The organism is Rhizobiales bacterium NRL2, assembly GCA_001664005.1.
GTDB lineage: Bacteria > Pseudomonadota > Alphaproteobacteria > Minwuiales > Minwuiaceae > Minwuia.
In genome coordinates, this window is the sequence record CP016093.1 from 2,739,401 (window position 1) to 2,970,086 (window position 230,686).

Genomic DNA, 230,686 nt, shown 5'->3' on the forward strand with positions numbered 1-230,686 from the left:
GTTCCAGAAGCGGACGGGCGTGGAACTGCCCGAGGAGACTGGCGTCTTCGCCATCCGCGGAGACGAACTCCAGCGCCTCGACGGCAGCCCCGAATGGGAAAACAAGACCTGGGGCGAGCGGTCCGAACTGTCGCCCGATATCCGTTTCGTCATCCATGACCCGGCGGCGTCCGGCGCCGGCGTCAGGTTGTGGCGTGTCGCCTGGGCGCGAAGCGAGGTCAATGGACCGGCCGCCGTGATGCCCCTCGAAGGATCCCGCTGGGTGGTGGCCCGCCTCTCCGAGTTCGAGACACCGGTTTCCGTGCATCGTTTCCCCGACCATCCGGGTTATCTGCTGGTCGAGCCGGTGCAGCGGGTCCAACCCGGCCTCTACCAGCTCGAGGTCGGCCCCACGGGTGAAGTCCGCCGCGCGCGCGTCGGTGTGAACTGGCCGGGAGTCGAGCGCCGGCGCTACTCCTCGCGCAACTGCGTGGACCGCTACAGCGACCTCTCGCCGGCTTACCGCCCGTGCCGCAGCCAGGGCGAGGTGTTCAATGAGATGGCGCGCCGGGGACTGGCCATCGAACTGACGGACACGCAGGTTCGGGATGGCACGCTGACCCTCCGGGGCAGGATCGTGAACCAGGCCCGTCGGCTCCGTACGATACCGCCTCTGGAGGCGGAACTTGTCGACGCCGAGGGCAATGTCCTGCAGCGCTGGCTATTCGAGCCTTCGGCCCGCCGCATCGAAGCCGGGGACGACGTCTCCTTCACGACATCGACAGCCAACCCGCCCCGCGGCACGAAGAAGGCCAACATACGCTTCCTCGACGCAGGGTGAAGCGGCCGGCGGGGCTGTTGGCCACAGGATTGTCATCGCGAGGACAGCGATGGGTCATCGGATCCACCCGATGTCCGGAACGGGCGCACTTCAACCATGGGAACCCGGCCGTGACAGATGGCGCGACAGAGGATTCGGACGGCGCTGAAGGCGCCGTTCCGGATCCCGAAGATCTTGAAACTCATGTCCGCGTGCTGCGGCGCTACGCCCGGGCATTGATGGGCAACCCCACCGGCGCCGATGACCTGGTTCAGGAGACCCTCAAACGGGCACTGATCCACATCGGCAAGGGCCGTCAGGTCCGCAATCTGAGATCATATCTGCTGACCATTCTGCACAACGTTCGCATGGATCAGATCCGCAAGGAGAAGAACCACGGTCAGCAGGTGCCGCTGGACGAGGCGATGACCGTTGCCGAGCCCGCTACTCAGCCGCACCGGCTGGAATACAATCGGCTGCTGGCCGCCTTGTCCGAGCTTTCCGAAGATCAGCGCGCGGTGCTGCTGCTCGCGGGCCTGGAAGGCCGCAAGTACCGTGAAGTCGCCGAGATACTGGGTCAGCCCATCGGCACGGTGATGTCGCGGCTGAACCGGGGACGCGCCGCGCTCAGGCGCCGCCTGGATGAAGAAGCCCCGTCGCAAGCGGCCGAGACCGGGTACGGCGAGCGGGACAAGCCTGTCCGGCGGCGCCACGCCCGCTGAACCCTCGTCCGGACCGCCTACTCCGCCGCTTCGGACAGCGCGCCGGGCTCTGCCCCGTCACCTTCGTCATCCTGGCCCCGGCCGGCGCTGCCGACCAGGCTGGCGATCGGCACGTCCATCACGATACGGGTGCCATCGCTGCCATCGATCGAAAGTACGCCGCCGATCTGTTTGGCGAATGCGTGCATCAGGTGAACGCCGAGTCCCTCCCGCGCGGCCTCGACATCGAAGCCGATGCCGTCGTCGATCAGGATCAGCCGGCCCGTGCCGTCGTCCCGGATCGCGAAGGACAGCCCGATATGGCCCGCCCGCCCGCCGGGAAAGGCATGTTTCAACGCGTTGGTGATCGCCTCGGTCACAAGCAGCGCGATCGGCACCGCCCGGTCCGAAAGGATTGGCAGGTCGGGAATATCACACTCGAACGCGATCCGGGTGCGGTCGTCGCCGCTGCTGGCCAGCACCGCCTGCCCCAGTTCAGAGACGAAGGAATTGAGATCGACGAGTTGAAGATCATCGCTCTCGTAGAGATAGCGGTGGACCAGGGTCAGGGCGCGTACACGCAGCTTCACCTCGTCCAATGCGCGCCGCGCCGACGTCTCGGTGACCGATTTGCCGTGGATGTTCAGCAGGCTGGTGACAATCTGAAGATTGTTCTTCACCCGGTGATGGATCTCCCGCAACAGGAGGTCCTTCTGGGCCAAGGAATCGCGCAGCTCCGCCTCCCGCGACTGGATGCGGAGGGCCATGACCTCCAAAGTGTCCCCCAGTTGCCGGAGCTCCGCCGGCGCTTGTGTGAAATCCCGGCTGACCGAATAGTCGCCCCGGCCATATGCCTGGCTCATCGCCCGCAGATCCGAGGTCCAGTGGATGACCAGCCGCTGGATGGCAAGCCAAGCAGCTGCGACCGCCGTCAGCCAGATCACCGCCAGGCTTACGAGGCGGGTGATCATGTCTTTCTCCACCCAGCCGAGAGCGCTCGCCTTGGGCACGCCGAACAGCAGGCTCACGTCTCCGTGCGGCAGGGCGACGCTGCTGTAGAAGCGAGGCACTCCGTCACTGCCGACCGCCTCGAAATCCGCGCTGCCACGGGCCACGATCCGCTTGCGCAGGTCCGCGTCCACCGTCTCGGAAAATGGCGAGGAACCGGCCCCTTCCGCCTCCGCATTCCATCGCGCCAGGGCGGCGTCCGTATCGTCCATCGACAGGTCGGATCCGGCGAGCACCCGCCCCCGGCTGTCGAGCAGGAAGGCGACGCCCTCTGCCGGCAATTGCGCCTGCCGGAGAAAGGAACTCAGCCAGTGAAGGCGCAGCGATGCCGCCAGGACGCCGCGAAAGCGTCCTTCGTCATCATAGACGGCGTGGGCGACGACGATCACCGGATCGTTCGAATCCGGCACGAAGGTGTAATCGCTGATCGTGAAACCGCGGTAACGCCGGACGTCGGCGAACCATGACCGCCCGGAGGCGTCGCTCATGCTCATTTCCCGGCCGCAGATGCGTCCGCCCGTTGGCGAGAAGAAACCGAGACCGGCAAACTCGGGCGTGTTCTCGAGCGCCCGCGAGAAGACCTCTTCACAGACATAATCCGGGGCATCGAGCGGCGTTTCCCGAATGACGCGCTGCAAGGCCGAACGGGTGTCCTCGAACGACTTTCTCTCATAGGTCGCCGCCAGCAGGGCGAACTGCTTGACCGACAGCCGCGCCCGCCGGGTATGTTCGTCATAGGCGTCCCAGGCAAGATAGACGCTGAGCGTCACCGGCGGCAGCAACACGAGAGCGAGCACGACGGCCAGGCGCTGACGCAATGCGCCGCGCAGCCACCAGGACGCCAGCCGCGAACCGATCACTGATCCCCGCCTCGCGATGGCGGACTAGGCCGCCTGCCTGCCGGCGGGCGCGGCCATCAGCGCGTGATAGATGGTCACCCTGAGCGTCTCCGGCTCGAAGGGCTTGGTGACGAGAAAGGCCGGCTCCCGCCCCTGCCCGCTCAGCAGGCGCTCGGGATAGGCGGTCACGAAGATCACCGGCACATCCAGGGCGTCCAGAATGTCTTCCACGGCGTCGATGCCTGAACTGCCGTCGCCCAGTTCGATGTCGGCCATGACGATGCCGGGATTGGTCCGCCGGGCGATGGCCACGGCCTCGTCCCGGGTGGCGGCGGTGCCCACGACCCTGTGGCCCATTTCCTCGACGATGCCGACGATATCGACCGCGATGATCGGTTCGTCCTCGATCACCAGCGCCGTCGTCGCCGTCTGGTTCTGCAGATCGTCGTAGGCGAGTTGCAGCAGCCGGCCCACATCCTCCTCCGGGCGGTCGAGGATGCGCGCAGTCTCCTCGGTCGAAAAGCCGTCGATCGCCGTCAGCAGCAGAGCCTGGCGCTTGTGTTCGGCGAGGGCCTGAAGATAGGTGTCGGCTCCCCGGCCAGCCGGTTCCCCGCCTGAACCCGGTTCCGCGTGGATCGGGCCCGTCCGCTCCCACGCATTGTGGAAGCGTCTGTAGAGTTCAACGCGGCTTGCGGGCGGCGGCGTGCCGGCTTCGGCGTCGCAGAGCATGGCCTCCAGGCAGAGAACGACATAACGGTCGCCGCGCGTCTGCGAGCCGGTAAGGGCGCGCGCGTAGCGGCGCAGATAGGGCAGGTTGCGCGCAACCAGCCGGTTCTCATTGTTCATTTTTCTGTTGTACTCCCTTGCAACGCAACGCGGCGTTCGGGCCGGCGTCAGGCATCGGCGTCGCTGCCGCCTGATCCGCCCCCACGCCTCTTCTTCTCGATCTGAGCCAGAAGCTCCGCCATCTGCGGCGGCAGGGGATCCTCCAGGACGTCGTTGTAGAGCGCCTCGAGTTCCGTCCGCATCCACAGCTCGAGATCGTCCTGGGCTTCCCGGTTCCTGTCCGGCTGTTGCGACACGTCCACTCCTCCGAAGGCCATCCGATGCGATACAGCGTGGCGTCCACCGGCAGGGCGCCGCGATCGGGCCCATCCGCGCAAGCGCCGCCGGCTGGGCGATATCTGCGCCGCCCGACCATTTCCGGAAAGTTTCAATCGATTCATCGAATGCCCTTCGTCATCCCCGCAACGGGGACACCACTTCTGTACGTACGACGAAGGGGACCTCGAATTATTCCATGAGAATGGGGCTACATGCGCAGAACGGTGTCAGGCCGCCTCGGCAGCGTCGCGGGCGAGCGAGCAGAGACTCGCGTCGACGACGCCCGGCATGCCGGCGACCCGGTCCCGCAAGGTCGCCGCCGCGCCCGCCTTGCCGCCCGAGAACATGAACCGGACCCGCGCACGTTCCGTCATCGCATCCGCGATGACCGCCCGGTGCAGATCGAATCCCATCCGCCGCAGCTGGTCGAGGGCGCGCGGAAATGTGTCCATCGGCCGGTCGGTGGTGAAACGAAGCGCGTGCATGGTCTACTCCTCAGGGAATGTACGCAGACCATAGGCCCGAAGCCCCGAAATGAGTTTTCGAACTTGCGGGAATATCATGTGAATGAAGAATTTCCGATCGTGGTAGAAGGAAATTTCAGAAGAATAATTTGATCCGGAGCAACGTCATGAGATCAGCGAAGCCCCGCGCGCTGGACGATATCGACCGCCGCATTCTCCGCGAGCTCGCCCTGAATGGCCGGCTGACCAGCGCGCAGCTCGGCGAAAGGGTGGGGCTGTCGGCCAGCCCCTGCTGGCAGCGGGTCCGTCGCATGGAGGACGAAGGCGTCATCGAGGGCTACGCCGCGGTTCTCGACGCGCGGAAGCTGGGATTGCACCAGACCATCATCATCGAGGTCACGCTGGAGCGGCACGACGACGACATCATCGAGCGTTTCGGCCAGGCTCTGGCCGAGTGCCCGGAGGTCATCGAGGCTTATCTGACCACGGGCGAGTACGACTATTTCATCCGCGTCGCCGTCGACAGTACAGAGGGCTACGAGAAATTCCTGAGAGAAAGGCTCTACCGCATCCCCGGCATCCGCCACACCCGCTCCTGCTTCGCGCTGCGCTGCCTGAAGCGGCTGGTGTCGCCCCTGCCGGACCCCGCGGGCTGAACCGGACCTAGCCCGGCCGCCGTTCGAACTGCGGCATGCCGTCGGGAATGTGATGGAAGGGCTGGCGGTCGATAGTGAAGATCGCCGCCTGCGGCTTGAAGATCGACGGATCGTCCAGGGTGCCGATCTTGATGATGAAGGAGTCGGGGCGGTTCGGCGTCCGGGTGCCGATGGCGGTGCCGCAGGTCGGGCAGAACAGCCGCGTGACGGGCCGCTCCAGGTCGCTGCGGGCGAATGCCTTCGGCTCGCCCTTCGTGAAGCGGAAGCCGTCGGCGGGCACGATCATGATCGCGTTGGGATTGCCGCCGGTGATGTACTGGCACTCACGGCAATGGCACTGGATCGCCGCCGTCGGCTCGCCGGTGGATTCGTAGCGCACCTCACCACAATAGCATCCGCCCTCGATCTTCATGGTCCACGCTCCTCCGCTCCGGCCATGGCCTGGGGGGACGGAGACCCAGGGTCCCATCCCCTCTTCAGGCAGCCATGGTAACCGATCCCGCGCCAAGCGCGAGTCCGGCGCCGGCGATGCCGCTGATCAGGCGGCCCGGATGCGTTCCAGGAAGGTGGAAACCTGACCGTTCAGGGAATCGAACTGGCCGTTCAGGTTGGCCGCCGCGTCGGAGACGACCCGGACAGAAGCCCCGGTCTCGTCGATCCGGGCATGAATCGACCGGATGGTCTGCACTGTCTCCTGCACCGCCGACGCGGCCTCCTGCGCGCTCCGCGAGATCTCGTGGGTGGCCGCCCCCTGTTCCTCGACCGCCGCGGCGATGGAGGAGGTGACCGAATCCACTTCGCGGGTGGTCTCGGCGATGCGGGCGATGGCGGCCACAGCCTCGTTGGTCGCGCCCTGGATGGCGGCGATCTGCTCGCCGATGTCCTCGGTCGCGCGCGCGGTCTGGTTGGCCAGGGTCTTGACCTCCGAGGCGACGACGGCAAAGCCCTTCCCCGCCTCGCCGGCGCGGGCGGCCTCGATGGTGGCATTCAGCGCCAGCAGATTGGTCTGGCCGGCGATGTCCTGGATCAGGCCGACGACGGCGCCGATGCGATCGGCCGCCTCGGCCAGCGACTTGACCCGCTGGCTGGTGTTCTGCGCGGTTTCGGTCGCGCCCTTGGTCATCTGCACCGAATCCGCCAGGCGGCGATTGATCTCGGAGATCGAGCAGCTCAGCTCCTCCGCCGCGGCCGCGACGGCTTCGACCGCCGCGCTTGTGCGCTCCGACGACTCGGTCACTGCGCCGGTTTCATCGAGCGCCTGGCTGGCGACGTCGACAAGCTGCATGGACGTGCCCCGCATCTCGGTCACGGCGCCGGTGACGTTGTCGACCACCACCCTGACCGAGGAATCGAACTCGCCGGACAGGCTGAGGCGCGCCTGGCGGCGCTCCTCGGACGCGGCGCGCAGCTGGCTCTCCTGATCGACATGCAACCGCTTCACTTCGAGGGCGTTTTCCTTGAAGACCAGCACCGTATCTGCCATCCGGCCCAGTTCGTCGGCGCGGCCCGTGCGCGGCACCTCGACGTCCAGATCGCCGTCGGCCAGCCGCCGCATCGTCACCGACAGTGCCTCCAGAGCGCGGACAATCCCGGTCGTGATGAAGGCCGCCAGAGGCAGGATGATCAGCATTGCCACGAGCGCGGTCACGATGGATTCCGTCAGGGAGCCGTCGATCGCGCTGCCGGCCTCGGACAGCCGTTGATTCAGCAAGGCCTGGCCCCTGGCCTCGATCGTGGCGAGGGAAGCGCCCAGGCGGTCGCCGGCCTGATCGACGACATCGTCGATGCGCGCGAATTCGGCCTCGCTGGCGCCGCTTTCGATCGCCTGCCGCAGATCGGTCCGGATCGCCGTCGTCACGTCCCCGAAGTCCGCCGCCAATGTGCCCGCCGCGTCCTCGGCGCCCAACTCGCGCCCGAGGGATTCGATCGCCGGCAGGTTCTCGCCGAGATAGGCGACCGCCGCGTCGATGACCTCGGCCCGTTCGGGCTGGACCTGGCCCTCGGTCTTGTCGATGATCGAGTCCATCGCCGCCAGCAGCATGGCGACGTTCTCCAGCCGCGCCTGGCTGACCATGGCGATGGAACGGCTGAGTTCGGCGGCCTGGCGTGTCTTCGTCTGCACCGAAGATGAGGCGAAATATTGGTTCACGCCAAGCACCGCAATGGCCATCACCGCCGCCATCGACAACAGCAGCATCCTGTTCCTGATGGTCCATCTGATCTTCATGAAACTCGCCTCCGGATCAATATTCCGGATCGTCAATAACCGCCAAATCTTGCCTGATTGTTAAGTGACCGACGGAAAGATTGCGGCGTGACGAGTGGGACCGGAGCGGATCAGAGTTCGGCGAAGACCCGTGCGCCGACGCGGCCGATTTCCTGGTCCTGTTCGGGCGTGCCGCCGCTCTCGCCCAGGGCGCCCAGGACGTCGCCGGCGGCGGATTTCAGCAGGATACCGCCCCAGACGGGCGTGTACATGGGATCGCCGAACCAGGCGATGTCGCGGCGTTCCTCGCCCAGTCCCATGTCGAACAGCCGCTCCTTCAGCACCTTGGTGTCGCGCCGCCATTTCACGGCCGTATAGGCCTTGTTGTGACTCATCCGCGCGTTCAGCGCCGAGCCGCCGTCCATGCGCGAGAGATGGATCAGGTCGCCCCCGGCGTCGACCACCGCTGCCGCCATCACCAGACCGCGCTCCGCCGCCGCCGCCAGCATGGCGTCCACCACCTTGCGCGCCTCGGTCAGTCCCAGCCGTTCCGTCATTTACTTGCCTCCCTCGTCGCCTGCTCTCGTCGGCGCGTTTCCATCCTACCCCTTCGCTGGCCGCCGGAAATGCCCATGTGGTGCGGTAACGACGCAACAAGAGGAGACAATCCCATGCGTATCGCCGCCCTCACCGCCCTGATCCTGGGCCTCGCCGCCTGCGCGTCCGCCGAGCGCGACTGGAACCATCCGACGGCCACCGCAGCGCAATTCGAGAACGACCAGGCCCATTGCCGCAACGAGGGCCTGCTGACCATCGGCGAGCGGTCGGAACTGCCCATGGATGCCGATGCTTTCGGCTTCGCCCGCGAGCGCGCCTACGAGGACTGCATGGCGTCGCTCGGCTACCGCTTCGGGACCTGAACGCGCGATCAACGCTGGTGCTGGCCGTCGTCCACCCGCACATAGGTGCCGGTCACGAAATCGGACGACGGCGAGCAGAAATAGAGCAGCGAACTGTCGAGCTGTGACGGATCGCCCAGCCGCCCGCGCGGGAAGCCCTTGGTGATGTCGCCCATGCGCGAGAGCATGCCGTCCATCATCTCCGAGGCGAAGGCGCCCGGCGCGATGGCGTTGACGTTGATGTTGAAGCGCGCCCATTCCACGGCCAGCGCCTCGGTCATGCGGATCACCGCCGCCTTGCTGACCGAATAGAGCGCCGCGCCCTGGCCGCGGTAGTTGAACGCTCCGGCCGAGGAAATGTTCACGATGCGGCCGGGCGATTTCACCTCGATCAGCCGCCGCGCGACCTCGCAGGACAGGATCCACGGCGCCCGGACATTGGTGTCCAGCACCCCGTCGATCAGGTCCGTCGACATCTTCGTCGCCCACTGGGCGTCGGGAATGCCAGCATTGTTCACTAGGATCGTGGGCACGCCGAGTTCGGCCTCAACCTGCGGCACGATGGCCTTGAGCTGCTCGGCGTCGGTGACGTCCAGAGCGAAGGGCGCGGCCGTCCCGCCGGCCTTGCGGATTTCGGCCGCCAGTTCCTCCAGCCGTTCGACCCGGCGCGCGGTCAGCGCCACCTTCGCGCCGGCGGCCGCCAGCACCTTCGCGAACCGCAGGCCGAGGCCAGAGGATGCGCCGGTCACGATCGCGGTCTGGCCGGTCAGGTCAATCGAGAAATTGGGCAACGGAGCGGTCATGTCGTTCGATCTCCTCAGAAGCGGCCATAGACGGGCACCAGCCCGCCGCGGGTCACGCGGTTGTCGGGGCCGGCCAGGAAGACGATGGTCCGCGCCACCTCCTCCAGCTTCGGCCACTGGCCGTGATCGGCCTTCGGCATTGCCGAGCGGTTGGCCGGCGTGTCCAGGATCGACGGCGCCACGGCGTTGATCAGGATGTCTTCCTTCGCCGTCTCCTCGGCCAGCGCCTCAGTCAGCGCCGCCACCGCCGCCTTCGCCGCCGTGTAGGCGGCCATGCTCGCGCCCTGCCTCGGTTCCAGGCCGGGCCGCGCCGTCACGTTGACGATGCGCCCGCCCCCGTCCTGGCCGCGGAAGGTCGCGATCGCCGCCTGGCAGCAGTGAAAGCAGGTCTGGGCGTTCATGCGCCACTGCTTCTCGAAATCCGCCGCGCTGGTCTCCGCCACTGGCGCGAACAGGAAACCGCCCGCCAGATGGATGGATGCGCCGATCGCCGGCAATCCCTCATAGAAGGCCGCGACCTGGCCGGCGTCGGTCAGGTCCACGCCCTCGATGATACGCACACGTTCATGACCGCGATGGGCGAAGCTCTCCAGTTCGGCGGCGATCAGGTTCGGAATGTGACAGATCGCGCCCTGCGCCAGCAGCAGGCCGACGACGGCCTGCCCCAGATCGCCGGTGCCGCCGGTCACGACGACGTCGATGTTTTCGAAGCTCACTCGGCCCCTCCCCCAAGATGCTGGCGTCATACTAACCGCCACCGCGCGGCGGACAACCGGGTCTCAGACCAGACGCCCGTCCTTGTCGCGAACCTCGGGCCCGCGCACCCGGGCGCGGCCGTCGCCGAAGCCGCTGTCGCGGCCCTGCAGCGCCGCCTTCAGCCCCTTTTCGCGCGCGGCCTTGCGGAAGGCCTGCGTGCCCGGCGCCAGATGAGCGCGGGCGTCATTCTCGGCGGCGATCCGCTGCAGCGTCCGCCCGCCCATCAGCTCGATGCCCAGATTGACGATGCGCTTGTTGGCCGTCAGCAGGTCCGGATCGATCTTCGCCATCCGGTCGGCCAGACCCTCGACCTCCGCCTCCAGCATGTCACCGGGCACGGCCTTCAGCACCAGCCCGATCAGCGCCGCTTCCTCGCCGGTGACCGTATCGCCGGTCAGCAGCAGCCGCTTCGCCCACTGCGGCCCGCAGTTGTAGAGCCACATCTGGTTGGGCAGCGAGCCCAGGTCGCGCGCCGGCGGAAAGCCGATGGTGGCGTCCTCGGCGGCGATGATGATGTCGCAGAGCAGCGCCAGATCCGAACCGCCGGCCAGGCAGTGTCCGTGCACCTGGGCGATGACCGGCTTGTGCATGTCGAAGATCGACATGCGCAGGCGCTGGGCCTGCTCCAGGCGCCAGATGTCGTCGTCGATGGTCGGGTCGGCGTATATGCCGCCATCGCGGTACTGGCCTTCCGGATCCAGGCCCTGCACCCGGCTGTTCTGACCCGGCGTCAGATCGTAGCCGGAAGAAAAGGACGGACCGTTGCCCCGCAGCACGACGCAATGCACGCGCTTGTCGTTGTCCGCTTCCCAGAGTGCGCGGTTGAGTTCCTCCAGCAGCGGGATCGACAGCGCGTTCCGCTTCTCCGGCCGGTTCAGCGTGATGCGCGCGCGGCCGTCGGCCACCTGGTAGATGATGTGCTGCAGTTCGGTCATCCTGATCTCCCCTTTCAAGATGCGCGCATTCTGTCCGTCCGGGCGACCCCGCGCAAAGCCTGTGCGCGCATGGCCACCGTGACAGCAGCCGGCGTCAGCCGAAGATCACGCCGGGGAGGAAGGTCGAAAGGCCGGGCAGGGCGACAAGCAGCGTCAGCACCCCGAGTTCCGTCGCGACGAAGGGCCAGACGCCGCGATAGATCTCGGCGACCGGCACCCTGGTGACGCCGCTGACCACGAAGACGTTCATGCCCATGGGCGGGGTCACCAGTCCGATCTCCGCAGTCTTGACGAACACCACGCCCATCCAGATCGGATCGAAGCCGAGTTCGGTCAGCAACGGAAAGGTAAGCGGCAGCGTCAGCAGCAATATGGCGAGCTGGTCCAGGAAGAACCCGAGTACGAGCAGCAAAAGCAGGACCATCACCAGCACCAGCCAGCGGTTGACCCCCGCGCTGCGGATCGCCTCGATCAGGTCAGAAGTCACCCCGGTCATGGTCAGAAAGACGCCGAACACTGCGGCGAAGGCGACGATGGTCATGACCATGGCGCTCACCCGCGCGCCGCGCATCGTCGCCGCGGCAAGTTCGCGAAAGCCGCACCGTCCGGCGGCCACGGCGACAAGCAGCGCCATGAGCGCGCCCACCGCGCCCACTTCCGTCGGCGTGATGATGCCCGAATAGAGCGCGAAGACCATCGCCCCCAGCAGCAGCAGGACCGGCCAGACGGCGCGCGCCGCCGAAAGCCGCGCTGCAGCGGACGCCGGTTCCGGTGCGGTCGGCGCGATGTCCGGCTTCCGGCGCACCATGACATGGATCGTCAGCACATAGCCCAGGCCCGTCACCACGCCCGGCAGCAGGCCGGCGACAAGCAGGCGGCCCACCGATGTCTCGGTGAACAGGCCGTAGAGCACCAGCCCCAGGCTGGGCGGGATCATGATGGCGAGCGTGCCGACGACGGCCAGCGTGGCCGTGGCGAAGCCCCGCTGGTAGCCGTAGCGCCGCATCTCGGGATAGGCCGCGCCGGCGAGCGTGCTGGCCGCCGCCGTGCTGGAGCCGGAGATCGCCGCCAGGATCACGCCGCCGGCGACCGCCGCGTAGCTGACGCCGCCGCGCAGATGACCCATCCAGGTATAGGCGAGGTTGAAGATGTCGCGCGTGAACCGGCCCGCCGTCAGATACTCGGCCATGAGAATGAACATGGGCAGCGTCGAGAGCGTGTAGCTGGCGACGTGTTCATAGGGGGCGGACTTGAGCACGCCCATCAGCGGGGCGGACCCCACGGCCAGCCAGATCCCGACGGTGCCCGCGGCCAGCAGCGCGAAGGCGACCGGCAACCCGAACAGCAGCAGCGCGAACAGCAGGCCGATGCCGGCCAGAGCCTCGGCGATCATTCGGCCTCTTTCCCGTCTTCCGGCGGCTGCGCCACGTCGAGCGCCAGCCTGAACACGAGCGCCAGCACGCCGATCGGCATCCAGATGTAGCTGAGATACAGCGGGAAGGCGATCGGGCCGAAGGTGAGATCCTGAGCCAGCAGGCGCTCGACGCCTTCCTCCGTCGCCGCCCAGGCCAGCGGCAGGAACGCCGCCAGAGCGGCCAGCGCCAGCAGACGGTCATAGAATCGCCCCAGTTTCCGCCGCAGCCAGCCTGCGGCAGCGTCGAGACGCACGTGATGGTCGCCCGCGTGGTTGACCGAGAGCATCAGGAAGACCGCCATCACCATGAAGTAGAGGCCGGTCATCTCATAGGCGCCCTGCACCGGCCGGTCGAAGAGATAGCGGCCGGCGGCGTCCGCCGAGATCGACAGCATCATCATCACGAGCGACAGTCCGGCAAGGGCGGCCATGACGGCCTCCACCCTCGCCAGCCCGGCGCGCAGACGTCTCAGCACCGGACCGCCTGGCCGTGCGGCGCCGGGACGGCGGTCATTCGGCGAGCAGCGCCTTGAACCGCTCAAGGATTTCGCCGGCCGCCGGATTGCGGGCGCCGACGTCTTCCAGCCACTTGGTCTCGACCGCCTTCAGCCGCCCGTTCAGCTCGGCGACCATCGGATCGGGCATGGCGACCACGTTCATGCCGGCGTCGCCCAGCGCCTTGTAGGCCTTGTCGACCACGCCATCCATGACCGCCGCGCCCCTTGCACCGACGGCGGTGCCCACTTCCTGCACCGCGGCGCGCTGGCTTTCGCTCAGTTCCTCCCAGACGTCGCTGTTGACGAACAGGACGAAGGCCACCGTGCCCATGGCGGCGTTGGTCGTGATCAGGCTGGTCACCTCATTGAGCTTCAGCGAGTTGACGGAAGCCGAGGTCGATATCGCGCCATCGACCGTGCCGCGATCGAGACCGACATAGAGGTCGGAACTGGGGATCTGCACGGCGACACCGCCCACGGATTCGACCGCCAGAGCGCCGGTCGCGCCCGGCACGCGAAGTTTCTTGCCGGCGAGCTGATCGACCGAATCCAGCGTTTCGGTGTCGCGCAGGACGAACTGGTAGGGCGGCGTCAGCGCGACGAATATCGGCTTCACGCCCTGGGGCTGGTGCTCCAGCTCGGCGATCCGCTCCTGCGTCACGGTCTGGAAGGCATGGTAACCGCGGGCGACGTTGTTCACGAGGCCCGGCAGTTCGACGACGCTGGTCAGCGGCATCTTCTCGGTCACATAGGTGACGCCCACGAAAGCGACGTCCGCCACGCGGTTGCGCACCGCGTCCAGCAGGCCGGAAGCCTTGGCGAGCTGCTCCGCGGGAAAGATCTTCATGGTGAGTTCGCCGCCGGTCTTCTCGGCAACGCCCGCGGCAAAGGGATCGATGACCAGCTTGACCGCGAAATGCGACGTCGGGAACTGGTGGGCGAAGCGCAGCTCCTTGGCTGCGGCCACGCTGACGGACAGGGCCAGTACGGCCCCGATCGCCGGCATCAGGAATCTGGTCAGCATATGATCTCTCCCCATCGGTCAAGGACGGACAGGCAACATGCCCGAGGGGAATGACGATTTCGCGAAACTCATGACAGCCTCCCGAACCGCAGCCTTCCCGTTCGCCGTCCCTCAGGTACTCTGCCCGCACCTTTGAGGGGAGGCAACATGAACGCCAGCAAGCGACGCCCGGTCATCATCGGCACGGGACAGAGCGAATACACGAAATGGGGCGGGATCCAGGACCGCAGTCAGTTCCGCATCACCGCCGAGGCGATCCTTGCCGCGCTGGCCGACGCCGGCCTGACCACGGACGACGTGGACGGCTTCGCCTCCTTCTCCAATGACGGCAACGAAGCGCCGGTCATGCAGGCGGCGCTTGGCGTGCCCGATCTGCGCTGGTCGTCGATGGTCTGGGGCGGCGGCGGCGGCGGCTCCTGCGCCGCGGTGGCCCAGGCGGTCGCGGCGGTGGAATCCGGCCAGGCGGACGTCGTGGCGGTCTATCGCGGGCTCTGTCAGGGTCAGGGCCGGCGTTTCGGACAGGCGGGCGCGCATCGCACCCATGGCAGCTTCACCGCCCCCTTCGGCCTGTTTGCGCCGTCGCAGATGCTGGCGCTGATGGTGCAGCGTTTCATGTTCGAGACCCCGGCGACCTCCGAGCACCTCTGCGAGATCGCCCTGTCCAACCGCGCAAACGCCAACCGCAACCCGAATGCCGTCATGCGCGACCGCACGCTGAGCCGGGAGGAATACTTCGCCTCGCGCTGGATCGCCGAACCGCTCCGGCTGTTCGACTGCTGTCTGGAAACGGACGGCGCGGCGGCGGTGGTAGTCACAACGGCGGAGCGGGCGCGCGATCTCGACCGCCAATCCGTCGACATTCTGGCGGCCGCCCATGGCAGCGGCCCGGGCTGGAACACCGGACCGCTCGGCGCCCACAACATGCCGGACGCCGACTACGCTTCCACCAACAACCGCCGCATCGCACGGGAGCTGTTCGCGAAGGCGGGCCTCGCGCCCGGAGATATCGACACCGCCCAGATCTACGATCACTTCTCCGGCCTCGTGTTGATGGCGCTGGAGGATTTCGGCTTCTGCGGCCGCGGCGAGAGCGGCGACTTCGTCGCCTCCGGCGCGATCCGCCGCGACGGCGCGCTGCCCCTCAACACCTCCGGCGGCCAGCTTTCGGAGGCCTATGTACACGGCGTCAACCTGATCATCGAGGGCGTGCGGCAATTGCGCGGCGAATCCTGCAACCAGGTTGCGGATGCACGAACCTGTCTCGTCACCGGCGGGCTCGGCGTCTCGCCGACCAGCGCCATCATCCTGGGGAGAAGCTGAGATGGCCCTGTTTCCCGACACCATGCCCCGCCCCGAACCCAACATGGACGACGCGGCGTTCTGGGAGAACTGCGCGGCGCAGCGTCTTGCCTTCCAGGCCTGCGCGGCCTGCGGCGTGTTCCGCCACCCGCCGACGCCGCTCTGCCCGGCCTGCCACGCGCCGGAGACGAGATGGGTCGACGCACCCGAAACGGCGGAGATCTACAGCTTCACGGTCGTCCACTATCCCAGCCATCCGGCGGTGCGCGAGCATCTGCCCTACATCGTCGCCGTGCTGCGTTTCGACGGCATCGAAGGCGTGAAGTTCGTCAGCAACGTCACCGGCGTCAGCTCCGACCAGGTCCGGATCGGAATGAAGGTCCGGCTCTGGTGGGACGATATCGGCGAAGGCATGCATCTGCCCCGTTTCCGCCCCGCGTAATAGGCGATTGCATCTCGTCTCGCCCGAATTAATCTAGGCGCATTAGATTGTCGGGGGAGAGACGCCATGCACGAGAACAGCACCGCCGCGGACAAGAACGTCCTTTCAGGCGCAGAGGGCCTGCGCGAACTGAACGACCATGTCCTGATCCTGCCGGCCCAGGGCAACGCGCTCGCGGTCCGAACCGATATCGGGCTGGTGCTGGTCGATTCCGGCCCCGGGCGGGGCGCGACGGCGCGCATGATCAAGGCGCTGCGCGACTGGTGCGACGACCCTGTCCACGCCATCTGTTACAGCCACGGCCATGTCGGCTACAACGATGGCGTGGCGGACTGGATGGCCCACGCGGCAGAGCGCGGCGAGCCGAAGCCCCGCCTGATCGCGCAGGAGAACGCGGTTCGCCGCTACAACCGCTACCGCGAGACCGCCGGCCTGCAGGGCACACTCAACAGCATGCAGTTCCCGCAGCTCAAGCTGGCGCCGGCGGGCGAAAAACTGGTCAATCCGACGGTGACCTTCCGCGAGCGCATGGTCCTCGCCTGCTCGCCCCCGATCGAGCTGATCTCGGCGCCCTCCGAGACCGATGACGTGATGTCGCTGTGGCTGCCGGAGGACGGCATCCTCTACGCGGGCGCGGCCTTCCCCGGCACGACGATCGCCAATGTTGGCACGCCGCTCCGCAGCCTGCGGCTCACCATCCGCTGGGCGGAGACGCTGGAGATGCTGGCAGGCCTCAACGCCACGACCCTGATCCAGGAGTTCGGCCGCATCGTCGAAGGCGCGGAGAATGTCCGCCACCGCCTGCTGACCACCGCGAAGGCGCTGCGCTGGATGCGCCGCGAGGTGGTGGTGCGAATGAACCGCGGCATGACCGATGTCGAGATCATGCACGACATCGATTACCCGGACGAGCTGTTCGATCACGGCTTCATGCGGGAACGCTACGGCGCGCGCGACTACATCGTGCGCGACATCTACCGCGAGGAAAATGGCTGGTGGACGGACCGCAACGCCACCAACCTGCACCCGGCCCACCCCGATGAGGCCGCCGCGGCGGTGCTTTCCGCGATCACCGACCGCAAGGCGGTGCTGGACCGCGCCCGCGCCCTCGCCGACGAAGGCAAGTCGCAGCAGGCGCTCCATGTCGTGGATCTGCTGGCACTGGCGCCCGGCGACGAACCGGAACTGGTCGAGGCGCGCAATCTCAAGGCGGACATCTGCCGCAAGCGCGCGGAAGAGATCGCACCCTACGTCTCCAAGGCGCTCTACAGCTCCACGGCGACCCTGCTGGAAGGCGGCCGGCGACGCTGGTCGGAACCCGCGCCGGACTGAAGTTCCTTGCCCTTTCGGAACGATGCCGGCATGACCAGCGCATGGAACGGCGACTGGCGCTCTATACATTCGCGGTTTTCGCGCGGCCGGCGGAGGATCCGGCCAATGACGGATTCCACCGGCGCAATGACGCGGTCTTCGCGGCGGCGGAGCGTGCGCCGGGCTTCATTGCGCGTTCCGGCTATACCGATGATCCCGGGCCGGAAAGCTGGGGCGTCGAGACCTACCCACGCTTCTATGTCGAGCGGGGCGACGGCTGGTCCCCGGCGACGCTCTCCCTCTGGACCGGCCTGGAACCGGCCTTCGCATTCAGCTATGGCCGGCGGCACCGTGAGGCGCTGAAGCACCGCCGCTCCTGGTTCGTCCGAGGCGAATGGCCCAGCCATGCGCTCTGGTGGGTCGAGGCCGACCGGCGCCCCGAGTGGGCGGAAGCAGCCCGGAAACTGGAGCGGCTGCACGACTTCGGACCGGGCCCCGACGTCTTCGATTTCGGCACGCCCTTCGATCCCGAAGGCGTCCCGGCAAGGATTGATGTCGACAAGGCGCGGCCGCTGCACGCGGCGGACTGACACGCGCGCCGGGTCTTGCGCATATCCGATGCGCACCTACGTGCCCATGCGTGGACATCCGCAATCAACAAGAAACGTCAAGGGATCCGCGCCATGTATTACCTGCTGATCGCCGTCGCCGCGACCGTCGTGCTGCCGACCACCGGCGAGAAACTGGAAACCGTCTCCAGCGACGGGCTCCCCCATGCCGTGCTGACCGACTATGACGAACGCCGCATCGCCTACAAGGCGCGGGAATGGAGCGACGCTCTGGGCGAGGAGACCCGCCTGCACATCGGCGTGTTCGACAATCTGGAATCCTGCAAGTCCTACCGCGCCGATCTGCGCCTCGCATTGCGCGATGCGAAACTGGCGGATCGGATCCGCTCCAACTGTTTCGAGAGCCGTCCCGAGGTCGAGAGCCGCACCGCCGGCGGCGACAGGGAGACGAACGGCGAAGGCGCAGACTGACCGCCTCGCCTCAGGTTCCCCCGTCCTTCAGAAAGGCTTCGCGCTTGCGCCGGAGCCATTCCGGGGCCGGCGGCGGCTTCGGCGCGTGATCGCGGGTTCGGCTGGTCCAGTGCACCGCGGGATCCCGCCGGGGCAGCACGAAGCGGACAGGGTCGCGACCGAAGACCTGAATGTCGATCGTCTCGCCGATCTCCGCCACGCCCCAGGCGCCGGTCGGCTTGCCGGCGGTGGTGAAACTCTCGGTCAGCGAATGGACGGTGACATAGGGAATGCCGTCGATCACGTGCAGCGCATTCCAGTGCGTGTGGCCGGCCAGGCAGAGCACGACCTTGCCGCTCCGCTCGATCACCTGGCGCACCGCCGCGCCCTCGCCCGCCTGTTCGTAGAAGGCGAAGTGCCGGTGCCGCTCGAAATAGAGATTCCCCTCCATGGAACCATTGTCGAGCGGCACATGGGAGCAGATCACGGTCGGCAGTTCCGTCGCCGCCAGATCGGCCTCGAGCCAGGCCAGATCGCCCTCCCCCAGCCGGAAGCCGTCGCCGGGGCGCACATGTGTATCGGCGTTCCAGATGACGATGTGAAAGCCGTTCCGGTCGAAACTGCGGCTGGCGAAACTGGCCTGGAAGGCGTTCTCCGATTCGGCGCGGCTGATCTCGTGATTGTCGTGGTTGCCGAGCAGGTGCGCCGCCTGCAGGCCCGCCGTGCCGAACGCGCCGGCGACCTCGGCGGTCAGCTTCAGATCCTCGTCATGGTCGACGTCGTTGATCCGGTCGCCCAGTTCGATCACCGCGTCGGCGTTGAGCGCCTTCAGCTCCGGCAGCACATCGCGCATCAGCGGCAGCGCGGCACTGCCGATCTTGGTTCCCAGGTCGGGCCCGTGGTGGATGTCGGCGATCAGGCCGAGCCGCAGCGATGATCCTTGCATCGGACGTCCACCCTCCCCTCTGTTCCGGATGGGCGATGCTAGCGGCCCCTGCGGCCCCTGACCATTGGCCGATGCGCATTTTCACGTCCGCGGCTGATCCAACGCCGGCATCCGCACGTACAACACAATTACCCAAATAAAAAATCAGGTTACTTCGCAATTTTTATTTCTGAATATTTGCGCATAAAGAACTCATTCAGAGTTTTTTCATAATTCCCGGTCGATCATTGTGTCGTTCGCCGCCCTCCGGTCCCGGAGCCGGCTTGTCGCATCGCTGGGGAACCACACCATGCTTCGTTTTGTCGACGACCTTTCGATCACCACCAAGGTCGCCCTCCTCTCGCTCCTGCCGTTGCTGACGGCGCTCGTCTTCGCCGGCCTGGAACTGCGCACCCTCCGCCTGGCAGCGGCGGACGCCCATGTCCTGGCCGCCGCTGTGGACGCAACGCCGCCGGTCCTGGTCCTGGTGCACGAACTCCAGTCGGAGCGCGGACGCTCCGTCGGCTATGCGGTTTCGGAGGGCAAGGCCTTCGGCGCGGGTCTGGCGGCCTCCCGGGCGCGCGCCGACAGCGCGGCAACGGCCCTGCGCCGCCACATGGAGGAAGACCCGCGTATTCTGGCGGTCGACGGCTTCGCGACGCCCTTTCGCAAGGGTCTGGCCGCGCTGGAGGAACTGCCGCGGATCCGCGCGGGCATCGACGGCAGAAGACTGGATGAAGCCGCGATCGGCGCCGCCTATTCGGGCATGATCACGCACCTCATGACCGCCGTGGAAAGCGTCCACAAGCTGGCCAACAACGGCCGGGCGGCTGAAGGCCTGTTCGCCTTCGGGGCGCTCATTGAAGGCAAGGAAGCCGCGGGCCAGGAGCGTGCCGGCGGCGCCGCCGTCATCGCGAACGGCACGCTCGACAAGGATGCGTTCCGCAAGCTGGTCCGGCTGGAAGGCAAGCAGATCGCCGACTGGGAAGAGTTCGTCCGCTACGCCGATCCAGCAAATGGCGATCGGCTGCGCGCGGTGCTGAATGGCGAGCGGGCATCGGAGTTTCAGGCCCTGCGGGAGCGTCTGCACGTAACACCGATGAACGGGACGATCACGGGCCTCGACGCCGAAACCTGGTTCGAGTCGGCCAGCCGCCGCATCGATGCCCTGGAGGATGTCGCCGCCGCCGCGGCCGCGGATCTGATGACGGCGGCTCACCGCGACGAGGACCGGGCCGAGCAGGCGTTCCGCCTCATTGCCGGCCTCGCCGCGGGGCTTCTGTTGCTGGTGATCGCCAGTTCCCTTCTGGTTGTCCGCTCGCTGCGCGGCGCGACCCGGCGTCTGGAAGGCACCATGTCCCGGCTCGCCGGCGGCGACACCTCGGTGGAGGTGCCCGACAGCCAGCGCCGCGACGAGATCGGCCGCATGGCCCGCGCCGTCCAGGTGTTCAGAGAGAATGCCATCGAGCGCATGCGGCTCGAGGCGGCGCAGGAGGAAGCCGAACGGCGCGCCGAAGCCGAACGCAGGCAGGCCATGCTCGAACTCGCCGACCAGTTCGAGCAGGCGGTGGGCGCCATCGTCCAGACCGTCTCAAGCGCGGCGACGGAGCTGCAGGCCGCGGCCGAGACGATGACCGGGACGGTCGACGAGACCAACAGCCGTTCGGCCGCCGTGGCCAGCGCCTCGGAACAGGCTTCGGTGAATGTCCAGACCGTGGCCTCCGCGGCCGAGCAGATGTCGTCGTCGATCCGCGAAATCGGGCGGCAGGTCAGCGAGTCCTCGGACCGGGCGGACAGCGCGGAGAAGGAGGCCGATGAGACGGTGATAACCGTCCAGCAGCTTTCGGAGACGGCCGAACGGATTGGCGAAGTCGTGGCCCTGATCCGCGAGATCGCAGAGCAGACCAACCTGCTGGCGCTGAACGCGACCATCGAAGCGGCGCGCGCGGGCGATGCCGGCAAGGGCTTCGCCGTCGTTGCCTCGGAGGTCAAGTCGCTGGCCAACCAGACGGCGAAGGCGACGACCGACATCGCCGGTCAGATCCAGGCCATCCAGGCTGCGACCGGATCCTCGGTCTCGGCCATCCGGAAGGTGACCGGCGCGGTGAAGGAACTGAACGGCATTGCGTCCACCATCGCCTCGGCCGTCGAGGAGCAGACCGCCGTGACCCGCGACATTGCCCGGAACGTGCAGCAGGCCGCGGCCGGGACTCAGGATGTTTCGGCCAACATCACCAACGTCACCGAAGCGGCGAGCCAGTCCAGCGCGGCGGCGGCTCAGGTGCTGTCCTCGGCGGGCGAACTGGCGCGGCAGGCGGCGAACCTCAACGACGAGATGAACGGCTTCCTCGCCCGCGTCCGCGCCGCCTGACCGGACGGCCGCGAACAACCATCCCGAAGGGGCTGCCGGCCGGCGGCCCCTTCCCTTTTGACATGCAGCCCCGCCATGCGCCGGATGCGGGGGCGATTTACGCTTTATTCACACGCCAGGCCCGATTTCTGTGCCCTCGCCGCAGCCGCCTGACAGCCCGATTCCGGAAGCCGTCACCCTGACATGGTTTCACGAATCCGGCGGCGATCACGGTCTCTGAGGACCTGAGTGCAATCGACGGCCGGGTCGGCCCGGGAACGGGTGTCCGTCCGTACAGAAAACGAGTTCGCGTATGAAACGATTCATTGATCACCTTTCCATAACCACCAAGGTCGCCCTTCTCGCCCTGCCGCCCGTGCTGGCGGCTCTCGGGATGGTCGCCTCGGAACTGCTGCAGCAGCAGGATCGCGCCGACAACGCGCAGGCGATGAAGCGCATCGTGGAGGTCGCCCCGCTGGTCTCGGACCTGGTCCACGAACTGCAGACGGAACGCGGCTTCTCGGCAGCCTATCTCGGTTCCGGCGGTCAGGCCTTCGCCCAGACTCTCGATCCTGCGCGCCAGGAGACCGACGAGGCCCTGGCGTCGTTGCGGGCCGCAATCGAAACCGATGACGCGGTACTCGGCAACGCGGCCTTCGCCGCGCCCTTCGAGCAGGCCATGGCTGCACTGACCGGAATCGAGGAGAAGCGCCTCGGGGTCGGACGGATGACGGTGTCGAGCGACGACATGACGGACTACTACTCCAAGGCGACCGACCACCTGCTGACCGCGGTGGAGAGCCTTACGGAAATGCCTCGGGAAGCGGACCTGACCCGCCAACTCACGGCCTATGTCGCGCTGATGCACGGCAAGGAGGCTGCGGGCGTGGAACGCGGCAAGGGCGTCGTCGCCTTCACCGCTGGCGGCTTCTGGGGCCCGCTGTTCAACGATTTCGTGGCCGCCGGCGCCCGTCAGCGGGTGCACTGGAACACTTTCGCCCTGCTTTCCGACGCCGACAGCGTGAAATCGCTGCATTCGGTCGTGGATGGCCCGCTCGGCGCCGAAATCGGACGCATGCGCGAGGTCGGGCGCGGCTACGTCGCCGGCGAGGACATCACGTCGGTCACCGGCAAGGCCTGGTTCGATGCCGCCTCGGCGCGGATCGACGCGCTCAAGGCCGTCGAGGACGAGAAGGCCGGCTATCTGCTGGCCCAGGTCGACCAGGCCGCCGATGCGGCCAACAACGCCTTCACCACACTGGCGGTCGCCGCGGCGGCGCTGCTGGCGCTGGGTATCGGCATCATGTTCCTGGTGTCGGGCTCGATCCGCGCCGGCGTGCGTGCGCTGACGGCAACCATGAGCGTGCTGGCCGATGGCCGGACCGACGTCGAAGTCGACGGCCAGAATCGCCGCGACGAGATCGGACGCATGGCCCGCGCGGTTCAGGTGTTCAAGGAAAACGCCATCGAACGCATGCGCCTGGAAGCCGAACAGGAGAAGGCCGAACAGCGCGCCGAGGCGAAGCGCAAGCAGGCCATGCTCGAACTCGCCGACCAGTTCGAACAGGCCGTGGGCGCCATCGTCCAGACCGTCTCCAGCGCGGCGACGGAACTCCAGGCCGCGGCCGAAACCATGACCGGTACGGTCGACGAGACCAACAGCCGCTCCACCGCTGTGGCCAGCGCCTCCGAACAGGCGTCGATGAACGTCCAGACCGTGGCGTCGGCCGCCGAGGAGATGTCGTCATCGATCCGGGAGATCGGCCGCCAGGTCTCCCAGTCGTCCAGCCGCGCCAATGCGGCCCAGCAGGACGCCGACGAGACGGTCCTGACCGTCCAGCAGCTCTCCGAGACCGCGGAGCGGATCGGCCAGGTGGTGGCCCTGATCCAGGAGATCGCCGAGCAGACCAACCTGCTGGCGCTCAACGCCACGATCGAGGCCGCCCGCGCGGGCGATGCCGGCAAGGGCTTCGCCGTGGTGGCGGCGGAGGTCAAGTCGCTGGCCAACCAGACGGCGAAGGCCACGACCGACATCGCCGGTCAGATCCAGGCCATTCAGGCCGCGACCGGAACGTCGGTCTCGGCGATCCAGAAGGTCACCAGCGCGGTCAAGGAGCTGAACGGCATCGCCTCGACCATCGCCTCGGCGGTGGAGGAGCAGACGGCGGTAACCCAGGACATCGCCCGCAACGTCCAGCAGGCAGCAGCCGGCACCCAGGACGTCTCGGTCAACATCTCCGGGGTCACCGAGGCCGCAACCCAGTCCAGCTCGGCGGCGGCGCAGGTGCTGTCCTCGGCGGGCGAGCTGGCCCGTCAGTCGGCCAACCTCAATGAGGAGATGCACGGCTTCCTCGCACGCGTCCGCGCCGCCTGAACAGCAAAGGCAGCGCCTGAACAAATCGTCAGGGCCGCCGGATGGAGATCCGGCGGCCCTTGTCGTTTGCGGTCATGGACAAACCGGTTTCTTGGGCCGCCCCGGGGCGGGGCCTCCCGACCCTTTACCCAAAATTTACAGCCCCCGGCAAGGATACCTAATCAACCGGCGGGCGTTCGCACCGATCGCCCCCCGGAAGAACGTCCGGCCGGCCTTCAGTGGTCGAAGCCGGGCAACGGAGGAGGCGTCGCGCGTCCGGGCATCCCGGCCGGAGGCCGGCGGATAACAAGAAGCGGCGGCCTGCCGGCCGGCGCCATTGCGAGGGGACTGGACGAACATGAAACGCCTGATCGATCACCTGCCCATCGTCGCGAAGCTGGCGCTGCTGGCGCTGCTGCCGCTCATCGGCGCGCTGGCGCTGGTCACGATGGAACTGCTTCAGCAGCGCCACACCGCGGACCAGGCGAACAGGATCGCGAACATCGTCGAGGTCGCGCCACTGATCTCCGAGGTCGTGCACGAACTGCAGAAGGAACGCGGCTACTCTGCCGGGTTCATCAGTTCCTACGGTGAGAAATTCGCCGGTGAAGTCACCACGGTACGGGCCAGCGCCGACAAGCGGCTGAAGGCGCTCGAGACCGGACTGCCGGAAGACGATCCGGCCCTGCAGAACGAGACCTTCGCGCGGAACTATGCCCTCGCCCGGGAAGCGCTTGCCGGGCTGAAGAACACCCGCCGCGCCGTCGACGAGCAGATGCTCGGCACCGGCGAGATGGCGGCCTACTACACCGGCACCATAGACAAGCTGGTCTCTGCGCTCCAGAGCGTCACCCAGATTCCCGAGGAAGGCCATCTGACGCGCAACCTCACGGCATTTTCCGCGTTGCTGCGTGGCAAGGAGGCCGCCGGCCAGGAGCGCGCCATGGGCGCTGCCGGCTTCAGCGGCGGCGCCTTCTCCCAGCAGGGCTACACCAGCTTCGTCAGCCTGCAGGGCCAGCAGGAGGTCGAATGGGAGACCTTCCGCATGACGGCCGAGCCGGCGATGACCGAGGCGCTGGACGCCATGCTGGCCGGCGACACCAGCATGACGCTCGAGCAGATGCGCGAACTGGCGCGGGGCTGGCCCTTCGGCGCCTCGCTCGCCGATGTGAGCGACGCCGACTGGTTCCAGGCTTCCACCAGGCGAATCGACGACCTGAAGACGATCGAGGATCGGCTCGCCGCCAACCTCATGGAACAGGTCGACAGTGCCGAGAGCGCTGCCTCGAGCTACTTCTGGGTGCTCGCCGCGGTCGCGGCCGGCCTGCTGGCGCTCTGTGTGGGTTCCGCAGCGCTGGTCGCCGTCTCCCTGATCACCGGCATCCGCAGCCTGACCGACACCATGACCCGTCTCGCCGACGGCGACACGTCGGTTCACGTCTCCGGCCAGAAACGCCGCGACGAGATCGGCCGCATGGCCCGCGCGGTTCAGGTGTTCAAGGAGAACGCCCTGGAAAAGGCGCGGCTGGAGGCGGCCCAGGAAGAGACCGAGAAGCGCGCCGAGGCCGAACGCAAGCAGGCCATGCAGGAACTGGCCAACCAGTTCGAGGCCGCCGTCGGTCAGATCGTCCAGACGGTCTCCGCCGCGGCGACGGAACTGCAGGTCGCTGCCGAGACCATGACCGGCACCATCGAGGAGACCAACACCCGCTCCACCGCTGTGGCCAGCGCCTCGGAACAGGCGACGATGAATGTCCAGACCGTGGCCTCGGCCGCCGAGGAGATGTCGTCGTCCATCCGGGAGATCGGCCGCCAGGCCGCCGAATCGTCGACCCGGGCCAAGACGGCGGAAACCGAAGCCGACGAGACGGTGCTCACTGTCCAGCAGCTCTCCCAGACGGCCGAGAAGATCGGCGACGTCATCTCGCTGATCCAGGAGATCGCCGAGCAGACCAACCTGCTGGCGCTCAACGCCACGATCGAGGCCGCCCGCGCCGGCGACGCCGGCAAGGGCTTCGCCGTGGTGGCCTCCGAGGTGAAATCGCTGGCCAACCAGACGGCGAAGGCGACGACCGACATCGCCGAGCAGATCCAGGCCATCCAGGCCGCCACCGGCACCTCGGTCTCGGCAATCCAGAAGGTCACCGGCGCGGTCAAGGAGCTGAACGGGATTGCCTCGACCATCGCTTCGGCGGTGGAGGAGCAGACCGCCGTGACCCAGGACATCGCCAAGAATGTCCAGCAGGCCGCCACCGGCACGCAGGACGTCTCGTCGAACATCTCCGGGGTCAGCGAAGCGGCCACCCAGTCCAGCTCGGCCGCGGCGCAGGTACTGTCCTCGGCGGGCGAACTGGCCCGTCAGGCCGCCAATCTCAACACCGAGATGAACAGCTTCCTGGAGCGCGTCCGCGCCGCCTGAACGGAGGCTTTCATCGACGGAAGATCAAAGGGGCCGCCGGCGCACACCGGCGGCCCCTTCTTTCAGGGCCTCAGTCCAGCGCGATCGCCAGCCCGTCGCGGCTGCGCTCCAGACCGGCCGGCAGATCCATGGCCAGCACCTCGTCGGCCATGTGCGTCGCCAGCACGCGCTTCGCGCCGATGCGGCCGAGATTGCCGGAGAGCGTTTCCAGATCGAGGTGCAGCGGCGCGCGCTTTGACGGCATGTAGGCCTCGGCGATGAGCAGGTCCGCGCCCCGCCCCAGCTCCACCAGCGCCTCGGTCCACTCCGTGTCGCCGGTATATGCGACAGTCCGGCCGCCAGCGGTGAGGCGATATCCGAAGTTCGGCCCGCCGGGATTGCCGTGGCTCACGCCGATGGCGCGCGCTGCCACGTCATTGACCGCCGCCGTCCCGCCGGCGGCCAGTTCCACGATCTCGGTCTCGAACTTCCGCTGCGCGCCGGCGGAACCCGGATAGGCCAGCTCCATCACCTGCTCCAGCCGCGCCTCGATCCCCGTCGGCCCGACGATGGTCAGCGGCGTGCGCCGCCGCGAGCCGAACTGCGCGTCCAGGATGAACAGCGGCAGGCCGAAGAAATGGTCGAGATGGAAGTGCGTGATGAAGACCGTGTGGATGGCGTTTGGCTCCAGGCCGAGACGTTTCAATCCGACGAGGACCGTTGCGCCGCAGTCGATCAGGAAGGCCCCCTCACCCGCCGCGACGTGGTAGCAGGTCTGCAGCCGCCCGCCGCTGCCGAAGGCGTCCCCGGAGCCGACGGCGGTGACGGTGACGGGCGGCTTCATGTCATGCGTCCGGGCGGGTGATGAAGTCGCTCACCGTCGCGCAGAAATCGTCCAGGCGGTCGTGCTGCACCCAGTGGCCGGCGCCGTCGAATGTGACGATCTCCGCCGTGTTGAAATGCTTCGCGCGGCCATCCTCTTCGGGGTTCGAGGCCCAGCTTTCCGAGCCGTAGACCAGCAGCGTCGGGCACGCGATCCGCGACCAGAGCTCCTGCACGCCCCGGCCCGGCATGTCGTAGGGCGGCCAGACGCGGACATAATTGTCGAACTTCCACGAATAGGTGCCGTCCTCGTTCTGGATCACGCCCTGCTCGGTCAGGTGCCGTGCCTGCGCGGGCGAGAGGTGCTTGTTCTCCTCCTGCATGCGGCTGAAGGCCTCCTCGATGGAGGCGTAGCGCCGGGGCATGCGGCCGGCCAGCTTGCGCGTGCCCTCGATCCATTCGCGCATGCGCTCCGCGAACGATACCTCACCGCGTTCCTTCAGGATCTTCGGCGACGGCCCCAGCCCCTCGATCGCCACCAGGCGGCGGACGTTCTCCGGATAGACGCCGGCATAGCGCAGCGCGATGTTGCCGCCCAGCGAATGCGCCACGATGGTCACCGGCGCCAGATTCTGCTGATGAATCAGCTGCGCCAGATCGTAGACGTAATTCTCCATGCCGTAGCTGCCGTCCGCCGACCACTGGCTGTCGCCATGGCCGCGCAGGTCGGGCGCGATGACATGCCAGTCGTCGCGGAAGCGTTCGGCCACCCAGTCCCAGTTGCGGCAGTGGTCGCGGCCGCCATGGACGAGCAGCAGCGGCGGCGCCTCCGGATTGCCCCAGTCGACATAGTGGAGCCGGAGACGCTGGGAGAAATAGGTCCGTGAAATCGGGCCGGATGCGATGGCGGGCATGAAACGATCCTGCGGCGGTGATTCCGATGCTGGGCGGGACTTTAGCGCCAATTCCGCCGCCGTGCATGGTCCCCTGTTCGACAATTCCGCGCCGAGGGGTCAGGATTCGGCGCGACGGCCATCAGGGAGGACGAGGGCATGGCGAAAATCGGCTATCTGCTGCCGACGCGGGAACGGGTCATGGAAGGGCGGCACGAGACGGCTCCGCTGCTGGCGCTGGCGGAGCGCGCCGAGGGTCTCGGTTTCGATTCGCTCTGGGCCGGTGACAGCCTGCTGGCGCGGCCCCGCCACGAGCCGCTCACCCTGCTCGCCGCCGTCGCCGCCCGGACGACAAAGGCCGAGCTGGGCACCGCCGTGCTGCTGCCAGCGCTGCGCAACCCGGTGATCCTGGCGCACATGGCGGCGACCGTGGACCGCATCAGCGAGGGGCGGCTGATCCTGGGCGTCGGCATCGCCACCGACGTGCCCAATGTCCGCGCCGAGTTCGCTGCCGCCGGCGTGCCCTTCGAGAAACGCGTCGGCCGCATGATGGAAGGGCTCCGGCTGTGCCGCGCGCTCTGGTCGGGCGAGGACACGGAATGGGAAGGCCGCTGGCAGGTCGCCGGCGGCGCGCTCGGGCCGACGCCTCACCGCAGGGGCGGCCCGCCGATCTGGGGCGCGGCCTCCGCGCCGGCCGGGCTGAAGCGCACGGCCCGCAGTTTCGACGGCTGGTTCCCCATCGGCCCGACGCCCGATGTGCTGGGCGAGCGCTGGGCGGACGTTCGCGGACTGGCCCGGGAAGCCGGGCGGAACCCGGACGATCTCACCTTCGCCGTCTACCTGACACTGGCCATCGACGACGACCCGGCCGCCGCCGACCGTCGGATCGACGCCTATCTGGAGAACTACTACGGCCAGCCGGGTCCGGTGATGCGCCGGCTGCAGGCGTGCTTCGGCGGCGACGCGGCCGGCGCGGCGGACTGGCTGCGTTCTTACGCCGACGCCGGGGCGAGCCACATCGTGCTGCGGCTGGTCGGCGACCACGAACGCCAGATGGATCAGGTCGCCGCCATCCGCCAACGGCTCGGCTGGTAGGTCCCCCCCCGTCAGGCGTCGAGCTGGGCGCGGAGCTTGTACTTCTGGATCTTGCCCGACGGCGTCATCGGCAGGCCGTCGGTGAAGATCACGCGCCGCGGGATCTTGTAGCTGGCGATCCTGCCCTTGCAGTGCTCGATCACCGAGGTCTCGGTCAGGTTGGCGCCGCGTCCGGGCACGATGAAGGCGACCGGCACCTCCGCCAGCCGCGGATCGGGCTGACCGACGACCGCCGCCTGCTCGACGCCGGAAAGCTCCATCAGATAGGCCTCGACCTCGGCCGGGGAAACGTTCTCCCCGCCGACCTTCAGCATGTCCTTGTAGCGGCCCATGAAGCGCATGTAGCCGTCGCCGCGCATCAGGGCCATGTCGCCGGTGCAGAACCGCCCGTCGGCGTCATAGGACTCCGCGGTCGCCTCGGGCTTGTTGTAGTAGCCCATCATGACCGAGTAGCCGCGCACCCGGATCTCGCCGGGGGCGTCGATCTCGCTCGGCTCGCCCGTCTCCGGATCGACGATGTCGACCTGAATGTCCGGCATCGGCACGCCGGAGGCGTCGGTGCGCATCGCCATCGGGTCCATCAGCCGCGAAGACGTGATGTAGGCCCAGGTTTCGCTCATGCCGTAGCCGCTGACCACGTGGCAGAGCTCCTTCTCGGTCCGCCGCGCGACGGGGATCGAGTTCTCGACCCCGCTCGGGAACGTGGCGAGCCGCAGGCTGGAGGTGTCGGCGCCCGTCCGCTTCTTCGCCGCCAGCAGGTCCGCGTAATGGGTGTCGAAGCCGTGCAGCACCGTGGCCCGCTCGCTCTCCACCAGGCCGATGGCCTCGTCGGGATCGAAGGCCGTGGTCATCACCATGGCAGCGCCGGTCATGATCGCGACAAGCGCCGCCTCGCTCAGCCCGTAGAGGTGAAACAGCGGCAGATAGCAGAGGTGGACGTCGCGCTCCGAGTAGCTCCAGAGCAGCGCGCGCTCCTGAATCATGCGCAGGCAGATATGGTTGTGCAGCACGCCCTTCGGATTGCCGGTCGTTCCGGAGGTGTAGGCGATGACCCAGGGCGCATCCGGGTCGACGGCCGCCGCCCGGGCGGAAAGCTGTTCGTCGCTCACCGCCTCCCCGGCCGCGATCAGATCGTCCCAGCCGAGGCCGTGCTCCAGCGGCGCGCCCAGCATCACCGTCTGGCGCAGCTTCGGGTATTCGGGATGGCTGATCCGGTCGCCGTCGCGGCTGTAGCCGGCGAGGCAGGCCGCCATCATCTCGCGATAGTCGACCGGCCCCGAACGCTCGACCGCGATCATCATCACACTGTCGGACTGCCCCACCGCATAGCCCAGATCGACGGTGCGGTAGCGGGTGTTGAGCGGCACCAGCACCGCGCCGACCTTCGTCACCGCGTAGGTCAGGAACATGAACTCCGGGCAGTTGGTCATCCAGACGGCGACCTTCTCGCCGGCCTGCACGCCCAGCCCCATCAACCCCTTCGCAACCCGGTCGACCTCCCGGTCGAACGCCTCGTAGGTGAAGCGCCGGCCTTCGTGAACCAGCGCGAGACGCTCACCCCAGAGCGCCGCGGCGCGTTTCGGCAGATCGCCGATGCGCCGCTTCGCGAACCATTCGTCCATGTCGTCAATTCCTCCCCAGAAATCGTCCGCCCCATCCTAGCGAAGGCGGCGCGGCGCACAAGAAATGCGCCCCCGGACGGGGAGGATCCGGGGGCGCAGCTTCGCCGTGGTGACTGGGAGGAGGTCAGCCGGCGATTTCCAGGGTGGCCTCGACCGGGACAGGACGGGTCACGTTGAAGTAGTTGGGCGACGTCGCGAGCACGTTCTCGTGGATCTCCCTGAACTGCTCCGGGGTGCCCTCGCCCTTGATCCGGACCGTGTAGCGCAGGACCTCGTAGCCGGCCGGCACCTGGGGATCGAGCCCGAGGAAGCCGCGCAGGTCGAGTTCGCCGGTCGTCTCGATCTCGACGCTGTCGAGACGGATGCCCCGCATCGACGCGCCGGCGACATAGCCGACCATGATGCAGGCGTTGAGCGCGGTCATCAGGTATTCCTGCGGGTTCGGCGCGCTGTCGCCGCCCAGCAGTTCCGTCGGCTCGTCGACGCGGAGCGTGAAGTTCCTCGGCACGTGCTTGCCGGCCAGCTCGTAGCCCTCGATACGGGTCTCGCTCGCCGTGGCGCCGCACCAGCCCGTGGTCACGCGGAAACCCAACTTGCCCTCCGCGGGGTCGGCGGCGACGGCCTCGGCGACCCCGGCCAGGGCCGCGATGTCGATGCCGTTGATCAGGTCCATGCTCTGTGTGGTGTCAGCCATTGTCTTTTCCTTCATGTCAATGGGTTGTGGTGGTTTGCTTGACTTGTGGTTCAGCAGAAGGACGGGGCCATTTCCTCGACCTGCTCGCGCGCCGCCGGGCTCAGATGACCGACCGTGGCGAGAAAGTTCGGGTGGCTCATGCCGGAACCGAGATAGGTCCAGCGGTTGGCCTGATGCTGCTGCTCGGCGATCTCCTCGCGCTCGGGCCATTCCAGCTTGCGGCCGCTGGCCCGTTCGAAGGCGTCGAGGTCGAAGACCGTCTGCTGGCGCAGTCCTTCGTCCAGGAAGGCGCCGATGGCGGCGTAGCCCTGCACACCCGCCTCGATACCCGCCTCGTCGAGGCCGGCGGCGATGGTCTCGACCATCAGCGTATCGAGCTTCGCGTGCTGGGCCTCTTCCATCCAGTGATGGCGCAGCAGGCTGCGGAACAGCGGATCGAGATCCAGGTCGTCGCGCACGCTCTCGACGTAGTGGCGCTGGGTCATCCACTCGATGTGCAGGATGGTCAGCGCCACCGCGAGCGGCGGGTGGCCGAAAACGAACTCGGCGACCGCCGAGGGCGGGCCAATGAGGTCGCAGCGCGTCCCGAAGCCGGCCTCGAAGGCCGCGGCGAAGCGCTTGAACAGGTGGATGTGCTTCGCCTCCTCGGTGGCGAACTGCAGCATCGCGCGGGTCTGGTGGTCGTCGACGTCGAGCTGCGGACGGGCGTGGTCCATCACGAAGGGCAGGATGAACTCCTCGACCAGGCCGAAGATGCCGAGATAGGCATTGCCCCGGACCTGGTTGAGGATGCGCCGCTCGTCGTCGTTCAGCATGGTCAGCGGTTCGACCCGCGCCAGCGCCTCCGGCATGAAACGGCGCGAGAAGTCGAGGCGCTTGCCGTCGTTGATGATGTCCTCGACCTGCCAGTTCACGCGCGCCGAGGCGGCCAGCGTGTCGGCGTAGGTGTAGTTGTGGTAGTACATGATCGTTTCTCCTTCCCGGTGGCTACGGGGCGTCGCGCCTCCGTCGCTGGAAAGGAGATTGCGGGCGGCCCGTTGGCTTTCGCGTGGCAGCGCCCGTGGGTTTGTCGCGGTCAGTCGTGGAAATACGGACGGGGCAGCGTGTGAACCGCCGTGGTCAGAGCGTCAGCCCCGCTTCGGAAAGGCCGCCCAGCAGCCTGTCGCGGTGCTCGTCCGTGCGGAAGGGATAGGTCGTCGTGAAATATTCGGGGCCCGGCATGCCGCCCCGGCCGACGATCTGCTGGAAGGCTTCAGCCGCCTCCGCCGTGCGCCCCTGAAGGCCGAGCGCCGCCGCCAGCCGCTCCCAGGCGCGGGTGTTGCCCCAGTAGCGGCTGATCGCCCGCCGGGCATAGGTGACGGACTGGTCGAGGTCGCCGACCAGCAAATGCGAAAGCGACATGTCAGCCAGCAGCAGCGTGGCCGAGCTGGGTCCCGGATTGAGCTTCAACGAATAGGCCAGATGAGGCAGTGCCTCGGCCGGGCGACCATCGAAATTGCGCACGCAGCCCAGGAACTGGTGCGCCAGCGGCGCCGTGGGATTGAGCGCGAGCGCCCGCTCCTCGGCCGCGCCCGCCCCGTCGTAGTCGCGCAGCCGCCACATCGTCGATATGCCGAGCAGGGCGTGGCCCAGCCAGTTCTTGTCGTCCAGCTCCACCGCCTGCCGGGCCGCGTCCATGACCCGCGTCGCGGCGCTGACCGGGTCGTCGGTCCAGTTGATCAGGGAGCGGTTGTAGAGCGCATAGGCCCGGAGCGCGTGCGTGTAGCTGCTCTGCGGCTCGATCTCCAGACTGCGGTCCAGCGTCTCGAGCGCGCGCTGCAGGTCGCGCGGTCCGCCGCGGTCGATGCTTGCCAGCGCCCGGAGATTCAGGTCCCAGACATCGAGCGAATCCGGCTGGCGGCGCTCCGTGCGCTTGCGTTCCGCCCGGGCGACCTCAGGCTCGATCTCGACCACGATCTGCGTGGCGATATCGTCCTGCAGTTCGAAGATGTCGCTGATCTCCCGGTCATAGCGCTGGCCCCAGATCGAAAGGCCCGACTCGGCGTCGATGAGCTGTGCCACGACCCGGACGCGCGCGCCGGCGCGGCGAACGCTGCCCTGGACCACATAACGCGCGCCGAGTTGCCGCCCGACATCCTCGACCGGCAGGTTCCGCCCGCGATAGGCGAAGGTCGACGTGCGGGCGATGACGGGGAACCACCGCCACTGCGACAGGGCGGTGATGATCTCCTCGGTGATGCCATCGGCGAAATACGCCTTGTCGGGATCGCCGGACATGTCGTCGAAGGGCAGCACGGCCACGGCGGGCCGGCGCAGGATCGACGCCGCCTCTTCGGCCGCCGCGGGTTCGGCGACGCCGACAACCTCCGCGGGCGCAACAGGCAACGCCGCTTCCGGCGCATCGGAGGCGGCGGGCGATGCAGCGGTGGTCCGGCGGGCGCTCCGTTCGTTCCAGGCGTTCCGCAGGACGGCGGCGTCGATGCCCTCCTGCTCCAGTTCCCGCAGGATCTGGCGGTACTGCGCCTCCGCGCGCCCCGTCTCGCCCATCCGCCAGAGCGCCGTGATCAACGCTCCCTGCGCCTCCTGGTCATAGGGGTCGAAATCGACCAGCGCCCGCGCGTGCGGCAGCCCGCGCGCCGGGTCGTCGGCGAAATGCCGCAGCAGTTCGCGGTCGAGTTTCGCGCGGATGCCCGCGGCGCTTTCCCGCGCCGAAACCAGCCAGAACTGGAACTCGTGGGAATCCGGCAGGTCGAGCCCCGCGAACAGCTCGCCTTCGAAGGCTTCCACCGCCGCCAGCAACGTCTCCGTCTTCACGTCGTCCAGTCCGGCATCGACCAGGTCGCGCAGCCGGATGACATCGACATCCGCGTCGGAAAGGTCGAGCGCGACCGTATCGCGGTCAGCCAGGATCCGCCGGCGATCGGGTTCGTCGAGCGCGATACGAAGCTTGCTGAGACTCCAGCGCAACGCGCCCCTGGGGTCGTCGGGAACGGACCAGAAGAGCGAAACCAGCCGGTCGCGGCTGTAACGCCGGTCGGTCAGCGCCAGATAGCCGAGCAGAGCCCGGGTCTTGCGCGATCGCGGCAGCGGCAATACCTCCCCGCCGCGCCTGAGTTCCAGGCGCCCGAGACACTGCAGTTCCAATCTCCCGCTCATGGCAGCGAACGATACCCTCGCGTCGCCCGCTTCAGAAGCGCCAAGAACGCCGGTCGCCTGGATGCTAGCCGTCTTCATCGTCGGGATTCACAAGCAGCGGCTCGCGGCGTTGGACCGCCCGCATCACGTGCTCGATGTCGGCGGAGGCGCCGAGATGGCGGTCGAGCACGCTGCGCAGCACGCTCATGGCGCCATCGAACGCTTCCGGCGGAAGCCGGCGTTCGGCGACCCGGCGGCGGTCCTCGGCACTGTCAAACGCCGCGGGGCCATCGAGAACCCAGGTGAGGAAGCGTCGGTGACGATCCGCCAGCTCCTCCATATCAGTGTTCTCGAAGCGTGAGCTGAAATACGGAACCCCGCGAAGTCCCGCGTGATACTCGGCGACGATGCGTTTGACGGTCGCAGCGCCGCCGACGCGCTTGTACATGCTTGGCATTCGGTACTGATCTTTCCTTTCAGTGACTTGCCCTCACGGAGGACGCTCTACCGGATGCCGGTTGTGAACAGCGTGTGAAGCAGCGTGGAAACGGCGCGGCCGGACGGAAGCGGCGAACAGCCGCTCTCCGCCCGCCCCGAATCCTTCACGCTCGTGCCGGGTCGTCTGACTCTGGCCGGGGCGCGGCGCCTACCAGTCCCGCCGGAAGACCAGGCCCGCGTCCAGATGCATCCGGTCCAGCCCCAGATCCCGCAGCTGGCGCGCCGGCAGCGACAGCAGTTCATGGCGCTCGCTGCGCCGGGCGGCGGCCCGTTTCAGGCGCTCGCGCAACCGCTCGAGGGCGCTGCAGGCCGCACCGGCCATTTCGGACAGCAGGAAGGCGCCGCGGGCGCTCGCGCCCAGCCGTTCGGTCATCAGTTCGTAAGTCATCTTCAGCTCCTTTCTCCCGCCGGCGGCCTCGATCGGCCCGCTGGACGGAGCGGAAGATGACTTCGCTACATGGTTAAGCGCGTGTTGACGTTCATGGAAACCGCCACGAACCACGTGGAAAAGTGCGGTTTTCAGCGTGGGAAGCGTGACCGCCGCCACAGTGCTGCGCCGCAGCTAGAAGATCCAGCGATCCCAGGAACCGAAGCTGTCCCGGATATGGCCGCGGCGAATGCTGAATGCCGTGAGCGCGAGCGCACTGCCGATGCATGACGCCCAGCCGGCCATGCCGGCGCCGATCATGAACGGCGTCGCCAGCAGGCAGGCCGCCAGCACCAGGTTGAGGAACCGCACGGCGCGCAGGGGCGCGGCCAGCGCGGTGACCGTCACGGTGATGGCGACGGAGCCGACCAGGTGACTGACATTGGCCATGGTCCCCTCGAAGCCCAGCACCAGCGGCGTGAACATCAGCCAGGCGCCGGCCAGCAGGCAGAGCGCCAGATTCCACGGCAGCGAAACGCCGCCGATCACCATCTCGCGGAAGATGCGCCACGGACCCCGCTCGAAATCATCGGAGACCTCCTCCCATTCGCCCTCGTCGGTGTCGCCGGTGAAGAAGATACGCAGCACGGGCCGGCCCGCCCGGTGACGGCGGACGAGGAACTGGCCGGTCGCGACCAGCTCGTCCACCGAATAGGGGATCTGGATCAGCATGGCGGCAGCAGCGATCAGGCAGAGCGTGCAGTAGGTGCCGATCATGATCGGCTGGATCACGATGAAGAAGATCGAGATCGCGCCCAGCGGCACGATCATGATGCCGAAGATGGTCACCAGCCACGGCATTGTGCGCCAGCGCCGGGCCGAGCCGATCAGCCCGACGATGATCTCCAGCGCATAGGTGAGCGCGCCCAGGCCGGCGTCCGGCACGGGCCAGGCTTCGGAGACGCTTGACGTGATGATCTCCTCGGCCCCGTTCTTCCCCGCCTCGTTGCCCGGAAAGAACGGCTCCCAGACGCCCGGAATGGCCTCGAGCTGGTAGGCCGCAAGATAGCGGGAGATCAGCAGTCCGACCACGGCCAGCACGATGATCGGCACGCGCTGGTACCAGCTCGACGGGGAGAACGGCCAGCCCTTCGGAATGGTCGGTCCGGTCTGCGAAGCGACGGCGGTGACGCCGGGCGGCGGGCGCACGGCGACCGCGAAGCAGATCACCAGCATGCCGACCAGGGTGCCGTTCAGATAGGCCACGCCGGAGGGCGCCCAGAAGACCAGTGGCGCGGCCATCACCCAGATGCCGACAGCGGCCGTGACCCAGCGCGCCCAGGCGTGGCGCCAGGACAGCGAAATGAATGCGAAGACCAGAAGGGCGACACCCGAGGCGACATCGCTCCATACCATCCATGGGTCCTGGTAATCCAGCAGCGGCGGCGACGTCATGAGCCAGAAGGCCAGCCCCATGTTCGTCCAGTGGCCCCAGAGATTGTTGCGGTGCTCGCGGCGGAACTGCGCCTCGTGGCGGGCGCGGACGTCCTCGGCGTTGTCGACCTTCTGCTCGGCAGCCTGCATCCAGTAAGGCTGGACGATGCCGTTGCGGTCGTACCAGGCGGCCGGGTCGGCCTTCAGGCTCTCGACCAGCCGGGGCAGTTCTTCGCGCAGACGCCGGCGGGGCTCCCAGCCCAGCAGATCCCGCGCCTTGCGCGTGTTGAGCATGAAATGGTCGCTGGCCATGTCGACCATGAAGGGCCGGATGAACGGCGGTTCGCCATGGTCGAAGTCGTCGGGAATCACCGGCTCGCCCTTGACCTCGGCCCAGGCGCCGGCCTTCGCCACCGGTGCGGGTACGGTCACTGTCGTCCAGTCACCCTCGCCATGGATCAGGCGGCCGATTTCGTCCTGCAGCTCGGCATAGCTCATCACCGCCTCTTCACCGGCGAGGATCGGACACCATTCGGGCAGATCCTTGCGGCGTTCCACGGTTCGGCGGAACAGTTCGACGACGTCGTCCTGATGGATTACCGCCTGCCCCGCGCGCTGATCGCCGGCGTAGAGATGGCTTTTCGGGTCACGCTCGTAGATGCGCGCAATCTGCTGCGACAATGTCGGGATGGCGCTTTGGCCGTCGTACATCCCGGCCAGACGCAGCATCGCGACGGGTATGTCGCCGTGTTCCTCGGCAATCACCGTCTCGGTTTCGGCCTTGGATTTCGGATAGGCCCATTTCGGCCCGATCGGCGAGTCCTCGTCGATCATGGCGCCCAGTTCGCAGGGCTCGTGCACCAGCATGGTGCTGGAATAGACGAACTGCTCGACCTCGAAGTCCTGCAGGCGCCGCAGCACCCGGCGCGTCCCATCGACATTGACCGCGTCGTAGAGCGGATGATCCTCGCCGGTGAAGTCGAAATAGGCTGCCAGATGAACGACGGACGCGATGCGCCCGCCGTGGCGGGCGCGGAACTTCTCGAATGCCTCCGCGACCGAGGCGTCATCAGTCAGGTCGAACTCGATCAGTTCGCAGGCGGCTTCGAGCCCCGGCATGTCCATGCCGACGATGCGGAAGCGGTCGGACAGCGCTTCGGCGAGCGCCGTTCCGATACCGCCCGCAGCGCCGGTGATGAGGACGATGGGCTTGCCGTCGTTCTTCTTCTTTTTCCTGGCCATAGGCTCTTTCTTGTTTCCCCTGCTGCCCGGGCGGCTGGAGACATGTCCTCCCTAGATGCGGTCGTCCCCGCCGATCTGGATGCGCGGAACCGACGCAGCCGCCGGTGCGGCCCGGTGAATGGCGGTATCTTGCGCAAGGTCGGCCGCGTGCCGATTTCATTGAAGGAACGTCTACAGGTGGGGGAACCAGCAATGTCCAGCGGCACGCGTCAGGAATCCGACTCCTTCGGCATCACCGAAGTGCCCGCCGAACGCTACTGGGGCGCGCAGACACAGCGCAGCCTGGGCAATTTCCGCATCGGCACCGACCGCTTTCCGCCCTCGTTCATCCGCGCCATGGGACTGGTGAAATGGGCCGCCGCCATGGCCAACATGGATTTCAATCTTCTCGACCGGAAGATCGGCGAAGCCATTGTCTCTGCCGCGAAAGAGGTCGCCGAGAACCGGCTGGACGATCACTTTCCGCTGGTCGTCTGGCAGACCGGTTCCGGCACCCAGACGAACATGAACGCCAACGAGGTGATCGCCAACCGGGCGATCGAGATCCTGGGTGGCGAGATGGGCGCCAAGGATCCCGTCCACCCCAACGATCACGTCAACCGCTCCCAGTCCTCCAACGACACCTTCCCGACGGCGATGCACGTCGCCGTGGTGGAACAGCTTCGCATTGCCCTCGTCCCGTCGCTGCGGCACCTGCAGGAGGCGCTCGCGGCGAAGGCCGGGAGCTTCGAGGACATCGTCAAGATCGGCCGCACGCATCTGCAGGATGCGACGCCGCTCACCCTCGGCCAGGAGTTCTCGGGCTATGCCCGGCAAGTGGAGCTGGGGATGGACCGCATCCGCGCCGCCATGCCCCGCCTCCACCCGCTGGCCCAGGGCGGCACCGCCGTCGGCACCGGCCTGAACAGCCCCGCAGGGTTCTCGGAGACGTTCGTGGAGCGGATCGCGGAAATCACTCATCTGCCCTTCGAGTCTGCCACCAACAAGTTCGAGGCGCTGGCGGCGCATGACGCCATGGTGGAGATATCCGGCGTGCTCAACACCATCGCCGCCAGCCTGTTCAAGATCGCCCAGGACATCCGCTTCCTGGGTTCCGGCCCGCGCTCCGGTCTGGGCGAACTGAAGCTGCCGCAGAACGAACCCGGTTCCTCGATCATGCCCGGCAAGGTGAACCCGACCCAGGCAGAGGCGCTGACAATGGTCTGCGTCCAGGTCATGGGCAACCACACCGCAGTCACCGTGGCCGGCAGCCAGGGCAATTTCGAACTCAACGTCTTCAAGCCGGTCATCGCCTACAACGTGCTGCACTCCATCCGCCTTCTGGCGGACGCGGCGCAGAGCTTCACGGACAACTGCATCGCCGGCATCGAGCCCGACCGGGAGCGCATCGCCGAGCTGATGGAACGATCGCTGATGCTGGTGACGGCGCTCGCTCCGCATATCGGCTACGACGCGGCGGCGAAGATCGCCAAGTCGGCACATGACAGGGGCGTCACGCTACGGGAGGCGGCGCTGGAGAGCGGCGCGGTCAGCGCCGAGGACTACGACCGCTGGATCGATCCGAAGGCGATGACGGAGCCCGATCCGGGGGAGTGAGACGAACGGCGCTTGCCGCAGCGTCAGGTGCGGCTTAGCGTCTTCCCATGCGCATTGCCAAGGTCGACACGCTCCGGCTGGGTGAATTCCCCAACCTCTTCTGGGTCCGGCTGACGGCCGATGACGGAACGGAAGGCGTGGGTGAGGCCTTCTTCGGCTCGCGCGCCGCCGTCGCCTATGTCCACGAATCCGCCGCGGACATTCTGATCGGTCGGGATCCCCGGCAGATCAACGCGCTGAACCGCGATCTCGCACCCTATGTCGGCTATTCCGGCTCGGGGGCGGAAATGCGCGGGCGCTCCGCCATCGACATGGCGCTGCACGACCTCGTCGGCCGGGCGACGGGGCAGCCGGTCCATGACCTGCTGGGCGGCCTCGCGCGCCCCTCGATCCGCGTCTACAACACCTGCGCCGGTTACCGTTATGTCCGCGAGGCGCCGCGCCAGGTGACGGCCAACTGGGGCATGAGCGCGCAGGCCGAGGGGCCCTACGAGGATCTCGACGCCTTCCTGACCGAAGCCGGCGACCTCGCCGAGAGCCTGCTGGAGATGGGCGTGACGGGCATGAAGATCTGGCCCTTCGACTTCGCCGCCGAACGCAGCCGCGGCTTCGACATCTCCCCGGCGGAACTGGAAGACGCGCTGGAGCCGTTCCGCAAGATCCGCCGGGCAGTCGGCCATCGAATGGATATCATGGCCGAGCTTCACGGCCACTGGTCGCCGCCGGCGGCTGCGCGCATCGCCGAGGCGCTGACGGACGCCCGCCCCTTCTGGATCGAGGACGCGATCCGGCCTGACAACTGGGAAGGTTTCCAGCGCCTCAGGCAAGCGACCAATGCCCAGATCACCGCTTCCGAGACCGTCGGCGGCCTGCGCGACTGGACGCGGCTGATCAACTCCGGCTTCGTCGATGTCGTCATGCCCGACCTGGGCTGGTGCGGCGGCCTCAGCGAGGCGCGCAAGATCGCCGCCGTGGCCGAGGCCCGCGGCCTGCCTGTCGCGCCGCACGATTGCACGGGGCCGCTGCAGTTCGCCGCCTCGGTCCATTTCGTCCTGGCGATGCCGAACGCGCTGATCCAGGAGTTCGTCCGCGCCTTCTATTTCGGCTGGTACAACGAGATCGCCGAAAACCTGCCCGAGGTGGCGGACGGCCGCGTCACGGCCCCCGACGGTCCAGGCTTCGGCACGCGGCTCAGGGCGGACGTGTTCGACCGGCCCGATGCGGAAACCGCCAGCAGTTCGGGATGACGCCTCAGAGCACGAAGACCACCGCGCCCATCAGCACGTCGACGTTCTCGCCATCGCTGGCCAGCGGCAGCAGCAGGCGGCGGTAGACCTTGCGCAGACGCGCGGGCTTGAGGACCACGTCGTTGACCGTCAGGCAGGGCCGGTGTTCCTGAATCACGAACTCGTAGTCCTTGCGCACCTCGTTCCAGTCGGGTCCGGCATACGCGCGGGAGACAAGCTGCCCGGTCATGTCATAGCCCATGCCCGCCACGACTTCGGTGCCTACCAGACGATAGCGGTAGCCGCCCGGCGCCAGCACGTCGATCAGGAACATCACAGGCAACACCGGCACGAGATCGGCCGGGTCGACCTGATCGCGGGACGGCAGCCGCCCGTCCGCCTGCAGGCCGTGCCAATACCGCCGCAGCCGCAGCAGGCGCGGATCCTTCAGATCCCGGTCACTGGGATCGCGGTAGACCTCGAGGCTCATCAACCTGTCCGCAGGCGTTGTGGAACCGGCGCAGGATACACGCCAGACGTTGAAACATTCCTAACCTTCCGGCAGAGACACGGGAATCGCACGCGGCCATGATTGCAATTCTATATCGATCCTATATATATCGGTCTGCATCAAATGACTATCGGGCGTTGAGCGTAAATGGATATCCGCACCCTCTGCCTCGGCATCCTCACATTCGGGGACGCCACCGGCTATGAAATCAAGAAGACCTTCGAGGATGATCTGAGCCACTTCTACGAGGCCAGTTTCGGCTCGATCTATCCGGCCCTGACAAGGATGACCGAGGAAGGTCTGGTGACCTGCACCGAACAGGCGCAGGACGGCCGCCCCGACAAGAAGATCTACACCATCACGTCCGCCGGCCGCATGGTCTTCCTGGACGCGCTTTCCGAACCACCGCGCAAGGACCGGATCCGCTCCGAGTTCCTGGCGATGCTGATGTTCTCCGACCTGATGTCGACCGCCCGGGTCTCCCGGCTGATCGACAACCGGCTGGGCGAACTGCAGTCGAAGATCGACGGTCTCGCCGAATGTCACGGCAACGCAATATCGAACGTCGACAAGTTCATGCGGGGCTTCGGCGCAGCAATCTACCGGGCGGAACGCGACTATCTGAACGACAACCGCCACCTGCTCGAAGCCGAAGCGCTGCTTGCCCGCTCCGCGGGCGACTGAAGGCGCGACACCCTGCCAGGGGAGTAACCGAATTGAACCGCTCCTTCATCATCGCCGTCGTGATCGCCGTGCTGGCGGTCGGGTGGCTCGCCACCGGCGTTTTCCGGGACGAGATCGCCCAGGCCATCGAGCAGCCATCAGGTGACGGCGCCGCGGAAACGCAGGCTGCCGGCGAGGGCGACGCCGGCGACGACCGGGCCGAACGCGCCACCGCGGCACTGACTGCCCCGGCGGAAGACCGCGAGATCATGCGCGTGCAGACCGAGGTCTTCGAGGCCCGTCCCCACGCCATGGAGATCATCGTGCGCGGCCGCACGGAGTCGGTTCGCACCGTCGACCTCCGCGCAGAGGCCGAGGGCAAGGTGGTCAAGCTCTACAAGGCCAAGGGCGAGACCGTGAAGGCTGGCGACCCCATCGCCCGCCTCAGCACCGAGGATCGCGAGGCGCGCCGCCTCGAAGCGCTGGCCCTGACCGAGCAGCGCGAGATCGAGTACAACGCCGCCGTCAAGCTGGCCGCCAAGGGCTACAAGTCCGAGACTTCGGTCGCCACGGCCAAGGCGCTGCTGGATGCGGCCCGCGCCGCGCAGAAGCGCGTCGCCGTCGAGATCGAACAACTCACCATCCGCGCGCCATTCGACGGCGTCATCGCCGTCCGGCCGATTCAGCTCGGCGCCTTCCTGCGGATCGGGGATCCGGTGGCCACCATCGTCGACCGCAATCCGATCCTGATCGTGGGCAACATTTCCGAACGCGAGGTCGGCCTGGTCGAGGTCGGGGCGCCTGCCACGGCGCGGCTGGTCGACGGCGCCACGGTCCAGGGCACGGTCCGCTTCATCTCGCCGACCGCGGACGCCAGCACCCGTACCTTCCGTATCGAGGTCGAGGCCGACAACGCGGAGCGGCGCATCCGCGACGGGGTCACCGCCGAGATCCAGCTCGCCGCCGGCGAGGCCCCGGCGCACCGTCTGACTCCCGCGATCCTGACACTCAACGACCAGGGCGATGTCGGCGTGCGGACGGTGGATCGGGAGCGCCGGGTGCGCTTCCAGCCGGTGGAGATCATCGCTGACGACGCCGATGGAGTCTGGGTCGCCGGCCTGCCGCAGACGGCCGAAATCATCACCGTGGGGCAGGAATACGTGCGCGAGGGCCAGACGGTCGAAGTGGCCCGGGCCGCCGGCAGCCAGGACCAGCGCCCATGATGAGTAGCCTGATCGACGCGGCCATCAGCCGCGCGCGGACCGTCATCGCCACCCTGCTGTTGATCCTGACAGCCGGCGCCGCCGCCTACATCGCGATTCCGAAGGAGTCCGATCCCGACATCAACATCCCCATCCTCTACGTCTCCATGACCCATGAGGGCATCAGCCCCGAGGACGCGTCGCGTCTGCTGGTGCGCCCGATGGAGCAGGAACTTCAGGGTATCGAGGGACTGAAGGAGATGCGCTCCATCGCCGCCGATGGCTTCGGTTCGGTGGTGCTGGAGTTCGATGCCGGTTTCAATGCCGACCAGGCGATGGACGACGTCCGCGAGAAAGTCGACCTGGCCAAGAGCGAACTGCCCGACGACACCGACGAGCCACAGGTCCACGAGGTCAATTTCAGCCTGTTCCCGGTCATCGTGGTCACGCTGTCCGGCGACATCCCCGAGCGCGCGCTGTTCAAGGTCGCGCGCGACCTGCAGGACCGCATCGAGGGCCTGCCCAACGTCCTCGGCGTCGACATGGCCGGCGACCGGGAGGAGCTGCTCGAAGTGATCATCGATCCGGCCAAGCTGGAAAGCTACCAGATCGACCAGCAGCAGCTCGTCCAGACCATGAATCTGAACAACCGTCTGGTGGCCGCCGGCGCGCTGGACACCGGCAATGGCCGTTTCGCGATCAAGGTGCCGGCGCTGTTCAAGACCGCGAAGGACGTGCTGACGCTGCCGATCAAGACCGACGGCGACGCCGTGGTCACGCTGGCGGACGTCACCACCATTCGCCGCACCTTCAAGGACGTGGAGAACTTCGCCCGCCTGGACGGCAAGCCGGCAGTGGCGCTGGAGGTCAAGAAGCGCCTAGGCGCCAACATCATCGACACCATCGACCAGGTGAAGGCCATGGTCGGCGCGACCGCCACGCAATGGCCGGCAGGCGTCGAGGTCTCCTTCAGCCAGGACCGCTCCCAGCAGATCCGCACCATGCTGACGGACCTGCAGAACAACGTTATCAGCGCCATCCTGCTGGTGATGATCGTGGTCGTCGCCGCGCTGGGCCTGCGCTCCGCCCTGCTGGTCGGCGTCGCCATCCCGGGCTCGTTCCTGATCGGCATCCTCTACCTGTTCCTGTTCGGCTTCACCATCAACATCGTGGTGCTGTTCTCGCTCATCCTGGCCGTCGGCATGCTGGTCGACGGCGCCATCGTGGTCACCGAATTCGCCGACCGGAAGATGGCCGAGGGCGAGCACCGCCGGACCGCCTACGCCCTGGCGGCGAAGCGCATGGCCTGGCCGATCATCGCCTCCACGGCGACCACGCTGGCCGCCTTCATGCCGCTGCTGTTCTGGCCCGGCGTGGTCGGCGAGTTCATGCAGTTCCTGCCGTTGACGCTCATCACCACGCTCTCGGGTTCGCTGCTCATGGCGCTGATCTTCGTGCCGACGCTGGGTTCGATCTTCGGCAAGAGCCCGACCGGCGAGAACAGCGCGGTCGCCATGGCGGAATCCGGATCGATCCGGGAAATTCCCGGTTTTACAGGCATGTACGCCAGGTTCCTCTCCGGCGTGATGAAGCGGCCGGCGCTCTGGCCCTCGGTCATCGTCGCGCTGGCCGTGGCGACCCTGATCGGCGTCAACGTGGCCTACGGGACCTTCGGCAAGGGGGTCGAGTTCTTCCCCGACGTCGAGCCTGAGCAGGCGCTGGTCTACGTTCATGCTAGGGGCAATCTGTCGGTCCGCGAGCAGGATGCGCTGGTGCGCCAGGTGGAGGACCGGATCCTGACGCTGGATGACTTCTCGTCGGTCTACACGCGCGCCGGCAAGCGCAACGAGGACGGCTCCGACATATCCGAGGACGTCATCGGCATCATCAACCTGGAACTCAAGGACTGGGAAGACCGCCGCTCCGTCGACGAGATCTTCCCGCATATCCGCCGCCTGACATCCGACATCGCCGGCATCGTGGTCGAGCCGCGCGAGCCCGAGGCCGGTCCGCCCACCGGCAAGGACGTCCAGGTCCAGATCACCTCCATCTACCGGGAGAGCCTGGACCCGGTGGCCGCGCGGATCCGCAACTATCTGGAGAACGAGGTCGCCGACCTGCAGGACATCGAGGACTCGCGCCCCCTCCCCGGCATTCAGTGGGAACTGGAGGTCGACCGCGCCATGGCCGGCCGCTTCGGCGTCGACGTCGCCACCATCGGCGCCTATGTCCAGTTCGTCACCAACGGCGTGCTCGCGGACGACTACCTGCCCGACGACGCCGAGGAAGATGTCGACATCCGCATCCGCTTCCCCGTCGAGTACCGCAATCTCGACATGCTGGACAATCTCAACATCAACACGCCCCAAGGTTCGGTGCCGCTGTCGAACTTCGTCAAGCGCGAGGCCCGACCGAAGGTCGGCAAGATCGAGCGCATCGACGGCAAGTTCCGGCTGATGGTGAAGGCGAACGTGGCCGAGGGCGTGCTGGTCGACGACAAGGTGCAGGAGATCAAGGCCTGGCTGGACACCCAGAACATCCCGGAAAGCGTGGAGATCACCTTCCGCGGCGCCGACGAGGAACAGGCCAGGTCGATGCAGTTCCTGATGCAGGCCTTCGTCATCGCCCTGTTCATCATGGCGATCATCCTGGTCACGCAGTTCAACAGCTTCTATCGCGCCTTCCTGATCCTGACCGCGGTGATCATGTCCACCATCGGCGTGATGATCGGCCTTCTGGTGATGGATCAGCCCTTCGGCATCGTCATGACGGGCGTCGGCGTGATCTCGCTGGCGGGCATCGTCGTCAACAACAACATCGTCCTGATCGACACCTACGCCCATCTGGAGAAGCAGGGCATGGACCGCTACGAGGCGATCGTGCGCACCGGCGCCCAGCGTCTCCGACCGGTGCTGCTGACCACCATCACGACGATCTGCGGCCTGATGCCGATGGTCTTCCAGGCCAATATCGACTTCTTCACCCGCACCATCGCGATCGGCGCGCCGTCGACCCAGTGGTGGGTGCAGCTCGCCAGCGCCGTCGCCTTCGGTCTCGGCTTCGCGACCATTCTCACGCTGGTGGTGACGCCCTGCCTGCTGGCGCTCGGCGTCCGCGTCGGCCAGGCGGTGCACGGTCGCCGGAAGGGCGACGGCTCCGGCCGTGGCGACCACACGCCCGAACTGGACCTGGCGCCGGCGGAGTAGGATCGTCCAACGCCCAGAACCCAGCCCCGCGGAGTAGGACTGTCCCACGCCCCAGAACCCAGCCCTTTACCACCGCCGCTCCAAGTCCTGCCATTCAGGTCGGCCAGTACACTCTGCTCAGAAGGTCACCCCGCCCTGTGCGGGGGTCCGGTGAACGGTTCCGGCAACGCCGGGACAGGTTCCGCTTGTCTTCAGACCGGATGCCCGCACAAGGCGGGCATGACCCGGTTCGGAGAATCAAGCCCCCGACATGGTCCTGCGCACCGGCGTTCCTGAAGTCCCTACCCCTCGAAGGGGTGGCGGACCACGATGGTGTCGTCACGTTCGGGGCTGGTGGAGAGCAGCGAGACCGGCGCGCCGGTCAGTTCCTCGATGGCGCGGACATACTTGACCGCCGCCGCCGGAAGCTGGCTCCAGGAACGCGCGCCGTAGGACGAGGCCGACCAGCCCTCGAAGGTCTCGTAAACCGGCTGAACCCGCATCTGCTCGGACTTGTTGGCGGGAAAATAGTCGATCCGCTGGCCGTCGATCTCGTAGGCGACGCAGACCTTCAACTCCTCGAAGCCGTCGAGCACGTCCAGCTTGGTCAGCGCGACGCCGTCGATGCCGCCGGTCAGGATCGCCTGGCGCACCATGACCGCATCGAACCAGCCGCAGCGCCGGGCGCGGCCGGTGTTGGTGCCGAACTCGTGGCCACGCTCGCCCATGCGGCGGCCGACCTCGTTGTCCTGTTCGGTCGGGAACGGCCCCGCGCCGACGCGGGTGGTGTAGGCCTTGGTGATGCCCAGCACGTAATCGATGGTGCGCGGTCCGGTGCCCGATCCAGTCGCCGCCTGTCCGGCCACGGTGTTGGACGAGGTGACGAAGGGATAGGTGCCGTGGTCGATGTCCAGCATCGCGCCCTGGGCGCCTTCGAATAGGATGCGCCGGCCCTGACGGCGCGTCTGGTCGAGTGTCCGCCAGACATGGTCCGCGTAGGGGAATATCTCCTCCGAGACCGCATCCAGTTCGGCCAGGACATCGGCCGGATCGATCTCGGGCTGCTTCAGCCCGCGCCGGAGCGCATTGTGGTGCACCAGCAACCGCTCGATCTTTTCTTCCAGCGTGTCGCGGTCGTTCAGGTCGGCCAGCCGGATGGCGCGACGCGCCACCTTGTCCTCGTAGGCCGGGCCGATGCCGCGCCGGGTGGTGCCGATCTGTCCCCGGCCCGCGGCCTCCTCGCGGAGTGCGTCGAGGTCCCGGTGCAGGCCGAGGATCAGGCAGACATTGGCGGCGATCCTGAGGTTCTGCGGCGTGACCGAAACGCCCTGGGCGTTGAGGCGGGCGACCTCCTCCAGAAACGCCTTGGGATCGAGCACGACGCCATTGCCGATGATGGAGAGCTTGCCGGGCCGCACGATGCCCGAGGGCAGCAGCGCCAGCTTGTAGGTGACGCCATCGATGACCAGCGTATGGCCCGCATTGTGGCCGCCCTGATAGCGCACGACGACGTCCGCCTTCTCGGACAGCCAGTCGACGATCTTGCCCTTGCCCTCGTCGCCCCACTGGGCGCCCACGACGACCACGTTGGTCATGGATTTTCCCCGCTTGTTGTCCGGTCAGTCCAGGGAGACGGGTCCGCCGTCCCCGAGCACATGGCTGCAGCCGAGGCGACGCGCCTCGGCCTCGGTATCGTCAGCGGCGTCCAGGCCGTGCAGCACCGTCCAGCCCTCCGCCTTCAGGTCCCGCGCCGCGCCGCGCGGCGTGCCGGCCGGCAGGTAGAGCCGCCGCGGCGGCTGGCGCCTGGGCAGCGCGCGCAGCACGGAATCGAGATAGACCGTGGCGCCGACCGCCGTTTCGCCCGCCTCGCCGCGATAACGTCCGCCACGGGCGATCTCGCCCCGGACCCCGCGGGCGAAGACGGCGAAGGCGATGCCGCTCTGATATTCGAAGCCGCGATACTCGCCGGGGTCGATCGTGACCGCGAGTTCCGGATCGGCGGCCGTGACTTCGCCGACAAGCGCCGAAAGCCGGTCCACCAGCATCCCCGCCTCGCCGTCGATGGCGAGGCGCTTCAGCCGCGCAATCGCTTCGCGGGCCTCGCCCACGGCCTCCAGAAGACCGAAGACCGTCTCGTCACCGTTCACCAGCGCACGGAGTTCGCCTGCATCCTTGGCGTCCAGCGCGCGGCGCGCGGCGGCGACGGCGGCATCGTCGAGCCCCCTGCCCTTCAGCACCATCGGCGCCAGCGCCGGCAAGGTGAGATCGACCGTGATCCCCCGCACCCCCGCGGCTCTGATCGCCTCCACCACCAGCAACACGATCTCCGCCTCCGCGGCGACGGCGTCGGTCCCGAAGATCTCGATGCCCGCCTGGGTGAACTGCCGCTCAGGCCGCAGCTGGTCGCCGCGCACGCGCAGCACCTGACCGGAATAACAGAGCCTGAGCGGCCGCGGCGCCGAGGCGAGACGGGTCGTCGCCAGGCGCGCGATCTGCGGCGTCATGTCGGCGCGCAGGCCCATCATCTTCTGCGAGATCGGGTCCATCAGCCTGAAGACCTGCGCCGACAGCTGCTGGCCGGGACCGGTCAGCAGGCTGCTCTCGAATTCCAGCAACGGCGGCTTCACGCGCCGGTAGCCCTGACGCCCGAAGGCAGTCATCAGGCAATGGACCGCCGCCGCCTCCATCTCCGCTTCCTCGGGGAGGGCGTCGCGCAGTCCGGCCGGCAGCAGAGCCGTGTGCATCGCTTTCTTCATGGCGCGCTTCTGGTATCCAAGTCCCCCCGCCCATGCAACGACAATCGGGGAACGCGTCGCCGCAGGCCCGCCAGCCACGGGCCAGGCGCATGGCGATTCGCCGGATTTGACCGTTCCGTCATGCAAATGACACACTATGTCGGCGCAAACCTGTTGGAATTGTTGAGTTTTGCCACATGCCCCTTGCCACGCCGCCCGGCGGCTCCGAGAGTCACGACATGACCTTCATGGGTTCCGCATCGGTCAAGGGACGCACGGTCGCCCTGCTTGGCCCGACGAACACCGGCAAGACTCATCTTGCGGTGGAAACCATGCTCTCCCACGCCAGCGGCATCATCGGCTTTCCGCTCCGCCTGCTCGCGCGGGAGGTCTACGACCGGGTCGTGGAGCGGGTCGGCCGCTCCAATGTCGCCCTGGTGACGGGCGAGGAGAAGATCGTCCCGCCCAACCCGCACTACTTCCTCTGCACGGTGGAGGCTATGCCCCTCGGGCGCAGCTTCGACTTCGTGGCGGTGGACGAGATCCAGCTTGCCGCCGACCCGGAACGCGGCCACGTCTTCACCGACCGGCTGATCCACGCCCGGGGCATCGAGACCACGATGTTCCTGGGATCGGAGACCGCAAGGCCGCTGATTGCGCGCATGCTGCCCGACGCCATGATGACGTCCAGGCCGAGGCTTTCGACGCTGCGCTATGACGGCCGCACCAAGCTGTCCCGCCTGCCCCGGCGCAGCGCCGTCGTCGCCTTCTCCGCCAACGACGTCTACGCCATCGCCGAGCTGATGCGCCGTCAGCGCGGCGGGGCGGCGGTGGTGCTCGGCGCGCTCAGCCCGCGCACCCGCAACGCCCAGGTGGCGATGTACCAGGCCGGCGAGGTCGATTTCCTGGTCGCGACCGACGCCATCGGCATGGGCCTGAACATGGACATCGACCATGTCGCCTTCGCCGGCACGCACAAGTTCGACGGCCATCGCCGGCGCGTGCTCGGCCCGGCCGAGTACGGCCAGATCGCCGGCCGCGCCGGCCGCTTCATGCGCGACGGCACCTTCGGCGTCACCGCCGATGTGGACGAACTGGACGAGGAGCTGGTCGCGGCGATCGAGAACCACCATTTCGAGCCGCAGAATCAGTTCCGCTGGCGTTCGGCGCGGCTGGACTACGACAGCCCGAAGGCGTTGCTGCGGGCGCTGGAGGCGCCGCCGCCCTATCCCTGGCTGGTCCCGCCCCGGCAGCCGGACGACCTGCGCAGCCTGAAGGCGCTGCTCAAGGACGAGACGATCCGCCAGCGCGCCGAAGCCACGCGCGAGAACCTGATCACGCTCTGGGACATCTGCCAGATTCCGGATTTCCGGAAGACCATGCACGACAGCCATGTCCGGCTGATCGGCCAGATCTACACCCAGGTCACCTCGGCGGGCGCCATCCACCGGGACTGGATGGCGCGCCAGCTCGACCATCTGAACCGGGTCGAGGGCGATATCGACACGCTGCAGTCCCGCCTCGCCCATGTCCGTACCTGGACCTACATCTCCCACCGCGGCGTCTGGCTGGACGACCCGGTCGAATGGCAGGCCCGGGCGCGGGCCATCGAGGATCGTCTGTCGGACGCACTGCACGACAAGCTGACCCAGCGTTTCGTCGACCGCCGCACCGGCACGCTGGTCAAGCGCCTCCGGGACGCCGAGAACGTGGAGGCCGCGGTCGACAACGAAGGCGGTGTTTCTGTCGAAGGCCAGTATGTCGGCCATCTGGACGGACTCCTGTTCGTCGCCGACCGGTCCGCGATGGACAACAAGGCCATGAAGGCCGCGGTGAACCACGTGCTGGCCGGCGCGCTAAACGCCCGCGCACGGCGCATCGCCGATTGCCCCGACGAGGATCTGGAACTGCTGGACGACGGCGTGCTGGCCTGGCGCTCGGAGCGCATCGCGCGGCTGCATCGCGGCGGGCACGTGCTGAAGCCCGAGGTTCGCCTGATTGCCGGCAACCAGCTTGCCCCGCAGCGAACCGAGGCCCTGATCGGCCGCCTGCAGCAGTGGATCGCCGGCCGCGTGGCGCAGCTGATGCGGCCAATCATGGGACTGGAGGAAGCCGAGTTCTCTCCCGCCGCCCGCGGCGTCGCCTTCCAGCTCGTCGAACGGCTCGGCGTCTTGCCCCGGACCGCCGTGGAGCCGCAGCTCCGGCAGCTCGAGCCCAAGGACTACGGCCGGTTCAAGTATCGCGGGGTGCAGCTCGGCCGCTTCGCCATCTTCTGTCCCGCGCTGCTGAAGCCGGAGGCGACGCGCTGGCGCACCATCCTGCACAACCTGGGCGAACGGACCTTCGATCCCGCCGAAGACCAGGGCCGCGTCTCCTTCGAGGCGCCCGGCGGCATGCAGCGCGACGCCCTGCTGCTGGCCGGCTACGAGCGCTTCGGCCGCATCGCCGTGCGCGTCGACATGGTGGAGCGTATCGCCAGCCATGCGCACAGGGCCACGCGTGAAGGCGAGGCGGAAGCCGATCACGCACTGATGTCGATGCTGGGCGGCGGGGCTGAACGCCTGCAGCCCGTTCTCGCCGGCCTCGGCTACATGACCCAGAGGCCGCAGGAAGACGGCCCGCTGCTCTACAGGCCGCGCAAGCGCGGCGAGAAGCCGTCCGGACGCAAGAGCGCAAACGCCGGCCGCCGTGGCCGCAAGCCGGTCCCGCCGGACCCCGATTCACCTTTCGCAGCCCTGTTGGAGTTGAGGAAGACATGACAGAAAGCGCCATCCGCATCGATCTCTGGCTCTGGTACGCCCGCCTCTTCAAAAGCCGCTCGCTCGCGGCGAAGGCCGTCAAGGGAACCCGGTTCAGGATCAACAAGCGGGTGGTGACCAAACCAAGCCAGACAATCCGGCCCGGCGATGTCCTGACCTTCCCGAGAGGCGACGACGTCTGCGTCATCGAGGTCGTGCAGATCGGCGCACGGCGCGGTCCCACTTCGGAAGCCCGCGGCCTCTACCGCGACCTGGCGGCGCACGACGCGGGATAGCGGAAGCTTTCTTCGCGACTTGCAATCCGGCCCCCGAGAGCCGAGAAATTCCCCTGCCCGAGCGAGAATCGAGGGGACGTCATGCGCATCGCCACCTGGAACGTGAACTCCATCAAGGCCCGCCTGCCCCGCGTGGTGGAATGGCTGGGCGCCGCGGCGCCGGAGGTGGTCTGCCTGCAGGAGACCAAATGCGAGGACCAGAACTTCCCGGCGATGGAGATCGAGGACCTCGGCTACAATATCGCGATCCACGGACAGAAGTCCTACAACGGCGTCGCCATCCTGTCGAAACGGCCGATCGAGGACGTACAGACCGGCCTCCCCGGCGATGACGGCGACGAACAGGCGCGCTACATCGAAGCCACGGTCGAGGGCGTGCGCATCTGCGGGCTCTACCTGCCCAACGGCAATCCCGTACCGGGACCGAAGTTCGACTACAAGCTGGGCTGGATGGACCGGCTGATCGAGCGCGCACAGGAACTGCTGTCGCTGGAGGAAACCTTCATCATGGCCGGCGACTACAATGTCTGTCCGACCAACGACGACGTCTTCGATCCCGCCGGTTTCGCCGACGATGCGCTCTGCCAGCCGGAAAGCCGCAACCGCTTCCGCCAGCTCCTGAATCTCGGTCTGACGGATGGCGTGCACGTGTTCAATCCGCAGCCGCATTTCTACACCTACTGGGACTACCAGCGCGGCGCCTGGCAGAAGGATCACGGGCTGCGCATCGATCACCTGCTGCTCTCGCCGCAGGCGACGGACCGGCTGATGGCCAGCGGCGTCGACAAGGGCCCGCGCGGGGAGCCCAAGGCGTCCGATCACACGCCGGCGTGGATCGAGCTCTCGGAACCGAACGCATGAAGGTTCTGGAGGGCGGATGTCTCTGCGGCGCGGTGCGCTACCGCCTGTTCGCCGCGCCCAGCGCTGTCTTCTACTGCCATTGCCGCATGTGCCAGAAGCACGCCGGCGGACCTTTTCTCGCCTTCCTGACCGTGGCCGCCGATGCGGTGCAGTGGTCCGGCGAGCCGGCGGTATGGCGGTCATCCGACATCGCGGTCCGCGCTCATTGCGGCACCTGCGGAACGCCGCTCTACTGGCAGGGCGACGACCTGAAAGACGAATACGACATTGCGCTGGCGACGCTGGACGAACCCGACGTCTTCCCGCCGCGCGAACACCTCTGGACCGAAAGCGCCCGCGCCTGGCCCGTGATCGAAGACGGTCTGCCGCGCCACGCGCGCGAACGCGACGGATCCGGTTGAGCAGGCGCGGCCATGGACCCCACCGCCTTCATTCTGCCGCTGGCCGGCATCGCGCTGATCGTTGTCCTCGTCTGGCTGTTGCGCGGGGGGCGATCGGTCGACCTGGACGAGGGCAATGTGAGCCGCGCGCTGGCGGATGAGGGACTCTCCGCCGTCCGCACGGCGATTTCCACCGACCGCAAGAGCGGGCTCGCCTGGCTCGCCGGCGAGGACCGTCTCGCCGTCATCCGCTCGATGGGCGATGACGTCGGCGTCAGCGTGCTTGCCCCGGACGATGTCAGCCGGCTCACCATCCGCGGCGCCCCGCCTCTGCTGACGGTTCATTTTCGCACGCTGGGGCAGTCCCGGCTGGCAATGCACTTCGCCGGTGACGCCGAACTCGACCGCTGGCGTCCGGTCCTTGCGCTCTATGGCGATCTCGGGGAAAAGACTGTCTCATGACGCTACCGGATCCAGTCGCCCTCGCCATTCCGGCCTTCATCGTGCTGATCGTGCTGGAACTCGCGATCGGCCGTCTCGGGCTGGCGCGCGGCCGCTACGACCTGCGCGACACCACGGCCAGCCTGGTGATGGGGCTCGGCAATCTGGCGCTCGGCATCCCCTTCGCGATCCTGATCTACGGCCTGACCGTCTGGGCGCACCAGTTCGCGCTGTTCGACATCGGTTTCCAGTGGTGGGCGTTCGCGCTGATCCTGTTCGCCGAGGATTTCGTCTACTACTGGTTTCATCGGCTCAGCCACGAACACCGTTTTTGGTGGGCGGCCCACGTGAACCATCACTCCAGCCGCCACTACAACCTGTCGACGGCGCTGCGCCAGACGTGGACCGGAAACGCCGCCGGCACGTTCGTGCTCTGGCTGCCGCTGGCGCTGATCGGTTTTCCGCCGGCGCTGATCGTCTTCCAGAAGGGCGTCAGCCTCGTCTACCAGTTCTGGATCCATACCGAGAGCGTGGGCCGCCTGCCCCGCCCCATCGAGTGGATCTTCAACACGCCGTCCCATCACCGGGTCCATCACGCCGTCAATCCGCGCTATCTGGACCGCAACTACGCCGGCATCCTGATCATCTGGGATCGCCTGTTTGGCACCTTCGTGCCCGAGGACGACGCCGAACCCTGCCGATACGGCATCGTCAAGCAAATCGGCACCTTCAATCCGCTGCGCATCGCCTTCCACGAATGGGCCGACATGATCGGCGACCTGCGCCGGGCCAGGAGCCTGCGGGAAGCGGCGGGCTATCTATTCGGCCCGCCCGGCTGGTCTCCCGACGGCAGTCGCCGCACCTCCGCCCAGATCCGCGCCGGCGCCGCGAAGGCGTAGGCCCTAACCTTCTCCGCCCCGGGCGAGAGCGGGTATGCGGATCGTGAAGCGGGCGCCGCGGATGCCGACCAGCAGGCCGTGCTTGCCGACCTCGCGGATGTTCTCCACCTCGATGGCGCCGCCATGAGCCTCGATGATCTGACGGCAGATGTTCAGCCCCAGACCCGAATGGCTGCCGAAATCCTCGCCGCTGGGCCGTTCGGAGTAGAAGCGGTCGAAGATCTTGGCGCGCGCTTCCTCCGGCACGCCGGGGCCCTGGTCTTCCACGGACATGACCACGTCCGCCCGGTCCCGCTGCACCGTCACCAGTACGCGCCCGCCCTCCGGACTGAACGAGACCGCATTGTCGACGAGATTGCGCAGCACCTGGCCCAGCCGGTGTTCGGCGCCCAGCACCATCAGGCTGCGGTCCCGTTCGACCTCGATGTCGATGCGGATGTCGGGCCGGGGCGACTGCAGCACCTCCTGCAGGTCGACGACCATGCGCCCGATGTCGACGGGCTCGCGTTCGATGCGACCCATCTCCGCGTCGATGCGGCTGGCGTCGGAGATTTCGCTGATCAGCCGGTTCATCCGCGCCAGATCCTGCAGGATGATCCGGCTGAGCTGCTCGCGGTGCTCGGGCTTCTCCGCACGCTCGAGGGTCTCGACCGCGCTGCGCAGGCTGGTCAGCGGATTCTTCAGCTCGTGCGCCACATCGGCAGCGAAGGTCTCGATGGCGCCGACACGGGCGTTCAGCGCCGAGGTCATCTCCCTCAGTGAGACCGAGAGATCGCCGATCTCGTCGTGCCGCTTCCTGAGGTCTGGAATATCGGCGGACTGACCCCCCTGGTTGCGGACCTTGTCGGCGGCCTGGGAGAGACGCTGGACGGGGCGGATGATGGAGCGCGACAGGAAGACCGACAGCAGGAACGTGATCAGCGCGGCGACCGCGAAGACCGCCAGCGTGCCGACCTGCTCGCGGCGCACGGCGGCGTCGATCTCGGCGCTGTCGACGGTCAGCACCACGGCGCCCAGCACGCGCTTCAGCGCCTGCACCGGCACCGCCGTCCCGATGAGCAGCCGGCCGTCCGGCAGCGTCCACACCTGGCGCGCATCGCCGCCCTGCAAGGCTGTGCCGATGCCACGCCAGGTCCAGTCCGACGACAGGCTGACCTCGTCATAGGCCGGATACTCACCCCGCCGGGGCAGCCAGCTCATCGCCCGGTCCCAGAGGTCGCGCGCCAGCGACAGCGGCCAGATCGGCCGGTCCGGATCGAACAGGCGGCGGGCCTCGACGTCCCGGTCGCTGGCCGGCAGGCGGCGGCTGTCGACCATCAGCCGGCCGTTCGAATCGAACAGCCGCGCGCGGGCGTTGGTCGTGACCACGGCGCGGCGGAGGATATAGGGCGCGAGCGTCGCGTCGATGCGCAGATCCTCGATTGGCCCGGCCAGCGCCGCCTCGCCCAGCGCGCCCGCGATCAGGTGGGCTTCCTTCTCCAGCGCCTGCTGGCGCGCCTCAAGCAGGCCGGCGCGGTACTGGTCCAGGTAGAACCACGCGCCGACCAGCACCAGAAAGGCCGGCAGGTTGATGGTCAGGATTCGGCGTGCAAGGGGCGACATCGACGCCCGGTTCAGTTTTCGCGGAACCGGTAGCCCACGCCATAGAGCGTATCGATCGCGGTGAAGCCCTCGTCGACGGCCTTGAACTTCTTGCGCAGCCGCTTGATGTGGCTGTCGATGGTTCGGTCGTCGACGTAGACGTTCTCCTCGTAGGCGGCGTCCATCAACTGGTCGCGGGTCTTCACGTGGCCCGGCCGGACGGCGAGCGATTCGAGGATCAGGAACTCGGTCACGGTCAGCTTGATCTCGCGCCCGCGCCATTCGCAGTGATGGCGGTTCGGATCCAGCATCAGGTCGCCGCGGATGATGATCTTCCGCTCCCCCTCGCCGCCGGCGCCGGCCGCTTCGCGGCGACGCAGCACTGCGCGGATGCGTTCCACCAGCAGGCGCATGGAGAACGGCTTGGTGATGTAGTCGTCGGCGCCCATCTTCAGGCCGAGCACCTCGTCGACCTCATCGTCCTTCGAGGTGAGGAAGATCACCGGCACGTCGGAGTTTCGCCTCAGCTTGGTCAGCGCCTCCATGCCGTCCATGCGCGGCATCTTGATGTCGAGGACGACCAGGTCGGCGGGCTGGGTCTGCAGCCCCCTCAGGGCCTCGATCCCGTCGCCGAAGCTGCGTACGCGAAACCCTTCGCCCTCCAGGGCGATGGTCACCGATGTCCTGATGTTCTGATCGTCATCGACCAGTGCAATTGTCTCGCTCACCCCTCGTCACTCCTTGAACGACGTGTTGTTCCTGCAGGTATCCAGACACCTGACTGGAACACAAGCGGGCCCGTCATTTGTCCAAGATGAGGCCGAATTGGGGCGGTTACAACGTCCGGCGCGCCGCCGAGCGATTCAGGCGCGGCGCAACGGCCGGTGAGACATGCGCCGGAAGCGCCAGCCATTGACCGCCGTCGCGGCCACCACGCCGATATAGATTCCGCCCATCAGGCCGGCCGTCCCGAGTTCCAGATGGAATGCCATGATCCAGGCGGCGGGGATCGCTAGCACCCAGAAGGACAGGATCTGCGCCATCATCGGGAACCAGACATCGCCCAGGGCGCGCAGCGCATTGATCAGTACCGCCTGGGAGCCGTCGAAGATCATCATGCTTCCCGCCACCGCCAGCGCCGGCAGGGCGAAGGCGACGACGCCGGCGTCGGCGGTGTAGACCGCGACCAGCGTCTCGGGGATGGCGAGGAAGCTGCCGCCCAGCACGGCCATCGCGGCGACGACGAGACCCAATCCGGCCGCGAGAGCGCTGCGCACGCCCTGCGGATCGGCGCGGCCCACGGCGTTGCCCACCCTGACGCCCGTCGCCGCGCCCAGCCCGATGGCCGACATGAACACCAGCGCCACCAGGTTATGGGCGATCTGGTAGCCGGCAATGCCATCGCCGCCGAGAAAGCCGGCAAGCTGGATCATCGTGGTGAAGGCCGCGACCTCCACGAACATCGCCAGCCCCATGGGATAGCCCAGCCGCCGCATCCGTCGGCCGACCCGCGCCTCCGGCAGGCTCGCGCGCCGGATGCCGAAGCGGTCACGGTCGGGCAGCCACCAGATATAGGCCAGAATGGCGAAGGCGGTCAGCCAGCGGGCGATCGTCGTGGCCAGGGCCGCGCCCTCGGCGCCCATGCCGGAGAAGCCCAGATTGCCGTAGATCATCACCCAGTTGAGGCCGAAATTGACCACATTGGCCGCCATCATGATGATCATGCCCGGCAGCGGCCGGCTCAATCCCTCGAGGAAGAACGAACTGGCGACGAAGACCATCACCGCCGGCAGGCCGTAGCCCAGCATGCGCATCACCTCGCCGCCGCCGCCGGCAAGTCGGGGGTCGTGTCCGACAGCGCCGAGGAGGAATTCCCCGAACTGGCAGATCAGAAGAAACGCCAGGCCGAGAACCGCGGCGTGAACGAGACCCGTGCGCCAGATCCCGCCGGTCCGCCCCGGTTCGCCGGCGCCGTCGGCCTGGGCGGTCAGGATCGAGACGCCGAGCAGAAAACCCAGGCCCAGCAGCGTCAGCGCGATGGTCGGCGAGAGTCCCATGCCGAACCAGGCCAGCTCGTCGCCGCCCGCCCGGCCGGTCATCGCCGTATCGACTGCCATCATGATGAGAACGCCCGAGCGGGCGACGATGACCGGTCCCGCGAGCTTCAGCGTCTGGCCGACATGGCGTCCGAAACCGCCGCCGCCCGCCGGGACGGAGGCGGCCCCGGCGTCCGTGCTCATGCCGCTTCGTCGTTCTTGACCTGCCGCGTGATCGACAGGAAGACATCCTCCAGATCGGCCTCGTGGGTGGTGACGTCCACGATCTGATAGCCCGCCGCCTGTACCGCCGCGAGCATGGCGCCGATGGAATCCTTCGAGGGCCGGTAGCTCAGGGAGATGTAGCCCACGTCATCGACTTCGGCGCCCATGCGCCTGAGTTCGGCCGGCAGTTCGCCCACCTCCCCCTCGACCCGGACCGCGATGGTCTTGCGGTCCAGACGCCGGACGAGCTTTTCCTTGGGCTCGCTGACCACCACCTCGCCATTGTCGATGATGGCGATGGTGTCGCAGAGCTCCTCGGCCTCCTCGAGGTAATGCGTCGTCAGCACGATCGTGGTGCCATCCTGGTTGAGCCGGCGGATATAACCCCAGAGCTGCTGGCGCAGTTCCACGTCCACCCCGGCGGTGGGCTCGTCCAGCACCAGCACCGGCGGACGGTGGATCATCGCCTTGGCCACAAGCAGCCGCCGGCGCATGCCGCCCGAGAGCGTGCGCGAATAGACGTCGGCCTTGTCGGCCAGCCCCATGGCGTCGAGGACCTCCATGGTCTGGCGCTCCTTCTTCGGCACGCCGTAGAGCCCGGCCTGGAATTCCACCACCTCACGCGGGGTGAAGAACGCGTCCAGATTGAGTTCCTGCGGCACGACGCCGATGGCCGAGCGCGCCTTGCGGGTCGCGCGGTCGATGTCATGCCCCCAGATCGAGGCGGCGCCGCCGGACTTGATGACCAGTCCGGCCAGGATGTTGATGAAGGTGGACTTGCCCGCGCCATTCGGTCCCAGCAGGGCGAAGAACGAACCGCGCGGCACGGAAAGATCGACACCCTTGAGGGCTTCCTTGCCGGGCTCGCCCTTCGAGCCGCGATAGGTCTTGCGCAGCCCCTCGGCCAGGATGGCGTGATCGATGCTCATGGCGCTCCGGTCCGTTCGTTTCCCCAGGGTTCCGCGCACGGTTCTCCGCCGTCGCGCGGTCGGCATGGTTGCATATATGCAGAAGTCGGGGCGCGGACCATGCCCGATTTCCCCCGCCGCGATCAATCTGTTGAACCGCGGGGACGAGGTTGTATCATCGCGCCGCCTTGGACGAGACAAGTGTTGGGGGGATGATCGTGGCTACGGCGGAAACCGTGAAGATCGACAAGCGCCGGGTCGCCTGCGACGGCGGCGGCGGCGCCCTGGGCCATCCGACCGTCTACCTGGAAATGGGCCGCAACGACCGGATCGATTGCCCCTATTGCGGCAGGCATTTCGTCTATCAGGGCCCCGAGCGCAAGGAGCCCGGTTCCTGAAGGCCCGCCCGGGCCAGATCGACCCTGTCGCGTCCGCGCTCAACGGCTAGAATGCCGGCCCGAATGGATTCCCGAAGGACGGCGCGCTGATGGCGGAGAACGGCAAGCATCTGGTCTATCTGATCGACGGCTCGGGCTACATCTTCCGCGCCTATCACGCCCTGCCGCCGCTGACTCGCCCCGACGGCACCAATGTCGGCGCGGTCTCGGGCTTCTGCAACATGCTCTACAAGCTGCTGGACGAGACGCTGCAGTCCGGCAAGGCGACCCACTTCGCCGTCATCTTCGACCATTCCTCCAAGAGTTTCCGCAATGAGATCTACGGCGACTACAAGGCCAACCGGCCGCCGCCGCCCGAGGACCTGGTGCCGCAGTTTCCGCTGTTCCGCGACGCCGTGCGCGCCTTCGGCCTGCCCTGCATCGAGATGGAAGGCTACGAAGCCGACGACCTGATCGCGACCTATGCCGAACAGGCGAAGGCCGACGGCCATGACGTGGTCATCGTTTCCTCCGACAAGGACCTGATGCAGCTCGTCGACGGCGGCGTCACCATGCTCGACCCGATGAAGAACCGCCCCATCGGCCGCGCCGAGGTGCGCGAGAAGTTCTTCGTGGAGCCGGAACGGGTGATCGACGTCCAGGCGCTGGCCGGGGATTCAACCGACAACGTACCGGGCGTGCCGGGAATCGGCATCAAGACCGCTGCACAACTCATTGAAGAATATGGCGATCTCGAGAATCTTCTCGCTCATGCCGAAGAGATCAAGCAGCCCAAGCGGCGTCAGAACCTGATCGAGCATGCCGACCTTGCGCGGGTCAGCATGGAACTGGTCCGCCTGAAGCGCGATGTCGAGGTCGAACACGACATTGACGGATTCATCATCGGGCCGCCCGATCCGGCGCCGCTGATCGGCTTCCTCGAGGAACAGAGCTTCCGCACCCTGACCAGCCGGGTCCGCGCGCGCTTCGGCGGCGAGGAGGGCCAGGCCCTGAACGAAGTCGCCGAAACGCCGCCGCCGGAAGACGCCGAATACGAACTGATCCAGGACATGGCGGCGCTGGAGAGGTGGATCGCGGAGATCCGCGAATGCGGTTTCGTCGCGGTGGACACGGAAACGAACTCGCTCGACGCGGTCGCCGCCGACCTCGTCGGCATCTCGCTTTCCACCGCGCCGGGCCATGCCTGCTACATCCCGCTGCGCCACCGCGGCGCGGCGCCGGACGGCGAACTCGATCTGGGCGGCGGGAACACGGATGCGCCGAAGCAGATTCCGCTCGCGGACGCCATCGCGGCGCTGCGGCCCGTATTCGCCGATCCGGGCATCCTCAAGATCGGGCAGAACATCAAGTACGACTGCACGGTGCTGCAGCGCGCCGGCGCGCCCGTGCACCCGATCGACGACACCATGCTGCTCAGTTTCGTGCTCGACGCCGGCGCCCATGGCCACGGCATGGACGAGCTTTCGCGGCTGCATCTGGACTACGCGCCGATCCCCTACAAGGAGGTCGCGGGCACGGGCAAGGCGCAGATCACCTTCGATCACGTGCCGCTGGACAAGGCGCTCGACTACGCCGCCGAAGACGCCGACATCACCCTCCGGCTCTGGCGGGTGCTGAAGCCGCGCCTGGCGCAGGAGCACATGGCGACCGTCTACGAGACCATCGAACGCCCGCTCGTGCCGGTGATCGCGGCGATGGAGCAGGCCGGCATCAGGGTCGACGCGGATATCCTGCGCGAGCTGTCCAACGACTTCGAACTGCGCGCCGCCGAGATCGAAAGCGATATCCATGCGCTGGCCGGCGAGAACTTCAACATCGGCAGCCCCAAGCAGCTCGGCGAGATCCTGTTCGACAAGATGAGCCTCGGCGGCGGCAGGAAGGGCAAGACCGGCGCCTATGCCACCGGCGCGGATATCCTGGAAGACCTCGCGGCCCAGGGCCACGAACTGCCGCGGCGGGTGCTCGACTGGCGCCAGCTCACCAAGCTGAAGTCGACCTATACCGACGCCCTGCAGAAGGAAATCAATCCGGCCACCGGCCGGGTTCATACCGCCTATCACATGGCCGGGGCGTCGACCGGCCGCCTCGCCTCATCCGATCCGAACCTGCAGAACATCCCGATCCGCACCGAGGAGGGCCGCAAGATCCGCCGCGCCTTCGTCGCCGAAAAGGGCTGCAAGCTGATCTCGGCCGACTACAGCCAGATCGAACTCAGGATCCTCGCCCACATCGCCGATATCGAGGCGCTGAAGGGCGCCTTCGCCGAGGGCGCGGACATTCACGCACTCACCGCCTCGGAGGTCTTCGGCGTGCCGCTGGCGGAGATGGACGGCGCCACGCGGCGCAAGGCCAAGGCGATCAACTTCGGCATCATCTACGGCATCTCCCCCTTCGGACTGGCGCGGCAGCTGCAGATCCCGCAGGGCGAAGCGAAGAGTTTCATCGACGCCTATTTCGAGCGCTATCCCGGTGTGAAGGACTACATGGACCAGGCGCGGGAACAGGCGAAGGAACATGGCTTCGTGGAGACGCTCTATGGCCGCCGCATCCACCTTGCCACGATACGCGACAAGAATCCGGCGCGGCGGAGCTTCGCCGAGCGCGCCGCCATCAACGCGCCGATCCAGGGTTCGGCCGCCGACATCATCAAGCGCGCCATGATCCGCATTCCCGCCGCCCTCGACGGCGCCGGGCTGGCGGCGAAGATGCTGCTGCAGGTCCACGACGAACTGATCTTCGAAGCGCCCGAAGATCAGGTCGAAGCCACCATCGAGGCCGTGAAGACCACCATGGAGCGCGCGGCGCATCTCTCCGTCCCGCTCACGGTGGAGGCGGGCGTCGGGGATTCATGGGCCGACGCGCACTAGGCGCATCGGCCCTTAGCGGAAATCAGGCGCCGGCACGGGTGCGGATGAACAGGCCCGCGCGGTCGATGGCCTCGCGGCCCTCCGACAGCATCGGCGCGAACAGGTGCCAGACGTGGATCATGCCGCCGGCTTCCTCCAGCGAGGACTGGACGCCGTCGGCCAGCGCCTTGCGGTGCAGTCTCCGCGCGTCATCGACCAGGGTTTCCCGCGTGCCGACCTGGATCAGCAGCGGCGGCAGCCCCTTGAGATCCGCGTGGATCGGCGAGGCCAGCGGCTGACTCGCGTCGGCGCCGTTCAAATACATGCCGGCCATGCGGTCGAGGCCGGGTTTCTGAACCATCGGGTCGATGTCGTGATTGGCGGCCATGCTCTCGCCGACGCCCTCCATGTCGACCCAGGGCGACATGGGCACGGCGCAGGCCGGCAGTTCCGCGCCCGCGTCCCGCAGCGCCAGCAGCAACGCCATGGTCAGGCCGCCGCCTGCCGAATCCCCCGCGATGGCGATGTCGCCCGCCTTCAGGCCCTGGCCCAGCATCCACTTGTAGGCCGCCACGGCATCGTCGACCGCCGCCGGGAACGGGTTCTCCGGCGCCAGGCGGTAGTCGATCAGCAGGATCCGCGCGTCCGCCGCCTTCGACAGGTTGTAGGCCAGCGTGCGATGGGTGTTGATGGAGCCGATGACATAACCGCCGCCGTGCAGGAACAGAACCGCCCTGTCCTGACTGGCGCCCGGCGCGGAAACCCACTCGCCCGGCACGCCGCCGGCGTCGACGGCCTCGATCTTGGCGTCGCCGGGCGTCGGCAGGAAGGTGGCGAGCTTCTCGAACCGCTCCCGCATCTCGGCCGGCGGCGGGTTCTCCGGCTGCGGGCGGCTGGTCAGCAGTTCGATGATGGAGTTCAGTTCCTGCACGGTCATTGGTCGAGTTCCTCCCCAGGTTCGGACCGCGCGATCTTGACCCAGCCGCGGTCCGCGCTCAATCCCGCAGCGGCGCTCACCTGACCCTCGCGCAGCGTTGATCCGGCCGCAGCGGGCGCGACATTGCCGGCGACGGGCTTCGTCGCCATTGTGAAGGCCATCCGAAGAACGGCGCAGCGCCGGCCCCTTCCCCATCGCCGGAGCGACAGCACTTCATGACCGACAGCCACAGTGGCGAGAGCGCGAAACGGCCGGGAGTCCTGCGCCGCTTCGGGCCGTTGGCGCTGCTCGTCCTCGCCATCGCGGCGTTCTTCGCCTTCGGCCTGGACGATTGGCTCAGTTTCCGCGCCATCAGGGACAACCGCGACGCCCTGCAGGCCTTCGTCGCCGAGCGGGAAGTCCTCGCCGTGATCACCTTCATTGCGCTCTACGCCACCGCGACTGCGCTGTCGGTGCCCGGCGCGACGGTGCTGACGGTCACCGGCGGATTCCTGTTCGGCAACATCTTCGGCACGGTCTGGGCCGTGATCGGCGCCACCATCGGCGCGACGCTGGTCTTTCTCGCCGCCCGCAGCGCCCTGGGCGACGCCCTGCGCCGCCGCGCCGGCGGCCGCGTGAAGCGGCTGGAGGACGGCTTCCGCGAGAACGCCTTCAGTTACCTGCTGTTCCTGCGCCTGGTGCCGGTGTTCCCGTTCTTCGTCGTCAACCTGGCGCCGGCCTTCCTCGGCGTGCCCCTCAGGACCTATGTCGCGGCGACCTTCATCGGCATCATTCCCGGCGGCTTCGTCTATGCCCAGGTCGGCCACGGCCTGGACAGCATCTTCCGCGCCGGCGGCGAACCGGATCTCGGCGACATCTTCACCACCGACGTGATCCTGGCCTTTGCCGGTCTCGGCCTGCTGGCCCTGTTGCCTGTGGCGGTGCGCCGGTTCCGGGCCCGGAGCCGCGCGGAGCCCTGACCGGATCATATTTTACGAAAAATGATTGTGAAAATACCTGATCAACACGCCGCTTGACAGCACGGCGCAGCCTTCATAGCGTCCCCTTCGCGCCGATTTGAGCCAGCTTGCGGGCGCGGGAGCGGAAGCCCGCTTCGAAGAAATACCGCTAAAGAGGTGGTCTGCTCCGGACCGAGCGCCGCCCCGGGTTCAGCCGATCGGGCGGCTTTTTCGTCTCCACCGCCCGAACCGACGCGATCCGGGACGCGCCGTCGCCGTAACGGCCCCTCGCTGGTCCCTTGTGCTCGTGGAAAGGAGCCCCAGAGATGAGCCTCGATTCGAAGAACCCGGAAACCATCGTCCTGCATGCGGGACACCGCGCCGACCCGACGACCGGTGCGGTCGCCGTGCCGATCTACCAGACCACCTCGTACCAGTTCCAGCACACCGAGCATGCCGCGAACCTGTTCGCGCTGAAGGAGCTGGGCAACATCTACAGCCGCATCATGAACCCGACCTGCGACGCGCTGGAGCAGCGCGTGGCGGCGCTGGAAGGCGGCGCGGCCGCCCTGGCGCTGGCTTCGGGTCAGGCGGCGAGCGCCTTCGCGGTGCAGAACCTCGCCCGCGCCGGCGACAACATCGTCTCCTCGACCGACCTCTACGGCGGCACCTGGAACCTGTTCGCCAACACTCTGAAGGACCAAGGCATCGAGGTCCGCTTCGTGGACCCCGAGGATCCGCAGGCCTTCGCCAACGCGACCGACGACCGGACCCGCGCCTATTACGCGGAGACCCTGCCCAATCCGAAGCTGAAGGTCTTCCCCATCGCCGAGGTCGCCGAGATCGGCCGCGGCTTCGGCATCCCGCTGATCATGGACAACACCGCGGCGCCCATCCTCTGCAAGCCGTTCGAACATGGCGCGGCGGTCATCGTCTATTCGGCCACCAAGTACATCGGCGGCCACGGCACCTCCATCGGCGGCCTGCTGGTCGATGGCGGCAATTTCGACTGGGAAGCCCACAAGGAGCGTCAGCCGGCGCTGAACACCCCCGATCCGAGCTATCATGGCGCCGTCTGGGCGGAGGCCGTGAAGCCGCTCGGTCCCATCGCCTACATCCTGAAGGCGCGGGTGACGCTGCTGCGCGACCTGGGCGCGGCGATGAGCCCGTTCAACGCCTTCCAGTTCCTGCAAGGCCTCGAGACCCTGCCGCTGCGCATGCGCGCCCACAGCGAGAACGCGGCCAAGGTCGCGGACTTTCTGAAGGGCCACGCCAAGGTGGAGAAGGTGATCTTCCCCGGCCTCCAGGACGGTGAAGCCAAACGCCGCGCCGACGCCCATCTCAAGGGCGGCTACAGCGGCCTGCTCGGCTTCGAGATCAAGGGCGGCAAGGACGCCGGCGCGAAGTTCATCGACGGGCTGGAGCTGTTCTACCACGTCGCCAATATCGGCGACGCACGCAGCCTGGCCATCCACCCGGCGACCACTACCCACAGCCAGCTCACGCCCGAGGAGCAGACGGCCTCCGGCGTCACCGATTCCTATGTCCGCCTGTCGATCGGCATCGAGCACATCGACGACATCCTGGCCGACCTGGAACAGGCGCTGGCGAAGGCCTGAGCGGGCCGCGAACGCGCTTGACAGTTCGCCGGGTCGCCCCCTATAGACGGGCGGCCCGGCGGACGCCGCCGGGCCGCGTGGGGCCGTAGCTCAGATGGGAGAGCGTCGCGTTCGCAATGCGAAGGTCAGGGGTTCGATTCCCCTCGGCTCCACCAATTCCTTCCCGCAATCCGACAACGCTCGCGCCGGGCGCATGACCTGAGGGCCCGGCAACCTGCCGACGGTCGACGCCCATCGGCGCCGGCCGCATGACGCCACATGGGCGTCGTCAGTTCCCGGAGAACAGCAGGTCCGGCAGCCACAGCGCAATGGCCGGAAACAGCACGATCAGGAACAGTCCGAACAGCTCGACCACCGTATAGGGCCCGACCGACCAGTAGATGTCCTTCATGGTCAGGTGCCGCATGGATGGATCCGCCTGCGTCACCGATCTGAGATAGAACAGGTTGAAGCCGAATGGCGGCGTCATGTAGCTGATTTCCATCATCACGACGAAGAGGATGCCGAACCACACCGGATCGAATCCGTGCGCGTTCACCAGCGGCAGGAAGACCGGCAGCGTGATCAGCATGATCCCCACCGGGTCCAGCACCATGCCGAGGAAGAACAGCACGACCATCATGAACAGCAGGGCGCCCCAACGGCCGCCCGGGATCTGCTCGGTCAGATGCGTGATGAAACTCTCCGCGCCCATCGCGGTATAGGCCGTGGAATAGGCGTGCGCCGCGAAGACGATCCAGGTGATCAGCGTGGTGAGACGGAAGGTCCGGATGGCGGCTTCCCTCACCAGCCGGGTATTCAGCTTGCGGTTGACCGCGCTGGCGACCAGAGCGCCGAGCACGCCGACCGCCGCCGCTTCCGTGACCGTCGCGAGACCCGAAAAGATTGCCCCGAGCACCATCACGATGATCATGATGGGCAGCAGCACGGACCTGAGGGCGTGGAGTTTCTCGGGCCAGGTCCCGCGGTCCTCGACCGGCAGCGAGGGACCCAGCTTCGGCTGGAACCAGCAGCGGATGCCGATATAGGCGGATACGAGCACGAACAGCAGCAACCCGGGGCCGACGCCGGCCGCGAACAGCTTGCCGATCGAGACTTCCGTGATCAGGGCGTAGAGCACCATCAGGATCGACGGCGGAATCAGGATGCCCCAGCCGCCGCCCGCATTGATCGCGCCCAGCGCCAGCCGCGCGTCATAGCCGCGCGACAGCATCTGCGGCAGGGCGATGGTCCCCATGGTCACCACGGCGGCGCCTGAGATGCCGGACATCGCCGCGAAGATGGTGCAGATCAGAACGGTGCCGACGGCCAGGCCGCCGCGCAGACCGCCCCACCAGAGATGCATCATGCGGTAGAGGTCGTGAGCAACGCCCGATCGTTCCAGCACCATGGCCATGAAGACGTAGAGCGGGATCGCGATGAGCGATGACGTCTCCATCAGGTCCCAAATCTTCGACGCCACCAGATAGAGGCCGTCGGAGGACGGGTTCGCCTGAAACTCGGCGAAGATGAAAATGACGCTGAGGCCGCCCAGCACGAAGGTCAGCGGCACGCCCAGCAGGATGAACAGGAACAGAAGGCCGAAGAAGAGGACGGTCTTCCACTCGATGGCCATGGCCGCATAGGCCACAACGAATTCAGACATCGACCTTGCCCTCCGCGCCATCGGCGATCGGGCCGAAGGCGGTCTCGTCCACGTCGATGCCCATCAGGATGAACACGTCAGCGGCGAATTTCACGATGCCCTGCAGCAACAGCAATGTGGCGGCGACGACGATCATCCATTTCGATGGCCAGAGCGGCGCTTTCCAGATGGCGAGTTCATCCACCTCCCATTGGCACCAGGGCGGGACGCCGTCAGCCATGCAGACGGACTGCGCGGCCATGCCGTAGGCGTTGGGCAGCAGGACGATCAGAAAAGCGAAGAACAGGAACGAGGTCGCGATATCGACGGCCGCCTTCCGCTTCTTCGAGAAGCTGCCGTAGAACAGGTCGACATTGACGTGTTCGCGGCGGGCCAGCAGGTAGCCGCCGCCGATGATGGCGTACACGCCGAAAATCAGCCGCGAGGCCTGCTGCGACCAGGAAATCGGCGCGCCGACCACCTTGCGCATGATGACGTCCGCCAGCAGCAGGACGAACAGGATCAGGACCGCCCAGTTGACCACCCTGGCAATCCAGAGATTGGTCGTCGTGATCGTCCGGGCGATCGCCGTGATGGCGCCCATGTGACTATCCACTCAATTCAGGATCGGAACTTCCGCACGACCGGTCGCCCGGAATCGGCCCGGAACTCCGGCCGGGGAAGGACGCAGGCGCCGGGGCCGGGGGTTCCCTGCCCCGGCTCCCGGCAGATGTCGCGGTCAGGCGTAGCCCAGCACCTTGAGGAACTCGACCAGCATCTCGGTGCCCTTCGCGGCGTTGCCGCCCTTGGCCCGCTCCTCTTCCAGGATGGCGCGCGACGCCTCGGCGAACTTGTCCAGCACACCCTGGGGGAACTGCTTCACCTTGACGCCGTGCTCGGCGATGCCGGCGGCCAGAGCCGTCATTTCCTTGTACTGATACTCGGCGCAGCGCTTCCAGAAGCGCGTCTCCAGATGCATCATCAGCGTGAAGCGCAGATCCTCGGGCAGCGCGTCGATCGCCGCCTTGTTCATGATCAGCGTATCCATGGCGATGCCCATGGTTGGCTTCATGTGGAACTTGGCGACTTCCCACAACGACATGGACTGGGCGCCCTGCGCCGCGCCCCAGTGGGCGCCGTCGACCACGCCGGAAGCCAGCGACTGGTAGAGCTCGGGTCCGGCGACGTACTGCGGTGCAGCGCCAGCGGCCTCCAGGTACTTCAGATAGGAACCCGAAGAGCGGAGCTTCATGGCGGAGAAGTCGCTGGCCTCGGAGATCTCCTTCGAGACCACCAGTTCGGTCGGATAGACCTTCTCGGCGCGGCTGACGACACCGTGATAGGCCAGTTCCTCGTTGAACATGGCCTCTGCGCCCATGTTCTTCAGATAGTACTGGAACTCCCAGGGCTCGCGGAACGTGCCCGGCACGCCAAGGCAGAGACCGGCCATAGGCGCCTCGCCCAGAACGTAGCCCGGCGAGAGGGTGCCCATCTCGACCACGCCCTTCTTGACGATCTGGAAGATCTCGGCGCCCTTGGCGAATTCGCCCGCGCCATGAAGTTCGAGGGTAAAGCGGCCGTTGGTGATCTCCGCCAGTTCGTCGGCGATGACCTGCAGACTGTCGCCATAGGAGGCCGACGCCTTCGGCCAGTGCGACTGCACCTTCCAGACGACTTTTTCCTGCGCGCGGGCCGAACCCGACCCGATGATGGCAGGCGCCGCGGCCAGCGCCGCGCCTCCCAGAAGCGCCTTGCGGCGGGACAGTCCGGTCTTCTTCTCGGTCATGAGATACCTCCCTCGATATTCCGCGAGAGCCGGCCCGTCCGGCAGCCGCGATGCACAATCATTTCTGATTCTTCATTCTTCCCAACATGATGACCACGTCCGAAGGGCGGGGCAATCGGTAAAACGCATGAAGGCAGGTACCGATCTCGGCGCGGCGCCGCACTCGTGTACCGCGCCCTTCCAGACTAGTCTCGACGCTACCGCGCGATTCATTGTCGTTCGCGGTCGGGACGAGGGGGATACAGGTGGACATCTTCATTCAGCTTCTGCCGCTGGCGCTGGCGATCATCATGCTCTCGCTGGGGCTGGGACTCACGGTGGCCGATTTCGCCCGCGTGCTCACCGCGCCACGCGCTTTCGTCATCGGCCTGATCTCCCAGGTCGTGGCCATCCCGCTCGTCGCCTGGGTGCTGGCGAGTCTTGCCGGCCTGCCGCCGGCGCTGGCCGTGGGCGTCATGATCCTGGCCCTCTGCCCGGGCGGCGTGACCTCGAACGTGCTGACCCGGTTCGCGCGCGGCGACCTGGCGCTCTCGATCTCGCTGACCGGCCTTGTGAGCCTGCTCTCGGTGCTGACCGTGCCGGTTCTCGCGGCCTTCTTCGCCGATCATTTCATGGGCCTCGATGCGCCAGCGATCGACGTCACCGCGCTTGGCCTCGCCATGTTCGCAATGACCGCGGTACCGGTGACGATCGGCATGACCGTGCGGCGCTTCGCGCCCGGCTTCAGCGGCCGCGTCGAAGGCCCGCTCTCGGTGCTGGCGCTGGTGCTGTTCGTCCTCATTGTCATCGGCGCCATCGTGCTGAACTGGGGCCTGCTGGTGGAAAACCTGCCGAAGCTCGGCCCGTCGCTGGTCGCGCTCAACGTCATCCTGCTGGCGATCGGCCTGGGCCTCGCACGCCTCGCCGGCCTGTCGCAGCGCCAGGGCACCGCCATCGCCATCGAGACCGGGATCCAGAATTCCACGCTGGGCATCACCGTGGGCTCGCTGATCGTGGAGCAGGCCTCGGGGCTGCCGCCCTTCAGCCTGCCGTCAGGCGTCTACGGTCTGACCATGTACGCCGTGGCGCTGCCCTTCATCTTCTGGCGCCGCGCCGGTCAGCGGAAGGCAGCGCCGCTCAGCCCCTGAGCCCCACCCCGGCGAGACAGCCGAGACTTTCCACCCGGTCCTCGACGCCGGCCAGCCGGAGCAGGTGCCAGGCCAGCACCTGATTACTGGCGAGTGCCGGCTTGCCCAGCGCTGCTTCCGCCTCGGCCAGGACGTCGACGGCGCGGAGATTGGTGCAGGAGGCGAAGACCGCCTCCACCGCGTCCGCGCCGCCGATCGCGGTCATCGCCTCGACGATCGACGGCTTCGCGATGCGCGCGACCAGCCGTTCCTCCTTCTGGCCGAAGCTGCCGAAGGCGGCGACGCCGACGCCATGATCCTCCAGCGCGACGCGGAGCGAGTCCGAGACATCCTCGACATAGGGACTGACCAGCCCGAGACGCCTGACGCCCAGCGCATCGCAGGCGGCCTTCAGCGCCGTCAGCGGATTGGTGACCGGCGTGCCGGGATGCGAGGCGGCGATCATGCGCGCGACCTCGGCCTCGCCCAGCACGGTCGCGCCGGAGGTGCAGCCATAGGCGACGGCGTCGAGTTCCGCCGCCTGCGGCAGCAGCGCCGCGGCGTCGGGCAGGGTCTCGCGCATGGTGCGGATGGTCTCGGCGGTGAGATCGGGCGAGCTCGGCACCCGGCTGTGGAACAGCGCCACGTCGCCCGGCAGCAGGCGGCGGAAGTCGCGCTCGATGGTCTCGTCGATGGAGAGCAGGATCAGTCCCAGCGCGGCGCGTCGCGGCGGCGCGGCCTCGACATCGTAGTCCAGCCGCATCAGCCGCCCTCCCCGATCACCGGCAGTTCCGCCGGTGCGGGCCGGGTCAGCCAGGCCGGTCCGTTCTCGCCGATGACGATGTTCTCCTCCAGCACCATCACCCGGCCCGGACGGAAGGTCATGCCGGGCTCCAGGGTCAGCACCATGCCCGGCCGGATCACGGTCTCGTCGCCCGGCCGGTGGGACGGCCACTCGGTAAGCTGCATGCCGAGCCCGTGACCCAAGCGCCCGACATCGTTGCCGAGCGCCCCGCCCCGCTCCAACACCGCCTGCATGGCCTGGAAGAGTCCGGCGCAGGTAACGCCCGGCCGCGCCGCCGCGAAGCCGGCGTCGACGGCGGCCCGGACGGTGGCGTAGGCGCGGCGCGCATCGTCGTCGGCCTGCCCGAAGGCGTAGTTGCGGTCGAAATCGCAGTAGTAGCCGTCGAAGGTCGCACCGGTGTCCAGCATCAGCACGTCGCCCGGCTCTGTTCGCCGCTCGCTCGGCGGGGAGATGATGTCGCCGACCCCGCCCGGGGCCGCGCCGCCCACCAGATAAGGCACGTCGTCGGCGCCGCGCTGCAGGCATTCGATCCGGAACGCGCGGAAGATCTCCGCCTCGCTCATGCCCGTGGTCACGAAACCGGGCAACGCCTCGAAGACGTCGGAGACGAGAGCGCAGATATGGGCGATCTTCCCGATCTCGGCCGGCGACTTGACCATGCGCAGTTCGCGCACGACCGCCCCTGCGTCCACGAAGGCGCAATCCTCCAGTCCGGCCACGAGACGGGTGTGATCGGCGAGCGGCATTCGGAGATGCGTCTCCGGACCCATCGGTACGCCGATCCGCGCCCTCGGCCCGGCCAGTTCCCGCACCGCCTCGGCCAGCAGGGTCACGCCCTCGTCCTCGGGCCGGGGCGAGGGCCAGCTGCGGACGTCGTCCAGCCAGGTCCGGGCCAGGCATTCCGCGCCGATAGAGGGGACCACGGCGACGGGCTTGCCCGCGGCCGGCACCAGCAGGAACCAGGGCCGTGTCGGACTCTGCCAGAACTGGGTGAGAAAGCCGGAAAAATAGCGGAACTCGGGCTCGGTCGTGAACAGCAGGATGTCGATGCCCGCTGCCGCCATCAGCGCCTGAGCGCGGGCGGTCCGCGCCGCCAGCTCGTCGGGCGCAAAGCCGCGCTCGGGTTCCTGCCGGCGCTCAGCCATCGATCAGGTCGTCCAGGCGCGCGCCGGGGCCATCGCCTTCGACAATCCGCCGGTAGATCGCCGGATCGGTCGCGCCTTCGCAGCCGAAGACCAGCACGCGGGAGCTTTCGTCGAGCCCGATCGCAGCCTTGAGGTCCGGGTCCGCCGCCGCGCCGATAAGTCCGATCAGACCGGGGACCGCCGACTCGCCCGCGGTGATCGGCCCGCCGCCCGCCGCGCCGGCGGCCAGCAGGCGCATGGCGGGCGCCACCATCTCCTCGCCGATGGTGATGTAGTCGGCCGCGCCGCGCGAGAGCACCTCCCAGGCCAGCAGGGAAACCTCGCCGCAGGAGAGGCCGGCCATCACCGTTTCCTCCTCCAGCACGACGGACGTCGGCCTGCCCGCCCGGGCCGTCGCCATGAGGCAGGCCGCCCGGGTCGGCTCCACGATGACGAAGCGCGGCCGCGCGGGACCGAGACGCTGCCACATGGCCGCACAGACCGCCGCCGCCAGTCCGCCGACCCCGGCCTGGACGAAGACGTGGGTTGGCGGCTGGGGCAACTGCGCCATCGCCTCCCCCGCCATCACGCCATAGCCGGCCATCACCAGCCGTGGCACCTCCATGTAGCCGTCCCATGAGGTATCGGAGACAACCTGCCAGCCATTGGCCTCGGCCTCCTCGGCGCAGAGGCGGACGGACTCGTCATAGTCGCCCTCGATGCGGACGACCTCCGCGCCGAAGGCCTCCATGGCCTGCTGGCGGCCCTTGCTGACGCCGGCATGGATGTAGATGCGGCAGCGGCAGCCGGCCATTTCGGCACCCCAGGCGACCGAGCGGCCGTGATTGCCGTCGGTCGCCGTGACCACGGTCAGGCCTTGCAGGTCATCGCGATGCCCGCCCTCCCTGATCGCGGCCGGGTCCGGCCGCCGCCCGGTCTGCGCTGCGACATGATCGGCGGCCAGTCGAAGGACAGCATAGGCCCCGCCCAGCGCCTTGAAGCTGCCGAGTCCCAGCCGTTCGCCCTCGTCCTTGTAGTGAACCGCGGCGAGGCCAAGCCGGTCGGCGAGGCGGTCGAGTTCGACCAGCGGCGTCGGTCGGTAGCCCGGCCAGTCCGCGATCTCTTCGGCCGCTTCATCGAACATCGCCGCCGAGACCACGCGGTCGAGTTCCCCCGGCCACGGGCCGCATTCGGCCTGTCTCTGGAGGTGATCGGCGACGATTGCCTTCCCGGCCATGCTTTCCCCTCTCCGCCTGCGGAAGAGGCGAGCATGACCGCCGGGCCCGGCCGGCGCAACCGGACCCGGGTAGCCGCCTGCTACCGGATCAGGCCTTGCCCGCGCGAATCTCGGCGGCGCGGTGAATGCCGCGGCGGATACGGGCGTAGGTGCCGCACCGGCAGATGTTGGTCATTGCCGCATCGATATCGGCATCGCTCGGCGACGGGTTTTCCGCCAACAGCGCCGCCGCAGCCATGATCTGCCCGGACTGGCAGTAGCCGCACTGAGGCACGTCGATCTCCGCCCAGGCCTGCTGCACCGGATGAGCGTTGTCCGGCGACAGCCCCTCGATCGTGGTGATCCTAGCCTCGCCCACCGCCTCGACCGGCAACACGCACGTCCGGGTGGCGACGCCATCGAGATGTACGGTGCAGGCGCCGCAGAGCCCAGCGCCGCAGCCGAAACGGGTGCCGACCAGACCCATGGTGTCGCGCAGCACCCAGAGCAGCGGCGTGTCGGGTTCGACATCGACCCGGAGCCTGCGGCCATTGACGTTGAGCGTGAACATGGCGGCGTCTCTCCGTTGCAGGCGTCTCAGACGCTGAAGCCGTGGCGGGTCAGCGGAAGCTCGCGGATGCGCCGCCCGGTCGCGGCAAAGATCGCGTTGACCAGCGCGCCGGCCGCGGGCGGCGTACCCGGCTCTCCCAGGCCCGTCGGATGGGCGTCGCCGTCGATGAAATGGACCTCGACCGGCGGCGCCTCGCTCAGATGCATGACGCGGTAGTCGTGGAAGTTGCTCTGCTCGACGCGCCCGCCCTCGACGGTGATCTCGCTGAACAGCGCCCCCTCCAGACCCCAGAGCACGGCGCCGTGGACCTGCGATTCGGCGATGGCCGGGTTTATCACGCGGCCGCAGTCGACTGCGCAGACGATGCGGTGGATCGTCAGTTCCCCCGCGCCGCCGACCGAAATCTCGGCGACCTCCGCAACCCAGGTGCCGAAGGAGCGGTGCACGGCAATACCCTGGAAACGGCCCTCCGGCGCCTCGCCCCAGCCCGCCTTTTCCGCCGCCAGTTCCAGCACGCCGAGATAGCGCGGCTCCCCCGCCAGCAGCCGGCGGCGGTATTCGACCGGATCGATCCCGGCCGCGTGGGCGCACTCGTCGACCACGGCCTCCTTGCAGAAGCCCGATAGCGAGTGCTGCACCGAGCGGTGGGAGCCCGTCGGCAGCGCGAAGCCCATGATCTCGGTATCGACGTCGAGATCGTCGACGGCATAGGGAAACGGGTTGGTTTCGACGAAGGAGCGGCTGAGTCCCGCGCCCATGTTGACGTCGCCGATGATCGATTCCACCGGGATCCAGGCCAGATGCGGAAGGTTGTCGTCGAGCGCACGCTGGAAATGCGAAGGCTCGGCGACCTTTACGCGCCAGTTCGTCGGCATGCCGTCCTGGCCGAGCGCAATCTGGAAGCGGACTCGCGACATCGGGCGGTAGAAGTCGTGGCGCATGTCTTCCTCGCGCGTCCAGAGCAGCTTCACGGGCTTGCCGATGGCCCTGGCGACGGTCACCGCCTGGCGCACGAAATCGCTCTCGAGTCGCCGCCCGAAACCGCCGCCGAGATGCGTGGTGTTGATCTCGATCCGGTCCTTCGGCAATCCCGTGACCTCCCGGATCGCTGCCGAGGCCGATTGCTGGTTCTGGGTGGGCGCCCAGACCCGGCAGAAGTCCACCGTCACGTGGGCGGTGCAGTTCATCGGTTCCAGCGGCTGATGCGCCAGCAGCGGCGTCTGGTATTCGACATCCAGGCGATGCGCCGCCCCGTCGAAATTCCGCGTCGCCATGTCTGCCAGCGACGCCTTCATCGCCCCGGTGAAGCGCGCGCTGCTCTCGTCCGCATTGGGCCCGTCGTCCCAAGCGACCGAGAGCGCCTCGAGTCCCTTCTTCGCGCGCCAGAAACTGTCGGCAACGACGGCGACGCCGTTGTGGATCGGCACCACGGCCCGCACCCCGGGCGAGGCCAGGGCAGCGGCTTCGTCCATTCCCGCGATGGTTCCGCCGACGACCGGGGACTGGGCCACGGTCGCGTAGAGCATGTCCGGCAGCCGGACATCGATGCCATAGATCGGCGCGCCGCTAATCTTGCCCGGCGTATCGAGCCGCCGGACCGGCTGACCCACCAGCCGGAAGGAGGCGGCGTCCTTGAGCGGCGGATCGGAAGGCGGCGAGAGCCGGGCCGCGGCGGCCGCGAGTTCGCCATAGCCCGCCGACCGGCCGTCCGGATGGCGGACCCTTGACCCTTCGGTGGCGCAGTCCGCGGCCGCCACGCCCCAGCTCTCCGCGGCGGCCTCCACCAGCATCATGCGCGCGGCCGCGCCCAGCTTCCTGAGCTTCTCCCAATGGCTGGTCACCGAATTGCTGCCGCCGGTCACCTGGACCATGTAATCCGGATTGTCGAAGGCGGCGTGATAGGGCGCGAACACCGTGCGTATGGCGGTCCAGTCGGCGTCCATTTCCTCGGCGACGATCATGGTGAGCGCGGTCTGCACGCCCTGCCCCATCTCCGAGGCCGGCACGAAGAAGGTGATCGCGCCGTCGCCGTCAATGTGAAGCCAGGCGTTGCGGAAGGCATCCTTCCCGTCGGTCTCGGAGAAGGCGGCGATGGTGTCGAGTTCCGGACTGCAGCCGATCAGCAGGCCGGCCGCCGACAGCGCGCCAAGGCTCAGGAACTGCCGTCTGCCGAGTGTCGGAAATCTTGCCATGGAGCGCCGCCGCTGTTGTGAGCCGCTCGACTATGGCCCTCTGGCCCGCGCGTGGCCAAGACCCGGCATGTAAACTTTCGTAACGGCCGGAGAACGACCGCTCAGCCCTTCAGCCGCGCCAGGATCGCGCCCATGCGTTCGCCGACATCGGCGATCTCGTAGACCGCTTCGGCCTCATAGCGGAGGCCATCGTCGAGACCCGCATTCTCCGACTTGCGGTAGAGATCCTTGTAGGCCGCGATGGAGCCGGCGCTGTTCTCGGCGATCCCAGCGGCCAGCTTCGCGACATGGGCGTCGAGCTCGGCCAGCGGCACCGCTTCCATGACGAGGCCGCATTGCGCCGCCTCGACGCCGGTGATCGTGCGCGCAGTGAAGGAGAGCTCCCTGGCGCGCTGCATGCCGACACGGCGCGCCAGCCGCTGGGTCATGCCCCAGGTGGGACGCAGGCCGATCTTCGCATGGGTGTCGCCAAACTTTGCCTCCTCGGCGGCGATGGCGATGTCGGCGGCGAGCATCAGCTCCACACCCCCGGTGAAGCAGAAGCCGTTGACCTTGGCGATCACCGCCTGGGGCATGTGTTCCATCAGGCGCTGCACCCGGCGGGCGGCTTCGTTCAACTCCTCGCCCACATCACCGGCGGTCAGGTCGCGGCCGGTCGCCTGCAGCGCCTTGAGATCGACGCCGGCGGTGAAGGCGCGTCCCGCGCCGGTGAGGACCACCACGCCGACCTCGTCCGAGCGCGCAAACCCTTCCAGCGCGTTGCCCGTCTGGCGCAGCATCTCGGCAGTCAGGGCGTTGAGCGCGTCCGGCCGGTCGAAGGTGACGGTGGCGACCCTTCCGACGGTCTCCACGGTGATGAACTCGCTGGTCATGACGCCCTCCCCCTCCGGTTCGCCGCGCGATCCTAGTGCGGGCGGCGACGGCCCGTCTAGGACAGGAAATCGACGGCGAGGACGAGGCGGTCGACCTCGTCGGTCTCCTCGGCCAGCGGCAGCACGAGAACCAGGAACGCCACCGCCGTTCCACCCGCCACGCGCAGTTCGCCGCGGAATCCGGCCGGCTCGCGATGCTCGGCGGCTGCGAGGCAGATACGCTCGAAGCCCTTCAGGACCTGGCCGTCATAGGCTTCCCGGAACCAGCGCCCGTCGTCGTCGCGCCCGGTGACCTCGGCAAAGCGCGAGCCCTGCAGACGCCAGCGGAACGCCCGGCCGCCCTCGCCCACGTCGATCAGGCTGGCATGACCGACCCAGGGCAGCAGCTTCTCCGGGGAAAAGTCGCCGTGATCCGGCAACCGGCCGCCGTCACGGCGGTCGCGCCAGTAGTCCTCGATCGATTCGAGCAGGTGGGAACGCGTCGCCACGGCGGGCGTTTCCGTCAGTTCCAGACTTTCATACGCGGTCTGGTCTTCTCTGTTCCGGGCCATGCTGCCGCTCCGATACGCGAACGGGGCAACCGGGAGATGGGATTCGGCCGCCGGCGCTTCAACGCGCCGACCCGACTCTCGGCCTCAGCGGCGGCGGTTGCGCACCCGCACGCGCTCGCGCCGATGGAGCGCGACAGCGAGGCCGACGCCCAGCCCCGCGGCGGCGAGCACGATGGCGAAATGGGCCGGATCGGAGACCCAGTGCGCGACCAGTCCGACGATGCCGGTGACCGGCTCGCCATGGCCCGGATGGGCCGAAGCGCCCGTGGCGGCAAGGGTGGACAGGACAGCGGCGGAAAGGACGGACAGGTGGCGCACGGCGTTCTCCTCGAAAGTGCTCAGTCGACAGGCAGCGGTCACGATCTAGGCAAGAATCAGCTTCAGGAGCAAGCTCGCAAGCCCCAGTGCGGCAACGCCGCACGCCCAGATCGCCACGAACCAAAGGACCCGGCGGAGTCTTTCAGGAATCGCCGGCACGCTCAATGGTAACCCTCTCCCTCCCGCACCTTGCCGCGGAACACCCAGTAGGCGTGCGCGGTGTAGGCCAGAATGATGGGCAACAGGATACCGGCGCCGACCAGCATGAAGATCAGCGTGCTCCGCGGCGCCGCCGCCTCCACGATGGTGATCTCCGGCGGGATCATCATCGGCCAGAAGCTGATGCCAAGACCGACGAAGCAGAGCACGAACAGGCCCTGGGCGGCGAGGAACGGCGCCCGGTCGCCGCCGCGCAGAAGACCGCGCATCATGATCGCTGCAGTCGCCGCGACCAGCAGCGGCACAGGCCAGGCGAACCAGATCATCGGGGCCCGGAACCAGCGTTCGAAATAGAGCGGATCGAGAATCGGCGTCCAGAGACTGACGACGGCGACCAGGACATAGGTGGTCACACCGGCGGCCCATGCGAAATCCGTCGCCTGGCGGCGCAGCCCGCCCTCGGTCTTCATGATCAGCCAGGTGGCGCCAAGCAGCACATATCCGGCGATCAGCGCCGCGCCGGTGAACAGGCTGAAGGGCGTCAGCCAGTCGAAGGGGCCGCCGGCATAGGCCCGGTTCTCCACCGCGATGCCCTGCACCAGCGCTCCCAGGGTCACACCCTGCGCCAGCGCCGCGACGAGCGAACCGCCGAAGAAGGAGGCGTCCCAGAGCCAGCGGCGGCCTTCGCTCTTCCAGCGGAACTCGAACGCGACCCCGCGGAAGATCAGCGCCACCAGCATCACGATGACGGGGATGTAGAGCGCCGGCATGACCACGGCGTAGGCCAGCGGGAAGACCGCGAACAGCCCGCCGCCGCCGAGGACCAGCCAGGTCTCGTTGCCGTCCCAGACCGGCGCGACGGAGTTCATCGCGACGTCCCGGCGCGCATCGTCCTTCAGCAGCGGGAACAGGATGCCGATGCCCAGGTCGAAACCGTCCAGGGCGACGTAGAGCAGGACGGAGAAGACGATCAGGCAGGCCCATACATAGGCGAGTTCAGGCATGGCGGCCCTCCTTCATCGCGCTTTCGCGGGGCGCCGCACGTGTGGGACCGGGTTCGGCCTCCTCCGCCTCCGGCGTGCCCGGCGTCGTCGCCATCAGCCGCAGCATGTAGACCGCGCCCGCGCCGAAGACGGCGAAATAGGTGACGACGAAGACGGCCAGCGAGGTCCCGACCGTCCCGGCGTCGATCTCCGAGGCCGACTGGGAGGTCCGCAGCAGGCCGTAGACCGTCCAGGGCTGACGCCCGACCTCGGTCGTCACCCAGCCGGCCAGCACCGCGACGATGCCCGACGGGCCCATGACGACGCCGGCGCGGAGCAGCCAGCCGCTGTCGAACAGTTTTCTGCGCCAACGCAGCCACAGGCTCCAGAACCCCACCAGCGCCATGGCGGCGCCCAGCGCCACCATGATCCGGAAACTCCAGAACACGACCGTCGCGTTCGGCCGGTTCTCCGACGGGAAGGCCTTCAGGCCCTGAACCTCGCCTTTCCATTCATGGGTCAGGATCAGACTGCCGAGTTTCGGGATCTCGATCGCGTAGCGTGTTTCCTCCGCCGCCATGTCGGGCCAGCCGAACAGGATCAGCGGCGCGCCACGCTGCGTCTCGAAATGCCCTTCCATGGCCGCGACCTTGGCCGGCTGGTGCTCCAACGTGTTCAGGCCGTGCAGATCGCCGGCGAAGATCTGCACCGGCGCCACCAGGGCCGCCATCCACATGGCCATGGAGAACATCAGCCGCGCCGCCTCGTTCGCCCGGTCGCGCAGCAGGTGGAAGGCGCCGACCGCGCCGACGATGAAGGCGGTGGTGAGATACGCCGCCAGCACCATGTGCACGAGGCGGTAGGGAAAGGACGGGTTGAAGACGATGTCCCACCAGTCGTCCGGCACGAACTGGCCGGCTTCGTTGATGGCGTAGCCGGCGGGCGTCTGCATCCAGCTGTTCACCGACAGGATCCAGAAGGCCGAGAAGAAGGTGCCGAAGGCGACCATCAGCGTGGCCGTGAAGTGCAGGCGCTTCCCCACCCGCTTCATGCCGAACAGCATGATGCCGAGGAATCCGGCCTCCAGGAAGAAGGCCGACAGCACCTCGTAGCCCATAAGCGGGCCGAGGATCGGTCCCGTCCGGTCGGAGAAGACGCTCCAGTTGGTGCCGAACTGGTAGGACATGACGATGCCGGAGACGACGCCCATGCCGAAGCTGAGGGCGAAGATCTTCAGCCAGAAACGGAAGACCCGGAGGTAGATGTCCCGGCCCGTCCACAGCCACAGCCCCTCCAGCACGGCGAGGTAGGACGCCAGGCCGATGGTGATCGCCGGAAACACGATGTGGAAGGCGACCGTGAAGGCGAACTGCACCCGGGCGAGGTCGACGGCGAGGGACTGGTCCATGGGGCGTTCCGATCCTGCCTGAGAGGCTCCCCTCTATTTCACACCCGAAGCGCGGGGTTCACAGGCGCCCTGCTGTCGCAGGCAACATGTTGCCTTCCCGTTCTCGCTCTCATAGGATGTATTTCAGGATATTGTGCAATCTAAATGAGGAGAAGTCGCATGGGGCACGCACTGGTCTACGTCCTGTTGCCGGAGGATCCGAGAGCAACCGGAAAGCATCCCGATTCAGCCGTCATCGACCGCCTGATGCCTTATTCCGACATGAGCATGAGCGACGATACGGAAGCCTATCGGCTGTCCGAGGCCGAGCCGCCGGATCACGATGGCTACATGTCGGCGAACTGGCGCATGACGTCCCGCCAGTGCCGCCTCGAACTGGACGCCCGCCTGCAGGAAGCCGGTATTCCGAATGACATGACCGCAGAGACGCCGCTCGAGCGGCTTGCCGAACTCGCCAACCGGACCCGGGAGTATCACGGCGAGAGCTATCGGGTGGAGAACGGCATGATTGTCGCTGTCTCGACCGTCCAGCCCTTCCCGAAATACGACTGGTACGAAATCGGCGGGCGCTGGTCGTCCGAGTTTGCGCCCCCTGAGGTCGTGAAACGCACGGAGCGCGAGGTCACCTGTAGCCTGTGCGAAGGCAGCGGGCGGCTGGTGGAGAAGACGGGATTCCTGTCGAGCCTGTTCGGAAGGAAGCCCGACCCGGCGGAGGGTGACCCCTGCCCGCGCTGCGGGGCCACCGGCACCGTCACCGAAGTGACGGAATGCGGGGAGGCCCGGGATGAGGACCTGATCCTGTCGCCGGAAGACGCGATACGGATCATGGACGCCGAGGACATCGGCGGCCCCTGGGCGATCGTCGACCTCGACGGCGTCTGGCACGGTGGCGAGGGCGGCATCCTCTGGGGCCTCCCCGAAGAGGATGACGCGGAAGCGGCCGTCAAGGACATCGCGCGGGACATCCTGCGCAGGGTGCCGGCGGCGACCGTCGTCGTGCCGGTCGACATCCACATGTAGCCAGCTCATTTAGCCGGAACTGTCGCGCGCAGCCCCGCGCGCCCTTTGTGTCCTCATCTTGCGAGATTTCCCAGAAATGTGCTGGTCTGCAATTTCTGTTGCGTGCCGACGTTTGCAGGCGCCCGACTGTCGCAGGGGACTTTTCCGGACACGGACGGCACGGCGAACGTCGGCGCCCTGTGGCCTCCGCACGCCACGCCCATTACATCCCTGCCATCGCCAAAATCCGACCACTCCTCCCCGCTTTACTGAATTTCCGACAGTTTTTAGGATAATTTTAGCCAACGACATAGAAGCGATGCATATTTTTTGATTGCCAGGAATTGAACGAAGGCGTTCTTATAACCGGCATCGTGCCGATTGAGCATGCGTTTTAGGGAGAACGTCCGATCCTTCTGCTCGATTTCGCGCAGAATGCCAGCCTCGTTCTGGCACTATGCTTCCTCCAGCGCTTCATTGCCGAGCAGGGAAGCGGGAGCGGCCTTCGGCGTGGGGTTCTCCCCGGCCTTCTTTTCGGCGCCGCGGCGATCGCTGCGATGCTCATGGCGACTGAAGTCATGCCCGGCATCATCTTCGATGGCCGCACCGTGGTTCTCTCCATGGGGGCGCTGTTCGGCGGGCCGCTGGTGGCGGCGATCTCAGCCGCGATGGCCGCCGGCTTCCGCATCTGGCTTGGCGGCGGCGGCGCCCTGATCGGCGTCTGCGTCATCGCCACCGCCAGCGGGATAGGGCTACTCGTCCGGCAGGCAGTCAGCGAACGGACCGCCGATATCAGCGTCTGGCGCCTGCTGGCGGTCAGCCTCGCGGCGCACCTTGCCGCCGTCCTCTGGTTCCTCGCCCTGCCGTTCGACGCCACTGGTGTGGGCTATTTCGAACTGGCATGGCCGTACGTCGTCATCCTGACGCCGGCCACCGCCGTCACCGGCCTGCTGCTCCGCGAGGTCGAGAGGATGCGGTTGGCCGACCAGCGCGTGCGCGAAAGCCGGGACCGCTTCTCCCACCTGGTCGAGACCAGCGCCGTCGCCCTGTTCGAGGAGGATGTCACGGTAACGCTTCGGCAACTGGAGAAGCTTCGCCGCGACGGCGTCGAAGACCTGGAGAGCCATCTTGCCGCCCGGCCGGAACTGACGGCCAGGCTCGCCGGCAGCGTGAAGATCGTCCACGCCAATCCGTCGGCAGTCCGCCTGTTCGGTGCGAAGAATGTGCAGGAACTCTGCACCGACGTTCGCAGGCTTTTCGGACCGAAAGCCGAAACCACCTTCGTCAATCTGCTCTGTGCGCTCTGGTCGGGACGCGCGACCTTCCAGCACGAGACCGATATGCGCACCCTCGACGGCCAGATCCGGCGCTGCGTGATTTCGCTGCCCCTGCCACAGGACATGGAGGCGGCGCGTCAGGTACCGGTCAGCATCATCGACATCACCGAACAGACCGAGGCCGAGGAGCAGGCGCGCAGTCTGGGCGCGCGGCTGGAAAAGGCGTCACTCGACGCCGTGGGCGCGGTGGCCGCGATGGTCGAGCGGCGCGACCCCTATACCAGCGGTCATCAGGCCAATGTCGCCGCCCTGTCGGTGGAGATCGCGCGCAAGCTCGGCTGGGACCGCTTCAAGATCGAGGGATTGCGTCTCGGAGCCATGATCCACGACATCGGCAAGATCTCGGTGCCCTCGGAGATCCTGAACCGGCCGGGCAAGCTGACCGACAGCGAGTTCGCGATCATCAAGGCTCATCCCGAGACCGGCTACGACATACTGAAGGGGACCGACTTCCCCTGGCCCATTCGGGAGATGATCCTTCAGCACCACGAGCGCCTGGACGGCAGCGGCTATCCGGCCGGCATGCGCGGCGACGCGATCCTGGACGAAACGCGTGTGCTCTCCGTGGCCGACGTGCTGGACGCCATCACCTCCCACCGGCCCTACCGGCCGAGCCGTGGGATCGAAACCGCCCTGAAGGAGATCGAGGACGGACGCGGCACCTACTACGACCCGGCGGTCGTCGACGCCGCGCTGGAACTGATCCGCGACGAAGGCTATCGCTGGCAGAAGGACTTGCACGAGAGCGATTAGGCCTGTCCCGCCGGCATTGCGCGCGCCACGGGCTGACGGCATGGTCCGCATCCGGGGAGGGATCGCGCATGAAGATTTGCGTCATGGGCGCCGGCGGGCTGGGCGGCTTCTTCGGGGGCTGGCTCGCGGACGCCGGCGAGGAGGTCAGCTTCGTCGCCCGAGGCGACCACCTGCGCGCGATGCAGGCGAACGGCCTCACTGTGCGGAGCGCGCTGGGCGACCGCACCGTCAGTCCCGTCCGCGCCACCGACGATCCGGGCGTCATCGGGCCGGTGGACGTGGTGCTGTTCTGCGTCAAGACCTACCACCTGGAAGAGGCCGCGCCGCGCTGCCGGCCCCTGCTCGGCCCGGAGACGGCCGTGATCTCCGTGCTCAACGGCGTCGAGGCGCCCGAACGGCTGGGCGCGATCCTCGGTCCCGCTCATGTGGTCCCCGGCCTCACCTACGTGCCCGCGGCCATCGCTGCGCCGGGCGTCATCGAGCACAAGGGCGACGCGGCGGGACTGGTGTTCGGCGAAGCGGATGGCCGCGAGAGCCCGCGCCTCCTCGCCTTCCGCGATGCCTGCCGCGGCGCCGGGATCGACGCCCGGATCGAGCCGGACATCATGGCGGCGCTCTGGACCAAGCTTGTGCTCTGGTGCGGCACCAGCGGCGTGACCAGCTTTGCCCGCTCCCCCTTCGGCGCCGTGCGTTCCTCGGCCGAGATGCGGGAAATCTACGCGGCCCTTGTCGCCGAGGCGGCCGCGGTGGCCCGGGCGCGTGGCATCGCCCTGCCCCGGTCGGTCGAGGCCGACCTGCTGGCGCGGCTCGACGCCATGCCCGCGGAAGCCACCTCCTCGACCCACCGCGACCTGGAGAATGGCCGCCCGCTGGAACTCGACGCCGGACTCGGCGCCATCGTCCGGCTCGGCAGGGAAGCGGGCGTCGCCACGCCGATGAGCGCCCGCGTGCTGGCCGCGCTCGTCGCCTTCGCCGCCGGGGACTCATCGCGGGCGTGATTTCTGCTACCATGATCCGGGGAGGATGACCGCCATGCTGACACGCGAAGAGAACGAGCTGCTGACCCGGACCGGACCCGGCACCCCCATGGGCGAGTTGTTCCGCCGCTTCTGGCAGCCCATCGCCCTGGCCGAGGAGGTCGCGGAAGCCGACCGGCCGCCGAAACGCATGAAGCTGATGGGCGAGGATCTGCTGCTGTTCCGCCAGAGTGACGGCCGTGTCGGACTGGTCGAACCGCGCTGCGCCCACCGCGGCGCCGATCTCTATTTCGGCCGCAACGAGGAATGCGGCCTGCGCTGCGTCTATCACGGCTGGAAGTTCGACGCCGACGGCCGCTGCGTCGATGTCCCCAACATGCAGCCGGGCCGCGCGCGCGACAACATCATGAAGACTGCGCGCATCCGGTCCTATCCGGTGCGCGAATGGGGCGGCCAGATCTGGGCCTGGTTCGGCCCGGAAGGCGCAGAGCCGGAACTGCCCATGGTCGAGTGGGCGCTGGTACCGCCGGAGAACCGCTACATCTCAAAGAAGCTGCAGGAGTGCAACTGGGCGCAGTCGCTGGAAGGCGCGATCGACACGGCGCATTTCAGCTACGTCCACCGCGTGCTGTCGGAGGAAGGCACCGGCAAGCCGGTCTATCTCGACAAGCGCCAGCAGTGGATACACGAGGACGGCGCCCCCACCTTCGAGGTGATCGGCCATGACGGCGGCCTGGTCATGGGCGGCGCCCGCCGCGCCGATCCGGGCGAGCTCTACTGGCGGATCAGCCAGTACCTGGTGCCGAACCATTCGCTGGCGCCGGGCACCTTCCCCGGCGAGCCCTACGCGGCGCAGAGCTGGATGCCGGTCGACGACGAGAACTGCTGGATCTTCACCGTCACCTGGTGCCCCGACCGGCCGATCAGCGACGAGGAGCTGGAACGCTATGACAGCGGGCGCAGCGTCCACGCCATGGTCGACGAAAACTACGTGCCGCACCGCAACCGCGCCAACGAGTACATGCTCGACCGCGAACTGCAGCGAACCAAGCTGTTCATGGGCATCACGGGCCTGTCGGAGCAGGACGCGGCGATCCAGGACAGCCAGGGCCGCATCGCCGACCGCGCGCGGGAGACCCTGACGCCGTCGGACGCCGGTATCGTGCAGTTCCGAAAGCTGGTGCTGGGCCTGGCGCGCGATCTGCAGCAGGGCATCGAGCCGCCCCAGGCGCAACGGCCCGAGGTCTATGCCTGCCACTCGGGCGGCGCGGTCGAGCCCGAGGACGTGCCGTTCGAGCAGGTGCTGGAGCGGCGCTTCGGCCACCCGACCGCCCACGCCACGGACCTGCTGCCCGGGCGCCAGGCGGCGGAGTAGCGGCCGCGCTTGACCCCCGCCCCGCCCTGTAGGAGACAGCGGGATACGGTTCGACACGGGGGAGCGGAGCGCCTTGACCAATCATCTCTACGATCACCTGCTGGGCGTGCGCGCCGGGGAGGCCAGGACCTTCATCGACGCACCCGGGGCCGGGTCCATCGGGTTCGACGGCCTGCATCGGCTCGCCGGCCAGGTGGCCGGTGCCCTGGTCGGCATGGGCGTCCAGCCCGGCGACCGGGTGGCGGTACAGGCGGAGAAGTCGCCCCAGGCGGTCGCGCTCTATCTCGGCGTCGTCCGCGCCGGCGCGATCTTCCTGCCGCTGAACACCGGCTACACCCCCTCCGAGATCGACTATTTCATCGGCAATGCGGAGCCGAAGGTCTTCGTCTGCGATCCGGCGAAACGGGACGCGCTGGCTGTTTCCGCCGGCGCGCACGGCGCGCGGCTGGAGACGCTGGGCGCCGACGGCCGGGGCAGCCTGTGGGATGCCGTGGAAGCCTCTGCGGCGGAATTCGCGACCGTCGAGCGGGGCGCCGGCGACCTGGCGGCAATCCTCTACACCTCCGGCACGACGGGCCGTTCCAAGGGCGCGATGCTGAGCCACGAGAACCTGTTGTCCAATGCGCAGGTGCTGAAGGACTACTGGCGGTTCACCGACACCGACGTGCTGCTCCACGCCCTGCCGATCTATCACTCCCACGGCCTGTTCGTGGCCATCAACACCTGCCTGCTGGCGGGCGCGACGATGATCTTCTTCCAGAAGTTCGACGCCGAGGCGGTGCTGCGCGAGATGCCGCGCGCCACGACGATGATGGGCGTGCCGACCTTCTACACCCGCCTGCTCTCGGCCGAGGGCTTCACGAAGGATCTCGCCGGCCACATGCGGCTGTTCATCTCCGGCTCCGCGCCGCTGCTGGCCGAAACCCATGACCGCTTCCGCGAGCGCATCGGCCACGCCATCCTGGAACGCTACGGCATGACCGAGACCAACATGAACACCTCCAATCCCTATGACGGCGAGCGGCGCGCCGGCACGGTGGGCTTTCCACTGCCGGGCGTCGAGCTGCGCGTCGCCGACCCGGAGAGCGGCGAGATCCTCGGCGCTGGCGAAATCGGCGTCATCGAGGTGAAGGGTCCCAACGTCTTCTCCGGCTACTGGCGCATGCCGGAGAAGACCGCAGAGGAATTCCGCGCGGACGGCTTCTTCATCACCGGCGACCTGGGGAAGGTGGACGCCGACGGCTATGTCACCATCGTCGGGCGCGGCAAAGACCTGGTGATCTCCGGCGGCTTCAACGTCTATCCGAAGGAGATCGAGGAGAGGATCGACGATCTGGACGGCGTGGCGGAATCGGCGGTGATCGGGGTGCCCCATCCCGACTTCGGCGAGGGCGTCACCGCGGTGGTCGTGAAGGATGGTTCGAAGGATATCTCGGAGGACGATGTCGCCGCGGCGATCCGCGAGGACCTCGCCGCCTTCAAGCGCCCGAAACGTATCTTCTTCGTCGACGAACTGCCCCGCAACACCATGGGCAAGGTGCAGAAGAACGTCCTGCGGGACCGCTACAGGGACATCTATACAGTGTAGGCATCACCGGCGCCCCTGGGCGGGAGCCCCTACTCCGCCGCGGCGGGCCGGCGCGCCTTGTCGATCAGTTCGAGAATCTCGGCCGCCGCGGCCGGGATGTGCGTGCCGGGACCGTAGATGCCCGCGACACCCTCCTTGCGCAGCATCTCGTAGTCGCCCGAGGGGATGACGCCGCCGCAGATCACGAGGATATCCCCGGCGTCCTGTTCCTTCAGCGCCTGCATGAGCGCCGGCACCAGCGCCTTGTGCCCGGCCGCCAGCGAGGAGACGCCGATCACGTGGACGTCGTTCTCCACGGCGTCGCGGGCGACTTCCTCGGGGGTCTGGAACAGCGGCCCCACGTCGACGTCGAAGCCGATGTCGGCAAAAGCCGTGGCGATGACCTTGGCGCCGCGGTCATGGCCGTCCTGCCCCATCTTGACCACCAGCATGCGCGGCCGGCGCCCCTCCGCCTCGGCGAAGGCCTCGATGTCCTTGCCGATCTTGGCGAAGCCCTCGTCGCCCTCATAGGCAGCGGCGTAGACGCCGGAGACGGAGCGGATCTGGGCGCGGTGACGGCCGAAGACCTCCTCCATGGCATCGGACATCTCGCCGACGGTGGCGCGGGCGCGGGCCGCATCGACGCAGAGCGCCAGCAGGTTGCCGTCGCCCCTCGCGCCCTCCGTCAGCGCCGCCAGCGCCTTGCGGCAAGCGTCCTCGTCGCGGCTCTCGCGGATCCGCTTCAGCCCGGCGATCTGTGACTCGCGCACCTTGGTGGTGTCGATGTCGAGCACGTCCGGCGAGTTGTCCTGCGTCGGCTTGTACTTGTTGACACCGACAATGACTTCCTCGCCGCGGTCGATCCGCGCCTGACGGCGGGTCGCCGATTCCTCGATGCGCAGCTTGGGCATGCCCTCCTCGACGGCCTTGGTCATGCCGCCCAGTTCCTCGACTTCCTGGATCAGCGCCCAGGCGTCCTCGGCCAGCTTCGCCGTCAGCGCCTCGATGTAGTAGGAGCCGCCCAGCGGGTCGACGACCTGCGGAATGCCTGTCTCCTCCTGCAGGATCAGCTGGGTATTGCGCGCGATGCGGGCCGAGAAGTCCGTCGGCAGGGCGATGGCCTCGTCCAGGGCGTTGGTGTGCAGGCTCTGCGTGCCGCCGAGCACCGCCGCCATGGCCTCGATCGTGGTGCGCATGACGTTGTTGTAGGGATCCTGCTCGGTCAGGCTGACGCCCGACGTCTGGCAATGGGTCCGCAGCATGGTCGAGCGCGGGTCCTTCGGATCGAACTGGCTGACGATGCGGTGCCAGAGCAGGCGCGCGGCGCGCAGCTTGGCCACTTCCATGAAGAAGTTCATGCCGATGCAGAAGAAGAAACTCAGCCGCGGCGCGAAGCGGTCGATGTCCAGGCCGCGGTTGACTGCGGTGCGGACATATTCCAGGCCGTCGGCTAGGGTGAAGGCCAGTTCCTGCACCTGCGTCGCGCCCGCTTCCTGCATGTGGTAGCCGGAGATCGAGATCGAGTTGAACCGCGGCATGTGGTTCGCGGTGTAGTCGATGATGTCGGCGACGATCCGCATCGAGGGTTCGGGCGGATAGATATAGGTGTTGCGGACCATGAACTCCTTGAGGATGTCGTTCTGGATGGTCCCGGAGAGCTTCTCCGGCCCGACGCCCTGTTCCTCCGCCGCGACGATATAGCCGGCCATGGTCGGCAGCACGGCGCCGTTCATGGTCATCGACACCGACACCTGATCCAGCGGGATCTGGTCGAAGAGGACCTTCATGTCCTCGACGGAATCGATGGCGACGCCCGCCTTGCCGACGTCGCCCATCACCCGCGGATGGTCGCTGTCATACCCGCGGTGGGTGGCAAGGTCGAAGGCGACGGAAAGGCCCTGCTGCCCGCCGGCCAGGTTGCGGCGGTAGAAGGCGTTGGATTCCTCGGCGGTGGAATAGCCGGCGTACTGGCGGATGGTCCAAGGGCGGTTGGCGTACATGGTCGCGCGGACGCCGCGGACATAGGGCGCGAAGCCGGGCAGGCTGCCGAGATGCTCCAGGCCGTCGACGTCCTCCTCCGTATAGAGCGGCTTGACGTCGATGCCCTCGGGCGTGCGCCAGACCAGGTCGTCCAGCGTCTTGCCCTTCAGTTCCTTCCCGGCCGCAGCCTTCCAGTCCTCGACCGACCGCTTCTTCGAACCGCTCACGACTTCCATCCCCAAACAGAATTGACGTGCGCCGTGTATAACGCCGCGCGCGGCGCGACGCAAAGCGATGGGCGCATGCCGGCCCGGCATGGCCGGCAAATATTGCCACGTCCGGCGGGGTCCTGTGGCCCGGTTCACGATTTCGAACCCGATTTATTCTGCCTTTTCGCAGAATGAGTCGGGAATCCAGCCAGATAGCGTGGCGGCCGTCACAATCCGCCGTCCGGCAAACTGGCACGGCCATTGCATTTTCCCTCGTGAGACTGCGGTGGGCCGACCGGAAAGACGCGGCCTTCAAACAAAGGAGACCCGACCATGTACTATCTGCTGATTGCCGCTGCGATGGGTGTGGGCGTTCCGGCCGAGGAATCCGCGCTGATCCAGGTCACCGAGAACGTCGTGCCCAACGAGGCGCTGACCGCCTATGACCAGCAGCGCATCAACTACAATGTCCGCAACTGGGAAGCCGAGCTGGGTGGCCAGGCCACCGTGCACTTCGGCACCTATGACGACCTGGAGGCCTGCAAGGCCGCCCGCGCCGAAATCCGGCTGGCGCTGCGCGACGCCGACAAGGCCGACGCCATCCGCTCCAACTGCTTCGAGAGCCGTGAGCAGGTCGCGAGCAACTGACCCCATTCAAGGCCCGGCGAAGAAGGGGGCTGCGCCCGAAGGCGCGGCCCCTTTTGCTTTTCCGCAGGAAGCCTAGTTGATGGCGCTGAGCGGCGTGTCCCGCAGCTTCTCGCGGTAGGCGGTCATGAACTGCTCGAAGCGGCCGACCTGCGCGATCTCGGCGGCGAGATTGCGGAACTCGGCGGTTTCGCGCTGATCCACCGAGGTCACGACCTGGAAGGCCGGCCATTCGGGCTTGTCCTGCATGCGGATGGTGAAGTCGTCCCTGATCCGCTCCAGCGCCGGACGGTCGCCCGCCAGCGAGCTGGCGATGGCGAAACGCAGGATGTCCTGGCGCGCCTCGGTGTCCAGTTCCTTGTTGGTGGTGCGCAGCTCCACCAGCCGGGTGCTGAGCGAGACTGCCGCGCGTTGCCATTTCCGGGCGCGCCACAGGATCTCGGTCCGGACGTCGTTGACGTCCTCGCCTTCCAGGCCGTTGAGGAGCGCGAGGGCGCGCTCGTAGTGGCCGAGATCGGTCAGGCCACGGGCCTCCAGCATGCGGCGCTCCCTCACCTGATCCTCGGTCAGCGAGAGGTTGCGCGAAGCGCGCAGCGCGGAAATCGCTTCGTTCGGCTTCCGGTCCAGCAGGTAGAGCACGGCCAGGCGCGTGGCGACGCGGGATTTCTCGACCCCCGTCAGACGGTGGCGCACCTGGTGCTCCAGCAGCTTCGCGGCTTCGTCCAGCAGTTCCACCGCGGCCAGCCGGTCGGCCAGACGGCGGATCATCCGGTCGCCGCGGTCGCCCTCGGGGGTCAGCTCACGGAAATCGTAGTAGAGCCCCATAGCCGTGACCGGGGACATGGATTCGGCGTGCACACCCTCGAACAGGCTGGCGAAGACCTCGTTCATGCCGCCGGCCAGCTTCTGCGCCTCGGGCAGGTCCGGGAACTGCTCCACCGTCCGGCGCATGGTGACCATGCCCAGGCGGTAGTCGCCCACGTCGATGTAGAGTTCACCCAGACGCCGCATGAGATCGAATTCGAAGACGTCGCCGCGCCAGGCGAAGCGGAGCCGCTCCAGCCGCTCGATGGCGTCCTTCCTGGTGATCCGCTCGTCGTCCAGCAGCAGGTCGGTCTCGGCGAAACGCGCCCGCGCACGGACCGAGCGCTGCACGCTTTCCGAAAGCTCCGCGAACAGATCGGCGGCATCCTCGGTCTCGCCGGTCAGCGCCTTGATGCGCGCTGCCAGCAGGCGCGCCTCTTCGCGGCGCGCCTCCGTGCCGGCCTGCTTCAGCAGCTTGGCGACCTGTTCCTCGGCCAGCGCCGGATCGTGCAGATGCAGCGCCGTTTCGGCCAGGGCGATGCGGAACATCGGCTGCATGTCGGCCGGAAGCTCGTCCAGCGCCGTCAGACCGTAGCGGAACTCGCGCCGCGCCTCCTGGAATTCCCGGCGCTTGGCGGCAAGCAGCCCGCGGAACAGGGCCACGTCGCCGGCGTCCTTGAGCTGCGGATGACGCAGGTCGGCCGCCGCCTCCGCATATTGCCCGGCCAGCAGGCGCGCAACGCCGCGCAGCGCCCGGTAGCCGGGATCGATGTCGGCGCGCTTGTCGTCGTCCTCGATACGGGCCATCACGCCCAGCGCCTCGCTGGCCAGGCCGTTGGCGACCATGAAGCGGGCAAGAATGCGCCGCTCGCCATTGCGGGCCAGCGGCTGGGCGACCGAGATACGCTGCAGCAGATCCTGGCGGATGGCGACGGGGTCTTCCTCGCCCTTCCAGGTGGTCAGGTCGAGCACGCGCCGCGAGGGCGTCGGCGCGCCGTCACCGTTGAGCTTCGGCGGCCCTTCCGTCAGATGCGCGGCGGTCGTGGCCTCGGCGGCCAGATGCAGCGTCCGGGGTCCCGCGATCGAAAGGCCAGACTCGTCCACGACCACGTCGAGGTCCAGCGACTTGAAGCGCACGGCGACGCCCTGCGGCGTCTCCGGCAGGTCGAACTTGACCAGCCGCCGCTCCGGCCTGACGCCGAGCGCCGCTTCGCGGAGCGGGATCAGGGCGATGCGGTCGCCGACCAGCGGGTCGTCCACGATCACCGGCCTGGCCGCGCCGGCCACGGCAGCGAACATCCTGGGACCGCGGGCGCTCTCGGCCTGGGCGTCGAAGATGACGGCGCTCTCCGCCCGTCCGCGGCCGCCGCCGATGTCCACCACCCAGTCATTGCCGTCGACCGTGATGTCCAGTGGCGACCCCGCCGCCACGTCGATGCGGAACAGCGTGCCGTCGCTGGAGTGTTCGGGCTCGATGCGGTCGACCGGCCCCAGACCCGTGGTGGGTTGTCCGCCGAAATCGGGCGTCATGTCGTCCCCGAACACCAGCCAGACATGTTCGCCCCTGTGCAGGGCCGCCGCGCTGGTCCGGACCGGCCAGCGGAAACGGAAGATCGTGCGGCCGGGGCGCAACTCGTGCTCGACCCTGACGGTCTGCGACGGGTCGGAGACGGGCCGGGGCGCCGGCTCGGCGGCGGCCTCCGCAGGCGCCGGCGCCTCGGCGCGGGCGGCCGCTTTCTTCGGTTCGGGCGCCGGAGCGGGTGCAGGCTTCGGTGATGGCTCGCGCGTTTCCGCGGCCTCGCGGGCGCGGCCGAGCGCGTCGGCCAGCGGCTGTGTGGCGTAGTCGGCCTTGCGAGCGGGCCGTGCGGGCCTGGCCGTCGCTGCGCCCAGGGCGACGTCGACAACGACCTTGGGACCGATCCGGAATGCCTTGAGTATGTCGCCCGACGGCGCCTCGAACCGCACGGTCCGGCCATCGGCCGAGACCTTCACCGCGCCGATGGCGCGCGGAGCCCGGGCGCGGAACTGCGAGATGTCGAAGTCCGCCGCCCGCTCGAAGCGGATGCTGACCTCGCCCTGCGTCTCGCTGACGGTGTACTCCACGGGGGAGGTCCAGTCGAAGACCGCGCGGCTGTAGCCCGCATGGTCGCCGAAGCGGATGTTGACGCTCTCGCGCGCCGCAGCCGGGCCGACGGCCAGCGCCACGAGAACCGAGATCGACAGCAGCAGATGTTTCATCCGCGATTCTCCGGAGCGACATCGAGAATGATCTGCAGCGCCGCCGGCGTCTCGCCGGGGCTGAAGCGGGTCTCGACGGGAATGGCGGCGTCGACACCGCCGCGTTGGAGCAGCGCCGCCAGGCCGCCGGCCTGTCTGAGGCCGTCATCGAAAACGCCGAGAACGCCGGCGCGGCGGCCCTGTGAAGCTGGAAGAATTACCGCCACGCGAAGCGGATAGCCGGCAGACCTGAGATACTGGATCATGTCGGCGGGCGCCGCGGCCGCGGCATCGCCGATCGGCTGCTGCAGGGCCACGCCCCGGGCCAGCCGCACGACCTTCCAGGGCCAGCCGGCGCGCGCCAGCCGCTCCGCCAGCACGGTCGCCAGGTAATCGCTTTCGGCGTCAGCCTCCACTGGTGCGCGGCGCATGGCCAGCGCCGCCGACCCCGGATCTGGCGCCACGGTCTGCCACTGGCCGTCATTGCTGCCGAGCACCAGCGCCAGGCGGTCGAGCTTCGGCGCGTCGTACTCCGAGATCGCCAGGAGCATGACGAAGAAGGCGCCCAGCACCGCGGCGAGGTCGGAAAATGCGATCAGCCAGGAGGTTCTGGACATGACCGTCACGCCTCCGGCGCCGGCAGCAACAGGAACTCGATCGAGGCGGAAGGATCGCGTTGGACGCGCAGGGCGAAACGTGCGGGATCGACGCCGTTGCGGATCAGGTCGCCGCCCAGCGCCGCCGCGCGGCGGCGGGCCAGCGACGCGTCGCCCGCGTCGCCCATCACCAGGACGAGATCCAGCCTTTCATTCGCGCCGGTTTCACCCAGCAGCGCAGCGAGACGGTTCACCATGGCAATCCGGCTCGGCCTGAGTATGCTGCTGTCCTCACCGAAGGCCTTGCGCTGCGGCATGCTGACGGCGATGAGACCCTCCGATGCCTGCAACCGCCATTCTCCGCGGTCCATGTGGCCGTCGAACAGTTCCACCAGCTGCGCCTCCAGCGCGTCGGCCACCAGCGTCAGCGGCGCATCGGGCCGGGGCGCCAACTCGACCGGCGCGATGGTGATGCCGGCAAGGACGGCACGGGCGCGGGCCTCGGAAATCTCGGCGTTCGAGTTCAGCATGATGAAGAAGGCCAGAAGGATCAGGTAAAGCGCCAGGAACAGAACCACATTGGCCTGGTCCGGTCCCGCCGGCGCGTCGGCCTCGGGCGTTGTCGGCTCTGTTTCGGTGGCGCTGGTGTACATGCCGCAACCCTAGCGCCGCCATGGTTAAGGCCGCGTAAAGCGAAGACCGCCTCAGCGCTTGAGGCGCTCTTCCAGATCCTCGCGTGTCGCCAGCTCGATCGTCAGTTCCTGCGCCCGTTCGGGGGTCATCTCGGCCATGATGCCGGCGATGCTGGTTTCCTTCATGCGGGCGCTGACCTCGATCAGCACGTCCATCTCGATCTGCTCGAAGATGCGCGCCGCGTCCTTGGGCTTCATCTTCTCGTAGACCTTGACCAGGCGGGCGAAGCGATACTCCTCGGCCTCGTCGTGCTTCTTCACCAGACCCAGGATGCGCTTCTCGAGCTGCTGCAGGGTGGCGATCTTCTCGTCGATGCGCTGTTCCGTGGCCGCCAGCAGGTTCTCGCGAACGTCCAGATCGGCGGCGCGCCCCTCGATCTGGTCGCGGCGGCGGGCGAGATTCTCCAGCAGCGCGATTTCGGACGGCGAGAACGTGGTCGGATCCCTCTCCGCCAGGCTGCCGGACAGCGCCGTCGCGGGTTCGGCCTCGGCTGTCTTCTCGGCGGCCTCCGGGTCGACCGGCTCCTTTTCGGCGCCAGTTTCGTCCTCGGCGCCGGCCTGAGCCTGAGCCTGGGCGATGGTAACGAGGGCGCCCTCGCCTTCCTGGAAGATGTCGGTGATACGGACGCCGAGCACCATGGTGGCGGCGATGACGGTAACGGGCAGCAGCCTGATGCGGAGTGCTTTCACGTCAGCGGACCTTTCTCAGTGCCTGCAGCAGATCGTGTTCGGCCGGACTGCGCTCCTGGCGCTGCGTCTCGGCGGGTGCGGCGGCGGCGGCCGGTGCGCCGGCCTTGCTCCGGTCGACGCCCTGTTCGATGCGCTCTGCCACCTTGCCGCCGCTGTGGACCACCACCTCCAGTTCGTCGAGCATGCTGCGCCCGGCCTCTATCCGTTTCTGCAGATCGGCGCCGACCGCATTGGCCGCGACCTTGAGTTCGCCGACGCTGGCGCGCGCGTTCTCGGTCGCCTGGTGGAAGGAACGGACCAGCTCCGCCATTTCCCCCTGGGCGTTGCGCAGACGCGACAGACGCCGGTTCAGGACGAAGCAGTAGATGACCGTTGCCGCCAGCAGTACCGCCAGCAGCCCGTCAAGGATCACGTCGACGCCAAGGTCCATCAGTTCCCCCGGAACTTGCGGTGGCTGCGGTCGATCTTGACCGCAATGTTCTGGCCGCGCCGGCCCATGCGGCCGACACCCATGGGAATGCCGCCGCAATGAAGCTGGATCGCGCTTTCCGGCGAGGCGTTGAGGAGCAGGGTGTCCCCCTTCCGCATCGCCATGAACTTGCTCAGCGGCATCGTCTGTTCGTCCAGCACGGCGACGAGGTCGACGTCGGTCTGCCAGAGTTCGGTCGCCAGATGGTTCTCCCAGATGCTGTCACGGCCGAACTTCTCGCCCATGAACATCTGGAGCAGCAGTTCGCGGATCGGCTCCAGCGTGGCGTAGGGCAGCAGCACGTCCAGCCGGCCGCCACGGTCTTCCATGTCGATGCGTAGCTTGATGACGATGGCCGCGTTGGCGGGCCGCGCGATGGTCGCAAAGCGCGGATTGGTCTCGACGCGGTCGAAATTGAAGGAGACCGGCGAGAGCGGCTCGAAGGCGGCGGCCATGTCGGCCAGGACCACGGCGACCATTCGCTCGACCAGATTGCGCTCGATGGTGGTGTAGGGCCGGCCCTCGATGCGCATCGCCGCGGTGCCGCGGCGGCCGCCCAGCAACACGTCGACGATCGAGTAGATCAGCGAGGAATCGACGGTGATCAGACCGTAGTTATCCCATTCGACGGCGCGGAAGACCGACAGGATCGCCGGCAGCGGAATGGAGTTCAGATAGTCGCCGAAGCGGATCGACGTGATGTTGTCCAGCGTCACCTCGACATTGTCCGAGGTGAAATTGCGCAGACTCGTCGTCATCATCCGGACCAGCCGGTCGAAGACGACTTCCAGCATCGGCAGCCGCTCGTAGTTGACCAGCGCCGAATTGATGATCGCCTTGATGCCGGACTTGTCGGCGTCGTCCTCGTCGCCCGCGTCGAAGCCGAGCAGGCTGTCGATCTCGTCCTGGTTCAGGATGCGGTTGGTGGCGCCGCCGCCCTCGCCGTCGCCGGTGAGCTTGTCCCAGGCCGCGGCCATATCGTCTTCGCTGTCCTTGGCCGCGGCTTCCGCCGCATTGGCCTCGGACCACTGTTCGGCCAGCTTGTCCTGGTCGACGGTGTCACTCATTCGACGCAACTCCCGATGACGGTGGAACGCATTACTGAACCAGCATTTCCTTGAACAGCACGTCGCGGATGCGGGCCGGACGTACGGACTGGTTCACGCGGATCATCAGCTCTTCCTTCAGCCGGTACATGCCGGCGGAGCCTCTGAGATCCTCGCGGCGCAGCTCTCTCAGATAGACCTGGAAATGATCGACGATCCGCGGCATGACGCGGTCGATCCGCTTGACGATGCTGCCGTCGCCGAACTCCAGCGCAACCTTGATCTTCAGGTAGCGGGGCTGGCTGCCCGAGGTATTCAGGTTCACCAGCATGTCCGGCAGTTCATAGAAGATCAGATCGGAGCCGGCGTAGGTCACGCGCCCGCCGCTGGGCACGCCGCCGCCATGGCCCTCGGCCTCGCCGCCGCCGTGATCTCCCCCGCTCTCTTCCTTGCCATGCCCGTCCTCGGCCGGCGCGTGGGATTCCGCGGCCGCCTCGGCAGGACTGTCGCCGCCCGAGAGCATCATGAAGGCCGCGCCGCCGCCGACAAGCAGCAGGACCGGCAGCGCGATGAAGAGCACCAGCACCTTGCCGCTGAGCTTCCTCTTGCGCGGCGCGTCACCGTCTTCCGGGACCTCGCCTTCCTCGTCCGCCATGTTCACCGTTTCCCTGAATGGGTAATGCCTTGATGTCGTGAAGCGGAGCATCGGCGTTTTCGGTTAACAAAGCGTTGGAACCGGGGCAGCGAACGGGCAAAAAATGCCGCCCCGCGGCAAGCCCTGACCGGCAATCCCCCACCGGCCAAATTGAAAATCACGCTATTTCAATAACTTGGCTCTGGCACGGCGCGTGCTCTCTGTTCGACCGGCATCAACGCTCGACGAATTCGAGGAAATCATGGGAATCGAGAACGCGATCCTGATCGGCCTGTCCCGCCAGATGGCGCTTCGCCATCAGATGGACATGGTCGCCAACAACATCGCCAACATGAACACCACCGCCTACAAGTCGGAGGAGCTGCTGTTCCGCGAGTATCTGGTGACGTCCGAGCAGGGCGACCAGATGTCCTACGTCGAGAGCTACGGCACGCTCCGCAACACCACCGAAGGCGCGATGCGCCCCACCGAGAATCCGCTGGATCTCGCGATCTCGGGCGTCGGCTACTTCGTGGTGGAGACAGAGGACGGTCCCAAATACACCCGCAACGGCCATTTCCGTCTCAACGAGGAAGGCCAGCTCACGACCATGGAAGGCGACCCGGTTCTCGACGTCGACGACCGCATCATCGAGTTCGCCGATCCCTCCACCGAGATTTCCGTCTCCAAGGACGGCTCCATCACCGGCGTCGACGGCCAGGACTTCCGCATCGCCGTGGTGAGCTTCGAGAACGACCAGGCGCTGAAGAAGGATCAGAACGGTCTCTACAAGACCGATCAGGATCCGGTGCCTGTCGAGACCCCCGGCGTCCTGCAGGGCATGCTGGAGGGCTCCAACGTCCAGCCCATCATCCAGATGACCAACATGATCGAGGTCCAGCGCGCTTACGAGCAGATGCAGAAGGCCATGAACACCGAACACGACCTGCAGCGCGACGCCATCGGGCGTCTGGGCGCGGTCGCCTGAACGCCGGAACCCGAGGAGTAAGCCGATATGCGCAGCCTTTCCATCGCCGCCACGGGCATGCTGGCCCAGCAGCTCAACGTCGAGGTCATCTCGAACAACATCGCCAACCTGAACACCACCGGCTTCAAGCGTCAGCGCGCCGCGTTCCAGGATCTGCTTTACCAGAACGTCCGCCGCGTCGGCTCCAACTCCTCCGACGCCGGCACCATCGTGCCCTCGGGCGTGCAGATCGGCGTCGGCGTCAAGGCCGGGTCGGTCTACCGCATCTCCGAACAGGGCGATCTGGCGATCACCGACAACCCGCTGGACATGGCCATCAACGGCCGCGGCTTCTTCCGTGTGACCCTGCCCACCGGCGAGGACGCCTTCACCCGGGCCGGCACCTTCTCGGTGTCGCCGGACGGCCAGATCGTCACCCAGGAGGGATTCGTCGTCGCTCCGGGCATTGTCGTGCCCAACAACGTTCAGGACCTCTCGATCAACGCCAATGGCGAGGTTCTGGCCAAGATCGCCGGCCAGACCGACTTCCAGAACCTGGGTCAGTTCGAACTGGCCAACTTCTTCAACGATGCGGGCCTGGAAGCGATCGGCGACAACCTGTTCCTGGAAACCCCCGCATCCGGCGCGGCCACGATCGGCATTCCCGGCCAGGCCGGCTTCGGCGTGATCCAGCAGGGCTTCCTGGAAACCTCCAACGTGAACCCGGTGCAGGAGATCACACACCTGATCACCGCCCAGCGCGCCTACGAGATGAACTCCAAGGTCATCACCGCTTCCGACGAGATGATGTCCGCCATCAACACCCTGAGGTGATCGCCATGAGCCGCACCATCGCCGCCCTGATCGCCGCCGTCCTGATGACCGTCGCCGCCGCGGCCGCCGCCGCGACCGACATCATCGACGCGACCATGAAACACGGCATCGTCGTCGACCGGCCCACCATCCTGCTTTCCGATGTCCTGGAAGGCGCCGACGCCCGCGAGGACGTCGTCATCGCCCGCGCGCCGATGCCCGGCGACAAGGTGGCGCTCAACCCGCTCGCCGTCGCCCGCATTGCCGGGCGCCATCGCATACGCTGGATGCCGCCGGCGAACCTGCACCGCATCATGGTCCGCCGGGCCAGCCAGATCGTCGACGCCGGCCAGGTGCTGACCGAGATCGAACTCGCGCTGATGGACGCCGCACCCCAGGCCGACCTCGAGATCGAACTGGCCGGCCGCCGCCCCACCCTGCACGTCGCCACCGACGCCGACCCCAGCGTCCAGGTCGAAAGCATGGACTATGACCGCCGCACGGGCCGGTTCACCGCCATCGTCGCCGCCCCGGCCGACGACCCGTCCGCGCAGCGCCACAAGATCCACGGCCGCGCCTGGCCGATGACGGAAGTGCCGGTCCTGTCCCGCGCGATCCGGCCGGGCGACGAGATCATGCCCCAGGACGTCGGCTGGCAGCGGGTCCGCGAGGACCGTGTGCGCCGCCAGAACGTGGTCGACATCGCCGAGCTGGTCGGCATGAGCCCGAAGCGCTCGATCCCTGCCAACCGCATGGTCCGCGTCAGTGACCTGCGCCGGCCGGTGATGGTCGCCAAGGGCGATATCGTCACCATGATCTTCCTGACCAACGGACTGACGCTGACCGCCTCGGGCCGCGCCATCGAGGATGGCGGCCGCAATGCCGTGGTCCGCGTGATGAACGAACGCAGCCGCATGATCGTCGAAGGCCGCGTCACGGCGCCCGGAAGGGTGTCCGTCGGCGAGGCCGCCCACCGCCTGTCGCAGTTGCAGGACTGACCATGTCCGCCCCCCACAGCCATCCCCAGCAAGGTAGCACGCAGATGACCCGAATGATCACCCGCCTCGGCGCTCTCGCCATCGCCGCCGCCGCCCTCGCCGCCTGCAGCACCGTCGACCGCGTCGCCAATATCGGCAAGGCGCCGGACCTGGCCGCGATCGAGGATCCGCGCAAGGACGAAAACTATCGCCAGGTCAGCCTGCCGATGCCGCGGCCGGAGCCCGTCATCCACCAGGCCAACTCGCTCTGGCGTCCCGGCGCGCGCGCCTTCTTCAAGGACCAGCGGGCCGCGCAGATCGGCGACATCCTGACCATCGTCGTCGCGATCCAGGACGAGGCCCAGCTCAACAACTCGACCACGCGCAACCGCACCGCCTCCGAGGACGCGGACCTGACGCAGTTCTTCGGCCTGCAGGGGAACCTGCCCAACTTCCTGCCCGATGCCGTCGACCCGACCAGCCTTGTCAGCCTGGGCAACACCAGCGCCCACAACGGCACCGGCACGGTGGACCGCGAGGAGACGATCAACCTGCAGGTCGCAGCCCTGGTGGTCGATGTCCTGCCGAACGGCAATCTGGTCATCGCCGGCCGCCAGGAGGTCCGGGTCAACTACGAGGTCCGCGATCTGCGCGTCTCCGGCGTGGTCCGCCCGCAGGACATTACCGCGACCAACACCATCCAGCACAGCCAGATCGCCGAGGCGCGCATCTCCTACGGCGGCCGCGGCCAGCTCACCGACGTGCAGCAGCCGCGCTACGGCCAGCAGCTCTTCGACGTGCTGATGCCGTTCTGAGCCAACAGTCTTCCCTCGTCCGAAAGACCATCCCCCAATAGTCTTGACAGGGAATTGGGCCGGCGCCCCGAAAGGCGCCGGCCTCTTTTTTGTCTCGATGTCCGGGGCGCGGCATCAGTCGTCGCGGTACGACTTCTCCCGCCGCTCGTGGCGCTCCTGCGCCTCCACGGAAAGGGTCGCGATCGGACGGGCCTCCAGCCGGTTCAGGCTGATCGGGTCGCCGGTGTCCTCGCAATAGCCATAGGTGTCGTCTTCGATGCGTTGCAGCGCGGCGTCGATCTTCGCGATCAGCTTGCGCTGCCGGTCACGCGTCCGCAGTTCCAGCGCGCGGTCGGTTTCGGTCGATGCGCGGTCGGCGAGGTCGGCGAGACGCTCGGTCTCCGACTGCATGGTCTTGATGGTTTCCTGAGAGTCCCGAAGGATGTCGTCCCGCCAGCGCAGAAGCTTCTTGCGGAAGTATTCCTTCTGGACGGGGTTCATGAACGGCTCGTCATCGCTGGGCCGATACCCGTCACTCGATTGGATCCCCATTGGCCTCCCTCGTCGACTGATGGGATGAAACGGCGCGGAATATATGGGGCGCGGCAGAACGCCACAAGCCTTTTCGGTGAAAAAGGACGATTGCGAACTATCGGTTTAACAGCCTGACCTAATTGTGATATTTGGCCAGTTCGACCGCGACGCGAAGATCGATCGCGTCAAGGGTTTCCTTGAGTCCCGGATCGTCGCTGTCGCTCCTGCGGGCCGACAACGCGCTCGCGAGGTTCTCCAGCGTCCGGCGCGTCAGGCTCCCCGAGAGCAGGGAGATGCGAATTTCGTCCAGCCGGTCGAGAAGGTCGTCTGCGCGGCGGATTTCCTGGCGGCGGCGGCGTTCGGGCGTGTCGTCCTCCTGCGCCAGCAGCACCGCGCCGAGCGCCGACGGGCCGCCCAGTCCGGTCAGCATCGCCGGCGCGCCGGCCTGGGGAGATTCGCCGACCGCGAAGGTCCCGCCGTCGGCCCGCTGTTCGCGCCGCCGGGTCCGGTTCACCGGCTGGGCGCTCTTCAGGCTCTGGGTGTCGATCTTCATGTGCGTTCGAATCCTGTCCTCATGACCAGCGACTGTCACCGAACGGCGTAAAGATTTCCTTTAGAACCGGCAGATATTGCCGCCCCGGCGGCAGAAACGTCCCGCCGCGAGGTCCGGCCATGGGCGGTATCCCCCGGAAAAGTCGGAACTTTTTCATGGCATGACTTTCGCTTGAAGGATGCCGCCAGAACAGCATCTCACAGGGCAGAACCATGCTTCGTACCGTACTCGCCGCGCTCATCGGAACATTCGCCGTCCTCGCGGCCGCACCTTCGGAGGCGTCCTCGGTCCGGCTGAAGGACATCGTCGAGTTCGAAGGCATCCGCGACAACCCGCTGGTGGGCTACGGCCTGGTCGTCGGCCTGCAGGGCACGGGCGACACCCTGAACAACTCCCCATTCACCCAGCAGAGCCTGGAGGCAATGCTGGAGCGGCTGGGCGTCAATACCCGCGACCAGAACATCAACACCGAGAACGTTGCCGCAGTGATGGTCACCGCCGACCTGCCGGCCTTCGGGCGGCAGGGCTCCCGCATCGACGTGGTGGTCAACTCCATGGGCGACGCCGAAAGCCTGCTTGGCGGCACGCTGCTGGTCACCCCGCTGATCGGCGCCGACGGCGAGGTCTATGCCGTGGCCCAGGGTCCGATCATCGTCGGCGGCTTCAGCGCCACCGGCAACGCCCAGACCGTCACCAAGAACATTCCCACCGTCGGGCGCATCTCCAACGGCGGCATCGTCGAGCGCGAGACCGGCTTCGAACTGGTGCACATGAACCAGATGCGGCTCAGCCTGCGCAACCCGGACCTGACCACCGCCATGCGGGTCGAGGAGGCGATCAACGGCCAGCTGGGCAAGCGCATCTCCAAGGCCGTCGACCCGACGACCGTCGTGCTGGCGATCCCGGAAGACCGCCGCCTCGACATGGTCGGCCTGCTGGCGGAGATCGAGCAGGTGCGCGTCGAAACCGATCAGATCGCCCGCATCGTCATCGACGAAAAGGCCGGCGTCATCGTCATGGGCCGCGACGTGCGGGTGGACGAGATCGCCATCGCCCAGGGCAATCTGACGGTCACCGTGACCGAAACGCCGCAGGTCAGCCAGCCCAACGCCTTCGCCGCGCAGGGCAACACCGAGACCGTGGACCGCACCGCCATCCAGATCGACGAGGGCGAGGACCGCAAGCTGACGGTGCTCGAGCAGGGCGTCAGCCTGCAGCAGCTCGTCGATGGCCTGAACGCCCTCGGCGTGGGCCCGCGCGACATGATCTCCATCCTTCAGACCATCAAGGCCGCCGGCGCGCTGCAGGCGGAAATCGAGGTGATGTGATGGCCGGTTTCGAACAGCTCAACGCCGCCCGCAACATCGTCCCGGCCGCACCGGAGGCGCCGCAGAGCGCGGCGCAGAAGAAGGCCAGGGAAACCGCCGAGGACTTCGAGGCGGTGTTCATCTCCCAGATGCTGGCGCACATGAAGATGGGCGTCGACCCCGACGGCGCCTTCGCCGGCGGCAAGGGCGAGGAAGCCTTCCAGTCGGTGATGAATGAGAAATATGGCGAGGCCGTCGCCGAGATGGGCGGGATCGGCATCGCCGACGCCATCTACCGCGAGATCCTGAAACTGCAGGAGAGCACGGAATGAGCACCGAAAGCGGCCCCGCCGCCGTGACCGAGAGCGCCCGCCGCCTGATCGAGCTGATCGAGACCGAAAACGCCTGCCTGGAAGCCCGGCAGCCCCCGAAGCTCGCCGACACCGAGGCCCGGAAGCGCGACCTGATCGAACGCTACCGCGCCGAAGTCGACATGATACGTTCGGGCCGTGTCCGCATCCGTCCCGAGGAACGCCAGATACTGATCGACACCGGCCGCGCGCTGGAGACCGCCATGGCGCGGCACGCCCGCATGGTCGTGCGCATGAAGTCAGTCACCGAGGGGCTGGTCCACGCCGTGGCCGAGCGCGCCGCCCGCAACAAGGCGCCGGCGGACGGCTATGGCGCCAATGGGCGCGTCCAGGCCGCGACCCTGGCGCGCAACGCCTATCGCGCGCCGACAGCGCTTTCCGTCAACCGGATGGTCTGATCGCGGCAAGGTCCGCAGGTACGGCCCGGGTTCCGGTTCCCTCAACGCCACGCAAACGCTTGATCATGCCGTCGGCCGATCTAGAATGAACGCTGTTCATTCTACTGATCAAGGTTCAATCCAATGGCTGACGATGCTTTCGAGACGGTCCGTTACGAGAAGGAAGGCCGCATCGCGCGGATCACGCTCGACAGGCCGGACCGGCTGAATGCCATCGGCAGCGGCATGCCCGGCGAGATCGCCGCCGCGGTGGCGCGCGCGAATGCCGACGACGAGATCCACGCGATTGTCGTCCAGGGCGCCGGCCGGGCCTTCTGCGCCGGCTACGACCTCAAGGAATACGCTGAAGCCGAGGGCGAGAATCCCGGCGTCCAGTCCATGCCGTGGGATCCGATGATCGACTACAAGTGGATGCGGGACTGCACGGAGAAGTTCATGACACTCTGGCGCAGCGACAAGCCGACCATCGCCAAGGTGCACGGCTACGCCGTCGCCGGCGGCAGCGACATCGCGCTCTCCTGCGATTTCGTGGTCATGGCCGAGAATGCTCAGATCGGCTATCCGCCCGCACGGGTCTGGGGCTGCCCCACCACGGCGATGTGGGTCTACCGCCTCGGCCCGGAAATGGCGAAGCGCATGCTGCTCACCGGCGACCTGATCGACGGCGCGGAGGCGAAACGGATCGGCCTGGTGCTCGACGCCGTGCCGGAAGCGGAGCTGGAGGACCGGGTCCAGACCCTGGCGCAACGCATGGCCGGCGTGCCGAAGAACCAGCTCATGATGCAGAAGATGATGATCAACCAGGCCATCGACATCATGGGCCTGCGCCATACCCAGATGTTCGCCACGCTGTTCGACGGCATGACCCGCCATTCGCCCGAAGGCATGTGGTTCAAGGACCTCGCCGAGCGCGAGGGCTTCCACACCGCGGTCGCCCATCGGGACAGCGGTCAGGCCATTCCGGAGGGCCGCGAACTGAAAACGGGACGATGAGCGCGACGCGCCGGGCCGAGCGGCGCGCGGCCATCCGCGGCTTCCGGCGCGCGCAGCTTCTCGAGGCGGCGCAAGGCGTCTTCATGGAACGCGGTCTCGACGGCGCGACCATGCGGGCCATCGCCGAGGCGGCCGGCTGCGCCGTCGGCACGCTCTATCTGCACTTCGCCGACAAGGAGGCCATGTACGCCGCCCTGCTGGAGGACAGCCTGGACGAACTCGCCGCCCAGGTGCGGGCGGCCGGCGAAACCGAGACGGATCCGCACCGGCGGGCCCGGACGGTGCTGGGCGGCATGTACAGCTTCTACGCGGCGCGGCCGGACGAGCTCGAACTGGGGCTCTACCTGTTCGGCGGCGCGCGGCGGCGCGGTCTCGGGCCGGAAGCCGACCGCCGGCTCAACGCCGGGCTGGAAAAGACCATCGACCTGAAAATCGGCGCGCTGCGCGCCATCGCGCCCGGACTCGATGACGGTCGCGCGCGCGCGATCGTCGCCGGCCTGCTCGCGGAAACAGTGGGCGCACTGATCCTGCAGGCCACGGGCCGTCTCAAGCTGCTTGCGGTGAGCGCCAGGGAGCTGGTCGCCCGGCGCGTCGAGGTGTCGATCGCCGAAACGGAAAGCGTCCTCCCCCCGGGCCGGGAGAAGGACGCCTGATCGCTGCTTGCCGGAAAGTCCGGCCTTACTTCTTCGCGGCGCGTTCCACGCGGCGCTCGGCGATGCGGGCCGACTTGCCGCGGCGGCCGCGCAGGTAATAGAGCTTCGCGCGGCGGACCTTGCCGCGGCGCACGACGTCGATGCTGTCGATCGAGGGCGAATAGAGCGGGAAGATGCGCTCCACGCCCTCGCCGTAGGAAATCTTGCGGACCGTGAAGGAGGAATTCAGACCCCGGTTGCGCCGGGCGATGCAGACGCCTTCGAAGGCCTGCACGCGTTCGCGGTTGCCCTCGGTCACGCGCACGTTCACGCGCACGGTGTCGCCCGGCTGGAACACCGGGATGGTCTTGCCTTCCGTGACGCGCGCGATCTCGGCGGCGTTGATCTCGTCGATGAGGTTCATCTCTCTCAACCTTCTTCGTTCGTGTAGCGTCGCCAGAGGTCCGGTCTCCGTTCCCGGGTCAGCCGTTCCGATTCGGCTTTCCGCCAGGCGCGGATGCGGGCGTGGTCGCCGCTCAACAATATCCCAGGAGGGGTCATTCCCTCCCAATCCCGCGGACGGGTGTAGTGCGGATATTCGAGAAGCCCGTCCGCGAAGCTCTCTTCCGCAAGGCTGTCGGCATTGCCCGCCACACCGGGCAACAGCCGCACCACCGCATCCATCAGCGCCAGCGCTGCATACTCGCCGCCCGACAACACGAAGTCGCCGAGGCTGACCTCCATCACGCCGCGGGCGTCCAGCACCCGCTGGTCGACGCCCTCGAACCGGCCGCAGATCAGCGTGGCCGACCCGGCCTCCCTGACCGTCCCGACCAGTTCCTGATCCAGCCTCCGCCCGCGCGGGCTGAAGTAGATCAGCGGACCGCCGGCCGCGTGGCTGGCGTCGATCGCGGCCGCCAGCACATCGGGGCGCATGACCATGCCGGCGCCGCCCCCGAACGGCGCGTCGTCGACGGAGCGGTGTTTATCATGAGCGAAGCCCCGGATGTCCACTGTTTTCAGCGTCCAGATCCCCGCTTCCAGCGCTTTTCCGGCCAGTGCGACGCCCAGCGGTCCGGGAAACACTTCCGGGTAGAGCGTCAGCACCGTCGCGCCGAATGCGGGCCCGCTCATCCCGCCTTCCCGGCCTCGCCGTCCGGCTCCTCCGGTTCGCCAGTGTCGATCACCTCGATCTCGTCGGGCAGGACGACGACAAGCCGCCCGCCGGCGACATCCACCTCGGGCACCGCGTCGCGGGTGAAAGGCAACATCAGCGCGCTGCCCTTGGCCGGCTTGATGTCGAGCACGTCTCCGGCGCCGAAATCATGAATTGCCCGCACCCGGCCGATCCGCTGGCCTTCCGCCGTCTCCACAACAAGGCCGATCAGGTCGGCGTGGTAGAAGTCCTCCGCATCGTCCAGGTCCGGCAACGCTGCGCGATCGGCATGCAGCACCAGACCCTTCAGCGCCAGCGCCGCGTCCCGATCGCCGACGCCCGAAAGTCCCGCGACGACACCTTCCTTCGCGGTCCCCGTCACGGTCACCCGGAAGGCGCGTTCGCCGTTCTCGTCGGTCAGCGGCCCATAGGCGGCGACGTCTTCCGGCGTTTCGGTGAAGGTCTTCAGGCGCACCCGTCCCTTCACGCCATGGGCGCCCGTGACAACGGCAACGGCGACTTTACCTGCGGGCATGGCGGCACCGGCGGCGTCGGAACCCGGTCAGGATTCGGCCGCTTTCTCCTCCGCCGGAACTTCCTCGGCCTGGGTTTCTTCGGCCGGAGCTTCCTCGGCCGGAGCTTCCGCTTCGGCGGGCGCCGCCTCGGCGTCAGCCTTGGCCTGGGCCGCTTCCTCCGCCTTCAGACGCGCGGCCTCGATGCGCTCCTGCGCCTTGGTGCCGGGCTTGGCCTTCTGGGGATTGTTGCGGGTCTTGGGCTCCAGCACGCCTTCCTTCTCCAGGAACTTGGAGATGCGGTCGGTCGGCTGGGCGCCGACGGACAGCCAGTGCTTCGCACGCTCCAGATCGATGACGACCCGGTCTTCGCGGTCCTTGGGCAGCATCGGGTCGTAATGGCCGATGCGCTCGATGAAGCCGCCATCGCGCATGGCGCGGGCGTCGGCGACGACGATACGGTAGAAGGGGCGCCTCTTGGCGCCGCCACGGGACAGCCTGATCTTCACGGCCATGTTTAACTTTTCTCCTTGCTTCGGGTTCGTCTCGCGCCCCGCCTACATGCGGGGCAGGATGCCTTGAAGCCCGGCCCGCATCATGCCGGATTTGCCGAGCTTCCTGACCTTCTTCATCATCACCGACATCTGCTTCCACTGCTTCAGCACGCGGTTGACGTCGGGCACCGTGGTGCCCGAACCGGCGGCGATGCGCTTCTTGCGGGAGGCGTTGATGAGCTTGGGATTGCGCCGCTCCTTCGGCGTCATGGAGCCGATGATCGCCTCCTGACGCCGGAGCATCTTCGGATCGATATTGGCGTCCGCGAGCTGCTGCTTGACCTGTCTGGCGCCGGGCAGCATGCCCGCCAGCCCTTCCAGCCCGCCCATCTTCTGCATCTGCTGGAGCTGACCGCGCAGATCCTCGAGGTCGAACTCGCCCTTCTTCATCCGGGCGGCGAGCTTCTTCGCGTCCTCTTCCTGGATCGATTCCTGGGCCTTCTCGACCAGGCCCACGACGTCGCCCATGCCGAGGATGCGGTTGGCGATGCGGTCGGGGTGGAAGGCCTCCAGCGCGTCCATCTTCTCGCCGACACCGATCAGCTTGATGGGCCGGCCGGTGACCGCGCGCATCGACAGCGCCGCGCCGCCGCGGCCATCGCCGTCGACGCGGGTCAGCATGATGCCGGTCACGCCGACGCGCTCGTCGAACTGCTTCGCCACGTTGACGGCGTCCTGGCCCGTCAGCGCATCCGCGACCAGCAGGGTCTCGTGCGGGTTCACCGCGTCGCGGACGGCGGCGACCTCCTGCATCAGCTGCTCGTCGACATGCAGCCGGCCGGCGGTGTCGAGAAGGACGACGTCATAACCCTGCAGTCTGGCGGACTGCATGGCGCGCTTCGCGATATCGACGGGCATCTGCCCCTGCACGACGGGCAGGGTCGGAACCTCCGCCTGCTCGCCCAGCACCCTGAGCTGCTCCTGGGCCGCCGGACGGCGGACGTCCAGCGAGGCCATCAGGACCTTCTTCTTTTCCCGGTTCTTCAGCCTGTAGGCAATCTTGGCCGTCGAGGTGGTCTTGCCCGAACCCTGCAGTCCGACGATCAGGATCGGCACCGGCGGAGCGGCATTGAGGGAGAGTTCCTCGGTCTCCCTGCCCAGGACCTCGATCAGGTGATCGTTGACGATCTTGACCACCATCTGCGCCGGCGAGACGGAGCGGACGACCTCCTGGCCGACCGCCTGCTTCTTCACCTCGGCGACGAAATCCTTCACCACCGACAGGGCGACATCGGCTTCCAGCAGCGCGACCCGGACCTCGCGGAGCGCCTCGTCGACATCCTTCTCCGACAGGGCGCCGCGCTTGCGCAGCCGCCCGAAGACGTCGCCCAGTCTGTCGCTCAAGCTATCGAACATCGGTCCCGGCCCTTCGGTTTCGCTTCATCCGGTCGGCGCAACGCAAAATGCACCGGCGGACGAAACTCGTCGGCCGGTGTGTACTTCCCCGTCCCGGGGCCGCACGAAAGGTCAAGCCTTTCCGGTTGAAGCCGGGTTCTTACGCGCGCCTCAGCGTCAAGTCAACCGAGGCAGCGCGCTGGCAGTGTCTCAGATTGAAATTACATTGCGATCACACCAGTCCTCGAACCGCCTCAGCCAATTTCGAGTCAATACAAACGGGCCAACAAGGATAAGACCGCCAAACAACACAGCAAGTGAATACAAACTCGCCTTGAATTCTGTCGTTCTCCAGTCAGCGTTAAACAACCATACCAGAAAATCCCACGGTGTCATTATTACAATCACAACCATAGATACTGCCGTTGCAGCACCGAGAATATATACAATTATATTTGCCAATGAGGCAGTCAGAGCAGCTGATCCTCCCAACAAATTTAATACTATATTTCTAAATACAGGATCGAACATTTATTTTTTCCCTATGCAATCAGCGTTTCTTCGAAGCAGGGTCGGTATTTTCGACGTACTTAACAATATCTTCTATATTCCGCAGCCAATCCGAGACGCAAGAAGCCATCGCCCGGGACATCCGCAGGGACGAATGCACCTTCAAAAATTATGGTACATTAAGTGCTGCGTGATCGCATGCGCGTGGTGTTCAGCCTTCTTCGATTACGCATTCGTCAGCCGTGTAAACCGGCGAATCGACATCCGTATGGTCAGGTCGTTCCGCTCGACGTAATTGGTCGAAACTTGATCCCGGTACGGGTTACCCTCAACCCGCTCTACACGAACACCAGTGCAAGCGCGCTCAGTCGCAGTCGGGCTTGTCGTAGATCTCCACCTCGGTCAGGCGCGCCTGCACCGCGAGATCGGTCGTCTCCATCGTGAAGTCGCCCGACAACCCGTTCTCCCAGAACCGCATCTGGGTTTCGTAGTAGGGGGCGGCTTCCGCCTGGTCCGGCTTGTAGAAGGACACCCGGGTGGTCCAGACCTTCTGGCCGTCCATGGAATCGGGCACCGCCTTCTCCCACTCGCCCTCATAGGGGCGGATGAAACTGTCCACCAGAGAGAGTTCGTCGCCATCGAAGGTACGCGCGTTGTGCGTGACCGCCCCGTCCACCGCCGCCTGGATCAGGTCGCGCGTGTGCTGCAGCGGAAACAGGACCCCCGGCGGCAGCGTCTCGGGCGCGTCACCTTCGACGCCTTCCCGCCGGCTGTAGGTGATGCGGCCCGGCGAATCGACGTCGCTGCGTGTGACCTTGCCCTCCAGCGCCGTCGCCTCGACGCCGTCGAATATCTCCCGCACCTGGAAGCGGAGATTCAGTCCATCCCCGGTCTCGAAGAAGCTCAGCACGGTCTCGGTCTGAAGTTCCGAGCCCTGGGCGGTGACCAGATCCAGCAGCATGCGGTGATTGTAGGTCACCCCGTCGCAAGTGCGGTCGTAATGATAGACCATCCGGCCGCTGACCTGCGCGAAGGCCGACCCGCTCGCGCGCTGCAGCCGTTCCATGTCGTAGACCGCACGGTGCGGCGTCAGGCCCGAGGCGGCCAGGGCGGGGCCGGCGAAAAGCAACGTCGCCAGCATTATGGTCAGTCGTTTCATCATCATCTCGCACTGCGGAAAGATTGCGCATAACCTGATCTTTCGACCGAGCAAATACAAGCATTGGGGCAAAAGGATGTCCGACCGGCCGCGCCTGCTCGTCACCCGCCGGATGCCTGACGCCGTGACCGCCCGCGCCGCGCGCGACTACGACGCTGTCTTCAACCCCGAGGACGTGATCATGCCGCCCGAAACGCTGCTCCGCGCGGCCGAGGGCAAGGACGCAATGCTGATCTGCAGTTCCGAGAAGATCACCGCCGAACTCGCCGCCGCGCTGCCTGACAGTGTCCGGATCATCTCGACCTTCTCCGTCGGGCACGAGCACATCGACGTCGAAGCCGTGAAAGCCGGCGGCCGGACCGTGACCAACACGCCGGAGGTACTGAACGAGGCCGTCGCCGACCTGGCGATCCTGCTGCTGCTCGGCGCCGCGCGGCGCGGACACGAGGGCCAGAGCCTGGTGCGCGAGGGCCGCTGGAACCGCTGGCACACCACCATGCTGCTCGGCAAGGATCTGGGCAGCGCACGCCTCGGGATTCTCGGCATGGGCGGGATCGGCCGCGCCATCGCCCGCCGCGCACGCGGCTTCGGACTGGAGATCCACTATCACAACCGCCGCCCGCTGCCCGCGGACCTTGAAGAGGGCGCAGTCTATCACGACAGTCCCGAAGCGCTCGCGGCGGTTTCCGATTTCCTTTCGGTCAACTGCCCTTCCACGGCCGAGACCCGCGGCCTCGTCGATGCCGCCTTGATCGACGCGATGCCGAAGGACGCCGTTCTGGTGAATACCGCCCGCGGCGACATCGTCGACGACGACGCCGTGATCGCGGCGCTGACCAGCGGCCGGCTCTTCGCCGCCGGCCTGGACGTCTTCGCCGGCGAACCGGACCTCGATCCCCGCTATCGCGGTCTGACCAACGCGTTCCTGCTGCCGCATCTGGGCAGCGCCACCTTCGGCACGCGGGACGCCATGGGCTTCTGCTGCCTCGACAATCTCGACGCCTTCTTTACCGGCAAGCCTTGCCCCACGGCCCTGTGAAGGGCGGCAGAAATTTCCGGCGGCACGCCGATACCGCCCCCTTCGATCACCTAAGTCGTTGAAAACGCGTCATGGAGGGCGCGGCACGGCGCTTGCTCAATGAACCCCGCGAAGAGTTGCAGAAGAACCTCGGAGCGGAACCGATGAGCCTAGCCGTAATCCCCGAAGCACTGAGCGACGCCCCCATGGTCGGCCGACTGGCCACCGAGATCGTACGGCGGTTCTCAGTGCCCGACGCCAATTATGACGGCGAACGACTGATCCTCCTGGAGCGCATCATCGATTTCGCGGCCAATGCGGAACGCGAAATCCAGGAGCAGCGCGAGAAGATCGCCGAACTGGAAGCGCTGGCCCGCACCGACGAGCTTACCGGCCTGATCAACCGCCGCGGCCTCGAGGCCGCCCTGGAGCAGCTGCTTTCCGCCGCGAACCGTCACGACGAGGAAGGCGTCATCTGCTACATCGACGTCGACGACTTCAAGGGCATCAACGACAAGCACGGCCACGCCCGCGGCGACAAGGTGCTGCAGAAGGTGGCCGAGATCATTTCCGACCATGTGCGCCTTGACGACATCGTCGCCCGCGTCGGCGGCGACGAGTTCGTGGTCGTGCTGACCAGGACGTCGCTGCGCAACGGCCTGCGCAAGGCGAAGGAACTGCAGCACACCCTGGACGCGACGGTGATCGGCAAGGGCTGCAGCACCATCCGCATCAACGTCTCCCTGGGTATCCAGGGCTATGACGGCCGGACCTGCCTGGCGGATGTCATGGCCATGGCCGACCATGCCATGTACGCCGACAAGCGCGCCCGCAAGCTTTCCCTGGTGCCGATCGGCCTCTGAGCGCGCCGCGCCGGCTCAGAACGGCGCGGGTTCGGGCTCTCCGAGCACCAGATGGTGAAGCGCGCCGCCCACAGCCTCGCTTTCCACCGCAGCTGCTTCCCGATCCGGAAACAGCGCCGTGATCAGGCCGAACGCCTCCTCGTCGCGCGGGTCGTCCAGCGAAGGCACCACCACGGCGCCATTGGCCAGATAGAAACCGAGATAACTCGCCGAGGCCGGGGAGATGCGTTCGGGCGCGGGGATCTCGTGCACCTCCAGTTCCTGACCGAAGGGCCCGCGCGCGCGGGCGAGGCGATGCAGGTTGTCCTGCATGGCGCGAAAGTCGGGATGTTCGGGATCCTCGGGCGAGTGGATCGCGATCACCCCCGGCCGGACGAAGCGGCAGAAACGGCCGACGTGCCCGCCGCCGCCGGTGAGGCCGCTGATCCCCTCCCCCAGCCAGACGGTGTGCACGACGCCAAAGAAATTCATCAGGATCTCCTCGACGTCGCGGCGGCCCATCAGCGGGTTGCGGTTGGGACTGAGCAGGGTCTGTTCGGTCACCAGCGCCGTGCCCATGCCGTCGGTCTGGACGGCGCCGCCCTCCAGCACGATCGGGCCACGGTAGTGGGGCAGGTTCATCAGCCGGATCAGTTCCTCGGCAAAGCCGTGATCCTCCTCGTGAACGATGTGACGCCCGCCCCAGCCGTTGAACTTCCAGCCCACGGTCTTGACCCGTCCGTCCCGGGTGCTGAGGAAGGTCGGGCCCAGATCGCGGATCCAGCCATGGGCCGAGGGCCGCTCCAGGATCTCGACCCTGGGACCGAGAGTCAGGGACGCCTCCTTGGCGACGTCGGACGGGACGATCATGCGCACCGGCTCGAAGCGCGCCACGGTCCGCGCCACGTGGGCGAAGGTCACCCGCGATTCCAGCAGGCCGCCCGGCATTTCCGTCGGATCGGTGGGCCAGGACAGCCAGGCCCGGCTGTGCGGCGCCCAGTCGGGGACAGGATAGTAGCCATCGAAGGACGGGTTGGGTTCAGCCATCGGCGCGCGCTCCGAACAGTTGCCGCGGGCGCTCCAGTCCCCTGAGGCGATGCTCCCCCAGGTCATCCAGCCCGCTGCGGTCGGACAGTTCGTCGGCCAGCGCCGCGGAGACCAGCAGCGCCCGGTCCAGGTCGCCGCAGATCGCCTCCATACGCGCCGCCTCGTTCACCGCCGGACCGATCACCGTGAAGTCCAGCCGGTCGGGCCCGCCGACATTGCCATAGGCCACCTCGCCGACATGCAGCGCGACGTCCAGAATCATGTAGTCCTCCCCTGCCGCCGCGCGTCGGCGGTTGATTTCCGCGACCTGCGAGAGCGCATCCCGCGCGGCCTGCAGCGCCGCGTCGGCGCGGTTGCCGTGGCTGTCGTCGAACACCGCCAGCAAGCCGTCGCCCAGGAACTTCAGCACCTGGCCGCCGAGCCGCTGGACCGGCTCGCAGATCGCGGCCAGATAGGCATCCAGCATGGCCACGATCGTTTCGGAACTCAGCCTGTCCGTCAGCGCGGTGAAGCCGCGCAGGTCGGCCAGCAGGATCGCCGCGCGCAATACGCGCGTGTCGCCCCGATGAATATCGCCATGCAGTACCCGCCGGCCGGCATCCTGACCCAGATAGGTCGTCATCAGCGTCTCCGCCATGGCGGTCAGCACGCCGCCCTTCAGGGCCAACGCGAAGACGGGCAGCAATGCCCTGAGACGCGCCAGCTCGTCGCCGAACCCGCCCGGCCGGTCGGTGCTCCACGACGTGACAACGCCGAGCTCCGGGATGCCGGTCGCCCGATCCGCGCTGGACGACCATCCGAAGGGAAAGACCTCGGTATGGTAGCCGGTGAGACCGGCGGCGCGCAGATCGTCGTAGAGATCGAACCACGGCTCGAGCCGCTGGCCACCGTCGAGCCGCGCCGTGATCGCATCGACATCATTGGCGAACATGTAGGCGCCCGGGCTTCTGTACCATTCGGGCGCCGCCTGCCGGTCGTGGCTGAATGTCTGGCTGTCGGTCACGCCCCGGCCGGCCCACCAGGTCAGGCTGAAACCGCGCATGCCAGGGTGGACCACCGCCGTCGCGATCTGCACCCGGGCAAGCCGAATCCCGCCGTCCTGCAGCCGCTCGCAGAACGCCGCCAGCAACGCCTCCGGCGCCATGCCCTCGAGCCCCGCCCGGCTCAGCCAGGCGAGTGTCTCTCCGTCGTCGCTTGTCAGTGGCCCCTCCGCCATGGCCGCACTATGCGACGAACTCCGATTGCCGCCAACCGCGCGATCGGCGATAACGGGCCGCGCCCATCAAGCCCGGGAGGAACACCATGGCCGGTCGCATCGACGCAAGACTTCAGGAACTCGGAATCGAACTGCCCAGGGCGGCAAGTCCCGCCGCCAACTACGTCCCCTATGTCATCTCCGGCGACCTCGTGTTCGTCGCCGGCCAGGTGCCGTTCTGGAACGGCGAGCTGACGTCCATCGGCCGTCTCGGCGACGGCTTCGAGGTCGAGGACGGTCAGAAGGCGGCCCGGACCTGCGCGCTCAACATCATCGCCCAGGTGAAGGCGGCCTGCGGCGGCGACCTCGACCGGGTGAAGCGGATCGTCAAGCTGGGCTGCTTCGTCAACGCCACGCCCGACTTCAACAAGCATCCGGTGGTGGCCAACGGCGCCTCTGACCTGATGGTCGAGATATTCGGCGACGCCGGCAAGCACGCCCGCTTCGCCGTCGGCTCCAACACCCTGCCGCTCGGCGTGGCGGTGGAGATCGACGCGGTCGTGGAGATCGGATGAACGCGCCCGGCTGGCTCACTGACCGGCCGATCGCGCATCGCGGGCTGCACGTCCCCGGACCGGACCGTCCCGAGAATTCCGTCGCCGCCCTGGCGGCGGCCGAAGCTCATGGCTATGCCGCCGAAATCGACGTGCAGCCGACGGCGGACGGGGAAGTTGTGGTCTTCCACGACCGTGAACTGAGGCGCCTCTGCGGCGTCGACGGACCGGTTTCGGGACGGCGCCTGCAGGACCTGCAGCGCCTGCGTCTGCTGGGCGGCCCGGAGACGATTCCATCGCTGTTCGAGGCGCTCGATCTGTTTCCCGACCTGCCGCTGCTGATCGAGCTGAAGATGGGCGACCCCGGACTGGCGCCCGCGGTTGCAGCATTGCTGGACGGGCGCGATGGCCCGTTCGCAGTGCAGAGCTTCGATCCGGCCATCGTGGCATGGTTCGCGGAGAACCGCCCGGACTGGCCGCGCGGGCTGATCGCCTATCGCAGTCTGCGCTTCAGCATGCGCGCGAAAGAACCGCTCTACCAACCTGAATTCATTGAAATCGCCCGCCCGAATTTCGTCGCCTGGAACGTCAAGGACCTGCCGGCGGATCCCACGGTGCCGGAGCATCTGCCGGTAATCACCTGGACGGTGCGGACGCCGTCCGACCTCCGGCGCGCCCGCGCGCATGCGGCCAATATCATCTTCGAGGGTTTCCTGGCCTGAGCGCGCTCAGTCGCGGCCGAACCTGAGCCGTCCCCCGGCCAGCAGGGTCCGCGGCGGCACCGCGCAGTCCGCCGCTTCGAGCAACGTCCCGTCAACCAGCAGATGGGTGCGTCCGCCAGCGAAGCTGCCCGAATAGCGCCCGGCCTCGAAGCGGATACCGCCGCCTTCGCCTTCGCGCGCCGTGACCGGCTGCCCGGCGCCGCCACCGATGCGGACAAGCGCCAGTGTCTCGAAGACGGCGCTGGCGGCTTCCGCGGCGAAGACGCCGTGATACTGCTGGGCCGCCGGACCCATGAGCCGCTCGTTCGGCGGTTCGGGAAAGCCCTCGGCGAGTTCCAGCCGCACCGGCGGGCCGACGAGCAATTCGACACTGGCCTCCGCTGGCCCGTTCCGGATGCGCGCCGTGCGGTCGCCGACGGCATGGATGGGCGCAGCTGCGTGGAAATTCCATTCCCACCGCTTCGGTGTCCCGGCGGCCATGCGGTCATGCACCAGCAGCAGGCCGCCTGGCAGGTGCAGCAGGGTGCGGTCGGCCTCAACGATGTCGCCGCCATAGGCTCTGGCCGCCCTGCCCGTGAGTTTCACGGCCCCGCCGCAACGCCAGTAGTCGGTAAGCCGCCCCTTGGCGGTCGGGTCGTCGATCGGCTGACCCTTGCCGCCATCATAGGTGATGGCGTTGTGGGCGACCGTGCGACGGGTCCAGCCGTTGTGATGGGCCGAGCGGTAGCCGTCGTAATAGCCGCTGTCGATCAGCAGCGGCCGGCCCTGGCCCATGACCATGAACGAGTTCTGGTCGGCATGGCTGTGGCTGAAGGAACCGAACTGGCTCGACTTGAACAGGATCGAGTAGCGCTCCGGGTCGGGCAGGTCGCTGTGGATGGCCGCCCAGCCGATATCGGGGAAGATTGCAGCGTCGGGAATCTCCCCGAGGGCGCGCGGCGCCCCCGAACGCGCGGCCTGCACCCCGAACAGCCGAGGCCACAGAAGGGCGTTGGACAGTTCATCCGCCTCCCCTCCCGCCAGGTCGAGATGCGCGCGCCAGGCGGCAAGCAGGGCCGTGGCGTACTCGCCGCGGCCGCGTTCCACGTAGAGGCGGCTGATCTCCGCCCAGAGTTCGGGTCGCAGCTTCTCGGCGCCGTCGCCGAAGCCCGCCTGCGACACGCCGGGCGGCGCAAAATAGGTCAGGAACTCGGCGAAGTTCCGCACCCAGGCCGTCTCGAAATAGGGGAAGCCGACCACATTGTGGATGACGTCCCAGCTGTCGACATGGTTGACGAACTCCCAGACGCCGTAATTGACGCCGTTGGAATAGCCGCCGTCGTCGCCGCCCCAGGGCGTCACGATCGTGGAGACCAGCGGATAGGTATCGCGGAACCAGAGCGTCGCGCGGTCGGAATCCCCGGCCATCAGCGCGGCGATCGCCAGCACGTGCGTGGCGATCTGGAAACCGTGGGAGCTGAGCGTGAACTGGCCCAGATTGCCCCGGTCGTTGAGCAGGAAGAAGTCGAAGGCCGCCTGGGTGCGGAACTCCACATGACGCTGTACCTCGGCCCGCCGCGCCGGATCCATCCGGCGGTAGAGGATGTCGTAGGCGCGCGCCACCGCCTTGGCGATGCGGATGTTCAGCAGGTCGTCGCCGGCGTGACCGGTGCGCCCGAAGGCGTCGAAGCCGACGATGCCTTCCAGGTAGATCGCCGCCGTCCCCGCCGCGCGGTCGCGCACGGCCTCGTCAGGGTGCAGGACCGAGACCGCAAGGGCGTCGTTCATGCGGCGGATCATCTGGCGCAGGCGGGCGCGCACCTCGCGGCTGCGGGCGATCCCCTCCCCTGCGCCGGCGACGCTGCCGCGCGCGCTGGCGAATGCGGGCGCGGAGCCGGCCTCCTTCAGGTAGCGCGCCAGCACCACGTCGAAGACCGCCTGCTTCGCCTCGTCCAGCCGGGCCGGCCGGGGCGGCAGCGCACGCGGGCGCCGGGCGGTCTCGGCCTTCCCGAAGGCGGTCCAGATGTCAGGCACCTGCAGGGTGATGCTGTCCTCGCGCAGGTTGAAGGTGCGCGGGACCGACCAGCCGCCATTGTCGCCGGCGCGGCGCGGCCGGCCGATCTGATCGAGCTGCCTGACCCGCCAGTTGAATGCGCCCGGCGGCAGCGGGCTGTCGGGGCGGAAGATGTTGGAGGTGGTGACGAAGGTCAGATAGGGCTCGCCATTGCGTTCGATCGCCACCTCGAAGGAGTACATGTCGCGTCCGGACTTCCAGCCGAAGACGGGCGGGTTCTCCAGCTGCACGGAGCTGTCCTCGGGCCGTTCCCTGAGTTCCTTGCGGTCCTGCGGCGTCAGCCAGTCCTGGACATTGCGCGGCACGTTGGGCGGGCTCTGGTGCGGGTCGAAGCGTTCCGCGGCCCCCGGCGCCGCCAGAACCATGACGCCGGCCGCGGCCAGCATCGCAGCCCCCATGCGCCGACCCGGCATCAGTCGCCGCCGCGCTCGACCGCCTGGACCAGCGCAGCCACCACCTGCCGGTCCCAGACCTTGCCGGCCTGTGGCCAGAGCTGGTCCAGCGCCTGCGAAGTGGTGCGCGCGGCGCGATGCGCGCGTTCGCTGATAAGGGCCACATAGGCGTTGGCCAGAGAGACGATCTGCGCCGGCTGAAGGAAATCCGGCCCCGAGATCCCGGCCGGCCGGCCGGAGCCGTCGAGCCGCTCCTGAAGCTGGCGCAGCGTCTCGACCACCGGCCCTTCGAAGTCGATGTTCGCGACCAGATCGGCCGAGTGCAGGATGCTGTCGCGCACCAGGGCGAGTTCGTCCTCGGTCAGGTCGCCGGACTTGGTGAGAATGGCCGGATCGATACCCAGCTTGCCGAGATTCATCAGCCGCGCTGCGGTTTCCGCGGCGTGGACCATGGCCGGCTCCAGCTTCATCTCCTCGGCCATGCGCCGTGACAGGTGCGCGACGCGCTGCGAATGATTCGCGGCATAGCGGTCGCGGGCGTCGATGAGATTGACCAGCACGTCGACCAGCGCATCGAGCTGCGCGGCGCGGCGCTCCCGCTCCTGGACGATTTCCGTCATGTCCTCGGCGACCATCAGCACGCCGCCGGCGTCCAGCGGCACATGGAAACGCCGGACCACCCGCCGCCGGCCCTCGATCTCGGTGTCGTCGATCTCGTGAACGATCTCGTTGTCCTGGCGCACCCGGGCATTGGCCTGAACCAGCGGCGTGGCCACCGCGGGCCCGAAGATGCTGGCTATGGGCTTGCCCTCGGCTTCGGCCGCGTCGATGCCGGCGCCCTCGAAGGCTGGCGTGTTGCCGAAGAGGATACGGTCGTCGGGACCGACGGCGACGATCGAGTTCGGAACGGCGTCGGCAAGGTTCTTCAGCAGGCGCCCGAGACGGCGCGACTCGGCAAGCGCTTCGGACAGATCGCTGGCGGCGGCGGCCAGGCGGTCGGAGATCGCATTGCGCCAGACGGCGACGACCGTGACGCCCACCAGCAGCACGACCAGCATCAGGGCGCCGGCAATGACCTGGATACGTTGCACGCCCTCGGCCAGCGCCGCCTCCCGGTCGACGCTGCGCACCAGGGTCCAGCCGGTGCCGGCGATGTTCCGGCCGGTGGCAAGCACCTCCCGTCCCGACAGCCCCCTGTAGGTTCCGGAAGCCGGCGCGGTCGCCGTCAGGGTGGCAACGGACTCCGCGCCGGTCACCGTGGCAAAGAGCGGCGGGCCGTCCTCCAGCGGCGAGATGAGCCGCGGCCCTCCTTCGGCGCTCTCCAGAAGATAGGTGCGGGCTTCGCGCAATACCTCGCCCGGCTGACGGAGCGCGGCGTCGAAATCTTCGCCCAGACGGCGGAAGGCGACGACAAAGCCGATGCCCGCTTCCGCGCCGCCATCGGGCGACAGCACGGGGGCGAGAAAGGTCACCATGCGCTCGCCGTCGCCGGCCCGGTAGACCGGAGAGACAAAGACGCCGCCCTGCAGGAGTTCGGGCGGCGCGGCCGGCATGATCCCCTTCACGAAGGACATGCCGGGGCTGAGGGCGATGACCTGAAGTTCGGCGTCGAGCACGGCGACGCCGCCGGTCGCCGGCGTGTCCAGGTCGGCATTGCGGGCGATCTCGCTCTGCGGCGTGGCGTAGCCGCCGCGTTCGGCCTCCAGACCCAGCAGTTCCTCGATATAGCGGCGGCGGCTGTCCAGCGCCTCCGGCGGCAGGTCGGGGTCGGTCAGGTCGATCAGGTAGTACTGTATGGCGCGGTTGCGGGACAGGCGCAGCAGTTCGCCGCGCCGGTGATCGAGCCAGCCCTCGACCGCGGCCTTGCGGCTGTCTGCAACGATGCCGAGCCGCACCTGCCACTGTTCGATCAGCCTTTCGCGCTCGCTCGCGGCATAGAACAGGATCGCGACGATCGCCGCCGCGGCGACCGTCAGCAGGGCCGCAAGCGCAAGCCCCGCCCGCCGCCGCATGCGGCGGCGGTCCCGGACGATCGGGTCCGCGCTTGCACTCATGACCGAACCTGCCTCAGCCGCGCCTTCATCGGCACCATTGGAATCCGGAAACTATGAGTATTCGTTAACCGCGGATCAATCTCCGCAGACGCCGCGGTCAGGGGCGTCCACGCGAGGGATTGCGGCTGAGCGCCTTCATCCGGTACATGCGCCGGTCGGCTTCTTCCATCAGCGCGTCGGCGCTGGCACCCGGCGTGACCTCGGCAACGCCGAACGCCAGATCGATGGGGATGGTCTCGCCGGCGGCCTCGAATCCCGTCCGCCGCACCTTTTCGACCAGGCTCCGGCACTTGGCCTCCGCCGCGGCCTCGTCCACCTGGGTCAGGATCATCGCGAACTCGTCGCCGCCCATCCGGGCGACCACATCGGTGGCCCGCGTGTCCTCGGTCAGTACCCGCGCCACCGTCTTCAAGGCGGCATCGCCGGCCGGATGGCCCCAGTTGTCGTTGATCAGCTTCATGCCGTTGACGTCCAGCGAGACCAGGCAGGCGCGGTCGCCGTGACGTTCCGCGGCAGCCACGCAGCGCATCAGCGCACGCTGGAAGGCGCGCCGGTTGGCGATGGCCAGCAATTCGTCGGTCTCGGCAAGCTGTTCCAGGCGGACGATCCTGGCCCTGGCCTGCTCGAGCTGGGATTCGAGCGCCTGCACGAGGCTCGAGAGTTCGCCCTCGCCTTCCGGCCCGGCCGTGTTCGGGCCTTGGTCTCCGCGTCGCGCCTGCGCCTGCATGCCCCTCAATCCGCCCTGCCGGGCCGCCGGCGTTCCCGACCGCCGATTCTGTGCCCGTTACCTGTTCCCGACGCGCGACACTAGTGATCTTTGCCTTGGCGTAAAGTTGCAATGGTTCGTGGTTTTTCTAGGGACGCCGGGCGGATTGGCCTGCATGGGCGGCGGCCCGCTGCGCTGCCGCGGCCGCTTCCGGCCCCTTCTCCAGGGTGAGGCGGAAATCCGGATCGCGGATGATCGAGACGCAGACGCGGACCACGGCCGAATGAAGTTTCACCCCGGCGTCCTTTTCCAGCTGCTCGACCACAAATCGGGTATCCAGCGCAGCGCGGTAGGGACGGTGCGCCGTCATCGATTCGGCAACGTCGGCCACGGCCACGACCTGCGACTCGATATCGATCTCGTCGCCCTTCAGCCCTCCGGGATAGCCGCTGCCATCCAGCCGCTCGTGATGATCGCGGACAATCCTCGGCACGACATTGCCGAACCTGATCCGCGATACGATGTCGTAGCCGATCTCCGGGTGCGTCTTGACCACGTCGAATTCCGCGTCGGTCAGCCGGCTGGGCTTGACCAGCAGATCGGTCGGCACGCCGATCTTGCCGATATCGTGCAGCATCGCGCCAAGCTCGATGTCGGCGAGCCGTTCGTCGCTCAGCCCGATCCGCCGTCCGATCTCGACCGCCAACATCGCGACCAGCACGGCGTGCCGCGCCGTGTAGGGATCGCGCCGCTCCAGCGTCGTCGACAGGGCGGCGACGGTTTGCGTGAGAATTTCCTGCTGACGTTCCAGATGGACGCGATCGCGCCTGGCCAGCACGTAGGCGATGGCGCCGAACATGGTGGCGGTCACCAGCACGAAGGCCGCGCCCTTCAGGCTCTGGGCCACCGGCGCATCTTCGGGCGACAGGGCCTGCAGGACGATCCAGTCGGAGAACAATATCCAGGCGACGCCGAAAACCACATAGACCAGCGTCACGCGCAGGGCGAGGGAGACGGCGCCGTTGACGACCAGTTTGCCACCGATGAACTGCATGCCGCCTCCCGGCTGCGAAGGCACCGCAACGCTTCAATCCAGTCGAATGGTCTGCTCCGACGGATCAATTGGCAATGGTGGAAACATGACCATGGCACGCTTGGGTGGATTGCGCTCAGCTGTCGGTGAAGTCGACCGTCACGAACAGCATGTTCACGTTGAAGCCATCCCGCGAGAGCGGCATGATCAGCGGCTCGATGGCGCTGTAGCCGGGCTGCTTGCCGACATAGGGAATGTCCGCGGGAAGGTGCGGGCGGCGTTGCGCCACCACCGCGCAGCAGGCGTCCCAGACGCGCGAGGGCGCGCGCTGATGCGGCAGGTCGCTCATCAGCCGGCCGGTGTCGTCGCGGTCGAAATGCCAGACCCAGCGCGTGCCGACCAGGCGATAGCGGAAATCCCGCGGTTCATGGAGAACATCGAGCAGGATGATCGAGGGCAGAAGCTGCGGAATGTCGAGCGGATCGAGATCCGTGCGCGCGGGCATGTCCCTGCCGTCACGAATAGAGTTCCAATAACGGAACGCGGCCGCGTTCACCGGCCGACATATGGCGCCGTCCGGATCCCGGATCGACTGGATGGACGCCGGATCATGCAACATCGGTTCTCCGCCGGAAACTGGACATACTGGCAATGCGGCAGGCCTTTCGACTGGGCGGGTAGATAAAGCAAGATCCGGGCCGCAATAAGGCCGGAATCGGGTGAATATTTCGCGCCGTCCGCCTGTTGACCGGGGGGCGCAGGCTTCGGTTCCGTATCGCCACGCGCCAGAATGCGATAGTTGTTGTGACAGGCTGCCGGCGCGCCGCCACCGTATCGTGAACAGACGGCCCGCGCGGATCACCCCGGGGAACCTGCGATGCCGTATTTCCGATTTGTGCCGTCCGTCCTGCTCGCCGGCCTGCTTGCACTCCTGGCCCTGTCGACGGCGCTGGGACAGGCCCTGCCGGTGCAGCAGCTCCAGCAGCGTCAGGCTGCGGAGCGCGCCGATGCGGAAAGGCCGCCCGGCGGCGCGGGACTGGAGGAGGCGCTGCGCCCCACCGTCCGCCGCCTGGTCGCCGAGGAACTGGCGCGCCAGCCGGACGTGGCCCCGGCGCCAGCCGCCGCCCCCGCCGCAGAGGCGCAGATGGCAGACCCCTTCGCCATGGTCATCGACCGGGCGAGAGGCAGCGTCGAGAACCTCTCCCGCAACGCCGCGAGGCTGGCCGAAGCGTTGCCCGCGCTGGGCGACAGCTTCGATCACGCCTTCATCCTGATGACCGACCTGGAAGGCTGGCCGCGGATGTGGGAAGGCGTCGCCAACCTGGCGGCGATGCTGGCCGCGGCGGCGCTGCTGATGACGGCGCTGCGGCGGCTGCTCCGCCGGATCATGCCGCTGCCGCGCCCGGCGGCGGACGACATGCTTTCAAGGCTCTGGCCGTCGCTGGTCCTGATGGTGCGCGATACGGCGCTGGTGGCCGCCTTCGTCGCAGCCGGCTTCCTGCTGTCGCTGGTCTGGTTCGCGCAGCACGATCCGATGCGGATCTTCCTGATCACCTATCTGGGCGCATTCGCGACCGCGCTGACAGGCCGCGCCGTGGCGCGCTTCCTGTTCTCGCCGGACCGGCCGGAACAGCGTCTGGTGGAGGTTGACGACCGTACTGCCCGCAAACTGGCGCTATGGCTGACAGCCCTGTTCGCCACCGTGGGTCTCGTCGGATTCAGCGTCGGCATGGTGCGCCTGCTCGGCATGCCGCCGGCGACCATTGGCTGGATGCTGCTCGCCGCGGGACTGTTCACAGTGGCGATCACGGCGGCGCTGACGATGCAGACCAGCCGGCCGGATGCCCCGACCGAGGCGGTGGATGCGCCGCGGAGCGGGCGGTATCGCCGGCTCTGGCTGATGATCGGTCTCGGCTTCCTGGCCCTGCTCTGGGGACTGGCGGTGCTGTCGGCGGACGGCACCAAGCTGCTGGCGGTTGTCGTGATCTTCACCGCCGCCGCGGCGAGCGCGTATTTCGGCGTCCTCCGCCGGCCGCCGCCTGCGCCGGAGCGGCCGGCCCGTGCCGCAATTCCCCTTGATCCGGAGGAGATGCACCCGGAGGCGGCCACGGACGAGCCCGAGGCGCCCGAGGCCGGCGACGTTGCGCGCCCGGCCCCGCCGCCGTCGCTGTTGCCGCCGGTGCGCCGCGTTGTGCAGTCGGCGCTGGGCCTCGTCGGGGCGCTCGCCTTTCTGCACCTGCTGGGCGTCGACATGGTGGCGGCACAGCAAAGCCCCACCGGCGAGCGGATCACCGCCGTGCTGGGTGACGTGGCTGTCATTCTGATCGTCGCCGCCATCGGCTGGGCGCTGGTGGAGCGCACCATCCGCCGTTTCGTCGAGCGCGAGGAGGCCAAGGCCCGCGCCGAGGCGGAGGATCACGCCATCGACGAGGACGGGCTGGGCGGCATGGTCACCTCACGTTTCGGAACCCTGCTGCCGCTGATCCGCGGCTTCATCCTGTCTGTGCTGGCTGCCGTCACCATCATGGTCGTGCTGAGTTCCATGGGCCTCGATATCGGCCCGCTGCTCGCCGGCGCCGGCGTGGTCGGCATCGCCATCGGCTTCGGCGCGCAGGCCCTGGTACGGGACATCATCGCCGGCATCTTCTTCCTGATCGACGACGCCTTCCGCGTCGGCGAGTACGTCGAGTTCGGCGACATCCGGGGACAGGTGGAGCAGATATCCATCCGCTCCATGCGGCTGCGCCATCACCGGGGCGCGATCCATACGATCCCCTTCGGCGAGCTGCGCTCGATCACGAACTACAACCGCGACTGGGCGATCTACAAGCAGGAGTTCCGCCTGCCCTACGAGACCGACACCGACAAGGTGCGCAAGATCATCAAGAAGGTCGGTATCAGGCTGATGGAGGATCCGGAACTGGGGCCGAAGTTCATCCAGCCGCTGAAGTCCCAGGGCGTGTTCAAGATCGAGGAAGGCGCCCTGATCGTGCGCACCAAGTTCATGTGCAAGCCGCGCGAGCAGTTCATCATCCGCAAGGCGGTCTTCCAGGAGGTCAAGAACGACCTCTATCAGGCCGGTATCGAGCTGGCTCAGCGCCGGGTCCAGATCGAATGGCCCGAATGGGTGGAAAAATCCGGACCGGGCGGACCGGCCGACGGCGGGCCGGGCGGCAAGGTCACCGACGGCGGACCCGACGCTCCCTCGCCCATCCGCAGGCCCGGTCAGGGCGACCCGGTTCAGGCGGCGATGGTGGGCGCGGCGGTCGGCGCCGCGGGGCTGGTGATCTCCCAGCAGACGACGAAACCGGTCTACCCCGACGAGCCGTGACCCGGCGGCGGCTGCAGTTTCAGATGCTCAGGTCTTCAAGATTGTAGTCGAAGACGTCCAGCTTCGCCTTGTCGTCCCAGGTCCAGATCTCGCCCGCTTCGGCATGGGGCTTGTAGACGAAGGGCGTCTCGTCGGGAAAACGCTGCCGGCGCGCGTCGATGGCGTAGCCGATCATGCGCGAGCGGCGGCGGATGCGGGCGTCGTCATAGACCGCACGGGCGTTGTGGATGCCGCCCGCTTCCACGTTCAGCACCGACTTCCGGCGGTGGAAGCCGAAGTTGAAGGTCACCCGCCAGTCCTTCGAGTTGTTGGCGAAACTGCCGTGCACGACCTGGCGGTTGGTGATGGCGAGGTCGCCGGGCTTCGCCACCAGCGGCACCGCCTCCGGCAGGCGGTCGGTGCCGGCCGCCTCCACCATCGCCGCGATGTCGATCTGACGGAGCTTGTGGGTGCCGGGCACGACCCAGAGGCCGTTGGCAGGGGTGCAGCCATAGAGCTGCGCCATGCAGTTGAAACCGTGGGTGCCCTGGTCCCATTCGGGATCGTCCCAGTGGGTGACGCCGTCGCGGTGCCAGGCGACTGAGGCGCCCAGGCCCGGTTCCTTGATGAACAGCGCCTCGTTGAAGGGCGTGAAATCCTGACCGTTGATGGCCGACACCATCTTCAGCACTTCCGGATGGCCGTAGAGCCGGAGTGCAGCTTCCGAATGCTGCAGCGTGCCCAGCATCAGATAGACGATCTCCTCGGGCGCGTCCTTCGCGGCCTCGGGCTCGTACATCTTCACCGGATGGCGCCCGTTGGCGGCGGCGGTGCCGCCGAAGGGATCTGCCAGCGGCTTCGACCAGAACAGCGACGGCGCCTGCTGGCCGACGCCGATCGCCTTGCGGCCCTGCGCGTCGACTTCCTCGCCCTTGGCCACGGGGAAGCGGGACATGATGTCTTTCAGATCGCGTTCCAGATCCGCCAGTTCGTCCGCCTTCAACACGCCCTCGAAGACGTAGAAGCCGCAGCGCCAGTAGGCCTCGACGATGTCGGGATGCAGCGCCCCGTCTCCGGCAAAGCGGATGGGGCCGCGATTGCCCAGCGCGTGGGCGCGCTCCTCGCCTTCGGCCATGTACTTTTCCATGGCCGCGGCCTGGGCGGCGTGATCGATGGTGCGGGCGATGACAGGCGGGTTCATGGCGATCCTCCCCAGGACCATGCTGGAAGCTACGGCGTTTCGCGCAGTGTACCCTCACGCCACGGAAGGCGCAAAGCATGCGCGCCCTGCGCCGACGTCAATCGTCCAGCAGGATCCGCTCCGCGTCGCCCTCGGGGTCGTCGTACTGACCCGAACGCAACGCCCAGATGAAGGCCCAGAGGCCGACGCCGCCCAGCAGCAGCGCGACGGGAATGAGATAGATCAGCACGTTCATGCCCTTGCCTCCCGAACCGTTGTGGCGGCGGCGTTGGCCGGTTTGCGGCTGCGGCCCTCACCGAGGCGCAGGCGGAGCGCGTTCAGCGTCACCACGACCGACGACGACGACATGGCGATCGCAGCGACCAGCGGCGAAGCCCCGCCGAGGACGGCCACGGGAATGGCGATCAGGTTGTAGATCAGGGCCAGGCCGAAGTTCTGCAGAATCAGCCGACGCGCCTTGCGCGACACCGCGAGCGCCGCGGTCACCGCGTCCAGCCCCTCGTGCAGGAAGACGAAGTCCGCGGCCGCCCGTCCGACATCGGAGGCACTCGCCGGCGCCATCGACACGTGGGCCGCGGCGAGCGCCGGGCCGTCGTTGATGCCGTCGCCCACCATCAGCGCCCGGTGTCCCTCGTCCGCCAGCGCCTGCAGCGCCGCGATCTTGTCGCCCGGCTGCTGGCCTGCGCGCCAGTCTTCGATGCCGGCCTCGGTGGCGGTGCGCGCCACGGCGGCGGCGTTGTCGCCCGACAGCAGCATCGGGCGGAAACCCAGGCCCTCCAGTTCCGCGACCATTGCCGCAGCCCCGGGCCTCAGCGCGTCCTCGAACTCCACATGACCGGCGGGGTGGCCGTCGATCCTGAGCCAGAGCTCCGTGGCCCCGGGCGCGCCACCTTCGGCCGGGCCGGCGAAGGCGCGGCGCCCGAGGCGCAGTTCGTGGCCGGCGACCTGTCCGGAAAGCCCTTCGCCGGGATGTTCCTCGACCGTGTCCGCCTCGGGACCGGCAGGCGGTCCGGCATGCGCGGCCAGCGCCAGCGCCAGCGGGTGGCGGCTCCGCCGCGCAAGGGCCCCGGCAAGCGCCAGATGCGCCTCGTCCAGCGTGGCGCGGACGATGCGGGGCCGGCCCGTGGTCAGCGTGCCGGTCTTGTCGAACACCGCCCGATCGGATTGCGCCATCCGTTCCAGCGCGGTGCCGTCCTTCACCAGAATGCCCTTCGCGAACAATACGCCGCTGGCGACCACCTGGACGGCAGGGACGGCAAGGCCCAGAGCGCAGGGGCAGGTAATGATCAGAACCGATACGGCGATCCAGAGGGCGTGGCTCCAGTCGCCGCCGGTGACGACCATCCAGCCGATGAAGGTCAGCAGCGCGATCAGATGCACCGCCGGGGCGTAGACCTGCGCGGCGCGGTCGGCCAGGCGGACATAGCGCGCGCGGCCGTTCTCCGCCTCCTCCATCAGCCGCACCACCTGGGCCAGGAAGGTGTCGTCGCCGACAGCGGTGGCGCGGATGGTCAACGGGCGGGTCAGCGGCATGGTGCCGGCACGGACCGTCGCCCCCGGCCCCGCCGCGACGGGCTGGGATTCGCCGGTGACGATGGCGCAGTCCAGATCGGCCGCGCCCTCGACCACGACGCCATCGACGGGAATGCGCTCGCCGGCCGCCACCAGCAGCCGGTCGCCGGGTGCGAGGTCGTCGACGGCCACCCGCTCCTGCCCCGCCTGAGTCAGGCGCGTGGCCTCCGTCGACCAGAGCGAGAGGAGCTGGCTGACGGTCGCGCGGGCCCGGGCGCGGACGCGATGGTCCAGATAGCGGCCGAGCAGCAGGAAGAAGAGCAGCATCACGGCGGCGTCGAAGAAGGCCTCCTCGCCGCTGAGGAACGTCGCATGCAGGCTGAGCGCCGCGGCCAGCACCACGGCCAGCGAGATCGGCACGTCCATGTTGAGCGTGCGCGCCTTCAGGGCCTGCCAGGCGGAGTCGAAGAACGGCCGTCCGGCATAGAGGATCGCCGGCAGCGCGATCAGCGCCGAGACCCAGTGGAACATGTCGCGCGTCGCGCCCTCGGCGCCGGACCAGACCGAAACCGAAAGCAGCATCACGTTGCCGGCGGCGAAGCCGGCCACGGCCAGGGCGCGAAGCAGTTCCCGCCCGCGCCGGTCTTCCTGCTGCGCGCCGGCGGCATGGGGGTCGTAGCGGCGGCAGTCATAGCCCAATGCCTCGACGGTGCGGACGATCTCGTCCGGGTCGCCGGCGCCGTCCATGACGACGCTCAGCCGCCGTGTCGACAGGTTCACCCGCGCGTTGCCGACGCCGGGGACGGCGCCGACCGCGCCCTCGATCTTCGCAATGCAACCGGCGCAGTGGATGCCGGGGACGATCAGGTCCAGACGTACGCTCTCCCCGCCCCGGCCCGCCCGGCGGGACACTGGCCTAACCGAATCGGCGACATGGCCGCAACAGCTCATTGGCCCGGGTCCTTGACGAAGAAGCGGACAATGCGGCGGAACTCCGCGCCCGCGCCATCGCGCGCCACGGCGTCCAGTTCCCATTCGCCGGCGCCCAGCGCGGCATCGGTCCGGTAGAGGCCGCTGCCGGCCTCCCGAAAGGCGACCGGACGGTCTTCGCGGTCGGTGACCGGCCGACCCAGGCGTCCGGCGATCTCCAGACCGGTCAGCGGCGCGCCGGCGCCATCGGTGAAACGCAGTTCGACCACGCCGGCCCGGTGGGTCACGGCGGCGCGCCAGCCCAGTTCCTCCTGAGCGCGCGCCTTCGCCATCATCCGGTTGTAGTCCTGGCTGGCGACGTAGCTGTTCTTGACCACCAGGCCGTTGTCGCTGTCCAGCGCGAAGCTGAGCAGCCCCAGGTTGACGACGATGATGACGCCGAAGAAGGCCAGCATCGACAACAGCATCTTGCGGCCGGTGAACGGGCGGGCGTTGCTTTCGATCGCTTCCATGGCTTCAGTCTCCGGGCGCATAGAACGTGGCGCCGTAATGAGCCTCCTCGATGCCGCCCAGGTCGGTGACGCTGAAGCGGAAGGGCGTCGCGCCCAGCTCGATCTCCGGGCCGGGGACGGTGACGAAAACCTTCAGCTCGCGCACCTTGTCCGGTTCCAGGATGAACTCGCGGGTGCGGCTCGGCCACAGGTCCTGACCGACCACGGTCATCAGGCCGCCCGGCAGGTCGGCGACACGCAAAAGGACACGCCGTTCCTCCAGTTGCATGTTGAGGATCTTGATCGTGTAGCCGTTGCGGACCGCTCCGTCGGAGAGAATGACATACTGCGGGTTGCGGTCGTGCAGCACGTTCAGCTCCAGCCGGTCCCGCACCGCCAGCGCGAACAGCATGGCGAGGCCGACCAGGGCCCAGATACCGGCATAGATGAAGGTGCGAGGCCTGAGCACGGTGCGCTTCAGCGGCGGCGCTTCGCGGCCCGCCTCCTGGGCGTCGTAGGTTCTCAGGTTGTTGTAGGAGATCAGGTTCGGCGTGCCGCCGGTCTTCTCCATCACGTTGTTGCAGGCGTCGATGCAGAGCGCGCAGTTGATGCACTCGAGCTGTCCCCCGTCGCGGATGTCGATGCCCATCGGACAGACGGCCACGCACTGGTTGCAGTCGATGCAGTCGCCCAGCTTGTGGGCTTCGGGGCCCTTGCGGTGCCGGCCGCGCGGCTCGCCCCGCCAGGCGTTGTAGGTGACGCTGAGCGAGTTCTCGTCCAGCATCGCGCCCTGGATGCGCGGCCACGGACACATGTAGGTGCAGACCTGTTCGCGCATGAAACCGCCGAAGACGAAGGTCGTCGCCGTCAGCACGGCCACCGTGGCATAGGCCACCGGCGCGGCCTCCCCCGTGAACAGGTCCACGAACAGGGTCGGCGCGTCGGCGAAATAGAACACCCAGGCGCCGCCGGTCGCCACGGCGATCAGCAGCCAGATCAGCCATTTCGCCAGCCTCTTGCGGGTCTTGGTGAAGGTCCAGGGGGCCTTCTCCATGCGGAAGCGGGCATTGCGGTCGCCGTCGATCCAGCGCTCCACGTGGATGTAGAGATCGACCCAGACCGTCTGCGGGCAGGCATAGCCGCACCAGGCGCGGCCCAGCACCGAGGTGACGAGGAACAGGCCGATACCGGCCATGATCAGCAGGCCGGCAACGAAATAGAATTCCTGCGGCCAGATCTCGATGAAGAAGAAGAAGAACCGGCGATGCTCCAGGTCGATCAGCACCGCTTGGTCGGGCATGCCCGGACCGCGGTCCCACCGGATCCAGGGCGTGATGTAGTAGATCCCGAGAAGGATCCCCATCAGCCACCATTTCAGGCGGCGGAAATGGCCGGCGACGCGCATCGGGTGGATGCTTTCGCGCGCCTTGTAGAGCGAGCGCCGCTTCCGGGCGTTGACCGCCTCGACCTCGATCCGGTCGACCCGATGCGCGTTGGCCATTCCGTACTACTCCTGCCGGATGTCGATGCCCAGTTCGCCACCGCCCAGCGAGTGCACGAACAGGGTGAGCTGCTTCAGGGTGGCGTCGCTGAGACGGAAGTCCCAGGCGGGCATCACCCCGTGACGCGGGTTGACGACCTGCGTGCGGATTTCCTGCACCGAACTGCCATAGAGCCAGATGGCGTCATCCAGCGCCGGCGCGCCCTGACTCTGGTCGCCTCCGCCGTTCTCGCCGTGGCAGACGGCGCAGTTGTCGGCATAGACCGTGGCGCCCGCCGCGGCCAGATCCGCGTCGTGCTCCAGTTCGGCCAGCGAGCGGACGTGGTGGGCGACCGCGTTGATCTGCTCGCGGCTGAGCAGGCCGTCGCCGAAGGCCGGCATCTGGGAGAACCGGGTCTCGTCGTCACGCTCGTAGCGGATGCCGTGCTGCAGGGTCTGGTAGATGTCCTGCACACTGCCGCCCCAGAGCCACTCGTCGTCGTTCAGGTTCGGATAGCCCGGCGAACCCTGGGCGCCCGAACCGTGGCACTGCGAGCAATTGACGGCAAAGGCCGCGCGGCCGCCGTCGGTGGCGAAGCGAAACAGCGCCGGATCCTGACGAATCTCCTCGAGCGACAGGCGTTCGAGCGCGTCGAACTTCTCCTGCTGCGCGGTGATGGCGTCCTCGATGTCCCGTTCGACCGCGGCGCGGCTGGAATAGCCCAGCACGCCCTGCGTGGCGCTGTCGATAAGCGGCCATGCCGGATAGGCGATGGTGTAGCCGATCGCCCAGATGACCGTGGCGTAGAAGGTCCACAGCCACCACCGCGGCATCGGGTTGTCGAGTTCCTTGATCCCGTCCCACTCGTGGCCGGTGGTTGCCGTGCCGGTGACGGCGTCCGTCTCGGTCGCCGCTTCCTTGCCCTTGGCCGCGTCCGGATCTGTCCTCATGACTTCGGCTCCTGATCGTCCTGGAGCGGCTGGTGAGCCGCGTTGCGGTAGTACTCGCGGGCGCCCGGGCGGAAGAGCCGGAGAACGGCCGCGGAGAAGACGAGGACCAGGAAGACCAGTCCCCAGGTGTCGGCGAAATGCCGGAGGGTTTCGTGATCCATCGCGCTCACCTGTAGTTTTCTTCGGAACGGTAGGCGGAGAAGTCCACCAGCGTGCCGAGCATCTGCAGATAGGCCACCAGGGCGTCCATTTCCGTCAGCCGGCGCGGATCGCCGTCGAAATCGCCGACCTGGGCTTTCGGGTAGCGGGCCAGCAGCCCTTCCCAATCGCCCTCCGGATCGGCCTGGGCCCGCATGTCGGCCTCGGCCTCGGCGATCATCTCCTCGCTGTAGGGCACGCCGATGGCGGCATTGACCTCCAGATGCCGGGCGATGTCGTCGGTCCTGAGCCGGTTGTCGAGCAGGAACGAGTAGCGCGGCATGATCGACTCTGGCACCACCGACCGCGGGTCGATCAGGTGCTGGACATGCCACTCGTTGGAGTAGCGCTGTCCGACCCGCGCCAGATCCGGTCCCGTCCGCTTCGAGCCCCACTGGAAGGGGTGGTCGTACATGCTCTCCGCGGCCAGGCTGTAATGGCCGTAGCGCTCCACCTCGTCGCGCATGGGCCGCACCATCTGGCTGTGGCAGTTGTAGCAGCCCTCGCGGACGTAGATGTTCCGCCCCGCCAGCTCGAGCGGGGAGTAGGGACGCACCCCCTCCACCTCCTCGATGGTGTTCTCCATGTAGAACAGCGGAGCGATTTCCACGATGCCGCCGATGGACACCACGAGGAAGCTCAGGACGAGCATCAGCGTGGCGTTCTTCTCGATCTTTTCATGCTTGAACATGTCTGCGCTCTCCGGTTCAGGCGGTCTGGCTCTGGACCACAGGGTCCGGCCCGGCGGGTTCCCGCTCCGGCGAATGCATGATCGTCCGCCAGACGTTGTAGACCATGAGAACGGCGCCAGCGATGTAGCAGAGGCCGCCGATGGCGCGGATGACATAGAAGGGATGCATCGCGTCCACGGTCTCGGCGAAGCTGTAGACCAGGAAACCGTTCTCGTTGTACTCGCGCCACATCAGGCCCTGCATGATGCCGCTGACCCACATCGCCGCCGCGTAGATGACGATGCCGATGGTCGCGAGCCAGACGTGCCAGCTCACCAGCTTCAGCGAGTACAGGCCCATGCGGTTCCACAGCCGCGGCACCAGGAAGTAGATGGCGCCGAAGCTGATCATGCCGACCCAGCCGAGCGCACCCGAATGCACGTGGCCGATGGTCCAGTCGGTGTAGTGGCTGAGGCCGTTGACCGACTTGATCGACATCATCGGACCCTCGAAGGTCGACATGCCGTAGAACGCCAGCGCGATGACCATCATGCGGATGATCGGGTCGGTGCGCAGCTTGTCCCAGGCGCCCGAGAGCGTCATCAGGCCGTTGATCATGCCGCCCCAGGACGGCATCCACAGCATGATCGAGAACACCATGCCGAGCGTCTGCGCCCAGTCGGGCAGCGCGGTGTAGTGCAGGTGATGCGGGCCGGCCCAGATGTAGAGGAAGATCAGCGACCAGAAGTGCACGATCGACAGCCGGTAGCTGTAGATCGGCCGCTCCGCCTGCTTGGGCACGAAGTAGTACATCATGCCCAGGAAGCCCGCGGTCAGGAAGAATCCGACGGCGTTGTGGCCGTACCACCACTGGGTCAGGGCGTCCTGCACGCCGGCGAAGACCGAGTAGCTCTTGGAGCCCAGGGGCGACACCGGAATCGCCATGTTGTTGACCACGTGGAGCATGGCCACCGTGACGATGAACGCCAGGTAGAACCAGTTCGCCACGTAGATATGGGGCTCCTTGCGCTTGATGATCGTCCCCAGGAAGACCGCGAGATAGGCCAACCAGACAATCGTCAGCCACAGGTCGACATACCACTCGGGCTCGGCGTACTCGCGCGACTGGGTCACGCCCATCAGATAGCCGGTCGCCGCCAGCACGATGAAAAGCTGGTAGCCCCAGAAGACGAACCAGGCGAGACCGCCGAAGGCGAGCCGCGCGCGGCAGGTGCGCTGCACCACATAGAAGCTGGTGCAGATCAGCGCGTTGCCGCCGAAGGCGAAGATCACCGCCGAGGTGTGCAGCGGACGCAGCCGGCCGAAATTGGTGAAGGACCAGTCGAGGTTGAGTTCGGGGAAGGCGAGCTGCAGCGCGATGACCAGGCCGACCAGAAAACCGACCACGCCCCAGAACACGGTCGCGATCACGCCGTAGCGGATGACGCCGTCGGCATAGCCGCTGGCATCTTCGCGCGCCGGGCGGTCGAAGTTCCGCAGCACGAAGTAGATGGCGATCAGGCTGGCGATGACGGCGACCCAGGCATGAGCCTGGAATTGCGCGTCATGCCCCCTCGCGGCGCCGATCAGCCCGGCCAGGCCGGTCAGGCTGAGCAACCCCAACTGGACGACGTTTCCCATCGATGTCCCCTTCCATTCTCGAATCCCGGCCGCTTCAAATCCCGGCGGCGCGGGCATCTAGCGGACAGCTACTGCAGTGCACAACGGGCAACCTTGATTTGGATCAAGATCGCGGGCGGCGCTCTGTGAGAGTCTTGGCCGCGATCAACAGCGTCAACTCAGGAATTGCCGGTTCGAACATGCGTATGCCCCTCCCCTATTCCCCGCTGAAGCGGGCGATTACCGAGCAATTGCGCAGTGAAGCGGAAACCGAGACGACGATTTCGGAAGAACACCGCCTCATCAGCGAACTCTGCGACCGTCTCGAACACGTCGCCGATGCGCTCCCCGGTCTTCCGGACCCGCAGCAGATGAGCGAACTTGTCGCACTGCTGAAAGTCGGCATTCCTGCCCATTGCGCGGCAGAGGAAGCGGCAATGGCCGAATTGCTTCAGAGGTCTCCCGAGCCGCCGGAAGCGGTCCGGGATGCCTTGGAGCTGATCCGTCAGGAGCATGCGGAGAACGAAGCGAACACGATGGAACTGGCGGACATGCTCGAGGAGATGAAGGGTCTGACCAAGGCAGACGATCCGAACACCCTCGGCTTCATGTTGCGTCAGGTCTTCGTCCTGATCAGACGGCATCTCGCCTGGGAGGAATATGTACTCGCCCACGTTCTGCCGGAGGGCTGAGCCCGCCTATTCCTCGTCGATGTTGGCGGCTTCCCTGAGGGTGGCCATGTCCCGGACGGAGAACTCCCGGCTGGCATGAAGCCGAAGGATGCCGGCAGACTTCAGCTTGCCGATCTGGCGGCTCACCGTCTCGATCGTCAGTCCCAGATAATCGGCGATCTCGCTGCGGCTGAGCGGCAGGAAGACGTGGACGTTGTCGGGATCCTCGTCTGTATGGCTGCAGCCGATCATGGGCGTGCGCCGTGCGATCATCTCGACGAAGCTCGCAACCTTTTCCGAGGCGGTCTTGCGGCCCAGCAGCAGCATCCAGTCGCGCGCGGCATCGAGCTCGTTCAGGGTGTCCTGGAACAGCCGCATTTCCAGACCCGGCTTTTCCTTGAGCAGACCTTCGAAAGCCTTCCGCGGGAAGAGGCAGAGCTCGACGTCGGTCGCCGCCTCGGCGAAATAGGGGCTCCGCTCCTTGTAGGCGCGGCCCAGAAAGTCGGGCGCGAACTGCAGGCCGACGATCTGCTGACGGCCATCGCCCAGCATCTTGGTCAGCTTGACGGCGCCGGAAACAATGTTGGCGAAGAAGTCGACATGGTCATCGGCGTTCAGGATCATGTCGCCGGGCTTGTATAGCCTGCGCTTGGCAATCGCGTTGATCGACGAAATTTCCTCGTCCGAAAGTGCGCCGCAAACCGCCCGATGACGGATCGCGCAAATCTGACATCTGAGATTAGAGCTGTCGAAAGGTGCGGACTGCATCACCCGATTTCCGAAAAAGGATCGCGTGGCCAACTTGTGCTCGAACGCGGAAGATGGTGACGCTGTTGGCCAGAACCCGCCACGCGACGTTCTGACTATGCCCGCAATCTGGAATACTATTTGATCCGGATCAAGACATTCAGCGCGCGGGGCAGGCATGTTCGCGTGCGACCGACGGCAAAGGAGGACTGTCATGGCGATCAAGGATATATTGCTGCATCTCGATCCGGCGACGGACATGGAGGCCGACATCGCGGCAGCCATCGGCATCGCCGAAACCAACGACGCCCATCTCGCGGCGCTCTATACGGCGGCGTCGATGCCCGCTTGGCCGGCCTACACCTATGCGGGGCTGCCCGGCGACGTGCTGGACACGATCGAGAGCCACGAGGCGCGGGCCGCCGAGGACATCCGCGCGACCTATGAGAAGGCCATCGCCGGATCCTCGCTCAGCGTCGATTTCCGCCATACGCGAGTCTACAGCGCCGAAGTGGCCGAAACGGTGGCGCGGCACGCCCGCCACGCAGACCTGCTGGTGATGGGCCAGTCGAAGCCCGACGAGCCCCGCGCCGGCGGCGCCGAGGTCGTCGAGGAAGCGGTGCTGGGCGCCGGGCGGCCCGTGCTGGTCCTGCCCTATGTCGGCAACCGCAAGTCCATGGGCACCAATGTCATCGTCGGCTGGGACGGCAGCCGGGAAGCCGCACGCGCGCTGAACGACGCCCTGCCCTTCATGAAGAACGCCAAGACCGTTCACGTCATGATCGTCAACCCCGATGCCAATGCCGTGAACTACAGCGAACTGCCCGGCGCGGACATCTCCCTGCATCTCGCCCGGCACGGCCTGAAGGTGGACCTGATCACGGAGAAGGCGTCCGGCATCGACCCGGCCAACCTGATCCTCTCGCGGGCCTCCGATATCGGCGCCGATCTGCTGGTCATGGGCGCGTTCGGGCACTCGCGCATCCGCGAATCCCTGTTCGGCGGCGTCAGCCGCAGCATCCTCCGGCAGATGACCCTGCCGGTCCTGATGTCCCACTAGAACTCCCAGCCGGGCGGTCGCTACGCCGGCGCCGGAAGCCGCACCTCTATCGCGGCGCTGGCGATGACCGCCCGGTCCTTTCCGTCCTCGTCGGGGACGTCCAGGCCGCCGGTCACGGCGCGCACGCTGACCCGGCCCACGGGCAGCGCCCGCTTCACCGCTTCCGTATCGACCTTGTCGGGACGCGCCACGCCGATGGTGACGTCGACCGCGAGGCTTGCCGGGTCGAGACCCAGCACGCGCACGAAGGTCAGCGAACTGTGCTGCAGCGCGTCCTGCACCGCGCGGACCGCCGCCTTGGTGTAGTCGCCGCCATGCAGGTCGGTGCCTGCGCCCATCTCCAGGATCGCCCGCGGCCCGCTCATGGCCGCGCTCCATTGTCGATGTCCAGATAGACGGCGGCGGCGGCATGCGCCATCACGGTGACGTCGTCGCCCGCGCCGTTCGAGATCTCCAGGCCGCCGGCCACGACCTCGACCGTGCCCGTACCATGCGGCAGCACCGCAAGTACCGCATCGCGGTCGACCGTTTCGGGCCGCGGCGCGCCGATGCGCACCTCGACGCGCATGGCGTCCGAACTCTGGCCCAGCGCGGGCGCCACCGTCAGCGAGTTCCGCCACAGCGCGTCCTTCAGCGCCCGCACGGCGGCCTTCGTGGCGTCACCGCCGCGGATGTCCGTCCCCATGCCGATTTCAAGAACCACCCGCCGCCACGCCATTGTCTTCCCCCTGCCCGTTGTCCCGGGGTCCGAAGCTAGCGCGCCTTGCGCCGTCCGCCTACACGCCCCTTTCCGCGCGCGACTTTCGCTGCGGCCTTCGGGGTCTCCGACGCGCCAATGTCACCGAAATCGGCCTCGTAGCGGGCCATGAGAGCCTCGAACGCCGCCGACGCAGCGGGGTGCCCGGCGACCTTCCCGCTCTCGGCGATCTCGATCTCCTGGGTCTTTTCCGGAACCAGATTCGTCTTCTCCGGCCGGGCCGCGAATTGCTTGCGTACCTCGCCGTTGCCGCCGAAGAAATGCTGCTCGGCCTTGCGGTCTTTCAGGGCGCCGGCGTCGAACGGCAGGTCCAGCAGCTGACACAGCCGCTCCAGATGCTCTTCCGGACGGGCGGTGAAATTCTCCCACCTGAGACAGAGCAACCGGCCCTGCGGTTTGCCGAGGTTCAGAAAGCGAAAGTAGTTGGTTGCATAGGAGCGTCCGAACCGGATGCCGGAATAGGCGTATGCCGGGTTGTCGGGATTCGACTCCTCGCGCTTCCGCATGGAGCGATAGGCGTTGACCGGACTCTTGAACAGGATCACGCCGTCATAGCGCTCCAGCGGATCGAGCGTCGGCGCCATGTGCTTGTCGCCGCTGACCAGGATTTCAGTGTCCAGCCTGGCGGCCAGGCGCTGGAACCAGTTGGTCGGATCCTCCGCCAGCGCCGCACGGAAATCGAAATCGAAGACCCGGCACTCGGGGCCGCAATGGACGCATGGCGTTAACATGCTCCGTGGATCGTTGGCGAAGTCGAAGGGCACCTCCTGCTGGCCGCCCTCGCCCATCGCAATGGACTTGGTCAGCCGGTGCGACTCGCCGACATGTTCGATACCCGGCAGCGAACCGAGGACCGATCCGAGGAAGGTGCTGCCGCAGAAGGAAATCCCCAGGAGGCTGACGACCCTGGCCTCCGGTTCGGGCGTGCCGGAGGACGCCGCCAGGTCCCCGGCGAGACGTTCGACGCGATCGGCCTCGTCGGCGACGGCGGAGTGCGCCGGCGCAATCTCCCGCAGGCGCTTCAGACGGTTCCGCGCCTTTCGGACATTGCGCTCCCTCGTTGCCGCCCGCACCAGACCGAGCATGGTCATGAAATCCGTGACCGCCGAGACCTTCAGTCCAAGTTCCTCGATCTCGGCGACCCGGTGCTGATGAGAAAGGACCGAGGCGAGATGACCACGCGCGCGCGGTGATTCCTTCGGGAACCTGGTCATGCGTGCGCGCAGCAGGCGTTCGGCCGAGATCGGATCGTCCATGCCGAGATAGACGTGGACCATCGTCTCCCAATGCGCGGTTTCAGCCATCTCTTCGGGGCCGCGGCCGCCCTGGTTGACAAGCTCGACGGCTGTGGCCTGATCCTCGATCAGACTCGCGGACCGGATCGCCCTCAGTCGCGCGTTCTCGTTCGCGGGATCGGCGACAAGGGCTGCGCGGAACCACTCCAGTGCGGCGGCATAGTCGCGGCGGGCATAGCGGAGCTGGCCGAGCTGGACCAGGGGCTCCGCCGAGTCCGGCTCGATCCTCGCAATGTCACGCCAGAGTTCTTCGGCCCGATCCGCAAGACCGGCGTTCACCAGACTCCGGGCCATGGCCAGCTTCAACGTGCGGTTGCCCGGATCCCTCTTGAGGACCGGTCCGAGCGCCTCGACCGCCGCCTTGTAATCCCCCTGGCGGTAGAGGGCCATCGCCTCGTCCCGCATCTGATCGTGCCGCTGTCGGAGCTCCTGGCCACCGAACCGGCCGAACTGGATGACGACGTAGTCGTAGATCTCGAAATCCTGGGCCCAGAAACGTCCCAGATTGGCCCGCCCCCGTTCGGACAGCTCGTCGGCGGACGATGGCCCCTCGGGACGGACGTGGACATGCTCCGGCTCGTTCGGCAATCCGCTCCGGGGAAGCGCCATGCGGCCCGCCATCTCCGGCAGCCTCTGGTCGAGTTCGTCCAGACCGGCCACGAAGAAAAGCCGATGGCGCACCTGCTCCAGATATTCCGGTGAACCCAGCGCCCAGGCGAAATTCCGCCGCAGGTGGCTGATCGCATTCATGGCGAAGAGCGCGGCCGATTTCAGCCGCTCATCCTCTGCTTCGAGCGCACACGCCAGCTCGTCGGGCGTCGCGAACCACCGGAAGGCCACGGCCTCCTCCGGCGACCACAGGGAATTCCGCTTCGGCCGACCGTTCCTGAGACGACTCCAGAAAGCCGAGACGAAACGCTCCGCGGGATCGCGGACAACGAAGCTCATCTTCAGTTCCGGGTCGGCCGCCAGCGCGTCGCGCAACCTGACATCATGGCCGAAACGGCGGAAATCCACGTTGTGTGCCGCCGCCAGAGGCCCGATGTGCTCCAGCACCGCGTTGCCACCGGTCTTGCCGATATGAAGAAATCCGAACGACACGATACCCCCGCTGGAATCGGGGCCAGACTAGCCACCCGGCTGCCGGCGAAGCAACTCTCCGGACCCCGGCCCGTGGGGATCCATGTCGCATTCCGACCGCTGTACGGCACGGGGATTCATGGCATGCCATCGGAACTCTGATAGTCTCGCCATGCGAACCGGAGCATTGTCGATGGCAACCGCAGATGAACGGACCACGTCCCAGGGGCCCCGGGGAGACGAGACCGACAGGCTCGACTTCCTGCAGGCCATCGTCGAGACGACCGACGCCATCGTCGTCGCCGCCGACGCGGATGGCCGCGTCATCTGGGTCAACGACGCCTTCACGCGCATCACCGGTTTCAGAGGCTCGGAAGCACGCGGCCGTTTTCTCTGGTCGTTCCGGGTTCCCGAGGAGCAGAAGCCCGGCCGCGAGGCGTTCCTCGAAGCGGTGGGACGTACGGACGAACGCCGTTTCGAGAGCCGCTGGCTGACCCGCGACGGCTCGGAACTCTGCCTCTCCTGGTCCACCCGCACCCTGTTCGACGAGAATGGCGCTGTCCGTTTCCGCGTCGGCACGGCGGTCGACGTTACCGCCGAAAGGCGGAACGCGGCGCGCGCGCTCGACCTGGGGGAGATGCTCGACCAGGTCGGCGAAGCGGTGATCCTCGTCGATCGGGACTCCGTCATTCAGTACGCCAACCGGGAAGCCGTCGAACTCTACAGGACACCGCTGAAGAAACTGATCGGCAAGTCGAACAGGGATTTCATCCCCGAGGCCGAGGCCGAGCGGTTCGAGAAGTTCCAGCAGACATTGCGGGACAGCATGGAGCCGCAGGCCATCGAGACAACCCGGGTCCGCGGCGACGGCACGACGGTCCCCGTGGAGTTGCGTGTCTCTCCTATCCGCGATTCCGCCGGCAAACTCAGCGGGTTTGTCAGTGTGTCCTACGACATTTCCGACCAGATCCGGTTGCAGGAAAGCGCCCGCATCGCCGCCGACCGCAACGCGGTGCTGGTGCGGCTGCTGGAGAACCTGCCGGACCCCGTCTTCCACATGCGTCCCGACGGGACCCTCGGCTATGTCAATGACGCCGTCGAGGACGTCTATGGCTACAAACCGGAAGAACTGCTCGACGGGCCCATGGCGCGGGTGCGGCCGCTCGACCGCGCGAAGCACATGGCCGAGTTCGTGGCCCGCGCCATCGAGACCGGCGAGCCCTGCATCATGGAGACTCAGGCGCTCCACAAGGACGGCCACCGGATCGAGGTCGAAGTCCGCGCCGTGCGCATCGACGACACGGATGGCAATTATGCCGGTCTGGCCGGCTTCGCCCGCGACATCGGCGAGCGCAAGCGGATGGAGACCGAACTGCGCCGCCACGCCAGCACCGACACGCTGACCGGCCTGGCCAACCGCCGGCATTTCGAGGCCATCGCTGCCGCCGAAGTCAAACGCGCCGCGCGCTACGGTCATCCCCTGTCGTTCATCATCTGCGACCTGGACCACTTCAAGCGCGTCAACGACAGCTTCGGTCATGACGGCGGCGACGTCGCGCTGCAGCGTTTCGCCCAGATCGTGAGCGCCAGCCTGCGTCTGCCGACAGACGTGGCGGCGCGCCTCGGCGGCGAGGAGTTCGGCGTGCTGCTGCCGGAAACCGATATTGAGAGCGCCGTGGCGGTGGCCGAGCGGATCCGCCGGCGCACCGAGGAGGCGGCAATCGAGTTCGGCGGCCGCCCGATGCGCCTGACCGTCAGCCTGGGCGTCAGTCAGCACGCGCCAGGCGAATCGTCCTTGGCAGCGGCGATGAAGCGGGCCGACCGCGCCCTCTACGAAGCCAAGGGCGCGGGACGTAACCGGACATGCACGGCCTCCGCCTGACAAGACCTCGTATTTCTCTTTGACATTCCCGGCATCCCCGTGATCCGCTTCCACTTGAGAAAACAAGATCCCGGCGGCTGCGGGCTTGAACTCGTAACCGTCTCATGAAGGGAGGGGCAAGATGTTCAAGAAGATCATGGTTCCGGTGGATCTCAATCACGCCGACAAGCTGGAGAAGGCGCTGAATACTGCCGCCGATCTGGCCAACCACTATAGCGCGACGATCTGCTATGTCGGCGTGACGGCGGCGACGCCGGGCGCCGTCGCCCACAATCCCGAGGAGTTCGGCCGCAAATTGGCCGCCTTCGCCGACGAACAGGCGGGTGCACGCGGCGTGAAGACGGAATCGAAGCCGATGACCAGCCACGATCCCGCCATCGACCTGGACGATACCCTGATGGAGGCGCTGGAGCAGACCGGCTGCGACCTGGTGGTCATGGCGACCCACGTCCCCAATATCAGCGACTATCTCTGGTCGTCGAACGGCGGCCGGATCGCCAACCATTCCCGGGCTTCGGTCTTCCTCGTGCGTGACTGAGCCCTCGGGGTTCCCGTTCAGCCGGCGCGCCACCAGTTGACCAGGCCGCCGGCCAGCAGCACCTCACGCTCGCGCGCACCGAGGTCGAGCCGGAGCACGATCTCCGCGCCCCGTCCCGTCCGCGCCGTGACCGAATCCGCGTCATCCACCGCGCCGCGCAGACCGGTCAGCGTCATCCGGCCATCCTGTTCCAGTTCCTCGGCATCATCCGCATCGTCCAGAAGCAGCGGCGCGACGCCGTAGTTGATCAGATTCTGGCGGTGGATGCGTGCAAAGCTGCGGGCGGCGACCGCACGAAGCCCGAGTGCGCGCGGCGCGATGGCCGCGTGTTCCCGGCTGGAGCCCTGGCCATAATTGCCTCCGGCGACGATGACGTGACCGTCGCCCTCCTCCCGCGCCGCGGCGGCCCTGTCTGCATAGCTCTTGTCGATCACCCGGAAGGCGAACTCGGCGATCTTCGGGATATTGCTGCGATAGGGCAGGATGTCGGTGCCCGCGGGCATGATCTCGTCGGTGGAGATGTCGTCGCCCAGCTTGAGCAGCACCTGCAGATCCAGTTCATCCGGCAGGGCCTCGAAATCCGGAATGCTGGCGATATTGGGGCCCTTCACCAGTTCGGTCTCCTCCGCCGCTTCGGACCGCGGCGGCACGGCGAAATTCTCCCAGTCGAAAGCGGGCCGGCGGGGCGGAGCGATCTTCGGGTGCCCCATCTCCAGTTCGCGCGGATCGGTAATGCGCCCGGTCAGCGCCGCGGCGGCGGCCGTCTCCGGACTGCAGAGAAAGACGCTATCCTCCGGCGTGCCCGAGCGGTCGGGGAAGTTGCGCGGCACGGTGCGCAGGCTGTTGCGCCCCGTCGCCGGCGCCTGCCCCATGCCGATGCAGCCATTGCAGCCTGCCTGATGCAGCCGCGCGCCGGCCGCCAGCAGGGCCGAGAGATGGCCTTCGCCCGCCAGGTCGCGCAGGTCGTCGCGGCTGGTCGGATTGATGTCCAGCGACACATTGGCCGGGCGGTTGCGGCCGCGCATCATTTGGGCGACGACGGCGAAGTCGCGGAATCCCGGATTGGCCGAGGATCCGATATAGGCCTGATAGACGTCCGCGCCCGCCACATCCCGCACGGGGACCACATTGCCGGGGCTCGACGGCTTCGCGATCAGCGGCTCCAGTTCCGAAAGGTCGATTTCCTCGTGATGGTCGTAGCCGGCGCCGTCGTCGGCGGTCCACGGCGCATGGTCCCCGTCCCGGCCGTGAAGGGAGAGATAGTCCCTGACCGCGGCGTCGGCGGGAAAGACGCTGGAAGTGGCGCCCAGTTCGGTGCCCATGTTGGCGATGACGTGGCGGTCCATGACACCGAGCGCTTCCAGCCCCGGGCCATGGTATTCGATGACCCGCCCGCGCCCTCCGGCGACGCCGTGGCGGCGGAGCATCTCGAGGATCACGTCCTTGGCGCTGACCCAGTCGGGCAGTTCGCCGGTGAGCCTGACGCCCCAGATCTCCGGCATGTCGAGGACGAAGGGTTCGCCGGCCATCGCCATGGCGACATCGATGCCGCCCGCACCCATCGCCAGCATGCCCATCGCGCCCGCGGCCGGCGTATGGCTGTCGGCCCCCAGCAGGGTCCGTCCCGGCTTGCAGAAGTACCGGGTGTGCAGCGGGTGGCTGACCCCGTTGCCGGGCGGGCTGAACCAGACGCCGAAGCGCCGGCAGGCGCTTTCGAGGAACAGGTGATCGTCCGGGTTGCGGTTGTCGGTCTGGAGCAGGTTGTGGTCGACATACTGGACGGACACTTCGGTCTTCACCCGCTCCAGCCCCATCGCCTCCAGCGCCAGCATGACGAGCGTACCGGTGGCGTCCTGGGTCAGGGTCTGGTCGATGGCGAGGTGGATCGGCTCGCCGGGTTTCATGCGGCCTTCCAGCAGATGCTCTGCAATCAGCTTGCGGGCGAGATTCTCGGCCATGGTGCGCTCCTATCCCGGTCCTGGCGAAGAGGGCTCCGGCCGGTCAAGCGCGCCATGAATGGCATGTCGCCAGAGCCGCTCCTTCAGGCCGGCGGGCTTCGACAGGCTCATGCGGGCCAGCGCGGCTTCGGCGGCCCGGTCGGGCCGGCCGCGGCGCAGCCCCCGCCAGACCAGTCCCGCCAGCCGAGCGGGTGAGCCCGACGACCGCTTCAGTTCCGCCAGCGCCGGCAGCAGCGCCTGTTCGGCTTCGGTGTATTCGGTGCCGAACGGATAGGTCGGCAACAGCCCCGCCTCCGCCGCCGGGCCGAGCGCTTCCGCCAGCGTAGCGGGCGTGTTCCGCCGCCAGGCGACGGGCAGGCGGAAATCGGACGGCAGCTTCCCCGCGGCCTTCGCCTGCCTGACCAGATCGTCCTGGAAGCGAGCGTCCGCGACCGACAGCATCTCACCGATCACCCGGGCGTCGGTCCGCCCCCGCATGTCGGCCACACCGTACTCGGTGACGACGATGTCGCGCATCTGCCGGGGCACGGTCTGATGGCCATAGGACCAGAGAATATTGCTCTCCGGCCCCTTTGGCGTCTGCCGCATGGCGTCGAGCATGAGCACGGAACGGGCGTCCGGCAGAGCGAAGGCCTGTTGCACGAAGTCGAACTGCCCGCCGACGCCGCTGACCACCTGACCGTTCTCCAGACCGTCGGAGACGGCCGCGCCGGTCAGGGTCGCCATCATCGCCTTGTTGATGAAGCGCGCCCCGGGCCGCTCCCGGCGCTTGCGCTCCAGGTCGGTCGCGGCGCCATTGACGAAGCCCACATCGGTCATGCCGATCAGGTCGCGTTCGGAGCGGGAGAGGTCCCGCAGTTCTGCCTGATAGGCGCGCGAACCGACGAAGAAGGCCGAATGCACCAGGCAGCCGTCGACTTCCCGGCGAATCACGCCGGCGCGGATCAGCCGGAGCAGGCCCTCGACCAGCATCTCGCTGGCGGCATAGATGCCCTGTTCGAAAGGGCCGTCATGGTACAGATCCTCACGGTCGTCGGCGGGACCGAGCCGGGCAACGATCTCCCGAAAACGGGCGTTGTCGCGGTGGCGCAGGATCAGCGCATTGGCCACCGCGTCGCCGATGGAGCCGATGCCGATCTGGAGCGTGCCGCCATCGGGGACCAGTCTCGCCGCGTGAATGCCGGCGGCATGATCCGCCAGGCTGACCGGCCCTTTCGGTATGCCGAACAGCGCGAAGCCTTCGCCGTCGCGCAGCACGTCGTCGAACTCGGCCGCGTCGATCTCCGCATCACGGCCCATCCAGGGCATTTCGTCGTTCACTTCGGCGATGAACCGGAACGCGGCCCGCCCGTCCCGGCGCGCCTGGAGCAGCGGCAGGGTGATATCGGGATTGCTGCCGAGATTGAATTGTCCGTCGTCGGTTTCCTGTTTTTCAGCAACGAGTTGTCCGACGACATTCACATCCGAATCGAGGATGTAACGGAGCACGTCGGTATAGTTCGCGGAAACATGGTTCTGCTGTGCCGCCGGCACGCCCAGCCACTGGCCGGCCGCCAGGAAGAACTCACGCACCTCGATGTTGTCCGGCACGTCGCCGCGGCGCATGTCGGCGGCGTAGTCCAGGGACACGTGTTCTGCGAACAGCCGCTCGGCGACCGGCTCGATGAAACGGCGTTCCAGTTCGCTGCGCCCTTCCGGCGGGTGGAGCGTCAGCGCGGTGAAAATGGTCAGCGACACCGAGCGGTCGACGCGCGCGCGCCGATAGATCGCATTCACCAGGGTATTCGGCTTGCCGATGCCGAGAGGCAGCGCCAGCACGATCCGCCCGCCGGTTTCCCGGATGACGGACTCGGCCAGCGCATCGGCGTCGGACCAGCCCTGCGGCCGGCCCGCCATCAGTCGCCTCTTTCCGTCCAGTATGAATCCGGCGCGAAGCGGTCGCCGTGATTCTCGCGCAGGCCGGCCAGGGCGTCGGCGACCTCGCCGAAGCCCCGCTCCCGGGCGTAGTGCATCGGCCCGCCGCGGAACGGCGCGAACCCGGTGGCGAAGATCATCGCACCGTCCAGCACGTCCTCGTCGCCGACGACGCCCTCGCGCAGGCAGGTTGCGCAGGCATCCAGCATGGGCATCACCAGACGGTCCGTCACGCCCTCGCCGGGGTCGGGCGCGTCGTCGTCCTTGTCGGCCTTGCCGTCCTTCCATTCGTAGAAGCCGCGTCCCGACTTCCGGCCCAGATCGCCGCCGTCGACCTTGCGGCGCAGCCAGTCCGGGGTTTCCGGGATCGGCCTGTCCAGCCGCTCCTGCAGTACGTCGGCCACGCTCAAGGCGATGTCGAGCCCGACCTGGTCGGCCAGCTCGATCGGCCCCATGGGCATACCGAAGCGCTCGGCGGCCCGATCGATGGTTTCGGGTTTCACGCCCTCGTCCATCATGATGATGGCTTCCATCAGATAGGGCGTCAGGCAGCGGTTCACGAGGAAGCCGGGCGCGGTCCGAACCGGCGCCGGCAGCTTGCCGATCCGGCCGAGAAAGCCTCGCGCCTGCTCCAGGGCCGTGCCGTCGGCGCCGTCATGGCTGACAACTTCGACGAGATCCATCTTCGCCACCGGGTTGAAGAAATGGATACCGACGAAACGCTCCGGACGATCCAACGACTTCGCAAGCTGATCCAGCGGCAGAGACGAGGTGTTGGTGGCGAGCACCGCGTCCGCCTTCATCCGCGGCTCCAGTTCGCCATAAATCTTCTGCTTGACCTCTGCCTTCTCCGGGCCGGCCTCGATCACCAGTTCGGCATGCGCAACGCCATCGCCGTTCGGGTCGGGAATCAGCCGGTCGAGCGCTGCGCGCACTTCGGCGGGCTTCATGTGTTTCGCCTTCGCCATCGCCGCGCAGCGCTTCACCGCATCGGCGATGACCCGGTTGTCGACGTCGCCCAGCGTCACTCTCAGCCCCTTGATGGCGCAAAGCCCGGCGATGTCGCCGCCCATGGTGCCGGCGCCCACGACATGAACCCGTCGAACGTCCGAGGAATCCGGCGCCTGTCCCTTCAGGTTCTCGCGCAGGAAGAAGACCCGGATCAGGTTGCGGGCGGTCTCCCCGGTCAGCAACTGCGCGAACGAGTCGGCTTCGGCCTCCCGCATTTCATCCCGGTCGCCGCCGTGACGCCGCCAGATCTCGATGAGCCGGTGCGGCGCAGGATAGTGCTCGGGCGGGGCCTTCTTCGCCGTCTTCGCCCGCATCTGGCGCGCCGCGATCTCGCGTCCGGCCAGCGTGTTCAGCGCCGCATCCCTGAAATCCTGGCTGCGCTTCTCGATCTCGCCGCCGACGGCCGCCCGCACGGCGGATGCCACGTGCCGCTCCTCGGTCACGGCGTCGACGATCCCCAGCTTGCGGGCTTTCGCCGTGTGGGCGGTCTTGCCCGTCAGCATCATGGTCATCGCTTCGGTCGGATCGATCAGCCGCGTCAGCCGGACCGAACCACCCAGCCCCGGGTGCAGTCCCAGCAGGACCTCGGGAAAGCCGAAGCTGGCGCCGTCGATAGCGATGCGATGATCGCAGGCCAGGGCGAGTTCGAGCCCCCCACCCAGGCAGGGGCCGTGAATGATCGCGACCGTCGGGAAGTCCGCCTTTTCCAGACGGTCGAGCGCGGCATTGCCGCGGTCGATCTCTTCGCGCACGCGGGCGGGATCGTCCATCCCCCGGAACTGGGCGATATCGGCGCCGACGCAGAAGCCGCCCGGCTTCGCGGAGCGGATCACCAGCCCCTTCGGCCGATCCGCCTCCAGACGCTCGAGGATCGTGGAGAACTCTTCCAGCACCGCGCCGTCCAGCGTGTTGGCCGATGAGCCGGCCTTGTCGAGCCGGGCCCAGGCAATTCCCTGTCCGTCAACGGCGAAGCGCCAGTGCCGGAAGCCGCTGCCGTCATCCTCCGGCCCCGGCGTCATGAACCGGCTCTCGAGCGTCTGCAGGATCTGTCCCGTCATCGCGATACTCCTCACGCCGCCCGGATGAGCATGGCGCCGCCCTGGCCGCCGCCGATGCACTCGGTAGCCACCCCCAGCGACTTGCCTTCGCGCCGCATGGCGTTGGCGAGGTGGAGCACGATGCGGTTGCCGCTGGTGCCCACCGGATGGCCGAGGCTGATCGCACCGCCGTCGATATTGAGACGCGCGGCGTCGAGGCTGCCCATCGGTTCGTCCAGGCCCAAAGCGTCCCGGCAGAAGGTTTCGTCCTCCCAGGCCGCGACGCACGCCAGCACCTGTGCGGCGAAGGCCTCGTTGATCTCCCAGAGTTCGATGTCGTCCAGATCGCGGTCGTTGCGGTTCAGCAGCGGCGTTGCGCTCATGACCGGCCCCAGGCCCATGATCGACGGGTCGAGCGCCGCCCATTCGCTGTCGGCGATCTCGGCGATCGGCTCCAGTCCGTGCGCCTTCACGGCTTCTTCCGACGCCAGCACCACCCAGCTGGCGCCATCGGTGATCTGGGAGCTGTTGCCGGCCGTGACCTTGCCCCAGGGCGGTTCGAACACGGGCTTCAATCCGGCCAGCTTGTCCTCCGAGCTTTCCGGCCGCACACCGTCGTCGCTCTCGAAGACCTCGCCATCAGCCGAGAAGGCCGGCGTGACCTCGCCGTCGAGCCAGCCCTCACTCTGGGCGCGGGCCAGCCGGAGATGGCTTCGGACGGCGTAGCTGTCCGCGGCTTCCCGGGATATATCGAACAGGTGGGCAAGCACTTCGGCGGTCTGGCCCATGTTGAGTTCGACGATCGGGTCCGTCAGGCCCTTCTCCAGGCCGATCAGCGGCTTGAAATGACCGGGGCGGAAATCGGCCAGGGCTTCGGCCGTGTCGCTCAGGCCCCGGGCCCGGTTCAGCTCGGAGAACCATTCCACCGCCTCGTCGCGGAAGACGAGCGGGGCATGGCTCAGCGATTCCGCGCCACCCGCCAGGATCAGGTCGGCCTTGCCCTCCCGGATGTAGCGGAAGCCCGTGTCGATGGATTGCATGCCCGAGCCGCAGTTGATCTGCACGGTGAAGGCGGTCATCGCCTCCCCCATGCCGAGCCGGAGCGCGGCGACGCGCGCCGGGTTCATCTCGTCGGGGACGACGTTGACGCAGCCGAGAATGACCTGGTCGAAGCTCTCCGGCGCGAAGGGCTGACGCAGCAGCAGCGGCCGCCCGCACTGCACGGCAAGGTCGACGGGCGAGAACGGACCCGGCCCGCCGCGCGCTTTCAGGAACGGCGTGCGGGCGCCATCGGCGATGTAGACGGGACGGCCGCTCATGCCAGACCTCCGCTGCCGGCGCCGCCGACCAGACGCAATGGCTGATCGGCCGGGTCGCGGTCGGGAGCGTCTTCGCCGCTGCGGCGGAAGGCGTCCGGCGCGAAGTCATCTACCGCAATGGCCGCTGCGACCGCCTCACGGGCGCGTCGCACCAGTTCGGCCTCTTCCTCGCTCAACACGCCCTTGCGCTGGCCCTTCTGCCAGTCGGGTTCCTTCGCCTCGCGCAGCTTCTTCTCGGCCGACGCCGCCTCGTTGACCAGGGCATAGGCCTTCTCCAGCCGGGCAACGCCGCGGTCCTCGCCCGGCGCGCCGAGATAGACGCCCTCGGTCAGGCGGTCGCGAGTCTCGCCGGGCTCCAGCAGCAACGCGGCGCAGCGGCCGATCAACCGGTCGTCGGGACCATGCGCGCGGACGCCGCGCGGCATGATGACGAACCGCAGGAAACCTGCCGCGAAGCGGTTCGGGAAGTTGCGGAAGACCTCGTCCAGCCGCGTCTCGATGGTGCGAAAGCCGCTCGCCATGCAGTAGTCCAGAACCGGGCGGTCGGCTTCGGGGCTGCCTTCATCCTCGAAGCGCTTCAGCGCGCCCGAAAGCAGATAGAGCTCGGACAGGACGTCGCCCAGCCGCGCGGAGATCATCTCCTTGCGCTTCAGCGCGCCGCCCATGGTCAGCAGGGCCAGATCCGACGCGAGGGCGAGTGCGGCGGCGTAGCGGCTGAGCCGGCGATAATGGCCGCGCGTCGCCGGCGCATCGGGCGCGCGCGACGGGCGAAGGCCGAGCCAGCTCCGCGACCACGCACGGCCCAGCGTCCGCAGGCTGTGGCCGACATGACCCCAGAAGGCCTTGTCGAATTCGTCCAGCGCCGCCTCGCGGTCGTTCTGCTCCAATGCCAGCATTTCCTTCAGCAGCCAGGGATGGCAGCGGATGGCGCCCTGACCGAAGATGATCAGGTTGCGGGTCAGGATGTTCGCGCCTTCCACGGTGATGGCGACAGGCACGGCGCGATAGAGATTGCCGAGATAGTTCAGCGGCCCGTCGATCACTGCCTTGCCGGCATGCACGTCCATGGCGTCGTCCACCGCCTCGCGCAGGCGGTAGGTGGCGTGCGCCTTCATGATGGCGGAGATCACCGCGGGCTGGTGGCCCTGGTCGAGCCCGGCGCAGGTGAGCCGGCGCGCGGCATCGAGCTGATAGGCGTGGCCGGCCAGCCGCGCCAGCCGGTCCTGAACGCCTTCGAAGCGGCCGATGGGAATGCCGAACTGCTCGCGGATACGGGCGTAGGCGCCGGTGGTGCGGGCGCAGAACGCGGCGCCGGCGGCGGAAAGCGACGGCAGGGAGATGCCGCGTCCGGCGGCCAGCGCGCTCATCAGCATCTGCCAGCCCTTCCCCGCGTTGTCGGCGCCGCCGATGATGTGGTCGATGGGGATGAAGACGTCGTGGCCCTTGTTGGGACCGTTCTGGAACATCTGGTGCGACGGCAGGTGACGCCGGCCGATCTCGACGCCGTCCAGATCGGTGGGCACCAGGGCGACGGTAATGCCGAGATCCATCGCGCCGCCCAGCAGTCCGTCCGGATCCTTCAGCTTGAAGGCGAGGCCGAGCACCGTCGCGACGGGGCCGAGCGTGATGTAGCGCTTGTGCCAGTTCAGGCGGATGCCGAGCACTTCCTCGCCCTGGAAACGCCCGCGGCAGACAACCCCCGTATCCTCCATCGAGGCGGCGTCGGAGCCGGCCTCGGGACTGGTCAGGCCGAAGCAGGGTACTTCGCGGCCATCGGCCAGGCGGGGCAGCCAGTAATCGCGCTGTTCGTCGGTGCCGAACTCCATCAGCAGTTCGCCGGGACCGAGCGAATTGGGCACCATGACGGTGACGGCGGCGTCGGCGCTGCGCGTGGAGATGCGGCGGACGACCTCCGACTGGGCCCAGGCGGAGAACTCGAGGCCGCCATAAGCCTTCGGAATGATCATGCCGAAGAAGCCCTTCTCCTTCATGAAGCGCCAGACCTCGTCGGGCAGATCGCCGTCTTCCCAGGAAATGCGCCAGTCGTCGATCATGGCGCAGAGCTCGTCGACGGGGCCGTCGATAAAGGCGCGCTCCTCGGCGCTCAGCTCCGGTTTCGGCACATTCTGAAGCGTCTTCCAATCGGGATCGCCGGAGAACAGCGCCGCGTCCCACCAGACGTCGCCGGCGTCGAGCGCCTCGCGTTCGGTCGCGGACATGCCGGGCAGCACGCCTTTGGCCCATTTGAACAGGGGCCTGGTGAGCAGCTTCTTTCTGACGGTTCCGAGCATGACGCCTTCGGCCTGTTCCTGTTCCTGGGTCTGCACGGCGCGTCGGTGGTGCGCGCCTGTTACAGACGTGCGCAGGCGGCGTGGCCATTTCAAGCGGGCGGGCTTCCCCTGCCGGCAAGGGTCCGCGGTTGATATGGCTGTCGCCCGCTCCCAAGTCATCGACAGTGCCGCCAGGCACATGTGCACCCGAAAGAACAAGAAAGAACAGGCACATGACCCGCGAACCCGTGGACTACGGGGACGAGATCCCGTTCATTTCGGTCCTGGACGAGAACGGCGACATCGACGACGACCTGATGCCCGATCTCGGTCCCGAGGTCGTGCTGAAGGGCTACCGCACCATGCTGAAGGCGCGGCGCTTCGACGAGCGCCGCCTGAAGCTGCAACGCTCGGGGCGGATCGGCACCTTCGCGCCGGTCGTCGGACAGGAAGCCTCGCAGATCGGCACCATCTCCACCCTGCGCAAGGACGACTGGTTCGTCCCCTCCTACCGCGAGACGGCGGCGGGCTTCTGGCGGGGTCTCGACCCGGCCGACATCCTGGTCTTCGACGCCGGCTACAATGAGGGGATCAGCATTCCCGACGACGCGCGCGACCTGCCCAACGCGGTGCCCGTCGGCACCCAGATGCTGCAGGCCGCGGGCATTGCCCATGCCGGCCGGCTGCGCGGCGAGGACGCCATCGCCATGACCTATTTCGGCGACGGCGCCACCTCCCAGGGCGACTTCCACGAGGCCCTGAACTTCGCCGCCGTCTACGGTGCGCCGGTCGTGTTCGTCTGCCAGAACAACCAGTACGCCATCTCCGTCTCCCGCGAGAAACAGACCGCTTCGAAAACCCTGGCGCAGAAGGCGGTGGCCAACGGCCTGCCGGCGGTCCAGGTGGACGGCAACGACCTGTTCGCCGTCTACACCGCCGCCCGCGACGCGGTGAAGCGCGCGCGCGAGGACGGTCAGCCCGGCATGATCGAATGCGTCACCTACCGCATCGAGATGCACACCACCGCGGACGACCCCACCCGCTACCGCGAGGACGACGAGGTCGAGGCCTGGCGCGATCGCGATCCGCTGGACCGGCTGGGCGACTACCTGCGCGACCGCGACGCGCTGGACGACGGCAAGCTGGAGAAGATGGAGAAGGAGATCGAGGACGAGATCGCCGACGCCTGGAAACGCGCGGAAGCGCGGATCGAGGAACTGGAAGGCAGCGACCCCATGTTCGCCCACATCTACGCCGAGCCCACGCCGGAACTGGAACGCCAGCGCAAGGCGATGGCCGAACGGGCGCCGCAGGAAGTTCATGCCGGCGAGGACTCGGAGGACGAAGAGAACGGAGAAGACGAGGCGGAAGGCGACGGGGAGAAGGACGATGGCTGAACTCACCATGGTCGAGGCCATCAACCTGGCGCTGCACCAGGAGATGGCGCGCGACGAGACCGTGCTGGTGCTGGGCGAGGACGTCGGCGTCGACGGCGGGATCTTCCGTGTCACCAGGGATCTGATCGAGGAATATGGCGAGGACCGGGTGATGGACACGCCGCTGGCGGAGTCCGGCATTCTCGGATTCTCCATCGGCATGGCCATGAACGGCATGAAGCCGGTGCCGGAAATGCAGTTCTCAGGCTTCGCCTATCTCGGTTTCCACCAGCTCGAATCCCACGCCTCCCGCATGCGCTGGCGCAGCCAGGGCCGCTTCAGCGTGCCGATGACGGTGCGTATGCCCTATGGCGGCGGCGTCCGCGCGCTGGAACACCATTCGGAGAGCCGCGAGGTCTTCTACACCCACATGCCGGGCATGAAACTGGTCATCCCGTCGGGCCCGCGGAACGCGCGCGCGCTGCTGCTCGCGGCGATCCGCGACCCGGATCCGGTGGTGTTCTTCGAGCCCAAGGCGAGCTACCGCGCCTTCCGCGAGGAAGTCCCGGACGACGAGGAAGTCATGGAAATCGGACGCGCCCGTACCGCGCGCGAGGGCAGCGACCTGACAGTCGTTGCCTACGGGGCAATGCTACCGCGCGCGATGGAGGCGGCGGAACGGCTGTCGGAAGACGGCATCGAGGCCGACGTGATCGACCTGCTCACGCTCTCGCCGCTGGACTACGAGACGGTCGTCGACTCGGTCGCGCGAACGGGACGCTGCGTCGTGGTCCACGAGGCGCCGCTGAGCTACGGCCCGGCCGGCGAGATCGTCGCGCGGGTCAACGAGGGCTGTTTCCTGTCGCTGGAAGCGCCGGTCGCCCGTGTCGCCGGCCCGGACGTCCACATGCCCTATTTCGCGCGTGAACAGCTCTACCTGCCGGACGCAGACCGCATTCTCGACGCCTGCCGCCGCACGCTCGACTTCTGATCATCCGCCAGGGAGACGCCGTCATGGCATTCGAATTCAAGCTGCAGGATCCCGGCGAGGGCATCCACGAGGCCGAGATCGTCGAACTGCTCGTCAGCGAGGGCGACACGGTGAGTGAGGGCGATGACGTGCTGGTCGCCGAAACCGACAAGGCCGCGGTCGAAATCCCCTCCCCTGTCGGCGGCGAGATCGCCGAGATCCGGGTCGCGGAAGGCGACACCGTCGAAGTCGGCGACGTGCTGATGACCATCGAGACGGGCGACGAGGCCGAAGTCGCCGCCGATGACAGTGACGATGACGACGAAGCGGCGGACGATCAGGAAGACGACAGCGACGGGGAAGCGAAGGAAGAGGCAGAGGATGACGAGGCGACCGCCGGAGACGCCGAGGCAGAGGCAGACGCCGGCGATGACGAAGAGGAAAGCGAAGGCCGCGCCACCGGCGCCGGCAAGGCGAAGGACGAGGAAACCGCCAGGGCCGCCGGAAAGGGTGGCCGCAGCGAAGGCGGCGACAGCGGCGAACGTCCGGCCAGGGCCACGCCGGCGGTCCGCAATCTCGCCCGGGAACTGGATGTCGACCTGAAGTCGATCGAAGGCAGCGGCGAGGACGGCCGCGTGCTGAAGCGCGATGTGCGCGCCGCCGCCGGCGAAACAGACGAAGAAGCCGAAGGGGGCCGCGAAAGGAAGACGGAAAGGCCGCAGGACGCCGGCGGACCTGTCGAGGAGCGGCGCGAGCCCCTCCGGTCCATCCGCCGCGCCACCGCCCGGCGCATGAGCCAGGCCTGGTCCGAGATTCCCCACGTCACCCACCACGAACGGATCGACATCACCGCGCTGGAGCGGGTGCGGCGCGAGCATGCCGTCAGCGTCGAGGCCGAGGGCGGCAAGCTGACGCTCACCCCCTTCCTGATGAAGGCGCTGGGCGTGGCCCTGCGCCAGCACCCCCGCTTCAACGCCCGCCTGGATGCCGAGGCCGAGGAGATTGTCTATCTGGAGACGATCAACATGGGGGTCGCCATCGACACGCCGCGCGGCCTGATCGTACCGGTGATCCGCGACGCCGACCGCAAGAGCGTGCTCGACCTGGCGCTGGAACTGGGCGAACTGGCCGCCGAACTCCGCGAAAAGCGGCCGGCGCGGGAGACACTTTCGGGCGGAACCTTCACGCTGACCAATGTCGGCGCACTGGGCGGTTCGGGCTTCACGCCGATCATCAACCCGCCGCAGGTGGGCATTTTCGGCGCCGCGCGGGCGCGCCTCGAGCCGTTGATCGAAGGCGACATCGAAAACGCGGAGACCCGCGCCGCGCTGATCCTGCCCGTCTGCCTGGGGTTCGACCACCGGGTCAACGACGGTGCGGACGGCGCACGGTTCATGAACAGCGTCAGGCAGATGCTGGAGGAGCCGGCGGAACTTCTGATCCGCAACTGAGCGGCAGCGCCGCCCGAGGGCGGCTTCCGACGCCGGAAGGGCGGCATGTTCGTACCCAGCAGATTGCAGCCTGCCCACTTCGCCGTCCGATTCGCGGTGGTGGCGAAATATCTCGGACAGATCGTCGCCGTCGTCGCGGCGCTGACCGCCGTGCCTCTGCTGGTGTCGCTCGCCCTGGGTCGCTGGGAGACAGCCGCCTGGTACGCCGGCGTGATCGGTGCCATCCTGGCGCTGGCCCTGCCGGCGGCACGCCTGCCGGCCAGCAGCCATCTGCAGCGCAACGAGGCGCTGGTGATCTCGGCCCTGACCTTCGCGCTGCCCCCCTTCGCCCTGGCCCTGCCGCTGACGACCTACGGCCTCTCCTACTCCGACGCCGTCTTCGAAGTGATTTCGGGTGTCACCACCACGGGGCTGAGCGTCGTGGCAAACGTCGAGTCCCTGCCCTTCCCCTTCCATTTCGCGCGCGCCTGGCTGCAATGGGTCGGCGGCCTCGGCGTCGTCGTGCTCTCCGTCGCCTTTCTGCTGGAACCCGGCACGGCGACACGCCATCTCGGCTTCGAGAAGGCGGAAGTCGATGACGTCGTGGGCGGCATGCGCGCCCATGCGCGCCGGGTCCTTGCGGTCTACGCCGCCGTCACGCTCGCCGGCATTGCGCTGCTGCTGGCCACGGGACTGAGCCCGGGCGACGCAGTGCTGCACGGGCTTGCCGCCATCTCCACCGGCGGCTTCTCCAGCTACGATCAGGGCCTGGGCGCCCTGCCCGCCGGTGCGCGGGCCGCCGTCAGCGTCCTCTGTCTGGCCGGCGCCATACCGTTCTTCCTCTACTACAGCGCCAGCATGAGGCGCTGGCGGACGGTGCTGCGCGACGCGCAGCTCAGGGCGCTCATCATCATGGTCCTGATGGTGGCGGCGGCCCTGTTCGCCTTCCAGTGGGCCGCCAACCCGGCGGCGCCGCTCCGCAGCCTGGAGATCGCAGCGCTCGCCGCCATCTCGGCCCAGAGCACGGCCGGCTTCGCCGTCGCCGATTTCGCCGAATTGGACAACGCCAGCGTCGGCGTGCTGATCGGAGCAATGCTGGTCGGCGGCGGTCTCGGCTCGACGGCCGGCGGGATCAAGCTGCTGCGTCTGCTGATCCTGCTCCACTTCCTTCATCTGCTTGTGCTGCGCTGCTCCGTATCGGCATCCGCCTATGTTTCCGCCCGCATCGGCGGCCGAAAGCTGCAGGACCGGGAAATCGAGTCCGCCGCGGCCATCGCGCTGGCCTATTTCGGCGTCGCCTTCGCGTCGGTCATTGTCTTCCTCGCCCACGACCAGCCGGCCCTTCCATCGATCTTCGAAGTCGCTTCGGCTGTCGGGACCGTGGGTCTGAGCAGCGGCCTGACGGGTCCGGAGATGCCCGCCGTCCTGAAGGCGACGCTTTGCGCCGGGATGCTGATGGGGCGCGTCGAAACCATCGCCCTGATCGTGCTGCTTTTCCCCGGCACCTGGATCGGCAGGAGGTACCGTACATGAGGATCGTCATCATCGGCGCCGGCTCTCTTACCGTAGCCGCGGCCGAACAGTTCATCGAACACGGCCATGACGTGGTCATTGTCGAGAAGGACGAAGCCCGCGTCGAGACGCTGGGCGAAACCATCGATTGCAGCTTCGTCATCGGCGACGGCAGCCGTCCGTCGATCCTGAAGGAGGTCGGGCCGAGGAACACCGACTACCTCTTCTGCCTTACCGAGGACGACCAGGACAACATCATCGCCTCGCTGGTGGGGCGGAGCCTGGGCTTCGGGCGGGTCGTCACCTCCATCCGCGACATCGAGTTCGAACCGATCGTGACCGAGCTCGGGCTTGAAAGCCCGATCTTCCTCGACGCCACGATCTCGCAGCGTCTCTCGGACATGGTCCAGGGAATCGAGACCGCGGGCCTTTCAGGCGTCCTGCGCGGCGGCCTGCGCTTTTTCGCCCTGAGTGTGGGCGAGGACCAGGCCGGCCGGCTGGACGGGCTCGACCTGCCGGCCGAAGTGCGGCCCATCGCGCTGACGCGGGAAGGCGAGTCGCGGGTGGTCACCGCCGACTCGGAAGTCAGAAAGGGCGACCAGGTGCTCGTCGTCGGTCCCGAGAAACACATTCGCGAACTGCGTCGGAACTACGCCGCCAGCACCGAAGGCGACGACGACCCGGAAAGCGACGGCTGACGCCCGCGCGGTCAGTCGGGCGGGGCGTTCTCCGCGCGGACCGCACCGAACCCGGGCTCCCATTCGTAGCGGAAACTGGGCCCGATCAGCGCCACCATGTAGCGCGCATCGCCATCATCGCTGAGCAGCGGCAACAACAGACGCGTGCGGATCGACGTCGGCAGCTCGTCCCAGATCACCGCCCGTTCCACCAGGGAATAGACGCCGCCTTGCGCGACGCCGTCGAACTCGTCCCAGGCGTCATGGTCGGTGTCACCGTAGAGGTCGCTCAGCAGACAGCCGCTCAGTTCCTTCTCCGACCGCACCCGCAGGCCGGTGCCCGCCAGGCGGCAGAGATAGTCGTCCTCCAGGATCTCCCAGAGCATGATGTTGGGCAGCAGGCGCGCGGGTATGGAAAAGGGGCCGATATCGCGCTTCAGCGGCGCCGCGCGGTCGCCGCGCAACTTCAGCCAGACATCGGCGAACTCCCGCAGATCCGCCGGCAGGCGCGCCTCGGGAAGCCTGTCGATGCTGTCGCGCTCCAGATGGAGAACCTCGGTCGTATACCGCAACAACCGACGTTGCCGATGCTCGTTGGCAGACATCGCTTCATCCGATCCCAGTTACTTGTCCGGCGCTACACTTGGTCATCGGGGAAGATCACGATAGCCCGATCGTTAAGTTACTGTTTCATTTATTCGCCATTGAATGCAACGGCCTTTTGTCCCTTCAGACCGCCTGCGCCGTGCCCGTCCGCTGTTCCGAAGCGGCCGTCTCATCGGGAAACAGGGCCTGCCCCTTGGTCAGCCAGGCGAACCCGAACGCCCAGATCGCGATCGTCTCCAGCCAGGTCACCAGCGCCCTGGTGCCGATGGCCTCGCCCAGTCCCACCTCGCCGTCGATGATGATCAGGGCCAGCATCGCCACCATGACCACCGCACAGGTCCGGTAGATGCGGTTACGGCGCGCCTTCTGCCGCGGCAACCTTGCCTCGCTCGGCAGGCCCGACAGCGTGAAGCGGAAATAGGCCAGAAAGGCCAGCGTCAGGAAGAAGACGGCGGCAGCCGCGAGATGAACATAGTCGCCGGCGACGAACTGCGGCACACAGCTTGGCGGCGGCAGCCCGTCGACCGCCGCGCAGCGCGCGCCTTCGGGGAGATGGTCGGGATACCCGGTCGGAAACAGCGCGACGCCGATCGCGCCGAGGCCGGCGATCCGGCCGGGCACGCGGTCCTCCCCCTTCGGTCCGCGATAGGCGAGCAGGAACACGCCGATCGCGAACAGGGTGCCGACAAGCACCGCGTCCGCGTTGGTATAATAGTACGCGCTGATCGATGAGGGGATATCCAGACCGAACTCCAGGAAGCCCCGCACCACGACGGCCACCGGCAGGATCATTCCCAGCAGACCGACCAGCTTTCGCAGGTCGCGGTAACTCAGGAAGTACTGGCGGCTGTGCGCCGAACCGTTCTCGTCCATCGCCGTCTCTCCACGCCGGTTCCGCAGGTTTCGAATCGCGACGGTCGGGCCAGAAACCCGATCATGCCATAGTTTCCCCTGGGGAAGAATGGAGGAGCCGAACGACCGCAGGCCGGCAGGAGCCCGGCGTCGACCCGCATGCAGCCAGGGACCGCCAATTGGCGTCCGCTCGAACTGGCAAAAAAGGCTGGCGGAGAGGATGGGATTCGAACCCACGAGGGAGGATTAGTCCCTACTCCCTTAGCAGGGGAGCGCCTTCGACCACTCGGCCACCTCTCCGCCGCCGGGTATAAAGCGCGAGGGCAGGCCAACGCAACCCGCTTGGCGCAGCCCGGCCCGGCTGGCAACCGCATCCGCCGCCGAGGGCAGCTCTGTGACCTGTCGGGGACCTTGTGCGCCGGAACCGCACAGCCCGCTTCATCGCGCCCCCTGCGCCCCCATATCGACCTCCATCAAGCCTGTAGCGTACCTGTCAAGCACAGGAACAGGGCAAGAGCCGGGTCGAACCGGCCAGACATGGAGTCCGACAATGAGAAAGATCGCCACTGGACTGATCGCGGCCGCCGGAATCGTCGCGGCCGCGACCGCGGCCAACGCCCAGTTGCTGTGCGGCGAACGCGAGAACGTGGTCGAGAAGCTGTCCCGCGGCTACCAGGAGAAGCCTGTCGCCATGGGGCTGACCTCCTCCGGCGCGGTGGTCGAGATCCTTTCTTCCGGCGAGAACGGCCAGACCTGGACCATGATCGCCACCCGCCCCGACGGCGTATCCTGCGTCATGGCCACCGGCGAAAGCTGGCAGCCCGTCGAGAGCGAACTCGCCATGAACGAGGAATCCCTGTAACGCCGGGGGCCGCCGCGGCTGTCAGGAACGCCGCTGTTCCAGCGCGATGCCGGCGGCGTAGAGCTTGTCGATGGCCTCCTCGTCCAGACCCGCTTCCCTGAGGATGTCGCGGCCCTGCTCGCCGAAGCCGGGCGGAATGCGCCGCACCTGGCCCGGCGTACGGGACAGCTTCACCGGGATGCCCGTGCCGGTATAGGGGCCGCTCCGGACCACCATCTCCCGCGCCACCGTGTGCGGGTGTTCGGCGACATCGGGGACCGTGAGCGCCGCGCCCGCGGGCACCCCGTTGCGCATCAGCGTCGTCGCCAGTTCCTCGCCGTCCCATTCGGCGATCAGCGGTATCAGGATGGCATTCAGCGTCTCGCGATGGCCGGAACGCTCCGCGTTGTTGCCGAAGCGCGGATCGCCGGCCACCTCGGGCCGGCCCAGCACGTCCATCAGGCGGCGGAACTGCCGGTCATTGCCAACCGCCAGAAAGACGTCGCGCCCCTTCGTCCTGTAGAGGTCGTAGGGAAAGACGTTGGGATGGCCGTTGCCGGTCAGCTTCGGCGCGTTGCCGGACTGGTAGAAATTCGGCGCATGCGGGTGCTGCAGCGCAAAACCGCAGTCGTAGAGCGTCGCCTCGATGAACTGGCCCCGGCCGGAGCGTTCGCGCTCGTAGAGTGCGGAGAGGATGCCGATGGCGGCATAGAGACCGGTGCCGAGATCCACCAGCGGAATGCCGAGGCGCATCGCCCCCGATTCGGGCGAGCCGTTGACCGACAGCAGCCCGGCCCAGGCCTGGATCGCGGCATCATAGCCCGGCTGGCCGCCGAAAGGGCCATTGCCGCCGAATCCGGAGATCTGGCAATGCACCAGTTTCGGAAAGCGCTCGGCCAGCACCTCGCGGTAGCCGAGCCCCCATTTCTCGAGGCTGCCCGGCTTGAAGTTCTCGATCAGGACATCGGCGCCTTCCAGCAGGGTGAACAGCACCTCCCGCCCCTCCGGCTTGCCGAGATCGAGGCCGAGTGAGCGCTTGTTGCGGTTGACGCCGGAGAAATAGGCCGAGAGACCGGCCTTGAACGGCGGGCCCCAGTCTCGGGTCTCGTCGCCCTGCGGCGGTTCCAGCTTGATCACGTCCGCGCCGTGATCGGCCAGGATCTGGGTGCAGTAGGGTCCGCCCAGCACGCGGGTCAGGTCGATGACTTTCAGGCCGTCCAGCGCGCCCATGCGTTCCTCCAGCGTTCGATGTTCCGTCGGCCCCGGATGGCCGCGCCGTCAGTCCCGCGGCAGTTGGTGCTTGGTGACCTTGCCGGTGGCGTTGTGCGGCAGCTCGTCCATGAAGCGGACCGACTTCGGCACCTTGAACTTCGCCAGGTTGTCGCGGCAATGGCCGATGATCGCGTCCTCGGTCAGGTTCGAACCCTGCCGGGTGACCACGAAGGCGCGTCCTACCTCCCCCCAGCGGTCGTCCGCCACCCCGATCACCGCGGTCTCGGCGACGCCGTCCAACCCGTAGATCACGTTCTCGATCTCGGCCGGATAGACGTTCTCGCCGCCGGAGATGAACATGTCCTTGTAGCGGTCGACGATGGTGACGAAGCCTTCCTCGTCCATGCAGGCGGCGTCGCCGGTATGGAACCAGCCGTCGGTGAACTCGGTCGCGTTGGCGTCCGGCCGGTTCCAGTAGCCCGGCGTGATCGTCGGCCCCTTGATCCAGAGTTCGCCGTTGACGCCGGCGGGGACGTCCCGGCCCTGCTCGTCGACGACGCGCACCGAGGTATGCATCACCGCCTGCCCGGCCGAGCCGATCTTCTCCATGGCCCGATGCCTGGGCAGAAGCGTGCCCAGCGTGCAGGTCTCGGTCATGCCCCAACCGTTCTGCAAGATGATGTCCCGCTCGGCATAGGTCTCCAGCAGGCTCTGCGGGCAGGCCGCGCCGCCGATGCCGAGGCAGACGATGCGCGAGAGGTCGGCGTCCGCGAATTCCTCCAGCTGGGAGGCGAAGAGAAAGTTTGTGGGCACGCCGAAGGCGTGGCTGACGCCCAGCTCCGGATCCGACAGCACGTTCAGGAAGTGCAGCGGATCGAAGGTGCGCATCACGACGTTGGTGGCGCCGATGTGGAAGTTCGGATTGGCGAAGAGTTGCAGACCGCCGACGTGAAAGAGCGGCAGGAAGACCAGCCCGACCGAGCGGCAGGTCAGCTCGCACTTCATCGCCGCGTTCACGGCGTTGAAGAAGGCCTGGCCATGGGTGATGCGCGCGCCCTTCGGCCGCCCCGTGGTGCCGGAGGTGTAGACCAGCGCCCAGGTGTCATCGTGGACCAGCGGCTCGATCGGGCACTTGCCGCGGGTGGCCGCGAGCCCCTTTTCGTAGTCGCTGGGTTCGCCGTCGGCGCACTGGACCAGATGCGGCGTGCCGACCGTCTTCGCGACCACGCGGGCGGCATCCATGAACTCGGCGCCGGCGATCAGCGCCTTCGGGTCGGCGTCGCCGACGATGAATTCCAGCTCCGGTACAGCGAGGCGCCAGTTCAGCGGCAGGAAGATCGCACCGATCCGCCGGCAGGCGAACTCCACCTCGAAATGGTCCGACGAGTTGTGGGCGAGCATCGCCACCCTGTCGCCCTTGCCGACGCCCAGGCCGTCGCGCAGGTAGAGCGCGCAGGCGTCCACCCTGGCGTCGAAGTCCCGGTAGGTCTGCCGCCGCCCGGAATACAGGTCGATGACGGCCATCGCCTCGGGCGTCACCCCGGCGTGGTGGGAAATCCAGTCATAGACGGGCAGGGTCATCGGTCAGGCTCCAACGCTGGCGCGCAGCATGTTCATGACCAGTTCGAGCATGTTGGCCCGCACCTCGGCGTCGGAAAGCCGCCCGCCGGGCCGGTGCCATGTGTACATCCAGGAGATCATGCCACCGAGCGCCAGCGTCGCCATGCCCACGTCGCGCACGCGGAACTGGCCCTTGTCGACCCCTTCCTGGATGAGCGCCGCCAGCTTCGTGTCGAACTCCGCACGCATGTCGTCGATCTTCCGGGCCGATTCCTCGGGAACGTACTGCTGTTCGCGGAAGTAGACGGCGACATTGGCGCGATGGTCGATCAGCACCTGCACGAATTCCTCGACGGCGTCGGCCAGACGCATCTTCGGATCGCCCTCGCGGTCATGCGCCCTGGTGATCGCTTCCAGCGACCTGGCCGTGCCGCGCTCGGAAATCTCGCCCAGCAGCGCCGCCTTGTTCTCGAAGTGGGAGTAGATGAAGGGCTTGGTGACCTCCAAACGCTTGGCCACGGCGTCGAGCGTCGTCCCCTGGTAGCCTCTCTCGAAGAAGAGCTGGCGCGCCTCTTCCAGAATACGCTCGCGCTTCAGCCGCGCGATCTCCTCCCGCATCGCGGACCGCATTCGCAATCTCCCCGCCTCTGACGGCTTTGCGCCGTCCTTCTTGAACAATCCGCCCCCACTCACCCTCGGCGGCAACGAAGTAGGCCCGGATACTAACAGGTACGTCCCGAAACCGAACCCCGTTCTTTACGAATTCGTGTCGTAGAGCCCCTCGTCCCGCATGGCGCGGTAGGCGGACACCGTCGTCTCGGCCAGCCGCTCGATGTCCCCGTCCGTGGTTGCCGTGGACAGACATCCCAGCCCATAGCCTGAGGCGAAAATCCCGCCGCCGATCAGGTGGCGGTGCAGTGCGGGGATCCGTTCCGCCTCCTGCCCCTGCGGATAGGCGTCGCGATAGGTCTCCATCCGCCGACCGTGGAGATGCAGGCGGAACAGCGACCCCCCGCCGGTCACCTGCCCCGGCACGTTGGCGATACGGATCGCCTCGCGCAGCATCTCCCGGCAACGCTCGCCCTTCGCGTTCAGCGCCTCGACGGCTTCCTGCGTCCAGTCGGCCATGGCCGCGCGGCCCGCCGCCATGGTCATGGGGTTGGCGTTGAAGGTGCCGCCATGCGGCAGAGGGGCCTTGGCGCCGCTGACCTCGAAGACGCTCATGTGCTCCCGGTCGCCGGCGACGGCGCCGACCGCCAGACCGCCGCCGATGATCTTGCCCAGCGCCGTGAAATCCGGACGAATGCCCATCAGCGACTGGGTGCCGCCGAGAGCCTGGCGGAAGGCGATCACCTCGTCGAAGATCAGCAGCGCGCCGGTGCGGGCGCGGAATCGGGTCAGCACGTCAAGAAAGGCCTGACTGGGCGGCAACAGGCCGATCTGCGTCGACACCGGATCGAACAGGATGCCGGCCAGTTCGTCGGCGTATTCGTTCAGGATCGCCTCCGCCCGCTCCGGGTCGTTGAACGGAATGACGACCACGTCCGAAAGGACGCCCTGCGGCGTGCCGCGGCTGTAGGCCACGCTCCGGGGCTTCTCGGCGGCGCCCCAGCTCTCCGGACCGGCGCCCAGGCTCACCTCGGCGAAGTCGTAGGAGCCGTGATAGGCGCCCTCGCATTTGGCGATGCGGGGACGCCCGGTATAGGCCCGCGCCGCCTTGATCGCGTTCATCACCGCTTCCGAGCCCGAGTTGCAGAACCGGATCATGTCCCAGCCCTCGACCCGCGCCGTCAGCGTCTCGGCCAGTTCGATCTCCGCTTCCGTGGCGAAGGAGAACGCGGTGCCGCGCGCCGCCTGTTCCTGCAGCGCGGCGACGACGCCCGCATGGGCGTGGCCGTGGATCAGGGAGGTGAAATTGTTGTTGAAGTCGATCAGTTCGTTGCCGTCGACATCGACCACCTTCGAGCCATGGCCTTCCTTCACGTAGATCGCGTGCGGCGTGAGACGTGTCGTGGAGCGGCTGCCGCCGTCGGGCAACACCTGCATGGCGCGCTGGGTCAGCTTCGCGGAGCGCGATTCGGGATCGGGAAACATGGCGGCGACCTCCCCTGTTGCCACGGTCGAGCACGGCAGTTGCAGCCGTCTCGGCCCGCCCCGGGACTCGATCCCGGGGCGGGCCGACATTGCCGCATTACTGCGTTCCGGGATCAAGTCCCGCAACGACAGAAGGCACTGCATTGAAGTCGGGGCGGCCGCGCGCGACACTGCCGGCCACGCGAGGGGGAGGACAGGCTTGAAGGACGACAGCATTCGACCGCCATGGCGCATCGGCGTCGATGTCGGCGGCACGTTCACGGACATGGCGCTCGTGGACGCCGCGGGCGCGCTGCGCGTCTTCAAGTCGCCCTCGGTGCCGAGCGACCCGGCCGCCGGCGTCATCGGCGTGCTGGAACACGCCGCCGGGGAACTTGGCGCGCCGCTGGGAGAACTGCTCGCCGGCTGCCGCCTGTTCGTCCACGGCTCCACCATCGCCACCAACACGATCCTGGAAAGGAAGGGCGCCCGCATCGGCATGATCGTCAGCGACGGGCTGCGCGACGCCCTGGAGATCCGCCGCGGCTTCCGCGCCGACCAGTGGGACCACCGCGCGCCAAACCCGCCGGTGCTGGCGCCGCGCTTTCTCCGGCGTCCGGTCAAGGCGCGGCTCGACAAGGACGGCCGCGTCGACACGCCCCTGGACGAGGACGATGTCGGGGCCGCCGCCGAGGTCTTCGCGCGCGAAGGCGTGGAGAGCGTCGCCGTCTGCCTGCACAACGCCTATGCCGACGGCGTCCAGGAGCGGCGGGTCGCGGAACTGCTCGCCGACCGCTGGAGCGGCGAGCGGATGTCGCTCTCCCACGTGGTCAACCCGGTGGTGGGCGAATACGAACGCGGCTCGACGGTCGCCATGAATGCCTATGTAGCCCCGAAAGTCGTCGGCTACCTGCAGCGCCTCAACGACCGCCTGCTGGATCTCGGGCTGCCGAACCCGATCCTGCTGGTGCAGTCGAACGGCGGCGTCGTATCCGTCCGGGAAGCGGCGGAACGTCCCGTCAATCTGACACTTTCCGGACCCGCGGCCGGCGTGGGCGCGCTGAAGCTCTACCGACAGCTCACGGGTCTCGATGACCTGGTGGCCATGGAAATCGGCGGCACCAGTTGCGACGTCACCCTGATGGCGGGCGGCGAGGCCCCGGTTTCCGACCAGCTCGAGATCGACGGCTATCACCTGGCGACGCCCGCAATCGACATTCACACCGTCGGCGCGGGCGGCGGGACGCTGGCCGGCGTCGACACCGGCGGCATGCTCCGCGTGGGCCCGGAAGGCGCCGGCGCGGACCCCGGACCCGCGGCCTACGGAAAGGGCAACGACCGGCCAACGGCGACCGATGCGCATCTGGCGCTGGGCCGGCTGCGCCCCGGGCCGATGGGCGGCGGCGCGGTCTCCCTCGACCCCGACCGCGCCCGGCGCGCCATCGAGACCCATGTCGCGAAGCCCCTCGGCCTGTCGATCGAGGACGCGGCGATCGGCATCCTTCGCCTGCTGGAGCAGAACCTGCTGCACGCGGTCGAGCGGCTGTCGGTCGAGCGCGGCTACGATCCCAAGGCGTTCACGCTCGTCGCCGCCGGCGGCGCGGGCCCGATGCACGGCGCGGCAGTGGCCAGGACGCTGGGCTGCCGACGGGTCTTCGCGCCGCAGCAGGCCGGCGCGTTCTGTGCGCTCGGCATGCTCTGGTCGGACGTTCGTCTGGACTCGCTCAGGGTCATGGACGGCGATCTGGATGCCACGCCGGACGCCGAACTGGAGGCAGGTTTCGCGCCGCTGCTGGAGGAGGGCCGCGCCGCACTGGCCAGGGAAGGCTTCGAGGGCGCGGCGGCGGATCTCCAGCGCGTGCTCGACCTCCGCTACAAGGGCCAGCAATGGTCTCTGCGCACCGCCATCGACGGCTTCGACCGCGCTGCGATCCGGCGCGCCTTCGAGGCCGATCACGAACGCCGCTTCGGCCATATCCAGCCCGGCGGCACGATCCTGATCACGGCGCTGCGGCTGGTCGCGACGGGCCGCATCGACCGTCAGCCGCCCGCCCCGGCGTCAGGCGCTGCGGACGCCGTTCCGGCGCCGATCGACCACCGGCGGTGTTTCGTCGACGCCCGCACGAGCTGGCAGGAAGTCCCCGTCTACCGCGCCGAAGACATGACGCCCGGCTCGACGATCGAAGGTCCGCTGATCATCGAGGCGCCCACCACCACCATCCTGGCCGGCGACGGCGACCGCGTCAGTGTCGACACCCATGGCCACTACATGATCGAGATCGGAGAGAACCGATGAGCATCGATCCCGTCACGCTCGCGCTGGTGCAGAACCGGCTGGATCACATCTCCCGCCAGATGGGCTTCGTCATGACCCGCACGGCGCGCAGCCCGATCTTCAACCAGAGCCACGACTTCTCCTGCTTCATCGCGGACGCCGCCGGCACGCTGATCAGCCAGGCCGACGGGATCCCGATCCACACCGGCGGCGGCGGCTTCACCGTGCGGGCGCTGATCGAGGCGTTCGAGGGGCGCATCCGCCCCGATGATGTCTTTCTCTCCAACGACCCCTATGTCGCCGGCGGCAACCACCTGCCCGACTGGGTGATTTCCCGGCCGGTCTTCGTCGAAGGCGAACTGGCGGCCTGGGCCTGCAATCGGGCCCACCAGTCCGACATCGGCGGCGGGGCCGCCGGCACCTACAACCCGGAAGCGACGGAGATCTTCCACGAGGGGCTGCGCCTGCCCCCGCTCCGGCTGATCGAGAAGGGCGAGACCCGCGACGATCTCTGGCAGCTTCTGCTGCTCAACAGCCGCACGCCAGAACTGATGGACGGCGACCTGCGCGCCATGATCGGCTCAACGCGGATCGGTGCGGAGCGGATCGAGGAACTGCTGCGCGACCTGGGCCGGGCCGAGGGCGCGGGCTATTTCGATGCGCTGCTCGACTATGCCGACATGCGTTTCCGGGAGGCCTGCGCCGAAATTCCGCCCGGCCGCTACGAGGCCGAGGAGATCACCGACAACGACTGCTTCGAGAAGCGCGACATCCATATCCGCGTCCGCATCGACCGGACGGCCGACGGGCTGACCGTCGACTTCACCGGCACCGACCCGCAGATGAAGGGGTTCAAGAACTCCTCGATCGCCAACACCTACTCCGCGGTCTACATGGCCCTTTCCTCCTTTTTCGATCCCGATCTGCCGCGCAACGAAGGCGCCTTCCGCTCGGTGAAGATCGTCGCGCCGCTGGGCACGGTGGTGAACCCGCGCCCGCCGGCGCCGATGACCATGTGCACGGTCTTCGTCGCGCACGAAATCGTCCACGCCATCTGGAAGGCGCTGGGCGACGCCGTGCCGTCCCGGGCCTGCGCCGGATGGGGCAAGACCATCCACAACATCACCTCGGGCCGGGCGGCGGGCAGCGCCGAGCCCTTCGTGATGTACAACTGGGCCGCCAACGCCGCCGGCGGCGCGGTCCGGGGCCGGGACGGATTCAACCAGATCGGCCTGCTGATCGCACTGGGCGGGCTGCACCTGCCCAATGCCGAGACCTACGAACGGATCTATCCGGTGCGCATCCTGCAGCAGGAATTCCGCACCGACGGCGGCGGCGCCGGCGAATTCCGTGGCGGCACCGGCGTGGACTACCGCGTCGAGACCCTGACCGAGGCGACCTACTCCTTCCGGGGCGAGGGAATCGGCCAGGTCTCCGGTTTCGGCATCAAGGGCGGCGGCGGCGGACTGACCGGCTCGATGACCCTCCATCCTGCCGGGGCTGAGGATTTCGAGGCGCCGCAATACGGCGTGCGCCACTTCCCGCCGGCCCTGCTGGAAGCCCACTCACCCGGCGGCGGCGGCTATGGCGATCCGCGGACGCGGTCCGTCGAGGCGGTGCTGCGCGACGTGATGGACGGCGTGGTCAGCCCGGAAGCGGCCGAGCGGGCCTATGGCGTCGCCATCGCACCGGACGGCCGCTCGGTCGACGCCCGGCGGACCTCCGAACTTCGCGGCGCGGCCTGACCTCAGTCGTCCTCGAAGATCTGGAACGGCGTGCGCATGCGGACGCCCCAGTACTCGTAGATCAGGTAGTAGCGCTGGCCGACCGCCAGATCGTTGGATCGCAGCATGATCGAGTTGCCGCCCTTCAGCGTGCCGCCGGCCTCGATCACGGTTTCCACGGTCTCGCCCTTGCAGTCCGGTTCGACGCCGTAGAGCACCGGGTCGTTGTTCGGCAGGGCGATGATCCAGTTGTGGACGGCGCAATCCGCCGGCGCGCGCAGGATCAGATCCTCCGCGCCGGTATTGGTGATGGCGAGATCGACATGCATGCGCGCCGACGCGCCGCCCTGGGGCAGACGGATCCGGCGCTCGACCGAAATCTCGCCGGTCAGGAATTCGTCGGTTTCGGCGACCCGGGCCGCCCTGGCGTCTGTCATGGCGGCCGTGGCAACGGCGAGACCGAGCAGGCAGGGTGCAAGAAGGCGACGGATCATGACGTGCTCCACGGGTGTGTCGGTTTCGTCCTGAAGTGTGGGGAGGCGGCGCGTTGCCGGCAAGTGACCGCCGCAACCATTGCCGCAGTATTGCGGCCCGAAGCCCCAGACGGCACTCTCGCCGCGCATCGGTTCCGACATGGAGGGGGAGCGCGTGACCCGACTATTGCTGCTCGCGGGCAAGCAGAGCATGAAGAAGGCCAATTTTCTGGCCGGACACCTTGAGACCGACTGGCGCATCGAAGCCTGCGATCCGGCCGCGGACCGGGCGGCTTTCGAGCGGCTGGCGCCGGAGGCAGAGGCCATCGTGGGCGGCTACATCGCCCGGCCGTGGCCGGCGACGCCCAGACTGAAGCTCTACCAGATACCCTTCACCGGCCATGATTTCCTGGAACCGGAGGTTCTCCCCGCGGGCTGCCGCGTCTGCAACACCTACGAACACGAAACCTCGATCGCGGAGTACATCCTGCTGGCCATGCTGGAATGGGAAATCGGCCTGTCGAAGACCGCCGCCCGGTTCCGCGAGAGAAGCTGGGACGGCAAGGGCCCCGCCGAGGGACCGGTGCATGGCGAGGTGCGCGGCAAGACCGTTGGCATCGTGGGTTACGGCCATATCGGGCGCGAGGTCGCGATCCGCGCCCGCGCTTTCGGCATGAACGTGATCGGCATCGGCCGGCGCAAGCAGCCGACGCCGGACCTTCTCGACTGGTACGGCACGACCATGGAGATCGACCGGCTGATGGCGGAGGCGGACTACGTGGTCGTCGCCTGCCCGCTGAACGAAGCCACGCGGGGCCTGCTCGACGCCGACCGCCTTGGCGCGATGAAGCCGACAGGAGTTGTCATCAATGTCGGACGGGGCGCCATCATCGACGAGGACGCGATCTACGACGCCCTGAAGAACGGCCGTATCGGCGGCGCGGTCATCGACGTGTGGTGGCGCTACCCCGGGCGGGACGAGCCGAATCCCCGGCCCTCGCGCCATCCCTTGCACGAACTCGACAACGTCATCATGACGCCGCACAACTCCGGCTGGACGCAGGAGCAGATCGACCGCCGCTGGGTCTTCGTCGCCTCGAACCTGGACAGGATCGCCCGCGGCGAGACGCCGGAGAACGTGGTCATGACGATCTGAACGGGCGCACGGCTCCCGGCCCGGCGCGGTACGGCCACCGCGCCGGCGCATCGTCGGAACCGGAATGGCGGGGGGCGGCCGAAGCCGCCCCGCCCCTCACTTGACGATTTCGACGACCTTCACGTCGAAAGTCAGATCCTGGCCGGCCAGCGGATGGTTGGCGTCCAGGGTGACGGTGCTGTCGTCGAAATCGGCGACGGTCAGCGCGATCACCTGGCCCTGACGGTCCGTGGCCTGGAGCTGCGCGCCGACCTGCAGGTCGATCTCGTCGGGCACCTGTTCCCGGTCCACCTTGTGCAGCAGGTTCGGATCGTGCGGGCCATAGCCTTCCTCGGGCGGAACGGTGACGGTCCTGGAGTCGCCTTCCTCCATGCCCACGACGGCATTCTCGAAGCCGGAAATCACCTGGCCGGATCCCACCGTGAGCTCGATCGGCTCGCGGTCGAGGGAACTGTCGAACTTGCGACCGTCCTCCAGAGATCCTTCATAGTGCACTCGGACGGTATCGCCGGTCTTTACCTCAGCCATGTGCGATGCCCTTTCCTTGGTAGTTGCGCCGGCTGGGAAGCCCGGTCCCGCTATCGCCGGAAAAAGCCAACGGCACATCTCGTTCCTGCGGGATTGAGACGTGCCGTTCAGCCAGTTCAGAGATTTCGCGGGATGGTCGGCGGGGACCGCCGGCATCGTCCCCTGGTCGTGTCAGTCGACGATCAGTCGATCACCTTCAGATCCTGTGCGGACATTCGGTTGTCACGGCCCTTCGCGAGTTCGTACTCAAGCTTCTGACCGTCACGAAGACCATCGAGGCCCGCGCGCTCGGCAGCGGAGATGTGCACGAACACATCCTGCGACCCGTCTTCCGGAGCAATGAAGCCATAGCCCTTGACGGTGTTGAACCATTTCACAGTTCCGATCGGCATAGTCAGTTCACCCAGTCTCATGGATCACCGGAAAACAGCTCCGGCGTTTGGTCAGTTCTTTCAGGAACATCGACGAGTAGTCTGGCTCATGCATGTGGCAGGTCCATTACCCGGCGAGAGGTTCGTGCCAAAACCTTCTAAAACCTAGGCGACGCAAGGCTGTTGTCAATGCCGGACTACGTCGGACGCATGAATCCGCAGCGTCTGTCACAACCGCTTGCAAGCCGGAAAAAACGGCGTATATGGCGCCATCAAGCTGCACGGATCCACAGACGCTCACGGCAGCGAAACCGTTTGAGCGCAAGGAGAGACCGTCCGTGTCCAGCTCCCCTACCCGCCGTGGCGTCACGGCGAAATCCCCTTCGCAGCCTCAGGGCCGCGGCGCGCGCGCGCGGACCTTTCTCGGCCCGATCGCGGACCTGGAAAGCCATCTCCCCGCCGAGTGGTGGCGCGACCTTTTCGACGACATCTATCTGAAGACCGACGGCGACGTGGTGGAGAACGCAGCCGCCACGACCGCCGAGATCGACCTGCTGCTCTCGGCCACCGGCGTCGGCGTCTCGGACCGCGTGCTCGATCTGTGCTGCGGCCAGGGCCGCCACGCCATCGAGCTGGCCCGGCGCGGCTTCCGCCATGTCACGGGCGTCGACCGCTCCCATTACCTGATCCGTCTGGCGCGCCAGCGCGCCGAGGCAGCCGCGCTGCCGATCCAGTTTCGGGAGGGCGATGCGCGCCAGCTTCGTGTGGCCGAGATGAGCCAGGACCTGGTGATGCTGATGGGCAATTCCTTCGGCTACTTCGCCAGCGAGGATGACGACCTGAAAGTGCTGAAGCGCGCGCTGCGCGCCCTGGCACCCGGCGGGCGCGTCTATCTGGACCTCACGGACGGCGACTGGATTCGGGAGCACTTCGAGAAGCGCTCCTGGGAATGGATCGACCAGAACCATTTCGTCTGCCGCGAGCGCGGCCTTTCCGCCGACGGCAGCCGGCTGATCAGCCGCGAGGTGGTGGTCCACGACGAACGCGGCGTGCTTGCCGACCAGTTCTACGCCGAACGGCTCTACAACCGCGCCGGCATCGCCGCGCTGCTGGAAAGGGCGGGTTTCGGCGACGTCCGCTTTCACGGCCGCCTGTCGGGCAGTTCGGAGCGCAATCAGGACCTCGGCATGATGGCCCACCGGGAGATCGTCACGGCGATCGCGCCGCGGCGGCAACCGACCCGGCGCAAGCGCGACCGGGCGCTGGAGGTCGCGGTCCTGCTCGGCGATCCCGCCCTGCCGGATTCGGTGAAGTTGAACGGGCAGTTCAATGCCGAGGACTTCGCAACCGTCGACCGGCTGAAGAATGCGCTGGCGGAGCTGGAGGGCTACCGCTTCAGCTATCTGGACAACCACGCCGCCTTCGACACCGCGCTGGAGGCCGCCCATTGCGACCTGGTGCTGAACCTGTGCGACGAGGGCTGGAACAACGACGCCTTCCAGGAACTGCACGTCCCGGCGCGCCTCGATCTGCTGAAGCTGCCCTATACGGGAGCGGGTCCGGCCTGTCTCGCCGCCTGCTACGACAAGGCGCTGGTGCGCGCGGTCGCGGCCTCTCTCGATATCCCGGTGCCGGCGGAGACCTATCTCAGGCCGGGGGATCAGGCCGCCAATCTGCCCGGCATCTTCCCGGCGATCCTGAAACCCAATTTCGGCGACAGTTCCATCGGCATCACCAAGGACGCCATCGTCCACGACACCACGGGCCTGATCCAGCGCCTCGACACGCTGAAGCGGGAGTTCGGCGAACGTCCCATTCTCATCCAGGAGTTCCTGACGGGAGCCGAATACACCGTCGGCCTGATCGGCAACCCGGGCGGGGAGTTCCATGTCCTGCCCGTGCTGGAAGTCGACTACGGGCGCCTCGACCAGGGTCTGCCGCGGATTCTGGGCTATGAATCGAAGTACGAGCCCGACTCGCCCTACTGGAACGACATCCGCTATGTGGGCGCGCGGCTTTCCGCCGACGACCAGCGTGCGCTGGTGAGCCATGCCAGCCGGCTGTTCGACCGGCTGGGCTGCCGCGACTATGCCCGCTTCGACTTCCGCGCCGATGCGGCCGGCCAGATCCGGCTGCTGGAGGTGAATCCCAATCCGGGCTGGTGCTGGGACGGAAAGATGAACCTCGCCGCGGGCCTGGAGGGGCTGCGCTATTCGGAGTTCCTCGCCCGCATCCTGGAGGCGGCCTGCCAGCGGCTGGGGATCGAAGCCGTCGAGCCCCGGCAGACCAGGGCGCGCCGGGCCTGAAGCCGGTTCAGGCGGCGGCGGCGTCGTGGACGGCCACGGCGTCGCTGCAGCGGTTGCACAGCGCACCCTCCTCGGGCACTTCCTCCAGCACCATCCAGCAGCGCCCGCACTTGGCACCGGTGGCCCGGCGCGGGCTCACGGCCACGCCGTCGACGTCTTCCAGGCGGAAGGCGTCGGCCGGCGCGGGTTCGGTGGAAACCGCCGCGCCCGAGGTGATGAACAGGCCCGCCATGTCCAGACCCTCCAGCTTCGACGCGTCGTCCGCGGACAGGTAGACGACCGGCGAGGCCTGCAGGCTGGCACCGATGCGCTTCTCGCGCCGCTCCACCTCCAGCGCGCCGGTGACGACCCGGCGGATCTCGAAGATGCGGTTCCACTTCTCCGCCAGCGTGTCGTCCAGCCAGCCGGACGGCGCCTCGGGGAACAGCTTCAGGTGAACGCTGTCGTTCTCGTCCGGATAGCGCGACTGCCAGGCTTCCTCGGCGGTGAAGGCGAGGATCGGCGCGAACCAGGTCACCAGGCAGTGATAGAGCCGGTCGAGCACCGTGCGCGTCGCGCGGCGGCGGATCGAATCCGGACGGTCGCAATAGAGCACGTCCTTGCGGATGTCGAAGTAGAACGACGACAGCTCGATGGCGCAGAAATTGTGCAGCGCGACGAAGACATCGTGGAAGTCGTAGACCGCCAGCGCCTCCCGCACCGTCCGGTCCATCACCGCCAGGCGATGCAGCAGGTAGCGGTCCAGTTCCGGCATCTCCGCCGGGTCCAGACGCTCGCTCTCCTCGAAGTCATGCAGATTGCCCAGCAGGAAGCGCAGCGTGTTGCGCAGCCGGCGGTAGGAATCGGCGGTCGCCTTCAGGATGCCGGGGCCGAACCGCAGATCCTCGGTATAGTCGGCGGCGGCCACCCAGAGCCGCAGGATATCGGCGCCGTACTGGCCGAACACGTCCTTCGGCCCCAGCGCGTTGCCGGACGACTTCGACATCTTCTCGGCCTTCTCGTCGAGGATGAAGCCGTGGGTCAGCACCGCGTCATAGGGCGCGCGGCCGCGCGTGCCGCAGCTTTCCAGCAGCGACGAATGGAACCAGCCGCGATGCTGGTCCGTGCCCTCCAGATAAAGGTCGGCGGGCCATTTCAGGTCGTCGCGCATCTCCAGGCAGAAGGCGTGCGTGGTGCCTGAATCGAACCAGACGTCCAGGATGTCGCTGGCCTTCTCGTAGTCGTCGGCGCTGTAGTCGTCGCCTAGGAAGAAGGCGGCGTCATTGCCGAACCAGGCGTCGCAGCCTTCGGCCTGGATCGCCTCGAGGATCCTTTCGTTGACCCTTTCGTCGCGCAGCGGCTCGCCGGTGCGCTTGTCGACGAAGACGGTGATCGGCACGCCCCAGACGCGCTGGCGCGAGAGCAGCCAGTCAGGACGGTTCTCGATCATCCCGTTCAGCCGGCGCTGGCCGGATTTCGGATAGAACGCCGTTTCCGAGATCGCCTTCAGCGCCTTCTCCCGGATGCCGGTCTTCTCCATGGAGATGAACCACTGCGGCGCGTTGCGGAAGATCAGCGGCGCCTTGGAGCGCCAGCTGTGCGGATAGGAGTGGGTGATCTTGCCGTGCGCCAGCAGGCCGCCATGCCCGGTCAGCGTCTCGATCATCGGACCGTCGACCTTGAAGACATGCATTCCGGCGAAGTGCGGCACATGCGGATAGTAGAGACCATCTTCGGCAACGGTATCAGGCACTTCGACGCCGTTTTCGACACCCAGATCGAAGTCCTCCGCGCCGTGGCCCGGTGCGATGTGGACGAACCCCGTGCCCTGGTCGGTGGTGACGTAGTCCGCCGGCAGCAGCCGGTCCTCGTAGGTGTAGCCCAGATCGCTCAGCGGATGGCGGCAGACGGTGCCGGCCGGCTTCGTGACCTCTGCCACCTTCGTCCAGCTCTCGATGCCGGCGGCCTCGCGCACGCTCTCCGCCAGCGCGTCGGCCAGCGCCAGCTTCTCGCCCGCCTTCGCCAGCGAGCCTTCCGCCACGGCCTCCACCTGGTAGACGCCGTAATCGATCTCCTCGCCATAGGCGAGCGCGCGGTTGCCCGGGATCGTCCAGGGCGTGGTGGTCCAGATCACGATCGAGGCGCCTTCCAGCGCCGGATCCTCGGTCCGGATGACGGGAAAGCGCACCCAGATCGTCGTCGAGGTGTGGTCGTGGTACTCGATCTCCGCCTCGGCCAAGCTGGTCTTCTCGACCACTGACCACATCACCGCCTTGGAGCCCTTGTAGAGACTGCCGTCCATCAGGAACTTGAGCAGTTCGGCCACGGTGACGGCCTCGGACTTGTAGTCCATCGTCAGATAGGGCCGCTCCCAGTCGCCGAAGACGCCGAGGCGCTTGAAGCCCTCGCGCTGCACGTCGATCCAGTGATCGGCGAACTCGCGGCATTCGCGGCGGAACTCGTTGACCGGCACCTCGTCCTTGTTGCGGCCGGCCTTGCGGTACTTCTCCTCGATCTTCCACTCGATGGGCAGGCCGTGACAGTCCCAGCCGGGGACGTAGTTGGCGTCATAGCCCATCATCTGCCGTGAGCGGTTGATGACGTCCTTCAGCACCTTATTGAGGACGTGGCCCATGTGGATGTCGCCATTGGCGTAGGGCGGGCCGTCGTGGAGGATGAACTTCTCGCGGCCCTTCGAGCTCTCGCGCAGCTTCTTCCAGATCTCCATCCGCTCCCAGCGCTCGAGCATCTCCGGCTCCTTCTGGGGCAGGCCGGCACGCATGGGGAAGTCGGTCTTCGGCAGGAAGACGGTGTCTTTGTAGTCTCGGGTCATGATCGGAGCCCCTGGCTCAATATCGGCAATACGGATCGGAAAAGGCGGCGGTATCCCGGCCCCGGCGTCACAGGACCGGGCAGGTAATTCGATCGATCGTCCGTATCTGGCGGCTGCCGGTGCGCATGGGCCGCGCTTATAGCGCCGGGCTCAGGCCTTGTCGAGAAGGCCCGCCGACAGCCCGTCCAGGATCGGGCAGTCGGGCCGGTGATCGCCCGAGCAGCAGTCGGCGAGATGCTTCAGTTCGTCGTGCAGCTTCTGCAGTTCCGCCATCTTGGCCTCGATCTCGGCGATGCGCTCCAGCGCGATGGCCTTGACGTCGGCGCTGGCGCGGCTGCGGTCCTCGTAGAGCGCCAGCAGCTCCCGGCACTCCTCGATGGAGAAGCCGAAGCTGCGTGCGCGCTGGACGAAGCGGAGCTTGCTCACTTCCGGCGCGCCATAGTCTCGGTAGCCGTTGTCGCGCCGCGCCGACGGGCCCACGAGCCCGATATCGGCGTAATAGCGCACCGTCTTGGTGGGAAGCCCGGCCGCCCGGGCCGCGTCGCCTATGTTCATCGCCTGCTGTCCTCGATGTCGCATGTCCCGCACTGGGATTTACATTCGCGCCGATTGTGCCTACTTCGCACCATCATGACCCGTCAGGACACCTACAAGCCGACCGACAAAACGACCCGCTGCGGCGGGGCGCGGTCGGCTGCGCGTACGGTCTGAGGTACCGTCCAGCCGACCCGGCCCCGCCAGAGCGCGGGGCGGTCCGACGTATCCGGCCCTTCCCGCGCCTCCCCCGACACAAGGAGACGCCTTTCACATGAACCCTGTCATTCCCTTCGCCCGTCCGCCCCATGTCGGCATCGTCGGCGCCACCGGCCTGGTGGGCCAGATGATGCGCGAACTCCTGGCCGAGCGGAACTTCGAGCTCGCCTCGCTGCGCCTCTTCGCCTCCGCCCGCTCCGCCGGCAAGACCATTTCGTGGGGCGGCGAGCAGATCACGGTCGAGGACGCCGCGACGGCGGACTTCGCCGGCCTCGACATCGTCTTCTTCTCCGCCGGCGGCGCCACCTCGAAGGAGCTGGCGCCGAAGGCCGCGGCGGCCGGGGCGATCGTCATCGACAATTCCTCGGCCTGGCGCGGCGACCCGGAGGTGCCTCTGGTGGTGGCCGAGGTCAATCCGCACGCGCTCGCCTCGCTGCCGAAGGGCATCATCGCCAACCCCAACTGCACCACGATGGCGGCGATGCCGGCGCTGAAGCCGCTGCATGCCGCGGCCGGGCTCAAGCGCCTGATCGCCAGCACCTACCAGGCCGTCTCCGGCGCGGGCGTGGCCGGCATCGAGGAACTCAACGAGCAGATCCAGGCCGCCGGCGCGGACGCCGCGAAGCTGGCCTATGACGGCCACGCCCTCGACCTGCCGGAGCCCCGGAAGTGGGCCGTGCCCATCGCCTTCAACGCCGTACCGCTGAACTACAAGCTGGTCGAGGACGGCTATTCGGAGGAAGAGATCAAGCTGCGCGACGAGACCCGGAAGATCCTGGAACTCCCGGACCTGCCCGTCAGCGGCACCTGCGTGCGTATCCCCGTCTTCACCGGTCACGCGCTGTCGATCAATGCCGAGTTCGAGCGTCCGATCGACGTGGAGACGGCCGTCGCGCTGTTGAAGGACGCACCCGGTGTGGTGCTCAGCGAAGTCCCCAACCCGCTGGAATCGGCGGGCCAGGACCCGGTCTTCGTCGGCCGCATCCGCCGCGATCCGACATGCGAAAACGGCCTCGCCCTGTTCGTGGCGGGCGACAACCTGCGCAAGGGCGCGGCCCTCAACGCCATCCAGATCGCCGAAGTGCTCTGCAAGGTCGAGGCCTGAACCGGCAGCGCCATCGCGACCGAACGATCCGCTACCCGTCGTTTCGATCGAATGCCACACGAAGCGATTGAATGACTTGGCGTCCTGGGGCTTGACCCCAGGACCCAGTTCGACGTTTTGCTGGCCCCTTGGATCAAGTCCAAGGGCGACAAGTCTGGACGGTTCGATCGAACATTGGGTCACTCTAGAGCTTCAGCGCCCGCAGCCTGAGGGCGTTGGAGATCACCGAGACCGACGACAGGCTCATCGCCGCCGCCGCGATCATCGGCGACAGCAGCGTGCCGGTGACGGGATAGAGGATGCCTGCCGCGATCGGCACGCCGGCGGCGTTGTAGATGAAGGCGAAGAACAGGTTCTGGCGGATATTGGCGATGGTCGCCCGGGCGAGCCGATGCGCCCGCACCACGCCGGACAGGTCGCCCTTCACCAGCGTGAAGCCGGCGCTCTCCACGGCGACGTCCGCGCCCGTGCCCATGGCGATCCCGACATCGGCCGCCGCCAGCGCCGGGGCGTCGTTGACGCCGTCGCCGGCCATGGCGACCCGCCGCCCCCGGCCATGCAGTTCGTCGACCAGCGCTTTCTTGTCTTCCGGCAGCACGTCGGCGCGCACCTCGTCGATACCGAGTTCGTCGGCCACGGCTTTGGCCGTCCGCGCGTTGTCGCCGGTCGCCATGATGATTTCCAGGCCGGCTTCCCTGAGTTGCCGGATGGCGTCCTTTGCATTCGCCTTGATCGGATCCGCCACGGCGACAAGGCCGGCGAGCCCGCCATCAGCGGCGACGTACATCACGGTTCGGCCCGCATCGCGCAGGTCGTCGCCCGTCGCCTGCCAGGCGCCGACGTCGATACCGGCGTCGTCCATCATGGCGCGGTTGCCCATCAGGATGGCCCGGCCGTCCACCCGGCCCTTCACGCCCTTGCCGGTGACGGCTTCGAAGTCCGACGTCGCGCCGGCCGCCACGCCGCGTGCTTCGGCGCCCTTCAGGACCGCTTCGGCCAGCGGATGCTCGGAACCCTTCTCCAGCGCGGCGGCCAGACCCAGGACGTCCGCTTCCGACCAGCCGTCCGCGGCGACCACGTCGGTCAGTTCCGGCCGGCCCTCGGTCAGCGTACCCGTCTTGTCGACCACCAGCGTGTCGACGCGGGCGAAGCGTTCCAGCGCCTCGGCATCGCGGACCAGCACGCCCGCCTGGGCGCCGCGGCCGGTGGCCGTCATGATCGACATGGGCGTCGCCAGGCCCAGCGCACATGGACAGGCGATGATGAGGACGGAGACGGCTGCCACCAGGGCGTAGACCATGGCCGGCGAAGGACCGAACACCGACCAGACGATGAATGCAACAATCGCCACCAGAACCACGGCGGGCACGAACCATGACGCAACCCTGTCGGCGAGGCCCTGGATCGGCGCCCGCGAGCGCTGGGCCTGGGCGACCATGTCGACAATGCGCGACAGCATGGTGTCGGCGCCGACCCGCTCGGCCCGGATAACCAGTCCGCCGTTGCGGTTCAGCGTGCCGCCGGTGACGGCGTCGCCCTCGGTTTTCTCCACCGGCACCGGCTCGCCGGAGATCATGCTTTCGTCAACCGCCGAGCGCCCTTCCAGCACGACGCCGTCGACGGGCACGCTTTCGCCCGGACGGACGCGCAGCCGGTCGCCTTCCAGGATGTTCTCCAGCGGAACCTCGCGCTCGGTCCCGTTCTCGTTGATCCGCCGCGCGGTCTTCGGCGCCAGGTCGAGCAGCGCACGGATCGCGCTGCCGGTCCGCTCCCGGGCCCGCAGTTCCAGCACCTGACCCAGGAAGACCAGCGCGATGATCACGGCCGCAGCCTCGAAGTAGACAGGGACGGTGCCGTCGGCGCGGACAAAGGAGGGCGGGAAGATCCCCGGGGCGACGGCCGCCACGACGCTGTAGGCGTAGGCCGCGCCGGTGCCGATGGCGATCAGCGTCCACATGTTGGGACTGCGGTTGACGATCGAGTTCCAGCCCCGCTTGAAGAAGGGCAGCGCCGCCCAGAGCACGACCGGCGTCGCCAGCGCCAGCTCGAGCCAGATCGCAGGACGCTCGCCCAGCCAGTGGCGGAAGGGTAGCCCCAACATGTGGCTCATCGCGAGAAAGAAGATCGGCACGGCAAGCGCCGCGCTGACGATGAAGCGCCTGGTGAAATCCACCAGTTCCGGGTTGGGACCGTCAGCGGGTACCCCCATGGGCTCCAGCGCCATGCCGCATTTGGGGCAATCGCCGGGATGATCCTGCACGATCTCCGGGTGCATCGGACAGGTGTACTGCGTGCCTTTCGGCGCGGCCTTCGGGCGGCGCTTGTGTGCGCCGGTCAGGTAGAACTCGGGGTCCGCCTCGAAGCGGTCGTGACAGCGCCGCCCACAGAAGTGATAGGTCTCGCCCTCATGGACGAGGCTGGGCTTGCCGGCGGCTGTGTCGACCGACATACCGCAGACCGGATCGGTCACGACGTCACCCGATGCGGTGGCGTGGACATGATGTGCGTGGCTGCTCATGGAATTCCAACCTTGGAAGGGCGTCCTGGCCGCCTCAGTAGCGGGCGTAGACCTCGCGGCTCTCGCCCGTGAAAAGGATCACCGAATAGGGATCGTTGCCCCCGCCCTGCTCCATGCCGGGGGAACCGACGGGCATGCCGGGCACGGCGAGACCGCGCGCCGCAGGCTTCTCTTCCAGCAGCCGCTTGACCTCCCGCGCAGGCACATGGCCCTCGATGACATAGCCGCCCACGCCGGCGGTGTGGCAGGAGGCCAGATCGGGATCGACACCGAACATGCGCTTCGCCGGCTCGAGATCTTCCATCTCGATAACCTTCACGTCGAAGCCATGGCGGCGCATGTGCTCCACCCATTTGGCGCAACAGCCGCACCAGGGCGACTTGTAGACGGTCATGGTTGGCGCGGCGGCGTGCGCATCGTGGGGAGCGGCGAACATGCCGCCCGCGAAGAGCACGGACAGCGCCACCAGCAGCGTGGCAAGGGAACGGCGGAGGGATCGGACGGGCATGAAGGCATTCTCCACTGGCAGGCGAAGCGCGGGACGGACCCCGCAATTCTCAAGATGGTGTTTCCAGTAACTGGAAGGTCAGGCGGATTCCCCGGCGCGCGCGAAGGCGCCGGGGAAATGGCCGGTCAGAACATGAAGCGCGTGCCGATGACGAAGAAGACGGTGCCGGCCTCTTCGCCATCCGCCCGCGCAAGATCGGCGGTTTCGCCGAACTTCCGTTCGTAGTGGACGCCGACATAGGGCGAGACGAGCCGGTCCACCAGGTCGTAGCTGATGCGTCCGCCCACCTCCAGCGTCGGACCGAACGCGCCCTGCCCCGCCGCCGCGTCATCGGTGAACGGCAGATCGATTTCGATCGACGGCACGAAGACGATCCGGTTGGTGATCAGGCCCTCGTACTCCACCTCGAACCGGAGGGACGGATGGTCCGAGACGAACAGATCCGCGTCGACCTCGAACCACTGCCGGGTCAGACCGTGCAGACCGATCACGCCGTGGAGCCGGTTCGGGCCCTTGGGCGTATCCAGCCGCACGCCGGCGACGGCGTCGAAGAAATCCGTCACCGGCGTCTGAAGCCGAAGCTGGTTCTCCAGCGTCTCGAAGGCTTCTTCGCCCGTGGCGTATTCCCCTTCGCTGCGCCAGACGACCTTCAACTCGTCGCTGCCGGCCAGCACGTCGAAATCCCACGCGGCAACGTCCGAACCCTCATCGATGCGGTATTCGGCCTGTTCGACCTGAATGCCCCAGATCAGCGGTTCCGCCTCGGCGGCAGGCACCACCAGGACGGCCGGGACCAGCGCCCCGGTCAGTCTTTTCCAGAATGTGCGCATGGTTCAGCCGCGCTCCCTTGCATCCAGTTCCGCGGCCTTGTCCTGCGGACCGCCCTCGACGATGACCTTCCGGAACATGCCGGCGTCGGCGTGATAGGACAGGTGACAGTGGAACGCCCACTGGCCCGGCGCGTCGACCTCGGTCTCCATATAGACCGTGGTCCCCGGCGCCACGCTGATGACGTGCTTGACCGGGTTCCATTCGCCGCTGCCGTTGTCGAGGATCGACCACATGCCGTGCAGGTGCATGGGATGGGTCATCATGGTCGTGTTGACGAACCTGAAGCGCACACGCTCGCCGTACTGCAGCCGGATCGGCTCGGCGTCGGCGTATTTCACGCCGTTGATGGACCACATGTAACGCTCCATGTTGCCCGTCAGCTTCAATTCGATTTCCCGCGTGGCCGGACGATGCGGGTAGAGCGGCGTCCGGGCCTTAAGATCGGCATAGGACAGAAACCGTCCGCCATCCGCCGCCTCAGGGGCGAGGCCGCTGCCCGGCGCATAGAAGGGATCGGGGCCCCGCAGCGGCTCGGTTTCTCCGTGGCCCATTGCCGCGTGGTCCATCTTCGAGTGGTCCATCGTCTCCGGCTTCGGCGCATCGTGCCCCATCGCGGCGTGGTCCATCTCACCATGTTCGCCATGTGCCATGCCCATATCGGCCATGGTCAGCAGGGGCGCGTCGCGCAGCGCCGGCACCTCGGCCGCCATGCCTTCCCTGGGCGCGAGCGTCCCCCGGCCATAGGCCGTGCGGCCCATGGATTCGGCGAAGATGGTGTAGGCGCGGTCGTCCTTCGGCTCCACGATGACGTCGAAGGTTTCGGCCACGGCGATGCGGAACTCGTCGACGGCGACCGGCTGGACCTCGTTGCCGTCGGCCTGCACCACGGTCATCTCCAGGCCGGGAATGCGGATGTCGAAATAGGTCATCGCGGAGGAGTTGATGAAGCGGAGCCGGACCCGTTCGCCGGGCTCGAACAGACCCGTCCAGTTCTGCGCCGGGCCCTTGCCGTTGATCAGCGGCGTGAAGCCCTGCAGATCCTCGATGTCCGTCGGCATCATCCGCATGTCGCCCCAGGCCTTGCGGTCGCTCAGGGCCGCACCGAAGCCCTTGTCCTCGGCATCGCCCAGGAAGTCGAACAGCGTCCGCTGTTTCCGGTTGTAGTAGTCCGGCATCATCTTGAGATTGCGCATGATGCGGTCGCCCGAATGGGGGTGCGCGTCGGCCAGTTGCACGACGTACTCCCGGTCCCAGACGTAGGGTTCGGGCTCCTTCGGCTCGATGACGATGGCGCCATAAGCGCCGTCGGGTTCCTGGAATCCGGTGTGGCTGTGGAACCAGTAGGTGCCGCTCTGCACGATGGGAAAGCGGTAGGTGAAGGTCTCGCCGGCCGGAATGCCGGGATAGCTGATACCCGGCACGCCGTCCTGCTGGTAGGGCAGGATCAGCCCGTGCCAGTGGATCGAGGTGCTTTCGGTGAGGTTGTTGGTGACTCTGATGGTCACGTCCTCGCCCTCCCTGAACCGGAGGACAGGCCCGGGGCTGGCCCCGTTGAAACCGACACCCGTGCGGGTGAAATCTCCGGTGTCGATCCCGACCCGGTCGACGGTGATCTCGTACTCGCCCGCCGAGACGGCGCCGGCGCCGGCGCCCAGGACGAGCGTTGCCGCGGCGAGCGCGATTGCGAAATTGCGCATGTGTTGTCTTCCCTGTTTCGGATGAAGAGCGATCATTGGTGCAGCCGGATCGGGCCCTTCATGCCGGATTCGTAATGCCCGGGTACATTGCAGGCGAATTCCAGTTCGGCGTCCGTGTCGAAGGTCCAGACGACCTCACCGCTCTCGCCCGGCTCCAGCAGGATGCTGTTGGCGTGATCGTGGCGCATGCCGTGCTCGCCCATCCTGTCATGATGGATCGTGTCGGCGCCCAGCACGCCCTTCTGCATCATCTCCATCATTTCTTCCTGGTGGGCGCTGTGCATCGCCGCCGTGGCGATGTTGAACTCGTGAACCAGATTGCCCTTGTTGGTGACGACGAAGCGGACGGTCTGGCCCTCCTGGATACTCAGCTTCTCCGGTTCAAACCGGTTGTCGAGCATGATGACGTCGACCGTACGATCCAACTCGCTCGGATCGCCGGCATGCCCGATATCGGGGCGGCTGGCATGGCCGTGTTCGCCCGTGCCATGGCCACGATCGGCCTGCTTCTCGCCGTGCCCATGACCGCCACCGTGGTCACCCGCGGCCAGCGCTGCGTGCCCGCCAGCCGTCAGGGCCGCGGCAGAAAGAAGAGCCATGGCGAGGCCACGAAGATTTTGGATGGATTTCATTTTCATGTCTCCTGAACACACGCCATCTATCGCGCGAATGCGGCGCGTGGATTGATAGGTCGGGTCGCCGGAGAACCGGCGGTAGTCGGGGCTTCAGGAGAGCGGTCTGGGCGGCGGTGGCATGGGCCGCGACGCGAGTCCGTCGACAAGCGCGTCGACGGCGCCGTCATGGCGCGCCGCCTTCGGCGTCCGAACGGACACCGGTTCCGGCAGGGCGAGGCTGGCGCAGAAGCCGTGGTCGCACGGCGTGGCGACCGAACAGCCAACGCGGTCATGGTCGTCGATCGCGGACGGGACAGCCGCGCCCCCGTGCCGATGAAAGACATGGCCATCGTCATGATTCATATGGCCTGTCCCCAGGGCGAACGCGCCCAGCGGGGCCAGCAGCCCGATCAGCATCGCGAGGACGAGCAGAAAACGGATATCGGCGGCGGGGAACTTCATGACGACTCCAGCTCGGACCGACAGGCCGCCGGAATCAAGTCAATGACGCGTGAAACGGGGGACACCGCTATTCGATCCCGTTGGCGCGCTGGAGTTCGCGGACATAGGCGATGATCTGCGCGAGTTCCTGATCGCTGACGCCGGGTACCGGCGCCATGTCGCCGAAGTTCCAGTGATGCTGACGAACGCCCTGCCGGACGGCGCGAACGAAGGCCCCGTCGCCATGGTGTGAGGGCTCGTAGATCCGGTGGACCAGCGGCGGGCCGCCCGGGCCCCCGGCCGCATTGGCGCCGTGGCAGACGACGCAGCTCCGCTTGAACACCGCTGCGCCGGCTTCGGCCTCGGCTGACAGATCCGGTACGTCAACGGCCACCTGCGCGCCGCCGCCGGAATCGGGACTCTGGCCGAGCCACCAGATGCCGGCCAGGGTCGCCGCGATCACCGCGGCCGCAAAGGCAAGAGAAACCAGCCTCATGTCGATTCCGGATACTGCTTTGGAAGATGCAGTCTCATCCCTCCCGCAGGGGGAAGGTCAAGCCGGCGGCCGCGCGGCCGCCGGCCGGGACCTCAGTTGGTGTTCTGGGAAACCGACTTCTTCCGCTTGCCGCCGCCGGACTTCTTCGATTTCCCGGGCTTTTCGGGCGCGGCTTCCAGGTCGAAGGCGAGCTTGCCCTCGGCCAGCCGCACCTTCACATGCCCGCCCTTCTTCAGCTTGCCGAAGAGCAACTCCTCCGCCAGCGGCTGCTTGATGGATTCCTGGATCACCCGGGCCAGCGGCCGGGCGCCGAACTCCACCGTGTAGCCTCGGTCGGCGAGCCAGCTCCGTGCGGCGTCGGTCAGGGAGATGGTGACGTTGCGGTCGATGAGCTGGCCCTCGAGCTGCAGGACGAACTTGTCGACCACGCGGGCCACCACTTCCGGTCCAAGCGGCGCGAAGGCGATCACGGCGTCGAGGCGGTTGCGGAACTCCGGCGTGAAGATCTTCTTGATCGCCTCGGAGTCCTCGTCCTCCTTCAGCCCGCGGCCGAAACCGATGGCCTGCTTCTGCATCTCGGCGGCGCCGGCGTTCGTGGTCATGATCAGGATGACGTTACGGAAGTCGATCTTCTTGCCGTTGTGATCGGTCAGCTTGCCGTGGTCCATCACCTGCAGCAGCAGGTTGAAGACATCCGGATGGGCCTTCTCGATCTCGTCGAGCAGCAGGATCGAATGCGGATGCTGGTCGATCGCGTCGGTCAGCAGGCCGCCCTGATCGAAACCGACATAGCCCGGCGGCGCGCCGATCAGACGGCTGACTGTGTGACGCTCCATGTATTCCGACATGTCGAAGCGATGGAGTTCCAGCCCCATGGTTTCGGCCAGCTGCCGCGCGGCCTCTGTCTTGCCGACGCCGGTCGGGCCGGAGAACAGATAGCTGCCGATCGGCTTTTCCGGTTCGCGGAGGCCGGCGCGGGCCAGCTTGACCGCCGAGGCCAGCGCCTCGACCGCCGAGTCCTGGCCGAACACCGCCTGCTTGAGGTCGGATTCCAGGTTGGCCAGCGTGCTCTCGTCCTTCTTGGTGACGGACTTCGGCGGGATGCGGGCCATCTTGGCGATGACCGCTTCCACGTCCTTCACGCCCAGCACCTTCCTGCGGCGGTTGTTCGGCTTCAGCATCTCGGCCGCGCCCACCTCGTCGATGACGTCGATGGCCTTGTCGGGCAGCTTGCGGTCATGGATGTAGCGGGCCGACAGTTCGACCGCCGTCTTCAGCGCATCGTGGGTGTAACGGACGTTGTGGTGTTCCTCGTAGTACGGCTTCAGACCGGTGAGGATCTTGATGGCGTCGTCCACCGTCGGCTCGTTGACGTCGATCTTCTGGAACCGGCGCAGCAGCGCACGGTCCTTCTCGAAATAGCCGCGGTATTCCTTGTAGGTCGTCGAGCCGATGCAGCGGATCGTGCCCGAAGCCAGCGCCGGCTTCAGCAGGTTGGACGCATCCATCGCGCCGCCGGAGGTCGCCCCGGCGCCGATGATGGTATGGATCTCGTCGATGAACAGGATCGCGCCGTCATAGTCCTCGACCTCCCGGATGACGGCCTTCAGCCGTTCCTCGAAGTCGCCGCGATAGCGCGTGCCGGCCAGCAGCGCCCCCATGTCGAGGGCGAAGATCGTGGCCTCCTTCAGCACCTCGGGGACGTCGCCCTCGACGATGCGCCGCGCCAGGCCTTCGGCGATGGCGGTCTTGCCGACGCCGGGCTCGCCCACGTAGAGCGGGTTGTTCTTGGAGCGGCGGCAGAGGATCTGGATCGTGCGCTCGATCTCCAGAGCGCGCCCGATCAGCGGATCGATCTTACCCGAACGCGCCTTCTCGTTGAGGTCGACGCAATAGGCGGAGAGCGCCTCGGTCTCGGGCCGGCCGTCTTCGGCCTCTTCGGTCTCGCCGGGCTCCTCGCTCTCCTCGCCTTCGACGGGCTCCTCGTCGGCGCCGCGGACCGGACGCGCGGCGTTCATGCCGGGCGCCTTGGCGATTCCATGGCTGATGTAGCTGACGGCGTCGAGACGGGTCATGTCCTGGCGCTGCAGGAAGTAGGCGGCGTGGCTTTCACGCTCGGCGAAGATGGCGACCAGGATGTTGGCGCCCGTCACTTCCTCGCGGCCCGACGACTGCACGTGGATCAGCGCCCGCTGGACCACACGCTGGAAACTCAGCGTCGGCTTGGCCTCGTCCTCGAAATCCTGCACCAGGTCGCTGAGCTGCGTGTCGACGAAGTCCGTCAGGTCGCGCCCCAGCGCGGCCACGTCGACATTGCAGGCGCGCAGCACTGCCAGAGCGTCCTGGTCCTCGGTCAGACTGAGCAGCAGATGCTCAAGCGTCGCGTATTCGTGCCGCCGCTCTCCGGCCAGCCGGAGCGCGCGGCGCAGGGTGTCTTCGAGATTTTTGGACAGTGAGGGCAAGCCTATTCAGCCTTTTCTAGTGTGCATTGCAGGGGGTGCTGGTTCTCCCGCGCCAGGTTGATGACCTGGGTGACCTTGGTCTCGGCGACCTCGTAGGGGTAGACGCCACAGACGCCCACTCCCTTCTGGTGTACGTGCAGCATGATCTGCGTCGCCGCTTCCTGATCCTTGTTGAAATAGCGCTGCAGGACGTAGACGACAAATTCCATCGGAGTGTAATCGTCGTTCAGCATCAGCACGCGCCAGAGCGACGGCTTCTTGGTCTTCGGCTTCGCCTTTGTGACGACGCCCGTCTCGCTGTCGTTATCGATACGTTTGTCGGCCATGGTGTCCAGATGGTAGCAGCAAGCTCGGAAGGGAAGATTAACGGAGAATCGTCGCGGGACGAAAGCGTCTCGTGGACCCGATCGCCCATCGCCTCGGGCAAATATAGGTATTGATCGCACCATCACATAGACCCGGCCGCCTCAACCCGGTAAGGTATTGACGAATCGCTTCGAATCGGCCCGCAGGCAGAGGTAGCCATATGACCCTCGAGAGATTCGCCCGACTCGGCCCGCAGATGCTGGCGCCCCTCCTTCTGGCGGCGGCGCTGGTTCTCGTCGGCCTGTCCGGGCCAGCGCACGCAAAGCGCCAGTACACCGGCATCGTGGTGGACGCCGCGACCGGTCAGGTGCTCTACGACTACAGGCCCGACACGCTCATATATCCGGCCTCGCTGACCAAGCTGATGACGCTCTATCTCACGTTCGAGGCGCTGCGGGACGGCCGCCTCGGCATGGAACAGCGTCTGCCCGTATCGCAACGCGCCGCGGGCATGCCCGCCTCCAAGCTGGGTCTGAAACGGGGCGGGTCGATCAAGGTGCGCGACGCCATCCTTTCGCTGATCGTCAAGTCGGCCAACGACGCTGCGGTCGTGCTGGCGGAATCCATGGCGAAAACCGAAATCCTGTTCGCCCGCGAGATGACCGAGAAGGCGCAGGAACTGGGCATGATCCGCACCAGCTTCCGCAACGCCAACGGCCTGCCCAACCGCCATCAGAAATCCACCGCCCGCGACATCTCGACCCTGGCGCTGGCGCTGATCCGCGACTTCCCCGAGTACTATGACCTGTTCGCGACCCGGAAATTCACCTGGGAAGGCCGCACCTATACCTCGACCAACAAGCTGCTGAACGGCTATCCGGGGGTCGACGGCCTCAAGACCGGCTACATCAACGCGTCCGGCTTCAACCTGGCGGCCTCCTCGGTGCGTTATGGCCGCCGGCTCGTCGCCGTGGTGATCGGCGGTCAGACCGGCGCACGGCGCAACCGGCAGATGAAGAAAATTCTCGGCATCGGTTTCCAGCGGGCGCTCGAGCGGGAAAAGGCGCGACAGCTCGTCGCCATGCCGCTGCCCCCGGGCCGGCCCGGAACGGGCGCGCCGTCCTCGGCGCTTGCCGGCATCGACCTTTCCGTCGTCTCCAGCGCCCACGCGGCGGTACCGCCGCCGCCGGCGCGGCGCGCCGACGACGCCCCCTATGGCGTCCAGGTGGGCGCTTTCAGTTCCCAGAAGCGGGCGACCGCTGGCGCGCGCCTCGCCGTCTCCGCCGCGCCGACCTATCTGCAGAACCGGCCGGTGGCGATCGAATCGATACCCGATACGGTGCGCTCCATCTACCGGGCGCGGATCCTGGAGCTGACCCGGGACGAGGCGCGAGAAACCTGCGAAACCCTCAAGAGCAAGCGCCTCGACTGTCTGGTGGTGAAGGCCGCCGCCGGGGGCTGACGCCGCTCAAGCCGCGGCGAACGCCACCGCGATCTCCGCTCCCAGACGGGCGTTGGCGATCGCCAGGGCGCGGTTGACCCGCGTCGTTTCGCCCTCCGAAAGCGTGTCCAGCCGGCGCAGCAGCCATGGCGTCAGGCCCGCGCCGCCGATCCCGGCGGCCGCGGCCTCTGCGCCCGCCCTGGCGATCCAGCCGTCCAGCCGCTCCCGGGCGATAGCGAATTCCGCCGGCGGCGGATTGGCGATCAGCACCGCCGACGGCGCCTCGACCCTCCGCTGGGCGCGCAGCAGGGCTGCAGCCTCCGCCGGGCTGTCGACGCGATGGCGGAGCACGAGGCCGCTGTCAGCGGTGTGGAAGGCGGGCAGGATATCGACGCCATAGCCCGCGAGGGCCACCCCTTCGGTTTCCAGCACCTCGAGCGTCGCAGGCAGATCGAGGATGGATTTCGCACCCGAGGCGACGACCAGCAGACAGGTTCGGCCCAGTGCAGGCAGGTCGGCCGAGATGTCGGGCGCGTCGTCGCCGGTGCGGGGATGCACCCCACCGATCCCGCCCGTGGCGAAGACGTCGATGCCCGCCCTGCGCGCCAGATGGGCCGTGGCCGAGACCGTCGTGGCGCCGTCCCCGGCCGCCGCGATCGCCGCCGCCACATCGCCGAGCGCGCATTTGGCGACGCCGCCGCCGGCCAGTCGTTCCGTTTCTGCGGGCGCGAGACCGATCCGGACCTCGCCGTCGAGGATGGCGATCGTCGCCGGCGCGGCCCCGGCCGCGCGCACGGCGTCTTCCATCTCCCGCGCCAGTTCGAGGTTGTCCGGCCACGGAAAGCCATGGGCGATAATCGTGGATTCCAGCGCCACCACCGGCGCGCCGCGGGCTTTGGCCTCAGCCACTTCCGGCGCTAGTCTCACCCCTCCGCTCTCCCCTGTCCGGTCCAGACCGCCGGACAAGACCACGGTCCGGTCCCGCCATGCAACGACGAACGCGCCAGCAACTCCGCATCTCGCTCCTCATCATCGGCATCGCCGCCAGCCTCGGTGCGGTGTTCGGTCTCGCCATCGCCGGCGCCGGCGATGGTGACGGGGAGACCCGCGCCTACGCCCGCGCCGCGCTGCGCGGCGTCTGGACCGGCGGGCTCATTGCCGGGCTGCTGACCGCCTGGGAATACACCTACGTCAATCGCGCCGCAGGCCTGTGGGTCCGGCGGCTGAACTTCCTCGGCAATGTGGGTGTGCGTTCGCTGATCTACCTCGCCGCCATCATGCTGAGTATCTGGTCGGGCGCGACGGTATTTTCGATCGAAGGCGCCGATCCCTTCGGCTGGAACGCCCAGACGGTCATCCAGGTGGGCTTCTCGGTCCTGTTCAGCATCGGGGTGAACTTCGCCATGGCGATCAACGGCCTGCTGGGTCAGGCGGTGTTCCTGAACTTCCTGACCGGGCGCTATCACCGCCCCGTGGTGGAGAATCGGGTGCTGTTGTTCGCCGACGTCGTCGGCTCCACGGCGATCGCCGAACGCATCGGGGATCTTGGCTTCCACCGCTTCCTGAACGACGTCTACCGCGATCTGTCCGCACCGGTGATCGAGTTGGGCGGCGTCATTCACAAGTATGTCGGCGATGAGATTATCGTGTCCTGGCCCGACACGGCCGCCGGCCGGAGCCGCGCGTTGCAATGCGGGATTGAATTTCACGCGCTACTGGCCGCGGCGGAAGCGCGCTACAAGGACATCCATGGTGCAGTGCCGGCGCTGCGCATCGGCATCCACGCCGGACCGGTGGTGATCGGAGAGATGGGCGATGTCCGTCAGGAGATCGTCTTCCTCGGCGACGCCATGAACACGGCCTCGCGGCTGGTCGACATGTGCCGTACACTCGGCCGGCCGCTGCTGGTCAGCGAGGCCCTGCACGACGCCGGGGCCAGCGAAGACGGCTCCGCCCTTGAACCCATGGGGGAGACCGGGGTACGGGGAAAAACAAGACCGGTCGCCGTCTACGCGCCGGCGCCATAGGTTGCAGCGGATCCGGGGAGGATCGGACGTGTCAGGACGGGCGGCGGTCGACAGCGAGCGGCCGGGATCGGGCTACTGGATCAGGATCGTCGCGACGGTATTCCTGCCCTTCGCCAGCGGCTATTTCCTTTCCTATCTCTACCGCGCCCTGCCCTCGCTGATCGGCGACCGCATCCGCGAGGAACTGGTGCTCGACGCCGGCGTGCTCGGACTGGTGGGCGCGGCGTATTTCCTCGCCTTCGGCCTGGCGCAGCTGCCGGTCGGCATGGCCCTCGACCGTTACGGCCCCCGGCGGGTGCAGACGGTGCTGCTGCTGATCGCCGGCGCGGGCGCAGTGATCTTCGGCCTGGGCACGAACCCGGAGACGCTGATCGTCGGGCGGGCGCTGATCGGCCTCGGCTGCGCCGCCGGCCTGATGGGCTCGTTCAAGGCGATCACGCTGTGGTTCCCCCAGAACCGCTGGCCGCTGGTCAACGGCTGCCTGCTGGGCATGGGCGGGCTCGGTGCGCTGATGGCGACGACGCCGGTGGAGCACCTGCTCACCTTCATTTCCTGGCACGATCTCTTCTTCTGGATCGCGGGCGCATCCGCCGCCTCCTCGCTGCTGATCTTCACCGTGGTCCCGGAAAAGCCGGGCAGCGCCAACCCCATTCCCGTCAGCGAGCTGCTGGGCAGCCTGAAGCGGGTCTACTCCAGCCGCGCCTACTGGCGCATCGCGCCGATGGCGGTGATGACCATGGCGACCGGCATGGCGATCCACAACCAGTGGGCCGGCCTGTGGCTGAAGGACGTGGCGCTGTTCGATCAGGCGACGGTGGCGATCTATCTGCAGACGCTGGGCATCGCCCTGACGGCCGGTTTCGTGCTGGGCGGCGTGGTCGCCGACGTACTGACCCGCTACGGCATCCCGCTGCACGCCATCATGGCCGGCGGCGTCTCGGTGCTGATCTTCTCGCAGATATCGATCGCGCTGGGCTGGGACCCTTCGGGCCACTGGCCGTGGATCCTGCTGGGGCTGAGCTCCAACATGTCGGCGCTGGCCTTCCCCTGGCTCTGCGGTCAGTTTCCGCTCAACCTGGCCGGCCGGGTGAACTCGGCGCTCAACGTCTTCGTCTTCCTGGGCGTCTTCGCCATCGCCTCGGGCCTGGGCTGGATCATCGACCGGTTCCCGCTGACCGAGGCCGGCGGCTATGCCCGCGAAGGTTACGAGACGGGACTTCTCATCATCATCGCCGTGGAAACACTGGCGTTCATCTGGTTCCTGGTACCGGGAGGAAAGAAGAAGAATGCAGGATCTGAAGGGTAAGGCCGCCATCGTCACGGGTTCGGCGACCGGCGTCGGCGCGGCGACCGCGAAGCTGCTGGCCGCGCAGGGCTGCAACGTCGTCGTCAACTACACCAAGTCCAAGGCCGAGGCCGAGGAGACCATGGAGGCGTGCCGCGCCGAGGGCGTGAAGGCCATCGCCGTGCAGGCCAATGTCGCCGAGGACGACGACTGCAGGAAGCTGGTCGACGCCTGCATCGGCGAATTCGGCCGCCTCGATCATCTGGTCAACAATGCGGGAACCACGAAGTTCGTCGCCCATTCGGACCTCGAGGGTCTGGACGCCGACGATTTCCGCTGGATCTACTCGGTCAACGTCGTCGGCCCCTACCAGATGATCAAGCACGCCGCGCCGCACATGCGCAAGAACGGCGGCAGCGTCACCAACGTCTCCTCCATCGCCGGCGTCACCGGCCTCGGCTCCTGCGTGGCCTACGCCGCCTCCAAGGGCGCGCTGAACACCATGACGCTGTCGCTGGCCCGCGCGCTGGGTCCGGAGATCCGCGTCAACGCCATCTGCCCGGGGATGATCCAGGGCAAGTGGCTGCGCGAAGGCATGGGCGAGGACCGCTATGACGGTGTTCTCCAGCACCAGTTGAAGACCAACCCGCTGCAGAAGGTCTCGACGCCGGAGGACAACGCCCGCGCGATCCTGATGTTCATCCAGGGTTCCGACCTGATCACCGGCGAGACCCTGCTGGTCGACGGCGGCTTCCACCTCGGCTTCGCGCCCACCGTCGCGCGGTAATCCTCGACAAAAGGCTGATGACTGGCGCCCCCGCCTTGTGCGGGGGTCCGGTCGGCTGCCGCGCCGGCACGGTCGGAGCAGGATGCCCTGCTGAACCAGATGCCCGCACAAGGCGGGCATGACATGAAAGATGGGGGCCCTTCCCGCCACTTGACGCTCCGGCTGCGGCGACCTAACTCCATGCGGCTTCCGCAACTTTCGAGTAGAATTGGTCCATGGCCCTCTTGCCCATCATCACCGCGCCCGACCCGCGTCTGCGGGTGAAGTCCGAGCCCGTCGGGACCGTCGACGACGATCTCCGCCGGCTGATGGATGACATGCTGGAGACCATGTACGACGCCCCCGGCGTCGGCCTTTCGGCCATCCAGGTCGGCGTGCCCAAGAGGGTGATGGTCGTGGACTGTGCGTCCGATGACGCCGCCCCCGAGCCGATCCATCTCGTCAACCCGGTGATCCGCGAGGCTTCGCCCGACTTGCGCGCCTACGAGGAAGGCTGCCTGTCGCTGCCCGAGCAGTACGCCGAGGTGGAGCGCCACGACCGCATCACCGTCGACTATCTGGACCGGGACGGCCGGGCCCAGACGCTGGAGGCGGATGGCCTGCTGTCCACCTGCATCCAGCACGAGATGGACCATTTCGACGGCGTGCTCTTCGTCGACCACATCTCGGCGCTGAAACGGTCGATGATCATGAAGCGGCTGAAGAAGGCGAAGAAGCTGAAGGCGACGGGGTGACCGCCGCCCTCCGCATCGTCTTCATGGGCACGCCGGATTTCGCCGTGCCAGCGCTCCGCGCGCTGCACGAGGCCGGCCACGAGATCGCCGCGGTCTATTCCCAGCCGCCGCGCGCCGCGGGCCGGAGGGGGCGGAAGACGATACCCGGCCCCGTCCACGCCGCCGCCGAGGCGCTGGGGCTGAAGGTTCTGACCCCGGTGTCGCTGAAGAAGCCGGAAGCGCAGGCGGAATTCGCGGCGCACGAGGCGGACGTCGCCGTGGTCGCCGCCTATGGCCTGATCCTGCCGCAGGCGATTCTCGACGCGCCGCGGCTCGGCTGTTTCAACATCCACGCCTCGCTGCTGCCGCGCTGGCGCGGCGCCGCGCCGATCCAACGCGCGGTCATGGCGGGCGACGAAAAGACCGGCGTCACCATCATGCAGATGGACGCCGGCCTGGACACCGGCGACATGGCGCTGAAGGCGGAGACAGCCATCGGCCCGTGCGACACCACCCAGAGCCTGCACGACCGGCTGGCCGAGATGGGCGCGGCGCTGATCGTCGACGCGCTGCGGCGGCTGATCGAAGGCACGCTGGAACTGACGCCCCAGCCCGAAGATGGCGTGACCTACGCCGGCAAGATCGACAAGGCGGAGGCGCATGTCGACTGGACCCGACCGGTCGCGGATATCGACCGGCTGATCCGCGGCCTCGCCCCCTTCCCCGGCGCCTGGTTCGAGCATGAGGGCGAGCGGGTCAAGGTTCACATGGCCACGCCCGCCGCCGGCGCCGCCGAGGCCGCGCCCGGCACGGTGGTCGACGGGGAACTGACGGTGCAGTGCGGCGACGGGCTGATCCGGCTGGAGGTCCTGCAGCGCGCCGGCGGCAAGCCGATGGACGCCGCCACCTTCCAGCGCGGCCGGGCGATCCCCGCCGGCGCCGTGCTGGGCTGATGCCGCGCTATCGCCTGATGCTGGAATATGACGGCGCGGGCTTCGTCGGCTGGCAACGCCAGACCAATGGCCTCGCCGTCCAGCAGGTGATCGAAGAAGGCATCCACGCCTTCACCGGGGAAACGGTGACGGCGATCGCCGCGGGCCGGACGGATTCGGGCGTTCACGCCCTCGCCATGACCGTCCATGCCGACATCGCCCGGGAGATGCCGGCGTCCAAGATCCGCGACGCGCTGGCCCACCATGTCCGCCCCCATCCGGTGACCGTGCTCTCGGTCGAGGCCGTCCACGAGGGTTTCAGCGCCCGCTTCGACTGCGTGAAGCGGCAATACCTCTATCGCATCCTCAACCGCGCCGCCGTCCCGGCGCTGAATCGGGGCCGCGTCTGGCACGTCGCCCAGCCGCTCGACGTCGACGCGATGAACCGGGCGGCGGCGCATCTTCACGGCCACCACGACTTCGAGAGCTTCCGTTCCGCCCACTGCCAGGCCGATACGGCGGTGAAGACGCTCGACACGCTGGAAGTGACGCGGGAAGGCGAGGAAGTGCGGATCGTCTGTTCCGCGCGGTCGTTCCTGCACAACCAGGTCCGCATCATGGCCGGCACATTGGTGGACGTGGGCAAGGGCCGATGGACGCCGGCCGAAGTCAGGGCCGCGCTCAAGGCCCGTGACCGCACCGCCGCCGGCCCCACCGCGCCGGCTCACGGGCTCTATTTCGTCAAAGCAGAATATCCGCCGCGGTAGCCGCCCGGCGCGCCGACGTCATTGCCTGGTTCAGCCGGGCAATCCATCGACCGGCATCTCTCATGGGCTGCCCGGACAAGCCGGGCAGCGACGAAGGGGGAAGACGCCCCCGCGTGCGTGCGGCAATTTCAGCTATGCCGGAGCCGCGCTGTGTGCCGGCCGGTCCATCCCACACAGCGCGGTTTCAAATCACATCACCGCCCCGATCTGCCAGGGCAGGAACTCGTCGTCGCCGAAGCCGAGCCGCTCCGAGCAGGTCGGCTCGCCGGAAGCCGTGGCCAGGATCTTCCGGAAGATCTCCTCGCCCATCTCGGCGACCGACTTCTCGCCGTCGATGACCAGGCCGCAATTGACGTCCATGTCGTCGGACATGCGTCCGTACATCGCCGAATTCGTCGCCAGCTTGATAGACGGCACGGGCTTGCAGCCGAATACCGAGCCGCGGCCTGTGGTGAAACAGACCACGTTCGCGCCGCCGGCGACGAAGCCGGTCACGGAGACAGGGTCGTAGCCGGGCGTGTCCATGAACACGAAGCCCTTCGATGCGATCCGCTCGCCATAGGCATAGACGTCGGCCAGGTTCGTCGTGCCGCCCTTGGCCGCGGCGCCGAGCGACTTCTCGAGGATGGTGGTCAAACCGCCCTCCTTGTTGCCGGGGCTGGGGTTGTTGTCCATGGAGCCGTCGTTCTTCGCCACATAGTCCTCCCACCAGCGGATCCTGGCGATCAGCTTGTCGGCGACTTCCGGGCTGACGGCGCGGCGGGTCAGCAGATGCTCGGCGCCATAGATCTCGGGCGTCTCGCCGAGACAGGCCGTGCCGCCGTGACGCACAAGCAGGTCCGCAGCTGCGCCCAGCGCCGGGTTGGCGGAAATGCCTGAATAGGCATCCGAGCCACCGCACTCCAGCCCCAGGATCAGTTCCGAGGCCGGGATCGGCTCGCGCCGGAAGGCGTTGGCGTGAGGCAGCATCTCCTTCACCAGTTCCACGCCCTTGCGCACCGTCGCCGTGGTGCCGCCCGAGTCCTGGATGGTGAACATGTGCAGCAGCGGTCCCGGCTTCAGCCCCTCCACATCCATCATCATGCCGAGCTGGGCCGCCTCGCAGCCAAGCCCGATGAACAGCAGGCCGGCGAAGTTCGGATGCCGCGCATAGCCCGCGAAGGTGCGCGACAGCATCCGCATCCCCTCCCCCGTCGAGGCCATGCCGCAGCCGGTGCCGTGGGTCAGCGCCACGACGCCGTCGATGTTCGGATATTCGGCCAGCATGTCGGGATGGCGGAACTGTTCGGCGACGTAGCGCGCCACCGTGGCCGAGCAGTTCACCGAGGTGAGAATGCCGATGTAGTTCCGCGTCGCGGCCCGGCCGTTCGCCCGGCGGTAGCCGTCAAAGGTCGCCCGCTCGGCCTCGGGCACGTAATCGACCGGCTTCACGTCCTGGCCGACGGCGTAGTCGCGGTCGAACATCGCGAAGACGCAGTTGTGGGTGTGGACGTGATCACCGGGCCGGATGGCGCCTTCGGCAAAGCCGATGATCTGATCGTATTTCCGCACCGCCGCGCCGTCGGCGATGGCGGAAAGCGCGATCTTGTGGCCGGCCGGGATGTGGTGCGCCGCCTTCACGCCGCCCCCGATCTCGGTGCCCGGCAGGATATCCACGCGGGCCACGGCCACGTTGTCCCGGTCGTCGAGCCGTATCGTCAGCGCCTCGGTCATTGCGGCCTCCCTTGTTTCGCCTCCGAATATAGCCTTCGCCGCACGCATGCGACAGATGCAACCCGCAGGGCATTCAGGGCTATGACAAGGCGGAAGGGCCCCGTTATGATCCGCCGCAGCTTTCGCAGGCGCCGCGCCGCAATCTGTCCGCGCGGCCGATCAATCGCAGAAGGGGAGGAACTTCATGGAATTCATCCAGACCGAACGCAGCCTGGAGATGCAGGAACGCATCAGCGCGTTCATGGACAAGTACGTCTATCCCAACGAGGAGAAGATGTCGGACGAGATCGCCGAGGGCGACCGCTGGCAGCCGATTCCGACCCTCGAGGAGCTGAAGAAGGTCGCGAAGTCGGAAGGCCTGTGGAACTTCTTCCTGCCCGAGCACGAAGGCGGCCCCGGCTTCACCAACCTGGAATACGCCCCGCTCTGCGAGATCATGGGCCGTTCCCCCTTCGCCTCCGAGATCTTCAACTGCTCGGCGCCGGACACCGGCAACATGGAAGTGCTGGCCCGCTACGCCACCAAGGAACAGCAGGAGCGGTGGCTGACGCCGCTGCTGGCCGGCGAGATCCGGTCCTGCTTCGCCATGACCGAGCCCGAGGTGGCGTCCTCCGACGCCACCAACATCCAGACCCGGATCGAGCGTGACGGCGACGAATACGTCATCAACGGCCGCAAGTGGTGGTCGTCGGGAATCGGCGATCCGCGCTGCAAGATCCTGGTGCTGATGGGCAAGACCGATCCGGACAATCCCGATCGCTACAAGCAGCAGTCCATGATCCTGGTCCCGCGCGACTCCAAGGGCATCACCGTCAAGCGCATGCTGCCGGTGTTCGGCTATGACGACGCGCCGCACGGCCATGGCGAGGTGATCTTCGACAATGTCCGCGTGCCGGCCGAGAACATCCTGCTGGGCGAGGGCCGCGGTTTCGAGATCGCCCAGGGCCGCCTCGGCCCGGGCCGCATCCATCACTGCATGCGCTCCATCGGCGTGTCCGAGCGGGCGCTGGAGAAGATGATCAAGCGGCTCAAGTCCCGCGTCGCCTTCGGCAAGCCGGTGATCGAGCAGTCGGTCTGGAAGGAACGTATCGCCGAGAGCCGGATCATGATCGACCAGAACCGCCTCTATGTGTACTACGCCGCCTGGCGCATGGACACGGTGGGCAACAAGGAAGCCCGCCGCGAGATCGCCGGCATCAAGGTCTCGGTGCCGAACATCGCCTGCAAGATCACCGACTGGGCCATCCAGGCCCATGGCGGCGGCGGCGTCACCACCGACTTCGGCACGGCGTCGATGTATGCGCACCAGCGCACGCTGCGTCTGGCCGACGGCCCGGACGAGGTGCACCGCGACCAGCTCGCACGGCTCGAAATCCGCCGCTGGAACTGATGCGTCGGTGACGCGTCATCCCGGCCGCCGGGCCGGGATACAGCCATCGAAAAATGAGGGAAGGCCGGGGTTCGCGCCCCGGCCTTCTTTCGTCGGCCCTTGGCGCGGGACGCGGCGAGGTCTATGTGAGACGACGTTCGCGCCCAGCCCTTCCGCTCCAGCTTCCGGACCCATGCCGCTTCGCCCCTTCCTCATCGCGCTCGTCCTGATCGCCGTCGACCAGCTCAGCAAGATCTGGCTGGTCTCGGTCATGGAAGGGCGGGAGTGCACCATCATCAACGGCCTGCCGGAGATCTGCCGCCCGATCGAGATCCTGTCCTTCTTCAACATCGTCATGGTCTGGAACACGGGCGTGAGCTTCGGGATGTTCTCGGATTCCGGCGCGCCGCTCATTCTGGGCCTGATCAACCTGGCCGTCGCCGCCGCGCTGGCGGTCTGGCTGGCGCGCGCCGAGAGCCGCGCGCTCCGCGCCGGCCTGACGCTGGTCATCGCCGGCGCGGTGGGCAACGCCATCGATCGTTTCGCCTATGGCGCGGTCGCCGACTTCTTCGACGTCCATCTGTCGGGCGCCGCCGCGCAATGGGCGATCGACACCTTCGGCACCAACCACTGGCCCGCCTTCAACGTCGCCGACATGGCGATCTCCGTGGGCGTCGTACTGCTGCTTTTCGATTCCTTGTTCGCGCGCGGGGATCGTTCTAAAAGGGCGCCATGAATCAGCAGATCATTCGTACCGGCTTCGGTTTCGCCGCGATGCTTGTCCTGGCCCTGGCCCTGAGCGGCTGCGACAGCGCCCGGGGCATCCTCGGTCTGGAGAAGACCTCGCCCGACGAATCGCGTGTCACGGTCTTCTCGCCGCTGGTGGTCCCGCCGGAATTCAGCCTGCGTCCGCCGGGATCGGGTGGCGTCGACCAGTCGGCGCTGCCCCGTGTCAACCGGCCGCAGCAGCGCGCCGTGATTACTGCCGACGGCCGCGTCGTCGGCGGCGTCGACGGCAGCGAGACGGTACCCGACGACGCCACGGTCGGCGAACTGGCGTTGCTGCGCCAGGCCGGGGCGCTGACGCCGCCGCGCGGCGTTCGCGGCCTCGCCGCCCAGCAGGAACGAGCACTCGAGCGCCTCAACACGACCCTCACCGACCTGGTGCTGTTCGACCGCAGCAGCGGCGAGACCCGCGAAGCCACGCCCCAGGAACGCGCCACGATCGAGAAGCCCGGCCTGTTCTGATCCTCCCCCTTCGGGGTGAATGACGCGAACGCGACTTGCGCAGCCGGACCCGCGCCGCCAAATGACCGGCAGACGGTCACTTGATGACGACGGAGGGCCTTACGTGCGACCCCTGATTGCGGGCCTGGCTGCAGCCATGGTCCTGACGCTGTTCGCGCCGCGCGCCGACGCCGGTCTGTTCGATCCGCAGACCTTCACCCTGGACAACGGCATGGAAGTGGTGGTCGTCCCCGACCACCGCGCCCCGGTCGTGGTGCACATGGTCTGGTACCGCGTGGGCGCGGCCGACGAGCCGAAGGGGAAGTCGGGCATCGCCCACTTCCTGGAGCATCTGATGTTCAAGGGCACGGAAAAGATTCCGCCCGGCGAGTTCTCCAAGATCGTCGCCGCCAACGGCGGCCGCGACAACGCCTTCACTTCCCAGGATTACACCGCCTATTTCCAGGTCGTGGCGAAGGACCGCCTGCCGCTGATGATGGAGATGGAGGCGGACCGGATGGTCAATCTGCGCCTCGACGCGGAGAGCGTCGCGACCGAGCGCCAGGTCATTCTGGAGGAACGCCGCCAGCGCACCGACGCCACGCCGCAGGGCCAGTTCGGCGAGCAGGTGCAGGCGACCTTCTACCTCTCCCACCCCTACAGCGAACCGATCATCGGCTGGGAGGAGGAAATCAAGTCCCTGACACGCGAGGACGCCCTGGCCTTCTACGAACAGTACTACGCGCCGAACAACGCCATCCTCGTCGTGGCCGGCGACATTACCGCCGAGGAGCTGAAGCCCCTGGCCGAGAAGCACTACGGCGTCCTGCCGGCGAACGAGGCGCTGGAGCGTCCCACCCTGCCCCATGAACCGCCGCACCGTGCGGCCCGGCGCATCACCGACAGCGACCCCCGTGTCGCCGAGCCGAGCTGGCAGCGCCAGTACATCGCCGACAGCGCCAACTGGGGCGAGCCGGACAACGTCATCGCCCTGCAGGTGCTGGGCGACATCCTGGGCGGCGGCTCGACCAGCCGCCTCTACCGCGCTCTGGTCGTCGAGCAGGGCATCGCGGCCTCCGCCGGCGCCTGGTATTCCGGCGTCAACCGCGGCCCCGGCGCCTTCGGTCTTTACGCCACGCCGGCACGCGGCGCGGAAATCGAGGATCTGGAGCGCGCCATCGATGCGGAGATCCGCCGTGTCATCGAGGACGGCGTGACACAGGAAGAACTGGATCGCGCCCGCACCGTGCTGCTCGCCGAAGCGGTCTACATGCGCGACAGCCTGAGCCAGGGCGCCCGCGTGTTCGGTTCGTCCCTGGTCGCCGGCCTCACCGTCGAGGACGTGGAGAGCTGGCCCGAGCGACTGAAGGGCGTCACTGTCGATGATGTCGTGCGCGCCGCGCGGGCGAACTTCCGTCCCGAAGCCTCGGTCACCGCCATTCTGTCGCCGGAGAACCCGTCATGATGAAAGGCGCCATGTTTCTCACCGCCAAGTTCGCCGCCATTCTGCTCGTCGTCACCGCCGTGGCCGCCGCGGGCCGGCCCGCCGCCGGCTCCGACATCGTCGAGGTCACTTCGCCGGGCGGCATCACTGCCTGGTTGAAGCAGGAAGAAGCCATCCCGATGATCGCCGTCTCCGCGATCTGGCGTGACGGCGGCGCTGTTTCCGACCCGGAAGGCAAGGCCGGCCGGGCCAACCTCGTGTCCGCCCTGCTGGACGAGGGCGCCGGCGAGATGGACAGCCAGACCTTCCAGACCCGCCTGGAGGAGCATGGCGTCCGCCTTTCCTTCGAGGCCGGACGGGACACATTCGGCATGTCGCTGCAGACTCTGACGCAGAACGCCGGAGAGGCCTTCCGGCTGGCAGGTCTCGCCCTGACTAGCCCACGGTTCGACACCGACGCGATCGAGCGGATGCGCCAGCAGATCCTGATCCGCATCGCGCGCGATCTGCAGAACCCCAACGCCATCGCCGGCCGTGTCTTCTCCGAGGTGGCCTTCGGCGACGATCCCTATGGCCGCACCATCGACGGGACACAGGAAAGCGTCACCGCGATTGCGCGCGACGACCTGACCGGCTTCGTGGGCAGCCAGCTGGCAAAGGACCGCCTGATCGTGGGCGTCGTGGGCGACATCTCGCCCGAGGCGCTGAAGCCGCTGCTGGACGTGGCATTCGGCGGGCTGACCGAAACCGCCGCTCCTGCCGCCGACGACAAGGCGGAGCTACGTCAGCCGGGCGTGCAGCGCGTCGTGCCCTATGACACGCCTCAGACAGTCTTCGTCTTCGGCGCCCCCGGTCTCGCCCGCGACGATCCCGACTACGAGGCCGCCCGGGTGATGAACCACATCCTTGGCGGCGGCGGCTTCTCCAGTCTGCTGACCGAGGAAATTCGCGAAAAGCGCGGGCTGACCTATGGCGTCTACAGCTATCTCCGGCCGATGGACCGGGCCGCACTCTGGCTGGGCGGTCTGTCGACCAGCAACGACAAGGCCGGCGAAGCGCTGGACGTCCTCAAGGAAACCATCCGACGCTTCCGCGAAGAAGGACCGAGCGACGAGCAGATCGAGAAGGCCAAGGCCAACATCAACGGCGCCTTCCCGCTCAGACTGACATCGAACCGCGCCATCGCCGACCTGCTGGTCGCGCTCCAGCGCTACGGTCTGGGCAAGGATTATGTCGAGCGGCGGCCGGAACTGATCAACGCCGTCACCCGCGAGGACGTCATGCGCGTCGCCGAGGATCTTCTGAATCTCGATCGGTTGATCGTGACCGCCGTCGGCATTCCCGAAGGTCTGGCCGAGAAGGCCTCCGAGACACAGTAACAGCGCGGCGCGGCCTTGCCGGGGCCGTGGCGATTTGCGAGTTTTCGAGGGGACTTCGGATCGGATCGTCATGGCCCAGCCATTCGACCACTATATCGACGCCTGTCTGGAGGCGACCGTCAGTGACGGCGGCCTGAGGGAGGACAGCTTCCGCTCGCTGATCGAACGCGGGCGGCCGGCATTGCGGGAGATTCGCGGCGAGCTGGCGCGTGGCGGCCTGCCCCATTTCGGCCTCGCCTCCCGCCGCGACGACCTGCGCGCCATCGAGAGCCTCGCACTGCGTCTGAGGGAGGACTTCCGCCGTATTATCGTCCTCGGCACCGGCGGCTCCAGCCTCGGCGGTCAGGCGCTGGTCGCCATCGCGCCCGCAGCGGAGCGACGCAGGCTGGTGTTCGCGGACAATCTTGACGGGGGCGGCTTCGCCGAACTGCTGGCCGACTGCGAACCGGCGCGGACCCATTTCGTCGTCATCTCCAAGTCCGGTAGCACCACCGAGACCCTGGCGCAGACATTCGCCGTGCTCGACTGGGCGCGGCGGCAGAAGCGGCCGCTGGATCTGCCCCGCCACTTCACCGTGATCACCGAACCCGGCGACAACCCGCTCAGGCGGCTGGCCGACCGGCTGCGCCTGCCCTTGCTGAACCACGACCCGGAGGTCGGCGGGCGGTTCTCCGTGCTGTCGCTTGTCGGTCTGCTGCCCGGCCTGATCGCCGGGCTGGATGTCATGGCGGTGCGCAAGGGCGCGGCGCTGGTGTTCGAGCGCGCCATCGCAGAAGAGGACCCCGCCCCCCTTGCCGGCGCAGCCCTGGCCGTGGGCCTGGCGCGGGAGCGCGGCCGCACCCAGCAGGTGATGTTGCCCTATGCCGGCGCGCTGGAGCGCTTCGCGCAGTGGCACCGGCAGCTCTGGGCCGAAAGCCTGGGCAAGAACGGCCGCGGCGTGACGCCGGTGGCGGCGCTGGGACCTGTCGACCAGCACAGCCAGCTCCAGCTCTGGCTGGACGGGCCGGCGGACAAGAGCTTCACCGTGATCACGGTGGCCGAGCCCGAGCCGGGACCGGTGATCGAACCCGACCTGGTCCAGGATCCGGCGCTCGGCTATCTCAGCGGCCAGAGCCTGGGCGCCATCGTCAAGATCCAGGCGCGCGCGACCATCGAGACGCTGGTGGATCGCGGCCATCCGACGCGGATGATCCGCCTGCAGCGTCTGGACGAACGCACGCTGGGCGGCCTTTTCATGCACTTCATGCTGGAGACGGTGCTGGCGGCCCATCTGCTGGGCATCAGCGCCTACGGACAGCCGGCGGTCGAATCGAGTAAGAAACTGACGAAGCAGTATCTCGCCGCCGGATAGGAACTTCTCTCTTGGCCATTCGCCGCTTGCCCGAGACCACCGTCAACCGCATCGCCGCCGGCGAGGTGATCGAGCGGCCGGCCAGCGCGGTCAAGGAACTGGTGGAGAACAGCCTCGATGCCGGCGCGCGCCGCGTCGACATCGTGCTGCGCGACGGCGGCCGGTCGCTGATCTCCGTCGATGACGACGGCGCCGGCATGGACCGCGACGACCTGCAGCTCGCCATCGAACGCCATGCCACCTCCAAGCTGATGGACGACGACCTGCTGACCATCGCCCAGTTCGGCTTCCGGGGCGAAGCCCTGCCCTCGATCGGCGCTGTCTCACGCCTCGCGATCGAGAGCCGCGCCGCCGGTCAGGACACGGGCTGGTCCATCGGGGTCGACGGCGGCCGGGTCAGCGAGGCGAAGCCCGCGCCGCGCGCCGCCGGCACCCACGTCGAGGCACGCGATCTGTTCTATGCCACGCCGGCCAGGCTGAAGTTCCTCAAGACCGACCGGGCCGAGTTCGGCGCCACGCTCGACACCATCAAGCGGCTCGCCATGGCCCACCCCGAGGTCGGCTTCACCCTGAAGGACGGCGAGCGCACGGCCTTCACCGCTTCCGCCGAACAGGGCGAATTGCTGGACCGGCGCGCGGCGCGTCTTGGCCGCGTCATGGGCCGCGACTTCATCGACAATGCGCTGGCGATCGAGGCCGAGCGCGAGGGCGTGCGGCTGACCGGCCTCGCCGCGGTGCCGACCTACAATCGCGGCAACTCGATGCAGCAGTACATGTTCGTCAACGGCCGGCCGGTACGCGACAAGCTGTTCGTCGGCGCGGTGCGCGGCGCCTATCACGACTTCCTCTCCGGCGGCCGCCATCCGGTCGTCGCGCTGTTCCTGGAAATCGAACCGCACGCGGTCGACGTCAATGTGCACCCGGCCAAGGCCGAAGTCCGTTTCCGTCAGCCCGGCGTGGTGCGCGGCCTGATCGTCGGCGCACTGCGCTCGGCCCTGGCGGAAGCCGGCCACCGCGCATCCACGACGGTCGCCGGCGCCGCGCTCGGCGCCTTCCGGCCGGCTTCCTCTCCGCCCGAGCCGCGGCTGTTCGCCCAGCGGCCTTCGGCCTATGCGGCCCAGGCCCGGCCGCAGCCCGCAGCGATGGAAGCGGCGGCGCGCTGGCAGGCGCCGGCGCCGGACGATCTCGCGCCGCCAAGTGCAGCCCGCGTGGCGGCGGTGAACGAGGACGAAGACGAATCCGACTATCCCCTCGGCGTTGCCCGCGCCCAGCTCCATGAAACCTACATCGTTGCGCAGACGGGCGACGGCATCGTCATCGTCGATCAGCATGCCGCGCACGAGCGCCTGGTCTACGAACGCATGAAGCGACAGATGGCCGAGAGCGGTGTCGCCCGCCAGGGCCTGCTTCTGCCCGAGGTCGTGGAGATGGACGAGACCAGCGCCGACCGGCTGGAAGCCCGCGCCGGGGAAATGGCGGAACTGGGACTGGTGTACGAGCGCTTCGGCGCCACCGCCGTGGTGGTCCGCGAGACTCCCGCCCTGCTCGGCCGCTGCGCCGTGCGCGGCCTGATCCTCGACCTCGCCGACGAACTGGCGGAGCTGGAGACAGCCAACGGGGTGAAGGACCGGCTGGAGGAGATCTGCGCCACCATGGCCTGCCACGGCTCGGTCCGTTCGGGCCGGCGCCTGGCCGGCGAGGAAATGGATGCGCTGCTCCGGGAAATGGAGCGCACGCCCCATTCGGGCCAGTGCAATCACGGCCGCCCGACCTATGTCGAGCTCAAGCTTGCCGACATCGAGCGCCTGTTCGGACGCCGCTAGAGGAACGTCGCGTCGGTGGGCAGCCCGAAGGCGACACGGCCGGTCAGTTCCCAGGTCGCCGGATTGACCATCATGTGCTGGGTCATGACGTGCGCGTCGCGGAAGCGGCGCTGCAGCGGCGACTTGAGATAGACGGAATCCCCGCCGGCCAGATCGTACATCGACCGCGCCACGTCGGCCGATGTCCGGGTGGCGTGCGTCGCCGCCAGCCGCAGATCGGCGCGGGCTTCCACGTCGAGATCGTCGCCCGCCTCGGCCAGGGCCCAGGCGCGGCCCACCGCGTCCTCCATGAACGCCGATGCGCCGGCCAGCTTCGCCCGCGCCTGCGCCAGTTCCGACTGGGCGTAGCCGCGTTCAGCCAGCGTGCGCCCGCCGCCGGTCGGCTTCTTCGAGGCCGCCAGGGCGACAAGATCGTCCAGCGCCGCCCCGGCATTGCCCAGCGCCACTGCCGCGATGCCAAGCGACAGCAAACCGAAGGTCGGAAAACGGTAGAGCGCGCCGTCATGGGTCGCGACGCTCTTCATCATCGAGACCGCGCGCGCTTCGGGCACGAAGATGTCCGCGACCGCCATGTCGCCCGAGCCGGTGCCCTTCAGGCCGTGGCTCATCCAGGTGTCGATCAGTTCCGCCTCGGCGGCGGGAAAGATCATCATCCGCGAATCCGGGGCGCCGTTGGGCAGCTTGGCGATGCCGTCGCCGTCCCGGATCACCGCGCCGCCGGACAGCCAGGTGCAGTTGGCGCTGCCGCTGGCCCAGGCCCAGCGTCCGGTCAGCCGATAGCCGCCGTCGACCGGTTCGGCGCGGCCCATGGGCGCGAAGATACCGCCATAGACGCCCTTGGGATCGCCGTAGATCTCGCGGGCCGTCTCATGGTCCAGGAAGCCGGACTTGTAGGCCGATGTCGCCGCGATCATGACGCACCAGCCGGCCGAGGCGTCGGCGGCGGCGACGCGGCGCATCGCCGCGAGCGACTCCGAGACCGGCAGTTCCAGCCCGCCCAGGGCCTTCGGGATCATCATGCGGAACAGCCCCGACTCGGCCATCGCCCGGGCGATGTCGGCAGGCAGCCGCCGCGCCGCCTCGATCTCGTCGCCGCGTCCGGCGACGTCGGCGAGAAGCGCCTCGGGAAGGGTCATGGTCATCGCTTCGCCTCCGGCTCGAAAGGGTCGGGGCTCAGACGGGCCAGCCGCCGGCCGCGGTTCTCGCCCCGGAAAAGCCCGGCGAAGGCTTCGGGTATCGATTCCAGTCCCTCGCTGATCTCGTCGCGCCAGACAATCTCGCCGGCCAGCACGTGCTCCGCCATCGCGCGCTCCGCATCGTCCCAGGGCAGATCGTCGAACACCACCAGCCCCTGCATCTTCAGGCGGTGGGTGATGAAGGCGCGGGTGTTGCGCAAGCCCGGCGGATCGGCCTGATTGTAGGCGGCCACCTGGCCGGAGACCACGATGGCGCCGTTCAGGTTCATCGAGGGGATGATCCGGTCGATCATTTCGTTGCCGACATTGTCGAACAGGATGTCCACGCCGTCCGGCGCGGCCTCGGCCACTGCGGCGGCGACGTCCATCGAGCGGTAGTCGATGGCGTGATCGAAGCCCGCCGCGTCGACCAGCCAGCGGCACTTCTCCGGGCCGCCGGCGACGCCGATCACGCGGCAGCCCTCCAGCCTGGCGATCTGCCCCGCGGCCGAGCCCACCGCGCCGGCAGCGCTGGTCACCACCACGGTCTGGCCGGCCTTCAGCCCGCCCACGCGCCTGAGCCCGAACCAGGCCGTCATGCCGGAGACGCCCAGCACGCCGAGCCAGGGACTGAGCGGCAGACGGCGGTCGGTGATGCGGCGGATGAACCCCCGGCCCTTTGAGACCAGATGCTCGGACCAGCCTTCGGCGAGTGAGACGATATCGCCCGGCGCATAGTCGGGATGGCGGCTCTCGACCACCTCACCGACGGAGAAGGCGCCGACCATCTCGCCGAGCTTCAGCGGCGGGACATAACTCGCCTGACCGGAGAGCCGCGCCCGGGTGCCCGGATCGACGGAAAGCAGGATGTTGCGGACGAGGAAGCGGCCGTCCGCCAGATCGGGCAACTCGTGGTCCACGATCTCGAAATCGTCCGGCGACGGCGCGCCTTCGATATAGCGCTTCAGCACGATGCGCCGCGTCTTCTGCCCCATGTCGCCTCCCCGGTTCGCGAGACCAGTGTAGAACCTTGTGCCGGGACAGACGCAACGGTTTCAACGACGGAAACAGTGCATTTCCCGCGCCGCGCTTGCTAGGGGCCGGGTCCGCAATCAGCTATGGTGCAGCGAAACACAGTAAAGGGAGAGCGTCATGTCATTCGGGCGCATCGATCACCTGGCCTTCATCACGCCGGACCTGGACGGCACCATCCGTTTCTACCGTGACCTGCTGGGCATGGAGCTGTCGCTGGGCATCGGTCATGACGGCTTCCGCCATTACTTCTTCCGCACCGGCGACAACTACGTCGCCTTCTTCGCCTATGAAGGCGCGTCGAAGATGAGGAAGAAATTCCACGGGCGGCGGACGAAGGAGCCCATCGGCTTCGACCACGTGGCCTTCACGGTGCCGACGCGCGAAGAGCTGTTCGAACTGAAGGACCGCCTGGAGGCCGCGGGGCTGGAGGTCACCGGCCCCATCGACCACGGCGCCTTCTGGTCGATCTATTTCTTCGACAACAACGACATCCCGCTGGAGTTCGCGTGGAACCTGATGGAGATCGTGGAGACGCCGGCCGTCGTCGACGACGACCTGCCCACGATCGTCCTGGAAGGCTCGGGCCCGCAGCCCGGTCACTGGCCGACGGTGTCGAACCCGACACCGCCGGAGGAGATGATCGCGTCGAAGGCGGGCAACGCCTACGCGCTGCGCGCGGAACTCCGGAAGACCGGCAAGGGCCGGCTCACCCCTGCCGGCGCGGCCGCCATCCGCCAGATGGAAGACCCGCCGTCCGAAACCGAAGCGGCGATCGGGCCGTGAGGGTAAGAGCTTGAGAGTTGGCGTCGCCGGCTGCGGCGCCATGGGCCGGCCCATGGCGGAGGCGCTGATCGCCGCCGGCTTCGACGTCATGGGCTACGACGTCCGGCCCATGTCCGGGTTCGGCGGCTTCGCCCGGCACATGACGGGCGATCCAGCGGAACTGCCAGGGCGCTGCGGTGCCGTGATCTCGGTCGTGCGCGACGCAGCCCAGACGCGGGAACTGCTGGCGGCCATGGCGGAACCGCCGCCGATCCTGGTTCTCTCCTCCACGCTGTCGCCGCGTTTCGTCCGGACGCTTCGTGACGAACTGCCGACAGCCACCGCGCTGGTGGACGCGCCCATGTCCGGTGCACCGCACCGGGCGCGGTCGGCGACGCTCACCTTCATGGTCGGCGGCCCGGATGAAGCGGTGAAACAACTGATGCCCGCCTTCCGGGCCATGGGCGAGGAAATCCACCTGCTGGGCGATACCGGCGCGGGCGCGGCGGCCAAGGTGCTCAACAACTTCGTCGCCGCGGCGGGCGTCGTCGCCGTCCGCACGGTACTGGCGCAGGCCGGGGCTCTGGGCCTGCCGCCGGAGCGCCTGCTCGCAGTCATGCGTTCCAGTTCCGGCGGCACCTGGTATGGCGACAACCTGGAACGGATCGACTGGGCGGCGGAAACCTACGATCCCGCCAATACCATCGGCATCCTGGAAAAGGACGTCACCGCCTATCTCGACGCGGTCGCCGGAGACGGGCCGGCGGACGGGCTGACGGAAGCGGTGCTCGAAAGACTGCGCGGCCTGCCGGCCTTGCCCGACCTGGACGATCAGGGACGGGTGTAGAACCGCCGCGGCCCGGCCTTGGGCAGGGCCTCGATGCGGTGTCTGTTCAGCTCCAGCCACTGACAGAGCTGGGGCCGCGTCTCCCGCGGGTCGATGAGGTCGTGATAGGCGAAGCTTTCGGCGCGGGAGAAGGGTGACTGGCGCTCCGCCATCTTCCGCTCCAGATCCGCGCGCAAGGCCTCCGGGTCGTCGGCGGCGGCGATCTCGCGGCCAAAGGCGACGGCGACACCGCCCTCGACGGGCAGCGGCCCCGACTCGGCAGACGGCCAGGCCAGGACATGGGCGTGATTGCCGTAATGCGCCGCCGCAGCGACGCCGAAGCTCTTCTTGATCGCCACCGAACACCACGGCACTTCGCAGCTCGCCGCGGCCAGCACCGCCGACGTTCCGGGCCGGATGGTGCCGGCCTTCTCGGAATCCGGGCCGATCATGAAGCCGGGCTCGTCCACGAAGGCGACGATCGGCAGGTGGAAGGTCTCGCAGAATTCGATGAAACGCCGGGCCTTGCGTGCGCCGTCGGCGGTCATCGCACCGGCGTAGAAGCGGCAGTCATTGCCGAATACGCCGACGGGTTGTCCGTTCAGACGCGCCAGGCCGACGATCTGACCCGGCCCGTACTGCCGGCCGGTCTCGAAGAAGCTGCCACAGTCGACCACCATCTCGATGAGCTTGCGCTGGTCGTAGGCGCGGCGACGGTCCGTCGGCACGATATCGGCCAGCGCATCCTCGCATCGGTCGACCGGGTCGTCGCAATCGGCGACCGGCGGCAGGTGGTCGACATTGGGCGGCAGGTAGCTCAGGAAGCGGCGGATCTGGCGGAAGGCGTCGTCCTCGTCGTCGGCAAGATTGTCGACCGCGCCGCTCTTCAGGTGCACCTGCGGCCCGCCCAGTTCCTCCTTGGTCACGGAGACGCCCAGGGCGCGCTCCACCACCGCCGGACCGGCAATCAGGACCTGGGCCGTCTCCTTCGTCATCACGCTGAAATGGCTGGCCACCAGCCGCGCCGCCGGCAGGCCGGCGACGGGGCCCAGCGCCGCGGCGGCGACCGGGACGGTGCCCAGCGTCTGCGCCACCGACAGGAAGCGATGCGGCTCCCCCACCGAAGAACCGACCGGACCCGAGGAGTCCTTGCCGCCGGAACCGGTGACCGAACCGCCGCCGCCTTCGTGCAGGCGGATCAGCGGGACGCGATAGCGCAGCGCCACGTCCTCGGCATAGACCGACTTTCGCAGCCCGGCAGGCGTCGGTGAGCCGCCGCGCACGGTGAAATCCTCACCGCCGACGACGCAGGTCCGGCCGTCGACGCGGCCGAAGCCGAGGATGAAGTTGGCCGGGGTGAAGCCGGCCTTCCCGCCATCTTCCGCAGGTTCGGCAACGCCGGCCGTGCGGCCCAGTTCGGCGAAACTGCCCTCGTCCAGCAGCCGCCCGATCCGCTCCCTGAGCGTCAGCCGGCCCTTGGCGTGCTGGCGCCCGACAGCCTCGGCCCCGCCCTGCTCCACAGCCAGCTTGCGCCGCCTTTGAATCTCGTCGATGCGTTCCTGCCAGCTCACGCCTGACACCTCCCCGTTCCATGCCGCGCGCAGCCGATGATGACGCGGCGCAGACAAAAGAAAACCCCGGAAGGCGGTCCTTCCGGGGTCGGTTCCATCAGGTTGTCGGGCTGACCCGCGGCGGGTCAGGCCTTGGCGCGGCGGCGTCCACCCCGGCCGAGGCCGATCGCCTTGGCCATCTCGGCGCGCTTCTTGGCGTAGTTGGGCGCCACCATCGGGTAATCGGACGGCAGGTTCCACTTCGCTCGGTATTCTTCGGGCGACATGTCGAAGTTGGTGCGCAGATAGCGCTTCAGCATCTTCAGCTTCTTGCCGTCTTCCAGACAGATCAGGTAGTCGGGCGTGATCGAACGCCGAATGCTGACCGCCGGCTTCTGGTTTTCCGGTTCCGGCTCCTCCACCGCGGTGCCGGCGGAGGCCAGGGCCGCATGAATACGGCTGATCAGCTCCGGCAGTTCATCGGAAGGAACGACGTTGTTGGAGACATAGGCCGCGGCGACTTCCGCCGTCATCTCCAGCAAATCCTGATGGGTCGGAGCCCCACCTTCCGCTGCATTCGCGTTCATATCTGATACTCCTGATTCTGGACCGTTCAGTCGGTTACTGGATTCGGTACGTACTATGCGTCTCGAATTGCCGCGAACTTAACAGAGAACGGCAAGCACGAAAGAAAAAAATGCGGTTGAAATTCTTCCACTCATCACATGTTGCCCAATGGTGCAAAACCCCTGCGGCACCTATGCTTGAGAAGCATGACGCAGGCGAACTTTTCGGTAACGGAAAGCCACGGAGACAGAAATGACCGCCATTGGCGGCGGCAGTTCGTCCTCGCCTTCCGAATCATCGGTGATATCCTGCGGATGGACGGGCGCCCCGCCTGGCCAGGGACGGTCCGCAAAATTCCTGGAGGTCCACCAATGTCTTCGGCGACCAGCATTGCCTCCGTCGCCTCGCATCGGATCGACGCCATCGATCCGTCCTACCGGAACTGAGCCGGCCTTGAGCGCCCGTCGCCGCGCCCGGCTTCGTCCGGCGGAAGACCTGAAGTTCGAGCCCTACTGGTGGCGCGAGCGGGACCGGTCCCCGCCGCCCGAGCCTGATCTGCCCGAGCGCGTGGACGTCGCCATCGTCGGCGGCGGCTACACGGGCCTTTCGGCCGCGCTGACCCTGGCGCGGTCTGGCGCCAGCGTGGTCGTCTTCGATGCCGAGGATCCCGGCGACGGCGCGAGTTCGCGCAATGGCGGCATGTTCGGCGACCGGCTGAAACCGGGCTATGGCGGTCTTGCCCACCGCTTCGGGGCGGCGCGTGCGGTGGCCATGCTCGACGAGGCCTCCGCTTCCGTGGAATTCATCGAACGGCTGGTGATCGACAATGACATCGCCTGCGACTTCGCGCGCATGGGCCGCTTCTATCCGGCGGTGACGCGGGCGCACTACGAGAGCATGGCGGCCAGCCTGGAGGCGGAAAAGGCGGCGCGGCCGGTGCAGGCGGAGATGGTGCCCGCAGACGAGCAGAGCCAGTTCATCGGCTCCCGTTTCTACGCCGGCGGGCGGCTCCACCACGACACGGGCGGGCTGCATCCGGCGAAGTTCCACGACGGGCTGCTGGCCGCCGCCCGGGCCGCCGGCGCGCTGGTCGTGGGCCGCACCGCCGTGCTGGGCCTGGAGGAGACCGACAGCGCCATGGTGCTGGAAACCAGCCTGGGCTTCGTCACGGCGGAGACGGTGCTGATCTGCACCAACGGCTATACCGGCCCGCTGACGCCCGAGCATCAGGCCCGCGTGGTGCCGGTGACCTCGGCAATCGTGGCCACGGACGAACTCGACCCCGATCTGGTGCGGCGGCTGATTCCGGGCGGGCGGATGATCGCCGACAGTTTCAACCTGCTGAACTACTACCGCCCTTCCCCCGACGGACGGCGCATCCTGCTGGGCAGCCGGCCGGGCGTGGGCGTCGGCGGCGGTCGGAAACTGGCTGACCATCTCGGCCGCCGCCTGGGCGAGATCTTTCCGGAACTCGACGGCGTCGCGCTGACCCATTGCTGGTGGGGCAAGGTCGCATTCAGCTTCGATGGCCTGCCGAAGATCGGGCTCGAGGGCCGCATCGGCCACGCCATGTGCTACGCCGGGTCCGGCGTCGCCATGTCCAACTGGATGGGCCACAAGCTGGCGCAGAAGGCCCTTGGCGATCTCGCCGGCCGAAGCGCCTTCGACGATGTCGAGTTTCCCGAACGCTTCTTCTACGGCGGACGGCCCTGGTTCCTTGGCCCCGCCATGGCCTGGTACGGTTTCCGTGATTCACTGAGCCGCCTGCGTCACGGCCGATGAGCGCCAGCGAGCGGCCGTCGCTGGGCCGGGTCTGGATCCTGGCCTGGCCGATCATCCTGTCCAACGTCACCACACCCCTGCTGGGCATGGTGGACACTGCGGTGGTGGGTCACCTGCCCGGCCCCGAGCACATCGGCGGCGTCGCCATCGGCGCGCTGGTCTTCACCTCGGTGTTCTGGCTGTTCGGTTTTCTCAGGATGGGGACCAGCGGCTTCGCGGCGCAGGCCGCCGGCGCCGAAGACGCGCCCGAGATCGCGGCGGTGCTGGGCCGTGCCATCCTGCTGGCCGCGGGTCTGGGTCTGATCCTGCTGGCGCTGCAGGCGCCGATCTGGTGGGCGGCGCGCGACCTGTTCGACGCCAGCGCCGCGGTGCAGACGCTCGCCGGCGAATATTTCTTCGTCCGCATCTGGTGCGCGCCGGCGACCCTGATGAACTATGCCCTGCTGGGCTGGTTCATCGGTCTGCAGCACACGCGCGTGGCGCTGCTGATCCAGATCTGGCTGAACGGCGTCAACATCGTCCTCGACCTGGTCTTCGTCGTCGGCCTGGAAATGGGCGTGCCGGGCGTGGCCTGGGCGACGCTGGCCGGCGAATGGTCCGCCGCGGCCCTGGGTCTGCTCGTCGCCGGCCGTATGATCCGGCGGCGCGGCACGGCGCTCAGCCTGCCGCGAATCCTCGACATAGGCCGGCTCAAGCGCTTCTTCCGCGCCAATATGGACATCATGATCCGGACCGCGTGCCTGATCTTCTCCTTCGCCTTCTTCACGCGGGAAGCGGCGCAGTTCGGCGACCTGGCGCTGGCGGCCAATGCGGTGCTGCTGCAGATGGTCCATATGACCGCCTATGGTCTGGACGGATTCGCCTTCGCCGCAGAGGCGCTGGTCGGCGCCGCGATCGGCCGGCGCAGCCACGCCGCGCTGCGTGGCGCGGTCGTGGCGAGCACGATCTGGGCGGGAATTGTCGCCGTCGCCATCGCGCTGCTCTATCTCGCCGCAGGGGACCTCATCGTCGCTCTGATGACCGATCAGGAGGCGGTGCGCACGACGGCCGGCGCCTATCTGCCCTGGGTGGCGCTCTACCCGCTGGTGGCGATCTGGTGCTTTCAGCTCGATGGCGTCTTCATCGGCGCCACCCAGACCGCCGACATGCGCAACGCGATGCTGGCCAGCCTGGCGATCTACATGGCCGCGGTGCTGACCTTGCCGGCGATGTGGGGCAATCACGGGCTGTGGGCCACGCTGATGGTGCTGAACCTGGCGCGCGGTGCGACCCTCGCGGCGCTCTATCCCAGGGTCGAGCGGCGGACGGCGCCGGCGGTCAGTCCAGAGGCTTGATGTTGTTGATGGCGAACTTGTTGACCAGCGTGATCTCACCGGTCCGCGAGTCTTCAAGCGGGAAGAACATGCCCGGTTCGTTCAGCAGGTCCTGCACGCGCTGGGTGGCGCGGATGAACACGCTGCCTTCCAGCTCCGTGCCGTCCGTCATCAGGATCAGGGTGTCGACCTTGATCTTGGGAACGTAGTTTTTGCGCGAGGACATGGATTCGACCGTCTTCTTCATGCCGCCAATCTAGGCGGCGAGGGTTAACGACCCGTTTCCCGGGATCTGCGGGCGCCGATCCGGAACAGCGACGGCCCGAGGACCACGATCATCATGATCCGGCAGATGTGCATGGTCGAAACAAAGGCCGTATCGATGCCGAGCGCAAGGGCTATCAGCGACATTTCCGCCAGTCCGCCGGGCGCCAGCACCAGGATCATGGCCTCGGGCCGGATGCCGATCATGTCCGCGCTGGCCAGCGTGATCAGCACCGCCAGCCCCAGCAGCAGGACCGAGGTTCCCAACGCAAGGCTGGCCACGCGCCAGATCATGGAAAACGCCGTGCCGACGAAGCGGCTGCCCACGGCCGCGCCCAGGACGAGTTGCGCCGCGGCCACCGGCACCGGCGGCGGCGTCACTGCCGTGAGGCCCAGCAGGTGGACCAGCGCGGAAAGAATCATGGGCCCGACCAGGGCCGCCGCCGGCACGCGGCAGAGACTGGCCAGCGGCCAGCCGAGCGCGGCGCAAGCCACCAGGATCAGCCAGTCCACCGGCGCCGCATCCACGCCCGGCGCCTCGGGCATGATCGACGGCACGTCGGCGCCCAGCACCAGCCGGAACCAGAAGGGGATGATCAGGATGATGGAAATGACCCGGATGGTGTGGACCAGCGAGACCTTCCGCGAATCGCCGCCCATTTCCTCGCTGGCCAGAACCATCTCCCCTAGACCGCCGGGGGTGGACGAGAAATAGGCGGTGATCGGATCGAAGCCGCCGACACGGCGCAGGAAGACATAGCTGAGCAGGCTGCCGACCACGACGAACCCGGTGAGAATGCCGAGGGCCGCCGCCCACTGGCCCATGCGGTCGGCCACCTCCGGCGAGAAGGCACTGCCCAGGAAGACGCCCAGGATGCTGACCATGACCGAGCGGAAACGGCGGTCCAGCGCCGGCCGCAGCCCGCCGATGGCGGCGGCGGAGACGAAGATCATCGATCCCAGCATCCAGGCCAGCGGCATCTGCAGCCAGAAGAACAGCGCCCCGCCGGCCGCGCCAACGCCAAGCGCGAGGGCGTGGCCACGCCAGTCAACCGATGCCGGACGCTCCCGGATCAAGCCACATACCGTCCCAGCCGGACCGCGGTCTGGCCGGTGGCCAGCCGTCTGGAGGGCATGATCAGCACGCAATTGTCGTAGGGTGTCTCGACCGGCCGGCCCCCGTCGTGACCGATCACGGTGCCGGCCTTTTCGATCATGTCGAGATTCTCGGGATTGCCGACGAAGCGGAAACTCTGACCGCGGATCGTCACCCGGTCGGTCACTTCGATGACACGCGGCGCGGGCCGCTCCGGCCAGTCGCAGATCCGCCGCGCCACATCCGGACGCAGCGTTCCCGTGGCTGTCAGAAATCGCGCCAGCACCTCCGTGGCGTTGTCCGCAGCAGCCGGATCGCGGTGCTGGCCGCATTCGGCCAGCAATGCCGTGCGCGTTCCGTTCGCGGCGCCGAAACCACCGAAATCCCGCATCCGCCGGCCGGCGGCGTGGCCCGGGTCGGCGACAACGATGCGTGGAAATCCGACCCGGATGGCAAGCGCCCGGCCCCGCTCAGCGGTCCCTGCAAGCATCAGCGGTTCGCCGCCCGTCTGCATCGAATGCAGATCCAGCATCAGATCCGCCTGCTCGATCAGCGGCCTGATCCGCCGGGCGCGGTGGAGTTCGCTGGACCGCCGCGGGCTGTCCAGCGTTTCCGCGTCCCAGAGCCGGTTGAAATCCTCGTCGACGAAACGCGCCCGGGCGGGCGCAGCGGGGTCGAAACCCAGATAGGCGGCGACATTGCAGAAGCAGAACGTCAGTGCGCCGCGCTCGGGACGCGGTTCCGTCGCCAGGGCCCGGACCAGCGCATGCACGCCGCACAGTTCGTTGCCGTGAACGACGGCCGCCACCAGGACCTCGGGGCCCGGCCGGCCGCTGTCGAAACGATGCGCATAGTCGATGCCGGTATTGCCTCGGCGCAGACCCGACAGGTCGATCGGCATCAGATCTGCGCGTGCGGCTTGTTTTTCCATCGCCTCGTCCGGTCCCGCTGATTCACGGTTCTGTAGCATCGGCGTCATGGCCGGTCCATGTCCGGACGCCTGGCCGCGATCTTCTGGCGGACCGCCGGCTGCGGACCCGGCTCGAAGCCGTGCCGGTAGTCCAGGACTTCCAGCTCCGTGCCGACAGCCTCCAGCAACTCGTTGGGTCTCAGAAGGAAATCCGGATTGCGGGGCCGGCCGAAGGCCTCGTTGCCGGCGGCGAAGGTCTCGTAGATCAACACCCCGCCCGGCGCCACGGCGGCGATGACCTCCGGCAGCAGGAGCCGCCAGAGATAATTGGTGACGATGACGCCGCCGAATCGCCGGCCCGCCAGGGGCCAGGCCGCCGCCTCCAGGTCTGCGGCCATGATCTCCACCCCGCCGTCGTCCGCGAAGGCGTTCAGCCCGGCCGTATCCCGATCGACCGCGATCACCGCCAGGCCGGCCCGGCGGCAAAGCCGCACATGCCGTCCTGACCCCGCGGCCAGATCCAGCACGGCGCTGCCCGCCGGCACGAAGTCGAGATGACGCATCACCCATGAACTGGCCGGCGGCATGATCGTCCTTTCTTGTGTTTCCCGCCCGAGTTGACCATTTATGACGCACCGGCGGCGTTCGCCACCTCCCTGTCACATGTCCAAGCGAATATGATCAGCTTCGATCTCAGGTGCAGTTCCGATCATGTCTTCGAGGGCTGGTTCGGCTCCAGCGCGGATTTCGAGGACCAGTCCGCGCGCGGTCTCGTCACCTGCCCCGTCTGCGGAAATGGCGAGGTGCGCAAGGCGCTGATGGCGCCCAATGTGGCCTCCCGCAAGGGCGGCGACGAGGCGGGGGTCGATCCCCGGCAGATGTACGTCATGCTGAAGAAGCTGCGCCGCGAGGTGGAGAAGAACGCCGACTATGTCGGGCCGCGCTTCGCCGAGGAAGCGCGCCGCATCCACTATGGCGAGAGCGATCCCCGAGGAATCTACGGGGAAAGCACCGCCGAGGAAGCCGAGGCGCTGCGCGAGGAAGGCGTCGAATTCACCCGGATACCCTGGGTACCCGACGCCGAGAACTGATCCCCCTCAGAGACGGTCCCGCAACCTGTACCAGAGCCGGAACAGCGCCAGCAGCGGCTGACGCAGTGCCGCGCCGCCGGGAAACCGGCCATGCTGAACCGAAGCGAAGACATCGAAGCGGGCGGCATCGCCGGCGATGGCCTCGGCGATCACCTGACCCGCCATGCCGGTCAGCGCCACGCCCTGACCCGAGAAGCCGTGCGCATAGTAGAGACGCCTGCCGATACGGCCGATGTCCGGCAGCCGGTTGCGGGTGATCGAGACCCGCCCGCCCCAGGCGTGGTCGATGTCGATGCCGGCAAGTGCCGGATAGACGCGCGCGATCCGCCGGCCAAGCAGCCGCGCGCCGTCCTCGGCGCCGTCCCGGCCGCGATAGCTGACGCCGCCGCCGAACAGCAGGCGGGCGTCAGGTGTGAAACGATAGTAGTCCAGAGCGACATGCGTGTCGCAGACGCACTCGCCGCCGGGCAGCAGGCCGGCCCGCTCCTCCCCGGTCAGCGGGCGGGTGGCCACGACCCAGGTGCCGACCGGCATGGCGCGGGAGCCGAGCGGCGGCAACAGGCCGTCGAGATAGGCGTTGGCGGCGACCAGCACATGGGACGCCCTGACGGCCCCGCGCGCCGTACGGACGACGCCGTTCTCGCCATCGACGGAGATCGCCGGGGAATGCTCGTGCAGGACCGCGCCCCGGGTCTCCGCCGCGGCGGCGAGACCCAGGAGGTACTTCAACGGATGCAGATGGCCCGAACGCGGGTCGCGCAGACCGCCGTGATAGATGCCACTGCCGGTGGCGGCCGCTGTCGCTGCGGGATCCAGAAGTTCCAGATGGCTGTAGCCGAAGCTCTCCGCGAGCACCTCGCGTTCACGGCGCAGGGGCTCCATGTGGCTGGCTCTGGCGGCTGCGTAGATGAAACCCCGGCGCAGATCGCAGTCGATGCCGTGTTCGGCCACGCGCCGGTCGATCAGACTCACCGCCTCCTCGGCCATCGCCCACAGCGCGCGGGCGGGTTCGATGCCCAGGCGCGCGGCCAGCGACACTGCATCGGCTGAGAACCCGTAGTTGATCTGACCGCCATTGCGTCCGCTGGCGCCGGCGCCGATGCGTTTCGCCTCCAGCAGCCGGACGTCGAAGCCGCGCGCGGCCAGCTCCAGAGCCGCGCCGACCCCTGTGAAGCCGCCGCCGACGATGCAGATGTCGGCGCGCACCTCGCCCTCCAGCGCGGCACGCGGCGGCGTGTCGGGCGCCGTCGCCTCGTAATATGTCTCCGTACGTGTCATCGACGTCTCTGTGGTTCCGGAAAGGTTGCTCGGGACCGTCGGCTTGTGGGCGTGCAGACGCCCGATCATATTGCGGCTTGAGCTTCGGCGCGCAGGAGATTCGCCATATGGCGATGGTGGAACCGACATTGCAGATGTGGCTGGTGCTGGGCGTCATCGCCGTCGCGGTCGCCGTCTATGCCAGCGAACGGCTCTCGATCGAGCTGACCTCGCTGCTCGTTGTCGCCGCGCTGACCGCGACCTTCCACTTCCTCCCGGCGACGCCGTTGCCGGAAATGCCGGCGATCAACACCCGCGCTCTGCTTGCCGGCCTGGCCGATCCGGCGCTGATCACGGTGCTGGCCCTGATGGTGATCGGCCAGGGCATGATCCGTACAGGCGCGCTGGATGCACCCATCCGGCGCATGGCGGCGTTGCGCAAAATTCACCCCTTTCTGGCGGTCTTTGCGGGCTTGGTCACCGTAGCGGTGACCAGCGGCATTCTGAACAACACCCCGGTGGTCGTCATCTTCATTCCCATCATGGTCGCCCTGTCGGCACAGCTCCGCCGGAGCGCCAGCCGCGTGATGATTCCACTGAGCTACGCAGCGATCCTGGGCGGCATGACCACGCTGATCGGCTCCTCGACCAACCTGCTGGTCGCCGCGGCGGCGAAGAACGCCGGCGCCGAGGCCATCGGCTTCTTCGACTTCACCCTGATCGGCGTGATGCTGGCTTCGGTGGGCCTCGTCTACGTCATCTTCGTCGCCCCGAAACTGCTGCCGGACCGGTCCAGCTACGCCCAGAGCCTGACGGAGGGCGTCGCGGGCAAGCAGTTCATCGCCCAGATCGATATCCGATCCGGCTCCTCCCTGATCGGCGAGACCGCCCGGGCGGGGCTTTTCCCCAGCCTGCCGGGCATCACCGTGCGCCTGATCCAGCGGCGCGAGGAATCGATCCTGCCGCCCTTCGACGGCATCGAACTGCAGGCCGGCGACGAACTCATCGTGGCCGCGACGCGCAAGTCGCTCACGGAGGCCATCAGCCGGACACCGGACCTGCGGTCGGCGCTGCACGCCAGCGACGACCTGCCCGCGGCGGACGACAACGAGCAGAAGATGGACCGCGACTTCGTGCTGGCCGAGGTCGTGGTGGCGCCGGCAAGCCGGATCATCGGCCGCAACCTGGCGCAGATCGTCTTTCACACCCGCACGCGCTGCACCGTCATCGGCATCCAGCGGCGCAGCCGGATGATCCGCCAGGGCCTGCACGATATCCGCCTGGAGGCGGGCGACGTGCTGCTGCTGCTGGGACACCGCACCGACGTGCAGCGTCTGCGCGGCAACCGCGACGTCATCCTGCAGGAATGGTCGGCCGACGATCTGCCGGCCATCGAGTACGCCGGCCGGTCGACCCTGATCTTCGCCAGCGTGGTCGCCGCCGCCGCCACCGGCGTGCTGCCCATTGTCGTGGCGGCCCTGCTGGGGGCCGCGGCGATGCTGCTGACAGGCTGCCTCAACATCCACCAGGCCATGCGCGCCATGGACCGCCGCGTGGCGCTGATGATCTGGGCCGCGCTGGCCATGGGCACCGCGCTCCACGGCACAGGCGGCGCGTCCTTCATCGCCCAGAACCTGATGACCGCGCTGGACGGGGCGCCGCCGCTGGCGGTGCTGTCGGTGTATTTCCTGATCGTGGCCGGTTTCACCAACATCCTGTCGAACAACGCCACGGCCGTGCTGTTCACGCCGATCGGGATCGGCCTTGCCCAGTCGCTGCAGATCGACTGGGAGGTGTTCATTTTCGCCACCCTGTTCGCCGCCAACTGTTCCTTCGCGACGCCCATGGGCTACCAGACCAACCTGCTGGTCATGGGCCCAGGCCATTATCGGTTCGCGGACTATCTGAGAGCCGGCATTCCGCTGATCCTCATCATCTGGGCCGCCTACACCGCGGTCGCCGCCGTGATCTACGATCTTTAGGCCGAAGGTGCGGGGGGACGCTTGACCGCGGGCGCGGGAACACCAAGTCAGGGCTTCGCGCGGCGGTTTCCGACCTGCCGCATTCGGGGCGACGATCGCAATCGGGTTCGCGAAATCAGTTGCTGCAGGATCGCCATCACTGAATTACCCTTTCGAGCATGAAGCGCGTCCAGATTCCGCTCAGGCACTTCTTCGCCACGCCGCCCACGCCCTGTCCGTATCTGTCAGGCAAGATGGAACGCAAGGTCGTGACGCTGCTTTCGGGCGAGGAGCCGGATCACCTGCACAGCGTGCTTTCGACCGCAGGGTTCCGGCGCAGCCAGGATCTGGCCTATCGCCCCGCCTGCGACGACTGCAACGCCTGCGTGCCGGTGCGCATTCCCGCCGCGCGGTTCAGGCCCAACCGGACCCAGCGCAAGAACTGGCGGCGCAACAGCGACCTTCAGGCGCGGATCATGCCCGCGGTCGCGACGCGGGAGCATTACATCCTGTTCCGTCAGTACCTGTCGTCGCGCCATGCCGAAGGCGGCATGGCCGAGATGCGCTTCGGCGACTACCGCGCCATGATCGAGGATACGCCGGTCGACAGTTGTCTGGTCGAGTTCCGCGATCGGGAACAGACGTTACGCGCGGTATGTCTGACCGACCGGATGCAGGACGGCTTCTCGCTGGTCTACAGTTACTTCCGTCCCTCCGATGCAGCGCGCAGCTTGGGCACCTACATCGTCCAGTGGCATGTGCAGCACGCCATCGCCGAAGGCCTCGATCACGTCTATCTGGGCTACTGGATCGCCGACAGCCGCAAGATGTCCTACAAGTCGGCCTTCCGGCCCCTGGAGCAACTTACCGCCGATGGATGGGAAGACCTCGGCCGGGGCGAGGATAGCGCCGATCAGTTCGCGAACTGATTCATCGGGACGTAGCGCCCGTCCTGAATCTTCGAGAAGAATTCGTCCACCTGCGGATGGCTGACCGGCTCGCCGGACTCGTCCCACAGCAGGTTCTGCTCCGAGACATAGGCGATATAGGTGGATTCCTCGTTCTCGGCCAGCAGGTGATAGAAGGGCTGGTCCTTCCGCGGACGCATATGTTCCGGGATTCTGAGCCACCACTCTTCCGTGTTGTTGAACTCCGGGTCGACGTCGAAGATCACGCCACGAAACGGAAAGATGCGGTGGCGCACGATATCGCCGATGCGGAATTTCGCCAAAGCCACCATGTTCACCCGAATACGCTCCACTGCTCTGAGTCGGCCTGCGCCGTCTCGACTATCAGATGCGACCTCTCGGCCCAAGGTCAATGACCTGACAATCAATTTCACCGGGGCGCAAACGATGACGCCGCCAGGGAGGGGACTGGCGGCGTCTTGGTGTCGACGAGTTGGGAGGGAGTGCGTTTTTCCAGAAATCTCGTCTGTTGCAAAGATGGGACGGATCGCGCCCGAACCAAGTGATCCGTGTCACAACGCCGCCCGGCGGACAGCGCCGGCCAGGCGCCGGTCCGGGTCGGCGCGCGCAGTCAGCATGTCACGCAGCCGCCGGGGCAGTATGGGGGCGTATTTCGGGCGGAAATACTCCAGCACCGAGGCGGCGGCGTAGGTCTTGCGCGCCGGATCGCCCGCCGCAGCATCCGCCAGTGTCGCCACCACGGCGTCGACGTCGAAATAGCGGATCTCGCTGAGCTGGGTATCGATCAAGCCTTCGGCTTCCACGCTGCGGAACTGGAAGCGTTCCCTGCCCGCCCGGCGGGTGACGATGGCCGCCACCACCAGCAGCAGTTCCTGGGCCTCGTTCTGGGCCAGGCTGTCCGTCGAAAAGCTGAGCCGCACCAGTCCGTCGGATTCCGGATCGATCGTCCGCACCGTCATTGAAGGTTCCGGCGGCGTGGCCGCGCACCCGACAGCCAGGGCCAGCGCCAACACCGCGCACAACCCGCCGCGAAGGATCACGATTCCACCCCCGGGACGAAGGACAGCGCGGTTTCGAGGAACTGCAGCGTCAGGTCGCCGCCGAGCTGTTCACGAACCACGTCGATCGCCGCTTCCTCATCGCGCTCGACGGCGCTGATACGCGGCGCGTGGCCGTCGAAGTCGACGATCATGTTGCCGGCATAGTAGAGCCCGCCCGGCGCGAGCAGCAGCTTCGGCACGTCCGGATCCGCCATGGCCTGCGGCAGGGTATTGCGGAAAACGAGATGATCGGGCGGATAGAAATAGTCCGTCGTCGCCCGCCGGCCCTCGATCAGATTGCTGTTGGTAACCGTGATCGAGCGCAGCATGTAGATTCCGGCCGGCGCCTCGTAGGCGGCGTAGAGGGTCTGCCGGTCGCCAGCCGGGCAGTCGGCCCTGTCGAGCGCCAGCGGATTGCAGTATTCGCGGCGCAGGATCAGCGGCGGACGGCTGTGGTCGACGGCGAGGCGGCGCATGTCGATGGGCGCCCAACGGAGTTCGATCGCGGGCACGTCGGAGAACAGGCTGTTGACGCCGGACGGATGGGACGTGCCCACACCGATGACCACGATCGCGCTGTCGTTCGGCGAACGCGCGCCTTCGCGGAAACCCGACGTGGCCAGGGCCGCGCCGAGCAGAAGCGCCAGAAGTGCAAGCCTACGCATCGGTCGCCACCTCCCGAAGGGTCAAGCGTAGACCCCGGCCCTGCCGGGAACAACGGCGCCGACCGCGGCGGCGGTCACAATTGCCTCAGCATCAGGGCCTGCGCCGCACGGATGACGCGCCGGGTCTCGGGCCAGATCACCGCCTCCAGCGCGGCCTCCGTCGGCATCCAGCACGCCGCCGCCGCGTCGTCGCCGGCGACCGGCTCGCCCGCCAGCCAGTCTCCCCACATGTCGACCAGGGTGTAGTGGTATTCGATCGCCCCCTCCGCGTCGCGGCCGATGCCGTCGACGACATCGACCAGGCCACGGATCCGGCAATGCACGGCGGTTTCCTCCATCACTTCCCGGGCGGCGGCTTCCGCGACGGTTTCGCCCCATTCCTGCCGGCCGCCGGGAATGGACCACTGGCCCTCTCGCGGCGGCTTGCCGCGGCGGATGATCAGAACCTCATCGCCCCTGAAGATGACGGCGCCGATGCCGACGCCGGGCCGCCGTGTCGCCATTCCGCGCCCTCCCCGGCGATTACAGTGACATCATCGCTGCGGACTCGCCAAGGCCGCAGCACTCCGGTAGAGAACATCCATGGGCCGTCAGGGGAGGATCGCTCATACCATGTCTGTCGACTTCAATCCGAACGCAGCCGAGACCATCGTCGACCCCTATCCGGGTCTGGCGCGGCTCCGCGCCGACGAACCGATGCACTGGAACCCGGTCAGCCGGGCCTGGTACCTGACCCGCTATGACGACGTGCGCGCGGGTTTCCGCGACAAGCGCCTGTCGGCGGACCGGATCCGGCCCTTCGTCGAGGCCCAGCGCGACGGGCCGGACGGCGAGGAAATCGGTTTCCTGGGCGAGCACATCAGCCACTGGGCGGTGTTCAACGATCCGCCGCGCCACACGCACCTGCGCGGCCTGATGAACAAGGCGTTCACGACCCGGCGCGTCGAAGTCCTGCGCGCGGGCGTCGCCGAGATCGTCAACGGTCTGATCGCCGACTGGGCGGATGGCGACGAAATCGATTTCCATCACCGCTTCGCCTATCCCCTGCCCGCCACGGTCATCGCCCTGCTGCTGGGCGTGCCGCAGGAAGACGTTGACCACCTCAAACGCTGGTCCGACGCGCTGGCGCAGTTCGTCCTCACCTCGAAGACCAATCCGGAGAAGTACCGCGTCGCGGCCGCGGCGCTGAAGGAGATGAACGCCTATTTCGGGGATTTCCTCGAACAGCGCCGCCGCGATCCGGGGGAACTGGTCACGGACGGCCTGATCAGCGCCACCGACGAGGGCGACCGGCTGACCGCCGACGAATTGACGGCAAGCTGCATCCTGCTGCTTTTCGCCGGCCACGAGACGACGACGCAGCTTCTCGCCAACGGCCTTCACGCGCTGATCAGGCATCCCGACCAGATGGCCAATTTCCGCGAGAACCGCCATGATGCGAAGTTCGTGAAGAACGCGGTGGAGGAACTGCTCCGTTTCGACGGGCCTTCGCTGACCAGCCCGCGGATTGTGGCGAAGGACTTCGAGCTTCACGGCCAGGTGGCGAAGGCGGGGCAACGTCTGTGGCTCTGGAACGCCGCCGCCAACCGCGATCCGGCGGTCTTCGAGGACCCGGAACGGCTCAATCTCAGACGTCCCAACGCCGACCGGCACGTCACCTTCGGTTTCGGCGTCCATTTCTGCATCGGCGCGCCGCTTGCGAAGCTGGAGGCGGAGGTCGCCTTCCCCATCCTGCTGGAGCGTTTCAGCCGGTTCGAACTGGTGAAGCCGGCGCAGGACTGGTCGGATTCCTACGTCTCGCGCGGCATGACCAGCCTGCCGGTCCGCGTCTACCGCTGAGGACTGGTCCGCTCCGTCTCCGCCGACCGCGTGTCGAACCAGCCCCGGGTACGGTTGGCGAAGGCGACGAGCGACAGCATCACCGGCACTTCGACCAGCACGCCGACCACGGTGGCCAGCGCCGCGCCGGAGTTCAGGCCGTACAGGCTGATCGCCACGGCCACGGCAAGCTCGAAGAAATTCGACGTGCCGATCATGGCGCAGGGCGCGGCGACCCTGAACGGCACGCGCAGTCCCCAGGCCGCCGCGTAGGCGAGCGCGAAGATGCCGTAGGACTGGATCAGAAGCGGCGCCGCAATCAGCGTGATGACAAGCGGCTGCGCCAGAATCACCTGTCCCTGGAAGCCGAACAGCAGCACGACGGTGGCGAGCAGGCCGATGACCGAGAACGGCTTGACCCGCGCCGTCAGTTCTCCAACTGCCTGTTCGCCGCCGCGCCGGAGCAGATGGCGCCGTGTCAGCACGCCGGCGCCGAGCGGCACCACGACGTAGAGCGCGACCGAAAGCACCAGCGTGTCCCACGGAACCGGAATGCTGGTGACGCCGAGCAGGAGCGCGACGATCGGCGCATAGGCGAACACCATGATCACGTCGTTCACGCTGACCTGCACCAGGGTGTAGTTGGGGTCGCCGCGGGTGAGCTGGGACCAGACGAAGACCATCGCCGTGCAGGGCGCGGCGCCCAGCAGGATCAGTCCGGCGATGTAGGAGTCGGCGTCAGCGGGCGGAATCAGGCCGGCGAAGACATGCTTGAAGAAGATCACGCCCAGGAAGGCCATGGTGAACGGCTTGATCAGCCAGTTGACCATCAAGGTGATCAGCAGACCGCGCGGCTGTTCCGTGACGCGCGAAAGGCTGGCGAAATCCACCGCCACCATCATCGGGTAGACCATCGCCCAGATCAGAACCGCGACGACGAGGTTCACATTGGCGTATTCGAGCGAGGCGAAGACGCTGAAGAGTCCCGGCGCGAGCTCGCCGAGTGCGATTCCCGCGATGATGCAGAGTCCGACCCAGAGGGTCAGGAAGCGTTCGAATATCGGCACAAGCCTACTCCCGATTGGTGATCACGCGTTGCCGAACGGCGTTCAGGTCGTGACGGACGCCGGCCGGCCTATTTCGTCCAGACGCTCTTTCAGGGCAATGCGGCCGAGCGACTTGAGCGGGAGGTTCACGAAAATCGATATGCGGTTGTTCATCATCCGGTAGGCGTCGGCGAAGGCCTGGCGCTTGACGGCCTCGGTGCCTTCGACGGCGGCCGGATCCGGGATACCCCAATGCGCGCTCATCGGCTGGCCGGGCCATATCGGGCAGGTCTCGGCGGCGGCGTTGTCACAGACGGTGAAAACGAAGTCCAGCCGCGGCGCCTCGGGGCCCGCGAACTCTTCCCAGCTCTTGGACCGGAACCTGGTGGCGTCGTGGTTGAGGTTGCGCAGCAATTCCAGGGCGTAGGGATGCACCTCGCCCTTCGGCTGGCTGCCGGCCGACCAGGCGTTGAACCGTCCGGCGCCCTCACGTGAAAGAATGGCCTCGGCGATGATGCTGCGGGCCGAATTGCCGGTACAAAGAAACAGCACGTTCAGTTTGCTCTCGGTCATGTTTGCCTCTCCCTCTTCAAGGGGCGCGGACAGGCCACCGACCGAACAGAGTTCGGGCCTTCCGCCACAACAGTCCTCGGCCAGGAAACCGATCAGGGCCCTTACCGCGGATGGATTCACCGCGTAGTGGATACGCCGCCCACTCCGGACCGACGACACCAGTCCCGCGCCCTCGAGTTGCGCAAGGTGAAACGACAGGCCCGACGGCGCGACGGACAGGACCGCGCTCAGCTCGCCCGCCGTCAGTCCGTCCGGCGCTTCCCGCACCAGCCGCCGGAAGATCCGCAGCCGCTGATAGTGGCCGAGAGCCTGGAACGCCCCTGTCGCGATACTCATTTCCATATTTCATGGATATTTGAATTATCCTGTTCCGACAAGCCGGAATCGCGGCCGATGGCGCGAGGCCGCGATCTTTGCGAATGTCGGAGGCTCCGTGCACCGATTCCCTGAAGCCCGCTTTCCCGAGGCCGCCGCCATGTTCCGCATCAACGCCAGCGTCAGATGAACGACTGGATCGCCATCGGCGAAGCGGTGCTGCCGATCTTCGGGCTTGTGGCGCTCGGCGCGGTGCTGAAGCAGCTGCCGCTGCTCGACGACAAGGGCTGGGCGGCGATCGACCGGATCGTCTACTGGGTGCTGTTTCCCGCGCTTCTCTTCGGCGCCGTGTCGCGGGCCGATTTCGGCAGTCTCGACCCCGGACCGATGGCCCTGGGCATGATCGCAACCGTGCTGCTGGTGACCTTTCTGGCCTTCCTGTTCGCCCGCCGGCAGGGCGCGGGCCGCCCGGCCCGGGCATCCCTGGTGATGGGCTCGATCCGCTTCAACACCTTTCTCGGCGTCGCCATCGCCGGGCAGTTCCTGGGGGAAACCGGGCTGGCGCTGACGGCGGTCTGCATCGCGGTCATGGTGCCGACCGTGAACGTGATCAGCATCTGGGCGCTGCAGCGGGGCACGCCCGGCGGCGGCATGGGCCGGACCCTCGGTGCGCTTCTGACCAATCCGCTGATCATCGCCTGCCTGCTGGGAGCCGTAGTCAACCTCGCCGGCGGCGAACCCGAACCGGTGCTGATGACGGCGATCGGCATTCTGGGCGACGGCGCGCTGCCCCTGGGCCTCATCGCCGTCGGCGCCGGCCTTGCCTTCGAGACGCTGCGGCGGGAATCGGCTCTGCTTGGGGCCGGCGTCGTGCTGAAGATGCTCGTCCAGCCCGCGATCGGTTTCGGCCTGCTGCGGGCCGCCGGTCTCGAGGGTCCGGAACTGCTGATCGCG

208 protein-coding genes and 2 tRNA genes (1 of these 210 only partly in view) are annotated in these 230,686 nt (G+C 67.5%); 87 read left to right on the plus strand and 123 right to left on the minus strand.

Annotated features, from left to right (window positions below; genetic code table 11):
- Positions 1-19 precede the first annotated feature (19 nt).
- The gene (locus TEF_12765) at positions 20-820 is read left to right on the plus strand and encodes a hypothetical protein (protein ANK81566.1); all 801 of its coding nucleotides are present in this window, start codon (positions 20-22) and stop codon (positions 818-820) included.
- 191 nt (positions 821-1,011) lie between these two features.
- Complete coding sequence (locus TEF_12770; GenBank protein ID ANK83464.1) at positions 1,012-1,521, plus strand: hypothetical protein; 510 nt, start codon at positions 1,012-1,014, stop codon at positions 1,519-1,521.
- 17 nt (positions 1,522-1,538) lie between these two features.
- Here TEF_12770 and TEF_12775 read toward each other — a convergent pair whose 3' ends face one another.
- The 4 genes from TEF_12775 to TEF_12790 all read right to left on the minus strand — a co-directional run bounded on the left by TEF_12775 (position 1,539) and on the right by TEF_12790 (position 4,936).
- Positions 1,539-3,368: a hypothetical protein gene (locus TEF_12775; GenBank protein ID ANK81567.1), complete on the minus strand. Its 1,830-nt coding sequence runs from the start codon at positions 3,366-3,368 to the stop codon at positions 1,539-1,541.
- 24 nt (positions 3,369-3,392) lie between these two features.
- The gene (locus tag TEF_12780) at positions 3,393-4,193 is read right to left on the minus strand and encodes a hypothetical protein (protein ANK81568.1); all 801 of its coding nucleotides are present in this window, start codon (positions 4,191-4,193) and stop codon (positions 3,393-3,395) included.
- A gap of 47 nt (positions 4,194-4,240) precedes the next feature.
- Positions 4,241-4,450 carry a hypothetical protein gene (locus tag TEF_12785; GenBank protein ID ANK81569.1) on the minus strand — a complete coding sequence of 70 codons (210 nt, stop codon included), beginning with the start codon at positions 4,448-4,450 and terminating at the stop codon, positions 4,241-4,243.
- 228 nt (positions 4,451-4,678) lie between these two features.
- On the minus strand, positions 4,679-4,936 hold the full coding sequence (locus TEF_12790; protein ANK81570.1) for a hypothetical protein: 258 nt from the start codon (positions 4,934-4,936) through the stop codon (positions 4,679-4,681).
- 146 nt (positions 4,937-5,082) lie between these two features.
- On the opposite strand from TEF_12790, the gene TEF_12795 reads away from it, so the two are divergent.
- Entirely contained in the window at positions 5,083-5,571 is a 489-nt protein-coding gene (locus TEF_12795) for an AsnC family transcriptional regulator (protein ID ANK81571.1), read from the plus strand.
- Positions 5,572-5,578: 7 nt separating this feature from the next.
- On the opposite strand, the gene TEF_12800 is transcribed toward TEF_12795, so the two are convergent.
- The 3 genes from TEF_12800 to TEF_12810 all read right to left on the minus strand — a co-directional run bounded on the left by TEF_12800 (position 5,579) and on the right by TEF_12810 (position 8,322).
- A complete protein-coding gene (locus tag TEF_12800) occupies positions 5,579-5,983 on the minus strand; it encodes a hypothetical protein (protein ID ANK81572.1) in 405 nt (134 codons plus the stop codon).
- Between the two features lie 126 nt (positions 5,984-6,109).
- A complete protein-coding gene (locus tag TEF_12805; GenBank protein ID ANK81573.1) occupies positions 6,110-7,834 on the minus strand; it encodes a hypothetical protein in 1,725 nt (574 codons plus the stop codon).
- Positions 7,835-7,908: 74 nt separating this feature from the next.
- Positions 7,909-8,322 carry a hypothetical protein gene (locus TEF_12810; protein ID ANK83465.1) on the minus strand — a complete coding sequence of 138 codons (414 nt, stop codon included), beginning with the start codon at positions 8,320-8,322 and terminating at the stop codon, positions 7,909-7,911.
- Positions 8,323-8,448: 126 nt separating this feature from the next.
- Here TEF_12810 and TEF_12815 point away from each other — a divergent pair, with 126 nt between their 5' ends.
- Positions 8,449-8,697 (plus strand): hypothetical protein, encoded by a 249-nt coding sequence (locus tag TEF_12815; GenBank protein ID ANK81574.1) that lies wholly within the window; start codon positions 8,449-8,451, stop codon positions 8,695-8,697.
- A gap of 8 nt (positions 8,698-8,705) precedes the next feature.
- On the opposite strand, the gene TEF_12820 is transcribed toward TEF_12815, so the two are convergent.
- From TEF_12820 to TEF_12845, 6 genes are all read right to left on the minus strand, one after another.
- Positions 8,706-9,479 (minus strand): short-chain dehydrogenase, encoded by a 774-nt coding sequence (locus TEF_12820; protein ID ANK81575.1) that lies wholly within the window; start codon positions 9,477-9,479, stop codon positions 8,706-8,708.
- Between the two features lie 14 nt (positions 9,480-9,493).
- A complete protein-coding gene (locus TEF_12825; protein ANK81576.1) occupies positions 9,494-10,225 on the minus strand; it encodes a short-chain dehydrogenase in 732 nt (243 codons plus the stop codon).
- A gap of 33 nt (positions 10,226-10,258) precedes the next feature.
- A complete protein-coding gene (locus tag TEF_12830) occupies positions 10,259-11,170 on the minus strand; it encodes an enoyl-CoA hydratase (GenBank protein ID ANK81577.1) in 912 nt (303 codons plus the stop codon).
- Between the two features lie 94 nt (positions 11,171-11,264).
- Entirely contained in the window at positions 11,265-12,563 is a 1,299-nt protein-coding gene (locus TEF_12835) for a C4-dicarboxylate ABC transporter permease (protein ANK81578.1), read from the minus strand.
- Complete coding sequence (locus TEF_12840) at positions 12,560-13,060, minus strand: hypothetical protein (GenBank protein ANK81579.1); 501 nt, start codon at positions 13,058-13,060, stop codon at positions 12,560-12,562. Before TEF_12840 ends, TEF_12835 begins: the two co-directional genes overlap by 4 nt.
- Before the next feature lie 34 nt (positions 13,061-13,094).
- Complete coding sequence (locus TEF_12845; protein ANK81580.1) at positions 13,095-14,105, minus strand: hypothetical protein; 1,011 nt, start codon at positions 14,103-14,105, stop codon at positions 13,095-13,097.
- Between the two features lie 147 nt (positions 14,106-14,252).
- On the opposite strand from TEF_12845, the gene TEF_12850 reads away from it, so the two are divergent.
- The 5 genes from TEF_12850 (at position 14,253) to TEF_12870 (ending at position 18,197) form a co-directional block, all read left to right on the plus strand.
- Positions 14,253-15,425: a hypothetical protein gene (locus TEF_12850; protein ANK81581.1), complete on the plus strand. Its 1,173-nt coding sequence runs from the start codon at positions 14,253-14,255 to the stop codon at positions 15,423-15,425.
- A 1-nt stretch (position 15,426) separates the two neighbouring features.
- Positions 15,427-15,846 carry a hypothetical protein gene (locus TEF_12855; GenBank protein ANK81582.1) on the plus strand — a complete coding sequence of 140 codons (420 nt, stop codon included), beginning with the start codon at positions 15,427-15,429 and terminating at the stop codon, positions 15,844-15,846.
- Between the two features lie 66 nt (positions 15,847-15,912).
- Positions 15,913-17,178, plus strand: a complete 1,266-nt coding sequence (locus tag TEF_12860; protein ANK81583.1) for a hypothetical protein — start codon at positions 15,913-15,915, stop codon at positions 17,176-17,178.
- Positions 17,179-17,219: 41 nt separating this feature from the next.
- Complete coding sequence (locus TEF_12865) at positions 17,220-17,747, plus strand: hypothetical protein (GenBank protein ANK81584.1); 528 nt, start codon at positions 17,220-17,222, stop codon at positions 17,745-17,747.
- A 93-nt stretch (positions 17,748-17,840) separates the two neighbouring features.
- Complete coding sequence (locus tag TEF_12870; protein ANK81585.1) at positions 17,841-18,197, plus strand: hypothetical protein; 357 nt, start codon at positions 17,841-17,843, stop codon at positions 18,195-18,197.
- Between the two features lie 10 nt (positions 18,198-18,207).
- Here the strand turns inward: TEF_12870 and TEF_12875 are convergent, their stop codons facing one another.
- Positions 18,208-19,122 carry a hypothetical protein gene (locus TEF_12875; GenBank protein ANK81586.1) on the minus strand — a complete coding sequence of 305 codons (915 nt, stop codon included), beginning with the start codon at positions 19,120-19,122 and terminating at the stop codon, positions 18,208-18,210.
- 289 nt (positions 19,123-19,411) lie between these two features.
- Between TEF_12875 and TEF_12880 the strand changes: the two genes are divergently transcribed.
- From TEF_12880 to TEF_12890, 3 genes are all read left to right on the plus strand, one after another.
- Complete coding sequence (locus tag TEF_12880) at positions 19,412-21,472, plus strand: hypothetical protein (GenBank protein ID ANK81587.1); 2,061 nt, start codon at positions 19,412-19,414, stop codon at positions 21,470-21,472.
- Positions 21,473-21,764: 292 nt separating this feature from the next.
- The gene (locus TEF_12885) at positions 21,765-23,825 is read left to right on the plus strand and encodes a hypothetical protein (protein ID ANK81588.1); all 2,061 of its coding nucleotides are present in this window, start codon (positions 21,765-21,767) and stop codon (positions 23,823-23,825) included.
- 337 nt (positions 23,826-24,162) lie between these two features.
- A complete protein-coding gene (locus TEF_12890) occupies positions 24,163-26,223 on the plus strand; it encodes a hypothetical protein (GenBank protein ANK81589.1) in 2,061 nt (686 codons plus the stop codon).
- Between the two features lie 70 nt (positions 26,224-26,293).
- Here TEF_12890 and TEF_12895 read toward each other — a convergent pair whose 3' ends face one another.
- A complete protein-coding gene (locus tag TEF_12895) occupies positions 26,294-27,046 on the minus strand; it encodes an MBL fold metallo-hydrolase (protein ANK81590.1) in 753 nt (250 codons plus the stop codon).
- Position 27,047: 1 nt separating this feature from the next.
- Positions 27,048-27,938: an alpha/beta hydrolase gene (locus TEF_12900; protein ANK81591.1), complete on the minus strand. Its 891-nt coding sequence runs from the start codon at positions 27,936-27,938 to the stop codon at positions 27,048-27,050.
- Positions 27,939-28,076: 138 nt separating this feature from the next.
- On the opposite strand from TEF_12900, the gene TEF_12905 reads away from it, so the two are divergent.
- A complete protein-coding gene (locus tag TEF_12905) occupies positions 28,077-29,012 on the plus strand; it encodes a hypothetical protein (protein ANK81592.1) in 936 nt (311 codons plus the stop codon).
- An 11-nt stretch (positions 29,013-29,023) separates the two neighbouring features.
- Here the strand turns inward: TEF_12905 and TEF_12910 are convergent, their stop codons facing one another.
- From TEF_12910 to TEF_12940, 7 genes are all read right to left on the minus strand, one after another.
- On the minus strand, positions 29,024-30,634 hold the full coding sequence (locus TEF_12910; GenBank protein ID ANK81593.1) for a hypothetical protein: 1,611 nt from the start codon (positions 30,632-30,634) through the stop codon (positions 29,024-29,026).
- Positions 30,635-30,758: 124 nt separating this feature from the next.
- On the minus strand, positions 30,759-31,328 hold the full coding sequence (locus TEF_12915) for an osmotically inducible protein C (GenBank protein ANK83466.1): 570 nt from the start codon (positions 31,326-31,328) through the stop codon (positions 30,759-30,761).
- 50 nt (positions 31,329-31,378) lie between these two features.
- Positions 31,379-32,293, minus strand: a complete 915-nt coding sequence (locus TEF_12920) for a hypothetical protein (protein ANK81594.1) — start codon at positions 32,291-32,293, stop codon at positions 31,379-31,381.
- A gap of 154 nt (positions 32,294-32,447) precedes the next feature.
- Positions 32,448-34,472 carry a hypothetical protein gene (locus tag TEF_12925; protein ANK81595.1) on the minus strand — a complete coding sequence of 675 codons (2,025 nt, stop codon included), beginning with the start codon at positions 34,470-34,472 and terminating at the stop codon, positions 32,448-32,450.
- 76 nt (positions 34,473-34,548) lie between these two features.
- Positions 34,549-34,911 carry a hypothetical protein gene (locus tag TEF_12930; GenBank protein ANK81596.1) on the minus strand — a complete coding sequence of 121 codons (363 nt, stop codon included), beginning with the start codon at positions 34,909-34,911 and terminating at the stop codon, positions 34,549-34,551.
- Between the two features lie 198 nt (positions 34,912-35,109).
- Complete coding sequence (locus TEF_12935) at positions 35,110-35,349, minus strand: hypothetical protein (GenBank protein ANK81597.1); 240 nt, start codon at positions 35,347-35,349, stop codon at positions 35,110-35,112.
- A 174-nt stretch (positions 35,350-35,523) separates the two neighbouring features.
- Entirely contained in the window at positions 35,524-38,004 is a 2,481-nt protein-coding gene (locus TEF_12940; protein ID ANK81598.1) for a DNA polymerase III subunit epsilon, read from the minus strand.
- A 192-nt stretch (positions 38,005-38,196) separates the two neighbouring features.
- Between TEF_12940 and TEF_12945 the strand changes: the two genes are divergently transcribed.
- Together TEF_12945 and TEF_12950 are read left to right on the plus strand one after the other, a co-directional pair.
- Positions 38,197-39,600 carry a fumarate hydratase, class II gene (locus tag TEF_12945; protein ID ANK81599.1) on the plus strand — a complete coding sequence of 468 codons (1,404 nt, stop codon included), beginning with the start codon at positions 38,197-38,199 and terminating at the stop codon, positions 39,598-39,600.
- A 47-nt stretch (positions 39,601-39,647) separates the two neighbouring features.
- A complete protein-coding gene (locus TEF_12950) occupies positions 39,648-40,847 on the plus strand; it encodes a dehydratase (protein ANK81600.1) in 1,200 nt (399 codons plus the stop codon).
- Between the two features lie 4 nt (positions 40,848-40,851).
- Here TEF_12950 and TEF_12955 read toward each other — a convergent pair whose 3' ends face one another.
- Positions 40,852-41,316, minus strand: coding sequence for a hypothetical protein (locus TEF_12955; protein ANK81601.1), 465 nt, complete (start codon positions 41,314-41,316; stop codon positions 40,852-40,854).
- Positions 41,317-41,484: 168 nt separating this feature from the next.
- Between TEF_12955 and TEF_12960 the strand changes: the two genes are divergently transcribed.
- Genes TEF_12960 through TEF_12970 form a run of 3 tightly spaced genes read left to right on the plus strand, consistent with a single transcriptional unit; the run spans position 41,485 to position 46,408 of the window.
- Positions 41,485-42,021: a hypothetical protein gene (locus tag TEF_12960; protein ANK81602.1), complete on the plus strand. Its 537-nt coding sequence runs from the start codon at positions 41,485-41,487 to the stop codon at positions 42,019-42,021.
- 32 nt (positions 42,022-42,053) lie between these two features.
- The gene (locus TEF_12965) at positions 42,054-43,223 is read left to right on the plus strand and encodes a hypothetical protein (protein ANK81603.1); all 1,170 of its coding nucleotides are present in this window, start codon (positions 42,054-42,056) and stop codon (positions 43,221-43,223) included.
- A complete protein-coding gene (locus TEF_12970; protein ANK83467.1) occupies positions 43,223-46,408 on the plus strand; it encodes an acriflavin resistance protein in 3,186 nt (1,061 codons plus the stop codon). Before TEF_12965 ends, TEF_12970 begins: the two co-directional genes overlap by 1 nt.
- 281 nt (positions 46,409-46,689) lie before the next feature.
- Here TEF_12970 and TEF_12975 read toward each other — a convergent pair whose 3' ends face one another.
- Both TEF_12975 and TEF_12980 read right to left on the minus strand, forming a co-directional pair.
- Positions 46,690-47,982, minus strand: a complete 1,293-nt coding sequence (locus TEF_12975) for an adenylosuccinate synthase (protein ID ANK81604.1) — start codon at positions 47,980-47,982, stop codon at positions 46,690-46,692.
- A 24-nt stretch (positions 47,983-48,006) separates the two neighbouring features.
- Positions 48,007-49,143, minus strand: a complete 1,137-nt coding sequence (locus TEF_12980) for an ATP phosphoribosyltransferase regulatory subunit (GenBank protein ANK81605.1) — start codon at positions 49,141-49,143, stop codon at positions 48,007-48,009.
- A 227-nt stretch (positions 49,144-49,370) separates the two neighbouring features.
- On the opposite strand from TEF_12980, the gene TEF_12985 reads away from it, so the two are divergent.
- The 6 genes from TEF_12985 (at position 49,371) to TEF_13010 (ending at position 54,737) form a co-directional block, all read left to right on the plus strand.
- Positions 49,371-51,881, plus strand: coding sequence for a hypothetical protein (locus TEF_12985; GenBank protein ANK83468.1), 2,511 nt, complete (start codon positions 49,371-49,373; stop codon positions 51,879-51,881).
- Complete coding sequence (locus TEF_12990; GenBank protein ID ANK81606.1) at positions 51,878-52,156, plus strand: hypothetical protein; 279 nt, start codon at positions 51,878-51,880, stop codon at positions 52,154-52,156. Before TEF_12985 ends, TEF_12990 begins: the two co-directional genes overlap by 4 nt.
- 81 nt (positions 52,157-52,237) lie before the next feature.
- Positions 52,238-53,017, plus strand: a complete 780-nt coding sequence (locus TEF_12995; protein ANK81607.1) for an exodeoxyribonuclease III — start codon at positions 52,238-52,240, stop codon at positions 53,015-53,017.
- Positions 53,014-53,418 (plus strand): hypothetical protein, encoded by a 405-nt coding sequence (locus TEF_13000; GenBank protein ID ANK81608.1) that lies wholly within the window; start codon positions 53,014-53,016, stop codon positions 53,416-53,418. Before TEF_12995 ends, TEF_13000 begins: the two co-directional genes overlap by 4 nt.
- A gap of 12 nt (positions 53,419-53,430) precedes the next feature.
- Positions 53,431-53,859 (plus strand): hypothetical protein, encoded by a 429-nt coding sequence (locus TEF_13005; GenBank protein ANK81609.1) that lies wholly within the window; start codon positions 53,431-53,433, stop codon positions 53,857-53,859.
- Positions 53,856-54,737 carry a C-5 sterol desaturase gene (locus tag TEF_13010; protein ANK81610.1) on the plus strand — a complete coding sequence of 294 codons (882 nt, stop codon included), beginning with the start codon at positions 53,856-53,858 and terminating at the stop codon, positions 54,735-54,737. The genes TEF_13005 and TEF_13010 overlap by 4 nt, the downstream gene beginning before the upstream one ends.
- Positions 54,738-54,740: 3 nt before the next feature.
- On the opposite strand, the gene TEF_13015 is transcribed toward TEF_13010, so the two are convergent.
- From TEF_13015 to TEF_13030, 4 genes are all read right to left on the minus strand, one after another.
- Complete coding sequence (locus tag TEF_13015) at positions 54,741-56,339, minus strand: hypothetical protein (GenBank protein ID ANK81611.1); 1,599 nt, start codon at positions 56,337-56,339, stop codon at positions 54,741-54,743.
- Between the two features lie 11 nt (positions 56,340-56,350).
- Positions 56,351-57,046 (minus strand): DNA-binding response regulator, encoded by a 696-nt coding sequence (locus tag TEF_13020; protein ID ANK81612.1) that lies wholly within the window; start codon positions 57,044-57,046, stop codon positions 56,351-56,353.
- Between the two features lie 135 nt (positions 57,047-57,181).
- Complete coding sequence (locus tag TEF_13025) at positions 57,182-58,558, minus strand: hypothetical protein (GenBank protein ANK81613.1); 1,377 nt, start codon at positions 58,556-58,558, stop codon at positions 57,182-57,184.
- Positions 58,555-59,508 carry a multidrug ABC transporter ATP-binding protein gene (locus TEF_13030; GenBank protein ANK81614.1) on the minus strand — a complete coding sequence of 318 codons (954 nt, stop codon included), beginning with the start codon at positions 59,506-59,508 and terminating at the stop codon, positions 58,555-58,557. The genes TEF_13025 and TEF_13030 overlap by 4 nt, the downstream gene beginning before the upstream one ends.
- A gap of 191 nt (positions 59,509-59,699) precedes the next feature.
- Between TEF_13030 and TEF_13035 the strand changes: the two genes are divergently transcribed.
- Positions 59,700-59,885, plus strand: coding sequence for a hypothetical protein (locus TEF_13035; GenBank protein ID ANK81615.1), 186 nt, complete (start codon positions 59,700-59,702; stop codon positions 59,883-59,885).
- Between the two features lie 89 nt (positions 59,886-59,974).
- Entirely contained in the window at positions 59,975-62,752 is a 2,778-nt protein-coding gene (locus TEF_13040) for a DNA polymerase I (GenBank protein ANK81616.1), read from the plus strand.
- Positions 62,753-62,774: 22 nt separating this feature from the next.
- Here TEF_13040 and TEF_13045 read toward each other — a convergent pair whose 3' ends face one another.
- Complete coding sequence (locus tag TEF_13045; GenBank protein ANK81617.1) at positions 62,775-63,668, minus strand: hypothetical protein; 894 nt, start codon at positions 63,666-63,668, stop codon at positions 62,775-62,777.
- Positions 63,669-63,883: 215 nt separating this feature from the next.
- Between TEF_13045 and TEF_13050 the strand changes: the two genes are divergently transcribed.
- From TEF_13050 to TEF_13060, 3 genes are all read left to right on the plus strand, one after another.
- Positions 63,884-64,627 carry a hypothetical protein gene (locus tag TEF_13050; GenBank protein ID ANK81618.1) on the plus strand — a complete coding sequence of 248 codons (744 nt, stop codon included), beginning with the start codon at positions 63,884-63,886 and terminating at the stop codon, positions 64,625-64,627.
- Between the two features lie 305 nt (positions 64,628-64,932).
- Positions 64,933-66,225, plus strand: coding sequence for an O-acetylhomoserine aminocarboxypropyltransferase (locus TEF_13055; protein ID ANK81619.1), 1,293 nt, complete (start codon positions 64,933-64,935; stop codon positions 66,223-66,225).
- Between the two features lie 79 nt (positions 66,226-66,304).
- Positions 66,305-66,380: transfer RNA gene (locus TEF_13060), tRNA-Ala, on the plus strand.
- Between the two features lie 113 nt (positions 66,381-66,493).
- Here the strand turns inward: TEF_13060 and TEF_13065 are convergent.
- From TEF_13065 to TEF_13075, 3 genes are all read right to left on the minus strand, one after another.
- A complete protein-coding gene (locus TEF_13065; GenBank protein ID ANK83469.1) occupies positions 66,494-67,840 on the minus strand; it encodes a TRAP dicarboxylate transporter subunit DctM in 1,347 nt (448 codons plus the stop codon).
- Between the two features lie 22 nt (positions 67,841-67,862).
- Entirely contained in the window at positions 67,863-68,453 is a 591-nt protein-coding gene (locus TEF_13070) for a hypothetical protein (protein ID ANK81620.1), read from the minus strand.
- 135 nt (positions 68,454-68,588) lie between these two features.
- Positions 68,589-69,635 (minus strand): ABC transporter substrate-binding protein, encoded by a 1,047-nt coding sequence (locus TEF_13075; protein ANK81621.1) that lies wholly within the window; start codon positions 69,633-69,635, stop codon positions 68,589-68,591.
- A 245-nt stretch (positions 69,636-69,880) separates the two neighbouring features.
- Between TEF_13075 and TEF_13080 the strand changes: the two genes are divergently transcribed.
- Positions 69,881-70,762 carry a bile acid:sodium symporter gene (locus tag TEF_13080; GenBank protein ID ANK81622.1) on the plus strand — a complete coding sequence of 294 codons (882 nt, stop codon included), beginning with the start codon at positions 69,881-69,883 and terminating at the stop codon, positions 70,760-70,762.
- Here the strand turns inward: TEF_13080 and TEF_13085 are convergent.
- From TEF_13085 to TEF_13130, 10 genes are all read right to left on the minus strand, one after another.
- A complete protein-coding gene (locus TEF_13085) occupies positions 70,752-71,504 on the minus strand; it encodes a hypothetical protein (protein ANK81623.1) in 753 nt (250 codons plus the stop codon). The two genes, TEF_13080 and TEF_13085, sit on opposite strands and share 11 nt — an antisense overlap.
- Positions 71,504-72,691, minus strand: coding sequence for a peptidase M24 (locus tag TEF_13090; GenBank protein ANK81624.1), 1,188 nt, complete (start codon positions 72,689-72,691; stop codon positions 71,504-71,506). Before TEF_13090 ends, TEF_13085 begins: the two co-directional genes overlap by 1 nt.
- Positions 72,684-73,907: a diaminopropionate ammonia-lyase gene (locus TEF_13095; GenBank protein ID ANK81625.1), complete on the minus strand. Its 1,224-nt coding sequence runs from the start codon at positions 73,905-73,907 to the stop codon at positions 72,684-72,686. The genes TEF_13090 and TEF_13095 overlap by 8 nt, the downstream gene beginning before the upstream one ends.
- Positions 73,908-73,995: 88 nt before the next feature.
- Positions 73,996-74,457 (minus strand): (2Fe-2S)-binding protein, encoded by a 462-nt coding sequence (locus TEF_13100; GenBank protein ANK81626.1) that lies wholly within the window; start codon positions 74,455-74,457, stop codon positions 73,996-73,998.
- 26 nt (positions 74,458-74,483) lie between these two features.
- On the minus strand, positions 74,484-76,649 hold the full coding sequence (locus tag TEF_13105) for a hypothetical protein (GenBank protein ID ANK81627.1): 2,166 nt from the start codon (positions 76,647-76,649) through the stop codon (positions 74,484-74,486).
- Positions 76,650-76,750: 101 nt separating this feature from the next.
- Entirely contained in the window at positions 76,751-77,521 is a 771-nt protein-coding gene (locus tag TEF_13110; GenBank protein ANK81628.1) for a hypothetical protein, read from the minus strand.
- 56 nt (positions 77,522-77,577) lie between these two features.
- Positions 77,578-78,072: a hypothetical protein gene (locus TEF_13115; protein ANK81629.1), complete on the minus strand. Its 495-nt coding sequence runs from the start codon at positions 78,070-78,072 to the stop codon at positions 77,578-77,580.
- Positions 78,073-78,156: 84 nt separating this feature from the next.
- On the minus strand, positions 78,157-78,432 hold the full coding sequence (locus TEF_13120; GenBank protein ANK81630.1) for a hypothetical protein: 276 nt from the start codon (positions 78,430-78,432) through the stop codon (positions 78,157-78,159).
- Between the two features lie 119 nt (positions 78,433-78,551).
- On the minus strand, positions 78,552-79,553 hold the full coding sequence (locus tag TEF_13125) for a cytochrome d ubiquinol oxidase subunit II (protein ANK81631.1): 1,002 nt from the start codon (positions 79,551-79,553) through the stop codon (positions 78,552-78,554).
- Complete coding sequence (locus TEF_13130) at positions 79,546-80,940, minus strand: cytochrome D ubiquinol oxidase subunit I (GenBank protein ANK81632.1); 1,395 nt, start codon at positions 80,938-80,940, stop codon at positions 79,546-79,548. The genes TEF_13125 and TEF_13130 overlap by 8 nt, the downstream gene beginning before the upstream one ends.
- A 159-nt stretch (positions 80,941-81,099) precedes the next feature.
- Between TEF_13130 and TEF_13135 the strand changes: the two genes are divergently transcribed.
- From TEF_13135 to TEF_13155, 5 genes are all read left to right on the plus strand, one after another.
- Entirely contained in the window at positions 81,100-81,960 is an 861-nt protein-coding gene (locus TEF_13135; protein ANK81633.1) for a hypothetical protein, read from the plus strand.
- Positions 81,961-82,496: 536 nt separating this feature from the next.
- A complete protein-coding gene (locus TEF_13140) occupies positions 82,497-84,029 on the plus strand; it encodes a hypothetical protein (protein ID ANK81634.1) in 1,533 nt (510 codons plus the stop codon).
- A 68-nt stretch (positions 84,030-84,097) separates the two neighbouring features.
- Positions 84,098-85,027 (plus strand): hypothetical protein, encoded by a 930-nt coding sequence (locus TEF_13145; GenBank protein ID ANK81635.1) that lies wholly within the window; start codon positions 84,098-84,100, stop codon positions 85,025-85,027.
- Between the two features lie 34 nt (positions 85,028-85,061).
- Positions 85,062-86,381 carry a ring-hydroxylating oxygenase subunit alpha gene (locus TEF_13150; GenBank protein ID ANK83470.1) on the plus strand — a complete coding sequence of 440 codons (1,320 nt, stop codon included), beginning with the start codon at positions 85,062-85,064 and terminating at the stop codon, positions 86,379-86,381.
- A 73-nt stretch (positions 86,382-86,454) separates the two neighbouring features.
- Positions 86,455-87,969 carry a malonyl-CoA synthase gene (locus TEF_13155; protein ANK81636.1) on the plus strand — a complete coding sequence of 505 codons (1,515 nt, stop codon included), beginning with the start codon at positions 86,455-86,457 and terminating at the stop codon, positions 87,967-87,969.
- Between the two features lie 29 nt (positions 87,970-87,998).
- On the opposite strand, the gene TEF_13160 is transcribed toward TEF_13155, so the two are convergent.
- On the minus strand, positions 87,999-90,164 hold the full coding sequence (locus tag TEF_13160) for a methylmalonyl-CoA mutase (GenBank protein ID ANK81637.1): 2,166 nt from the start codon (positions 90,162-90,164) through the stop codon (positions 87,999-88,001).
- 306 nt (positions 90,165-90,470) lie between these two features.
- On the opposite strand from TEF_13160, the gene TEF_13165 reads away from it, so the two are divergent.
- Positions 90,471-90,785, plus strand: a complete 315-nt coding sequence (locus tag TEF_13165) for a hypothetical protein (GenBank protein ID ANK81638.1) — start codon at positions 90,471-90,473, stop codon at positions 90,783-90,785.
- A gap of 72 nt (positions 90,786-90,857) precedes the next feature.
- On the opposite strand, the gene TEF_13170 is transcribed toward TEF_13165, so the two are convergent.
- From TEF_13170 to TEF_13200, 7 genes are read right to left on the minus strand one after another with little or no spacing between them, the layout of a single operon-like run.
- Complete coding sequence (locus tag TEF_13170) at positions 90,858-93,824, minus strand: hypothetical protein (protein ANK81639.1); 2,967 nt, start codon at positions 93,822-93,824, stop codon at positions 90,858-90,860.
- Positions 93,821-94,429, minus strand: a complete 609-nt coding sequence (locus tag TEF_13175) for a hypothetical protein (protein ID ANK81640.1) — start codon at positions 94,427-94,429, stop codon at positions 93,821-93,823. Before TEF_13175 ends, TEF_13170 begins: the two co-directional genes overlap by 4 nt.
- Positions 94,426-95,052, minus strand: coding sequence for a hypothetical protein (locus tag TEF_13180; protein ANK81641.1), 627 nt, complete (start codon positions 95,050-95,052; stop codon positions 94,426-94,428). The genes TEF_13175 and TEF_13180 overlap by 4 nt, the downstream gene beginning before the upstream one ends.
- Before the next feature lie 51 nt (positions 95,053-95,103).
- Positions 95,104-95,730: a hypothetical protein gene (locus TEF_13185; protein ANK83471.1), complete on the minus strand. Its 627-nt coding sequence runs from the start codon at positions 95,728-95,730 to the stop codon at positions 95,104-95,106.
- A gap of 52 nt (positions 95,731-95,782) precedes the next feature.
- On the minus strand, positions 95,783-96,211 hold the full coding sequence (locus TEF_13190) for a hypothetical protein (protein ID ANK81642.1): 429 nt from the start codon (positions 96,209-96,211) through the stop codon (positions 95,783-95,785).
- Positions 96,211-97,317: a flagellar motor switch protein FliM gene (locus TEF_13195; protein ID ANK81643.1), complete on the minus strand. Its 1,107-nt coding sequence runs from the start codon at positions 97,315-97,317 to the stop codon at positions 96,211-96,213. The genes TEF_13190 and TEF_13195 overlap by 1 nt, the downstream gene beginning before the upstream one ends.
- Before the next feature lie 31 nt (positions 97,318-97,348).
- Positions 97,349-97,951: a hypothetical protein gene (locus TEF_13200; GenBank protein ANK81644.1), complete on the minus strand. Its 603-nt coding sequence runs from the start codon at positions 97,949-97,951 to the stop codon at positions 97,349-97,351.
- A gap of 247 nt (positions 97,952-98,198) precedes the next feature.
- On the opposite strand from TEF_13200, the gene TEF_13205 reads away from it, so the two are divergent.
- Genes TEF_13205 through TEF_13220 form a run of 4 tightly spaced genes read left to right on the plus strand, consistent with a single transcriptional unit; the run spans position 98,199 to position 101,502 of the window.
- Positions 98,199-98,918 (plus strand): flagellar basal-body rod protein FlgF, encoded by a 720-nt coding sequence (locus tag TEF_13205; protein ID ANK83472.1) that lies wholly within the window; start codon positions 98,199-98,201, stop codon positions 98,916-98,918.
- A 27-nt stretch (positions 98,919-98,945) separates the two neighbouring features.
- Positions 98,946-99,731, plus strand: coding sequence for a flagellar basal-body rod protein FlgG (locus tag TEF_13210; protein ID ANK81645.1), 786 nt, complete (start codon positions 98,946-98,948; stop codon positions 99,729-99,731).
- Positions 99,728-100,708: a flagella basal body P-ring formation protein FlgA gene (locus TEF_13215; GenBank protein ID ANK81646.1), complete on the plus strand. Its 981-nt coding sequence runs from the start codon at positions 99,728-99,730 to the stop codon at positions 100,706-100,708. The genes TEF_13210 and TEF_13215 overlap by 4 nt, the downstream gene beginning before the upstream one ends.
- A gap of 53 nt (positions 100,709-100,761) precedes the next feature.
- The gene (locus tag TEF_13220) at positions 100,762-101,502 is read left to right on the plus strand and encodes a flagellar basal body L-ring protein (protein ANK81647.1); all 741 of its coding nucleotides are present in this window, start codon (positions 100,762-100,764) and stop codon (positions 101,500-101,502) included.
- Positions 101,503-101,616: 114 nt separating this feature from the next.
- On the opposite strand, the gene TEF_13225 is transcribed toward TEF_13220, so the two are convergent.
- Both TEF_13225 and TEF_13230 read right to left on the minus strand, forming a co-directional pair.
- Positions 101,617-102,033, minus strand: a complete 417-nt coding sequence (locus tag TEF_13225; protein ID ANK81648.1) for an RNA polymerase-binding protein DksA — start codon at positions 102,031-102,033, stop codon at positions 101,617-101,619.
- Between the two features lie 118 nt (positions 102,034-102,151).
- On the minus strand, positions 102,152-102,568 hold the full coding sequence (locus TEF_13230) for a hypothetical protein (GenBank protein ID ANK81649.1): 417 nt from the start codon (positions 102,566-102,568) through the stop codon (positions 102,152-102,154).
- Positions 102,569-102,780: 212 nt separating this feature from the next.
- Here TEF_13230 and flgI point away from each other — a divergent pair, with 212 nt between their 5' ends.
- The 5 genes from flgI to TEF_13255 all read left to right on the plus strand — a co-directional run bounded on the left by flgI (position 102,781) and on the right by TEF_13255 (position 106,290).
- Positions 102,781-103,896, plus strand: coding sequence for a flagellar biosynthesis protein FlgA (gene flgI, locus TEF_13235; protein ID ANK81650.1), 1,116 nt, complete (start codon positions 102,781-102,783; stop codon positions 103,894-103,896).
- Positions 103,896-104,207: a hypothetical protein gene (locus tag TEF_13240; protein ANK81651.1), complete on the plus strand. Its 312-nt coding sequence runs from the start codon at positions 103,896-103,898 to the stop codon at positions 104,205-104,207. Before flgI ends, TEF_13240 begins: the two co-directional genes overlap by 1 nt.
- On the plus strand, positions 104,204-104,644 hold the full coding sequence (locus TEF_13245; protein ID ANK81652.1) for a hypothetical protein: 441 nt from the start codon (positions 104,204-104,206) through the stop codon (positions 104,642-104,644). The genes TEF_13240 and TEF_13245 overlap by 4 nt, the downstream gene beginning before the upstream one ends.
- A 123-nt stretch (positions 104,645-104,767) precedes the next feature.
- Positions 104,768-105,637: an enoyl-CoA hydratase gene (locus TEF_13250; protein ANK81653.1), complete on the plus strand. Its 870-nt coding sequence runs from the start codon at positions 104,768-104,770 to the stop codon at positions 105,635-105,637.
- Positions 105,634-106,290, plus strand: coding sequence for a hypothetical protein (locus TEF_13255; GenBank protein ANK81654.1), 657 nt, complete (start codon positions 105,634-105,636; stop codon positions 106,288-106,290). Before TEF_13250 ends, TEF_13255 begins: the two co-directional genes overlap by 4 nt.
- A gap of 25 nt (positions 106,291-106,315) precedes the next feature.
- Here the strand turns inward: TEF_13255 and TEF_13260 are convergent, their stop codons facing one another.
- The 6 genes from TEF_13260 to TEF_13285 all read right to left on the minus strand — a co-directional run bounded on the left by TEF_13260 (position 106,316) and on the right by TEF_13285 (position 111,501).
- Positions 106,316-106,693 carry a 50S ribosomal protein L19 gene (locus TEF_13260; GenBank protein ID ANK81655.1) on the minus strand — a complete coding sequence of 126 codons (378 nt, stop codon included), beginning with the start codon at positions 106,691-106,693 and terminating at the stop codon, positions 106,316-106,318.
- Between the two features lie 5 nt (positions 106,694-106,698).
- On the minus strand, positions 106,699-107,403 hold the full coding sequence (locus tag TEF_13265; GenBank protein ANK81656.1) for a tRNA (guanosine(37)-N1)-methyltransferase TrmD: 705 nt from the start codon (positions 107,401-107,403) through the stop codon (positions 106,699-106,701).
- On the minus strand, positions 107,400-107,960 hold the full coding sequence (locus TEF_13270) for a 16S rRNA processing protein RimM (GenBank protein ANK81657.1): 561 nt from the start codon (positions 107,958-107,960) through the stop codon (positions 107,400-107,402). The genes TEF_13265 and TEF_13270 overlap by 4 nt, the downstream gene beginning before the upstream one ends.
- A 27-nt stretch (positions 107,961-107,987) precedes the next feature.
- Entirely contained in the window at positions 107,988-108,452 is a 465-nt protein-coding gene (locus TEF_13275) for a 30S ribosomal protein S16 (protein ID ANK81658.1), read from the minus strand.
- A gap of 42 nt (positions 108,453-108,494) precedes the next feature.
- On the minus strand, positions 108,495-109,847 hold the full coding sequence (locus tag TEF_13280; protein ID ANK81659.1) for a signal recognition particle protein: 1,353 nt from the start codon (positions 109,845-109,847) through the stop codon (positions 108,495-108,497).
- An 853-nt stretch (positions 109,848-110,700) separates the two neighbouring features.
- Positions 110,701-111,501 (minus strand): hypothetical protein, encoded by an 801-nt coding sequence (locus TEF_13285; GenBank protein ID ANK81660.1) that lies wholly within the window; start codon positions 111,499-111,501, stop codon positions 110,701-110,703.
- Positions 111,502-111,571: 70 nt separating this feature from the next.
- On the opposite strand from TEF_13285, the gene TEF_13290 reads away from it, so the two are divergent.
- Together TEF_13290 and TEF_13295 are read left to right on the plus strand one after the other, a co-directional pair.
- Positions 111,572-112,534 (plus strand): D-glycerate dehydrogenase, encoded by a 963-nt coding sequence (locus TEF_13290; GenBank protein ANK81661.1) that lies wholly within the window; start codon positions 111,572-111,574, stop codon positions 112,532-112,534.
- Between the two features lie 260 nt (positions 112,535-112,794).
- Complete coding sequence (locus TEF_13295) at positions 112,795-113,376, plus strand: hypothetical protein (protein ANK83473.1); 582 nt, start codon at positions 112,795-112,797, stop codon at positions 113,374-113,376.
- Positions 113,377-113,391: 15 nt separating this feature from the next.
- Here the strand turns inward: TEF_13295 and TEF_13300 are convergent, their stop codons facing one another.
- Together TEF_13300 and TEF_13305 are read right to left on the minus strand one after the other, a co-directional pair.
- Positions 113,392-114,402 (minus strand): hypothetical protein, encoded by a 1,011-nt coding sequence (locus TEF_13300; protein ID ANK81662.1) that lies wholly within the window; start codon positions 114,400-114,402, stop codon positions 113,392-113,394.
- A complete protein-coding gene (locus tag TEF_13305; protein ID ANK81663.1) occupies positions 114,395-115,618 on the minus strand; it encodes a hypothetical protein in 1,224 nt (407 codons plus the stop codon). Before TEF_13305 ends, TEF_13300 begins: the two co-directional genes overlap by 8 nt.
- 86 nt (positions 115,619-115,704) lie before the next feature.
- Here TEF_13305 and TEF_13310 point away from each other — a divergent pair, with 86 nt between their 5' ends.
- Together TEF_13310 and TEF_13315 are read left to right on the plus strand one after the other, a co-directional pair.
- On the plus strand, positions 115,705-116,172 hold the full coding sequence (locus TEF_13310) for a hypothetical protein (GenBank protein ANK81664.1): 468 nt from the start codon (positions 115,705-115,707) through the stop codon (positions 116,170-116,172).
- Positions 116,169-116,873, plus strand: coding sequence for a hypothetical protein (locus TEF_13315; GenBank protein ANK81665.1), 705 nt, complete (start codon positions 116,169-116,171; stop codon positions 116,871-116,873). The genes TEF_13310 and TEF_13315 overlap by 4 nt, the downstream gene beginning before the upstream one ends.
- 6 nt (positions 116,874-116,879) lie before the next feature.
- On the opposite strand, the gene TEF_13320 is transcribed toward TEF_13315, so the two are convergent.
- From TEF_13320 to TEF_13340, 5 genes are all read right to left on the minus strand, one after another.
- Positions 116,880-119,312 carry a hypothetical protein gene (locus TEF_13320; protein ID ANK81666.1) on the minus strand — a complete coding sequence of 811 codons (2,433 nt, stop codon included), beginning with the start codon at positions 119,310-119,312 and terminating at the stop codon, positions 116,880-116,882.
- A 26-nt stretch (positions 119,313-119,338) separates the two neighbouring features.
- Positions 119,339-121,372, minus strand: a complete 2,034-nt coding sequence (locus TEF_13325) for a hypothetical protein (protein ID ANK81667.1) — start codon at positions 121,370-121,372, stop codon at positions 119,339-119,341.
- 97 nt (positions 121,373-121,469) lie between these two features.
- The gene (locus tag TEF_13330) at positions 121,470-122,108 is read right to left on the minus strand and encodes a hypothetical protein (GenBank protein ANK81668.1); all 639 of its coding nucleotides are present in this window, start codon (positions 122,106-122,108) and stop codon (positions 121,470-121,472) included.
- Between the two features lie 118 nt (positions 122,109-122,226).
- Positions 122,227-123,132, minus strand: coding sequence for a hypothetical protein (locus TEF_13335; GenBank protein ANK81669.1), 906 nt, complete (start codon positions 123,130-123,132; stop codon positions 122,227-122,229).
- Between the two features lie 115 nt (positions 123,133-123,247).
- The gene (locus TEF_13340; protein ID ANK81670.1) at positions 123,248-123,616 is read right to left on the minus strand and encodes a hypothetical protein; all 369 of its coding nucleotides are present in this window, start codon (positions 123,614-123,616) and stop codon (positions 123,248-123,250) included.
- Positions 123,617-123,988: 372 nt separating this feature from the next.
- Between TEF_13340 and TEF_13345 the strand changes: the two genes are divergently transcribed.
- On the plus strand, positions 123,989-126,442 hold the full coding sequence (locus TEF_13345; GenBank protein ANK81671.1) for a hypothetical protein: 2,454 nt from the start codon (positions 123,989-123,991) through the stop codon (positions 126,440-126,442).
- 19 nt (positions 126,443-126,461) lie between these two features.
- Here the strand turns inward: TEF_13345 and TEF_13350 are convergent, their stop codons facing one another.
- From TEF_13350 to TEF_13385, 8 genes are all read right to left on the minus strand, one after another.
- Positions 126,462-127,622: a phytanoyl-CoA dioxygenase gene (locus TEF_13350; GenBank protein ANK83474.1), complete on the minus strand. Its 1,161-nt coding sequence runs from the start codon at positions 127,620-127,622 to the stop codon at positions 126,462-126,464.
- A 97-nt stretch (positions 127,623-127,719) separates the two neighbouring features.
- Positions 127,720-127,857: a cytochrome oxidase maturation protein, cbb3-type gene (locus tag TEF_13355; GenBank protein ID ANK81672.1), complete on the minus strand. Its 138-nt coding sequence runs from the start codon at positions 127,855-127,857 to the stop codon at positions 127,720-127,722.
- The gene (locus TEF_13360) at positions 127,854-130,085 is read right to left on the minus strand and encodes a hypothetical protein (protein ID ANK81673.1); all 2,232 of its coding nucleotides are present in this window, start codon (positions 130,083-130,085) and stop codon (positions 127,854-127,856) included. Before TEF_13360 ends, TEF_13355 begins: the two co-directional genes overlap by 4 nt.
- On the minus strand, positions 130,082-130,531 hold the full coding sequence (locus TEF_13365; protein ANK83475.1) for a hypothetical protein: 450 nt from the start codon (positions 130,529-130,531) through the stop codon (positions 130,082-130,084). The genes TEF_13360 and TEF_13365 overlap by 4 nt, the downstream gene beginning before the upstream one ends.
- Before the next feature lie 49 nt (positions 130,532-130,580).
- The gene (locus tag TEF_13370) at positions 130,581-132,056 is read right to left on the minus strand and encodes a cytochrome c oxidase accessory protein CcoG (GenBank protein ANK81674.1); all 1,476 of its coding nucleotides are present in this window, start codon (positions 132,054-132,056) and stop codon (positions 130,581-130,583) included.
- Between the two features lie 6 nt (positions 132,057-132,062).
- Positions 132,063-132,986, minus strand: a complete 924-nt coding sequence (locus tag TEF_13375; GenBank protein ID ANK81675.1) for a cytochrome c oxidase, cbb3-type subunit III — start codon at positions 132,984-132,986, stop codon at positions 132,063-132,065.
- A 166-nt stretch (positions 132,987-133,152) separates the two neighbouring features.
- A complete protein-coding gene (locus TEF_13380; protein ANK81676.1) occupies positions 133,153-133,875 on the minus strand; it encodes a cytochrome c oxidase, cbb3-type subunit II in 723 nt (240 codons plus the stop codon).
- Positions 133,876-133,891: 16 nt separating this feature from the next.
- A complete protein-coding gene (locus TEF_13385; protein ANK81677.1) occupies positions 133,892-135,496 on the minus strand; it encodes a cytochrome c oxidase, cbb3-type subunit I in 1,605 nt (534 codons plus the stop codon).
- 134 nt (positions 135,497-135,630) lie between these two features.
- Between TEF_13385 and TEF_13390 the strand changes: the two genes are divergently transcribed.
- The gene (locus TEF_13390; GenBank protein ID ANK81678.1) at positions 135,631-136,167 is read left to right on the plus strand and encodes a hypothetical protein; all 537 of its coding nucleotides are present in this window, start codon (positions 135,631-135,633) and stop codon (positions 136,165-136,167) included.
- A 6-nt stretch (positions 136,168-136,173) separates the two neighbouring features.
- Here TEF_13390 and TEF_13395 read toward each other — a convergent pair whose 3' ends face one another.
- Positions 136,174-136,914, minus strand: coding sequence for a transcriptional regulator (locus TEF_13395; GenBank protein ID ANK81679.1), 741 nt, complete (start codon positions 136,912-136,914; stop codon positions 136,174-136,176).
- 193 nt (positions 136,915-137,107) lie between these two features.
- Between TEF_13395 and TEF_13400 the strand changes: the two genes are divergently transcribed.
- A complete protein-coding gene (locus TEF_13400; GenBank protein ID ANK81680.1) occupies positions 137,108-137,953 on the plus strand; it encodes a hypothetical protein in 846 nt (281 codons plus the stop codon).
- Between the two features lie 20 nt (positions 137,954-137,973).
- On the opposite strand, the gene TEF_13405 is transcribed toward TEF_13400, so the two are convergent.
- From TEF_13405 to TEF_13415, 3 genes are read right to left on the minus strand one after another with little or no spacing between them, the layout of a single operon-like run.
- Complete coding sequence (locus TEF_13405; GenBank protein ANK81681.1) at positions 137,974-138,318, minus strand: hypothetical protein; 345 nt, start codon at positions 138,316-138,318, stop codon at positions 137,974-137,976.
- Complete coding sequence (locus TEF_13410) at positions 138,315-138,671, minus strand: hypothetical protein (GenBank protein ID ANK81682.1); 357 nt, start codon at positions 138,669-138,671, stop codon at positions 138,315-138,317. Before TEF_13410 ends, TEF_13405 begins: the two co-directional genes overlap by 4 nt.
- A 35-nt stretch (positions 138,672-138,706) precedes the next feature.
- A complete protein-coding gene (locus TEF_13415; protein ID ANK81683.1) occupies positions 138,707-141,106 on the minus strand; it encodes a hypothetical protein in 2,400 nt (799 codons plus the stop codon).
- 166 nt (positions 141,107-141,272) lie between these two features.
- Between TEF_13415 and TEF_13420 the strand changes: the two genes are divergently transcribed.
- Together TEF_13420 and TEF_13425 are read left to right on the plus strand one after the other, a co-directional pair.
- Positions 141,273-142,967 carry a hypothetical protein gene (locus TEF_13420; protein ANK81684.1) on the plus strand — a complete coding sequence of 565 codons (1,695 nt, stop codon included), beginning with the start codon at positions 141,273-141,275 and terminating at the stop codon, positions 142,965-142,967.
- Between the two features lie 121 nt (positions 142,968-143,088).
- Entirely contained in the window at positions 143,089-143,505 is a 417-nt protein-coding gene (locus TEF_13425) for a universal stress protein UspA (GenBank protein ANK81685.1), read from the plus strand.
- A 17-nt stretch (positions 143,506-143,522) separates the two neighbouring features.
- On the opposite strand, the gene TEF_13430 is transcribed toward TEF_13425, so the two are convergent.
- From TEF_13430 to fadE, 5 genes are read right to left on the minus strand one after another with little or no spacing between them, the layout of a single operon-like run.
- Positions 143,523-145,463, minus strand: a complete 1,941-nt coding sequence (locus tag TEF_13430) for an aconitate hydratase (protein ANK81686.1) — start codon at positions 145,461-145,463, stop codon at positions 143,523-143,525.
- A gap of 9 nt (positions 145,464-145,472) precedes the next feature.
- Entirely contained in the window at positions 145,473-147,359 is a 1,887-nt protein-coding gene (locus tag TEF_13435) for a hypothetical protein (protein ANK81687.1), read from the minus strand.
- A complete protein-coding gene (locus tag TEF_13440) occupies positions 147,359-149,446 on the minus strand; it encodes a fatty-acid oxidation protein subunit alpha (GenBank protein ID ANK81688.1) in 2,088 nt (695 codons plus the stop codon). The genes TEF_13435 and TEF_13440 overlap by 1 nt, the downstream gene beginning before the upstream one ends.
- A gap of 11 nt (positions 149,447-149,457) precedes the next feature.
- A complete protein-coding gene (locus tag TEF_13445; protein ANK81689.1) occupies positions 149,458-150,744 on the minus strand; it encodes an acetyl-CoA acetyltransferase in 1,287 nt (428 codons plus the stop codon).
- Positions 150,741-153,035: an acyl-CoA dehydrogenase gene (fadE, locus tag TEF_13450; protein ANK83476.1), complete on the minus strand. Its 2,295-nt coding sequence runs from the start codon at positions 153,033-153,035 to the stop codon at positions 150,741-150,743. The genes TEF_13445 and fadE overlap by 4 nt, the downstream gene beginning before the upstream one ends.
- A 212-nt stretch (positions 153,036-153,247) precedes the next feature.
- On the opposite strand from fadE, the gene TEF_13455 reads away from it, so the two are divergent.
- The 5 genes from TEF_13455 (at position 153,248) to TEF_13475 (ending at position 159,000) form a co-directional block, all read left to right on the plus strand.
- Positions 153,248-154,411: a pyruvate dehydrogenase (acetyl-transferring) E1 component subunit alpha gene (locus TEF_13455; GenBank protein ANK81690.1), complete on the plus strand. Its 1,164-nt coding sequence runs from the start codon at positions 153,248-153,250 to the stop codon at positions 154,409-154,411.
- On the plus strand, positions 154,404-155,381 hold the full coding sequence (locus TEF_13460) for a 2-oxoisovalerate dehydrogenase (GenBank protein ID ANK81691.1): 978 nt from the start codon (positions 154,404-154,406) through the stop codon (positions 155,379-155,381). The genes TEF_13455 and TEF_13460 overlap by 8 nt, the downstream gene beginning before the upstream one ends.
- A 23-nt stretch (positions 155,382-155,404) precedes the next feature.
- Positions 155,405-156,811, plus strand: coding sequence for a hypothetical protein (locus TEF_13465; protein ID ANK81692.1), 1,407 nt, complete (start codon positions 155,405-155,407; stop codon positions 156,809-156,811).
- A gap of 120 nt (positions 156,812-156,931) precedes the next feature.
- Positions 156,932-158,323 (plus strand): hypothetical protein, encoded by a 1,392-nt coding sequence (locus TEF_13470; GenBank protein ANK83477.1) that lies wholly within the window; start codon positions 156,932-156,934, stop codon positions 158,321-158,323.
- Positions 158,320-159,000 (plus strand): hypothetical protein, encoded by a 681-nt coding sequence (locus tag TEF_13475; protein ID ANK81693.1) that lies wholly within the window; start codon positions 158,320-158,322, stop codon positions 158,998-159,000. The genes TEF_13470 and TEF_13475 overlap by 4 nt, the downstream gene beginning before the upstream one ends.
- 11 nt (positions 159,001-159,011) lie before the next feature.
- Here TEF_13475 and TEF_13480 read toward each other — a convergent pair whose 3' ends face one another.
- The 3 genes from TEF_13480 to TEF_13490 form a co-directional block, all read right to left on the minus strand.
- Positions 159,012-159,551 carry a hypothetical protein gene (locus tag TEF_13480; GenBank protein ANK81694.1) on the minus strand — a complete coding sequence of 180 codons (540 nt, stop codon included), beginning with the start codon at positions 159,549-159,551 and terminating at the stop codon, positions 159,012-159,014.
- Positions 159,552-159,708: 157 nt separating this feature from the next.
- Complete coding sequence (locus TEF_13485; protein ANK81695.1) at positions 159,709-160,458, minus strand: hypothetical protein; 750 nt, start codon at positions 160,456-160,458, stop codon at positions 159,709-159,711.
- Between the two features lie 188 nt (positions 160,459-160,646).
- Positions 160,647-160,737 (minus strand) — tRNA-Ser (locus tag TEF_13490).
- A gap of 250 nt (positions 160,738-160,987) precedes the next feature.
- On the opposite strand from TEF_13490, the gene TEF_13495 reads away from it, so the two are divergent.
- Positions 160,988-161,299 (plus strand): hypothetical protein, encoded by a 312-nt coding sequence (locus TEF_13495; GenBank protein ID ANK81696.1) that lies wholly within the window; start codon positions 160,988-160,990, stop codon positions 161,297-161,299.
- 21 nt (positions 161,300-161,320) lie between these two features.
- Here TEF_13495 and TEF_13500 read toward each other — a convergent pair whose 3' ends face one another.
- The 4 genes from TEF_13500 to TEF_13515 all read right to left on the minus strand — a co-directional run bounded on the left by TEF_13500 (position 161,321) and on the right by TEF_13515 (position 166,144).
- Positions 161,321-162,508, minus strand: coding sequence for a hypothetical protein (locus tag TEF_13500; GenBank protein ANK81697.1), 1,188 nt, complete (start codon positions 162,506-162,508; stop codon positions 161,321-161,323).
- Between the two features lie 48 nt (positions 162,509-162,556).
- The gene (locus TEF_13505) at positions 162,557-164,071 is read right to left on the minus strand and encodes an acid--CoA ligase (GenBank protein ID ANK81698.1); all 1,515 of its coding nucleotides are present in this window, start codon (positions 164,069-164,071) and stop codon (positions 162,557-162,559) included.
- Positions 164,072-164,074: 3 nt separating this feature from the next.
- Complete coding sequence (locus TEF_13510) at positions 164,075-164,680, minus strand: hypothetical protein (GenBank protein ANK81699.1); 606 nt, start codon at positions 164,678-164,680, stop codon at positions 164,075-164,077.
- 126 nt (positions 164,681-164,806) lie between these two features.
- The gene (locus TEF_13515; GenBank protein ID ANK81700.1) at positions 164,807-166,144 is read right to left on the minus strand and encodes a hypothetical protein; all 1,338 of its coding nucleotides are present in this window, start codon (positions 166,142-166,144) and stop codon (positions 164,807-164,809) included.
- 265 nt (positions 166,145-166,409) lie between these two features.
- Here TEF_13515 and TEF_13520 point away from each other — a divergent pair, with 265 nt between their 5' ends.
- Both TEF_13520 and TEF_13525 read left to right on the plus strand, forming a co-directional pair.
- Positions 166,410-168,419 (plus strand): hypothetical protein, encoded by a 2,010-nt coding sequence (locus tag TEF_13520; GenBank protein ID ANK81701.1) that lies wholly within the window; start codon positions 166,410-166,412, stop codon positions 168,417-168,419.
- The gene (locus TEF_13525; protein ANK81702.1) at positions 168,416-170,143 is read left to right on the plus strand and encodes a hydantoinase; all 1,728 of its coding nucleotides are present in this window, start codon (positions 168,416-168,418) and stop codon (positions 170,141-170,143) included. Before TEF_13520 ends, TEF_13525 begins: the two co-directional genes overlap by 4 nt.
- Positions 170,144-170,145: 2 nt before the next feature.
- Here the strand turns inward: TEF_13525 and TEF_13530 are convergent, their stop codons facing one another.
- Entirely contained in the window at positions 170,146-170,616 is a 471-nt protein-coding gene (locus tag TEF_13530) for a hypothetical protein (protein ID ANK81703.1), read from the minus strand.
- A gap of 166 nt (positions 170,617-170,782) precedes the next feature.
- Between TEF_13530 and TEF_13535 the strand changes: the two genes are divergently transcribed.
- Positions 170,783-171,751, plus strand: a complete 969-nt coding sequence (locus TEF_13535) for a hypothetical protein (GenBank protein ID ANK81704.1) — start codon at positions 170,783-170,785, stop codon at positions 171,749-171,751.
- A gap of 96 nt (positions 171,752-171,847) precedes the next feature.
- Here the strand turns inward: TEF_13535 and TEF_13540 are convergent, their stop codons facing one another.
- Positions 171,848-172,279, minus strand: coding sequence for a peptidylprolyl isomerase (locus tag TEF_13540; protein ID ANK81705.1), 432 nt, complete (start codon positions 172,277-172,279; stop codon positions 171,848-171,850).
- A 182-nt stretch (positions 172,280-172,461) separates the two neighbouring features.
- Positions 172,462-172,671 (minus strand): cold-shock protein, encoded by a 210-nt coding sequence (locus TEF_13545; protein ANK81706.1) that lies wholly within the window; start codon positions 172,669-172,671, stop codon positions 172,462-172,464.
- A 317-nt stretch (positions 172,672-172,988) separates the two neighbouring features.
- Between TEF_13545 and TEF_13550 the strand changes: the two genes are divergently transcribed.
- Positions 172,989-174,956 (plus strand): D-alanine--D-alanine ligase, encoded by a 1,968-nt coding sequence (locus TEF_13550; GenBank protein ID ANK81707.1) that lies wholly within the window; start codon positions 172,989-172,991, stop codon positions 174,954-174,956.
- A 7-nt stretch (positions 174,957-174,963) separates the two neighbouring features.
- On the opposite strand, the gene TEF_13555 is transcribed toward TEF_13550, so the two are convergent.
- Both TEF_13555 and TEF_13560 read right to left on the minus strand, forming a co-directional pair.
- Positions 174,964-177,768, minus strand: a complete 2,805-nt coding sequence (locus TEF_13555) for an isoleucine--tRNA ligase (GenBank protein ID ANK81708.1) — start codon at positions 177,766-177,768, stop codon at positions 174,964-174,966.
- A gap of 150 nt (positions 177,769-177,918) precedes the next feature.
- On the minus strand, positions 177,919-178,323 hold the full coding sequence (locus tag TEF_13560; protein ID ANK81709.1) for a Cu(I)-responsive transcriptional regulator: 405 nt from the start codon (positions 178,321-178,323) through the stop codon (positions 177,919-177,921).
- Between the two features lie 253 nt (positions 178,324-178,576).
- Here TEF_13560 and TEF_13565 point away from each other — a divergent pair, with 253 nt between their 5' ends.
- Positions 178,577-179,626: an aspartate-semialdehyde dehydrogenase gene (locus TEF_13565; GenBank protein ANK81710.1), complete on the plus strand. Its 1,050-nt coding sequence runs from the start codon at positions 178,577-178,579 to the stop codon at positions 179,624-179,626.
- Positions 179,627-179,810: 184 nt separating this feature from the next.
- Here the strand turns inward: TEF_13565 and TEF_13570 are convergent, their stop codons facing one another.
- From TEF_13570 to TEF_13610, 9 genes are all read right to left on the minus strand, one after another.
- Positions 179,811-182,144 carry a copper-translocating P-type ATPase gene (locus TEF_13570; protein ID ANK81711.1) on the minus strand — a complete coding sequence of 778 codons (2,334 nt, stop codon included), beginning with the start codon at positions 182,142-182,144 and terminating at the stop codon, positions 179,811-179,813.
- Positions 182,145-182,178: 34 nt separating this feature from the next.
- Positions 182,179-182,652, minus strand: coding sequence for a hypothetical protein (locus TEF_13575; protein ID ANK83478.1), 474 nt, complete (start codon positions 182,650-182,652; stop codon positions 182,179-182,181).
- Positions 182,653-182,777: 125 nt separating this feature from the next.
- A complete protein-coding gene (locus tag TEF_13580) occupies positions 182,778-183,482 on the minus strand; it encodes a copper resistance protein CopB (GenBank protein ID ANK81712.1) in 705 nt (234 codons plus the stop codon).
- 3 nt (positions 183,483-183,485) lie between these two features.
- Positions 183,486-185,180 carry a copper oxidase gene (locus TEF_13585; GenBank protein ANK81713.1) on the minus strand — a complete coding sequence of 565 codons (1,695 nt, stop codon included), beginning with the start codon at positions 185,178-185,180 and terminating at the stop codon, positions 183,486-183,488.
- Between the two features lie 32 nt (positions 185,181-185,212).
- Positions 185,213-185,779 carry a hypothetical protein gene (locus tag TEF_13590; GenBank protein ID ANK81714.1) on the minus strand — a complete coding sequence of 189 codons (567 nt, stop codon included), beginning with the start codon at positions 185,777-185,779 and terminating at the stop codon, positions 185,213-185,215.
- Positions 185,780-185,905: 126 nt separating this feature from the next.
- Complete coding sequence (locus tag TEF_13595; GenBank protein ID ANK81715.1) at positions 185,906-186,256, minus strand: hypothetical protein; 351 nt, start codon at positions 186,254-186,256, stop codon at positions 185,906-185,908.
- A 67-nt stretch (positions 186,257-186,323) separates the two neighbouring features.
- On the minus strand, positions 186,324-186,731 hold the full coding sequence (locus TEF_13600) for a cytochrome C (GenBank protein ID ANK81716.1): 408 nt from the start codon (positions 186,729-186,731) through the stop codon (positions 186,324-186,326).
- Positions 186,732-186,823: 92 nt separating this feature from the next.
- Positions 186,824-189,193: an ATP-dependent Clp protease ATP-binding subunit ClpA gene (locus tag TEF_13605; GenBank protein ANK81717.1), complete on the minus strand. Its 2,370-nt coding sequence runs from the start codon at positions 189,191-189,193 to the stop codon at positions 186,824-186,826.
- Positions 189,194-189,195: 2 nt separating this feature from the next.
- Positions 189,196-189,519 (minus strand): ATP-dependent Clp protease adapter ClpS, encoded by a 324-nt coding sequence (locus tag TEF_13610; GenBank protein ANK81718.1) that lies wholly within the window; start codon positions 189,517-189,519, stop codon positions 189,196-189,198.
- A 236-nt stretch (positions 189,520-189,755) separates the two neighbouring features.
- Between TEF_13610 and TEF_13615 the strand changes: the two genes are divergently transcribed.
- Positions 189,756-190,961, plus strand: coding sequence for a hypothetical protein (locus TEF_13615; protein ANK83479.1), 1,206 nt, complete (start codon positions 189,756-189,758; stop codon positions 190,959-190,961).
- A gap of 6 nt (positions 190,962-190,967) precedes the next feature.
- Here TEF_13615 and TEF_13620 read toward each other — a convergent pair whose 3' ends face one another.
- Positions 190,968-191,867 carry a hypothetical protein gene (locus TEF_13620; protein ID ANK81719.1) on the minus strand — a complete coding sequence of 300 codons (900 nt, stop codon included), beginning with the start codon at positions 191,865-191,867 and terminating at the stop codon, positions 190,968-190,970.
- Between the two features lie 59 nt (positions 191,868-191,926).
- On the opposite strand from TEF_13620, the gene TEF_13625 reads away from it, so the two are divergent.
- Entirely contained in the window at positions 191,927-192,967 is a 1,041-nt protein-coding gene (locus TEF_13625) for a hypothetical protein (protein ANK81720.1), read from the plus strand.
- A gap of 279 nt (positions 192,968-193,246) precedes the next feature.
- On the opposite strand, the gene TEF_13630 is transcribed toward TEF_13625, so the two are convergent.
- On the minus strand, positions 193,247-193,618 hold the full coding sequence (locus tag TEF_13630; protein ID ANK81721.1) for a hypothetical protein: 372 nt from the start codon (positions 193,616-193,618) through the stop codon (positions 193,247-193,249).
- Between the two features lie 635 nt (positions 193,619-194,253).
- Between TEF_13630 and TEF_13635 the strand changes: the two genes are divergently transcribed.
- The 4 genes from TEF_13635 (at position 194,254) to TEF_13650 (ending at position 197,451) form a co-directional block, all read left to right on the plus strand.
- Positions 194,254-195,039 (plus strand): oxidoreductase, encoded by a 786-nt coding sequence (locus tag TEF_13635; protein ANK81722.1) that lies wholly within the window; start codon positions 194,254-194,256, stop codon positions 195,037-195,039.
- Between the two features lie 215 nt (positions 195,040-195,254).
- Positions 195,255-195,773 (plus strand): peptide deformylase, encoded by a 519-nt coding sequence (locus TEF_13640; protein ID ANK81723.1) that lies wholly within the window; start codon positions 195,255-195,257, stop codon positions 195,771-195,773.
- 23 nt (positions 195,774-195,796) lie between these two features.
- On the plus strand, positions 195,797-196,705 hold the full coding sequence (locus TEF_13645; protein ANK83480.1) for a methionyl-tRNA formyltransferase: 909 nt from the start codon (positions 195,797-195,799) through the stop codon (positions 196,703-196,705).
- Entirely contained in the window at positions 196,705-197,451 is a 747-nt protein-coding gene (locus TEF_13650; protein ANK81724.1) for a tRNA pseudouridine(38,39,40) synthase TruA, read from the plus strand. The genes TEF_13645 and TEF_13650 overlap by 1 nt, the downstream gene beginning before the upstream one ends.
- A gap of 189 nt (positions 197,452-197,640) precedes the next feature.
- On the opposite strand, the gene TEF_13655 is transcribed toward TEF_13650, so the two are convergent.
- The gene (locus TEF_13655; GenBank protein ANK81725.1) at positions 197,641-199,164 is read right to left on the minus strand and encodes a galactonate dehydratase; all 1,524 of its coding nucleotides are present in this window, start codon (positions 199,162-199,164) and stop codon (positions 197,641-197,643) included.
- A 184-nt stretch (positions 199,165-199,348) separates the two neighbouring features.
- On the opposite strand from TEF_13655, the gene TEF_13660 reads away from it, so the two are divergent.
- The 7 genes from TEF_13660 (at position 199,349) to TEF_13690 (ending at position 207,757) form a co-directional block, all read left to right on the plus strand.
- Positions 199,349-200,554 (plus strand): acyl-CoA dehydrogenase, encoded by a 1,206-nt coding sequence (locus TEF_13660; GenBank protein ID ANK81726.1) that lies wholly within the window; start codon positions 199,349-199,351, stop codon positions 200,552-200,554.
- Between the two features lie 172 nt (positions 200,555-200,726).
- Positions 200,727-201,269 (plus strand): signal peptidase II, encoded by a 543-nt coding sequence (locus tag TEF_13665; protein ID ANK81727.1) that lies wholly within the window; start codon positions 200,727-200,729, stop codon positions 201,267-201,269.
- Entirely contained in the window at positions 201,266-201,781 is a 516-nt protein-coding gene (locus TEF_13670) for a hypothetical protein (protein ANK81728.1), read from the plus strand. The genes TEF_13665 and TEF_13670 overlap by 4 nt, the downstream gene beginning before the upstream one ends.
- A 61-nt stretch (positions 201,782-201,842) precedes the next feature.
- Entirely contained in the window at positions 201,843-203,225 is a 1,383-nt protein-coding gene (locus TEF_13675) for a zinc protease (GenBank protein ID ANK81729.1), read from the plus strand.
- Complete coding sequence (locus tag TEF_13680; GenBank protein ANK81730.1) at positions 203,222-204,583, plus strand: hypothetical protein; 1,362 nt, start codon at positions 203,222-203,224, stop codon at positions 204,581-204,583. Before TEF_13675 ends, TEF_13680 begins: the two co-directional genes overlap by 4 nt.
- A 70-nt stretch (positions 204,584-204,653) precedes the next feature.
- The gene (locus TEF_13685) at positions 204,654-205,934 is read left to right on the plus strand and encodes a hypothetical protein (protein ANK81731.1); all 1,281 of its coding nucleotides are present in this window, start codon (positions 204,654-204,656) and stop codon (positions 205,932-205,934) included.
- Between the two features lie 11 nt (positions 205,935-205,945).
- Positions 205,946-207,757 (plus strand): DNA mismatch repair protein MutL, encoded by a 1,812-nt coding sequence (locus tag TEF_13690; GenBank protein ID ANK81732.1) that lies wholly within the window; start codon positions 205,946-205,948, stop codon positions 207,755-207,757.
- Here the strand turns inward: TEF_13690 and TEF_13695 are convergent.
- Both TEF_13695 and TEF_13700 read right to left on the minus strand, forming a co-directional pair.
- Positions 207,754-208,899, minus strand: a complete 1,146-nt coding sequence (locus TEF_13695; protein ID ANK81733.1) for a hydrolase — start codon at positions 208,897-208,899, stop codon at positions 207,754-207,756. The genes TEF_13690 and TEF_13695 overlap by 4 nt on opposite strands.
- A complete protein-coding gene (locus TEF_13700) occupies positions 208,896-209,927 on the minus strand; it encodes an NADP-dependent oxidoreductase (protein ANK81734.1) in 1,032 nt (343 codons plus the stop codon). Before TEF_13700 ends, TEF_13695 begins: the two co-directional genes overlap by 4 nt.
- A 157-nt stretch (positions 209,928-210,084) precedes the next feature.
- Here TEF_13700 and TEF_13705 point away from each other — a divergent pair, with 157 nt between their 5' ends.
- Positions 210,085-210,750 (plus strand): hypothetical protein, encoded by a 666-nt coding sequence (locus tag TEF_13705; protein ID ANK81735.1) that lies wholly within the window; start codon positions 210,085-210,087, stop codon positions 210,748-210,750.
- Positions 210,751-210,790: 40 nt separating this feature from the next.
- On the plus strand, positions 210,791-211,576 hold the full coding sequence (locus TEF_13710) for a hypothetical protein (protein ANK81736.1): 786 nt from the start codon (positions 210,791-210,793) through the stop codon (positions 211,574-211,576).
- Here TEF_13710 and TEF_13715 read toward each other — a convergent pair.
- Positions 211,561-213,126 carry a propionyl-CoA carboxylase gene (locus TEF_13715; protein ID ANK81737.1) on the minus strand — a complete coding sequence of 522 codons (1,566 nt, stop codon included), beginning with the start codon at positions 213,124-213,126 and terminating at the stop codon, positions 211,561-211,563. The two genes, TEF_13710 and TEF_13715, sit on opposite strands and share 16 nt — an antisense overlap.
- A gap of 125 nt (positions 213,127-213,251) precedes the next feature.
- Complete coding sequence (locus TEF_13720) at positions 213,252-213,692, minus strand: MucR family transcriptional regulator (protein ANK81738.1); 441 nt, start codon at positions 213,690-213,692, stop codon at positions 213,252-213,254.
- 433 nt (positions 213,693-214,125) lie between these two features.
- Between TEF_13720 and TEF_13725 the strand changes: the two genes are divergently transcribed.
- Both TEF_13725 and TEF_13730 read left to right on the plus strand, forming a co-directional pair.
- Positions 214,126-215,454, plus strand: a complete 1,329-nt coding sequence (locus TEF_13725) for a hypothetical protein (protein ANK81739.1) — start codon at positions 214,126-214,128, stop codon at positions 215,452-215,454.
- Positions 215,451-216,788, plus strand: a complete 1,338-nt coding sequence (locus tag TEF_13730; protein ANK81740.1) for a hypothetical protein — start codon at positions 215,451-215,453, stop codon at positions 216,786-216,788. Before TEF_13725 ends, TEF_13730 begins: the two co-directional genes overlap by 4 nt.
- Here TEF_13730 and TEF_13735 read toward each other — a convergent pair.
- From TEF_13735 to TEF_13750, 4 genes are read right to left on the minus strand one after another with little or no spacing between them, the layout of a single operon-like run.
- Positions 216,772-217,014, minus strand: a complete 243-nt coding sequence (locus tag TEF_13735) for a hypothetical protein (GenBank protein ID ANK81741.1) — start codon at positions 217,012-217,014, stop codon at positions 216,772-216,774. The genes TEF_13730 and TEF_13735 overlap by 17 nt on opposite strands.
- A gap of 23 nt (positions 217,015-217,037) precedes the next feature.
- The gene (locus TEF_13740) at positions 217,038-218,105 is read right to left on the minus strand and encodes a hypothetical protein (protein ID ANK83481.1); all 1,068 of its coding nucleotides are present in this window, start codon (positions 218,103-218,105) and stop codon (positions 217,038-217,040) included.
- Positions 218,105-219,058: a succinylglutamate desuccinylase gene (locus TEF_13745; GenBank protein ANK81742.1), complete on the minus strand. Its 954-nt coding sequence runs from the start codon at positions 219,056-219,058 to the stop codon at positions 218,105-218,107. Before TEF_13745 ends, TEF_13740 begins: the two co-directional genes overlap by 1 nt.
- 44 nt (positions 219,059-219,102) lie before the next feature.
- Entirely contained in the window at positions 219,103-219,624 is a 522-nt protein-coding gene (locus TEF_13750) for a hypothetical protein (protein ID ANK81743.1), read from the minus strand.
- A gap of 90 nt (positions 219,625-219,714) precedes the next feature.
- Between TEF_13750 and TEF_13755 the strand changes: the two genes are divergently transcribed.
- Positions 219,715-220,128, plus strand: a complete 414-nt coding sequence (locus TEF_13755) for a hypothetical protein (GenBank protein ID ANK81744.1) — start codon at positions 219,715-219,717, stop codon at positions 220,126-220,128.
- A 6-nt stretch (positions 220,129-220,134) separates the two neighbouring features.
- Here the strand turns inward: TEF_13755 and TEF_13760 are convergent, their stop codons facing one another.
- A complete protein-coding gene (locus TEF_13760; protein ID ANK83482.1) occupies positions 220,135-221,406 on the minus strand; it encodes a hypothetical protein in 1,272 nt (423 codons plus the stop codon).
- Positions 221,407-221,519: 113 nt separating this feature from the next.
- Here TEF_13760 and TEF_13765 point away from each other — a divergent pair, with 113 nt between their 5' ends.
- Positions 221,520-223,367: a potassium transporter TrkA gene (locus tag TEF_13765; GenBank protein ID ANK83483.1), complete on the plus strand. Its 1,848-nt coding sequence runs from the start codon at positions 221,520-221,522 to the stop codon at positions 223,365-223,367.
- Between the two features lie 158 nt (positions 223,368-223,525).
- Positions 223,526-224,275 (plus strand): arginyltransferase, encoded by a 750-nt coding sequence (locus TEF_13770; GenBank protein ANK81745.1) that lies wholly within the window; start codon positions 223,526-223,528, stop codon positions 224,273-224,275.
- On the opposite strand, the gene TEF_13775 is transcribed toward TEF_13770, so the two are convergent.
- The 4 genes from TEF_13775 to TEF_13790 form a co-directional block, all read right to left on the minus strand.
- A complete protein-coding gene (locus TEF_13775; GenBank protein ANK81746.1) occupies positions 224,260-224,586 on the minus strand; it encodes a DNA-binding protein in 327 nt (108 codons plus the stop codon). The two genes, TEF_13770 and TEF_13775, sit on opposite strands and share 16 nt — an antisense overlap.
- Before the next feature lie 240 nt (positions 224,587-224,826).
- Positions 224,827-225,234 (minus strand): hypothetical protein, encoded by a 408-nt coding sequence (locus TEF_13780; protein ID ANK81747.1) that lies wholly within the window; start codon positions 225,232-225,234, stop codon positions 224,827-224,829.
- Between the two features lie 77 nt (positions 225,235-225,311).
- Positions 225,312-225,980, minus strand: a complete 669-nt coding sequence (locus TEF_13785; GenBank protein ANK81748.1) for a hypothetical protein — start codon at positions 225,978-225,980, stop codon at positions 225,312-225,314.
- A 74-nt stretch (positions 225,981-226,054) separates the two neighbouring features.
- Positions 226,055-226,483, minus strand: a complete 429-nt coding sequence (locus tag TEF_13790) for a hypothetical protein (GenBank protein ANK81749.1) — start codon at positions 226,481-226,483, stop codon at positions 226,055-226,057.
- Between the two features lie 109 nt (positions 226,484-226,592).
- On the opposite strand from TEF_13790, the gene TEF_13795 reads away from it, so the two are divergent.
- On the plus strand, positions 226,593-227,819 hold the full coding sequence (locus TEF_13795; protein ANK81750.1) for a hypothetical protein: 1,227 nt from the start codon (positions 226,593-226,595) through the stop codon (positions 227,817-227,819).
- On the opposite strand, the gene TEF_13800 is transcribed toward TEF_13795, so the two are convergent.
- Both TEF_13800 and TEF_13805 read right to left on the minus strand, forming a co-directional pair.
- Positions 227,810-228,865, minus strand: a complete 1,056-nt coding sequence (locus TEF_13800) for an arsenical-resistance protein (protein ID ANK81751.1) — start codon at positions 228,863-228,865, stop codon at positions 227,810-227,812. The genes TEF_13795 and TEF_13800 overlap by 10 nt on opposite strands.
- 42 nt (positions 228,866-228,907) lie before the next feature.
- The gene (locus tag TEF_13805; protein ANK81752.1) at positions 228,908-229,759 is read right to left on the minus strand and encodes a hypothetical protein; all 852 of its coding nucleotides are present in this window, start codon (positions 229,757-229,759) and stop codon (positions 228,908-228,910) included.
- A 159-nt stretch (positions 229,760-229,918) separates the two neighbouring features.
- Between TEF_13805 and TEF_13810 the strand changes: the two genes are divergently transcribed.
- A protein-coding gene (locus tag TEF_13810) for a hypothetical protein (protein ID ANK81753.1) crosses the window boundary here: on the plus strand, positions 229,919-230,686 show its 5' portion. The gene runs 150 nt beyond the window's last position; only the first 768 of its 918 coding nucleotides appear in the window; its start codon is at positions 229,919-229,921; its stop codon lies off the right edge, out of view.

Coding starts and splice junctions, on each gene's coding strand:
- TEF_13560 (ANK81709.1), bottom strand. CDS start 178,323: ATGAACATAGGCGACGCGGCCCGGGCGGCCGGGCTTCCCACCAAGACG.
- TEF_13305 (ANK81663.1), bottom strand. CDS start 115,618: ATGGCGGAGGGGCCACTGACAAGCGACGACGGAGAGACACTCGCCTGG.
- TEF_12900 (ANK81591.1), bottom strand. CDS start 27,938: ATGCCCGCCATCGCATCCGGCCCGATTTCACGGACCTATTTCTCCCAG.
- TEF_13270 (ANK81657.1), bottom strand. CDS start 107,960: ATGCCCGCAGGTAAAGTCGCCGTTGCCGTTGTCACGGGCGCCCATGGC.
- TEF_13795 (ANK81750.1), top strand. CDS start 226,593: ATGTCTGTCGACTTCAATCCGAACGCAGCCGAGACCATCGTCGACCCC.
- TEF_12790 (ANK81570.1), bottom strand. CDS start 4,936: ATGCACGCGCTTCGTTTCACCACCGACCGGCCGATGGACACATTTCCG.
- TEF_12910 (ANK81593.1), bottom strand. CDS start 30,634: ATGGACGAATGGTTCGCGAAGCGGCGCATCGGCGATCTGCCGAAACGC.
- TEF_13150 (ANK83470.1), top strand. CDS start 85,062: ATGCTGACACGCGAAGAGAACGAGCTGCTGACCCGGACCGGACCCGGC.
- TEF_13525 (ANK81702.1), top strand. CDS start 168,416: ATGAGCATCGATCCCGTCACGCTCGCGCTGGTGCAGAACCGGCTGGAT.
- TEF_13225 (ANK81648.1), bottom strand. CDS start 102,033: ATGGGGATCCAATCGAGTGACGGGTATCGGCCCAGCGATGACGAGCCG.
- TEF_13315 (ANK81665.1), top strand. CDS start 116,169: ATGAACGCGCCCGGCTGGCTCACTGACCGGCCGATCGCGCATCGCGGG.
- TEF_13730 (ANK81740.1), top strand. CDS start 215,451: ATGAGCGCCAGCGAGCGGCCGTCGCTGGGCCGGGTCTGGATCCTGGCC.
- TEF_12895 (ANK81590.1), bottom strand. CDS start 27,046: ATGAAGCCGCCCGTCACCGTCACCGCCGTCGGCTCCGGGGACGCCTTC.
- TEF_13275 (ANK81658.1), bottom strand. CDS start 108,452: ATGGCCGTGAAGATCAGGCTGTCCCGTGGCGGCGCCAAGAGGCGCCCC.
- TEF_13395 (ANK81679.1), bottom strand. CDS start 136,914: ATGCAGTCCGCACCTTTCGACAGCTCTAATCTCAGATGTCAGATTTGC.
- TEF_13670 (ANK81728.1), top strand. CDS start 201,266: ATGAATCAGCAGATCATTCGTACCGGCTTCGGTTTCGCCGCGATGCTT.
- TEF_12880 (ANK81587.1), top strand. CDS start 19,412: ATGCTTCGTTTTGTCGACGACCTTTCGATCACCACCAAGGTCGCCCTC.
- TEF_13405 (ANK81681.1), bottom strand. CDS start 138,318: ATGAGCGGGCCGCGGGCGATCCTGGAGATGGGCGCAGGCACCGACCTG.
- TEF_13645 (ANK83480.1), top strand. CDS start 195,797: ATGGGCACGCCGGATTTCGCCGTGCCAGCGCTCCGCGCGCTGCACGAG.
- TEF_13410 (ANK81682.1), bottom strand. CDS start 138,671: ATGGCGTGGCGGCGGGTGGTTCTTGAAATCGGCATGGGGACGGACATC.
- TEF_12865 (ANK81584.1), top strand. CDS start 17,220: ATGGAACGGCGACTGGCGCTCTATACATTCGCGGTTTTCGCGCGGCCG.
- TEF_13090 (ANK81624.1), bottom strand. CDS start 72,691: ATGGCTGAGCGCCGGCAGGAACCCGAGCGCGGCTTTGCGCCCGACGAG.
- flgI (ANK81650.1), top strand. CDS start 102,781: ATGCTTCGTACCGTACTCGCCGCGCTCATCGGAACATTCGCCGTCCTC.
- TEF_12920 (ANK81594.1), bottom strand. CDS start 32,293: ATGTACTACCACAACTACACCTACGCCGACACGCTGGCCGCCTCGGCG.
- TEF_12820 (ANK81575.1), bottom strand. CDS start 9,479: ATGACCGCTCCGTTGCCCAATTTCTCGATTGACCTGACCGGCCAGACC.
- TEF_13660 (ANK81726.1), top strand. CDS start 199,349: ATGGAATTCATCCAGACCGAACGCAGCCTGGAGATGCAGGAACGCATC.
- TEF_13325 (ANK81667.1), bottom strand. CDS start 121,372: ATGAGTGCAAGCGCGGACCCGATCGTCCGGGACCGCCGCCGCATGCGG.
- TEF_13200 (ANK81644.1), bottom strand. CDS start 97,951: ATGGCGGACGAGGAAGGCGAGGTCCCGGAAGACGGTGACGCGCCGCGC.
- TEF_13700 (ANK81734.1), bottom strand. CDS start 209,927: ATGGGGCAGAAGACGCGGCGCATCGTGCTGAAGCGCTATATCGAAGGC.
- TEF_12875 (ANK81586.1), bottom strand. CDS start 19,122: ATGCAAGGATCATCGCTGCGGCTCGGCCTGATCGCCGACATCCACCAC.
- TEF_12830 (ANK81577.1), bottom strand. CDS start 11,170: ATGACCGAACTGCAGCACATCATCTACCAGGTGGCCGACGGCCGCGCG.
- TEF_13045 (ANK81617.1), bottom strand. CDS start 63,668: ATGACCGTGCAGGAACTGAACTCCATCATCGAACTGCTGACCAGCCGC.
- TEF_13475 (ANK81693.1), top strand. CDS start 158,320: ATGAGGATCGTCATCATCGGCGCCGGCTCTCTTACCGTAGCCGCGGCC.
- TEF_13125 (ANK81631.1), bottom strand. CDS start 79,553: ATGCCTGAACTCGCCTATGTATGGGCCTGCCTGATCGTCTTCTCCGTC.
- TEF_12825 (ANK81576.1), bottom strand. CDS start 10,225: ATGACGCCAGCATCTTGGGGGAGGGGCCGAGTGAGCTTCGAAAACATC.
- TEF_13210 (ANK81645.1), top strand. CDS start 98,946: ATGCGCAGCCTTTCCATCGCCGCCACGGGCATGCTGGCCCAGCAGCTC.
- TEF_13365 (ANK83475.1), bottom strand. CDS start 130,531: ATGCTGTTGTCGATGCTGGCCTTCTTCGGCGTCATCATCGTCGTCAAC.
- TEF_13515 (ANK81700.1), bottom strand. CDS start 166,144: ATGTTTCCCGATCCCGAATCGCGCTCCGCGAAGCTGACCCAGCGCGCC.
- TEF_13555 (ANK81708.1), bottom strand. CDS start 177,768: ATGACCCGAGACTACAAAGACACCGTCTTCCTGCCGAAGACCGACTTC.
- TEF_12945 (ANK81599.1), top strand. CDS start 38,197: ATGTCCAGCGGCACGCGTCAGGAATCCGACTCCTTCGGCATCACCGAA.
- TEF_13695 (ANK81733.1), bottom strand. CDS start 208,899: ATGACCATGACCCTTCCCGAGGCGCTTCTCGCCGACGTCGCCGGACGC.
- TEF_13005 (ANK81609.1), top strand. CDS start 53,431: ATGGACCCCACCGCCTTCATTCTGCCGCTGGCCGGCATCGCGCTGATC.
- TEF_13435 (ANK81687.1), bottom strand. CDS start 147,359: ATGGCGGGCCGGCCGCAGGGCTGGTCCGACGCCGATGCGCTGGCCGAG.
- TEF_13370 (ANK81674.1), bottom strand. CDS start 132,056: ATGGCCAACGCGCATCGGGTCGACCGGATCGAGGTCGAGGCGGTCAAC.
- TEF_13055 (ANK81619.1), top strand. CDS start 64,933: ATGAGCCTCGATTCGAAGAACCCGGAAACCATCGTCCTGCATGCGGGA.
- TEF_13000 (ANK81608.1), top strand. CDS start 53,014: ATGAAGGTTCTGGAGGGCGGATGTCTCTGCGGCGCGGTGCGCTACCGC.
- TEF_13230 (ANK81649.1), bottom strand. CDS start 102,568: ATGAAGATCGACACCCAGAGCCTGAAGAGCGCCCAGCCGGTGAACCGG.
- TEF_13240 (ANK81651.1), top strand. CDS start 103,896: ATGGCCGGTTTCGAACAGCTCAACGCCGCCCGCAACATCGTCCCGGCC.
- TEF_13575 (ANK83478.1), bottom strand. CDS start 182,652: ATGCCCGTCCGATCCCTCCGCCGTTCCCTTGCCACGCTGCTGGTGGCG.
- TEF_13320 (ANK81666.1), bottom strand. CDS start 119,312: ATGCTGGCCGCGGCCGGCGTCATGGTTCTGGCGGCGCCGGGGGCCGCG.
- TEF_13440 (ANK81688.1), bottom strand. CDS start 149,446: ATGACGGGACAGATCCTGCAGACGCTCGAGAGCCGGTTCATGACGCCG.
- TEF_12985 (ANK83468.1), top strand. CDS start 49,371: ATGGGTTCCGCATCGGTCAAGGGACGCACGGTCGCCCTGCTTGGCCCG.
- TEF_13170 (ANK81639.1), bottom strand. CDS start 93,824: ATGAAACATCTGCTGCTGTCGATCTCGGTTCTCGTGGCGCTGGCCGTC.
- TEF_13190 (ANK81642.1), bottom strand. CDS start 96,211: ATGGACCTTGGCGTCGACGTGATCCTTGACGGGCTGCTGGCGGTACTG.
- TEF_13615 (ANK83479.1), top strand. CDS start 189,756: ATGCTGGCGCCCCTCCTTCTGGCGGCGGCGCTGGTTCTCGTCGGCCTG.
- TEF_13805 (ANK81752.1), bottom strand. CDS start 229,759: ATGGAAATGAGTATCGCGACAGGGGCGTTCCAGGCTCTCGGCCACTAT.
- TEF_12785 (ANK81569.1), bottom strand. CDS start 4,450: ATGGCCTTCGGAGGAGTGGACGTGTCGCAACAGCCGGACAGGAACCGG.
- TEF_13065 (ANK83469.1), bottom strand. CDS start 67,840: ATGGCCATCGAGTGGAAGACCGTCCTCTTCTTCGGCCTTCTGTTCCTG.
- TEF_13375 (ANK81675.1), bottom strand. CDS start 132,986: ATGAGGACAGATCCGGACGCGGCCAAGGGCAAGGAAGCGGCGACCGAG.
- TEF_13580 (ANK81712.1), bottom strand. CDS start 183,482: ATGCGCACATTCTGGAAAAGACTGACCGGGGCGCTGGTCCCGGCCGTC.
- TEF_13195 (ANK81643.1), bottom strand. CDS start 97,317: ATGAGTGACACCGTCGACCAGGACAAGCTGGCCGAACAGTGGTCCGAG.
- TEF_13530 (ANK81703.1), bottom strand. CDS start 170,616: ATGATCCGTCGCCTTCTTGCACCCTGCCTGCTCGGTCTCGCCGTTGCC.
- TEF_12970 (ANK83467.1), top strand. CDS start 43,223: ATGAGTAGCCTGATCGACGCGGCCATCAGCCGCGCGCGGACCGTCATC.
- TEF_13775 (ANK81746.1), bottom strand. CDS start 224,586: ATGGTGGCTTTGGCGAAATTCCGCATCGGCGATATCGTGCGCCACCGC.
- TEF_13650 (ANK81724.1), top strand. CDS start 196,705: ATGCCGCGCTATCGCCTGATGCTGGAATATGACGGCGCGGGCTTCGTC.
- TEF_13220 (ANK81647.1), top strand. CDS start 100,762: ATGATCACCCGCCTCGGCGCTCTCGCCATCGCCGCCGCCGCCCTCGCC.
- TEF_13040 (ANK81616.1), top strand. CDS start 59,975: ATGGCGGAGAACGGCAAGCATCTGGTCTATCTGATCGACGGCTCGGGC.
- TEF_13750 (ANK81743.1), bottom strand. CDS start 219,624: ATGCCGCCGGCCAGTTCATGGGTGATGCGTCATCTCGACTTCGTGCCG.
- TEF_12960 (ANK81602.1), top strand. CDS start 41,485: ATGGATATCCGCACCCTCTGCCTCGGCATCCTCACATTCGGGGACGCC.
- TEF_13675 (ANK81729.1), top strand. CDS start 201,843: ATGACCGGCAGACGGTCACTTGATGACGACGGAGGGCCTTACGTGCGA.
- TEF_13780 (ANK81747.1), bottom strand. CDS start 225,234: ATGACGGTGCGGACGATCGATCCGGAATCCGACGGACTGGTGCGGCTC.
- TEF_13335 (ANK81669.1), bottom strand. CDS start 123,132: ATGCAGTTCATCGGTGGCAAACTGGTCGTCAACGGCGCCGTCTCCCTC.
- TEF_13160 (ANK81637.1), bottom strand. CDS start 90,164: ATGGAAGTCGTGAGCGGTTCGAAGAAGCGGTCGGTCGAGGACTGGAAG.
- TEF_13595 (ANK81715.1), bottom strand. CDS start 186,256: ATGAAGTTCCCCGCCGCCGATATCCGTTTTCTGCTCGTCCTCGCGATG.
- TEF_12935 (ANK81597.1), bottom strand. CDS start 35,349: ATGACTTACGAACTGATGACCGAACGGCTGGGCGCGAGCGCCCGCGGC.
- TEF_13135 (ANK81633.1), top strand. CDS start 81,100: ATGGGGCACGCACTGGTCTACGTCCTGTTGCCGGAGGATCCGAGAGCA.
- TEF_12940 (ANK81598.1), bottom strand. CDS start 38,004: ATGGCCAGGAAAAAGAAGAAGAACGACGGCAAGCCCATCGTCCTCATC.
- TEF_13030 (ANK81614.1), bottom strand. CDS start 59,508: ATGAGCATCGATCACGCCATCCTGGCCGAGGGGCTGCGCAAGACCTAT.
- TEF_13140 (ANK81634.1), top strand. CDS start 82,497: ATGCTCATGGCGACTGAAGTCATGCCCGGCATCATCTTCGATGGCCGC.
- TEF_13380 (ANK81676.1), bottom strand. CDS start 133,875: ATGTTCAAGCATGAAAAGATCGAGAAGAACGCCACGCTGATGCTCGTC.
- TEF_13285 (ANK81660.1), bottom strand. CDS start 111,501: ATGATGATGAAACGACTGACCATAATGCTGGCGACGTTGCTTTTCGCC.
- TEF_13540 (ANK81705.1), bottom strand. CDS start 172,279: ATGGCTGAGGTAAAGACCGGCGATACCGTCCGAGTGCACTATGAAGGA.
- TEF_13625 (ANK81720.1), top strand. CDS start 191,927: ATGCAACGACGAACGCGCCAGCAACTCCGCATCTCGCTCCTCATCATC.
- TEF_13350 (ANK83474.1), bottom strand. CDS start 127,622: ATGAACCCGCCTGTCATCGCCCGCACCATCGATCACGCCGCCCAGGCC.
- TEF_13130 (ANK81632.1), bottom strand. CDS start 80,940: ATGGACCAGTCCCTCGCCGTCGACCTCGCCCGGGTGCAGTTCGCCTTC.
- TEF_13340 (ANK81670.1), bottom strand. CDS start 123,616: ATGCCCGCGCGCACGGATCTCGATCCGCTCGACATTCCGCAGCTTCTG.
- TEF_12955 (ANK81601.1), bottom strand. CDS start 41,316: ATGAGCCTCGAGGTCTACCGCGATCCCAGTGACCGGGATCTGAAGGAT.
- TEF_13500 (ANK81697.1), bottom strand. CDS start 162,508: ATGGGCGCGCTGGACGGCCTGAAAGTCATCGACCTGACCCGCGTGCTG.
- TEF_12855 (ANK81582.1), top strand. CDS start 15,427: ATGGCCCTGTTTCCCGACACCATGCCCCGCCCCGAACCCAACATGGAC.
- TEF_13635 (ANK81722.1), top strand. CDS start 194,254: ATGCAGGATCTGAAGGGTAAGGCCGCCATCGTCACGGGTTCGGCGACC.
- TEF_13105 (ANK81627.1), bottom strand. CDS start 76,649: ATGGCAAGATTTCCGACACTCGGCAGACGGCAGTTCCTGAGCCTTGGC.
- TEF_12890 (ANK81589.1), top strand. CDS start 24,163: ATGAAACGCCTGATCGATCACCTGCCCATCGTCGCGAAGCTGGCGCTG.
- TEF_12860 (ANK81583.1), top strand. CDS start 15,913: ATGCACGAGAACAGCACCGCCGCGGACAAGAACGTCCTTTCAGGCGCA.
- TEF_12795 (ANK81571.1), top strand. CDS start 5,083: ATGAGATCAGCGAAGCCCCGCGCGCTGGACGATATCGACCGCCGCATT.
- TEF_13765 (ANK83483.1), top strand. CDS start 221,520: ATGGTGGAACCGACATTGCAGATGTGGCTGGTGCTGGGCGTCATCGCC.
- TEF_13610 (ANK81718.1), bottom strand. CDS start 189,519: ATGGCCGACAAACGTATCGATAACGACAGCGAGACGGGCGTCGTCACA.
- TEF_13505 (ANK81698.1), bottom strand. CDS start 164,071: ATGACCCTGCCCGTCTATGACTGGATTTCCCACCACGCCGGGGTGACG.
- TEF_13600 (ANK81716.1), bottom strand. CDS start 186,731: ATGAGGCTGGTTTCTCTTGCCTTTGCGGCCGCGGTGATCGCGGCGACC.
- TEF_13680 (ANK81730.1), top strand. CDS start 203,222: ATGATGAAAGGCGCCATGTTTCTCACCGCCAAGTTCGCCGCCATTCTG.
- TEF_13455 (ANK81690.1), top strand. CDS start 153,248: ATGACCCGCGAACCCGTGGACTACGGGGACGAGATCCCGTTCATTTCG.
- TEF_13355 (ANK81672.1), bottom strand. CDS start 127,857: ATGAACGTGCTGATCTATCTCATTCCCGTCGCGCTGCTGCTGGGCGGC.
- TEF_12950 (ANK81600.1), top strand. CDS start 39,648: ATGCGCATTGCCAAGGTCGACACGCTCCGGCTGGGTGAATTCCCCAAC.
- TEF_13400 (ANK81680.1), top strand. CDS start 137,108: ATGGCGATCAAGGATATATTGCTGCATCTCGATCCGGCGACGGACATG.
- TEF_13025 (ANK81613.1), bottom strand. CDS start 58,558: ATGAGCACGGACGCCGGGGCCGCCTCCGTCCCGGCGGGCGGCGGCGGT.
- TEF_12835 (ANK81578.1), bottom strand. CDS start 12,563: ATGATCGCCGAGGCTCTGGCCGGCATCGGCCTGCTGTTCGCGCTGCTG.
- TEF_13050 (ANK81618.1), top strand. CDS start 63,884: ATGACCGACAGCCACAGTGGCGAGAGCGCGAAACGGCCGGGAGTCCTG.
- TEF_12995 (ANK81607.1), top strand. CDS start 52,238: ATGCGCATCGCCACCTGGAACGTGAACTCCATCAAGGCCCGCCTGCCC.
- TEF_13735 (ANK81741.1), bottom strand. CDS start 217,014: ATGAAGAAGACGGTCGAATCCATGTCCTCGCGCAAAAACTACGTTCCC.
- TEF_13265 (ANK81656.1), bottom strand. CDS start 107,403: ATGAGCGGGCCCGCATTCGGCGCGACGGTGCTGACGCTCTACCCGGAA.
- TEF_13250 (ANK81653.1), top strand. CDS start 104,768: ATGGCTGACGATGCTTTCGAGACGGTCCGTTACGAGAAGGAAGGCCGC.
- TEF_13290 (ANK81661.1), top strand. CDS start 111,572: ATGTCCGACCGGCCGCGCCTGCTCGTCACCCGCCGGATGCCTGACGCC.
- TEF_13010 (ANK81610.1), top strand. CDS start 53,856: ATGACGCTACCGGATCCAGTCGCCCTCGCCATTCCGGCCTTCATCGTG.
- TEF_13640 (ANK81723.1), top strand. CDS start 195,255: ATGGCCCTCTTGCCCATCATCACCGCGCCCGACCCGCGTCTGCGGGTG.
- TEF_12850 (ANK81581.1), top strand. CDS start 14,253: ATGAACGCCAGCAAGCGACGCCCGGTCATCATCGGCACGGGACAGAGC.
- TEF_13385 (ANK81677.1), bottom strand. CDS start 135,496: ATGGGAAACGTCGTCCAGTTGGGGTTGCTCAGCCTGACCGGCCTGGCC.
- TEF_12845 (ANK81580.1), bottom strand. CDS start 14,105: ATGCTGACCAGATTCCTGATGCCGGCGATCGGGGCCGTACTGGCCCTG.
- TEF_13300 (ANK81662.1), bottom strand. CDS start 114,402: ATGGCTGAACCCAACCCGTCCTTCGATGGCTACTATCCTGTCCCCGAC.
- TEF_13180 (ANK81641.1), bottom strand. CDS start 95,052: ATGTACACCAGCGCCACCGAAACAGAGCCGACAACGCCCGAGGCCGAC.
- TEF_13590 (ANK81714.1), bottom strand. CDS start 185,779: ATGGCTCTTCTTTCTGCCGCGGCCCTGACGGCTGGCGGGCACGCAGCG.
- TEF_13665 (ANK81727.1), top strand. CDS start 200,727: ATGCCGCTTCGCCCCTTCCTCATCGCGCTCGTCCTGATCGCCGTCGAC.
- TEF_12800 (ANK81572.1), bottom strand. CDS start 5,983: ATGAAGATCGAGGGCGGATGCTATTGTGGTGAGGTGCGCTACGAATCC.
- TEF_13710 (ANK81736.1), top strand. CDS start 210,791: ATGGGCCGGCCCATGGCGGAGGCGCTGATCGCCGCCGGCTTCGACGTC.
- TEF_13485 (ANK81695.1), bottom strand. CDS start 160,458: ATGGACGAGAACGGTTCGGCGCACAGCCGCCAGTACTTCCTGAGTTAC.
- TEF_13445 (ANK81689.1), bottom strand. CDS start 150,744: ATGAGCGGCCGTCCCGTCTACATCGCCGATGGCGCCCGCACGCCGTTC.
- TEF_13280 (ANK81659.1), bottom strand. CDS start 109,847: ATGTTCGATAGCTTGAGCGACAGACTGGGCGACGTCTTCGGGCGGCTG.
- TEF_13630 (ANK81721.1), bottom strand. CDS start 193,618: ATGGGGTTGGCGCTGCCCGGCTTTTCCGGGACCACGGTGAAGATCAGC.
- TEF_12915 (ANK83466.1), bottom strand. CDS start 31,328: ATGGCTGACACCACACAGAGCATGGACCTGATCAACGGCATCGACATC.
- TEF_13785 (ANK81748.1), bottom strand. CDS start 225,980: ATGCGTAGGCTTGCACTTCTGGCGCTTCTGCTCGGCGCGGCCCTGGCC.
- TEF_13185 (ANK83471.1), bottom strand. CDS start 95,730: ATGGTGCTCGGCGTCCGTATCACCGACATCTTCCAGGAAGGCGAGGGC.
- TEF_12905 (ANK81592.1), top strand. CDS start 28,077: ATGGCGAAAATCGGCTATCTGCTGCCGACGCGGGAACGGGTCATGGAA.
- TEF_13705 (ANK81735.1), top strand. CDS start 210,085: ATGTCATTCGGGCGCATCGATCACCTGGCCTTCATCACGCCGGACCTG.
- TEF_12975 (ANK81604.1), bottom strand. CDS start 47,982: ATGACCAACGTGGTCGTCGTGGGCGCCCAGTGGGGCGACGAGGGCAAG.
- TEF_12780 (ANK81568.1), bottom strand. CDS start 4,193: ATGAACAATGAGAACCGGCTGGTTGCGCGCAACCTGCCCTATCTGCGC.
- TEF_13585 (ANK81713.1), bottom strand. CDS start 185,180: ATGCGCAATTTCGCAATCGCGCTCGCCGCGGCAACGCTCGTCCTGGGC.
- TEF_13095 (ANK81625.1), bottom strand. CDS start 73,907: ATGGCCGGGAAGGCAATCGTCGCCGATCACCTCCAGAGACAGGCCGAA.
- TEF_13070 (ANK81620.1), bottom strand. CDS start 68,453: ATGGGCGCCATCACGGCGATCGCCCGGACGATCACGACGACCAATCTC.
- TEF_13165 (ANK81638.1), top strand. CDS start 90,471: ATGTACTATCTGCTGATTGCCGCTGCGATGGGTGTGGGCGTTCCGGCC.
- TEF_13345 (ANK81671.1), top strand. CDS start 123,989: ATGCCGTATTTCCGATTTGTGCCGTCCGTCCTGCTCGCCGGCCTGCTT.
- TEF_13565 (ANK81710.1), top strand. CDS start 178,577: ATGAACCCTGTCATTCCCTTCGCCCGTCCGCCCCATGTCGGCATCGTC.
- TEF_13035 (ANK81615.1), top strand. CDS start 59,700: ATGATCGTGGCTACGGCGGAAACCGTGAAGATCGACAAGCGCCGGGTC.
- TEF_13510 (ANK81699.1), bottom strand. CDS start 164,680: ATGCGGTCCGCGATGCGGGAGGAGATCGCGCGGCTGAAGCGCGAGCGT.
- TEF_13760 (ANK83482.1), bottom strand. CDS start 221,406: ATGACACGTACGGAGACATATTACGAGGCGACGGCGCCCGACACGCCG.
- TEF_13430 (ANK81686.1), bottom strand. CDS start 145,463: ATGGCCGAGAATCTCGCCCGCAAGCTGATTGCAGAGCATCTGCTGGAA.
- TEF_13460 (ANK81691.1), top strand. CDS start 154,404: ATGGCTGAACTCACCATGGTCGAGGCCATCAACCTGGCGCTGCACCAG.
- TEF_13465 (ANK81692.1), top strand. CDS start 155,405: ATGGCATTCGAATTCAAGCTGCAGGATCCCGGCGAGGGCATCCACGAG.
- TEF_13685 (ANK81731.1), top strand. CDS start 204,654: ATGGCCCAGCCATTCGACCACTATATCGACGCCTGTCTGGAGGCGACC.
- TEF_13495 (ANK81696.1), top strand. CDS start 160,988: ATGAGAAAGATCGCCACTGGACTGATCGCGGCCGCCGGAATCGTCGCG.
- TEF_13100 (ANK81626.1), bottom strand. CDS start 74,457: ATGTTCACGCTCAACGTCAATGGCCGCAGGCTCCGGGTCGATGTCGAA.
- TEF_13075 (ANK81621.1), bottom strand. CDS start 69,635: ATGACCGAGAAGAAGACCGGACTGTCCCGCCGCAAGGCGCTTCTGGGA.
- fadE (ANK83476.1), bottom strand. CDS start 153,035: ATGCTCGGAACCGTCAGAAAGAAGCTGCTCACCAGGCCCCTGTTCAAA.
- TEF_12980 (ANK81605.1), bottom strand. CDS start 49,143: ATGAAGAAAGCGATGCACACGGCTCTGCTGCCGGCCGGACTGCGCGAC.
- TEF_13015 (ANK81611.1), bottom strand. CDS start 56,339: ATGTCGCCCCTTGCACGCCGAATCCTGACCATCAACCTGCCGGCCTTT.
- TEF_12815 (ANK81574.1), top strand. CDS start 8,449: ATGCGTATCGCCGCCCTCACCGCCCTGATCCTGGGCCTCGCCGCCTGC.
- TEF_13110 (ANK81628.1), bottom strand. CDS start 77,521: ATGACCAGCGAGTTCATCACCGTGGAGACCGTCGGAAGGGTCGCCACC.
- TEF_13260 (ANK81655.1), bottom strand. CDS start 106,693: ATGAACCTCATCGACGAGATCAACGCCGCCGAGATCGCGCGCGTCACG.
- TEF_13310 (ANK81664.1), top strand. CDS start 115,705: ATGGCCGGTCGCATCGACGCAAGACTTCAGGAACTCGGAATCGAACTG.
- TEF_13770 (ANK81745.1), top strand. CDS start 223,526: ATGAAGCGCGTCCAGATTCCGCTCAGGCACTTCTTCGCCACGCCGCCC.
- TEF_13570 (ANK81711.1), bottom strand. CDS start 182,144: ATGAGCAGCCACGCACATCATGTCCACGCCACCGCATCGGGTGACGTC.
- TEF_12870 (ANK81585.1), top strand. CDS start 17,841: ATGTATTACCTGCTGATCGCCGTCGCCGCGACCGTCGTGCTGCCGACC.
- TEF_13720 (ANK81738.1), bottom strand. CDS start 213,692: ATGAACGCGAATGCAGCGGAAGGTGGGGCTCCGACCCATCAGGATTTG.
- TEF_12930 (ANK81596.1), bottom strand. CDS start 34,911: ATGTACAAGCGCGTCGGCGGCGCTGCGACCGTCAAACGCATCGTCGCC.
- TEF_13520 (ANK81701.1), top strand. CDS start 166,410: ATGGCGCTCGTGGACGCCGCGGGCGCGCTGCGCGTCTTCAAGTCGCCC.
- TEF_13360 (ANK81673.1), bottom strand. CDS start 130,085: ATGAGCTGTTGCGGCCATGTCGCCGATTCGGTTAGGCCAGTGTCCCGC.
- TEF_13655 (ANK81725.1), bottom strand. CDS start 199,164: ATGACCGAGGCGCTGACGATACGGCTCGACGACCGGGACAACGTGGCC.
- TEF_13085 (ANK81623.1), bottom strand. CDS start 71,504: ATGCGGCTGGACTACGATGTCGAGGCCGCGCCGCCGCGACGCGCCGCG.
- TEF_13790 (ANK81749.1), bottom strand. CDS start 226,483: ATGGCGACACGGCGGCCCGGCGTCGGCATCGGCGCCGTCATCTTCAGG.
- TEF_13745 (ANK81742.1), bottom strand. CDS start 219,058: ATGGAAAAACAAGCCGCACGCGCAGATCTGATGCCGATCGACCTGTCG.
- TEF_13425 (ANK81685.1), top strand. CDS start 143,089: ATGTTCAAGAAGATCATGGTTCCGGTGGATCTCAATCACGCCGACAAG.
- TEF_13245 (ANK81652.1), top strand. CDS start 104,204: ATGAGCACCGAAAGCGGCCCCGCCGCCGTGACCGAGAGCGCCCGCCGC.
- TEF_13755 (ANK81744.1), top strand. CDS start 219,715: ATGATCAGCTTCGATCTCAGGTGCAGTTCCGATCATGTCTTCGAGGGC.
- TEF_12990 (ANK81606.1), top strand. CDS start 51,878: ATGACAGAAAGCGCCATCCGCATCGATCTCTGGCTCTGGTACGCCCGC.
- TEF_12885 (ANK81588.1), top strand. CDS start 21,765: ATGAAACGATTCATTGATCACCTTTCCATAACCACCAAGGTCGCCCTT.
- TEF_13145 (ANK81635.1), top strand. CDS start 84,098: ATGAAGATTTGCGTCATGGGCGCCGGCGGGCTGGGCGGCTTCTTCGGG.
- TEF_13255 (ANK81654.1), top strand. CDS start 105,634: ATGAGCGCGACGCGCCGGGCCGAGCGGCGCGCGGCCATCCGCGGCTTC.
- TEF_13115 (ANK81629.1), bottom strand. CDS start 78,072: ATGGCCCGGAACAGAGAAGACCAGACCGCGTATGAAAGTCTGGAACTG.
- TEF_13545 (ANK81706.1), bottom strand. CDS start 172,671: ATGCCGATCGGAACTGTGAAATGGTTCAACACCGTCAAGGGCTATGGC.